This window comes from Fulvivirga marina (genome assembly GCF_016775155.1).
In the GTDB taxonomy this organism is placed as follows: domain Bacteria; phylum Bacteroidota; class Bacteroidia; order Cytophagales; family Cyclobacteriaceae; genus Fulvivirga; species Fulvivirga marina.
On sequence record NZ_JAEUGD010000066.1, the window covers coordinates 115343 to 346028 of the forward strand.

The window sequence follows — 230686 nt, forward strand, 5'->3', positions numbered from 1 at the left end:
TACTGCTGGGAGCCATTTATTGTGTAATCGCCTTATTAGAAGTGATAAATATTATAGACATTCCAAAACTCAGCTCTTTTGAGTATTCTCGCACGGCACCTTATTTTGCATTTAACTTTTCTAAGCTAAAAGTTAGCCTCCTTTGTATTATTTTACTTAGAGGCTTTTATGTTCTTAACCGTGACAATGTAATTTTGAAAGCTTTGGGCGATTACAGTTTTGGTATTTACTTTGTTCATCTCTACGTGATCACCGCCTTCGAAATTACAATGAAGCAAATTGAGCCAGATTTTAGACTTGGGCCACTAACCTTCTTAATTTACACTACTCTGGTCACTACACTTTCAATTGTAGCTGTTATAGTTGTTAAAAGAATATTTCCCAAGTATAGCAGATTACTTATAGGCAGCTAGTTAGAATTTTTTGTAAAAAGGGTGAGTTGCTAATTCAAGCATTTCCCTGTCACCTCGGCTATCACCATATACATAGACCTCTAAATAATCATGGGTATCAATCTGCTGGCTGATTCGGGAAACCTTTTCTGGCCCGTAGCAATTTCTACCTCGTATCCTGCCGGTTAGCCTGTCATTTTCTATCTCAAGATTAGTTGCTATCAGGTCTACTCCCTGTTGATCAGCCCATGGTTTTACCCAATTAACTGCTGAAGCGCTAACAATAATGACCAAGTCCCCTTGCTCACGGTGTTTATTAAATTTATCAATCGCCTTTTTCCTAATCATATTAGGCACTACGATTTCAGCAAAGCTCCTACCCTTTTCATTGAACTTATTAAGGTGTTCCCCTTTGAAAAAATACGTTAGTACATATTCTTTAGCCCTCCAGTTTGGAATAATTTTCAACTTGAATAAAACCAGTACCGGTGAAAGCAATAAGAAGCCAAGATAAAACCTTAATGTACCACTATAAAATTTAATAAACTCAATAAAGGTATCTCCAGAGGTTAGGGTACCATCAAAATCAAATAACACTAATCTCCTCAAAGCTTCAATCTTTTGAAAATAGGTTCTGGAATAGATGTAATGATGGTCATGATCAACCTCCAGATACCTAAGACATAGATGGTATTTTTTCTTTTCTTAACAGCCTTGAATATTGCAGTAGCCACCTTTTCAGGTTGTGCTGTAAGAGGGGCCGGCAAATCTAAATGTTCAGTCATTTTGGTATCAACGAATCCAGGTTTAACCGTCAAAACATGTACGTTGCATTTAAATAGCCTGTTCCTTAGCCCTGCTAAGTATACTGTAAAACCCGCTTTAGCACTTCCATAAAAATAGTTACTCTGTCTGCCCCTATCCCCTGCGACCGAACTAATTCCAACAATAGTACCGGCAGATTTCTCTTCATAACTATTAGCAATCAGGTTTAGTATGGAAACAGCACCCTTATAGTTTGTATCCAATATATTCTGGCACACATTCCACTCCCTCTCAGCTTTCTCCTGATCACCCAGGTAGCCAAATATGCACACGGTAATATCAGGAACACCAGGAAGATCACTATAAAATTTTTGATGCGAAGCATAATCAAGTGCCTCAAACTTATAGTATTCTACATTTGCCTCGTGTCTTATTTTCAAGTCTGATGCAATGTCCTGCATATGACTCGTATTTCTTCCAGCTAGCCATACGGTATATCCTTCTTTTGCATATTTATCAGCCAGTGCCTGGCCTATATCTGAGGTTGCCCCAAGTAATAAAACTGTTCTCATTTAGTTATTGAAAGTCTGTCTGAAAGCACTGATTTAAACTCAGCGTTTGGATTATATTTATTCACAATTTGCATAAATTCCTCAAGTCTGGGATACGATTTATGAAAAAAGTCCTTATTCATTCTGGCATCTTTGGTCAGGTAGATACGTCCTCCGCAATCTTCTACAATTTTATCCAGTTCGTCGAGGAATTCAAGAAGACTATCGGTTATTGGAAAGTCCAATGCAAGTGTGTATCCTTCTTCAGGGAATGAGATAAGATCATTTTGAGCCCCGAACACTTTAAGGACTGATAAGAACGAACCTTGCTTCTTTTCAGCAATTCTATTCATTATTACTTTCAGTCCATCTATCTGATCAAGGGGCAGAACAAATTGATATTGTAAAAAACCTGGTTTACCATACATTCTATTCCAGTTCCTTATGTTATCCAACGGATAGAAAAAACCATCGTAGTGCACGATATTTTCTTGAAGTTTCTTTAGATTCTTATGGTAATAAGCAAAATTAAAAAGCTTTATGCTATACTTATTCAAGACGAAAGATGGGAAGTTAAACGGAATATTCAGACCTGCTTCTGAATGTACTTTTAAAGGAGCTTTAGTCTTACTCCCTTTAAGTTCGTCAAGCTCACTATGTTCCCCCAACATTAAAATACTCCTGCCAAACTTCTTTCCTCGAGCAAGACAATCCACCCAGGCAACGGAATATGTGTACTCTTTGTACTTCTCAAACAGTACTATCAATTCATCCAGATTTGAAGCTTTAATTTGCTTTTGTGTTATATACGAGGTAGAAATTTTTTTAAGCTGAAACCTAACGGAAAGGATAACTCCTGTCAGCCCCATGCCCCCACATGTAGCCTCAAACAGATCACTGTTTTCAGTGCGGGAGCATTCATATATTTTACCATCACCACATAGCACCTTTATGTTTAAGGTATGCCTGGAAAATGATCCCTCTTTATGGTGGTTTTTTCCGTGGATATCAGACGCAACAGCTCCCCCCAGCGAAACAAACTTAGTTCCAGGCGTTACAGGCAAAAACCAACCTTTAGGAACTGCAAGCTGTAGCACTTCATCTAGTGTAAAGCCAGCCTGACATTCTATGACTCCGCTCTGGACATCAAAAAAGGTAACCTTATTATATTTAAGGGTTGACAGTACATTTTGTCCCAAGGAAGCATCGCCATAACACCTTCCCATACCTCTGGCTATCCAGTGCTTCTCCTCTATACACAGTTTTTCAACCATGCCAGTTGTATCGAATGACCTTACATTGCTGATTAATTCCGGATAATTTCCCCAGTTTGTTAATTTTCTCTCCGCCACTTACTTAGACATTTAAAACATATATGATCAGGTAAAAGCTCAACAACCACCCTAGCAAGGTAAAATGAATGAACCGATCTTTATATAATATACTAGTAGGAAAACCACTATTATTTTCCACCATTGTAATCTGAATGTAGCGCATCACCCCTGCTATTACAAATATACTGGTAAGGTACAAATCATCCGTATTAAACTGCTGCTGAATGTCATCAGAAACCGTATAGATTATATATGCTGTAATCAAAATAGCAGAAAGCATGGTAAGTATCGAATGGATATAATCAAGGTTATAATGCTGGCTTGATGCTCTTAGTACTTTTCCAGAGTTCTTAAACTCAACAAGGTCATCTCTCCTTTTAGCAAGAACGATAAACAATGACAAAAGGAATGTCATAATAATCAACCAATGGGATAATGAAACATCTGCCACTACGCCACCTGCTATAACTCTAAGGACAAAGCCAATAGAAACCATCATGAGATCAAGAATAGATATCTTCTTTAAGCCCATGCTATATGCTACATTAATTAGCATATAGGCCATGATGATGATAAAGAAATTAATATCAATAAGGAAACTTAACAAAAGACTAAAGATCAGAAAAGAAGTATAGAGTATATACGCAGTCACCATGGATACTGCTCCCGAAGCCAGGGGACGCTTCGATTTTTCCGGATGAATCCTGTCGAGATCAACATCCTTTATGTCATTTAAAATATAAACAGCACTTGCGCACATGCTATAAATGGCAAAGCCACTCAGAACCATTAAAAGTTTATCAACATCAAATATCTCTCCTGCAAAGAAAATTGGAATGAATAAGAAAACATTCTTAACCCACTGTTTGACACGAATTAGCTGTATTATATCGCCAACCTTTCCCATTAATTATTCATTATTAATTTATATGTAGTGAATTGTTCATTGTCTCTGCCCCATACCAACTCCGACCTATATTCCCGATCCTTATAGATATTAAATAACTGCTCTATGTCAAACTGCGACCTGTAAAGAATAGCACGAGGCGGGTGAAATATATTTTCCGAAAGATATACCTTTCCTCCATTTAACTTGCCCGCATTTTGTAATAATTTAATTGCAGTTTTCTGTTCTTCTTCCAAATTTATGACCTTAGCATCTGTATGATACCGCATATACCGGATAAACGACACAGGTCCATAAGAAATAACATAATCCTTTTCTGTGGCATTAGAAATTAACCACTTAGATTTCTGATAATAATAATCGTAGTGGATATCCTTTAATAAATTCATTCCCCCAAGAAAATTATTTATAAAAACCAGGGTAAGAAAACCATAGATAACCCAATATTGGTTTCTTTTTAGTGGTTCGATCAATAACGCTCCAAACAGAATTATAATAGGTACTTGAAGCATTAGCCATGGCTCATTTGAAGTAGGGTCCATTAACATCAAAAAACCACCATATAGTAAAACCCATAAAACTAAAACCAAAAGCATCCTGAACCTTGATACAGAAAAGTTTTTTCTCTTTCGAATTGCGTTACCAACAAACCAGCAAAAAATTACTATGGTTGCCACCAAAACCAGTAGTAAAAAATATTTGAGTTCTCCTACCTGTTGAGCCAGAAAAACTTCTTCTTCTATCACTTTATGAGGGAACCCGTTAACGATAAATGTAGTAGCTTCATCAAAACTAAACACCCATAACACAGACATGATGTTGGAGGCTATCACTAACGTTGACGCCATAGGATTACCAATAGGATGGTTAGTACCACCAAACAGATAACCAATAAACGATTCACCTGGGGAGAGTTGTACATGCACAATATAAAAGCCGCCCACAATAATAATGGCACTGAGACTGTAGTAAATTACTAAATGACCTATTTTTCTGTAGTATAGAAACAAAAGCGGAAATACTACAAAGAGTGGGATAAAATTAGGCTTATACAAAAGTGTAGTGAAAGCAGCCAGAGCACTTAATAAAAATACATGGCCAAACTTTCTTGTATGTTTATACTTTAAGAAAAGTCTCAATGTCAGCAAAATAAAGAACATTGACATGACATAGACTTCTGCTTCTACGGAATAACGCCAATACTCATATGAAATAGTAACAAAAACTGTAATCGCAAATGCAGTTTTCTTTTGAAACTTGAGATAGTTACATAATGTATCATAAAGCAAGATCAGCATCATTCCTGAAAAGACAATGCTTATCACACACATGAAATCGTATGCATCCAAAGTCAACCCTAAAGACGAGAATGTATTATAGAATAACTTTACAATAGGTAAGAACAGAAAGAACCTAGGATTAAACAGCTCTAAATATTCGCTATCACGTATATCGGTGGCATACCAATAACCATCATCCACCTCGGTCCTATTTGCAGGGAAAAATGCTATAAAAAACACCTCCAGCAAAAGAAAAGAAGTCAAATAAATTATAAATTTATTTGTTGGCTTTGCTAGCTTCAAAAGTCTTACTTTTATTATTTTGCCGCAAGTTATCAATTAATTTTTTTATAAAAAATATCCAAATGTTTAAACACCCGTATTTAAAAAACAGGGAGTTAAATATCCTCGAAATATTAGTAGCACTAATATTTTGCTGTATCCCTCTTTTCATCACATTTCCCTATAAGATAAACCTTTATCTTGCATGGGATGGGGCTTACAGGATGTATTCAGGTCAGTTCCCTTATCGTGATTTCGGCATGCCTCTTGGATATGGGTTTTGGATAATACCTTCCTTATTTTTCAAAATTTTTGGTCCTTTCATGTCATCCCTAATAAAAGCACAGGTACTTCTCAACGCCATATCGATCGCAGCCGTTGTTTCGATAATGAAAACCTTTAAAGTGTCTACTCCTATCAGGATATTAGGCATTATTTTCTTTTGTCTATCATACGTGTTTGTGAATTTTTGGCCTTGGTACAACCACACTGTATTTGTTTATGAATTGGTAGGCCTAGCCTTTTTAGTGAGAGGCATTTTCTTAAAAGGTAAGTACTCATGGCTCAACTTGGTAATTGCCGGTATTTTCATTTTCTTTTCTTTATTTACTAAACAAGACATTGGCGGCCTGGGTTTGATTATTTCCCTAACGCTACTTGTCATTAACAATTTAGTAGAGAAGGAGTTTAAAACAACTTTATTTTTTTTGCTTTCGTTTATAGCAACCTCCGTTTTAGTTATTGCTCCTCTACTTTCATACGAATTTAGCTATTGGTTTAATTATGGACAACTTCCTCACACATCGAGAATTGCTTTGTTCGATTACCTTGACGACACCTTCAATGAGGGGGCTCTTATTTTAAGGGTTTACCTGGCCGCTATTATAATAGCACTGCTTTACAAACTCAACAAAGGAGGGGTTAAGTCTATGATTGCAGATAAAAGGCAATTGTTTTTTACATTATTCACCCTTGCCCTTATCCTTCAGGTTTTATTGGCACAGGTAACCACCTATATCCCGGCCAATGCCCATTATTACTACCACAGCTTCTTCTTTGTTTTTATTGTATCTCAGATCCCACAAATTGAGTTTAGAAAGCCCTGGGTATTTGGTGTGCTTTTAGTTCTGATTATTTTTCTATGGTCTCATGACTATTGGAGGTATGGTAAGCGTATCATGCAAAAAGTGTTTGGGATCGAGCAGGAGGTCAATTACAACTATGTAAGTAAAAGAACATGGAAGCTTAAAGAATTCGAAGGCCCTAGCACGGACAGATCAGATTGGCAACCCACTCCGTTTAGATCATTAGATAATGTATATCTCCCCAAAGAAACTATTGAAGGCATTAAAAGGCTTAAAAGTAAATGGACAGGTAAAGAAGACCTGAATGTACTCAACATGTCAGAGTTGACTCAACTCGCCTATGAAATCGGCTATATACCTCAGGCAGGATCGAATCAACCGCTTTGGTTTCATCGCAATGTGGCATTCTTTCAAAGAGAAGTTGATATGATATGTGATAAAATAGTAAGTAAGGAATACGACCTTGTCCTATTTGAGGTGATCCCTATGCTTAATAGATTCTATCCACCATCTGTGCGCGAATGCCTTCAGCAATATTATAAATTGGATGATAAGTTTTTGGCCCCACGGATACCTGAAAATGCTTATATCGAAGCATATGTAAAACCTCAATAGGCTGCGTGTTCTAACAATGCACCATTTGATCCTTCCTAAAATAAGTTGATGTTTTTGGTACAAAAAAGATGTTTTACAATAAGTCAATTTTGTATCAACTTATTTTAGGAAGGGTCACTGATAATAAAAAAGCCGGTTTGCCTTTGCAAACCGGCTTTTAAAAGTGAAATAATATTTACTGAACATCTTCCAGCCTCATTCCTATCATCTCCTCAATAGCTATTTTAGATATATTGAAATCACCCTGAGCATTTATTTGCTTAACCCTTTGATTGTTATATCTATCCTGTTGGATATTATACGCATTCAGAGTAATTTCACCGTTTTTAAACTGTTGTTCGGCCAGTGAAAGTGAAGCATAAAGATCTTCCACTATTTCCGTTTGTATTTTTAGCAATTCACGGTTCATCAAGTAGGTCTGATAGCGGGTAAGTACCTCAGCTCTAATAGCCAGTTTTTGTAAATTAGTATTAGACTTAGATATTAACACCTCCTGTTTTTTCTTTTTTACCTCCAGAGGAATATCAACAAAATAGCTCAGTCTGATCATCCCTGTAACATTATACTTAGGATAAAATTGTGCTCGATCACCCACATCAGCATTATCGTTTATGGTAAATTCGTTTAAGTTACCTTGTACTCTCCAATCATCCAGCCAGCTCCAACGCGCCTGTTTAACTTCAATATTAGATATATTGGCCTGATAATCAAGTATCTTATTTGCTGGATTGTTTTGCCAGGCTAATCTTACAAGTTTTTCTTCAAAACTGATATCCGTAACGTTGTTGGGTAGAATAATAGCATTGTAATCAACGTTCTGAGCCTTTACCAACAAAGGCAGCAATACTATTGTTAGGATGATTAACTTTCTCATTTCGATTGATTAGTTTTTTGAACTAAATAAATATCAAATTGCTTCATTTTATACATTAAAACAAAAATACCATAAAGTATCAAGTTAAGTGGGAATTGTTCAATATTTTCTTTTGCATAAAGTGCTATGGTCAAAGCGAAAAAGGAAACGATATATGCGGTATAATATGCCTTTATAATCGGATCCCTGGAATTGTAGTAATTAGTAATACCCACAGCCAGTATTACAGAGTACATGATAAGTTCAAAAAGCAGCCCTATCCAACCTACTTCCAATAATGTTTTCATAAATCCACTATCAGGAGGAAAACCTGCCAACGGATGACTTGGGGAGAACCTCTCTCCATAAACCCCACTGGTAGTTAACCCTCCGCCAATAGGGTGTGCATGGATATAAGGCTGTATACGCGCTCGGTTATAGTCTCTCAAATTCATAGAGGCATCCTCCGTAGGGTTGAAAGCGGAACGGAACCTGACTATTGGCTTGCTATAAAACGGCCCGAAATAAACAATGAGAAAAAGAACGACGCTCACGCAGGCAAATACCAAAGTTTTTACTTTGGTTATATTAAGTAAGACATATAGTATTACAGCCACTGGGACCATCACATATGCAGTCCGCGTGCCTGAAAAGAACATTGCCAGAAGCATAAACGCACCAGCAACCGCAAAATATATCCTCTTACCCCATTTAAAAGGCCCCAGTGCTAGCATAAAAGCTACTATACTACAAAAGCTCATAAACAAGCCAAAAATAGCAGGATCGGATAAAAATGACCATTTTCTCCATTTACCCTGAATAAACAGGAGGTTGATTCGCTCATCAGTAGCAGTTGCCCATTTATGATCGTACCCAGGTAAGCCAACAAATTCCTGATAAATGCCATAGAGGGCCACAAAAAGGCCCAGTGAAATAAAAAAAGTAGCAAATACATGAACGGCTTTAAGGCTATTAAACACCCGTTGAGCTACAATAAATACTATAACCACCCTCAATATATTTCTGAGTCCAAATAACCATCCTGCCGGTGTGCCTGCCGGATTAAATGCCTGAAGCAACAAATAACCTGTCCATGCAAACAGAACTATTGATACGGGATTTTTAAGAGAAAAATCTTTTCCTTTACGTGGATCGCTTGAAAATATCTGTTCGAGAAGTATCCAAGAAAACATCAATGTAAAAAGTAGATCTATTCCAACACCAAAAGGGATATTGGCTGAAGTCAGGCGACTAATAAATGACATGAAAGTCGAAAACCCCATAATCATCAAAAAGCCAAATCTGTTATTGGCAATGCTATATAGAGCTACAGGAACACCAATGATGCCTGCTAAAACAATGACACCACCCTTGATCCCCATAAATGCTATAGCAAAAGCAGATAAAACACATAGACCGGTAAGTACTATAAACCCAAAAACGTTATTGAACTTTTCTACTACAATACGGTCAAACAGCCACTGCTTCATCTGTATAAACTAATTTTCAATTGACTAGTAATCGACAAATGCCTTTGGTTGGTTATTAAAAAAACATCAGCTTAATATAGATAAAAAGATAAACTACTACTATGAAAGATATTACGATACCCTTATAAATAACTGTACTTACCTTTTTCTCCGCGTCCCTTCCCTCTTCTTCCTCACCCATTTTTTAAACTTTTATTACGAATCGCCTTCATTACTATTTGCCAGCCTTGCTGTATTGCCTGAATACTTAATTTAAATATATTTAAAGTTCTCACATCGATCTGCTTATATAAAATATATTGAATAAAAGCAGCTCCTAGTGCATAGGTTAGAATAGTTCCATACGCAGCTCCCATAATGCCGAAATACTTAATAGAGAGCCACGTGATAAGAATCCCTACTGCAGAACTAATAATGATAAAATAGAAATTTATATGTGCTTTTCCAATTGCATTCAAGGTTACTCCAAACTGGCGTTGGAAGGGTTCGAAAATTCCATATAATACCATAACCTGTAAAACAGGTACTGCCTCAGGGTATTTTGGACCTGCAATGATTAAAACAATAGGTTCTGCAAGGAAAAATATGAATACCACACAAGGTATTATAGCTACCATGATAATGGCTACTGATCGTTCATAAAGGTGCTTAGCTGCAGACACACCCTCTTTCTTCACCCTGTTGATCATTTCAGGATAAAACACTGATGCAATGGCTGCAAGGGGAATTTCAAATAAGTTGGTGACTTTAACAGCTGGCGAGAATATGGCTACAGATGCAGGGCCTATCATTCCTCCCAAAAACCACTCCTTGGTGTTTTTATTGAGCATAGTACTTATGTTAGTCCCAAGGGTAAATTTGCCATAGTGAAAAAGCCTGCTTATCCAAACCTTTTCGAACCCAAAAGTAAACATACTCTCCTTTCTCGCAAACCAATAAGCTAGCAAGGAACTTATTACGTAACCAAAACTAAAAAACAAAGCTAGTTCAAACATCGTCAGCTCATAACCTGTAACAAATGCATAAAGTATGAATACCAATAGCACCAGCTTTTGAAAAAAGGTACTAACCACCGTACCCCCGAACCTTAGATTGGCTTGTTGTAAAAAGGTAAAATGGGCAAATAAAGTAAACCCAAATACAGATATGATACTAATCAACAGCATCCCCTTCAATGCAGGTGCCTCAAAAAAGTAGTTTACTGTATAAGCCAGACCTATAAATACAATTGAAATAATGAAGGCAGCAAGAAGGTTCAGGACTAATGAAGCACTAATAATATCCTTATGATTCTCTTCATCTTCAGAATTCAGGTATCGTAAAAGAGGATTATATATGAATGCATTTCTAATGGATTCTGAAAGCCCGGTTATTGACAAAAATATAACCCAAACACCAAAGTCATTCGGACTTAATATCCTTATTAGAAAAAAGAAGTTTAATAACCCGAATAGTGTTATAGAAATACGATTAAGCAACGTAAGGGAACCTGACTTGAACCAATACGACTTTGTAAGCTTATTTAACATGCCAATTACCAGTCATTATTTTTGGCAAAACCAAGCTTAACAAGATTATCACCCGCCGCCTTTTTAAATATATCCTTTTTGCTCTTATCCCAGGTAAGCCACTTTTGTGTTGGTTTGAATTTTTCATCTTTTTCTACAGGCTTCCAGTGTACTTCTCCCTGTTCACCCTTATAACTAGATGAACCTAAAACAGGGATTTCATCTAACTCATCCCAAGGATACTTGTCAACATCTACATTCAGGAATTTCAAGATTCTGGGCAGCTCTTCCCTTGCGTTATCGTTCAAGTGGTCATATCGGGTGGTAATAACCCTGTCTCCATACCCAGCTCTTTCGGCCATATTAACAAATTCTGTAATTGTATCAACTCTCTTTGACCATCGATCACACATTTTCCTGAATGCCCCTTTACCACCCCACGACTTTGAAAAAGACTCGATAGTATCACGACCATCTCTATAAAGGATTACCACCTTGCACTGAGGAAAAAGGTGAAAGAAATTATCAAGGTGACCAGCATCGGGTGTTTTAAACAGTATTGTGCTTCCTGTTTTTGTAAAACGGGCAAAGTATTGAAGAATACCATTGCCCATAGCGCCCATAAGGGCACGAGCATGTTCCTGAAGCACTGACTCACCCCCATCAACCCACTTATTCCATGTACTCACTGTCTTGTACGCATACTGTTTTAAATGCTCTGAGTATGTATAAAGACACTGCTCATCAGGTAGATCAGCTCCTGATGGAAATTCCAATTCCGGATGTTTGTCGAGCATATGACTAAGAAAATTAGTTCCGCTACGTTGAGTTGGAGAAACTATATAAGCCGTTTTAACCTCAACGACAGGTTGGGCTACGGCAGGAGTAAAATTAGCCCAGTCCATGTTAAATGGAGTATCCGGATATAGTGGATATGGGCTATCCAAGTCTCTAAACAAATAGTTGGCCCTTATATCATTATATACCTTGCTACCAAATAGTCTCTTAGCAGTTGCCGACAACGATTTGATCATATTATTGCGTCTTATAACTATAATTTAAACCACAAAGCTAATGCTTTGATTTACTTATTCTAATAATATTAAAATTATTAGATTCAAGGTTCGAGAATAATCAGGCGGGGAAACTCTGTTACTTTAATGTTTATGCTCTTATTTGGGTCCAAACAGTTGGGTTTAAACTCATTATCAAAATGTTCCAGAACAAACTCAGAGACGGAGCTGTAATTTCTCTTTAATGGCAGGTTTACCTTCGTAGTGCTATTATTATTGGTTCCCATCCAATACATGAATGCTACTTTATCTCCGCTATTAAGCTTCATAACACTCAAAGGACCTTTAAAATAAGCGTATTCCAATTTATATCCGGTCAGTTTATTCCCTAAAAAATTAACAACATACCAAGCCAAATCCTTGTCTCCATTTTTTCTGATAAGTCCGGATGTACTAAACTTCCTTCGAAACCCCCATGCTTCAATCGCAACAGGGTCTTTCAGGGTGAATAGGAAAGTCTTATCATAACCCGCGCCATACATGGACATCAGTAACCGGGTAATATGCTTAGCCTGAGCAAAAGTACTGATCTCATGCGAATCCATGCTATCTATGTTGGTGGTGGGCGTACCTATAGGGCTCACATCACCCACTACCTTATCATACCCTGTTTCAGTCAAGTATATGGGGCTGGAATACTTGGACCTAAGCACCTCAACAAAATCTTTTGACCTGGATATCATCTCCGTATTCTCTACAATATCACTGGCTTCTGCTCCTGATTGGCTACCATTTTTAAATGGATAAGCATGTGCAGTCAGAATTAGGTTTTCCTCAGGCACAACCTTCTTTCCGTGCTTTTTTGCATCATACCGGAGTATTTTCAATTCCTCCAATACGCTAAGTACATAGTCAGATTTAATATCTATAGGACTCGGAAAAGCTATTTGCATAGTTGGGTCAGCCATAAGTATACCATGACCTTCTCCCATTTTCCCCATATGCCCATCAATGGCCGCCGATAAAAATGCCGCCATAATCTTTGGTGTAGCTCTCTCTCTTTCACTAAACCAGTCCTTGTCCATTTCATTTCCTGGCTCAATGGCAAAAACAAGATCAAGCCCTGCTTTGATTTCATTATTAGAAGCTAATTTCAACAATTTAGGGTCAATAGTCCCTCCCTCACTTATCAACTTATTTTTACCATACCTGGCCGTAAACTGATATAAAAATGACGCGTAAGCCTTATAGTCCATAGGGTTTTCAGGATTCCCCCCCTCATCCCAGGGTATTTGCCATACGTTGATCATGCTATCTTTGGGGACATTAGTATACAGCAGATTTCTAGCTAAAACAGGAATGGACTGTAGCCCACTTGCCTTCATTGTTTGAAGAAACTCGTCAAAATTAAAGCCTCCCGCTCCCTTGGCTGGGTTAAACCCTATCTTATCATTCGGGTATGCATCATGAGGAATACTACGATCAACCAAACAACTCTTTCCCTTCCACTCTTTAACTATTTCTTCCCCAGTGAATACATGACTATCCATACCAAATAGGCGATGGTATCTGGCAACCTGATATTGATCTTTAATTTTAGCTATATCTTGCTCTCTTACTGAATTGATGCCTAAAAAAGTATCGAATGCATTTTTTTGTGACGAAGTACTATTATTTATAATAATTTCCTCGTCCTTTGTAGTCTGGTGTGATTTATCAAAATTAAGCCCCAGCAATACTGTTGACCCCGCTAGTAGTAATGTACCTATATACTTGAATTTCATTATCTTATAAAACTTGTCACTCAGTATTTGGTTTAATTATGAGTATAACAACAGTAAGAATAACTAGTTTTGAATAAAATCAACCATTAGTGGAAAAACTACCTAACTTTTTAATTATTGGTGCTGGAAAGTCCGGCACAACCTCGCTTGATAATTATTTAAAACAGCACCCTGATGTCTTTATGAGCCCGGTTAAGGAACCGGATTTTTTCGCCTATGACAGAATTGATATTTCAACGCTGGATAAGGATGCATTAGCACATTACCACACATCTATTACAAAAATAGAAGATTATTTACCATTATTCAAAGCTGCCGAAGCAAATCAGATGATTGGTGAAACTTCCAACACCTATCTTGTCATTGAAGGAACGGCAGAGACGATTAAAGATTATATTCCTGATGTTAAATTGATTGCTATTCTAAGGCAACCCACGGAGCGACTATACTCACGATACCTTCACCTGGCACGTGAAAATGAACTTCCTTCTCCAAATTTTGAAGATGTACTCGATAAAAATTCCATCTGGTGGGTAAGAAATGACTTGGTAAAGGAAGGCTTCTATTACAAGAACCTATCCAGGTATTTTAATATATTCCCTAAGGAAAATATAAGGGTATACCTAAATGAAGACCTCAAAAAAGATTCTGACGCCTTAATGAAAGACCTTTTTGAGTTCATCGGAGTCAAACCCCTGGAATCTATCAATGATTCTGTGAAGTACAACAAATCCGGTTTTATCAAAAACAAGTTTTATGACCGAACACTGGGACATAACAGCGTCATTAAGCAAGCTGTAAAAAAAATTACCCCAGCACCTTTTTACAATAAAGTAAAGGACAATATCTGGTTACAAAAAATGGTTAACAACCTTAAAAACCGGAACCTGGAACAACCCAAGCTGGACCAGGAGTTGCATAAAAAAATAACCACTGAAATATATTCTGATGACATTCGTAAGCTTCAACAACTTATTGGTCGCGATCTAAGCCACTGGCTTTAACAGAATACTGCATAGAAGAATGTAAAAAAAATTATGATGAAGCTGTTACACTCTTCTCATCCATCACTCGCTCCATTACTTCATAAATATTTTCAACATTATTCTCCCAGGTGTGGGATTTAGCAAAAGCAATCCTATTCTGAGCAACCTGTTCGTTGTCCTCTGCTATGGCTTTGGCCACAAGCTCAGCGAAGTTATCTACACTCCTACTTAGATAAACATACTTTTCAAAGTAAGTCATGGCTTCTGTAAACGTAGCTACAACAGGTTTACCCATAGCAAGGTACTCATCAACCTTACGCGGATAATTACCAATAGTAAGATCATTAACCGCCTGGGGGTTTATGGCTACATCAAATGCACCAATATATTCGGGTAGCTCATGAGACTGTTTATTTCCTAGAAAATAAACATTATCCATATCATGAAGCTTTGACTGCTTAAAATCATCATCTTCTGGACCTACAAGTACCAGACTACCTTCTTTCATGGAACTTGCCAAATGTTCCATCAGTGGAATATCCAACCTCATACTGGTCAGAAAGCCCAGATACCCTACAACCGGCCCCGGTATGTTCTTGATATCTTCCGGTTTACCCGATATTTTATCTCTGTCAAACAGTGAAAGGTCACACCCTTGCCCAACCATATATGAACGGTCATTGTATTTCTTAAGATAGTTGGCAAGGTAGTCCGAATTCCCTACTACAGCATCATACTTAGTCGCCAGCACGGGCTCCATTTCCAGGCCATGCTTGGCAAAATAGTCCTGAGAAACCAAATTATCACGGATATAATAGATGGAAAGGTCAGGCAATAACATTTCAACAGAGTAAAACCCAAGAAACATCAGACTATCGTTAAACAGGATAATATCCTTAAAAGACAGCTTATCCAGGATCTGCTTTATTTCTTCATAAAAGATTCTGTTATTGCGTTTATTCAAAAGTGTATAGAACGGCGACTTTGGCACCCAGTTAATGCTCTCTATCATTTTAGAAGGGTATAGTGTCCATAGGCTATCAGACACCTGAACCAACCCTTCCTGTTTGCCTTTTATTACTTCCTGTCTTTTTTTTACTTGGTCAGTATGCTTATCCCGAATACTGCTTATCCTGTTAAGTGGTTCATTGACATACAGTACCCTATTGTTTTTAGCAAACTCTTCTGCAAGGTTCTTACAATTACTGCCTATCGATATATCCCATGGTTGAATGCCTATTACGACAATATCTCTACCTTTGATCATTCGGTGGATAGTGTTTTTAGATTTTAAGATTTTCGTTCTCCACTTTGTTGAGCACTGCTCCCATTAAGCGCCCGTTCAACGATTTCAGGTAGCTTATGGATTCCTTATCCTGTTGCTTTATGGTTGACTCAGCAGAAAACACAGGCAATACGATATCAACATATTCAACCAATTCTTTTGTGTCAGGGAAATCATTAAGTGCAGCACCTTCCATTAAAATATAATCGTAATTCTGCTGGAAGGTCTTAATCATCTTCTTAAAGTCCCTTCCCGCCAAAATCTCCATCGGTGAGTTGGTCGACGGGTTACTACCAATAATATCTATATTCCTATGACCTGTAGGATGAATGATCTTCCTGGTAAAATCCTGATCTTCCTGCTCTTCATCATCTACCGGGATTTCTTCATGATTAGGAGCATTGATCAAATAGTTCTTTCTGCGCTTCTCTCCTTCCTCCAACATTTTGTGAAAGTTAGGTTTTACAAGCAACTGCTTTGTGAGCCCATTATTTTTAAAGTTAGTATCAATGATGAGTATTTTCTTCTTAATGAGACTCAGTGAGTATGCCAGGCAAAGAATAAAAAATGTTTTCCCCTCACCAATTTTGGTACTAGTCACCAATACGGAATGTGCTCCGGAACCTTCTAGTTCAAACCTGATCTTTCTAAGCAACTGCTTAAAAACCACCAGGTCAGGGTGATGATTATTTTCGCTGAAGATATCTGTCAACTTCAGATTCTTGGTTGTAATTCTATTTACAGTACCTGCTAACTGCAGTTTAGTAACCTTCCTGAAATTGTCACTCGTCTTAATTCTAAAATCTACAAACTCCATGAGTACAATGAAAACCACGCACAAAGCAAACCCACTAAACCCCGCCAAAGCGGTGATGATCAAAGTATGTGAGGATTCTGGCTCAAGTGCCGGCTGTCCTTCTTTAACAATTCGTATAGAGCTTCCTAAAACCAAAGAGCGGTTTTTATATTCGTTATACTTATCCAGTGCCTGATTATATTCTTTTGTGGCTAATTCCACTTCCTTAGTAAGCCCCTCAAGGGTAGACTCTTTGGTATTGTGTGAAGATATTTGCGACCTAAGCCTTGCTAAAGTATTATTTATACTTGCCAGGTTAGATTCAGAGATGTTAAGCTGCAGCTCGTAACTATCCAATTCTTCCTGAAGGGCAGCTTCATCCAGCAATGTTGCTTCGGTGCCTAGTTTAGTCATTTCGGTCTGCATCTCATCTCTCAGTTGGGCAATTGTATTCTCAAGCTCCACATCTTGCGAACCACCATCTATATATAGTTGATTGAGCTTATTAATTCTATCCCTGAGCTGAAGTACCTTGGCATTATTACGGCCATTTTTACTACTTGCTTTGTTTAACTTATTTTTAGTCTGCGCAATAGAAAGCCTCAATGCATTGACATTGCCTTCCTCTTCCCGTTTCTTAACCTCATACTCCATAATCTGACTAATCTTCAGATCACTCTCCAATTGTTGATTAAGCACCTGGTTATTACTTTTGAAGTCATTGAGTCTGGCTGTATGTTCATCAAGGATTGTCTTCTTCTCTTCAACCAACTTAGCCAGAAGGGAAACAGATTCATCAGATAATGAAGATTTTAAGTTCCTGTTATACCTTATAAACTCACGACTCAGGGTATTTACCACATAGGCGGATAGCAACGGGTTTTCTGAGGTAAACTCAATAGAAATGAAATCAGAATTTTTTACACGATGTATTTTCAAGCCTCCTTCCTTCAACCAAAAGGAATTGTATTTATATAATTTCAACTGCTCAAGCAACTTCACCTCTACAGAATCGAAGGCAGATAACAATTCTATAGACTTCAATTTCTCCTTGTAGATCTTTATCCACTCCTGTATTTGCTCTTCCGTAGGTCTTTTAATATCCTCATTTTCAGAATAGTCTACCGTCCTAAAAGGTAAATCAGAGTTAAGGTCATGAATAATCAGATTATAAGAAACCAAAGTAACTACCAATTCTGAGTTAATTTGCTCAATCAGGTTATTAAAGTCCTGAGCTGTCTTACCCATATTAAACTTTTCGTCTGTTAACTTCACAGATTCATCTGTGGTGAAACCGGTAGCCAGCTGGGAACTTGACCTGTAGCTCTTAGGCAGGCTTGACATGACTACGAAGGCTACAGTTGCTCCTATTATCGGAATGATAATCAGAAGCCATAAGCGCTTCTTTATTAAATTTATTAGATAATAAATGTTCATTTCTTTACCCGCAATTTAGTTTGGTGGATTAGATATAATAATTAAAACACCTTGCTGCTTTCTTTTTTCAGCGCTTCCTGCTTCGGCACCATACATCTTCCCAGAACTAGTAACATTTATCTTGTCCTCATTAATTCCAGAAAGCTTCAAATAATTTACAATTTTATCCAATCTTTTGTTGTTAACCTCGGCATTTTCATTTTCATCTACAAAACTGAGCAAATTTATTCTAGAGTAACGCTGATAATTCAAATCTTTTACTACATTAGACAATTTTGTTTTCTGGTTTTCGGGTATCTCAATAGACTGGCTGTCAAAGGCAATAAAATGCTCCCTTATGGATTCTCCATTTCTTAGATCTGCCAGTATTTTTCTGGCTTCCTCTATCAGGCTTTCTTTTAATGCAGCCTGAGAGTTTTTTTCAACCCCTACAATACGACTTTGATAAATATCAGACAAGCCTCCTTCTCTATTACTAGAAAACATAACAGTAGAATCAGCCCCAATAGTAAGGTAAGCATCAAAAGCAGAACTGTTTATACCCGGTCCAAGGTTTCTAGGTTTACTCCATACAGTCCAGCTGTCATACAACCGCTCCGATACAAAAAGGTCTGCATCACCAAAACCTCCATGCCCATTACTGGCGAAATACAGTCTCTTTTTATCATCTGACAAATAAGGGGATATTTCATACCCTGAGGTATTAATAGTGGTACCTAAATTGATAGGTTTGGTCCATTGACCACTGTTATTTTTTAAACTCACATAAAGGTCTTCATTCTCTTGAGATTTATCTCCCTTCATAGAAATAAGTAAAACATCATATTCAGGTCCCATATAAAAACCTACAAAATCATTACGGGGAACCCCCTGTATATCTATAACTTCCGGCATTGTCCATTTTCCGTTGTAGTTCGTTGTAAAGGCAATACCTCGACGGTTATTGTAAGTATTGAGAAGGTAAAGCACTTGATTATCATGCTTCACTCCAATTACAGCATTATTATCTTTGTTATTCAATAAACCTATATTGTTGGTCGCCTTACTCCACTCATACCCATTAAACTTCTCGGACATCCAAATATCCATGCCAGCATATTTTCCTCCAGTATTACCCTCATGCAATGCCCTTACAAAATACAACCTCAAACCATCCTGAGACAGCATCGGATTGACCTCCTCAGAAGCTGAATTAATTGAACTATCCAGCTTTACCGGATCTGCAAATTCAAAATCCTGGGCGTAGCTGGCAAAAGTTATTCCGGCAAATAAAAAAATGGTGAATATTAAACTCTGATTATGCATCTAACCTTTGATTAATTCCATATCTCCGACTACCATAGCCTTGCAGGAGTAGAATACTTGTTAAAAATGGCTATCCCCAATGTAAACTCATGATTACCAGTGGTAAATTCCTTTAATTCATTAAAGTAATAATCATAAGAATAGTTAATACTATATCTATTTTCAAAGGTCAAACCAAATAGTAATGAAGCTTTAACATCGTTCTCATATGCCAACCCCAGATATATCATTTTACTATATCGAATACGTGCATTTGCTTCCCAGGTAACACCGTGGAGGTCACTATAACTCAAGCGCCCACCCGGATAAAAATTAATAATTGGGCCTAAATCAATTTGAATCCCAACCAGAGCATGGTAAGAAACATCTCTATCGAGCTGCAAAAGTTCTCCCCCACTCATATTTTCTGATACCAGATTAGCAGAAGAGAAGCCCATGTAAAATTTATCACTATAGAGAGCGATTCCAAAGTCCCCAACAAACTGCTGCAGCCTCCCCCCATTGGAGCCCTTAAGTCTATCAATAAATGGATCACTCTCCTCTCTAAATGTGTAACCATCCAGATTAACATCATAGTTAATGTATCTCACCCCCGTACCCATGGATAAACTTAAACTACGAGATAAAGGTAGGTGATATGCATAATTGACGTTGGCGGACATAGATTTGAAAGGCCCCACAGTTTGTGAAGTAACCATGCCTCCTATCCCGTGCATTCGTTTTAATGAGCCTGAATTGGCCACCTTATCATACGCCTCGGGACTACTAATTCTCAAAGAGTTGTTTTTAAACACAGTAGGTGACGTTCTTCCCAATGAAGCATACCCACTCAGGTAGATTGAATTATTTTTATCCTCAAACCCATTCCAACGTTGCCTGAAGGCACTCTTAACATCAAGGTATGGCTCCATACCAGTAAAACCAGGATTTACCGAAGGCAGGTTTAAATAATATTGCGTAAAAGTCTGTTGCTGACCATATCCATTAAAACCAAGGATAACCAGGCCCAAAGAAAGTAGCCAAACTATATTTTTCCTTTTACCTATCATCTTAATAATGTCACCATTCCACTGTCATTAAATATCGTAATTGAGATTACAGAATAAAGCAGCAAATTTACAATTTTCTAATGATCATTTACATTATCCATATTTGATATAAAAACATTTACAATATTAAGTTCAGGAAAACAAATATTCCATGAAGCAAGCTTAATCCAAGCCGTCAGCTTCCACAAAAGCGCAAATAAACTTAGGTTAAGTGACAGTCGGAAAGGTCTTCAATATCCAACTCTTATTGTCAAACAATCAAAATTATTAAAAGTTATAATGATAAAAATCTATTGTTTTAACCTATTTTAAAATAGTTACCGTACCCTGATACTTACGCTTTCCATGATTAAGGTCAATGGTGTAGAAGTAAGGCCCCACGGTCAGAGGCTTACCATTGTAAGTCCCATCCCACTGACAATCCTGTGTAGAACATGAAAAAACCTTTACCCCATTCCCATCAAATACTGAAATTTTGATCTCAGAATAAAAACTTAGGTTATCAAAATACCAAGTATCATTTGCACCATCAGCATTAGGGGTAAACGCATTAAATATTTTGACATCAGGAAGTACCTCGGCGATCTTGATCTGCCTGACAACCTTATTACTTACCTCAATACCATCACTAACGGTAACTGAAACACTTTTATTAAGAACATCAGTAACCCCAAGAACAGTATTACGATATTGGATCTTTGCTAAAGCATCCTCATAAACAGACCTGTTATCAACGCCGGTTAATGTCAATACTCCTTGCGAAACATCAAAACTGCCAGTAATAGTAGTATTTAAAATATTATCAAAAATCAGCATATCCTCACCACTGACATACCCTGTTTCAATTTTTATAGTCGCTCCTGCCATATCAATATTGTCAACATCATTAATGATCAACATCTCTATTATCTCACGAGCAGGGTCGCCCTGACTGTAATACAAAGTATCGTCTGAGTGTGTAAGAAATGGCATATCATTTACAGGGATCAGATCAATTGTAGCCTTGGCTTTCTGCTGAGACCAGTTAAAACCATCATAGGCACTCCAGCTAAAGCTTGTTTGTCCGCTTTGATCTTTAGGGCCTGTATAAATAAAACCGCTAATGGAACCTCCCGTAACCTGAATTACATCCCCTGGTTTTATGGCAACCCCCTTCCACTCAAAACTTCCCATCAAATTTGGCAAAGATTCTACTCTTATCTTGCTGATATTATCACCATCAGCATCCTGATAACCTGAATTAAAGTCACTAACACTGAGTGAATACCTCTCATCTTCATTAATGGCAAGAGCTATATCACTGATTTCGGGTAATCTATTAATGCCAATAGTATACGACTGTGTTGAAAACTCTCCAAGCTCATCCGTAACCGTTAAAGTCACCAAAAAGTCACCTGTTACATCTGAAGGCACAGTACCTGACAATACAGCCGTTCCATCACCAGCATCGTCGAGAGACAACCAAGGTGCGGAGATACTTCCTGTTATAGTTAAAACATCACCAGCATCAACATCCTGAGTTGTAACATGGTAGATATACTCATCTCCTCCAACCACACGAATATCTGAAACGCTGCTGGTAAATACCGGTTTATCATTTATTGGGTTGACAGTGACTAAGAAATAACGCTCAATGCTATTTTTCACCATAGCACCATCATCTTTAACCAGTACAGTAACGGTAGCTGTACCATAAGCATTTGGTGCTGGCTGAAAAGTTATTGTCGCGGAAGGCTCTGGGCTTGTATAATTGATAGTAAATCCCTTAATGAGATCAGTGTTATCTGTGGAAGCTGTAACTGTCAATGGCTGGCTTTCCCCATCCCCCGCTGATATGCCACTTAATGGAACTGTAACAGTACCACTATCTTCATTCAATGGGCTAGGATCTGCTATAGGATCAAGTGTAGGCGGATTATTTTCATATTGCACTGTTATGCTAAAAGTCTGAGTAGCACTGGCCCCTCCTGCATCCTGTACCTTCAGGCTAATAGGGTAAGCCAGGTTATTGGTTTCATTCACAGGATGAATCCCCGTCAATGTGGCGGTGCCATTTCCATTATCAGTAAGACTAAGCCAGGAAGGTAGAATAATTGTTGAAACTATTGACCTGCTATCTCCAACATCAACATCAGCTGTTGAAATGTTATACGTATAAGTAACACTTTGCTTTGCCGACAGCACAGGAGAAGAGGTGAACTCAGGTGTATCATTGGTGTTGGACACTACAATACTGAACGACTGGTCGGAAGAAACACCAAAAATATCGGTCACTCTCAATAACACCGCATGATTACCCACATTCGAATTAACCGGTGTCCCCTGCAGTGTGGCGGTGCCATTTCCATTATCAGTGAGCGACAGCCAGGAAGGCAATGTTGGTGCCGTGATCGTCCTGTTGTTGTCATCCGGATCACTCGTAGTGATATTGTAGGTATATGAATCATCTTCAGCTACTGAAGTTACGGGAGTGGAAATAAATGCAGGTTGCTCATTGGAAGCCGCAACAGTAATTGTAAAATTTTGGGTATCCTTATTCCCTTTGTCATCACTCACCTCCAAAGAGACAAAGTGATCTCCAATATCAGAAACCCCAGCAACTCCACTCAATTCACCAACTCCACCTTCTTTATTTGTAAATGTCAACCAGGCAGGTTTAAACACATTTGTATATGTCAACACATCCGAAACATCGGGATCAATGGCTACTGGCTGATATAAATAGCTTTCACCCTGTAAAATACCAGTTATGGGTATAGTTGATATTTTGGGGTTATCCTGAACCGAAGCTATACTAACATGAAACTGCTCCTCAACCAATAACCCTCCGCTATCAGTAACTCTGATAACTATATCTGCATCTCCATATTGATCTGCAGCGAAACCAATAATCAGCCTTTTTGCTGCATTAATAAACAAGTTACTAAACAAAGAAGGGTTGGAATTACTTTCAATAGTATATATCAGAACATCATCATTATCCTCAGGATCATCAAAAGCCTGCTTAAGATTTATAACAAAATTGGCAGCATCCTCATTAACGTTAACATCTAATATCCCTGATGAAGTTGGGGGACCATTAATTATTAAGGTATTTGTAGCCGATCCACTATAGTTGGTCTCACTAACAGTAACCACCACCGTATAGGTACCTACTGCAGATGGCACGGTTGTAGAACCGTTATAAGTAATGACCGTACCAAGCTCTGCCGGTATAGTGGTTACCGTTACAGGTTTTGGGCTACCATCATAATTTTGCTCAAGGCTTGAAATAGTTACTGAGGCTGTGGCCTGGCTAATTGTAAGTGTAGCACTGGATGATCCCATATAATTTGGTGTATTGACAGTACCTTCAACAGCATAGCTTCCCGCATTTACAGGAGCTATTGCTGAGTCATTATAAGTGAAATTTACGGTTAGTCCTGAAGGGCTTGTGGTTGCTGAGGCATTTTTGGAAGTTCCATCATATACAAACGACAAACTACCAAATGTAATTGTGGCAGTTGCTTTGCTGATGACAAACACATCACTGGCTGCCCCTGTATAATTAGGATCACTAACAGTTGCTACAACATTATAACTCCCTGCATTTGTAGGTGGTGTCGCTGACCCGTCATAGGTAAACGACAGAGAAAGGTCTGCTGGATTGGTGGTTGCAGTCGCTAATTTGGGGTTTCCGTCAAATACTACACTTAATGAACTGAACGTAACTATTGCCGTAGCTTTTGTTATTTCGAATGTTCCTGATACTGAACCTTCATAATTGGCATCATCTATACTCACCTCAAGGGCATAAATACCTACACCCTCAGGAAGTGTAGTGGAGCCGTCATAGGTAAAAACCAGATTAAGTCCGCTTGGGTCAGTAGTAGCGGTAGCTGACTGACCGGTACCATTATAAACTACACTAGTAGTACCCAGTGTTACAGTTGCTGTGGCCTTGGTTATTTTGAATGTTCCTGATACAGAACCTTCATAATTGGCATCATCTACACTCACCTCAAGAGCATAAGCACCTACATCCTCAGGAAGTGTAGTGGAGCCGTCATAGGTAAAAACCAGATTAAGTCCGCTTGGGTCAGTAGTAGCGGTAGCTGACTGACCGGTACCATTATAGACTACACTCGTAGTACCCAGTGTTACAGTTGCAGTAGCTTTATTTATGATTAAAGTAAAAGACTGGGTATCATTATTTTCTGGAAAAAGAACTTCTCTAACTATTAATTCAATAGGAAAACTACCGGTCTCAGTGGGTGTTCCTTCCAGCACAGCGGTCCCGTTCCCATTATCCATCAGGGTTACCCCTCCTGGTAAAACACCAGATGAAAGCAATATCTCGCGATCAACATTCTCCTGACCTCCAGTAGTGATATTATAAGTATACATTGCATCAAAGGTACCCGTCTCCACAGACGTACTTGTAAACGCCGGGGATTGAGCCCATACAGAAACAGTCAGACAGCAAAACGTCACTGCTAATATTAGAAATCGTATGGTTGTACTAACACTCAAAATCTTTGTAAATTACTGTTTTTCAACAACAAATTTAAAATAATCAAACCTATTTTACCTTTGATACATAACATTTTACTTAAAAAAAGAGCTAAAATTTTGATTTCATTATATCATAAACCTTTTTTGCCGATATTTTCTCTCATTGTATTAGATTAAAACTATTAAATATAAAAAACTCTTAATGAAGGAACTCGTAGAAATTTGTTTTTGGATTTGCATATTCATCGTTGTCTACGCTTATGTTGGCTACGGATTTCTGCTTTTCCTTCTTGTCAAAATTAAAAGGGCTTTTGGAGCCCCCAAGATTGCTCCGAGTATTTCTAATTACCCAGAAATAACTCATGTCATTGCTGCTTACAATGAAGATGAGTGTATCAGGCAAAAAATTGAAAACTCTCTTAACCTGGACTACCCTGCAGATAAACTCAAAGTACTAATAGTTACTGACGGATCTACTGACGAAACCATGAATATTATTAAAAGTTATCCTCAGGTGCTACACTACCATGAAGACAACAGAAACGGCAAAATCGCTGCAGTAAACCGTGTTATCAGGTTTGTGAAGTCTCCGGTTGTTGTGTTTTCAGATGCTAATACCACGCTGAATGATGATGCAATCAAAAACATAGTCCGTCATTTTAACAATCCTAAAGTAGGTTTGGTTGCAGGCGAAAAGCGGGTAATATCAAAAAATGCAGATGGTGCCGCTGCTTCAGGAGAGGGCTTTTACTGGAAATACGAATCTAAGCTTAAGCAATGGGATTCCGAATTACATTCAGTGGTTGGTGCAGCCGGAGAACTCTTTGCTATAAGAACAGACCTATTCGACCCTGTTGATGAAAATATCATTATTGAGGACTTCTATATCTCACTAAAAATAGCCATGAATGGCCGCAAGGTAGAATATGAACCCGCAGCTTATGCCATGGAGTCAGGTTCCGCCTCAGTAAAGGAAGAACTAAAAAGAAAAATAAGAATTGCCGCCGGAGGTATTCAAGCCATAGTTAAGCTCGCCCCTCTACTTAACATTTTTAAATATGGCATGCTAAGCTTTCAGTATATTTCTCACCGCGTACTACGGTGGACTTTGGCTCCATTAGCACTGCCCGTTATATTCTTTACCAACTTCTACCTGGCACTCAATGGCAGCCAACTCTATCAACTTATATTTGAACTCCAGGTCTTATTTTACTTATTTTCTGCTATTGGGTGGGTCCTACAAAACAATAACCTGAAATTCAAAATCTTCTTTATTCCCTATTACTTCAGTATGATGAATTATGCCGTTTACAGAGGTTTTCTCAGATATATAAAAGGTACACAGTCTGCTGTTTGGGACAAGGCCAAAAGAGCACAAGCTTAAAGCTTCAAAAGACCTGATAAAGAAGAAAATGCCAATTAATCTTTATTCAAGGATAAACCTCTTCCATTTTTCAATAAAATAGGTCTTCTTTACGTTTTGATATTTGAGCTACTTGAGACAACTACTTACCATATCACTCTTGATCATTGCAATATTAATTGGCTGCAATAAAGCTAGTTACATTACAGTGAAACATGTAAAGCCGGTAAACCATAACCGCTACTACAACAAAAAGAAAGACAAGCGAAAAAAACGGGTAAAGTATGTTAAAGTAAAAATACTTAAGCAGTCCAAAGCCGTAAAACCTCCAAAAGAAAAACCTCCTAAGAAGAAAAAGATCAAGGAAGAAGAAATTAAAGAAACGGAAAAAAGTATTCCGGACGAAACGCAAAATGAATCAGACAGCACAGGACTACTTTATTAGAGGAATGGCCTCATGTAAGAGTGAAAATTTTATAGAGGCCGTAGAATTTTTCAGTCAGGCTCTTTCCATGAACTCCGGCCATACGGAAGCTCTTTACAACCGGGCAAAGTCAAACTTTAAACTTCAACGGTTTGATGAAGCTCTGACCGACTTTAGTAATTTGATAGACCGTCATCCGCAAAATGCTTTTTACTTAAGCGAACGGGCAGTTGCATACCACCTATCAGGTGACAATGAAAAAGCATTGGAAGATCTTAACAGAGCCGTCGAACTTGAGCCTAACAAACCATTCAGGTATTCTAGTCGAGCATTCATCAAAGAGCGTACCGGAGACCTTAAAGGGGCAATTGAAGATTACGAAAAGACAATAGCACTCGACCCTGAAGATGCCATTGCTTTTAATAATAAAGGGCTTGTTGAAGAAAAACTTGGATATAAAGAAAAGGCACAAAAAAGCTTTGATAATGCAGACCGACTAGATCCTGCATACGACAATGAGAAAATTAAGAAGCATGAACCTCCGATGCCAAAGTCACCTCCACCAGAGCAAAAGCAATCTGAGGCAGACGAATATGACGACCGACAGGAAAAGTTAACCATAAAGAGTTATTTAAGTCTGGTTAAAAGGATAATCACCACAAAATCGGAAAGAAAGGAGTTTAAGGTTTTCCTAAAGGGGGTCCTTAAAAAAAAGGCTTGAAAGTATCAGTTATCCTTCCTGTTCATAATGCTGCAGAGACGATCAAAAGGGCTGTAAGAAGCATTCTTAACCAAACTTTTGCTGAATTTGAACTGCTTATAATTAATGACGGATCTACCGATAATACCTCCAATATGGTTAATCAGTTAGCCTCAACTGACAATCGCATAAAGTATTATACCCTAAGTCATCGAGGCATAGCCCGCTCACTCAATTTTGGAATTAAAATGAGTTCTGGCAATTATATAGCCCGAATGGATGCCGATGATGCTTCCTACCCTAGACGTATTCAACAGCAATTTGATTATTTGGAAAAACATGCAGAAGTGGGGTTAGTTTCAAGCCTTGTAAAGCATATTGGCGATGCTGATAAAAATAAAGGCTATGCAAAGTATGTTGAATGGATCAACAAGCTAACAAAATCGGAACAAATAGCTTCAAAACGGTTTATGGAGTCCCCTTTTGCTCACCCGTCCGTATTTTTTAGAAAACAGCTGGTCAACAAATATGGAGGTTACTCTGAAGCTGATATACCAGAAGATTACGAGCTTTGGTTGCGCTGGCTCCACCACGGAGTAACTATGCACAAAATCAATGAAGTACTTCTAGACTGGTATGATACCCCTGAAAGACTCTCCAGAACTGACCTGAACTATAGCAATGAACGCTTTTATAAGGTCAAGGCACTTTACCTGCTGAGGTACTTAAAACAACAGTTTCTAAAAACTCCGGCTATTTATATATGGGGAGCAGGCAGAGTGGTAAATAACCGGACTAAACCCTTGCTTGCATTAGGTCTTAATATATCCAAGTTTATTGATGTGAAAGTAAGGAAGGATAGTAAGTTCCTACACTATTCACAGGTTCCTTCACAGCCAAGTCCTGGTGCTTTTATAATCCTTTGCTATATCAGTGACAGAAAGGGCAAAGTTGAAGTTTACAATTTTTTACATAATAAGGGATACGAGGAAGGTCGAGATTTCCTTATGATGGCATAATCAGCTCAACCCTTTAAGCAGGTTATCTATATTTCTCCTAAATAAGACCTTGATAGGGCTAATCTGCTCCAGATGAGCGGTTACAATAGAGCCGTACAATACAGTAATGAAAAGATTTGCCAATTCTTTAGTATGACTTGATAGCGTTATTTGCTTTTTAAAAATTGCCTCAAGCAAAAATTTCTCCATCATCTGAGGAATGGACATAATCTGTATCTTATCCAGATAGATCTCATTAGGGTAAAGTATCCTCCTTTCAACAGGCTTCAAGGGAAAGGGAGATGGCGGACGTGTAAGACTGGTAAAGTAGCTTACCAGGCTCAACATTAAGCCAGGATTACGCTCGAATGTATCAGCAACTTTATCAAAAAGATATAAAATCCCATCGATGCCCTCTTTAGGATTATGGTAAAGTTCCACTGCCCTATCCAGACACCAGGTTCTTAAGAAATAAAGAAGAATATGATCTTTCTGCGGAAAATATTTAAAAAAAGTTACTTTAGAAATTCCTACCCGATCGCAAATATCATCAACATAAAGTTCTGTAAATGACTTTTTACCAACGAGTTGCGTAGAAGCAATCAATATATCAACCTTTATTCTGGCAGACTTTTTGGCCCTAACCCCTACTTCTATAGTTTCCATAATTGATTTCCAATATAATGTTATTCCCCGAATTTATGCAGTCAAACGATCGATAATTCTTACAATAAAGGATTATATTAGAAATTCCAAAAATACAAAACCTAATGAATATCAGATCAATAATGTTTTTGGCAGTTATTTGCCTGTTTAGTTGTCAGAAAAAAGAAGCTGCTAATGAACTTCCTCTCACCGGCGTAATAGCCGATAACGCTATGGTTGTTTCTGCTCATCCATTGGCTTCCAAAGTAGGGCTTGAAATTCTAAAAAATGGAGGTAATGCAGTTGACGCAGCGGTTGCTGTGCAGTTTGCTTTGGCTGTAGTGTATCCAGCAGCGGGGAATATAGGTGGCGGTGGCTTTATGGTTTATCGAGACCATGAGGGTAATACTGATGCTCTGGACTACAGGGAGGCTGCTCCCCTGGCCTCCTCTCGAAATATGTACCTAAATGAGCAAGGTGAGGTTATTGAAAAACTCAGCCGGCTAGGTCACCTGGCATCGGGTGTGCCCGGAACCGTAGACGGCATGGTAAAAGCTCACGAAAAATATGGCCAGTTGTCATGGGAAACCCTGGTACAGCCAGCTATTGACCTGGCTCAGAATGGCTTTCCGTTGACGGCCATTGAAGCATCCAGTCTCAATGATAACATTGAGACCTTTAAAAAATATAATACATCACAGCCATCCTACTTACTCAGAGATTGGCGTGAAGGTGATACTCTACGATTAGAAGACCTGGCAAATACCCTGGAACGTATAAGAGATGCTAAAAGAGCGGGATTCTACTCAGGTAGGACTGCTGACCTTATTGTAAGAGAAATGAACCGTGGCGGTGGTATCATTACTTATGAAGACCTTACCAACTACCACGCTATGTGGAGAAAACCTACTAGTACCTCCTATAAAAGTTACAAGATCATATCTATGCCTCCACCATCAAGTGGTGGAATTGCCCTTTCACAGTTATTGACCATGATAGAAGATATACCGATTGCGGAATATGGGTTTCAATCGCCCAAAGCAATTCATTATATGGTTGAAGCTGAGCGGCGGGTATATGCGGATCGAGCCATGCACTTAGGCGATCCGGATTTCTACCTTGTACCAACAAAGGAATTAACAGACCATAACTACCTAAAAATCAGATTAAATAACATAGATAAAAATTTAGCTACTCCAAGTGACTCTATAGCTGCAGGTGAGTTTTCGCTTTATGAATCTGAAGAAACGACACACTATTCAATAGTTGACAAAGAGGGTAACGCTGTAGCTGTTACAACTACACTCAATGGCAGCTACGGCTCTCATGTTGTTGTTGACAGTGCAGGCTTCCTTTTGAATAATGAAATGGATGATTTTAGCGTAAAACCTGGCTTCCCAAACATGTACGGGTTAGTGGGTGGAGAGGCCAATGCTATTATGCCACTAAAGAGAATGCTAAGTTCAATGACACCAACTATTGTTGAAAAAGAGGGCAGTCTGTATATGGTAGTAGGTTCACCAGGAGGTTCCACAATAATCACCTCTGTTTTTCAAACTGTACTCAACGTAATTGAATTTGATATGAATATGCAACAAGCTGTATCTGCAGGTAGATTTCATCACCAATGGAAACCCGACGTTATTTTTGTAGAAAAAGACAAATTAAATGAAGAAGTCTTAAAAAAGTTGTCTGAAATGGGGCATAAAATTGAGCAAAGGAGACCTATTGGCAGAGTGGATGCAATTCTGGTAACTCCTGAGGGTAAATTGGAAGGTGGTGCAGACCCTCGTGGAGATGATATGGCCATTGGTTTTTGATGGGATAAGTTAACTGCCTTTATCAATTGAAGACATAAAAACGGGAAGGTCTTAATTAATTAAATTACTACCTTCCCGCTTTATATCGTACAGTTTACTGTAAACAGTTAATTAATTTATTAACAATTTTCCTGTATTCACAGAGCCATTTGAGTAGGTTTTTATAATACAAAGCCCTTTAATTTCCGGAACGGTAATCTCTACTCTGGCTTTACCATCAACAAAAGTACTTGATACCAACCCTCCTGATGCATTATAAACCTCAACAAGATAGATTGGATCTTCTCCCTGAACAACTAGTTGACTCCCTGCTAATACAGGGTTTGGATATAAATTAAAACCTGTTGTTACTTCTCTTATAATTTCATCTTCACTATAAGCTTTTCTTGAAGATGATGAACCGCAGCCTGCTGCTTGAGGGTCAACACCTTCTACCTCCATTTTATCAATATTACCTAACGCTGCTGATGTTATTGACTTCAACCTGATAGTATGTGTTCCGGCAGGAAGTGTAACTGCAACTGTTGAACTTGAATTTTCGGACCAGTCTGTCCATGTGCCTGTTACCTCAAAGTTTGCCGAAGCCACTTTGGTACCATCCACCAGCACATCTCCGGGTCTTGCTGCAGAACCTCCATTGGCATATCTCCATCGAAGTATATAAGGTCCACTGGATGGAATGCTTACAGACCAGGTAACTCCATTACCAAGTGAGTTTGATGTGTTGGCAAAACCAGTGCCGGAAAACCCCGCGTTGTCATTATCTATTCTACCATCTACGCTACAAAAACCGGTTTCCTGTTCCTGTATGGTAAGTGTTATATTTGTGGCTAATGCTACAAACTTGAACCAGTTAACGTTGAAGCCTCCACCGCCTCCGAAAACAAGATACAGGTCATGTACACCACTTACCCCACTTACATCGCATGACTGCGTTTCATATACTTGAGAGCCTCCTGTAGAGGCAACATTAAGTACCCCCACTTCCTCACCATTAATACCGTCTAGTCTGAGACTGATAGTTCCAGCATTTCTGGCAATTCTCGCGTCAAAAGAGCTGGCTCCGTTTCCAAAATCAACATTACTGAACCTGATCCATTCGCCATTATCAATATAACCAACATTTAATCCACCTTCTCCACATGCTTCTGTTCTAACCCCTGACATCTCATCATAATCTTCTGCCTGAATAATACTGAAAGCATCATAAAAACCTGATGATACCATGGTTAAGTTTACACTTAAGCTACTTTGGGTACCACAGCTATTTGTAAATGTAGCTATATAGACCCCTGTCTGCGAGGCTTGGACATTATTTAAATCAATCTCCCTTGACGATGCTGAATACCCATTTGGACCACTCCAACTCCATGTACCACCACTGGTGGGCTGTGGCCCGAATGTTACATTATCACCTTTGTTTACACTTGCTGATTTAGTTTGTGTCCATGCTCCTCCGTTTATCTGCACATATGACGTAAGCGGCGAAGCAGCACATACACTAATAGCACTTGTAGCAGCATGACCTCCATCATTAGTAGTTACCGTAATCGTTGCTGAGCCTTTTGCAATGGCTGTTACCAGCCCACTTGAACTCACACTGGCTACTGAAGTATTGCTTGAACTCCACTCCACATTATGGTTAGTGGCATTGGAAGGACTTACAGCCGCGGTGAGCTGCACCGTATTTCCTACTTCAATATTCATACTACCTGGTAAAACCGATACGCCTGTTACGGAAATCGGCGAAATCTCTTCCTCTTGTACTGATACCAAAGAGCTTTCATAGCCAACAAGCATAGCTTTGAACGGTTGATTTATTTCGTGCAAAGGATCATCTACGCTATCGTCAAAAGTCCATTTCAAGTCTCCCCCATTCATACGGCCAGCATAGGTCTTCACAATATTGGGCACATTATTAGGTGAATCAGGTTTATAACTATACATTGATGGATCGGTATCGAAATTACTGTAGGTGTTGCTCCCCTTACTACTCTTTACAGTCTCCGGAATTTGCTCATCCCTCGATGTTACCAGATATGCATCAAAATCATCAGGCCTTTCTGTCTGATAAATAAGCTGCCTTGCTTCTAATATCATATTGTTATAAGCTTTAACAATACCTCCATTTTGAGAACCATTAGGCCAAATTTCACGGTTAGTACCCTGCATATTGATCATCATTGGGTACGGACAATGCCTGTAATAATTTGCTTCAACAAAAGCTGACGATGCCTCAGTACTTAACAATCCCATTCCGGCAACTCCATCATAATAGTTATTATATACATGGGTTGTTGCCCAGCAAAGGCGTGGGTGTCTTGAATCTGAATGATCGAACCAGTTGTGATGATAGGTAAACCTAATCGTGTTAGTCTCTGTAGCTCCGCCGGCAAATGTTGATTTACCGGTATCCCAGAAATGATTAAACGAGATCGTAATATTGGTCGTATTGTATTTCATATCTATGGAACCGTCACCTTTAACCTGGTCGGCATCTGGGCCCGGAGTTCCATAAAACAAGTCATTATTGTGTACCCATACATGAGAGTTATTGGATTCCATAGCGACACCATCATCTCCAAAAAGCATGATCCCAAAATTTCTGATTTCAATACTTCTCGACCTTTTAGTATAAAAACCATAACCATAGACAGTGGCATCATCACCTACCCCTTCAATGGTAATATTTTCAATAAGCCTATCCGTTGTATTTGCTCCAATAAAGAAAATAGAATTGCCACCCTTCAAACCAATAACATGTTTTGCCTTTACCTGGCCAATCATCCGAATGATCAATGGTGTCTTGTCATAGCCTTTGCCTTTGGCTCCCAAAATATTAATAAGACCACTGACTGATACTGCCTGGCCCTTGTCATTGATCACTTCACATTTTACTGTATTAGCATTGTCAGCTGTTACATAAATGATCTTTGCTCCACTTTTGGGTGTCCCGTTCATGTTATATGCACCAGGCACCACGTTATTTGTAAAGGCAAACCCTTCCCTCACATGAGATCTTACAGCAAGAGTTTGTGTAGTAGATGCTAATGATGAATTCTCCACTCCTGAAATTACCGGAATTACTTTTATAATATAATTTCCTGCAGGAATACCCAAAACATCCGCACGATAGTATGAACCATAACTACGAATAAGAGGATTATCAATTTTACGATTGGAGAATCCGCCTCCCGTATAGTAGACATTATACCGCTCAGCATTTGAAACGGGAGTCCATTTGACATAAGCGGACTCTAGCCACCCTCCGGCCTCCTTTATAGAAACCTGTGCATTCGCCATCGGTATAGTTAAAACCATAAGCGAAATCAAGCCAACAAAAGGCCTGAGAGTTCTTTTAAATAAGTTTTTCATAAGCTTTAATTAAAGGTTTACAGGGAAAAAGCTTAAAACCAGCCTCCCATTTCCAATTGGTTTATCAAACTTCATTGGGTGCTTACCAGACTTCCGTAAAGAGGTTAGTTACATTGAAATGCTTCCTCTGACAACACCCAATAGCAAAGTCTATCAAAAATTAATGCCTGCCTTTAATCGATCTCAAAATTTACCACGCAAGGCCAAGAGAATTGAGTAAAAGTGTTAACCTCGTAAAAGAGGTCAACGCTTTCTATAACTATTTACTTTTTATTAAGCCACTTAAGAAAGTGAAATTAAAGCTTCTCCACTTTGCATTTTCCGTTAAAAACTTTGCTAAAGGCTTTCTGGCAACAAAAGTCTATTGCGATCTCATATTGTAAGCCCGAATGAAGAGTAACCACTAGCATACAAGAGGGAGATAATACTCCCATGAAACATTAAATACTGTTGAAATATTGAATTGCAAAAATGGAAGCCTACACTCAATCAGGAGTTAATAAACTTTCATGAAGCATAGATAGTATCCCCGCAAGATGTAAGGGTGGCGCTTAAAGAAATATAAGTTGATCCCTGTAGAGATTAACTTTCTTCTATGGTGGTGAAGTTTATAGCTTATATTATTCCTTAACAATAGTGAACTCCACTCTTCTATTTAATTTTCGTTTTTCAGGATCATCATTGTCTGCAATGGGTTTGCTACCTCCATAGCCTTTTCCTGAAACTCTTTTAGAAGAAATTCCATGTTTTATAAGGTATTGCTCTACGGCTTCTGCTCTTTTTTTAGAGAGTCTAAGATTATGCTTGGGTAATCCACGGTTATCGGTATGCCCCTCAAGCCTGATTTTCATGGATGGGTTTTGTTTCATCAGATCAATTACCAAGTCGAGTTCCTCATATGAGCTTTCAAGTATATTTGATGTTGATTGCTGGAAAAGTACGTTTTCGAGCTTCACCGTTGTACCAACCGAAATAGGCTGCAGCGTGTAGTTCACCTCGACCAGCTTCATTTCATTTGTATAAACATCGAGACTCTCTCGTTTGCTTATGTATCCTGGGGCATCTATTCGGATTTCATAGGTTCCTGCAGCAGGAATACTCAAGGAGTAATACCCATTATCATCAGCAGCAGGCACCTCTTTTTTATAGTTCCCTTTTCTCTCTACTGTCACAATAGCAGCGATATGCATTTTAGTATCTGCATCTAGCACCTTACCATATACCGTAATTGCATTAGGGGCTGCCTCTATCGTTTCCTTCTCAACCTCCACTATCTGCACAACAGTATCCAATTGTTCAGTAGGTTCGGCTACCTTCATGAGGGAATCTACTGGTTTTTCTGTATAGATTTTCAAGTCACTATAACCATCACTGTTTATGGTGGAAGAATACAGAGCAAAATTTTCGTAAGTTCTATAATACTTTTCCCTACCTTTGGTATTGACGTGGTCTAAAGGTGATGGGGTACTCCAACTCCTCCAGCTATCATCCAGTCTCTCTGACATAAAAATATCACTACTCCCCTTTCCCCCCAGGCCGTTGGAGGAAAAATATAAGATTTTGCCATCATCAGATAAAAAAGGGGAGAATTCCTGAAACGGAGTATTAATGGTACTACCAAGGTTCCTTGGTTCACCCCAGGTCCCATTTTCCTTTTTGAGCATAATGTACAGGTCTTCACCTCCCTTTGTACCATACGACTCAAGTGACATAACCAAAACCTTCTCATCCTTGGAAATATAACCTCCAAAGTTATCTGATAAATTTTTATAGTATGGGATATTGATATCTTTTGGTGAAGACCAGCCTCCCCCCTGTTTGGTAACTTTTGCAATGCCCTGAGTCCTTACTATCCCATTAGATTCAGTATAATGATTATGCAGATACATGATAGAGCCATCTTTCGAAAAGCCAATCACACCATTCCACTCCTTATTATTAAGGTTTTTGGCATTTTTGGGCGTTGACCACTGATGATCTACCATCAGCGTGCTATACCAGATATCACCCTTATCAATTACTCCTCCAACATTACCAGGGTGATGGCTCCTTGTAAAGTATAAAGTCTGACCATCCGGACTGAGGACGGGGTTCTGCTCATCATAAATACTGTTGATATTAGCAAATACACGATCTACACTCTGAGCGATTAAAGAAGTTGCACATAAAACCAACACCAGCACTCCTGAGATACTCTTCCTTATCATATAAGAATTCAACGAAAGTCAGTCAATATTATTATTTTCTAATTTAAGCACTAAGAACGGCTTATCGGTAGAATAAGACAAGGTTTTGGTAAGGCTTTTATGAAACATACTATCAAGGAACCCTCGTTGCTTTCTATAAACCACCAAAAGGTCACTTTTTTCATCCTGCATAAATTCTTCAATGGCCAAACCAATATCGTTTTTAAACCTTTTGTTAACGAAGTTTATCTTTCCATATTGAATAAAGCTCTTCAATTCCTCTATAAAATTATTATAGTGCTCCTCATCATCACGCAAATTAATATGCAGCACGCTTATACGGGCATCAAAAAGTGTGGCAAAAGAAATTACCTCCTGAATGGCCATCTTATCCTCCTTCATAAAGTCAGAGGCATAAACTACTTTATTAAAGCCCTGGTAAATCGCATCTTCTGGCACGCAGAGTACGGGAACCTTAGCTTTTTCTATTATATCCTCAGTGTTGCTACCTACAAATACACCTCTAACACGACTGATGCCAGTAGTACCCATTACTATAAGATCATACTGTTCCTCGGTGATCATATCCGTTATACGATCTGTAAGCTCCCCAAGAGCTATATGATACTCACAGTTGAGTAACCCTTCAGACTTGTAATCTGCATTAATCTGATCCGCCAGTTTTTTAAGCTTTGTAGTGGCCATTCCCAGCAGTTCTTTAAAAGATCTGCCTATGGAGGCTTCTCCAACTATTTCATTGAACTCGTGTTCAGTAAAAATATGTACAAGTGTAACCGTTGACCGAAACTTCTTGCCAATTTCTACGGCAAACTCTATGGCATTAAGCGAGGAATCAGAAAAATCTATGGGACATAATATCTTATTCATTGATACAAATATACTATTTAGAACATAAAATTTTATAAGTGTTATTCCCTTTGCTTACCCATGGATTATTTTTTATAGTAAACCTCCATGGCAACAAGGCATCTTCCTGTGCATAGGCTACTCCAATCCTGGGGGACTCATCTATAGCTCCAGCGTCAAAACCACTATCCTCCAGCCATATATCATTATCAAAGAGGCTAAGCTTATCATGTTTCAGGGTTATACCCAAAGCCTGAGATAATTTACCCGGACCGGAGGTTAGAGCGACTCCCCCTTTATCCCGACCCCTGCGATACAGCATAGTCTCCATTCCTTTTATTGGCTCCACTGCACGTATCAAAACAGCTTCGGCAGTTCCTTCTCTATTGGTAACAATATTGAATAGTTTATGTATTCCATAGCACAAATACACGTAACAAGTTCCCCCTCGCTCAAACAAGGTCTCCGTACGCGCTGTTCTTCGATTGTTATAGGCATGGCAGGCCTTTTCGGTATAAGAATATGCTTCTGTCTCCACAACAATTCCGGCGGTCAGTTGTTCATCAAAATTAGTATAAAGGGTCTTTCCTAAAAGCTCACGAGCTACTGTTGTTACTGACTCTCTCTGAAAAAATGATTTATCAAGCTTCATCACCTATCCTTGTTTTATTGTCAACAAAATTCTCTAATTTTCGTTATCAATTTTGAAATTTAACCAAACCATATTTAACATGAAAAAAACATTACTAACAGCCTTGGCATTATTTTGTTTTATTGCAGGTGCCATGTCTCAGATCAATACCCCACAACCAAGTCCAGCCGGGTCTGTTTACAGTAAAGTTGGCCTTACAGATGTGACTATTGATTACTTCCGACCAAAAGTAAAGGGCCGAAAGATATTTGGAGAAGGAAAGGATTATTTACAGCCCTACGGTGAAACCTGGAGAACAGGAGCAAACTCTGGATCTAAACTGACTTTAAGCACTGATGCTGTAATTGCTGACACAAAAGTTCCTGCTGGAGAATACTTAATATTTACTGTTCCTGGTAAAGACTCCTGGAACTTCATGCTTTATTCCGACCTCAGCATTGGTGGTAACGTATCAGCCTATGACAAAAAGAATGAAGTGTTGAACATTTCTGTAAAACCAACTTCACTTAGCCAAACAGTAGAAACTTTGACTTTCAACATTGCTGATATCAGCGAAGACAATACTTCTGCAAACATCCAGTTGTCTTGGGACGATGTATCTATCAAAGTTCCTGTAAAAGTAGAGTTTGATGAAGTTGTAATGAAGGATATCGCTGCCAATACAAAGGTGAACCCTTCTAACTATATTGCCGCTGCAAATTATTACTACAATACAGACAAAGACCTTAATCAGGCTTTGGAGTGGGTTAATATGTACCTTGCTGAAGGTGAAAATTCAAAGCAATTCTGGAATGTACACTTGAAAGCTCAGATACTTGCTAAGTTAGGCAAGAAAAAAGAAGCTATAGAAACTGCTAAAAAATCTATGGAGGCTGCGAAAGCATTTCCTCAAGGAGATTTTGGTTACATAAAAAGAAATGAGGATCTGATTGCCAGTTTGAAGTAATCCATACAATAACCTTCAAAAAAAACCGGCAGAAGTTAAATTACTTCTGCCGGTTTTTTTATCTATCCACTCAATAAACTTAAAACCTACGATGCCATCGAAGAGTCTTTATTACCATTTGCACCTGACATAATTAGTTGAAGTAACACCGAGATCAATACAACCAAAGTGCACCCTATGGCATTATACCACAAATAACTAATCTCAAAGGTGTAGAAGCTCATAATCACGATTAATTGAGCAATGACAGCGGCCAAAAACACTGCATTACCCTTAACGAACTTCACAAAAAAGGCCACAAGAAAAATTCCCAGGATAGTACCATAGAATATTGACCCCAAAATATTAACAGCTTCAATAAGGTTTTCTAAAAGTCGTGCAAACAGCGCAAAACTTATGGCTACCACTCCCCAAAAGGCAGTCAAAAGCTTTGATGCTATCAAATAGTGTTTATCTGAGCCATCTTTCTTAATAAGTCTTTTATAAAAGTCAACAGAAGTTGTAGAACCCAGAGCATTAAGTTCCCCTGAGGTAGATGACATGGCTGCAGAAAAGATAACAGCCAGCAATAAACCAATTACTCCTTTAGGCAGATAATTCATAATAAATGTAAGGAATACATAATCAGAATCCTTGGTTTCTACCTCTGGGTTATGAGCCTGCAACAGGTCCTTTAACTCTCCTCTTATCTCCTTTGCTTTGGCATCACTCTGACGCACCTCAGCAGTTAATGAAGCCACTCTTTCGACCTCATCCTTATCCATCGCCACTACCAGATCTTCTAACTGCTGCTTTTTCTCTTCAAAATTCTGGCTATATGCACTTTCAAGCTGTTCCACCTCATCGCGGTATTCAGTGCTATAGATCTGTTCCATTTCCGCCTGTTTAAAAAACAATGGAGGCTGTACAAATTGATAAAATACAAATACCATTACGCCCACAAACAGGATAAAAAACTGCATTGGCACTTTTAAAATGGCATTAAAAATCAACCCCAGCCTACTTTCAGCCACCGATGTGCCCGTCAGGTAACGTTGCACTTGCGATTGATCCGTCCCGAAATAAGAAAGTGCGAGAAAAAGTCCCCCCGTAAGCCCGGTCCAAATGGTATACCTTCTTTCCGGGTTAAATGAAAAGTCAACAGCTTCCAGTTTCCCCATTTTACCGGCAATATGAACAGCATTATTAAAAGAAAGGTAATCAGGAAGATGATCAATGATCATAAAAAAGGCAATAAACATTCCTGCCATTATCACTGCCATCTGATATTTCTGAGTAAGACTAACCGCTTTTGTTCCGCCTGAAACAGTATAGATAACCACCAGTATACCTGTAATTAGTATAGTCAGAGAAAGGTCCCACCTAAGCATAGTGGACAGGATAATGGCCGGCGCATATATGGTAATACCGGCTGCCAGGCCTCGCTGTACGAGAAACAAAAAAGCTCCCAAAGATCTTGTTTTCAGGTCAAACCTACTTTCCAGAAACTCATAGGCCGTATAAACCTTTAGTTTATAAAAAATAGGAATAAACACCGCTGAAACAATAATAATAGCTATAGGAAGCCCGAAATAATTCTGCACGAATGCCATTCCTGACTCATAGGCCAGTCCTGGGGTCGATAAAAAGGTTATTGCACTGGCCTGAGTTGCCATAACAGACAACCCTATTGTTCCCCATTTCATTGAATTATCACCCAGCAGGTAGTCATTGATATTCTTACTACCCCTGCTCTTCCATACACCATATACAACTATAAACAATAATGTACCTAAGAGTACCGTCCAGTCAATTACGCTCATGAATAATGATTAGTGAAAAGGTAGAAGAGTATGATTAAAAAAACTAAGTTGCCTAACACCAGAAGATACCATCCCCTCCACCTTTTAAAGTACGGTGGTTTTTCCTCAGTATTTGAATCTTTATTGTGCTCTGTCATTGATATCCTGCTTAGGGTTTATGGGCCTCAGTTTTTGACTCTTTGCTTCCTAAAGAAACCAGGTTTACAAATATTCTATATGCCCCAGGAACTCCTGCAGGAAGTTCTCGAAACCACGAGAAACCTGTATAGACATAGTACCCTTCGCCATATTTTGCTATCAGTAGTCCACCATTTTTAGCACCTTCACCTTTATCCTTACTAGACAATAGCGCTGTATAACTTTTATCCCATTTATTAGGGAAGTAAAGGCCTCGTTCCTGAACCCAGCCATCAAAGTCCTTACCAGTGATCTTATTAGGGGCACTCATAGCTGGGTGTTTTGGTTCTAGTATTTTTACTTCAGCATTTTCATCAGTAACCCGATCTCGCGATAATTCAAGAGGATAAGGAGCAAATTGATCAGTTTTTAATCTGAAGTTTGTATTATACTGTATAATAAGTGTTCCTCCCTGTTTCACATAATCAAGAAGGTCATTCATATAAAAGTTGATGCGCTCATTGGTATTCAATGCACGCACTCCAAGAATCACTGCATCAAGCTTTGTCAGGTTTTCCGGTGTAATCTCGTCTTCCTTCATTTCCCACACCTCATAACCTATTTCTCTCAATGCTGTAGGTATTGCATCTCCTGCTCCCTGAATATACCCTACCAGTTCTCCATACTTTTCAATATTGATCTTCACCACCTTGGCCTCCGCTTCCGGCATAAGTAGCTGGGTTGGAATATGCTCATAATTGATAGTAACCAGGCTATTATTATAGGTTTTACCATCCATTTTCATAATTGCCTTTATGGCACCCGTACTCTGTTTATCCGGCGGAGTAAGTGTGAAATAAAACTTCTCCTCTTCACCTTTAACATCAAGCTGATAACTATGCTCAGCAGGATCCACTTTCCACCCCTCGGGCACCTGTAGTTTAAGCTTACCAGCTATTTCTCCTTTTCCTGCTTTTAAAGTCACCTCTACCTCCTTAGCTGCTGCTTTGGAAAATATATATACAGGTTCAGAAATATTAGCAAATACCGGAGGAGCTATTACGAATGGCCTATATTGCTCTCCTTTAACAGGATCGTTCCATTTATACACTACAGGCACAGTATAAGATATCTCCTGCCCTCCTATTTCCAGAGTAAATTTTACAGGAATAGCTGGAGTGTTTTCAGGCTTTCCGATCAATAGCTGATCATTCACCTTATATGTACCTAATGTACCCTGCTCACGCAGCCAATAGGGCTTAGAGTATTCTTTATTCTCAGGAATATCCAGAGTGGTTTTAAATACAATATCGTTATTCTCCAACATCTCTATACTGGCAACAGTATCGGCCAGTGCATTGTATTTAACATGCTTCAGTTTAGCCGGGAACCCGGATCTGTTAATAGCCTCAACAGTCAATGTAATTGCGTCGCCCGGAGTCACGGAATAATCATCTGCTACAACCTCCAGAAACAACCCCATAGTCGCTTTGATCAAATCATCAACCTGAGCAAGTTTTAATTCTCGCCAATACTTATTATCCAGTTTTAAAATTTCACTTCTGGCTTCGAGTAACCGAGGCATAATTGCAGTAGGATTGGTTGGATCATAAGCAGCTATGGCTTTTTCCACTATACTACCAATCTTTTCTCCACCTTTCACCCGCTTCCATGAAGTATCTACACCTTCAAAAATATCTTTCTTAGCCTCTTCACCGGCCATATACTCCAAAAACTCAAGCTGCTCCCCCCTACTACCACTAGAACCAAAACCCTGGCTTTTGTGCTGGCTTCTACTCAATGCTGCCACTTCAGTATAAGACTTACCTAACAAGGGGTTGTATCCTCCTACATCAATGGTTAGTACACCTGGTGTCTCCGAGTTAATATCAGGACTCCACCAACGACCAGTATTCATATACAATCGTTTAGGTTTCCAAATACTTACATGCTTCAATTGATCTGTGTACTTACTTTTATCTCCTGCTAAATTCATTGCCTCCTCTGCCATGATTGCTGAGGTAGTATGATGACCATGCCCAGCACGCTTATCAGGAGGGAAACGGGTAATAATCACATCCGGGCGAAAATTTCTGTACACCCAAACTACGTCTGAAAGGATTTGCTCTCTATTCCATATTTCCTGAGTTTCCTCTGTAGATTTCGAATAGCCAAAATCATTAGCTCTCGAAAAGTATTGCTGCCCTCCATCTATCCGTCGTGCTGCGAGCAGCTCCTGCGTTCTGATTACCCCAAGGGCTTCCCTAATCTCCGGCCCTACAAGGTTTTGACCACCGTCTCCACGGGTAAGTGATAGATAAGCCGTATTGGCAAGCCTTTCATTAGACAGGTAAGATATCAACCTCGTATTTTCATCATCGGGATGTGCCGCTACATACAAGGCATTGCCTAAAAAGTTGAGTTTTTTCAGTTTAAGCAAAATATCAGCAGCATTGGGTTTTTCGGGTTTCTGGGCTTCTGCGGTAAACACCACACAAAGCAGTAACAGCAGGTATACTTTTCTCATAAACTTTTTTATTGAATGTACGCATACTTCAACACCGAATAAGCGATGAATCTTATGAAGTCAACGCGACAATTAATACTCCAATAGCATTTTGTAAAACATTAACGCTAACGGCTGCAAAGATTAAAGGTTTGGGGAACAATTCAAGAAAAAGACCAAAAATTACAGGAGTGGCTCTACATAAAGAAGAAACTCAAAGGGAACAATATTTCCGCTGTTGACCACTGACCCCTGAAAAGAACTATCTGGCTTTTTAAAGTTACCAAATCAACCTACCTTAGAATGGTATGAAGTATTTTCTTATTACAGATATAATATTGCTTATGCAATGGTTCTTTTATAGTTGCTCCTTTGGTCAAACTATTTCTGGCCAGGTGTTGGATGCTACACACAATGAGCCTTTGCCCAATGCTTCAGTGATTACATTGGATGATAATACTTGTACAATAACCGATGAAAAAGGATACTTTACTTTACAAATGCTGCACAACGGCTCTGTAACTATTCAAATATCCCATTTGGGGTATATTTCAGAAAAAAAACATGCCAGAGCCGGTGATTTTGTTAAGTTTACCCTCAAAACTTCAGAAACCAACCTCAGAGAGGTTATTGTTAAATCCTCTCAGGTTGCAGAAGCTTACAGTGAAGTACCCGGAGTTGTTAACCTGATAACACGCAAGCAACTCCGGCAAAATAATGAAGCCTCCCCCGCTCCCGTATTCAATCAAATTCCTGGTGTGTATATGCATTCAGGCAGCCTAAACACCAATAGAATTACGATCCGCGGTGTAGGTGCCCGCACTCCATATGGCACAAACAAAGTCCGCGCATATTATGACGATATCCCGCTGACCTCCGGTGAAGGGGAAACCACTGTTGAAGATATTGATTTAGCAGCTATCCAGCGTATTGAGGTTATCAAAGGACCCAGTTCAAGTGTATATGGAAGCGGTTTAGGTGGCACAATAAACCTCACCTCTCTACAAGCTGATAACAAGAACACCCTATCCTCTAAAAGCACCATCGGATCATATGGTTTTTTTAGAACAAACTCCAGAGCAGAGTTAGCAGGAGAACACAACCAACTTAATTTAATGTATTCCACTACACACACGGATGGTTACAGGCAAAATAGCGAGTACGATCGGCGGTCATTCATTTTTACATCGAAGTCCTCCCCCAACCCACATACCATGATTTCTGTTTTGGGACTTTACACTCACCTGAAAGCTTATATTCCAAGCTCAATTAATGAAGAAACATTTAAAACTTCGCCTTCCTCCGCTGCCATTAACTGGTATCAGGCACAAGGATACGAGATGTACAACAAAGCCAATGTAGGCATCTCATATCACTCCGATATTACCAGCAACCTGAAAAGCACTACCAGTACCTTTTTAACTTTTCGTAATGCTGACGAACCCAGGCCTTTTAACATTTTAAAAGAAAGCACAGTGGCCACCGGGTTGAGATCAAAATTAATGTGGGATACCAAAGTATTACAAAGGGAGATGACCTGGAGCGCTGGTTTTGAGTATTTCAGCGATTGGTACCAATGGTCAACCTATGAAAATCAATATAAACAGTACCCGGGAACCGGCAGTAGACCAGGTAGTATACTCAGCGACAATAAAGAGCATAGGTATTATTACAATCTCTTTGCCCAACTCGATTGGACGATTACACAAAAACTATCACTCCAGACCGGCATCAATAACAACAAAACTACCTATGAATTAATTGACCTATATGCAGATAGTCTTGATCAATCAGGAAAGTATAGTTTTAATACTACCTGGTCTCCGAGAGTAGGTATAGTTTATCACATTAAAAATGGACATAGCATCTATACTTCAGTGAGTCATGGATTCTCGCCTCCCAGTGTAGCTGAAACACTCACCCCGGAAGGAAGTATAAATACTAATATTCAACCCGAATCTGGCTGGAACTATGAAATTGGAAGTAAAGATTCCTGGTTAAACGACCGGCTGTACACCGAACTTTCAGTGTATCGAATGAATATTAAAAACTTGCTTGTAGCTCAACGAACTGGACCCGACACTTATGTTGGAGTAAATGCAGGTAAGACTTTACATCAGGGGCTGGAGATTCTCATTCATATGGATTTAGTCAAAAACAGTCCATGGACTGTCAGGCCATTCCTCTCTGCTACACTCATGGATTATCGCTTTGACGACTTCATTAGCGAAGAAATAGACTATTCCGGAAATGATCTTACCGGAGTACCATCACATGTATTTAATTTTGGAATTGACGTAGATTCTGAAATCGGCTTATATATTTATGGTAATTACCAATCTACAGGAGATATACCCCTCAATGATGCCAACAGCTTGTACAGTAACAGCTACTCATTAATCAATCTCAAAACCGGCTATAAGAGGCGGTTTCAAGAAAGTTTTCAGTTTGACATCAGTATGGGGGTCAACAATCTGCTGGACGAAAACTATGCTTCCATGGTATTGGTCAACGCAGTCGGATTTGGAGGTTCCGCTCCCAGGTATTACTATCCGGGTTTGCCCAGGAATTATTACATAGCTCTAGAGCTCAGCTATAATTTTTAGAAGGACAACTTCTCCTTTACAATTGCTCTATTGCAAAAGCTTAATTCTCACTCTATAAAGACAAACAAAAAAGTGGGTACTGAAGCCGTTGTAAAAACCCCGGCAGCTGAATTAGTTTGGCGCATTAGGAAGGTTGAATATCATAAATAGCTTATTAATACAATAAAGTCCTCAATCTTCCCAACAACATTTTTTATACTTTAAACCGCTACCACAAGGACAAACATCGTTCCTCCCCACATCTTCCTTTTTCTTAAATGATGATCTATCAATTACAGCTGTCATATCTTGATTAAAAATTTGGGACAATGTTTGATACAAGTCCGGGTGTTTTTTCTTCATCAAATGTGGACGTTCAAAAAAATATTCGCCTGCCACAGCAAAGAACTCCTGCCGATTTGTAGCCCCATAAGGATTGATATCCGATTGGTTCATCAAAATATCGTCCGTTTTTTCTTTAACAAATTCTAACCACGGTAATGAATATGCTTTGTCTTCATACCCAGGAGGAATGCCGTCCACCTCTCCTGTTTCTTTATCGAACAAATGTACAAATTCATGAATTCCCACATTCTTCTTATCATTTGAAATGTCGAAACCTAAATGCATTGAAGGTTTTGATAATATCATTTTACCTTCCATAGCTCCACTCCCAACCATACCAGTAATAATCTCTTCTTTACTCCCAATGTTGAAGCTTCTATCAAATGAATCCGGGTACAACAATACCTCATCGAGATGTTTATAAGTCCATGCAGGAAAACCAAATAAAGGTATTGTTGCACTACTCGCCACTAGTAACCTATCTTCCAAAGTAACTTCACATTGCACTCCGGTGATCCTTACTACAGAAAGAAAGTTTTGAATATCTCCTTCAAACTGTAGCCGCTGTTCATTATTCAGGTTTCGATAGAAATGAACCTTATCTAACAATAACCTTTTCCACCGTTCTGGAGTTGGCTGAAGTTTCGTAGGCGTGGTGGTTAGTTTCTTTTTATGAAATACCAAATATGCAACAGTAGCGACTACAATAATTATTATAAGGAGTACTTCCATGAAGCATAAATACATCAAAAAGAACTATAAATAGATATAAAACCCCTAATAAATCTGCGTGTGAATATAATCATCGTGGCGCACAGCATGACAACCATGAAAACAAATATTGATGTAACCATTTAGGTTCCAACGTTGTTTAAGGTGAGGTTCAATAAAAAGTTTTGATATTTTCCAACCAGTAAAACACTCAATATTAAAACTTTACAGTTTATTAAAGAATCCTATTCATTAATAAACTGTAAAGTTTTATAAACGGGTATAACTTAATTTCAATAGCACAATAGCATTTCCAGCCACTATAAACCGTTTATAAATTGGCATTACCCAATTTCCTACCTTCACTATGATATAAATGAATAATTAAAACGTAGGTTACAAGGAGACAAAACCGAAGTCAGTGCCGTGAATGCCGATGTCAACGGAAAAAACAGTTATCATCTATGATGACCTGATCCGTTCAGGAGGAAATATTGTTAATGCTGCAAAACCTATAAAGACGCAGGTGCAGGAGACATTTATGTAATTACCACACACGGCTTATTCATCAATGATGGGTTAAACAAGCTAAAAAATTCAGGATTAATTAAGAAAGTAATATGCTCCGATACCCATATGAATACTCAAACTATTAATGATGAGCTTTTAAAGGTGAGGTCTATTGCTAATCTGATTTCGGATCGTATAAAAAAAAGTGGAAGTGCGTACAACTTCAGAGTTCCAACTATAAAACACCATAAATGACCTATAAACAAAAAAACCTCTCTAAATCAAATTAGAGAGGTTTTTCTTGCTATTAGAGCCCCCAGTCGGATTCGAACCAACGACCTACTGATTACAAGTCAGTTGCTCTGGCCAACTGAGCTATGGAGGCTTTAATTTTTCTTAATTTTCTTTCCCTTTTCCTCTCACTTTTTGAGTGGTTGTTGTTGTAAGGGATTGCAAATGTAGTGTACTGATTTTTAAATACAAATTTTCAGAAGGAAAAAATTTAAAAAAAATTAAGATGCCGTTCTAATGATCCTTAATTGCTGTTTTAAGTTCTTTAATTCATTAGTCGCAGCCTTAATTTTTTGACTAAATTCATCTTTTAATTTGTCGGCTGTTTTGGAATCAGCGAAAAACTCCAGGTTATTTTTCCACAAGGAAATATCATGTTCAACTTTGCTGATCTGTTTTTTGATTGCCTGTTCTTTTCGGTAAATCTTTTGATCTGCATTGGGACCACTTAATATCTTGTTGACCTGGTTCTCAATTCTGATCGCCTGACGGTCTTCATTGGATATTCCCTCGATATTGTTTATAAATTTGTCTACTACTTCGGAGTAACGACTCTTGATTTTAGATATGCTATTTCTTGGCACAAACCCGATATCCAGATATTCATCCTGCAAATCACGAAGCTGCTCAATGTCTTCAGGATTATCTTTGGCCAGTTGTTCTATTTTATCGCAGACTTCTTCTTTCTTTTTGAGGTTCTCTTCAAACTCTTTCTCAACTTCACTATTTTTTGACCTCTTATTATTAAAGAAGTAATCTGCAGCTTCCTTAAATTCTTTATAAACAGATTCTCTGTGCTTTTCTGGTACAGGGCCTATCTCTTTCCACTGCCGTTGAAGTTTTTTAAACTCCTCAGCTGTCTTTTGCCAGTCTGTACTATCCTTGATCTCAAGAGCTCTTTGCACCAACTCTTTTTTCTTATCGAGATTACCTTCTCTCTGAGCATCCAGTTTCTTAAAGAATGCGCTCTTATTATTAAAGAAGGTTTTGAAGGTACCCCAGAACTTCTTGTTTACAGCTTTGGCCTTAGCACGTGGCAACCCTCCTACAGCCTCCCACTTTTTCTGTATTTCCAGAATCTCTTTAGTTTTATGATTCCATTCCTTGATCCTGTCAGAATCAAATTCCGTAAAGGGCTGAACCTCTTCTGCCAGCTGCTCTTTAACTTTCAGGTTATCTTCAAGTTCAGATTTAAGTTGCTCTACAAACTCTTTTCTTCTGGCATAAATCTCGTCCGAAGCAGTTTTAAAGCGTTGCCATAATGCTTCCTGCTCCTCTTGTGGCACAGGACCGATGTGTTTAAACTCATTATGAAGCTCGTTAAGCTCTTTGATAGCCTCTTTAAGGTTCTCATGGCTTGCAAGCTTTTCTGCACGATCGCAAAGCTCTAGCTTTGACTCCAGGTTCTTTTTCCTATCAAGCTCTTTAAGCTCAAAATAAATGCTCCTGTTATCATAAAAGCGGTCTACCAGGGCATTATAATTTGCCCATAATGTTTTGGCATGCGCACCTGGTATTGGGCCTATATTTTTCCATTCATTTTGCAGATCTTTGAAAGCATTGAAACTAATGTTAGTTTCCTCCGAGTCTACAAACTCCCGAAGCTTTTCCAGTATTTCCTGCTTTTTCTTAAGGTTTGCTTCTTTCTGATGCTCTTTTTCCTTTACATAAGTCGACTTTCTGTCTTTTATCAACTTATAATTAGCATCAAAACGATTCGTTAATTCATCATATTTAAACTCAAAATCAACTTCCTCCCCTCCATCTGCAACAAATTTATCCAGCGCTTCTTTTCGTTCTGTTTCTCTTATTTCATCAAACAGAGGCTTTATCTCCCGCAAAACACGATCTGCTTTCTGGACATTATCATCTTTAGCCAGGGCTTTGATCAACTCCACAAGCTCTTCCTTGGAATATTCGGAATAGTCTATATGCTCATCTTCGTCATCGTCATGTTCATCGTCATCATGCTCTTCTTCCACATTGGTATGTTCCGAAGAATTTTCGACGGTTTCCTCTTTTTTATCAACGAGCTCCTGATCACCTTCAGAAATGTTTTCCATTTCCTGATCGGCAGTGTCAGCGATTTTCTCACTATTCTGAGAACTTTCCTGATTCTTCACCTCATCAGTGCTTTCTTCCACTTCCTGGTTTTCAGTATTGACGTTTTCCAATTCCTTTATGTCCTTCTCTTTATTCATTTGTGCAGTTTTTCAACCTCTATAACTGTAAAAATAATAAAATCATTCAATTTAAACGTGGGTCGGTTGGATAATTTGAATATACATTAAACCTTCCTCCCAATTGCTTCAGCACTGCCTTCCATAGGTTTTCACCACCATGATCAAAAACCAGCTCCGGTGTGGCATAGTTTGCTACTATCCATGAATCTGCTTTTAACTCCTCTTCAAGCTGCCCCTCTCCCCATCCTGAATAACCAATAAAAAACCTGAAATCATCCGCTTTAATTTGCTTTGTATCGATAAGGATCATCAGTTGCTCGAAGTTACCTCCCCAGTAAAGGCCATTACTTATTTCCATCCCTCCTTCCAGATAGTCTGCTTTATGAATGAAGTGCAAAGTATCCTGTTGCACTGGCCCTCCAATATAAACAGGCTGACTGAAGTCCTTTATATCCTCAACTATTTCATCCAATGCCACAGCTGAAGCTTTGTTTAAAACAAAACCAAACGACCCCTCCTCACTATGTTCGCATAGGAGTACCACTGTTCTTTCAAAATTTGGATCAGGCAAGAATGGCTCGGAAACAAGCAAACTTCCTTTTCCGGGTTTCTGGTTATTATTGAATTTGAAATAGTCCATAACTAATGCAAAGCAGGTTGAAGAGGTAAAGATTTTAACACCTCTGCCTCTATTAAGTTCAGTTCCTCTAATCTTCTATAGGTAATATCCTCATCAAAATAGTTTAGAGCCATTTTTACGAAAATATTCCCATGCTTGGCCTCGGAGGCCCACAGGTTATGGTAAAAAGTTTTTAACTCACCGGGCTCAAGAGCTTCATAAACGAGGCGAAAACGCTCAGCACCCCTACATTCTATAATTGAAGCCAACAACAGCCTGTCCATAAATCTATCTTCTCGTCCTGACCGACAACAGTCAATCAGTTTTTTCACATAAATATCCTGCCCCATTTCAGGAGGCAGGGATACCCCACGCTGCTCCATAATCTGATAAACCGACCTAAAATGCTCCAGTTCCTCTACGGCAGTATCTATAAGTTCGGGAATTATTTCCAATCTATCCGGATACTTGGCGACAAAACTCATCGCCATAGCTGAAGCTTTACGCTCACAGTTTGCATGGTCTTGCAAAAACGCATCAAAATCGTTCATAACTGTGTCTACCCAAGCCTGGCTACTTTCACAAGCCAGATCAATACTTAATTTCATTATTTTTTATGAATTTTTAAACCATTTATTCGAATTCCTACGCAGTAGCTCAACACGCTCATTACCTCACACTAAGTAAATGATATGATATTCAGAAACCAGTAACTGATGGTTTGAATAATGCGATATTCAGAATTTTGCTTTTCGTTCAGCCCTCAATTAAAAGGAAAAGATTTATTTATTAAAAATACTTGGGGTATTAATACTCAAAGATTTTAAATTTGGCACTCAAAATAGACATCCAATGGAAAAGAATATTGCAGAAATCAGGCAAGACTATGTTCGCCATTCCTTAAGGAAAAAAGACGTAGACAAAGACCCCATTAAACAATTCCAAAAATGGTTGACTGAGGCACTTACAGCCGAGGTTCGTGAAGCCACTGCCATGAATATGGCGACGGTAAGCGAGCAGGGGGTGCCTTCATCAAGAATACTGCTTCTTAAAGATGTCAATAAAAATGGATTTACATTTTACACTAACTATCAAAGCAGCAAAGCCCGCGAACTTGAGGTCAACCCATCAACAGCACTTACTTTTTTCTGGCCTGAATTAGAGAGACAGGTGAGAATACAAGGAATTGTAAAAAAGGTAAGTAAGGAGGAATCAGAGGAGTATTTCAAAAGCCGGCCAAGAAAAAGCCAGATCGGAGCCTGGGCCTCACCTCAAAGCTCAGTTATAAGCAGCAGGGAGATCCTTGAAGAGCGTGAACAAAAATTGGAGAAGAAGTTTGAAGGCCAGGATACTTTACCCAAACCAGAGCAGTGGGGTGGATATATTGTAGAGCCGTTTTTTCTTGAGTTTTGGCAAGGACGCGCCAGCAGGCTTCACGACCGTATAGTATATACACGCGAAGACAATACGTGGAAGATCAATCGCCTAGCACCATAAAAGAAAATATCTACTTATCCAGGTATGCCTTTCCAGGCTCCTTATTGAATAAGGAGCCTCATAAAGGCTTGGAGTTGGTAATAACCATCCCCTGCTACAATGAACCTGATCCAATCCGGAGCCTGAACTCATTACTGATGTGTAATACACAGAACTTATGTATTGAGGTTATCCTACTTATAAATGAGGCCGAAAATGCACCCTCCCACATATCGCTACAAAATGAAAAATCTTATCAAGAGGTAAAACGCTGGGCAGAAAAGCACTCCAGGCCTGATTTTTACTTTCATGTAATCTACAAAAATGACCTCCCTAAAAAGCACGCCGGGGTTGGGCTGGCTCGTAAAATAGCAATGGATGAAGCTGTGCGTAGACTGGAGTCCGTAGGCAGACCAGACGGAGTAATCATATGTTACGATGCTGACAGTACATGCGATCCTAACTATATTCAAGCTGTTCACGATTATTTTTACTGTAACTCTAAATCTCCTGGCTGTTCAATTTATTTTGAACACCCTCTGGAAGGCAGCTTTGATGACAATATTTATGATGCCATTATAGATTACGAATTATTCCTTCGATACTACGTAAATGCCTTGCGCTACTCTGGCTTTCCTTATGCTTATGAAACCATTGGCTCCAGCATGGCAGTAAGATCCTCAGCCTATCAAAAACAGGGAGGCATGAATCGTAGAAAAGCCGGAGAAGACTTTTACTTTCTTCATAAAATCATTCCCCTGGGTAATTTTGGAGAAGTTAATAATACCAGAGTCATTCCCTCCCCGAGAATCTCAGATCGTGTGCCCTTTGGCACCGGCAAAGCGGTAAATGACTGGCAAAAAACACGGCACCTGTCAACATACGCTATACAAACCTTCAAAGACCTTAAGTGCTTTATAGATAGCTTACCGGAGCTTTACAATGCCTCTTCCGACTTTATCGAAACCTTTTTATCAAACCAGCCTGAAAGTATACGCAGTTTCCTTGTTGATAATGACTTCATATGCCACACTGAGCGCATTAACAACAATGCTGCCTCCATCAATACCTTTATAAAGCATTTCTATCAATGGTTTGATGGTTTCAAGGTGTTGAAGTACGTACATTATGCCAGAGATAATTTCTACCCCAACCAGTCCATAGGGCAGGTTGCCTCAGAGCTACTAACCCTGACTAAAAGTACCTCTCCTATTAACAACAAAAAAGATATATTATTGGCTTACAGAAAAATGGACAGACAAGTCCATTATTAACTATTTCACTTGAAACTTATATTTTCCTTCCTCAATCCTGGATATTAACCCCTCTCCTATTTTTTGAGTCAGATTAGTAATATAGGTGTCTACAGACCTGGCCAGTACATATACATCGGAACCCCAGATATTATGAACCAAATTATCTCTGGTAATCACTTTTTTAGGATTTTGAGCAAAGAAATACAAAAGCTCAAACTCATATTTAGGCAGGGACATTTTTTTGCTTTTGTACGTTACTGAGCTAGCTCTTCTGTCGATAGTCATATCTCCGATATTGATCTTTTCAATACTCTTTCTGATCACCAGGTCCTTTTTGAGTACAGTACTTATTTTATGGGTAAGCGTTCTGAGTCCTGTTATCTTCTCAATATAATCATCCCCACCAGTATCCAATGCCTTTAGTTGTAACTGCTTATCAGACTTGGCAGTTAGAAAAAATATATAAGTGTTTTTAAAGTCAGGATGCTCTCTCAATTGCCTGCAAACCTCTATGCCATTGATCTTAGGCATCATAATATCCAATATGATCAGATCAGGATGAAACTTTCCGGCCGTTTCAAGTGAATGCGTACCCTTGCGCTCTACTTTTACCGTATAACCATCTTTCTCCAGGTTATACTGCAGCAGATCAAGAATATCTTTGTCATCATCGACAATCAATATTTTATGATTGATAGAATTGTTCATGCACCGGCCTCCTTCTCAACGATGTGTGAAATGATTGCTTCCGTTTCATCAGGGTATTCTATCTTAGTTGCATCTCTGAAATAAGCCCAGTCTTTAATCTCGTCTACATATTTTTTTTTAAGCTTCTTCAGAACGGGTATCCCCATCTCTTCCATCGCCGCCGCATTGCACTGCTGCTCATATTGGTTTTTCATCGGGATCACCATCAGCTTCTTACCAAGAAACAGGGCTTCCGAAGGAGTTTCAAAACCTGCCCCACACAATACACCTTCTGCTGATGTAATGCTATCAATAAACCTTTGATTATTGATAGGTGATACTTTTACATTCGCCTCTTCATACCCTTCCTTATTATGTTTGGAGAAAACTTCCCAATTGACTTTTTTCACCTTCGAAAGTATTTCCACTATTTTTTCATCTGCATAAGCTGGCAGGTATACTGTATAGTGCCCCTTGTTAGTGATTTTAGCTTCACGTATGGACCTTCTTACAACAGGCGTATAAATATTTTCATCAAAAGCATTAAAATGAAAGCCATAGTGGACAGATGCGGGCGCATAATTCCTCAGGATCATTTGGCCTACCACATCCTTAGACTCAGGCTTGGGGCATTTGGCAGAAAGTAATGCACTCTGATGGCTTAAAGCAACACACCGCTTCCCCTTAAGCCTTGATGCCCAGGCAGTAATAGGTTCAAAATCGTTTATAATCAGATCGTAATTATCGATTGGAAAATCCTTGATCTCTTTAAGAAAACGACGTGAGGAGTTACTTTTTAGTGTTTTCGACAGGTTAATACCTCCTTTTTTACCAAAGTAAAAACTAAGTCCCTCTGATCTGTACTTCGTTTCTTTGGGTAAAGATATTTCAACCTGAGCTCCACTTACCAGATAATCAACCTCTCCGTACTTCTCCAATTCCGGGCCAATATCCATAGCTCTACTCACGTGACCATTTCCAGTACCTTGTATTGCGTATAATATTTTCATTACTTGACAATTAAAAATTCATTGACCATATCTCTGAAGATATCATCTGTATTCATTGCCCGTTTACTCTTTTTATTAACCTTTATGGACATTGCAACAGGATCTTCAGTAAAATTGTAAAGGCGCCACGACTTGTTGTTATATTCAAGAGCGGTCAGGTTCTCAACCCAATCACCTGAATTCAAGTACATTACCTGCCCCTTTTCAGACTTCACTTTTCGCATTTGCGGATGGTGTATATGGCCGCACACTACAAAATCATATTGGTTACTGATAGCTATATCCGCTGCGGTCTGCTCAAAATCATTAATAAACTTAATCGCTGACTTTACGCCATCTTTAATCTTCTTGGAGAGTGATATTTTACCTTTTCCTACAAGCTTAGAAATAAAATTCACAAATGTATTCAGGAGAATAAGTGTATCATACCCTATAGCACCCAGCTTGGCTAACCATTTGGAATGCTTCATAGTAACATCAAACACATCACCATGAAATATCCATGTCTTTTGTCCATCAAGGTCTAGCACAACCTTATTCTCAATGGAGAAAGCACCTAGATTGAATCCCACAAACTTCCTCAGCATTTCATCATGATTTCCGGTAATATAGACCACTTCAGTACCTTTGCTCAGCAATCCGGTTATATGCTTAACAATTTGCATATGACTGGCAGGCCAATACCGTTTACTGAACTGCCATATATCAATAATATCACCGTTAAGGATAAGTTTCTTGGGCTGGATTGTTTTTAAGTAGCGTAGAAGGTCCTCTGCATGACAACCGTAAGTACCAAGGTGAACATCTGATATTACTACTACTTCAACAGGACGTTTTTTTTCTTTCATAAAGTTTCTGAAAAAAGATACCCTTAATAGTCTAAACTCATACTAAACCAAAAGGGTATCTTAATAAACTCATACAATGCAAATGTAGTGAGCAACCATTACCTCAGTTTGACTCAGACATTACTATAGTGTTACTAATATTTGCTCGTTTATTATTCCAATATGAACTGTGATTGATTATTTTTGGCACCTGCTATTAGCACCAACTATATATGAGAAAATTCTATTTTACCCCCGGACCCTCACAGCTGTATTATACGGTTGAGGAGCATCTTAAAAACGCCCTCAAGGAGGGCATACCATCCATATCCCATCGCAGCAAAGACTACGAAAAAATCCACCATCATACCGTGGAAGCCATTCGCTCATTACTGGCTTTACCTGATGATTATCACATTTTTTTCACTTCATCTGCCACAGAAATATGGGAGCGCACCATTCAAAACATGGTTGATACAGAATCCTTTCACTTGGTTAATGGTGCTTTTTCAAAACGTTTTTTTGAAATAGCTGAAAACTATAGGATCAATGCCATGTCACAAGTGGCAGAAGAAGGTGAAGTTGTGGAAGCCGAAGAATTACTCATTCCTGAAACAGCAGAACTCATTGCCATAACACATAACGAAACCAGTACAGGAGCAAGCCAGCCAGTTGAGGATATTAAAAAGATCAGAAAGGCCTTTCCTGACCAGCTAATTTCCCTCGATGTAGTTTCTTCTGCCCCGTATGTCAATTTGGATTATAACCTTATTGACACGGCCTATTTCTCAGTTCAAAAGTGCTTTGGGCTGCCAGCAGGACTTGGCGTATGGATTGTTAATAACAGGTGTCTCCAAAAAGCTCAAACGCTGCTAAATAAAGACCGAGTTATCGGTTCATACCACAGCCTGCCTTCGCTTTTGGAAAAGAGCATTAAAAACCAAACCCCTGAGACCCCAAATGCCCTGGCTGTTTACCTATTAGGCAAAGTAGCAACAGATATGGTAGACAAAGGTATTGAACAAATACGCAGAGAGACTGAATATAAGGCAGCTGTATTATACCAGGCATTTGAACAATCTAATATTCTGAAGCCATTTGTAGCCAAAGAATTACATAGGTCAAAGACTACGCTTGTAGCTGAAACGACTATTCCAAGCAAAGAGATAATCTCCAAACTCTCTGAAAAATCATTTGTAGTGGGCAGTGGATATGGGAAATTTAAAGACAAGCATATTAGGATTGCCAACTTCCCTACTCACTCAAAAGAACACGTGGAAATACTCGCTGATGAGCTATTGAAAATAAAAAAATAATTTCATCAATAAAAGTGGAAAATTCTCAATGTAAAGTCATTTATTGACTTAATTTTGCACGAGCAATCGTAAACCTATGGAACCATTTAAAAACCTTTTAGTTGGGCTTGATACTTCAAAATTGGATGCTACACTCATTAAGTATGCATCATTTTTAGTCGACCACTCATCGGCAGAGAAAGTGCAATTCGTAAATATTGTACGCAATCTCAATATCCCTTCCGACGTAAAGAAAGAGTTCCCAAATATCGTTACCAGCGCTATTCAGGACAGAAAAGACAAGATCAAAGAAGCTGTCAAAACTCATTTTACACCTAAAAAGAAGGTAAAAGTAACCTATCTTGTCAAACAAGGGCAGGCTCCAATGCTGTTGGACATTGCTAATAAATCCCAGACTGACCTCATTATAATAGGACAGAAAAAAACATTAGATGGGACTGGTGTTACTACGATGCGTCTGGCAAGACGGGCAAGCTGTAACTTGCTGATCGTACCTGAAAATGTAACTCCTAAAGTGGACAAGTTTCTTGTTCCCATTGACTTCTCAGACTATTCAAAGCTATCGCTTACCCAGACCATAGATTTTGCTGTAAAAACTGGCGGCAAAGGCGAGATATACTGCCAGAACGTTTACAACGTACCGGCAGGTTATCATTACACTGGCAAATCTTTCAATGAATTCTCTGAGATCATGAAAAAGAATGCTCAGGAGTCTTTCAAAAAGTTTATCAAGAAAATTGATCCTAGAGGAATCAAAATACATGAAGTATACTCCCTGGACACCAATGACAACCTGGCCAGTGATATTTATGACCTTGGCGATAAGATTGATGCAGATTTCATCATTATCGGGGCTAAAGGAAGAACTGCTGCCGCCGCACTTTTCCTTGGTAGTCTTGCTGAGAAAATGGTAAATGACAATATGAACCACCCTTTACTTGTGGTGAGATTTAAAGGCAAAAATGCCGGATTGTTTGAGACTTTAAGAGAGATATAGTATTAGTTGCTGTTATGGGCTTGTTACCTACTTTGTAGATTGATAGCATTTCTCATGTCAGGCCAAGTATAGAGAAGCATTTAATCCCGCTCCCTGTATAGGCTAAATACCATGTTTTAATTTTCATAACAAACTCCGCTATATACTCCTAAATATTGAATAGTTTTGAGGTTCCCAACATGGAACACCTAACATTATTTGATCTCAACAAACTTGTAAAGGACACGCTGGACACCAACCTGGAGCCCTCCTATTGGGTTATTGCTGAAATTGGTGAAATGCGATCAAATCAAACAGGACACTGCTACCTGGAGTTGGTTGAAAAGGACAATGATAAAGTAATCGCTAAAATGCGAGCTACAATCTGGGCATACACCTACAGAAACCTCTCCACTTGGTTTGAAGGAATGACCGGTCAGGCACTACAGCCTGGCCTAAAGATACTTTGCAATGTAGTAATTCAGTTTCACGAACTTTATGGTCTTAGCGCCAACATCAAGGACATTGATGCCAATTTCACTTTAGGAGAACGAGCACAGCGAAGAAAAAAGATCATCGAACAGCTTATCTCCGATGGTGTTTTTGAAATGAACAAGACGCATATGCTCCCAATCGTTCCCCAGCGCATTGCAGTTATCAGCTCTCCTACTGCTGCGGGCTTTGGCGATTTTATGGATCAGGTTACCCAAAACAACTATGGCTACCATTTTAATGTCAAGTTGTTTAAAGCAATAATGCAAGGTGATAAAGCGAGCGAATCCATGATCAATGCCATGCTTCAGGTACATAACAACAAGGAACAGTTTGATGCTCTTATCATTATTCGCGGCGGAGGAAGTCAAATAGACCTTGACTGTTTTGACGACTATGACCTTGCCTCTCATATTGCTCAGTTTACGTTGCCCGTTATTACAGGTATAGGGCATGAAAGAGACGAAACAATTGCTGACCTTGTAGCACACACCATGATGAAGACTCCTACAGCTGTTGCTGAATTTCTGATCAGTGGTGTAAGGGCTTTTGAAGAAAGACTTAATGATGCCTTCGCTCAAATTTACCATTTCTCCAACAATGTACTTAAATTAGAATCACAACGCCTGAGTACACTGGGCTACCAGCTTAAGGCAGGAGCAAAAGACAAGCTTTCCTCTAAATTATACAGGATTGACAATTTAAAGGAAAGGCTGAAAATCCATACTGTAAATCAGCTTCAAAACCATGGAAAAAAGTTAGATCTTGCTCAAAAGTCCCTGGAGCTACTAAACCCTGAAACCATATTAAAACGAGGGTATACACTCACAACTGTTAATGGAAAGGCAATTTCTAAAGCTGACATTAAACAGGGTGACAAGATGAAAACAGAAAGTGCCGAAAAAATTATAATCAGTACTATAGAAACTCAAACAGACAAAAATGGCTAAAAAGGAAACCAGTTATAAAGATTCTCTGGAGGAGATAGAAAAAATCATTCTTCAAATAGAATCAGGAGAAACCGACGTGGATGAGCTTTCTGCACTTGTAAAAAAAGCTGCCACTCTGATTAAAAGCTGTAAACAAAAACTCAAGAATACTGAAGATGACCTTAATCAGGCTTTGGATGATATAGATTGATTTTACCGTCCTTCACATTACAATTTGATAATAGCATGTAAATTGATATTTTGGCCGAAATTCAAACACACTTAAACATAATCTTAATGCATATTTATAAAAGACTAATTTTAAGTTATTTATTGATCCTTCCCATATTAGGGATGGCACAGCCCAAGTCACAGCCTTATTGGCAGCAGCGAGCTGAATATACCATGGAAATTAACATGGATGTAAAATCACACCAGTACAGCGGTAAGCAAGAATTGGTATATTATAACAACTCTCCAGACACGCTTACCAAAGCTTATTACCACCTTTACTTCAATGCTTTCCAGCCAGGAAGTATGATGGATGTTCGCTCATTGAATATTGAGGATCCCGATAGCAGGGTGGGAAGTCGTATATCCCAACTGAATAAGGATGAAATTGGCTATCAACATATCAAATCGCTAAAACAAGATGGCAAAGCAGTAACCTATAAAGTTGAGGGTACAATCCTGGAAGTAAGGTTGAATAAGCCTGTCCTGCCTGGAAATAAAACCACCTTCGAAATGGAGTTCGAAGCACAGGTACCTATTCAAATCAGAAGATCGGGCCGTGACAACGCCGAGGGAGTGGCTTATTCCATGACACAGTGGTACCCTAAATTGAGTGAATACGACTACCTAGGCTGGCATACAAACCCCTACATAGGAAGAGAGTTTCATGGTGTGTGGTCAGATTTCGATGTAAAAATCACCATTGACCCTACTTATGTTATTGGAGGAACGGGTTATCTTCAAAACCCTGATAAAATAGGTCATGGATATCAAAAAGAGAACAAAGAGGTAAAAGCATCTGACAAACCACTTACCTGGCATTTCAAAGCTCCAAACGTACATGATTTTGCATGGGCTGCAGACCCTGATTACAAACATACTACAGCGCAAGTGCCCAATGGACCAACATTACACTTTATTTATCAGGAAACTGAGGAGAATAAGGAAAACTGGGAAAAGCTGCCTGAGCATATGGTTAAAGCCGTGCAATTTATGAGCGAAAACTTCGGCAAATACCCTTACGATCAATACTCATTCATACAGGGTGGCGACGGAGGAATGGAGTACCCCATGGCTACCCTCATAACCGGTAACAGAAACTTTAACAGCCTTATAGGTGTATCCGTTCACGAGCTAATTCACAGCTGGTACCAGGGAGTACTTGCCACCAATGAGAGTTTATACCCATGGATGGATGAGGGATTCACTTCATATGCTTCAGATGTTACAATGAAACATCTGTTTGATCCTGAGAGTGACCGCAATGTTCATGAAGGATCTTATAGAGGCTATTTCCACATGGCCAACAGTGGCAAAGAGGAGCCATTAACCACACATGCAGATCAATACCACTCCAACAGGTCTTATGGTATTAACTCCTACGCAAAAGGAGCGGTATTCCTTCATCAGCTAAGCTATATCATTGGTGAGGATACGTTTAAGAAAGGAATGAAAAGGTACTTCAACACCTGGAAATTCAAACACCCTACTTCAGTTGATTTTATCAGGGTTATGGAAAAAACTTCAGGCATGCAGTTAGATTGGTATCTGGAAAAATTTGTTTACACTACTGACCAAATAGATTATGGTATTAAAACTGTAGCTGGTGAAGGAGATGCCACATATGTAACTCTGGAGCGTGTCGGTGAAATGATGATGCCAATAGACCTGTATGTGGAATATGAGGACGGCTCTAAAGAAATATACTATATTCCTTTAAGAATTATGAGAGGGGCCAAAGACGTTGAAAATACTCAAATCCAGCGCATGAATAAAGAAGTCTGGCCATGGACGTACCCTACTTATACCTTAAAGATCAACAATGGGGTATCCAAAATCAAAAGCATAGAAATAGACCCCACAGGTAGAATGGCCGACATTGACAGGTCTAACAACAGTGTTGAGCTTAAAAGTGCCATGAAAGCTTTTGAAGATCCTACAAAATAACAAAAACTGCATAGCAGGATAATAAAGAAAGATGGATTTCGAATGAAGTTCATCTTTCTTTTTTATATAGACTTTGGTTAGCTTTACGCATTTATAAGGCACATTATGACTAAGGAAGAAGCACAACAGGAGATAGCTGATCTCTCAAAAAAAATTGATCATTATAACGAACAGTATTACCTGAACGACACTTCAGAAATATCAGATTATGAGTTCGATATGCTCCTTGAAAAACTGATTGAGCTTGAAAAAAATTTCCCCGAATTCAAATACCCCGATTCTCCAAGTCAACGTGTTGGAGGTACCATAACTAAAAACTTTAACACAGTCTCTCACAGAACTCCGATGCTCTCCTTAGGCAATACTTATTCAAAGGAGGAACTGGAAGATTTTGATAAACGTGTGGCCAAAGGACTAAATGGCGAACCCTATGAATACTTCTGTGAGCTAAAGTTTGATGGGGTGGCCCTGAGCCTTACCTATGAAAATGGTATCCTGGTAAGAGGTGTTACACGAGGAGATGGACTCAGAGGTGACGATATAACCAACAATGTAAAGACTATACGGTCTATTCCACTTAGATTAAAGGGGGATTACCCGCAGGGATTTGAAGCTCGCGGTGAAGCTTTTATGCCCAACAAAGTATTCATACAGCTGAACAAAGAGCGTGAGGATATAGGAGAAGAGCCTTATGCCAATGCCCGAAATACTACCTCAGGAACCCTAAAAATGCAGGACTCCGCTGCTGTAGCAAAACGTAAACTGGATTGCTATCTGTATTCAATGAGTGGAGATGACCTTGGTGTTGATTCCCATGCTGATTCCATTCAGAAATTGATTAACCTCGGTTTTAATGTCTCTCCTACCTTTAGAAGGTGTAAGAACATCAATGAAGTCTTAAAATACATCAACGACTGGGAGGAAGAAAGAAATAAACTTCCTCTGATAACAGACGGAATTGTAATTAAGGTTAACAGTTTTGCACAACAAGAAAGGCTGGGGTTCACAGCAAAAAGTCCACGTTGGGCCATTGCCTATAAATACAAGTCAGAAAATGCTGCTACTCGCCTAAAGGATATTACCTACCAAGTTGGACGTACTGGGGCCATCACTCCAGTAGCTGAACTTGAACCGGTATTGCTTGCAGGCACTACAGTAAAGAGAGCTTCCCTACATAATGCCAATGAGATCCAACGTCTCGATTTGCGAATCGGAGATATGGTTTTTGTTGAAAAAGGTGGTGAGATCATACCTAAAATCACAGGAGTAGACCTAACTGCCCGTACCCCAGGACTAGAGCCTGTAGAGTACATCAGTCAATGTCCGGCGTGCGGCACTAAATTGGAACGTATTGAGGGTGAAGCCATACACTATTGTCCTAACACAAAAGGATGCCCTCCGCAAATTAAAGGTAGAATAGAACATTTCATTCAAAGAAAAGCGATGAATATAGACTCTATGGGTGAGCGCACAATTCATATGCTTTTCGAGAAGGGTTTTGTAAAAAGCCCGGCGGACCTCTACGACTTAACTTTTGAAAAAGTATTTCAGCTAGAGGGATTTAAAGAACTCAGCACTAACAACTTGCTTAAAGGAATTGATACTTCAAAAGAAATTAATTTTGACAGCGTACTTTTTGCCCTGGGCATCCGCTTCGTTGGTAAAACAGTTGCGGAAAAACTAGCTGCACATTTTAAAAATATTGATAACATCATCAGCGCCAGCTATGACGAACTTATCAATGTTCCCGAAATTGGTGAAAGGATTGCCACAAGTGTAATTAACTTTTTCTCAGACCCTGAAAATGTCACTGAAATAGAGCGCCTGAAAGCAGCTGGTGTTCGTATGGAATTAGAACAAGTAGATAATACACAAGTATCTAATGTTTTAGATGGCAAAACTTTCGTAATTTCGGGCGTGTTTGAAAGATATAGCCGTGATGAACTGAAGAAAGTGGTTCAGGAAAACGGAGGAAAAGTGATCTCGGCAATATCAGGAAAACTCGATTTCCTCTTGGCAGGAGACAAAATGGGACCTGCTAAAAAAGAGAAAGCAGAAAAATTAGGTGTAAGCATTATTTCCGAGCCTGATTTCGAAGCGATGATCAAATAATACGAAATGCTTAGCAAAAAAATAATTTCATACAAAACCAAGGCACTTGTAAAAAAGAGCAAAGTTGCCCGCAATAATATAAGCTATGAACAGGCTAAGAGCATTGGTATTATTTTTACCATCGATGACCTGGCCAAGCACGAGACCATCAAGCAATTGGTAAGTAAGCTTGAAAAAGACGGAAAAAAGGTACAGGTTTTGGCCTTTCTTCCTAAAGGAAAAGAAAATTTTGAGTTCCTGTTTGACTTTTTCACTGACAAGGATGTATCCATATGGGGAAAATTCACTTCAGAACAGGTACACAATTTTGTAGAAAAGCCATTTGACTATCTTTTTTACCTGGATAATAAAAGTAACCCGCTCATGACAAACATTTTGGCTATGAGCAAGGCTAAATGCAGAGTCGGAAAATTTAATGAAGTTAATAACCAGCTTTGCGAGTTGATGATACAACCCCAAAATGGTAGTAGTATCCAACACCTGGCTGATGAAATGTACAGATATACTAAAATATTAAGCTGATGTCTAAATTATACGGTACAGGCGTAGCACTGGTAACCCCCTTTCATGGTAATGGAAATGTGGATTATGAAGGGTTAACCAATCTTTTGAAATTTACAGCTGAAAAGGGTGTTGACTATTATGTGGTACAAGGCACAACAGGCGAATCTGCCACTATATCGGCTAAAGAAAAAGCTGATATATTAGACTATATCAAGAAGAATAATCAACACCATTTACCCCTGGTGTATGGCATTGGAGGGAACAATACTCAAGATGTGATCAATACCATCAAGTCAACTGACCTGGAAGGTATTGAGGCTATCTTATCCGTAAGCCCCTATTACAACAAACCTTCTCAGGAAGGTATTTATCAGCATTATGTGACCATTGCAGATGCATCTCCCGTGCCGGTAATATTGTACAATGTACCTGGAAGAACCGGATCTAATATTTCTGCATCCACTACTTTGAGGTTAGCAAAACATAGTAATATCATTGGTACTAAAGAAGCTTCGGGCAACCTTGAGCAGGCTATGCTCATTAGTAGGGATAAACCTGATGATTTTATGCTGATCAGTGGAGATGATATGCTTACCTTACCTTTATACTCCATCGGTGCGGTAGGCGTTATTTCTGTACTAGCCAATGGTTTCGCGGATGTCTTCAAAGAAATAAAAGAAAGTGTACAGGTAAATGACTACAAGAAAGCTGCCCGTGCCGCCTTTCAATTATTAGAGATCAATCCGCTAATGTATGCTGAAAGCAACCCTGTTGGCATTAAGCAGGTTTTAAAAGAGTTCGGCGTATGCGGTAATTTTGTAAGGCTACCTCTTATTCCGGCTTCACAGGACTTGCAAGATAGTATTAGTAAATCCTTACAACAGATGAAAGCTGACCTTTCAGCTATTTAAGAGTCTCGAAAAAATACCTTAACAGCTCTGTAAAAATTCCGGTGCGCTTTACTAAAACCATAAACGTTTAGTAAAGCGCACTTTAGCCACATACTTCTCACTGTGACAACGGGGCAGCTTATACTGTTATCTGCATACCTTAAAATTGCTCAGAGACTAACTACACTTACCTAAAACAATAAGATCATTCCCCTTGATTTTCAGAATGTTATTAAAAAACGTCTTAAAATAAAAAAGGACAACTTTCGTTGTCCCTTTTTTATTTATTTGCTATAAAGAATTTAGATTATCCTTTGTTCTTGATATCTTGAACTTCAACTCTGATATCTTGAGCCAGGTTTTTCAAATCTTGCATTCCTTTTCTAACTCTAGTTCCAGCAGCGTTATTATTCTTATCGTAGAATTTATCGAAGTCAGACTCCAATGACATTACTAAATCTCTAAGTTGAGCAAATTTGTTCATACGTGATAAATTTTAAGGTTATTGAAAATTTTCTACTATTATTTTTGAGGAGGCAATATAAGCAAAATGTTTATAATTCAACCAAAAACGGTCTTTTTTTTAACTTTTTTACTTAGTTATCGCTATAATTTCCTCTCTTCTATAAACGCCATTGTCAAGTTTATCCTTAACAGCAGCAAATGCATTAATCGTTTCCTCTACATCTTCCAGAGTATGGACAGCTGTAGGGATCAGCCTCAACATGATTACATCTTTAGGCACAACAGGGTAGATTACCATTGAGCAGAATATGTTATAATTCTCTCTTAAATCCATAGCCATATTAGCACCTTCTCCTAAACCACCCTTAAACAGTACTGGTGTTACAGGAGATTTTGTGGTTCCGATATCAAAACCATGCTTCTTAAGCCCTGACTGTAATGCATTTACAACTTTCCAAAGGTTATCCTTCAATTCTGGTTTTGTTCTTAAAAGCTCCAATCTTTTAAGGGCTCCGATGACAAGTGGCATAGGAAGCGATTTAGCAAAGATTTGAGATCTTAGGGTATACCTCAGGTACTGAATGATAGACGGGTTACCTCCAACGAACGCACCGATACTAGCCATAGACTTTGCAAATGTAGAGAAGTAAAGGTCAATTCCGTCCTGAACACCTTGCTCCTCGCCTGTTCCTGCACCGGTTTTACCCATAGTACCAAAACCATGAGCATCATCTACAAATAGTCTGAACTGGTATTTATCCTTAAGCGCAATAATATCTTTCAGGTTACCCATATTACCTGACATACCAAAAACACCTTCAGTGATTACAAGAATACCACCACCTGTTTCATCGGTGATCCTCTTAGCTCTTTGAAGTTGTTTTTCCAGGTTTTCGATATTATTATGAGGAAACACAAAGCGTTTACCCATGTGTAACCTTACACCATCTATAATACAAGCGTGAGACTCAGCATCATAAACGATAACATCTTTTCTATCTACTATGGCATCAATAATTGATAATACACCTTGATAACCATAGTTTAGAAGCATTACTGCTTCCTTATCTATAAAATCAGCCAGTTTCTCCTCAAGATCAATATGATGCACTGAGTTTCCTGACATCATTCTGGCTCCCATAGGATATGCAAGCCCCCATCTTTCAGCAGCTTCAGCATCAACCCTTCTCACTTCCGGGTGGTTTGCTAACCCTAAATAATTGTTCAAACTCCACGTCAATACTTCTTTCCCGTTAAACTTCATTCTCGGAGCTATATCTCCTTCTAGTTTAGGGAACATGAAATAATCCTTCGGAAGATGCGAATGTTGACCTAAAGCGCCCTCTTCTACTTTTAATTTATCAAATAGATCCACTACAAATAAGTTTTATTATAAAACGTCTTATACTTTATAAAAAGCACACAAATCTAACATTAATAATGGTCTTGTCAAAAAGGCGTGTTTATTTTTAATGCGCCCTCAATTTCGTAAATAACAAATATTTAATTAGCATTGTGATTCATTTTTGAGGCCATTTGACATGAAGAAAATCCAGAAAATACTGATCGCCAACCGTGGCGAAATTGCACTACGAATCATCAGATCTGCGCGCGAAATGGGCATAAAAACCGTCGCTGTGTTCAGTGAGGCCGATCGTAACGCGCTGCATGTAAGACATGCAGATGAAGCTATATGTCTGGGACCTGCTGCTTCGGCGGAGTCTTATTTGCGCAGTGATAAAATCATTAAAGCATGTAAAGACCTGGGTGTGAATGCCATACATCCCGGATACGGATTTCTTTCTGAAAATGCAGAATTTGCCCAATTGGTTACAGAAAATGATATCATCTTCATTGGCCCCTCCCCTGAAGCCATAGAAACCATGGGAAGCAAACTGGCTGCAAAAGCAGCTGTAGCAAAATATGATGTGCCGCTGGTGCCTGGTACTGAAAAGGCTATTGACGACATCTCCGAAGCTAAAAGTATTGCCGCAGATATCGGCTACCCCATTCTCATTAAAGCCAGTGCCGGTGGTGGTGGTAAAGGTATGAGGATAGTAACCAAAGAAGCTGAGTTTGAAGAGCAAATGAAAAGAGCCATTAGCGAGGCAAAATCTGCTTTTGGCGATGGATCAGTATTTATTGAGAAGTTTGTTACTTCTCCGCGGCATATAGAATTTCAGATACTGGGTGACCAACATGGTAATATTGTTCACCTTTTTGAAAGAGAATGTTCTATACAAAGACGCCACCAAAAGGTAATTGAAGAGGCCCCCTCATCAGTTCTAACACCAGAAGTAAGAGAAGCAATGGGTAAAGCCGCAGTTGGCGTTGCCAAGGCTTGTAATTACTATGGAGCCGGCACAGTCGAGTTCATTGTAGATGATAAGCTCAATTTCTACTTCCTGGAGATGAATACCCGCCTGCAGGTAGAGCACCCCGTTACAGAAGAAATTACAGGGATAGACCTGGTCAAAGAGCAAATAAGGATTGCAGAAGGACAAGAACTTAAGTTTAAACAGGATGACCTTACTTTTAGTGGTCATGCTTTGGAGCTAAGAGTATATGCTGAGGACCCTAAGAACAACTTCCTTCCGGATATCGGGAGGTTAAATATCTATAAAAGACCTGAGGGCCCTGGCGTACGTGTTGATGATGGTTTTGAACAAGGTATGGATATACCTATCTATTATGATCCTATGATTGCCAAACTTACAGTATACGCAGAAGATAGACCCGCTGCCATACAAAGGATGCTAAGGGCAATCGAGGAATATGAAATAAGTGGAATTGAAACCACGCTGGAATTCGGAAAATTTGTACTCAACCATGAGGCTTTTACCTCGGGTAATTTTGATACAACTTTTGTAGAAAGGCACTTTTCTCCGGACAAGCTAGAAACAACTGAACAAACTGAGGAACAAAAGATTGCTGTAGCTCTGGCTGCAATGCTCCTTAACAATACAAAACAAGATAAAACCCAAAATACATCTAATTCCAACTCAAAAAGTAAATGGAAACAACGAGCTAGGAATTAGAAATTAATCAACCAATGGCCGAGATAAAACCTTTAAGGGCGTGGCGTTATAATAGTGAGTTAACCCCCAAAATTGAAGAGCTCACGTCGCCCCTCTTTGATGTAGTATCCTCCCGACAAAGGGAGAAATTATATCAGAACCCATATAATAGTATACACCTGTCAGTGCCAAGAGGCGAAAATGCCGCAGACGATGCTGCTTTATTGCTTCAAAAATGGAAAGATGATGGTATTATAGAGCAAGATCCTATTTACGGAATTTATGTATACTATCAATATTTCACCTTACCGGGAAGCCACAAAGAGTATTGCAGAAAAGGCTTTATCTGTAATATTAAAGCTTACGACTGGGATGAAGAGGTAATTCTCCGACATGAAAACACTATTCCAAAGGCTGTAAATGATCGCATTGAACTTCTCGACAAAACACAATTAAATGTAAGCCCTACCCACGGCTTGTACACTGATAAAGACTTTGAGCTAGAGAAATATATGGATGAAAGTATGAAGCATCCATTATTTGAAACAGAGGACTACCAGGGTGTAAGAGATGTACTCAGCGTAATCCATGACGCTGAGATCATTAAAAAATTCCTTGAAGTAATTGACGATAAAAAGATTATACTGGCTGACGGGCATCACAGATACGAGGGTTCTCTGATGTATCGGAAGAAAATGATGCAACAGGAAGGGCGCAAAGGAGATGAAGGATACAACTATCACCTGATGTTCCTGACCAACACTGAAGCTGATGACCTGAGAATTTTGCCTACACACCGTGTAATAAAAAACATAGGTGATTTTGATGAAAAAGAACTCATGGCAAAGTTCAGCGAAGACTTCATCATCAAACCTGTTGAAGATGCCTATAATATCAATGAGATCATACTGGGCAAACAGTGGGCCTTTGGACTACTTTTTAAAGACAATGCTTACAAAGTGAGACTAAAGCCTGAGAAGATCTCAACCTTGAAGTGGAACTTCTCAGATGAAGTAAAAAGACTGGATCTGACGGTAATGCATTACTTCATTATAGAGAAGATACTCGGGGTACCAGGCAAAGATCAACGCTCCTCCGAAAATATAGAATTTGACCGTAGCTTTAGCGATTGTCTTGCCAAGGTAATTCGGGATGAGGCCCAAATGGCTATCATCACCAATGAAATCACCATGCAAGAAGTAAAAAAAGTATGCTACAGTGGCTATCTTATGCCTCAAAAATCAACCTATTTTTACCCTAAAGTAATCTGTGGTTTCTTATTTAGCTCTATTAAAAATGATGAATTTCAATCGCCACCTTATTCTTGCTTCTAACTCTCCTCGCCGTCAGGAACTGCTGCGACATGCTGGTTTTGAGTTTAAAGTAAGAACTAAAGAAGTGGATGAGTCCTACCCTGAAGGAACTCCCCCTGAAGAGGTAGCCAAGTACCTGGCTTCGAAAAAAGGTGCTGCATACAAAATTGACCATCAAAATGAAGTACTACTCACTGCTGATACTATTGTAAAGCTTAATGATGAGATACTGGGAAAACCTCAAAACTATGAAGATGCAAAACGCATGCTTACAGCTCTCTCAGGTAAAAAACATGAGGTAATTACGGGTGTATGTATCAAAAGTAAAGAGAAAGAAGTAACCCTGGATGACACCACACTGGTCTATTTTAAAAGCCTGACAGAAGAAGAGATTGATTACTATATCACCAACTACAGCCCATACGATAAAGCCGGAGCCTACGGCATCCAGGAATGGATAGGTATGGTAGGCATTGATAAGATAGAAGGATCTTTTTTTAATGTAGTAGGTCTCCCGGTTCATAAGGTTTATCAAGCCCTCCTCTCCTTTTAACTATTTGCCCTTTGAAGAAGATAATTGCTTACCTGAAAGAACACCTTAAAGAAGATTTCAGCTGGGGATACTATGGCGCTATTGCAACTTTCCTTACGTTTAGTCTTATTTTCAATTACTACCATGACTTTGAGGACTCCGTCATAGACAGTTACCATGGCAAAAGCATAAGGATACTTTACTACTTTCTTTTTTATGGGTTTGCCTATTATTCGGCAGTGCTCATCATGGTCTTCTTCAAAAAAGACAAGGCCCTATTACTAAACAGCACCTTCTGGATCAAAAGTGCAGCTGTACTGACAGTACTTGCACTGGATGCTGCATTCCACTACCACGAAATACTCATTAACCAGGAGTTAAGTTACCAGCTTCACTATTGGGCTAAAAAGGTCTCTAAAAACCTGGTCAACATATTTACCACTATTATTCCTTTATGGATAGTCTACAAGGCGTTGGATCACAAACTGGAAAGCTTTTACGGACTTACCTTAAAAGGCTTCGATTACAAACCATACGTATTCCTTCTGCTCGTTATGGTGCCTTTGCTGATCGCTGCATCATTTATTGACAACTTTAACAACTTTTATCCGATCTATAAGGCTAACCCTGCCCCTAACTACCTTGGCCTTGCAGAATGGATACCTGCTATTATTTATGAACTGGCCTATGGGTGGAACTTTCTAACCATAGAGCTGGTGTTTCGAGGGTTCATGATTTTAGGTATGGCCTCACTTATGGGTAGAAATGTAGTGGTTCCCATGGTGGTGACCTACTGCTTTTTACATTTTGGCAAACCGGAAGGCGAAGCCATCAGCTCAATTTTCGGAGGTTATATACTGGGTGTAATCGCCTATGAGAGTCGTAGTATTTTTGGAGGTGTTATCATCCATGTAGGTGTAGCCTGGCTCATGGAGTTATTCGCCTGGCTACAACAGGTGCTTTTCAAGTCTTAATCATCTATCCTGCTCTAGCAGGCGTCTTTCCTATTGGATCTTTTTGTTTAAAACAGTAGCAAACAAAGCCAAATTACGGTTTTACTAAACTTAAGAAAGTTTGGTAAAGCTTGACTGCTCCATAGCACCAGCTGTAGTAATACCTCAAGAAGGAGGCCGCTCCACACTTTTATGCATATGACCTCTCCGACATGGAAAAGGGAATTTTGAAGCTACAACTTGAGTAAAAGCCTTAATTCGACTATTCTTAATCAACACTCAAAACTATTATCTTGTGTGTATCGCCATCAGGCAAAAGGAAGGAACTTCGGTTCACTATCCTTTTCAAAGTATGGTTTGGAAGCATTTAAGGTCTCCCCATTCATGATCTTCTCATATAATTTAAGAAATGAATTAGCCATTGGGGTAATAGAAAAATACTCCATAACACGATCGTGGATACGCTTGTAATCAAAGTCTGCAGGATCTTTCAGGTAATTGATCATTTCTTCTTTATTCGCCGTCAAAAAGCCTGAATCTGCGTCAACAATTTCTGGTATAGAACCATAGGGTGTTGCAAAAACGGGGCATCCGAAGTACATACTTTCCGTTATGGCTATCCCAAAAGGTTCATGCCATATCACCGGGAATAAAAGTCCTTTTGACTCCTGCATGACTTTGTTCTTCTTCTCCCCTCCGATCATACCGTGAAAACGCATGTTTGGGTCAACGGTAAATCGAAAGCCCATATGGAAATTGACCCGCGAGCCTCCTATTACATGTAGTTTGTTTCCACTCTTCTGAGCCACTTCTATTGCCCCTTTAACATTTTTCACCCTCCAGGCTGCTTTCCCCAGAAAGTGAAGGTAGTTTTTCTTATTAAAGGCTGGTCGACCATAGTCTTCAGGGTCTAACCCGTTATGCACATAGCAGGTAGCGTGATGCCTTTCTGCATGGTTTCTTGAAACAAACACGGTATTGATATCATACTCCGGTTTCTTGGTGTTTGACTCCATATGCACCAGGTAAGGCTTGTTAAGCTCCTCCATTACGGGAATATAGGAGTGTACCAAATCAACCTCATCAGGGATCTGCACACTCAGGGGCTTTTCAGGATCATATATTTTAACTTCAGCAAATGGACAGGTAGAACCTTCACCCACAAGAAAGATGACTTTGTGACCTTGTCTCACCAATTCTTTTCCTAACCACCAGACAATACGTTGTATACCTCCATACTTGGCTACCGGTATGGGCTTATCAAAAACAATTAAAATTTTCATCCGTTAAGTTTTTCTATTCCGTAGGGAGTTTTCACCACGCCAGTTTTCCTGGTGTTCCTTCTGATCTCAAGGTTACGCTCGAGCGATTCTTTAGTCTTATAGCCCCGGGCATGATCAAGATGCACACAAATGGCTCTGTGCCTGATCTGCTTTCCTTTTATACCCTTATTCTCCAAACGCTCGCCTATTTCTCTATCCGGGCCGCCATACCTCATGCGTTCATCGTAACCATTTACAGCGATCAGGTCCTCTCTCCATGCGGAGGTATTACAGTTATTAAATGATGCATTTGCCGGTGTGATAAAATCCAGAAAATCCGCCCACTTTCCCTGAGCTCCTAATTTTCTTAGCTGAGAGGCTCCTTTCAGGCCATTGTCCTTGAGCCATTTCACCTCAAAGCAACGCTGTGTTTGTATATCTTCCTTGCTGATCTGCTCGCTCAGGTCCATCGGCAGCTTACAATACCCACCGGAAAGGAAGCGTCCTTTCTCCGCAAATTGGGCGTGGATCTCTACAAAGTCCTTCCTGGGAATACAATCTCCATCTGTAAACAGAATGTATTCATTTTTAGCCTCCATGATGGCAGTATTGAGGATGGTTTGTCTCCTATACCCCTCATCTTCATGCCAGAGGTGAGTTATTTTAATGATTGCTCTTTCTTTTGCCTGATCAATGACCCTTTTCGTCTCTTCTCCCGACCCGTCATCGGCAATGATCACTTCAAAGTTCTTATAGGTTTGGTTCTCATATCCGATAATAACCTTTTCAAGCCACTCCGGCATGTTGTAGGTTGCCATGATCACCGATATCTTCAAATCCCTGTTCATCTTCTCTTTTGGTTACGGTTTAACTCCCAAAGTCTCAAATACTTCATAAAGTTCAGATAGGCCGTTAGTCCACTAAATATAAATCCATAATACCCATCCAGAAAGCCCAGCCTGAGTACATACTTTCTAAAAAACTTATACAGCGGGCTAAGGATCACATGAAAAATAAAGTTTGCCTTTTTCCCTTTTTCAAATTTGGCGTGCGCCGCTATGATGGCAAACTTCTTTATTTGCTCGTAGTGCTCTTCCAGGTTCTCGTATGCGTAGTGAAGGATATCTCCTTTTAACTTCTCCGTTTTTCCTGAAACGATTACCTTATCGTGAGGGTTGGTACCTCCCCACTGCCCTTTTCTCCTGTCCCAAAGTCTCAACTTTTTATCAGGATACCATGAGCGCCTGAGCCAGGCTCCACAGTAGTTATTAAAACGGTTAAATATGTAGCCATCTGCCTGCCAGTTATCCTTCACAGCCTGAATCGACGCTTTCATTTTTTCCGACACCCGCTCATCAGCATCCAGAGAGAGTATATGGTCGTAAGATGCCTGGTTCATGGCATAATTCTTCTGCTCGATATGCCCCTCAAAGGCATGCTGAACAAATTTAACCCCCAGCCTTTTACAGATTTCCTCTGTCTGATCTTTACTATACGAATCAACAACAACCACCTCATCAACGATATCAATCATCGAACTGATGCAAGCCTCAATATTACGTTCTTCGTTATAGGTAATAATTACTCCGGAAATTTTAACAGGGTCTGCCAATAATGCGCCGATATAAAGTTTTTACTAATACTTGTTTGCTATCACACTGAAGCAGATAGCAACTGCGGTGCAAATTAAAGCTATTTTGAAAACAATAGAGGGAAGATGATCAAACTTTCGCGTTTTGGTTGGATAAATGTGGCAATAGTGAGGTGCTACTATTCCGTTCGTACCTTGATTGAGATGGGCCTTTGCAAGAGACTATTATTCTTATTTGTCACTATAATGACCATAACAAGAAATTAATTCAACCTTTTCTTTAGAAGAATACAAGTAAATTAGTCGGTGTTTTTGATTGATTCGTCTAGAGTAACAACCTGCCTGGTTTCCTTTCAAAAGCTCTGGCTGTCCAATTCCATCTAAGTGATTAGAAGCGCTTTCAATAGCTATTATAAGTTCCATCACCTTACTTGAAAACTTCTGATTTTCTGATTTCAATTTGGCAAAGTCTTTTTTAAATTGATCAGTAAGTCCAAAATCCATTATGCAGCTAATACTTTCTTGAGCTCATCAGAAGACGAGTGCTTTGTATTCAAAATTGCTTCAAAGACACTAATTCTGATCTTAATGTTGCGCATCCATTGTGACTCATCAGATTCATCTGGGCTCCATAGCTTAAACACATTAGAATAAACCGCAAATTCCTCAATTGAATTTTTCAATAACGAATATAATCGGCTTATTTCAGTTTTATTTATATGTAATTCACCGTCAAAAATTAATTCGGAAACAATAAAAGAATAGTCTAGGACAATTGAAGACTTGAGATAAGATAATATGATTTGAGAGTCTTGTCCTGGCAAGCTCTTCAATAACGTTTCTATATTGCCGTACTCAAAGGAAGACAAGTTGTTTATTGCAACAAATGGGTTGTTTGAAACCTTTTCAATAATCGAACTTGCAATTTTACCATATATATCAATAGCATTAACAAAGGCATATTCTAAATCTTTATGATCAGTTGACTTACTGTACTGTTTTTCAATTCTATCTTCAATAAGATCACTAAGTTGCTCAAATACAGACCCAACTAGTTCGTGGTTGTCGATTACTTCAAACCTAAGTTTAAAAAGATCGTCCATCAAAGAGTCTAAAGCTTTATTAACTCCTTTTTTTTTCGTTCGAATAACTATTAAATCCATTAAGGACTCAATTTTTTTAAATAAGTTCTCTGTTCCATAAGGAGTTGGATTCTTATGGATGTAATTTATTATTTCGCCAATGGGAGCTTTTGTTGCAATCATAGTACAAAGATAACGAGTTTTTTCAATAGATTGTTCTATTCCATGAACACCACATACAGACAAAGTTTAGTGCATTTTACACAAAAATATCTTTCTTCCTCGCTCTAGCAGGGAAGCCTTGATTAACGCAGAGTCCTTTGCAAGTTTTGCAAGAGACTCTGCCGCAAGGTAGTAGATATGACATCATACGGAGATAACGATATTTATGGAGATAGTATATGTACCTCATTCATATATCGTAGAACTAAATTGAATAAATATTTTCTGGCAAAAACCACTTATTTAATGTTGCCATAGCTGGACCAGACAATTCTTGTGTAAACAAAACAGCTAACCTTTTCTTAGGTCTGGAACAAGAAACATAAAAAAGGTTCCGGTTTCGTTCAAAAGCTTCTTTCTTATCAGCAGGAACTCCATCGTTTTCCCAAGTAAGAAACTGGCTCCAATTGTATTTATTCCACCCTCTACCACAAACAACCAAGACATTTTCAAATTGAGCCCCTTTTACACCATGGTTGGTTGAAAATGGGGTTTTGTCATTAATGTATTTAGCAAGTTCTATTACCTCTGAGTATTGAACAGATTTGAGCTTCTTGATTCGTGAAACAAGTTTTTCATCTGCTTCATCCTCAAATTCTGTTAAATCCTTAAGTGAAGAGAATTTCTGTTCAGATTCTTCAATTTTAGCAGATAAACGAGGTTTTTTAGTTTCAGCTAAACAATCAATAACATCTCCAATAGTACCTGTGTTTCTTGTTGAGATTAGTTTATCAAGGCTTTCATTCCAATTTCTTTTATCGTCATGGTTTTTCAACCTTGGAGTTCTAATTCCTATTGCTTTTAGCATTTCTCCATATTTCTTCTTGCTAAAATGTTCCGAAACAGGTTCTATAATATTTACAAAAAAGTCAATGTATTTATCTTGCATTTTCAGGTAATCATCGGAATACCTAAAAACCTTAGCAAGGTTAGCATAGCCTTGTTCCCTTGCAAGAACGGAATTAGTAAGCATCAATATTTTAGTTTTTTCAGGTGTAAACTCCCAGCCTTCATGAATTAATTGGTCTTTAACTTTCCTAAAATAATTACCGGCTTGCGATTCAGGTAAATCCCCTGTCCAATGTCCTCCACCTTTTCCATCCCTTCTTGTACCTGTCCAATTATTTGTATGGTATACTTTAATCTCTCCTACAGAAGTTGGGTCTTTTTCCATTTGAGGAAGATTTGGACGCATTCTATTCAATAATTCAACTATTTTCTTCTCAGATCGAAAATTTGCATTTTTTCCAATTTCCTCGACCTTTCCAGATACCATTTGCCCTATTCCTTTTTCATATATCTTTTGCCAATGATCGCCAAATAATCCAATTTGTATATTAGTATTAGATTCTATCAAATTTGAGATGATGGTTTTACCTAATTCCTCATTGGTGTCTTGATATTCATCAATGAATATTATAGGGTATTGATTTTTCAGAATATTTCTGAATTTTTCTTTAGATAAAAGGACTGTGAAAAGTTGTATTACAGTGTCATGATGGATCGAGATTTCTTTCTCTGTTGCTGCACGATAACCTAAATCGTATTTAACTTTTTGTTTTTTTAGTCCTCCTGCTTCAGCAATTTTTTCATTAAGCTTATCATCACCTAATGTTTGAATTAGTTCACTCATTTGGGATTGAAACCCCTGCAAAATTGACCAGCAAAATCCATGAATTGTATCAACGAAAACGGATGGATGGTTGTCAATTCTACTTCTAATCTCTTCTGTAGCAATATTAGTATAGGTTATACATGCAATTTTTTGAAAGCTTTTTTGAAGTGTTAGAGACTTCAATTTTATCAGATGTTTTAAAGCTTCGATTAAGGAATATGTCTTACCTGCACCAGCTCCAGCTTCAACACGAAATGAACCTCCCTCATCTAATGCAGTAAATATTTTTTTTAATGTTTCTTCTGATGCTTTTATAGCTGGATTACTCATAAGGGTCTTATTTTACAATGTCGGTGCTTAATACTTTATTTGATTCTGTCTCCGATAACCAATTTAACCCTTCCTTGATATACAGAGGAGTGTCCCAATCCGTTACCTCATAGGCGTATTTTATAGCAAAATCTGTCTTTTTTGTATTATACTTTTGAGCAACCTCATAAGCTTCATTTGCTAAAGCATCCCCCTTGGTTTCGCTAATGCCAAAAAGTGTTGGATTGGCAATGATAAAAGCATCTTCAAAACTTCTTCCACAACACTCTCTTGGTTCTTCATCTATTTGATAGGCTATTCTCCTTGTTCCTTGAATTTTATCTTTAGGTTTCTTAGATCGTATTTCAGTTAAATCAATATTTTCTTCATCCTTACCTTTGTCATCCTTGTATTTAAACCACTTAATTATTCCGGTATTGCTTGATTTCTCGCCTTCAAAAACAGGGAATGCTTTGTATCTCTTTCCTTTTTCTGTTTGCTCTGATTTAGTTGAATCGAGATCGGTTATGATTAAAGTCTTTAGCTCCAAAAAATCTAAGAAATTATAGAAATGATGTGCATACGCACCACCAATTTCTACAGTAGAAATAAATTGACTGGATAGATTGCCTTTATCTATTTTTTTGATGAATTCCGGCATTAGAATTCTTTCAGTTGGTCCTTCAATCATAATGGCTTTATCTGCAAAGAATAAGTCGCATTTAGTGAGGGTCAAATATTTATGAATAAAGTTTTTATCAGCTTCGTTTTTAGGTTTGCTGAATTCTTCATTGAGGTCTTTAATAAACGTCTGAAGTTCATCTTCTCCTTTTGTTAGAAAGTAACGTATCGAATCAAAATCAGCTTCATTTGCAATATGTGTGGAATGTGTGGTTACTATAAATTGAACTGGCCAACTTTGACTTTTGTTTAACAGTTTTGAAAAGGTATCTGCTATTTCATATAGTTTCCGAATAAATACCTCTTGCATTTGAGGATGAAGGTGTGCTTCGGGCTCTTCAATAAAAATGATATGATTTTTGGGCTGTATCTCATCAGACTGGAACTGTCTGAAATAATCAAATAAATGAAATAAGATAAATATTAGATTTCTTGAACCTAATCCGTTATATGTCTCGGGAAGGTGTATTCCATGGTTTTTTTCGTAAAGTAGCTTTGTGTTTTTCTCAATTATTGTTTTAGCATCAAATGATGTTTTAGTCGTGAATTTAGGGTCACTTAAACCAGGGTAGCCCATAATTTCAAGTGCAGGAATTAAAGCCTGAACTTTAGTATTGAAGTCGGAATCAACCTGTGTTTGTATTTGTTTTACAACATCATCCAGTTCTTTGGATTTTTGCTGCATTTCTTCCGGTGCAGATTCTTTGGAAGCGTTACTGAAAATGCTGCTTAGTACTTTTCCTAAAACATCATTTTCTTTTATTGTCTCATCATCTAACCAACGTTGAGCATTAATAAAATCTGTTCGAATTGAGCGTTTGAAATTTTCTAAATCTGTCTTTGAAGTATTTTCAGGGTCTTGTGTATCAATTGCAAGAATTTCAAAATCATAATATTGAGGTATTCGCTCTTTGATTACATCTAATAGGCTAGGGTCATTTTCATCCTTCAAGTCTGAAAAAAAACTATCAATCTTTCCATCTTGTAAGCTGTAAGATATTTTGATTTTAGTCTTTGTTACCTTCTCATCCAAATCAATGATGAAATTGCTCAATACTCCATAATCATCTTTATTATCTGCGTAGTTTATCAACAAAGACATATCAATGCTTGGAAGCAATCTTCTTATTAGAGAGTCATTCTTGTTTTTCAATTTAGCCTTTAGAGCTTTTGAGAAACAAGGAAGGCAAGCAAGACTAAAATCTTCAAGTTTGAATTTATCTCTTTTGGTGAATCGCCTGAATATCTCAGTTAATGATGTTTTTCCAGAGTTGTTGCGACCAACAATAACTGTTGTTTTGTCTTGTAAAGAAAGGCTGACATTCTTTAAAAGTCTGAAATTTTTTATCTCAATTTTCTCTATTTGCATATAATTGCGGTTTATCGTTTTCAAAGCTCAGGCACATTTTTCTGTAGCATACCTTTTTGATCATAATTCCCTGTTTGTTAATAAGGTAATACAGAGAAGCAGTTACAAATCAGCCATAACAACTATCAACTTAACCCTTCCTACCAATAACCAACACAAAACTTTCCCAACACACCCCACTCCTTTCCGAACCCCACAATTCCGTTTGTAAACAATTCTAAAAGTAACTCTACAGTAGTATCCCTGTCAATACCCAACCTTGGGTATTTTTAGCGGATGAGCATTGGAATATTGAGTTTGCACAACCGTATTAATTTAGCCGTTGAATATAAATTACAAAAAGGAAATTATACGCTTTTATGTATGCAAATTAGTTGCATCGACGGATTATTATTGAAAATTCCGTGTAAGGTATTATTGTAAAATGACACTTTAGGAAAGCAATTTTACATATCCCTCTATTGCAGTACAATTGGTCAGGCTCGGTTTATATAAAATTTCTTTTACTTGCCAGAGGTAACTCATTAGTGGTCTGATAGTAACCGATATAAGTCTAACTGATTCATTACCAGCGTAACATTGCCATGAAAGTACCATGAGACGATGATTTGAGAAACCATTAAATTTGTGAGGGTCTTATTCAATTGCCTGATGACCCAAAATACAACTAAACCCTTTAAATTCGGAAACAAATGAAAATCAAAAAAATTGCATTAATTGCCGTGCTTGGTATGTTTGGATTAACCTTTACATCGTGCCAGGAAGAAGAAATAATACCCGACACCGATAATGTACTAAACACTGAAGGTGTAAATGAAGGACATGACCAAGGGCCGGAAGACGATTGATCCAAATGATTAAACTTGGTAAATACTAATGCACGTAAGGTTTCCCAAGTATATGCTCCTTGATAATTGTGATAATACCGACATCTTTGTTCGATATTATCACAGTTATTTTTCAACCTATAATTTACCTAGCATTATGCCGAGACTTGCAACTCTGGCGGTCTTGAGTATGCTGTTTATCACGGCCTGCACTCAAGACGAGATCTATACCCACGACCCAGCCAAGATTGAAGCTTTAGAGCACACCTATCAAGAGTACCTAAACCACTATAAGGACTCTAAAATAGCCTTTGAGCTACTTGAAAAGTTGAGAACCCTAGCCATAGAATTAGATAACAAAGAATACTTAGCTAAGTACTATGACAATCACGGTTATCTCAATAGAAAAAATGACAAAAATGGAGAAGCTATCAAATCGTATAAATTGGCAATGAACCTCTATAGCCAATTAAAAGATTCTCTAAAAATGGCAAAGATGGCGTCAAATATTGGTAATGCCTACAGAGTGGCTGAACGACCTTTGGAAGCTCTAAAATATCATGAAAGAGCTGAAAACATATATATTCAACTGAACGAAAAACAGAAACTGCCACTGGTATATGATAACCTCAGTTTAGTGTATTTAGCCTTGGAAGAATTTGACAAGGCAGAATACCATATTTCAAAAAGCCTAGAAGCCAGTATTGTTTTGGAATCATCATTTTGGATATATAATGCATATGCTTCGTACGGTGAACTATATTTCAGACAACAAAGGTTTGATGAAGCTATAAAAAACTATGAAAAAGCTCTGACATATTTAAACGATAATCAGGAACTGGAAAAGGCCTTTCTACATGGTAACATAGGGGAAAGCTATATGAATACAGGCGAACTCAGTCAGGCCGAAAAATGGCTCAATGAAGCCCTGCAAATAAAAACCGCTTTGGATGATGCCGATAAACGGCCGAACCTGAATTATTTGGCAGAACTGGCCTCCCTCAAAGGTGATTACAAAGCTGCCCTAAAATATTATGACCAGGTGGTGGAGCTTTCCGTGTCTGATAAAGAATTGCTCTCCGAAGAACTCAGTACTGCTTTAGAAGCCCTGCAAACGCTGAGCAACAACCCGTCTGCCCGAGCTGCTGGTCTGGTGGTTTCCTCCCAAAAATATAGCCTGATCCGGGATAAAAAGAATAAATTACTGGAAGAGCAAAATGAGCTGATATCCTCCATGTATGCGCAGCAAAGCGTTGATATGGCGGAAGCTGAAATTACGCACTTGAACAATGAAGAAAAGTATAAGCACGAGTTACTGCAAAAGGAACAGCGAGCAGATTTAATGAATATCGTTTACGCCATAAGCGCTGCCCTTGGCCTGCTTTTGTTGGTGTTTGTGCTGTATAAATACAGGAAAAGACTAATCATGTATCGCAATTATAAAAATCAACAAGAGAGAAAGAGTAACAAACTAGAAAAGCTGCACGAAAGGCTGGAAGAAGAGGTACTAGCCTTAAACCAACAGGTGCATTCTATCAGACAAATGCTCAGGGACAGCCAATCTTAAGTGGCTGCCTTGACCTATAGTAGTTTCATTATACACTAATTTATTCCAGGGCGGCTCTTTTTAGCTCATTAATTGTATCCGCAAGCTTGTCAGAGGCATTTATCATCACTTCAAGTTTCTTTTGATACTTGCCTACCTCCTTTTCAGAGTTTTTCAATTGCTCCTGAAGCTCTTTTATTTGATTGCTGTTTTCCCTGAGCAGGATCAACGACTTTTCAAAAGCCGCTTTAGCATCACTATGGGCAAGTTCCTGAAGTTCGGAAATGCTGCTGCTATATTCGTGGGGCTTCTCCATCCCCTCACCTGAATAGAATAATTCATCTGTGGTGATACCGAATATTTTCGCCAGAACAGGAATAAGGTCTACCGGTATTTTCCTTCTGCCGTTTTCATAATTAGAAACTACACTGCGCGTAAACAATTGACCCGTGATCTCCTGCATCTGTTCTCCAAGCTCAGTTTGAGATAAATTATTTTTCTTCCTAAAGTGCGAGATTCTTTCGGTAATTGTTTTCAATTTGTTGACAAAATATTATATTTACACACATGAATGTAAACAAAATGAATACATGATTCATGTATGCTGTTTGCATCACATAAAGATCAAATATATATAAAACCATTGAATTTGCCATTGGCCTGTAACCCATTTGGAAATACGGTCCGGGGCAAAACAAAACGGGAGTTTTATATAGGTAAAATTGAAAGTAGTTCGCCCCACTGAGCAGTAATCAAAACTTAAAAACATGCCTACTGTAAAGGATTATCAAACTGTGATACAAAGCATGGAGCTTCTGGCCATGAAGATGGAAGTCATAACGCAAGAGCTGTTTGAGGCCAATATCGACTTCATCTGCCAGCTGGCAGAATCTGAGCTAAAGGAGGAGTTAAACGGCAACCTCTCTTCCTATGGCGCCAGGTTTCAGGGGCTTATAGAAGGGCTGGAAGAAGAAATGAAATTATTAAAAAGGGAAAAGATCAATTATCAGTTTCGTAAAAAACTAATGGCTGAGCGTGTCCCGCTCTGGTAAAGGCAGCCCTGTTGATTTGGGTTTAGGTTGACGGGTCAACGGGAGGTGCGCGTAATGGCACCTCCCAAATTGCCTGAAGGGACTGCATAGGCATTTATATTCTGAGTAGCACAAAATGAAGTCAAGCAAGGTAATCGAAAGAATAGTACAAACCGATCGTCTTCTTCAAAGTGGGAACATAGGCAACGCTGACGATTTCGCCAAACAACTTGATGTATCCAAACGTACGGTATTTAACCTGCTAAAGATGCTGAAAGATGACTTTGGCGCTCCTGTAATATTCGACAAAAGGTCAAAAAGCTACAGGTATGCCAGGAAAGGAAGTATAGTGATGGATTTTGTAACAGAGGATAATATTTAAAGCAACCCGTTTCAATTGGGTTTAGGTTGAACGCCACCAACGGGAGGGGCAAGTGCCTCCCGGCGGTGGCTACTGAAACATTTGAATGATGAAAGACAATACTACCTCTTGGGAGGAATCACAAAACCAGTACCGGCTCTTGCTCGAAGGCATGAACGAACTCATAAAGAACACCACACGGCTGGCAGAAACCTACAAAAGCACCAACATGGATTTCGCCAATTTGATCTACGAAAATGGCCTTGACGAGCTAATGCATAAAGCAAACCTGATAAAGGTCTACGAGCACAATTTCGAATTGATGTACTACAGCATGAAACGTCATGTAGAACAGTTGAAGCAACTCATGGATGCGCAGAAATTAACTATGATTAAGGATACGGTGAATTATCCGTTGAATTGAGGGGTGTAAGTATATACTGAACTTAGAAGGTGGAAAAACACCTCCGTAGTCCCCTCAAGGGGACATTTAGTGCGGTGGCCTCTATCCTATTGCAGCATACTTTAAGTAAGTCTTTTAAGATAACTCACCTGTTTTATGGCCTGTCGGGGGACGGCCATGGGGAAGTGACTTTGTTCTTGCTAGTGGTTATATACCCTACAACAGTACAACTACTTGATAAACAAGAAGCAAGATGAAAAACAAAATAAAAATTATTGAAATAATTATTTAATCATATATTTGAAACTGCCCCTTCATTATGCATTTGCTGCTTTTAAACCACAGTTCAAGACCTAATAAATGAAAGAGCTCCAGAGTACAAGCAACCGCTTAGTAAAATACATACTGATATTCCTGCTATTCATTGGTGGTTATAGCGGCCACGCCCAAAATCCCATCACGTGGACCGACCTGGTAGGCGTGGAAGTGCAGGCAGACAATACCCTGCGCAAAACCGGAGGCTGGGGAACAGACAATGGGGGCGCTGCATCTGCGGAAGTATTAGCCGCAGACACCGATGGTTGGGCTGAGTTTACCGTCTACCCCACAGGGTACGAGCGCTACTATGGATTGACCCAAAACAACATCGATGCAACCAAAAACATCGACTATGCTATCAAAATTAATAGCATCAATACCATCGTGATCCAGGAAAGCGGCGTATCCCGCGGAGGCTACGGAAGCATAGAAGCCGGAGACGTACTAAGAGTAGAACGAACCGATACCACCATAACTTATAAAAAGAATGGAGCCACCTTCTACACCTCACAAATAGCGTCAACCACAACACTCAGAGTAGATGTATGCCTTTACCATAACGATGGAGAAATCAGGAACGGCACCCTCAACTTTGGCGCAGCTACAGTAGAAGCCCCGAACGCCCCTACAGCCCTGCAAAGCACCACGCTAAGCTCAAACAGCGTAAGCCTGCAATGGACAGATAATGCCGAAGACGAAGCCGGCTTTATCATCGAACGACAAACCGGAGCGGGAGCCTACGAACAAGTCGCTAACCTGGCTCCCAACACCATCAGCTATACCGATACCACCGTAACCAGTGCCCTCAGCTATACCTACCGGGTATATGCCTACAACCCAGGAGGCAACTCCTCCTATAGCAATACCCAGACCGTAACCCCCGAGGAAACCACAAGAGCAGGCTTCCCGATTACCTGGACCGATAAAATAGGCGTAGAAGTACAGGCAGACAATGCCTTGCTCAAAACCGCAGGTTGGGGCACCGACAATGCCGGAGCCACCTCCGTAGAAATACTTCCGGCCGGCACCGATGGCTGGGCAGAACTTACAGCCTATGCCACCGGCTACGAACGCTACTTTGGCCTCACCGAAAACAGCACCGATGCAACCAATAACATCGATTATGCCATCAAACTCAGCAGTGGCAACACCATCGTAGTCAGTGAGCAAAGCCAGAACAAACATGGTATAGGAGATATCACAGATGGAGACATCCTGCGCATAGAAAGGACAGGAACCACCATAACCTACAAAAAGAATGGAGAAGTTTATTACACCTCAACAACCCCCTCTACCGGCCCCTTGATGGTAGACGTTAGCCTTTACCATAGCAACGGACAGATTAAAGGAACAGCCATATCCTTCGAGGCCGTCGTAGCTCCGGAAATTCCCGCCAATGTGCAGGCCATCGCAACCGACTTTGATAAAAACCTCATCACCTGGACAGCCCAGGCCCCGACCATAAGCTATGAGATAGAAAGATCACTCAATGAAACCAATGGCTTTGCAAGAGTAGCCACCACCATCCGGGGAGCTCATGAATACAGCGAAGGCAACCTTACCGGCGCCACCACTTATTATTACCGGGTAAGAGCAACCAACGGACAACAATACTCCGGCTATAGCCCCGTGATCAGCTCCACAACCCAAACCTCCATAGCCACCAACAACACCCAAGTCCACAAAGAACAATACAACGGCAACATATCAGCCATCAAGTGGAAAACCCATGGAGATACAGAGGAAAAACTGTACACCTACAGCTACGACCCCATGAACCGGATCAAAACCGCCCAATATGCCCAAGGAAAAACCCAGGCCAACAAAACCTGGACCACCCAATCAGCACAAGGCGGCTACAGCATACATAACATCAACTACGACCTGAACGGAAACATCCAAAGCCTCAACAGACAGTCCATAGCAGAAGACCTGCGCACCATAGATGCCCTGACCTACAACTATGCCAACGGAGGCAACCAGCTGACTGCCGTCAGTGATGCCGCAGGGTGGGAAGGCTTCACCGATAAAAACACCGCAGGAGATGACTACGATTACGATGCCAATGGCAACATGATCGTAGACAGGAACAAAGGCATCACCATCACCTACAACCACCTGAACCTGCCCGTAAGAGTAGAGAAAGACACCAACAACTACATCGTCTACCACTACGACGCTACAGGCGTAAAACAAGAACAGATCGTCTATGAAGAAGGCAAAGCCCCCAAAAGCACCCGATACTTCGGAGAGCTGATCTATGAAGACGGAGAGCTGACCATGATCCAACATGAAGAAGGGCGAGTAGTGATCGATGAAATTACAGGAGACTTCGAATATCAGTACCATTTAAAAGACCATTTGGGAAATACAAGGCTGACCTTCACGACGAAGCCGAAAACGATCGATTTCCCAGCCCGCTTTGAGACAGAAACAGCAGCAGATGAAGAACAACTATACAGTGGCATAGACAACACCCGGGTAATATTCCCCAGTGCAGATGCCACGCAGGACTCTATCCATGTAACAGGAGACGATGAAGTCATAGGACTGAACAACCAGATCTCCGCCGGAGCCGCACTGAGCATCCCCGTAGGCCCCGGCGATAAGCTGGACATGCAGGTGTACAGCTACTACGAAGCAGGAGACTATGGCAGTCCACAGTCTGCCAATGCAGTATTGATGGCCGTGGCCGGAGCCTTTGGAGGAGTAAATGGTGGCAATACCTATGAGCAGTCTACCTATGATGCTTTTAGCAGTGCGCATGAAAATAGTATGGTGGTAGCAGGTAACAATGCAGGAAGTACTGTTCCCGCAGCCTACCTGAACTACATCCTGTTCGATGAAAAAATGAACCCTTACAAATTTGGGCATACTCAAATCACGGGAACTGCCAACAGTCATGAGCTAGTGACCTTGAATGGTGTTATTGTAGACCAAACAGGCTTTGCCTATATTTACCTGAGCAATGAGAGTGATAGTCCATTGCCGGTGTTCTTTGATGATATGAATGTGGTGCTTACGGAGAGTAATGTGGTGCAGAAGGATGATTACTATCCTTTTGGGTTAACCTTTAACTCTTACCAGAGAGTCACGGCCAAGGAGAATAAATGGAAATTCCAGGGGCAGGAACACATTGATGATCTGGGGCTTAACTGGGACTCTTTCAAATGGAGAAATCACCAACCAGATATAGGAAGGTTCTTTAATGTTGATCCGTTGGCAGAAAAGTACGTTTATAACAGTCCGTACGCATTTAGTGAGAACAAGGTAACTTCTCATATTGAATTGGAAGGTTTGGAGGCAGTGTCTCTTAAGAAAGATATAAATAATCTTGTAATTGTGGTTCAGGGTTACGGGGGAGCAAGTCCAAGTGATGGGAAAACACAAGCACAAAATAGCCCAGAAATAGGCGGTGGAATTGATTACTCGGGTATCGGAAGTGTAACTTCTTTGGAATCAAAAGACACACAAGTTGCAGTTTTTGCATCTTCGCATAGTAGCAATACAAAAAATGATATATCAAAAAGTATATCTAATTTTAACTCTGCGAGTCCTGAAGGAAAAGTAGTATTAGTAGGCCATAGTTTAGGTGGAGATAATTTGGTGGAGATGGTTAATGAAAATAGTAATTTGAAGGTTGATGCATTAATAACTCTAGATATTGCTGATTACTTCAGTGACACTGAAATTTCTGAGAATGTCGGAACGGCCATTAATTATTATCAGACAAACTTTTTTCCTATGGGTGACAAAGTAACTGCGAAGAATCCAGAAAAAACTAAGACGATAAATATTGAGGCTAAGAATTCAACACATCGTAGTATAGATAATAACCTTAAAGGGAGTGTGATAAATAGCGTTATTTATCACACTCAGAGTTCCTCGTCCAGCGATGGTTTTGTTGGTCCTCCAAAGCCTACAGACATAAAACCACCTTTTTAAAATGAAAAGAATTATAGCCTTTTTGATTATTGGAGCCTTTCTTCTCATACTTTTTTTGAGTTTAAAAGATAATGTATATGTTCCTATACTGTATATCCTTATTGCCGTTGAACTTTATAATACATATCTTCTAATAGCTAAACTTAGGAGGAATATAAATGCTCAATTGTTGATGGTTTTGCTTTGTGCCGTGGGTATGTTATTGTTTGGGGTTTATTTGATAGTATTATCCAATAGTTTGGTTGTGTAGAGGTAATACACAGTTCCTACCATGTTCTATATGGTACATCATATCTTTTAATACCTTTAAACGAAGATGAGGGGGTTGAAAAAATGTTGGAGAAGTTTAAAGATACTTATTAGTGGAGTTACCATGATAAACTGAAATACCAAAGCCTTGCATTGCTTATACATTACAGCCCAAAGCTCCCGATGATCGTCTAACAAGGAGTATCTCTTTTTTCTCCAAAAAGCAGTACCTTGAAAAATTTTCTAGCCAGGAAGAACAATGAAACCGGAAACTAAACTTGACCTTTTGCAGGAAGTACACAAGTATTACCCTATTGGGTGTCCTCTCCTTAATCATGAATACCCGGGCTACAAGCTTTTGTTAGGTATCCTCGAAAACAAAGTCAATAACTTAATAACCAGTATTGAAGATGATACTTGGGTATCACTAATTAGTGAACTTCAAAGCAATGGCAAATTTGAGGTCTATGATGATAGCTATCTTCAGTTTCCTAATCTGGTTGCTCGAATTGAACTTTCAAAAACCGAAGCCGAGGTAAGCATCACCCGAACTCTTCGGCTCACTTTATCACTGCTAACCAATTACTACACGGCTTTTATTGAAGAAAAAGGCACTTTTAACAGATTTAACAATGAACCTGGTGTGGCTCCTGTAAAACTGCTGTGGTATGGGCAGCAAAACATGTCGGACAATGAAAGACAGTGGCTGGCGGATGTAAAAGGCAAAGTAAGTGATCATTACCCCGACTACTTATTTGTTAACCATGACGCGCTATTAAATACCAACATATATGGTGGACTGCCTCATGGTGAAGATCCTGAAGATTTAAAATCATATTATTCCTTATATAGTTATTTATTTGATTATATACATGCTCCTCAGGGTTTTGAGGTGATTCCCTGAATGCCGAAACTGAATAAGCGAAAAACACCCCTGTAGTCCCCTCAAGGGGACATTTGGGGTAGTGAAACCTATCCTATTATAATTCTTCAATAAGTTTTTTAAGGAAACTTCGTCATTGTTTTGCTACAACAAATCCTTGCTCTGCGCTAAATCCTCCCTTGAGGAAGGCACCCGCAGGGGGGTGGGTGTATACCTTCTGTCAATACTTCGGAGCAGTAAAGCTTTACCAAACTTTCAGAAGTTTAGTAAAGCCGCTGTTTAGTTTTGTTAGTTGCTATTCCATATAATGGCCTGTCGAGGGCCAGGGTAAGGCTTTTAGTAAGAAAGTGAGTACATAAAAAAAGCTGCACTCCCATGCAGCTTTTTAAAATGATCAATATAGCTATCATTACTCCTCAGCTATACTACTGTTATCTTCAGTTTTTTTTTCTTCCTTTTTCTCATCTACCTTAATCTTATCTCCATCTTCCAGCCTTTTTGATACGGCAAGGAACGGTCCTGAAATTATCTCCTCTCCTTCATTCACACCTTCAAGTATTTCAATGTTTTCATAGTCACTTATGCCAGTTTTAACCTGTCTTAATACGGCAGTACCACCCTCGTTAACAAATACTACTTCTTTAACATCATCCCTGGCACCTGCCCCGGTATTCTCTTCATCAGCTTTAGCTATTTCTTCACCATCTTTATCTCCTTTACTACCAAATTTTTTCTTGTTAGGGTCTCTGGTTGTAACTGCAGAAAGAGGAACGGTTAAAATACTCTCCTTTCGGTTGGTAACAATATCAACACTGGCCGTCATACCCGGACGAAAAGGGTACCTGCTACCGTTTTCAATCAGGTCTTTATATGATGAGTTTAAAATTTTAATTCGTACTTCAAACTCAGTAACAGCATCTGCAGAAGCCTTGTCATTAGCCGTGTTTGCAATAGCAGTAACTACTCCCTTAAACTCCTTATCAAGATGGCTATACGCATCTACATCAATAACCGCTGTATCTCCAAGGGAAACCCTAATGATATCGTTTTCATTAACATCTACCCTTACCTCCATTTTATTAAGATCAGCAATTCTCATGATTTCAGTACCCTGAAATTGTTGCGTACCCAGTACAGTCTCCCCTTTTTCTACATTCAGTTTAGAAACTATCCCTCCCATAGGTGAGGTAACAGCCGTTCTACGTAAATTCTCCTGGGTTTGATCCAAAGAAGCCTTACTTGAACGTACGATATACCTTGCAGCTTCAACAGATTTCTCAGCAGACTTAAGATCGTTTTCAGCAATAACAAAGTTTTGCTGCGCCTGCTCCCATTCGGAATCAGATATTACATTTTCCTTGAACAGTTTTTCCTGTCTCTGATACTCCTGCTCTGCACGAATGAATGTGGCTTTAGCCCTCTGAAGTGCTGCTTCTGAAGAAGCCAGGTTGGCTCGCTGCTGGTTTAGAGAAGCTTTGGACTGCTCAACTGCAGCTACAAAATTATCAGGTCGCACTTTGGCAAGAACCTGATTGGCCTGAACAGAATCCCCTTCCTCAACATTCAACTCTATAAGCTCACCTGATACTTCAGGGCTAAGCTTAACCTCCACTACAGGCTGTACCATACCGGAAGCACTGACTTTTTCTGTAATCGCAAGCTGTTTAGCTTTGGCTATCTCTACTTCAATTTCATTTGGTTTGCCTATCCAGCCAGCATACTTACCGACAATAAGTATCACAACCAGAACACCAAACGCACCGATTAACCAATATAACCATTTATTGGATCTTCTTTTTTTTGACATCAGTTTAAAAATCTAAAGGTTTACCTTGATAAAAATCTAATATTTTCAGTTTGAAAATGTAGTCGTATTTAGCTCTTAAGAGATCAGACTTAGCCTGAAACAAATCATTTTCTGCTATTTGGTAGTCCGTAAAATTGACTGCTCCAATATCATAACGCTGCTTCATCACTCTAAAAGACTCTTCTCTTGCCTGCACTTGCTTTAATGACGCATTGTAAGATTTGATAGCTGCGGTAACGTCATTATAAGATTGCTCTATGCTCGTCCAAAGTTTGTATTTAACATCTTTTTCATTGATCTGAGCCTGCTCTCTGGTAATAATAGCCCTTTGTACACCAGACCTGGCTGAAAACCCATTGAAAATAGGAATAGAAACATTAAAGCTAACAAATTTACTCAGGTTGTCATCCACCTGCGTTTGAAAATCGATAGTCTCATAGCCACTGCTGGTAGTAGCAGGAATATTTACTGTTTGCAGGTCGTTGCCATTTAAAAAAGTAACTGATTGATACAACTGTACATCTCCGGAATTTGGACTCACGGGATTCGCTATAAAAACAGGTGATTGACTTGTAGGCAGTTGAGAGGCATCAGAGTACCTGGTTGTAAGTCCTCCTTGAAGTGAAAAGGTAGGATAAAGGTCCCCTCTGGCTACACTAACACCGATTTCAGCACTTTGAGAGTTAAGTTGAGCTCCCTGAACCTCTGGCATGGAATTTAAAGCTATGTTGTAGATTTCTATTGCTGAAAGCTCCATTACCGGCTCAGATTCTATATCAAGCTCAGGCACAACAATCTCAATTTCACTATCAGGAGAAAGCTGAAGTACCTGTTTCAATTGAATTTTAGCCATCAGGTAGTCATTCTCTCTATTTACCACATTAAGTTCATTAGTCGCTTTTTGAGCTTGCAAGTCCAAAAGATTTGACTTCGGCAAAGCACCAACTTCAACCTGCTTACTAGTCAGCTCCACTTGCTGCTCAGTGCTGCTCAGTTGCGTACGGGCATTTTCAAGTAACTCGCGCGCAAAAAGAACATTGGTATAAAATGTAATTATATTGAGTATAACACTATTTTTAGATGCTTCAAGGTCCATTTGGCTAGACTCAAAGGAAAGCCTCGACTGCTTTATAGAATTATTAACCCTCATACCATTGAATAGTACGACACTACCACTAACATTAGCATTTGCAGAGGCTATTCTTTGGTTGTCAACAAATAAGTTGGTAGTCGGGTCGATAGATCTACCCCAGCTATAACCATACGAGCCATTGGCACTGACATTGGGTAGCCTGGAAAATTTAGACTGACTGTAGTTGATATCCTGACTTTCAACGCTCAGGACGCTTCTTTTAACATCCAGGTTATTCTCCATAGCATAGTCAATACATTCCTGTAAAGTCCATTCGCTTTTATCTTGAGCAAAGGCCCCCAGTGAACACAATAAGGAGATTACTAATACTTTTACCGCTTTCCTTTTCATCATATTTATAAATCGATATCAGGGATATAAATTACTTCTTTGATCCAATTTAGACTTTGAATATATTCTAATGTTATAGGTTTTAAACCACTATCCATTTCTATTACCTGGCAAGCTATATCATGCTTCCCTTTACGAGACACTGACATGGTCGCAATGTTACAGTTATCATGAGATAAAATATTAGCGATATAGGCAATACTACCTTTAACGTCGTCAGCCTTAAGTATAAGCGTATGCAAACTAGCTGAGAAATTAGCGTTAAATCCATCAATCTCAGCAATATTAATCACACCTCCCCCCTTACTCTCTCCTATTACTTCGATCTTGCGTCCGTCCTTCTCGAGATTCAACTTAATAGTATTGGGGTGATAAACCGAAGCGTTGCCTACAGATTTAAAAGTATATTCAAGGCCTTCCTTCTCTGCAAAATCAAATGAATTTCTAATTCTTTCATCATCTGTTTTATAATCAAGCAATCCGGCTATTATAGCCTTATCACTTCCGTGTCCTTCATATGTACGGGCAAAAGAATTATAAAAGGTAATCATTGCCTTTTCAGGCTTCCCTCCCAGTACCCTAATCGCAGCACGAGCTATTCGCACCACTCCGGCAGTATGCGAACTTGACGGGCCAATCATTACGGGTCCAATCATATCAAATACACTACTTTTCTCCGCCATGGCATTAAATTATTATAGTTTCAATATTAATGATAATTTTACTGTTGCATCACCTGAAAATTATGAATGGTTAATAACCCATATGAAGCCCCAAATTGGGTGATAAAGTATTTTAGGTGGCGCCAAACAGGTCAAAGATCATATCTATTTATCGTTTTTCCATTTTATGGCTGCAATATTTAATAATAAGTACATCACTGATCACTTTTCTTGTGCTATTAATGACCGGGCTCTTCAATTCGGAGATGGTTTATTCGAAACCATTAAGGTAGAAAACGGCAAGGCGCAGCTTTTAAACTACCATCTTGACCGTTTGAATGAAGGAGCTGAAGCTTTACGGTTTAAACTTCCGAATTATCTTACTGAAGAATTATTACAGTCGCAGATAGCAGAATTACGCTTTCACAACCAAATGGATACCAAGGCAACAGCCAAACTACTGGTATGGAGAAAAAATAATAATCAAAGAGCATATGCAAGTGTCGACAGGGATGTCAATACCTTACTTATGTTAAAGCCCTCAAGCGCTACATCAGTTAAGAAAAATGTAGGGTATTCAAAAGATGTGATACTTCATTATTGGAAACTGTCACGATTCAAAACCCTTAATGCCCTGCCATATATAATAGCCACTCAGGAAAGAGATATCAGGAAGCTCGATGAGCTAATACTTCTGAATGTTCATGGTCAGGTAACAGAATGCACCTCATCCAATATTTTTTGGATGAAGGATAATGTTTACTACACACCATCGCTTCTCACCGGGTGCATTGCCGGGATTCAGCGCCGCCATATCTTTGATGTTTTCAAGGCTAAAAACATTCAATATTTCGAAGTTGAAGAAGGCCCGGAAGCTTTATCAGTGGCCGAAGGTGTATTTATATGCAACAGCAATGGCCTATACCCTATAACCAATATTAACAAAGTAACTTACTATAAATCAATAGAATCAATTAAAAAATTAACTTGAGTTAACTTTTAATAAACTGTTTTTTTCATGCACCCAAGCCAGAGCGCCAACTATACCGCCACCGGTGCTTTAATACCAGGATGAGGATCATAATTTAAGATCTCGAAATCCTCATATTTATAATCAAAGATTGAAGCGGGCTTTCTCTTTATATTCAATTGAGGCAAACTTTTTGGCTCCCTACTCAGTTGCGTTTTAGCCTGTTCCATATGATTGGAATAAAGATGCACATCTCCACCAGTCCATACAAAATCACCCACTTCCAGGTCACATTGCTGGGCAAACATATAAACAAGCAAAGCATAAGAAGCAATATTAAAAGGAACTCCCAAAAAGTAATCCGCACTTCTCTGATACAACTGACATGACAGTTTACCATCTGCTACATAAAACTGAAATAAAGCGTGGCAGGGAGGTAAAGCCATTTCATCCACTTCGGCGGGATTCCATGCACTAACAATATGCCTTCTGGAATTTGGGTTGCTTTTAATAGCCTCAATGACCTGAGATATCTGGTCTACCTTACCTCCATCAGGCTTTGGCCAACTTCTCCATTGGTATCCGTAGACAGGCCCCAGATCTCCATTCTCATCAGCCCATTCATCCCAAATCGAAACCCCATTATCTTTTAGGTACTTGATATTGGTGTCTCCACTTAAAAACCATAACAACTCGTGAATGATTGAACGTATGTGAAGCTTTTTAGTGGTCAACAACGGAAAACCTTGGGAAAGGTCAAACCTAAGCTGACGCCCAAATACACTTACAGTACCTGTCCCCGTTCTATCACCTTTCTGATTACCATTATCAAGAATATCCTGCATTAAGCCTAAGTACTGTTTCATAACCTACTGTGTTCTTGTTGAGTACATACCTGCTATAGAAGTATCATTTTAACAGCAATTTACCGCTGTAAATTTATATTTACCGAAACAGGCGTGTGGTATAAATTAATAAAAGCTAAAATTACAGCTAAGATATAAATTTTGATTTTATACCTTTGCGTAGCGTTAGTACTTTTTAAACAATATGTCTAGAGAGGTGGCTTAAAACCAATGAGTAATTACGTTCACATTAATTATTCCCCTCCTATCATTTTTTACTTAAAGATTAACTCCATAAATAACTGATTATCTAGGATATAACCTACTTTACACAAACACAAATTTAATCAAAGGTGCATTTTGTGCATATAACTACCTATGGGATTTTTCAGCAACTTTTTTAGTCCTAAAAGACAACGCATCATTGAGTCTGTCAGAAATTACTATAGCGGTAAAAATGAAAAGATTCCTTACTCCTCCAAAGAAATAAGAGAGGCTATCGAATGGGTCAGAACTTCAGATATTGAGAACAAGGAGATGCTTATTGAAAAACTCACGATGGCAGAACTGTTAGTACAAGCAAAAGAGCCTTCCAAATCACGCTGATTTATCTATTTTTACAGGGTAGTCATAGTACAGCAGAATCATAAATACTGATGCTAAAAAAAGCCTCCCTGTTATCAATTACCTTTGTTGTAATCACATCGTTGATTTTGGGGTATTTCATCAAAGACCTACAATTCAACTATGTATTTGAGAGCTTTTTTCCTACTGATGACCCCGACCTGGAGTATTACAGAACATTTGAGGAACTGTTTGAAAATGACAATAATTATCTACTTGTAGGACTTGTTAATGAGCCTACTGTTTTTGACAGTGCGTTTCTTCACAAAGTAGGACAACTCACTAAATACGTTGAACAAACCGACCATGTAACCAGTGTAGCCTCCATTTCTAATATTGAAAAACCGATAATCAGCCCGGCAGGTTATTTTGAAATACCTGTAATACACGTAGAGGCTCCCGAAAAATATAAACAGGATAGCATTCGTCTTTACAAAGATGGTTGGTTATTGGAATCTCTTCTCTCGCGGGATGCGAAAGCCACGGCTATTGTCATAAAGCACGAACCTCTATCAGGAAAAGAGGCTGCAGACTCTTTAGTCAACAGTATAAGAAAGGCAATTGATCATCTTGATTTTCAGAAATTTCATTTGGCAGGCAAATCATATGCTCAAGGTATCTTCATTGAAAAAATGCAGTACGAATTGGCTATTTTCTTATCTGCCTCTGTTGCTTTGGTCATTGTATTCCTGGTTATAGCATTCAGGTCATTTTCGGGTGTAATTGTACCATTAATCGTTGTACTCTTATCCACTATATGGATACTTGGTTTCATGGCTTTAACGGGCAAAACGTTAGATATTCTCATGGTGCTGTTACCCACCATCATGTTCATTGTTGGTATGTCTGATGTAGTCCATATCATGACTAAATATATAGAACAACTCAGAGTAGGTGATAGTAAAAGAGACGCCATAGTAACAACCATAAAGGAAGTAGGGCTTGCCACCCTCCTAACCTCTCTTACTACCGCTGTTGGTTTTGCCACATTGCTAACAGCCAGTATCCAACCTATTCAGGAGTTCGGTATCTATACCGCCGCAGGCGTTTTTTTTGCCTTTATTGTAGCTTTTGCTCTACTACCTGCCTGCCTGTATCTGCTTCCAAGACCAAAAGTTTCTTACAAGGTGGTTCACAAGTCTTCATGGTTCCTGTTTTTAAGCCGATCATTTATCAAAGTGGCCAGAAATGGAAAAAGTATTCTGACCATTAACCTAGCACTTATAATCATCTCTTTGGTTGGAATATCCCAAATACGCATCAACACTTACCTTATAGAAGATTTGCCCTCAGATGATCCACTAAAGCTAGACTTTATGTTCTTCGATACAGAATTTGGTGGATCAAGACCTTTTGAAATAACTGCTACTGTCAACAAAAGTGGTGCTACTGTTTTTGACCGTGAGGTTTTGATCGAAACGGACTCTCTCCAAAACCACCTTACCTCCTTATTTGGTTCCGGAGGTATCATATCCCCTGTAACTGTAGTGAAGGGCCTTAACCAAGCCATAAACGGAGGGTCTTCAGATGCCTATAGGCTCCCTTCAAATGACAAGGAATGGAAGCGACTGTACAAATACCTGCCACGGCTACTAAAAAGATATCAGAAATCGGGAAACATAACGGCCATGCAAAATACAGTGGGCAGGATCAGTACTCGCGTCGGAGACATTGGCAGTGCAATTTCACTAGCAAAGACCAAAGAACTGCAAACATACATCAGACAACATACGGATACAGCTCTTGTGACCTACAAAGTAACCGGGACATCCAACCTGATTGACAAAAACAATGAGTACCTGGCTAAAAACATGTTTGAAGGTCTTGGCATTGCCTTTTTTGTCGTCGCTGTCATTGCCGGCCTGCTTTTTAAGTCACTGCGAATGGTCATGATCACTCTTGTGCCCAATGTTATCCCGCTACTCATCATTGCAGGTATTATGGGCATCTCAGGCATTACATTAAAGCTTTCAACGTCTATAGTGTTTTCAATCGCTTTCGGTATCGCTGTTGATGACACTATTCACTTCATCAGCAAACTTAAGATCGAGCTTGCCAAAGGAAAACCATTGCTCTATGCTTTAAAAAGAACCTACTTATCCACCGGAAAGGCTATTATTGTAACCAGCATTATCCTTTCCGGCGGATTCCTCATTTTACTGCTTTCCTCCTTTGGAGGAACATTCTACACAGGCCTTCTTGTAAGCCTGACCCTCATTTTCGCCTTGCTAATTGATCTAACACTGCTTCCTGTAATGATCATGCTATTTTTCAGGCATAAACAAACTGCTAATGCCTGATCATAATCTTTTCAAAGCAGGGCTTACCGTCAATCATCATGTTGATTATATACATGCCTTCGCTCAAGTGACTTACATCTAGCATAAGCAACTCATCCTGCTTTTCAGTAATTAAAGATACTTCTCTCCCCTCAGTCGAGACTATACTTACGGATTGCATATTGGCAAATTTACCTCTAATGTAAATTCGGGAAGTAGCTGGGTTGGGGTACAGGTAAATATCTGCCTGCAGCTCTCCCAAGCCTACGCTTTTTCCTGATAATCCGAACTGGGATTTTCTAATCTCTATTTTAAATGCAGCGTCAAATACAGTATAGGCGATTCCATTATACCATAAATTCCCACCAAAGTATGCATTTGAAAAGCTATATTTTAACGACGCATTGGTAAGCTGCACTGTATACTGCTGTCCACTTAACAGCCACGGACCATTTTGCAAAGTAATAGATTGCCACCCTTTTCCTTTGCTAATTCCTGTCTGCTCGTAAACGATCTGCCCGGTCACCGAATTTCCCTCATAAACACGAAGTGCAGCCCCGGATATAGCATTAACTAAATTAAAAGAAACTGTTTCAAGGTTGCCATCCGCAGTAGCAACGAAGGACTGTCCCATATCCTGCCCATTATTATAGCTCAATATGCCACTGCCATTCGGTTGATCTATTACCACCAACTCTCCCTGCCCTCCCTCTGAAAAGGTTATGGCAGAAACTGTATTGCTTACGGCTGTTTCATCCATCGCATTGACAGCTGTAACTCTATAGTAGTAGCGTGTTTCCGAAGCAAGCCCTTCATCATTGAACACTGTAGTATTAGCGCTTAAATTAGCTACCTCAGCAAACTGACTATCAGAATACAATGACCTTTCAACAACATAGGCTGTTTCCGTTGTAGCGTTATCATTCCAGGTAAGTTTAATCCCTGAAGATGATACAGCTTCTGCCTGTACATTACCTGGAGCCTCAAACACTTCAGAGCTTGCAACTATGTTAAAAAATGTAGCTGCCAGATAACTGCTGAATATGTTGACATCTTTCGCATAGGTGCCTGTCTGCCCTCCCTGCTTATCACCTGAGCCCGGATCTACAGCAATAGCATGTCCCATCCCTTCGATACTGTAGGTTATAACAACATCATTTCCACCTTGATCTTTGTAGGCTTTACGAGTAACCAAAGCATTATTATCATAATTAGTATCTTCCTGATCCACAACCTGATCAGTAACATGCACATTGGTCCATTGCTCCATTAATTCTCTTTGATTTACAAAATACACTGTGTAATCAGATGTACCATGTATAGTAGCCACCCTGGGATAATTTCCACTAAATGACGGATATGCATTTCTCACCAGATTACCGAGCTGCTCCGGACTCTTATTTATATTACCAAACATGGCCATGAAAGCTTCATTGCTTCCCGTAGCAACCTTATATGGCAATCCACTCATTACAACTCCGGCCGAAAATACATCAGGATAGGCTGCCAGCATAACACTAGTCATTCCCCCTCCCGCTGAAAATCCGGTGACATATACTCTATTATTATCGATGGCATAGTTAGCCTTCACAAAATCTACCATTGATTTGAGGGATAACGCCTCGCCAGAACCTCGGCTGTAATCTCCACTTTCAAACCAGTTAAAGCACCTCGAAGAGTTATTGCTATTCTTTTGCTCCGCATAGATTACATAAAAGCCGTAACGGTCAGCCAGTTCGTTCCAACCACTTTCCCCTGCAAACTCAGAAGCACTTTGCGTACAACCATGCAACGCCAGAACCAGTGGAGCACCTGCAACAGGTAATTCAGGTTCATATATATACATACCAAGGTTGCCTGGATTAGAGCCAAAATTAGTAACTGGCACCTGAGAAAAAGCTTTATGAACAAAGCATAAGATAATAGGTAAAAGGAATAATTTTTTCATAAGATTAAGGGTTTAGGTTGGAATGAATATCTTAATCTCTATGACATAAATACCAGCATATTATTAATATCAATGGGATGACTTAAGAAGATATATTCTAAAATAAATGAATAAGAATCTGCTTATCAAACAGATAAAATCCACAAAAAACTCAATGACTTAAACTTATAATCGGTCAACTAATTGTGATATCAATAAACAAAAACAGGGCTCTCAGTTTCTTCCACAACCTGATCTGCATGACACTCTTTGTAACCCGAAGATTTACTGAACCTGTTAATAGCTATAAAATCGGCACTAAGCTTATTGGCATATGCTTTAATGGCCATTTCTTTATCTGAGCTGTCTACAACCTCAATAGCTGCTGCTTTCAAGTCATGTGCATTCAAATAATTTTCTATATCAAAGAAACTACATTGCTTTTTATCGTCGGGGTGGTTGACATGTATATAATAGACTTTTGACGACAGTTTTTTAGCCAAAAAAACCAGTTCCTCTACATTCTGCTGCTCTGAGGAATCAAAATCTAGTGAGACCACTAATTTGTGCCTTCCTTTGAAAGTATGCTCATGATTACGGCATACCATAACAGGGCAATTAACTTGTATCAACCCAGGGGCCTGCTTTAAATTGCAAAAGGAATCTCCAATGGTATGTGCACCGGCGATTCCAATTACAATGAGTCCTATATCTTTCTTTTTTAACTGCTTTTTTATCCCTGAAGCAAGTTTATCAATTTTTATTTCAGAAGTAATTTCAACTCGGGCACTATCAATTTTCTTAACCAGTTCCCCGAGTTTTTCCTCGTTTTCCTTTAATAAGTTAATTGAAGAAAAAAGTTCTTCACTAATATTTTCTATAGTATTTGCATGATGAGCTTTATGCCTGACTGGGGGAATGAAGTTAACGAGATGTACACCCGTTTTCAATTTCTCTCCCAATTCGATTGCATTTCTGGCGGCATGGGTAGCAGCATCAGTAAAGTCAACCGGTACAAGAATAGATTTGGTAAGCTTTCCCATAAGATCAAAGTTTTGATTAGTGGGGCATTTGTGTATGTAGTACTTCGGAATGTAGCTTCTATATAACTAGAATTATTATTTACCTAAAAAAGCGGTGAACAACCCAATGACTCTTTTCTATTTTATTGAAACGTATTTATCATGTCTTAGGTGCCTGCATCACCAATATTTATAGCCGTGTTTGCTACATCTGTCATGAAAGACAATAATATTTCTTAATCCATCAACATTTCCGTGCCATTTCTTCGCCTGAAAGGTTGGGCCTGTTTCTTTAATTTCAGCATTGATCAAGTATTATTTCATTGTTCCCCAAAACCCTCATTCTTTATGCTATACACATCTCCGTTACCATCATTTTCAGCTTTGAGCTACCATTGATAACAAAATTGGTGGTGTTGTGCTTGGTGTCTCAATTATTAAATTTGGTTCAATCAAGTTAAGTACGAAAAGAAGTGTATGAAAAAAGGCTTTATAAAAGCGCCTAAATAATCTTTTTGTCAATATAGTCCGAGTTCAAGATGCTTAAAGCTCCCATATATCGCAATTTAAATGACACCAAATCACCGACTTTATAGTTCCTCCTGGTTTTTCCCAGATCGATAACAAGCATATCACTGCTGGCACCACTAATTTCTATTTTAGGGTCATCAGGAATAAGAAATTCCGGAGAAATATCCAGGAGCCCTACATCTATTATAGCCCGATATGAAGTTTTACCATAGTCTTCTTCATTAATCACCATAACTTCTCCTGAGGGGTTTTCCGCCAGTTCTCCCATCGGCACCTTAGGTTTTTCATAGAGCTCAATGATCTCAGTATATAGCTTAAAGACATCATCTCTCATTCCCTTTACAGTTTTCATCGTAAACAGATTGAGTCCAAAGTAGAGAATCTCTCCTACCCTGAAATGGTTAATACCCATAGGTCTCATTTTTTTCAATAATAAGGGTATGGTTACTGAGGTGCCACCCGAAACCCAAGGAATCTTTCTGTTAAACTTGGCCTCGATGAGCTGCTTGTACAGACTAAGCTGTATTAATTTATCCTGCGATGGCATAACTCCATGCAAGCAATTAAGGTTAGTGCCTATACCTGTAACCTCGATATTGGGTAACTCAAAAATACGCTCATAAAAGTCAATCACATTCTCTCCCAACACACCTTCACGGAGATCTCCCATCTCAATCATGATGATTATCTTATGCTTTTTGTTTTGCCTCCCTGCCTCCTCCGACAGGAGCTTAATTGTAGAATAACTCGAATTAAAGCTTACATCCGCATACCTGATCAGGTTGCGAATACTTCGCTTAGCCGGAGGCTTTATATAAACTGTTTGCACCTTACTATCAATACTCTTCACCACTTTCAGATTACTTATCCTGGAGTCATGTATTTCTCTTGCTCCCAGGTTAATTACTTCTCTGATATAGTCTTTATTACCGCAAAGCAGCTTCGTTACCACTCCCCACTCTATATCCCGGTCCTCAAAGAGCTTTGAAAGGTATTGATAATTATGTTTTAAGCGATCTCTATATAATTCTAAAAATGCCATTGTATTTTATTCTGTTATACGGGGGATATCACGAGGCAACCGGGTGAGCAGTTCGTAATTCAACTGATTACTTAGCTCCCCAAAAGAAGCTACCGATATGGCAGTCTCCTCATGCCCTCCTATTAAAGTTACTTCAGTTCCTTTTGAAACACCAGTTACATCGGTAATATCTACCATCATCATATTCATGTTGACCGTACCAATTACACTAGCCCTCCTTCCATTGATCAGCACAAGCCCCTGATTACTAAGTGCTCTGCTATAACCATGAGCATAACCAACAGGAATGGTTGCTATGACCATATCTTGCTGAGCAAGATAACTGGTACCATAACCGATGAATTCACCTGCCCTTACTACTTTAACGGCCATCACATAGCTCGTCCAGGTAATAACCCGCCTTAACGGGTCTGTTTTGACCTCAGTTTTAAGCTTACCGAGGTAATCAATAAATACTTCTTTGCTTGGCCAATAGCCATATTGCAGTATACCTACCCTAACCATATCCATATGAGTTTTCGGGTAGGCTATGGCAGCAGCAGAGCATGCCGTATGTCTCAATGCCGGAGTTACACCATGTTTTTTGAGCCATGCATAGGTTTTGTTGAAACTTTTTATCTGCTTTTGTACCCTTACATAATTAGCTATGCTTTCTGCGCCCGCATAGTGAGTACATAACCCCTGTGGTTTCAAATATTGTCTATTTTTAACAATCAGATCGACCAGTAGTTCTAGCTCATTGCGGTTGAAACCGGTCCTATTCATCCCAGTTTCAATTTCAATATGGATAAGAGCGGGTTTTCCTACCTTTTTTGCTGCATCGAGTGCTACTCCCGCCCTTTCTACATCAAAAACAAAGAACTCTATACCCTGCTCAATCAGCCATTCCACATTATGGTTATACACCTCACCCATTACCAAAATGGTACATTCTCCACTTATTACCTTATGTACTCTATGAGCCTCATCTGCACTGAATACCGAAAAGTGGTCCACTCCGCACTTTTCAATCATAGGCACCATGGCCTCTATCCCATGGCCATAGGCATTGCCTTTAACCACGGATGATAACCTTACATTTTCGCCAAGTCTCGATCTAATAAATTCAATATTGGATCTCAAGGCATCAGAATTGAGTACAATTGTAGATGTACTATGCATTTTTTGTTTTTAAAAGCTGGTCGATAATATGATGATACATTAAAACACCAGTGCCTAAAATCTCATCCGGAAAATTATAATTCGGATTATGCAAGTCGGGCATATTCTCTCCTGAACCCAGCCCAAACAGAGCTCCTTTATATTTTTTTGTAAAGAGACCAAAATCTTCACTCCATCTAAATGGCTGCTTTGCTTCTATTACCGAAAGTTTCAATTGTTTTGCTGCAGATTTTATATACTCACAACAATTTTTATCACTTATGGTTGAGTTAAATACCTCTGTCTCGCTGATTCTTATCTTTAGGTCATATTTTTCTGAAATATTCCTTGATTGTTCTTCGATTTCCGACTCTAATTTCGAAAAGTCATCGTCATAATAAGCACGAATGGTAGCCATAACCACTGCCTTGCCGGGAGTAACACCAAAAGCACGATCTCCTAACTTGGCATGCACCACGGTAGCAAGCGAAAAATCTTTTAACCCACTTAAAGTTAAGGGAGCGCGTTCTATTAATTTTATAATTTCAGCCACCGCCAGAGCCGGACTAATACCATTGTGAGGCTCAGCAGCATGAGAAGTTTTACCTTGCAACTCTATAATCAGACCTTTTGATGCTGCCGCAAAAACTCCTTCCTTAACTATGATTTCATTTCTGGAAAAACCTGGGAGATTATGAAGAGCAAAAACATAATCTACCTTCAGATCTTTGAATCGGGCATCATTAATCATACGCCTGGCCCCTTCGCCTGTTTCTTCAGCAGGTTGGAACATTAAAGCCACTCTACCCTTTTCTGGTCTGTTCTCGGCCAGTAGTGGAGCAACACCCGCAACCATAACCATATGTCCGTCATGCCCACAAAGATGTGCCTTACCTTCTTTTTTTGAACGGTAAGGAATACTATTGATTTCCTCAATCGCGAGCCCATCAAGCTCTGCTCTTATCATTACCGTAGGGCCTGGTTTTTCTCCATCAAAAAAGAAAACCATACCTTCTCCTCCAATACCGGTGACTATTTCATCAGGACCATACTCTTCTACAAACCGCCTGATTTTACTGGCCGTTTCCTTTTCCTCGCCAGAAACCTCCGGCTCCTGATGTAGTTCCTTACGTAATTGCCACAATTTCTGCAGCGTTGTATCCTTTATTGGCATACAATATAAAACAGCTTATTTCTTAAGTCTCATTTCAAGATACTTATTGGTAAAGCCTAGTTTCTCATAAAGAAATTTAGCAGGATTATGGGGCTCCACATGCAAAGCGATATCTCCATCAGCCTTGTCAATAGCTCTTTTCATTAATTCTTTACCAATACCTTTGCCCCTATGTGCAGCATCCATAGCAATATAAACCAAAATATTTTCCGGTATATATCCTGACATACCGGTTCTATTAATAACTACTGCACCTATAATCTTTCCGTCGAGCCTGGCTGTTACTACAAATCCACCTGGTGTAACACCTCTATCCAGCGCATAATCAATAGCTTTCAGTATATCTGCTTTTTCATCACCAAATTCATCCAGATGTACATATAAAAATTCTGCCACCTCTTCACGGTGAATCAACCCCACTGTTTCCGCAGGTGTCAGGATATTGTATTGAACCATTTTTGTATCTTTATTTGTGTTTGCTGAAATTGTACTCATAATTTAAGAATGTTTTAATTTTTGCTTCTTTCTTATTTCATTGACGACTATAAATATGATCAATGAAGAAGTAATGCCATAGAAGTTAGCATCAAGACCTAACGGCAGCTTTTGCTGGTTAAAAATAAGTGTTAGTGTAACTACCCCTCCTGTAAGCATAGCAAGGAAAGCCGCCAATGAACTACTGTTTCTAACAAACAATGCTGCTATAACAGGAACAAACAACCCTGAAACCATAAATGCATAAGAGTAAAGCATTAGCTCCAAAACGTTCTGCATAAATGTAGCCAGAACAAGTGCCGCCATACCTATAACGAGCGTAAGCACCTGTGAAGTTCTTAGAATGCTTTTTTCACTTTTACCAATGTGTAGCCACCTACCAAACACATCGGTAAGTATGTTGCCTGAAGCTGCCATAAGACAGCTATCAGCCGTCGACATAATTGCCGAAAAGTACGCTGACATCATCAAGCCCATCAAGCCCACCGGAAGAATACTTCTCAACAGAAGTGGGAGACCCATTTCAGAATCTATGTCTCCAACATTTGCGTATCCCAACCCCTCAAACATACCTTGTTCGGCTGCAACTCTGGCAAAAAGCCCCAGTAAAACACCCATCATAGCCATAATAGGCCATTCAAAAAGACCAGCAATAAACCAGGCCTTTCGGGCTTCCTTCTCACCTCTACAAGAATAGATTCTCTGATATAGAGTCATACCCACAAACCAGATAGGGATAATAGTGATCCCCCAATTAACAAAGGTCTGCCATTCTATATTTCCGAAAGACAGATATTCCGCTGGCAGTATATCTGTGATGGTATCATACCCACCAATCGCTACATAGCCCAAGGGAATACCTATAAATATTAACCCTGACATCAGAATTATCCACTGAATGGTATCAGTATAGATAACGGCCTTCATTCCTCCCATAACCGTATAAACTATAGCAATGACTCCCATTATGATTAGCGCCGTGTTCAGGTCCAACTCAACAAATGACGCTGATGCAAGCTTTGCTCCTGCTAATATCTGGGAACTGGTAAAGCCAATATAGCCGATAGCTGATATAACACCCGCAAGTAAGGCTACATAACTATTATAGAAATGCCCGAAGATTTGAGGAAAAGTAAGAAAGTTATGAAGTTTGGATAGACGACTCACCTTTGGAATCAGCAGAACTGCTGCAAGCCATGCTCCAATTAATCCCGTAAACAGCATCCATGAACCTGCTATTCCCATTGTAAAACCAAGCCCTCCCAGCCCGATTGAGAATCCTCCCCCCACATCTGTAGCCACCACAGACAAGCCAACATGCCATGCCCCCATTTTTCTGCCTCCTACATAATAATCGTCGGTATCTTTATTCTTTCTTAAAAAGTAGAATCCAACTCCTAACATGGCCAACATGTAAATGGCGAAAATCGCCAGGTCAATAGCGTGCATTAAAAAAATTATTTTCTATAGAAACATTTAAAACGCAAAACTATAGATATAACATTTAAAATGCCATTTTTAATGACACAATAACAGTAAACACATCATAATTAGCTTCTGTACAAATTATTTATCACCCTGAGTAGGAAGCAAATCATCCAGAGTCACCAGTGGATAAGCATCAATATTATCTATACCCATAACATCTATCAAAAGCTTAAAGCCACGCTCAATCTCTTTTAACTGATCTTCCGACAGCTTATTAAGCTTCGTCTGCAACTGCTCGTGCATTAGCTCTGGTGTTTTTTTCAGCAATGATGCACCGTTGGTTGTTAACGCTACGTATGTAATCCTTTTATCCTTTAGGTTAGGTAACTTGGCTACATAGCCTTTTTTTTCAAGCCTGCTTATAATGCCAGTAACCGTACTGGAATTTAGGTTCAGGTATTTCGATATCTGTCCATGAGTAGCTTTGAAGTCATCACATGTTTTCAGGAAGTTTAACGTTAGCAACTGAGGAATACTGATACCATACTCCTTCTGAATTCTTTTTGACTCCAGGTTGACAGATCGAAGAATTTTTCGAATATTGATTAGTATACTTGTTGAATCCAAGGTATTATTGATATTTAATTACAAAGTTAGAAAAAGATTTAAAATTAGTTTCTACATAAACTATTCAGATTGCTATATGATATTTAGAAAATCAATACTGGTAATTATAACAATAGCCCTTTCCTGCATTATAGCAAATGCACAGGTCCAGATCAAAATAGCCAAACTGAAGTATGATGGTGGAGGTGATTGGTATGCCAACAAAACGGCACTACCTAACCTGATCCAGTTTTGCAATAAAGAATTAAACACTAACCTCGACCCTGAGGATGAGGTTGTGGATGTTAGCAGCCCAGACCTGTTTCTATATCCTTATATATATATGACAGGGCATGGTAATGTAGTATTCTCCAATAATGACGCAGAAAATTTAAGAACCTACCTCGAAGCGGGTGGCTTTTTACATATTGACGACAATTACGGACTTAACCAGTTTATCAGGCTGGAAATGAAAAAAGTATTTCCTGAATTGGAATTCATCGAGATTCCTTTTGATCACCCTATTTATCATCAAAAGTTTGACTTCCCTAACGGGCTTCCTAAAATCCACGAACATGATGGCAAACCTGCTCAGGGTTTTGGACTCATATACAAAGGCAGACTCATTTGTTTTTACAGCTATGAATGTGACCTCGGTAATGGATGGGAAGACCAATCCATCCACAATGATCCCGAGTTTAAGAGACAACAGGCCCTAAAAATGGGTGCCAATATTATATCTTATTGTTTTACTCATTATCAGTAATTGTCTGATTTTATTTAAATTTATTAAACCCTATAACTGAATAAATAAACCGTTTTGATCATCATTGTCATTTTCATCTTGCATTGGTATTTTTCCCTTTTTAGCCAAACCTTCTTCCTGCACCGCTATGCCGCACACAAAATGTTTACCATGAATAAGTTTTGGGAAAGGTTCTTTTATCTTTTCACATATATCACTCAAGGCTCATCATACCTCAGTCCCAGAGGATATGCCATATTACATCGCATGCACCACGCTTATAGTGACACAGAAAAAGACCCGCATTCCCCGCACCATAGCAAGAATATACTTGAGATGATGTGGAAGACAAAAAATGAGTATAATGCTTACTTGAGAGGAGAAGCCCGTGCTGAGGAAAGGTTTCTCAAAGATATTCCAGCCTGGAAAGCTTTTGACAGACTATTTGAAGACAACAACACACCCCGTTTCATCTGGGGCCTTATATATATAGCTGTTTATGTGCTTTGCATTTCGGTTTGGGAGTTGCCCGGTACACACTGGACCATGTACTTACTTCTTCCCTTCCATTTTTTAATGGGTCCTATACATGGTGCCATAGTAAACTGGGGTGGCCATAAAATTGGTTACACAAACTTTGACAACAACGACAAATCCAAAAATTCTCTGGCACTTGATTTTCTTATGATGGGGGAACTCTTCCAAAACAACCATCACAAGCTACCAAATAAGGTGAACTTTGCTACTAAGTGGTTTGAGTTTGACCCTACATACCCTATTGTAAAGACACTTAGCTTCTTTAAGGTAATCAGAATAAACGCGGTGCCTACCGGCTTATAATATAACAACCGTAAGGACTTATCATTTAATCTGGTAACCTGAACCTGATGGGTATAGAAACTCTTTGCCTAACAGGTTTTCCTCCCTGCATGGCAGGTTTCCATTTTGGCGCATTGTTCAGAAGCCTCATAGCTTCCTCGTCGCAACCTGCCCCGATGCCTTTTGCAATCATAATATCGGTAAGATTACCCTCCTCATCAATATCAAATACCACGAACACATTTCCTTCAATGCTGAATTTTTTGGCTTGTTCCGGATATTGCATATTGTCCTCAATGTATTTTTCAAAGACCATTTGCCCTCCAACCGGTTGCGCTGAAAAACCTTCCTGTGCGGAAGCAGCAAAACCATAGAATAAAAATGCCAACACTGCTATAAAAAAATTAAATCGAATCATTATTCTACATTTTTTTTCGAGCCACTAAACTAAGCAAACCATCCCCCTAATTGCTCAAAAAACAAGTTTTTGATACATTTTAATTCACATCTTCCCTGCATTTATGATAAGTCAAACTCATCATAACTAAAAAAATAGTTTGAAAACTAAATAATTAGTTATACATTTGACGTATTACTTACGAATATTCTAAAGTAGCCGCTCCGGACGGCATTTTATCTAAAAAAAGTACTATGAAGGAATTAACAAAAGCAGAAGAGCAAGTTATGCAGATTCTCTGGCAAATTGAGAAAGGTTTTGTAAAGGATATTATTGAAAAGATGGATCCTCCGAAACCTGCCTACAATACAGTGTCAACTATTGTGCGCATTCTGGAACAAAAGGGCTTTGTGAGCCATAATGCATATGGAAAAACGCATGAGTATTACCCACTAATTGCCAAGGAAAAATATAGTAAGTTCTACTTTAACAATTTCCTGTCAGGTTATTTCAATGGCTCATTTGAGCGACTAGTATCGTTCTTTGCCAAAGAAAATGATCTTGATATTAAAGAAGTTGAAGAGCTTATAAAGCACGCCAAGTCAGACCAAAAAGGTAAGAGCAATGAATAGTTATATTAATTATTTACTTGAGGCCAACTTATGCCTCCTTATTTTCGGGTTATTCTATTATCTGGTGCTAAGAAATGACACCCATTTCAAGTTTTCCAGATACTATCTGCTTGGCTCTGCCTTGCTTACGCTTATTATCCCTTTGTTGCACTTTAGCAATCCTTTCACAGGAACGAATACCATACCGCTGGTGAATGACCTTCAAGCGATTACTTTACCTGAACTGCTGGTTAATCTGAATCCGAATGATGAACAGCTTAGCCATAATAGCCTATCAGGTATTTGGTCATTCCCTTTACTCATTTCGTTGGTCTACCTTGGAGTAATAGTGGTTATGCTAACACTATTTTTGCATCAGGTATATCAAATAATCAACTTCAGACGGCTAAAAAAAGATGTCATTATCCGTCAAACTAAGCATTTGATTATACCAACGGATGGCCAGTTACCTACGTTTGCATTCTTCAATATGATTTTCTTTGACAACACCGCTCCTTTGTCGGAACTGGAAAAAAAGAAGATCATGGAGCATGAAGCTGTACATGTCAGCCAAAGACATACGCTTGACATTCTGGTATTGGAATTGGTAAAAATCCTGTTTTGGATCAACCCGGTGGCTTGGTGGATGCATAGAAGCCTTAGAGACATCCATGAATACCTGGCTGATCAGAGCATAATCAAAAACTCTGACAGCGAGAGTTATAGCAGCTTGCTTGCAAAAATGGCGCTCAGACAAATGAGCATCTCCTTAGGTCACCATTTTAACAAATCAATGACTTTAAAAAGAATCAAGATGATAAAATCACCAAAGACAAAATTTAAAAACTGGAAATGGGTTAGTATGATACTCATAGTAGGTATGGTCATCACAGTCTTTAGCTGCAATGACGTAAATGAAGTTATGGAAACTGCTACTCAAAAACAGATTCCGGCTGAACTGGAACCTGAGCTTAAACGCTTACAGAAACAGCACCCTGAAGCTGAGTTTGCATATATAGAAACTGATGCCGAAAATAAAGAAAAACTTGAGAAACTGGGTAAACTGGATCCCAAGACAATCGCCTACACCAAAGAATGGAAAGATACTGGCATGATTGGCATCATTGTGAGCAAAAGCGGGGAACTAATGAAATCACCAAATGCTGATGGCACTTACTGGGTTGTGGAAGAAACAGCTGAACCTCACGGAGGCTTTGAAGCAATGTATGCTAAGTTAGCTGAAGCATTAAAATACCCAGAACAAGCAAGAAAACTAGGTATTGAAGGTAAAGTGTATGTTGGATTTATAGTAGACACGGATGGAAGCCTCACTGAGATAGAGGTGGTTAAAGGAATCGGTGGCGGATGTGATAAAGCAGCACTGGATGCAATGAAAACTATAGAGCCCTTTAAACCAGCCAAACAACGCGGCAAAAAAGTTAAGCAACGGCTTGTTTTACCTATAAGCTTTAAACTGGGAGACGACGCTGATTTCTCAAAAATCAATAAGAATGAAATAAAAACTATTGAAGATAAGTTTAAAGTAGAAATAAAAAGAGAAGGACTAAAAGTATCTGGTAAGGTCACTAAATTAGATGGCCACCCTATGCCAGGAACAAATGTTTTAATAAAGGGAACAAATAGTGGCACTGTTTGCGATCTGGATGGCACCTTTGAATTAACCGCCTTCAAAGAAACTGATGAACTTGTAGTTAGCTATGTGGGCTTTGAAACCCAAACCATAGCCTTGGCTAAATATTAACAATTCCAGCTATATCTTACGCTATCCGGAGGTTGCTTGAAAGGCCCAAATCGCTTTTCAGGCAACCTTTTTCTATTTGATTACTTCTCTAATATTAATTACTTCTCTAATACTTACACCCCTCAAAACTCATACAACTTTAATAATATTTACCGGACAAGCCTTCGCTACTTCATTCAAAAGCACCTCAGAATGGCCCTCAGCTATAGATAAAATATATAATCCTTTCTTAATTTCCCCTCCGACTAATGTAGCTTTTCCATCTTTTTGTGACATTCTCCAAATATTAGGTTGCATTTCAAAGCAAATATTACATCCGATACACTTATTTCTGTAATGAATAACTTTAGCCATTTTGTTCCTTCACTACTTTGTAAAGCTTGTCATTTTTCGAAACTTTCACCTCTAAAGAAATGGTTAGCTTACCTCCCTTTACTGCCTCCTTGCTGTCTTCTCCATTGACCTTAAAGTTTTCTGCCTTTAGTGAAGTCACACCGGTTTTTGGACTAATAAGCATAAGTTCATCACCTTGTTTAATATTTCCTGCTTCTATCAAAAATTCCCCCACCTGTATGTTGGGGTAATATTTAGTACCCTTTGCAATGTATATCTTCTTTTGAGTCGCAGATGATCCGGGCTGATTGGTCCATTCGCCGAGCTTACGTCCGAGGTAATATCCATCCCAAAAACCACGATTATAAACAGTAGAAAGCTCCTTTTTCCAGCCATCAATTTTATCTCCTCCATATTTTCCTTGCTCAATCGCATCCAGAGCTTCCCGGTAGCATTTTGTGGCTTTATAAACATAATCCGCTGAACGGCCTCTTCCTTCAATTTTAATAATACGAATCCCTGTATTTACAATTTCGTCAAGAAAGTCTATGGTACAGAGGTCCTTAGCACTCATAATATACTCATTGTCGATTTCAAACTCAGTACCATCTTCCTTATCTGTTACGATATATGGCTTTCTACAATTCTGTACACAAGCCCCTCTGTTAGCGGACCCAAAATGAGAATGAAGACTAAGGTAACACTTACCGGATATGGCCATGCATAATGCTCCATGAGCAAAAACCTCCAGCCTGATCAAATTACCTGAAGGCCCTTTCAACTTTCTCCTTGCTATTTCACTTGACATATGAGCAACCTGTTTTAAACTTAACTCTCGAGCCAGCACTATAGTATCTGCAAAGGCAGAAAAAAATTCAACAGTTTCTATATTACTCACATTGGCTTGTGTGGAGATATGTACAGACAACCCAATAGTTTTTGCCTCCTGCAAAACAGCATAGTCCGAAGCTATAATAGCATGTATACCAGCTTCTTTAGCTTGACGAAGTAATCTCCTCATCAATTGAATATCATGATCATACAAAATTGTATTTACTGTGAGATATGCCCGCACATCATGAATATTGCACTGACTCACAATATTTTGCATATCCTCAACAGTAAAGTTACTGGCGGAGCGGGCTCTCATATTCAATTGCTCTACTCCAAAGTAAACGGCATCTGCTCCCCCTTGTATAGCGGCAGCCAACGCCTCAAATGAACCCGCAGGAGCCAGTAGTTCAACCTTGCTATTTATGTAATCCATATTATCTCCTTAAATTTCTTGCACACTTTTATTGTCTTCAGCATACCACTCTGCATAACTTGTTGCCGTTTCCCTAAGCATTAAACGATGCAGGGCCACCCCCTCTGGAAAAAGTTTTTGCAGTCTCTCTGCAAAATCGATGATCATGCATTCACACGTGGGTTGATAATTAACAATGACCATCTTGGTAGCCTTGGGCAGGTAGGTAAATCTTCTGTCACTATGATGTATCACAAAAGCATGATCAAAGGGTTGGATAATTGCCTCATTCACAATCTGCTTCAATATAGAAAAATCCATTACCATACCAGCTTCTTCCACCCCTTCCGCCCTGAGTGGCTTACCTTTAACCGTTACCTCCAGGCCATAGGAGTGCCCATGCACGTTATAGCACTTACCTCTATATTCTGAAAGCGCATGAGCCATTTCAAAAGTAAATTCTTTGGTAATTCTTATGGTGTTCATTCCCTCCTGCTTTAAGGCGCGAATATAGCAATCAGTAGCAGTCTGGTTCATGATAAAAATCAGGAAATAAAATGTGATTTGTTATTTACAGGAATAGCCAATGCTCTATCAGGCTTCAAATCAAGGAATGTGTAACATTTAAACAAAAGATTACTACGCCCTCTTTTTTTATATAATATTTTGGAATAAAAGTTACAATGTAATTTTAACCAAGAAACTTAGTAATATTTTAAATAAATAATGTCCAAATTGCGCCAGTTTTTGAAACGTCTATTATGAAAATTTTATATTAGTTAAACTATATTTCTATGAGAAACTTATTACAAACAACTACACTGGTAATGGTAATGGTATTATTTTCACTCTCTGCCCTATGCCAATCTGCAAACCAAAAAAGTACTTTTATGCTTGTTCATGGCTCCTGGCATGGAGACTGGTCTTGGTACCTTTTAGAAGAAAAATTAACAAAAGCGGGTCATGAAGTAATTTCAGTCAACTTACCTGGACATGGTTTGCAATATAACAATGCATCACAAATTACGCTTAGTGACTATGAAACCGCCGTGGTAAATGCTTTGGATCAGGTTCAAAACAAAGTGATCCTGGTTGGTCATAGCCTTGGAGGATTAATAATTTCAGCTGCTGCTGAAAAAAGACCAAACAAAGTTCAGTCTCTCGTATACCTGGCAGCCTTCTTATTGAAAAATGGACAGTCAGTTATGGATGTATCTGTACAGGATTCAACCTCTCTTATATTTCCTAGCACAACCATTGACAGCGAGAACAGAATTGTTCACCTAAGCCCTGGGCGCATAGTTGACGTGTTTTATGAAGATGCCCCTAAAGAAACCGTAATCTTATCACGAAAATTATTAACTCCTGAGCCTCTACTCCCCTTGTCAACCCCGCTTGAAATAACAGAAAGAAACTATGGCAGTATTGATCGATACTACATCACCACAAATCAAGACAGAGCCATATCTCCATATATTCAGAAAAAAATGTATACCGCTTCCCCATGCAAAGAAGTATTCGAAATTAATAGCGGACATTCTCCTTTTTTTTCCAATGTACCTGAACTCAACAATATACTACTTAACATCTCCAAAGAAACTAACGCCGTTGCTGACATTAAAAAGTCTATAGTTTCTGCCAACAAAACCGAGCATTTACAGCTAACTTTATACCCCAACCCAACCGATGAAAGCCTAAATATCGTTCTTCCTCAGGAGTTCGAAGAGGTAAGCCTAACGATCACCACTATGTACGGCGAGGTAGTCTTGACAGACGAAATCAAAAAGCCGTCTGAAGTTGTAAGTGTAAATCTACCAAAAACTAAAAGTAAAGAACTCATCGTGTCCGTTACAGGCAATAATCAGTACTACAAAGGAAAAGTATTAAGACGTTAGTGATCTCTAATTGGTCCTTAACACTTCTCAAGCTTAGCAACATTTAAAAAGTAAGTAACCTCACCACCCACGACCTTCAATTATTGGTCTGGGTGGTGGGTAAGTTTGAAACACTCCAAATATGTGTCCTAATTTTCAGCAACTTGCCTTTAGAGTACGTATAACATAGCACATCTAAATTAGGAACTACAGCCAGCATCAGCATTCCCTTTCTCTCACAGTTACTTGACAGTGTTTATAAAAATTGATAGCTTCAATTTTCACATCTTTCTAAGCAAACTAACTCCATCAGACTTCCGTACGTCTCTCAACAAACCTAAATCCTCACTTTCCTCTTGCATGTAATATCCTCCCTTATTTTTAAAAGCATTATAAATCAATGCTTTGTATATTAAGTTTGAAAATCATTTTCCATCCTAAACCACTTTTATTATGACTAACCCAAAATTGCTGGCCATCGGCATGGCCATATGTCTATTGGTTTCCTGTAGCGAACAGGAAAATGTCGCACCCGAAAAAGAGGCTATTTCTCCTGAATCCATTGCTAAGCTGAACGCTCTGGGCTTTAAAACTGACAATGCATTCAAATACAATGGTTCTCTTGTTGTTGAAGGTGATATTGTACTTAACGAAGCCGACCTAAATCATATGAAGCCGTCTAACATCGTTGCTATTGAGGAACAGTATCATACTGACAACTTAGTATCCTCACTGCCACGCACTATTGACGTATATGTGAGTACCAGCTTTTCATCGAAGTACTTTACTGCTGTAGATGCGGCAATAACAAGGTACAATAGTGAAAACTTAAATCTCACTTTTCAACGAGTAACGAGCTCCAGTGGTGCTGATATAGCTATCAACCCCTCTCCCTGGTGGTACTATTGGTTTGGAATTCTGGGATCTGCAGGATTTCCAACAGCAGGTGGAGACCCGCATAATGAGATTCTACTTACTACGCAGTACTATGACGGAGTAAGTGATATTGGTGCCCTAACTACCACTATTGCTCACGAAATGGGCCACTGCATCGGCTTCCGCCACACAGACTATATGGACAGAAGCTATAGCTGCGGTGGAAGTGCTGACGATGAAGGAGATGGTGGTGTTGGCGCGAACCACATTCCGGGAACACCTACCAACCCGGATGCTGCTTCCTGGATGCTTGCCTGCTCTGATGGCAGTGACAGGCCTTTCAACACCAATGACAAAACAGCTCTTGATTACCTTTATTAAAACCAGTTAAAACTAAAACAGCTTTAAAAAGAAACCCTACAAAATGTGGGTTTCTTTTTATACCGTATTCTCAATTCTAACAGACCGTAACTCCTCCTATCAATACCCCTGATCAAGGCATTTTGCAATGGAAATTACTTACAAACCAGCGTTGTATGTAACGACCGAATTTCAAGAACATTCCATACAATCGTCAACGCAATCGTTTTCGGTACTTTTTTGGTCCAAACGGTCGATTCGTAAGGAATAATGTCTTTAATTCGTCTGAATTACAGTCACTAAAAGGCCGGATTTTTGGCTTTTTTTTAACTAACTTTAGATAAATGATAGTATCTCAATCATCATCAAAAACCAACCTTAACAACAGCTTGGATAACCTGATTCAGTTTGAAGAAAAGTATAATGGTATAGAGGGAAAAACTGGCAGTTATCAGTTTCGTGTTCTTGTTTATTCAGCAAATATAATCCGCGTCCATATCACTGCTAATGAGAAATTTGACGAGCAATCATATGCAGTTATAGCCAAACCGGAATTTGAGGATTTCAATCTTGAAGATGCTACAAATCATTTGATACTTAAAACCAGTGCAATAAATCTTAAAATAGATAAGCACCCTGTACGCTTTTCTTTTTATGACAAACACGGGAATATCATTAACGAAGACGAGACCTTTGGTACTTCATGGATTGGGGAACAGGTTACAACTTACAAAAAACTGCAAAACGGTGAGCGTTTTATTGGTCTTGGAGAAAAGACGGGACCTTTAGACCGAAGAGGACATGGCTACCAACATTGGAATACTGACAGCTTTGCATATGATCCTGAAAGTGACCCATTATACTGCTCCACGCCATTTTATATGGGCTTACATAACAAACTTGCTTACGGCATTTTCCTTGATAATTCTCATAAATCGCACTTTAACTTTGGCGCTTCAAATGACAGGTTTTCGAGCTTTTCGGCTGACAGCGGCGATATGAACTATTATTTTATTTACCACGACTCAGTGGATGAGATAATACAATCATACACTTACCTGACAGGCAGAATGTCAGTGCCTCCTATGTGGAGTATCGGCTACCAACAGTGCAGGTACAGCTATTACCCTGACAAAGAAGCTTTAACAGTAGCTCAAACTTTTAGAGATAAAGATATCCCAGCCGATGTAATTGTTTTTGATATCCACTATATGGAAGACTACAAAATCTTCACCTGGGACAAAGTAAAGTTTGCCAACCCTGAAAAAATGATCGCTCAGCTTAGAGAATTAGGATTTCATATAGTGGTCATGTGCGACCCTGGTATTAAGATCGAAAAGGGATATGAGGCTTATGAAGACGGTAAAGAGAATGATGTTTTCCTCAAATACCCTGATGGCAGCTATTACTCTGGTGCAGTATGGCCCGGCTGGTGTCATTTCCCTGATTTCACCAATCCAAAAACCAGAGTTTGGTGGGGAGATAAATTAAAAGGATATGTCGAAATGGGTGTCCATGGCTTCTGGAATGATATGAATGAAATTGCCACTTGGGGGCAAATGATGCCTGAACTGATTGAGTTCGACTTTGAGGGTAGCAAAGGAACCACAAGAAAAGGTCGTAACCTATATGGGATGCAGATGGCCAAAAGTACTTTCGAAGGAGCCAAACATCACCTTAACGGCAAAAGACCTTTTAACCTTACCCGTGCAGGCTTCTCGGGTGTACAGCGATATTCTGCGGTATGGACAGGCGACAATGTCGCTAATGATGAGCACATGCTTGTAGGTGTAAGACTGGTAAATAGTATGGGGCTGACTGGTATTGCATTCGCCGGTTATGATGTCGGCGGTTTTGTAGGAAACTCCAGTGAGCACTTGTTTGCCAGATGGGTACAATTAGGTGCCTTCTCTCCTTTCTTCAGAGGTCATAGCATGATCAACAGCCGCGATTCGGAGCCTTGGGCATACGGTGAAGAAGTAGAAGAAATTTCAAGAAATTATATCAGGTTGCGCTACAAGTTAATGCCATATATTTACAGTGCCTTTTTTGAAGCTGCTAAGACCGGCACACCCATAGCCAGAAGCCTTGCTATTGATTATAGTCATGATGATATGATTTATGATGAGCGTTATCACAATCAGTATATGTTTGGGAAAAACATACTTGTTGCCCCTGTAGAAAGCACAAAGCACCTGACAAAGGTTTATTTACCTGAAGGAGATTGGTATGAATTCTTTACTGATCAACATTACCATGGCAAACAGGAGATTATTGCGGAGTGCCCAATTGAACGTTTACCTTTATTCGTAAAGGCCTCATCAATAATACCAATAAGTCCACAAGCAAGCTATAATACCACAAACCTGGGTGATACCTTGGAGTTTCATATCTACGCCGGCAAAAAAGCTGCGATCTACACTTATTACGAAGATGACGGGGACTCCTACGAATATGAGGAAGGCAATTATTACAAACGTACAATACAGTATGATCCGAAAGACTCATCTATCAAAATATCTAAAGTGGAAGGGGCTTTCAATTCACGATTTAAAAACATCAAAGTATGTCTTCATGGCTTTGAACTTGCTCCAATCTCAATAGATGGCAAGGTTATAGCAACTGAAACATATGATTATCAGTTCGTATTACCTATTTCCAACTTTGATCCTATTTACACTGAACCAAACACCAAGCTTGTGGTAAAAGATCTTAAAGTCCTTTCCATTGAGAACAGCAACGATGAAGTAGTAATCAAATGGTAAGAAACTGATTTCCAAATCACTTATTTAACCTATCCAATCCTACTATGAAGAAGTATAGCATCTATTTTCTTACCCTTGTCTTGGCAGGCATTTACGCATGTACACCTGCAGAAGGTAGTAAAGAAGAAGAAAAAGCCAAGGCCACTAAAGAAGAAGTCACTTTTCCTGAGTTGGCTGGTAATATGACGATATACGAAGTTAACATTCGCCAATTCACTCCTGAAGGCACTTTTAAAGCCTTTAATGAACACTTACCAAGATTAAAAGAATTAGGAACTGAAATTCTATGGCTTATGCCTATACAGCCAATTGGTGAGAAAAATAGGAAAGGCAGCCTGGGCAGTTACTACTCTATAAAAGATTATAAAGCTGTCAACCCTGAATTTGGCACATTAGAAGATTTTAAGACTACCGTTGATAAAGCCCATGAACTTGGAATGTATGTTATACTTGATTGGGTACCTAACCACACCGCCTGGGACCACCCATGGATCAAAGGACATCCGGAATATTATGCAAAAGATAGTCTCGGAAATATTACCTATGAAGCAGATTGGACTGATATTGCTTTACTAGACCACTCTAATGCAGAAACCAGGAAGGAAATGATTGATGCCATGAAGTTCTGGATTGATGAAACAGATATTGATGGTTTCAGGTGCGATCATGCTGGTCATGAAATACCCCTTTACTTCTGGGAAGAAGCTACCGCAACTCTAGATTCAATAAAAGATTTATTTTGGCTGGCCGAATGGGACGAACCCAGAATGCATATGGAATTGGACGTTACCTACAACTGGAGTATACTGCATGCAACTGAAAGCGTTGCCAAAGGAGAGCATTCAGCCGATGAACTGTATGAGTCTATAGAAAAGGATCTTGCTCATTACGGACATAGCCCTTTCAGACTACTAATGACTACCAATCACGATGAAAATGCCTGGGCAGGAACCGTATTTGAGCGATATGGAGAAGGTCACAAAGCCTTTGCGGTCTTTACTTTCACAGTTTATGGAATACCTATGATCTATAGTGGTCAGGAAGTTGGCCTGGACAAAAGACTGGCATTCTTTGAAAAAGACAGTATTAGCTGGAACGATGAAAACGGCTTAACTGACTTTTATAAAAAACTTGTAAAACTGAGAAAAGACAATGCTGCGTTATGGAGTGGTCATTACGGGGGCATGCCAGAAAAGATCAATTCTAATAATGAGAACATATTAGTATATAGCAGAAAAAAGGACAACAACCAAGTTCTGGTTATCCTCAATCTCAGCAACAAACCACAGAAAATAGAACTGAGCCCTGAGCTATCAGGGGAATATGAGAACTACATGACCAATGAGCAGATTGATCTCACCAGCCTTAAATCTTTAAAACCTTACGAATACATTGTAATTGTTAAATAATATGAAAATCGCCTTTCTTGCCTAACGAGGAAGGCGATTTTTATTTCAACCCTACCGATAAATAAAAATGGAGAAGGTATCCCTTACATCTGAAAAACCGAAGTTAAGTTTTTGGCAGATCTGGAATATGAGCTTTGGATTTCTGGGTATCCAGTTTGGTTTTGCTCTACAGAATGCTAACACAAGCCGCATTTTTGAAACCTTAGGCGGTGACACTAAAAACCTGGCGTTTTACTGGCTGGCGGCACCAGTAACAGGCTTACTGGTACAACCATTGATAGGTTATTACAGCGATCGAACCTGGCACCCAAAATGGGGACGAAGAAGACCATTTTTTGCAATTGGAGCTCTTTTAGCATCAATAGCTTTGATTATTATGCCTAACTCCCCTAGCCTATGGATCGCCATTGGCATGCTCTGGATTATGGATGGTTCCATAAATATCAGCATGGAGCCATTCAGAGCATTTGTCGGAGATATGCTACCTCCGTCACAGCGCACTGCAGGTTTCGCAATGCAGAGTTTCTTTATTGGTATTGGTGCGGTGGTAGCTTCAGCATTACCGTGGATGTTCACCAATTGGGTCGGCCTATCCAACACAGCAGTTGCAGGAGAAATTCCCGAATCGGTAAAATGGTCATTCTATGTAGGCGCCTTTGCTTTTTTTGCTGCGGTAATGTGGACCGTGCTATCAACCAAGGAATACCCTCCGGATAAAGAAGATATTAACCCTGAAAAAAAAGATGAGCCAATACAGATCAAATTTGCACCTGAAGTGTATATGAAAATAGGTCTTGCTCTTTTAGCAGTTGCTGCATTACTTACAATCTGGTTTTACACCCAACAATTAGACCCTCAACTATATGTGTTGTGCGGTGTTATTTCGGTTTTTGGTTTATCCTACTTCATAGCATCATTATTTATGAAGAAAAACTTATATCGCAACGGTTTTGTCCAAATAGTTCGAGATTTTCAAAATATGCCTAAAACCATGATCCAACTGGCCTTCGTCCAGTTCTTTTCTTGGTTTGCTCTCTTTGCCATGTGGATATATACAACATCAGCTGTTACCAGCCACATCTACCTGTCTACCGACACAACAAGCTTGGCCTATAACGAAGGGGCTGACTGGGTCTCCCTTCTTTTTAGTGGCTACAACGGTATAGCCGCTATTGCCGCACTTGTACTGCCTTACCTAGCCAAATTGACCAGTCGCCGCATCACTCACCTTATGGCATTAACATGTGGTGGGCTCGGACTCATTTCTTTTTACTTCATTAGTGATCCCGACTGGTTGATCTTATCCATGGTAGGGGTTGGCATAGCCTGGGCAAGTATACTATCAGTACCTTATGCTATGCTTTCCTCAGCACTCCCTGCAAAGAAAATGGGTTACTATATGGGTATCTTTAATTTCTTTATTGTGATCCCTCAAATTGTTGCGGCCAGTGTACTGGGATTCATGATCTCAACCTTCTTCGACAGTGAGTTTATTTATGCGCTGATCATTGGAGGGATTTCTATGATACTTGCAGGTTTGCTTTGCCTGGGTGTTAACGATGAAGACGAGGTATCAATGAAAGAAAATGCTATCTAAGTAATAGCTATAATTTGTAGCGGTAAATCATGCTAAGACTTTATAATTTGGCATCAATTATGTTTATTGCAGCACTTATTGGTCATAGCATATAGAACATATTTGAATAGTTGCTTGTGAGCTTAATAGCCAAAGCAGTTCTGTATGCAGCTGGAAACTTACTTGCATATGAAAAAAATTTACTTTTTATTATTACTATTTGCTCCTCTTTTACTAACCGACTGTACATCTGGCAAGAAGGCATTCGAACAAGGAGATTATTACCAAGCTGTTTTAAAGGCTGTTAACAGGTTACGCCAAAAACCTGATCATAAAAAGTCCAAAGAGACCTTGCGAAGAGGGTATCCACTGGCACTGGAAACTATCGAAAACAGCGCCAGTAATAGCCTGGCCAGCAATGCTCCCTTCAAGTACCGCGATGCACTTCGAAAATACCAGCAAGTCAACGTTATGTATGAAGAGATCAGAAGATCTCCTGGAGCACTAAGGGTAATTCATAACCCTAAAAACTACTACGATAAGCTGCCTGAACTTAAAGAAAGAGCTGCAAATGAAAGCTATGAAGCAGGTATAACCGCATTAAATCGGCAAACCCGTGAAGATGCAAAAACAGCCTACTTTCTTTTTAAAGATGTACAAGACTATGTACCGGGATACAAAGATGTATTGAATAAAATAGAAGAAGCTCATTTTATTGCCACACTTAAAGTAGTAGTGGAGCAAATACCTGTTCATTCAAGGTTCAGGCTAAGTGCAGCCTTTTTTCAGGATAAAATCGAAGAATACCTCCACTCACAGTACAGAAGCAATCAATTTGTAAGGTTCTATACTCCTCTTGAGGCAGATAAAGAGAAGCTGCCTTATGTAGATCAATATCTCAGGTTGGAATTTGATGAGTTTACTGTGGGGGAAACACATGTAATTAAAGAAACAGAAACTTTTAGCAGGGATAGTGTAAAGGTTGGCTCAGTGGAAGTTGATGGAGAAAAAATAGATGCTTATGGAACGGTAACAGCAAAACTTACAACATGGAAAAAAGAGGTAATCTCCAAAGGCATCTTCAGCATGCGGGTTTTTGATGCCCAATCCGATGCAGTGCTTAGCCATAAAAAATTCAATGGTGAATTTGTATGGTTCTCCAAATGGGGCACGTTTAGCGGCGACGATAGAGCACTTAGCAAAGATCAATTAGATATTTGCAACAACTCAGAGGTCCCTCCGCCCCCTCCTCAGGATATGTTTATAGAATTTACCAAACCCATTTATGATCAACTGACATCAGCTGTCAACTCATTTTACTCCCGATATTAGGGGGCTACTCATAAAATAAAAAAAAGGCTTCGGGGTTCCCGAAGCCTTTTTTGTCATATCTATCAGTTTTTCTTTTTGAAACTTTTTCTAGGCTTTCTTGGTCTTCCATACCCACCGTTTCGCCTTTTCTTGGGTTGGTATACCGGAGCTTCTCCAAGTGACTCTGGAACTTTCCCTTTAGGTACTGGAGCTCCTAAGAGTTCTTCGATGCTTAGAAACTTACTCTGTTCCTTTTCATTAATAAATGTAAAAGCCACTCCTTTTGAAGCTGCTCGTGCCGTTCTTCCAATACGATGAATATAATCTTCACCATCATTAGGAACATCATAGTTAATCACCAATTCAATATCCTCGATATCTATACCACGTGACATGATGTCTGTGGCTACCAATATATTGAGTTTTCTGTTTTTGAAATCTCTTAGTACCTGCTCCCTTTCATTTTGATCAAGATCTGAATGTATATCTTCAGCTTTAAAACCGAGTCCCTTTAACTCTTTTGCTAACTGCTTAGCACTACTTTTTGTACTACAAAACACAATAACACTCTGTAGTTTTTTTGCCTGAAGCAAATATTTGGCAAGGGGTATCTTTTGACTATCGTATACAGCAAAGGCTACCTGTAAAATGCGTTCAGCTGGTTTGGACACCGCGATGTTAATTTCAACAGGATCGGCCAGTATCTTCTTTGCAAGCTCTCTGATTTTTGGGGGCATGGTAGCCGAAAACAGCAGGTTTTGACGCTGCTTCGGAAGATGAGATATGATCTTCATCAGGTCATCATAAAATCCCATATCCAGCATACGATCTGCTTCATCAAGAATGAGATGTTGAAGGGCATCGACCTTCACATAGCCCATATTAAGGTGTGCAATCAAGCGTCCAGGAGTACCTACTATTACATCCGCACCTTCGGAAAGTGCCTGTTTCTCTCGAGTAAAGGAACTTCCGTCGCTCCCTCCATAAACCGCTATGGAGCTTACAGATGTAAAATACGACAGTCCTTCCATCTGCTGGTCAATCTGAACAGCCAGTTCCCTCGTGGGCACAATGATCAATGCTTTTATATGATTGTCATCTTGCTCTTTTGACAATATCTGATGGATGACAGGCAGTAAGAAAGCTGCCGTTTTGCCCGTACCTGTCTGGGCTGAGGCAATCATATCTTTGCCACTTAATATTTCCGGAATTGCCTGCTCCTGAACCGGAGTAGCATTCTCAAAACCGATGGCCTCAATCCCCTCTAAAAGGCGATTGTCCAGGCCCAAATCTTTAAATTTCAATATTTACTTTATTTAAAGTCAACAGCACCAATTACTTCGCAGTACTTCCCAATAGCTGAGAGTATCTTCATTTTGCGCAAGATACTCAAATTTATTACATAATCGTTGTAACAAAATATTATCATTGCACTGTAATTACAAATTATATCAACAAAAAAATCCACTTCATGTTTAAACAACTCATTTTTGATTGCGATGGCGTACTAGTAGATACAGAAATAATAGCTGCTGAGGTCATGACTAAGGCTTTTACACAATTCGACATTCACATCACTGTTGAGGAGTATTTAACCACTTACACAGGAAAAACCATTTCGTCCATATTCAATTCATTATTATCTCCAGAGCAACTTCAAAACATAAGTCTGAAAGATTTTACTCATCAATGTGATGTTGATATTTATAACCAGTTAAGACCTGTAAAGGGTATGCAGAAAGTGGTAAGATCCTTACCATTTCCTAAAGCAGTTGTATCAAACAGTAGCTTATGGCAAGTAAAAAAGGCTGTTAAACATATTGGTCTGGAGGATATTTTTAATGAACGACTCTTCTCTTCTGAAATGGTATCTAACCCAAAGCCATTTCCTGACATTTATCTCCACGCAGCCAAAAACCTGGGTATTAGCCCCGAACTGTGTCTGGTAGTTGAAGACAGCAAAAGTGGTGTTAAAGCTGCCGTTGAAGCCGGCATGACTGTCATAGGCTTTACAGGAGCCAGCCATATACGTAATGGGCATGGAGAAATTTTACTTGAGATAGGGGCCAATCATGTAGCATCCAGTCCCGAAGAGTTAAATGCTCTTATTGAAAAACTAACCGCATAATAAAAAACCTTCCCCGATCAGGAGAAGGTTTTTCATCACTTATTTATTTTGAGTTACCTCGTCCTCTCTCTTATTTATACTCAGTAATGTCAGTAGTAAACATCATAATCTTAGCAGTAGAACCATCTCTGTTTCGGATAGGTGCATAACTCTCTTTCAAATATCTTGCCTTACCTGTCTTATCAATTCTCATATATTCCCCTTCTTTCACCTGACCAGAAGAAAGGTCTCTCCAGAACAGTTTATATTCATCTGATGTTTTCTCTTCCTTCGTAACAAATATTCTGTGGAACTCCCCTACCAATTCGTCTTTGCTGTAACCCATCAGATCAAGGAAATTACGATTTACGTTTACGATCTTGCCCTCTGGGTCAAACTCAACAGTTGCAACAGCTTGATTGATAGCTTCCATGGTATTTTCAGCTTCTGCCTGTCCTCTTTGCATCTCTTCCTGAGTAGCTTGCAACTCTTCCATGTTCTGTCTCATCTCTTCCTCCTGTGATCTCATCTGCTCGGTCATTTCTTGAGATTCTTCAAGCAAGCTTTGCGTTTTGGCATTGATTTTAACCGAAGACACTGTAGATGCAATGGTTTCTGCGATTTTTTCAACAAACTCTATTTCATGCTCTTCAAATGCATAGAACGATGCAATTTCCACCACACCATATATCTCTTCATTAACCTTCAACGGAACAATCAGTATACTCTTTGGATTCGCATCGCCCAACCCTGAAGTGATCTTAATATAGTTATCCGGTACCTCTGTAAGGTAGATTGTATCCATTTCAAGCCACACCTGACCAGCAAGACCTTCACCTTTGTATACTTTTTGATTAAGGTACTTTTTCTTATCCCAGGCATAAACTGCCATCAAAGTCATACAAGGGTCATCAGATTCATTGTCATCTATAATATAAATCCCCCCTTGATTAGCCCTCATATACTTCACGAGATTCCGAACAATATCGTCACTAAGTTTGCTGATGTTATCATTATTCTTTCTAAGGATATCTCCAAACTTAGCAAGCCCTTCTGTAGACCAATTCCTTTTCTTATCTTCTTCAGCCACACGAGACAGGTTCTCTCTCATCTCAAGTAGTGCATTACCTAGCACATCATGATCACTTAATGGTTTAAATTCCGAATCATAGCTGCCTTTACCTATATTTTCTGCAAACAGGGTAGTTGACCTCAGGCCATGGATGAGGCTATCCATAGCAGAAGCCATTTCTCCAATTTCGTCATTATTATAATTGCGTCCCGAGTCATCCACAAGCTCTCCTTTGCCCAATTTAACGACTATGTCCTTAATATAATTAATAGGCCTAGTTATCGATCGTGCCATAACAAATGCCATGAAAAGGCTCAAAGCAACAATAATAACACCCAGAATTATCGTAATATTTCTTAATTGACTCGCAGCTGTTTTCAGATCAGCATCAGATTCTTCTGTTACTTCCTGCTGCATTTCAGCTACCTTATCCAGCATGGAAATAATCGATGATGTAAGTGGTATTATCTGGCTTTCAATTGCGTCCTCTGCCAAAAGTTTTGTCAGTGGGTCCTCATAGTTTTCAAATGTCACCAATTGCCCCATAACTTCCTTCTCTACTTTCAACAGCTTATCAAACTCTGTAAACACTGAATCCATCAACTGCTTCTGACTATCAATCTCCCAATTCACCATCAAACCAGTGATATCCTCCTTCAACTCAGGATAGTCAAATTCGTGAAGGTCCCTCAAAGCATCTTTATCATCAGTATTACTCTGAAGGTACACCCAGTTCGTAATAAGCATTTTAGAACGGGTCACCAAAAGAATAAAATCATTAATTGCTTCTTTTGACGGCCTGATCACCTCAGATGAGCGATTTACCACTTGATCAATTACATTACCATTGTAAAAAATGATAGAAGCATTGAGTACAAACAATACAATGAGGATGAGAAAACCACCAAAAATTTTATTCCCAATTTTAAATTTCATCTTTCGCATATAGCTGAATCTGTAGATTAAATATTGTTACTTAGTTATTAGTTAAATAATAATTGCTAATCGGCTTAACTCTGTTGATACTTTCAAGTCGGCACGATCCATTGCGGCCCTGTTAAGTTCAAAAGCAAGTTTGCCATTACGGATCACAAAATTAATATTACTGCCCTCTTTTCCCATCCCTTCCTTTTCAGTTATTATCATAGTATTTTTCCCATTCAACCTAGACAAAAGGCCCTCTAGTTGATTGCCCGACTCTTTGGACATAAAAATAATCTCACTATCAGTCACTTCACTAACCGAATCAAATTTCTTTATTATGATGGTTCGGTTTCCGGCCTTTTTTACTTCTGCCATTTTCTGAAGATAAGGGATCAAAGGCGAGTCTCCCAAAACTCCAATGATGAAATCTGAAGAAGTATCTCCTCCCGGCCATTGAACATAGCGAATGAAACTATAAATATAAACTGAATGTAACTGGTAATTTTGCGCCTGCACTGCTAGGCCAAAAAATAAAAATGTAAAAATAAAAAATAGCTTTCTCATGAATTGAACGGCTTAAAGCACAACTCCCTACCCTTGTAAAGTAAGCTTCATTTGTTTTAATTTCAAAAAATAACTCCAAAATAGCAATTTAAAAGGTAAATACATCAAATTCACCCTAAGTTTACCAAAATAGTTTTTTGTCTTCAATCAGACATAAAAAGGCAAATTACTAAATAAAAGAAACCTTAATATACAAAAACAGTTTGTAATATTTTATCGTAAGATATGAGTGATATGAAAATTTTAAATACATCCTCCGTTCTACTAATTTTGACATTAACATTTAGCCTTGTATCGTGTAGCAAAGGACAGGAGGCTAAAAAGACCATTGAAAGAAATAAAAAGGATAAAATAATGAAATCTGAAGAAGAATGGAAAAAGGAACTTTCCCAGGAAGAATACCACATTCTAAGGGAAAAGGGTACCGAACGGGCCTTTACAGGTAAGTACTGGAATAACCACAAAGAAGGTGTTTACTACTGCGCAGCTTGCCATCAAAAATTATTTGATTCTGGCACCAAGTATGAGTCTGGTAGCGGTTGGCCAAGCTTCTACGAACCTATCGACGACGAAAATGTAGAAGTAAAGAAAGATACCAGCTTTGGAATGGTTCGCGAAGAAGTGGTTTGTTCAAGATGTGGGGGACACTTGGGACATGTTTTCCCTGATGGCCCTGAACCTACAGGTCTGAGATACTGTATCAACTCAGCAGCGCTGGACTTCAAAGAGGAAAAATAGAATTTCCATCAGGGGCTACTGACTTACTACCCTTAGCCCCTCATTCTTTAACTTCAGGCTTCACCCACAAATGGCTGTACCAATGCCATTGCCCATTTTTAGACTGAGCTGTAATTGTATAAAGAGTCCTTCTTTTATTAAGCTGTGCATTTGCTTTTAATTTTATACTTAAAGGATCTTTATGTATCACTTGCATTTCACAACTACCTCCCTGCACAAAACACTGCAATGAGCCTACATTCAATTGATCGTTAATAAAATTCACTTCAAGTTCTGGAGGGTTCTCAGAAATTAGCACCGACTTTGGATACTCTTTCTTTACACTAAGAGGCTCCATCCTGACTTTCTCCGCAAACCCATTAATAGCAGCATAGGCATTAGCCATAGGAAACCTGGGCAAAGCAAAATAATCACTATGATTGCTCATTACACCGGAGTTCTGAGCTGTTGCGGCAACAAACCCCATCTGCTCAGCTGCATCTTTCATTTCAGGACTATATTCACCATAAGGATATGCCAGGACTGCGGGCTTTATACCAAGGTGCTTTTGCAACAATCCCTGGGCCTTCTCAATATCATATATAAATTGCTGAATACGTTCCCTATCTGGGATATTCAAAAAATAAGCATGTGAATGACTGTGATTCCCTATCTCCACTCCTTCCTTAGAAAGTTGGCGTAGTTCTTCCCAATCAAGATAGTCTCCACCTCCAACCGTTTCGGTATTCACGAATAGTGTTGCCGGATACCCATACTTACGTAATAACGGCATGCCTCCGGATTTAAAAGAATTATAACCATCATCAATGGTAATAACGGCTACTTTTTCATTATCTCCGCCCGATTTTAGGTATTTTACTGCATCAGAAAGGGTCATTACTATAAACTGATTATCCTGCAGGTATTGAAGATGAGCAGCAAAATCTTCGAGGCTTACATTGGTAGATGGATACTCACTATCTCCAAAACGGTGATATACAAAACAAACAGCCGACCTCTCTCTCTCAATGGAATCATTATTATAGATTTCTTGAGTAGATTTTCCCTTTGAGCGAGAGTTGCAGGATATAGCCATAGACAACAAAGTACACATGATCATTAATCTCATTATCTCGTAATTTTTAAAGAATAATTCTATTCTCACTATTATAATATGATGGGTCCAATTCAAGGCTATCATATTGAGTCAGATTATTCTTTTTCATCACCATGTTTAACCTTGAGACATAGGTGTAGCGTAACTCTGAATAGTTCTTCAGAAAATAAGTCAACTGATAAGGGTCTTTGATCTTTAAGCGTTGTTTTCGATAGTTTCCATAAGCATTAGCCCTGGAAAGAGTAAGAAAGTAATCCCGAATGGAACCTCGTAGATCAGGGTATTTACGCAAAAAAATGGGCCGACTACCTCTACTTTGAGATGCCATGATCCTATCTTCATCAGGATTATATGACCACACACCAAAAATGTTGTTAGCCTCATTAAAAAAACGTGAACTCCCCCAACCACTCTCAATAGCAGCCTGTGCAAGTACTATACTTGTTGGGTGGGTTGCCATTCGATTATAAAGATCCTCAGGCCCTCTAGCCTTAAATTCTGTCATTTTAGCATCAAAAAAAACTCTATCCTCTATGTTAATGAGCTTATCATTGGTCATCCTCCAAATGATATTACCTATACGTGCTCTTTCCTCTGCCAGATTATGCTTAACCAATAAAACAGAAGGTAACAGCATCTCTATAAATTTCTCCTTCTTTTCCTGAACGGTAAGTTTGCTAAAATTAATCTTACTATCATAAAGTACAGGCCTCACCCACTTTCCCAACACCGGGTTAATGTCTTCGGGTGTTTCTGCAATAACAAAAGCTGGCTTCAACACGGGGTCAGAGCAACCGATAAAAAAAGCCAACAGTATTAAAAAACAAACACTTCTACGCTTAGTTAACAGACTATACTTATTCAACATTTTTCAAAGTTACATCTCTTTGAGATAATAAAGATGCTAGGTGCATCTTTCTCGATTTCAAAAAACATATTATATCTTCGCATTCTTACAACAAACACATAAGTCTTGAAGTACGATATAATTGTTATAGGCGCCGGGATTGTTGGTCTCGCTACGGCCTTAAAGATAAAAACAAAAAAACCAGCCCTTAAGTTATTGGTAATCGATAAAGAAAATAAACTGGCTGCACACCAGACCGGGCATAACAGTGGCGTGATACATTCGGGGCTTTATTATAAACCAGGAAGCCTTAAAGCAACAAATTGTATTAACGGGTACCACCAACTCATTACTTTCTGTGATGAAAATGGAATTGACTATGACTTATGTGGCAAAATTGTAGTAGCCACTTCCCAAGAGGAAATTCCTCTAATGCATAACTTACTTAAAAGAGGGGAACAAAATGGGCTCACCAACATGAAGCTTTTAAAAGCTGACGAACTCAAAGAATATGAGCCCCATGTAAATGGTTTGGAAGGCATTTTTGTACCTCAAACAGGTATTGTTGACTATAAGGTTGTTGCTCAAAAATATGCTGAGCGTATTAAAGATAAAGGTGGAGAGATCAAACTTGGAGAAAAGGTTACTGGTATACATACGGAAAGCTCAGGAAGTACAGTTACCACCAATATTGAAAGCTATAAAACCAAGCTTGTTGTAAACTGTGCAGGACTATATTCTGATAAAGTGGCCAAATTTACACATCAAAAAATAAATGTTAAAATTATCCCTTTCAGAGGAGAATACTATAAACTGAATGAAGACAAAGAAGGACTGGTAAAAAACCTGATCTATCCGGTTCCCGATCCAAATTTCCCATTCCTTGGAGTTCACTTTACCCGAATGATGGAAGGTGGTGTAGAGGCAGGTCCTAATGCTGTATTGGCATTTAGACGAGAAGGGTACAAAAAAAGTGATATTAATCTGGCTGAGCTCGGGGAATCACTAGCTTGGCCTGGCTTTCAGAAGGTAGCTATGAAATACTGGAAAACCGGAATGGGGGAAATGTACAGGTCTTTTTCAAAAGCTGCATTTACCAAGGCTCTTCAAAAGTTACTACCGGAAATCCGTGAAGAAGACTTGCAGCCAGGAGGGGCCGGTGTACGCGCTCAGGCATGCGACCGCAATGGAGGGCTGATAGACGATTTTCTGATCTTGGAAAACGAATATGCCGTCAATGTATGTAATGCTCCATCTCCTGCTGCAACCTCCTCATTATCTATTGGAGATACTGTATCAAATCTTGCATTAAAACGTTTTAATAACTGATCATAACTTGATTTCAAATATGCTTACTACTAATGAACTTGCCCGATATCAGCGACACCTTACTTTACCACAATTTGGTAAGTCAGGACAGGAAAAACTGAAGGCTTCAAAAGTACTAGTAGTAGGTTCGGGTGGACTAGGAAGCCCGGTTTTGCTCTATCTGGCAGCTGCAGGTGTAGGAACCATTGGTATTGTTGATTTCGATCAGGTAGACGAGACCAACCTTCAAAGGCAAGTATTATTTCAGCAAAGTGACATTGGTAAATCAAAGTCACAACTTGCTGCGGATAAATTAAAAGCACTAAACCCATATATTGAAGTAGCGGTATATGAAACTCGTCTGACCTCAAAAAATGCTCTTGAAGTGCTAAAAGGCTATGACCTGATCATCGATGGAACCGACAATTTCCCCACCAGATATCTGATTAACGATGCATGCACCATGCTTGGAAAGCCATTTGTGTATGGGTCAATCTTCAGATTTGAAGGACAGGTAGCCGTATTTAACTATCGAAATGGCCCAACATACAGGGATTTATACCCTGAACCTCCCGAACCTGAATCCGTACCTAACTGTGCGGAAGGAGGTGTAATAGGTGTACTGCCTGGAATAATCGGATCTATGCAAGCCAATGAAGCTATAAAAGTATTGGCCAAGATCGGGGAACCACTTACTGGTAAGATACTTATCTTCGATGCCTTGAATATGCAAAGCAGGATCATTAAAATTAACAGAAATAAAAACGCTCCTGTAATTGAAAAACTCATCGACTATGAAGAGTTTTGTTATGGAGCTAAAACAACAAAAACCATGAAAGAAATAACTGTACAAGAGTTAAAATCACTTCAGGAGTCTGGTGAAGACTTCCAATTACTAGATGTTCGTGAACCTCATGAATATGATATTGCGAATTTAAATGGTGAGCTTATCCCGATGCAACAGGTTCCAGAAGCCGGTGAGAAGATCGCCAGGGATAAAAAAGTAGTGGTGCATTGCCGTAGCGGTGCCAGAAGTGCCCAGGCCATACAGTACTGGGAAAGTAAATATGGTCTTGACAACCTTTACAACTTAAAAGGTGGTATCCTGGAATGGGCCAGAGAAATTGACCCTGAAATGCAACAATACTAAATATGGGTGGCAGAAAGTCTATTGGAATAATCGGTATGGGCTGGGTTGGTAGCAGTGTTGCTATCTCCATACTCCATTCAGGTATTACCAATGAATTGTTGCTTCATGATATAAGAACAGAAATTGCAGAAGGTGAAGCCATGGATTTAAGCCATGGTTCCTCCTTCTACCCTACTGCCAGCGTAACGGCCTCCTCCATAGAGGATATGATGGCCACTGACGCTATTATAATAGCTGCCGGACGTGGTGGAAAGCCTGGTGAAACACGACTTCAACTACTCAACGAAAATGTAATCATTGCTCGTGATATAGCCTTAAAACTTAAGAACTACCAGGGTATTGTAATAGTAGTTTCCAACCCAGTTGACGTACTCACTTACTTCATTCAAAAGTTTTCAGGACTGCCTGAATCCAGGGTTATCGGCACGGGAACTATGCTGGACACCGCACGTCTGAAAGAAATACTTGGCAAAACCCTTAATCTAGACCCTCGGAGCGTTCATGCTCAGGTAGTAGGTGAACATGGTGACTCTGAAGTAGTACTCTGGTCAAGCGCCACCGTTGGAGGAAAGGATTTGCAGTCATGGCCAGGATGGACAAAGGAAAAAGAAACTATGATCGCTGAACAGGTGCGAACAGCTGCTCAAGAAATTATTAAAAGAAAAGGAGCGACTAATCATGCTATTGGTCTAGTAACGGCAACATTGATAAAATGGATACTTCGGGGTGAAAGAAGAATCATAACACTTTCGCGGGTTCTACCAAAAGCCTTAGGCATGGGGCGTGTTGCTATTTCCCTTCCCACCATAGTTGGCTCTGATGGGGCTTCTGAAATTCTAATCCCCGAAATGACCAATACCGAACGTGAAAAACTGGAAGCTTCGGCAACGATCATAAAGAAAGCCATTACTTCTGTCAATCAGATTTAATCCACCTGAGTAGCCTATCATCAATCTGGTAGAGCGCTTAAAACATCCTTGAGAAACTCATTAAAATCAAAGTTGCCTCTTTTAGTGAGTCCAAGTCTTACAATCACAGCCTTTTTTGATGGAACAATAAATACACACTGCCCTTCAAACCCATTCAAATTAAAAATATCCGTTGGAGCATCAGGGTATTTCCGGTCAGCAGGATTCCCCACTGCACCTGCATTTAACCAGAAATGAGCTCCATACTGTCCATGTCCCGCCCCAGGTGTTGGTGTTGATGAGTATTTTACCCACCCCTCCGGAAGTATTCGCTCTCCATTCCAGACACCATCATTAAGATAAAGTAAGCCAAACCTTGCCCAATCCCTTGGCGTGGCATACATATAAGAAGAACCAACATATGTCCCTGAAGCATCCGGCTCTAACACGGCACTTGTCATTCCAAGTTTGTTAAACAATCTCCTATAGGCAAATGCATAATATTCATTACCAACACTTTGTCTGATGATCATGGAAAGTATATTAGATGTTCCGCTTGAATAATACCATTTGGTATCCGGTGGATTTGCCAAAGGAAAACTTGAAGCAAAACTTCCCATATCTGACTGCTTAAATAGCATATTTGTTGCAGTACTTGGTCCTGCATATTCCTCCTCCCATTCGAGTCCACTACTCATTCTTAGCAAATGATCAATAGTTATTGTACCCCTTGGGTCCCCTTCTGTTTTCCATTGCTCTAAGGGGGCTGGTTGATATAAGTGCAACTTTCCATCTTTAATGAGCAGAGCTATTAAGGCATTCGTGACGCTTTTGGTCATAGACCATCCCATTTGTGGAGTAGTGGCATCAAACCCATCCGCATATTGCTCCATCACTAACTTACCATCGTGTATTACTACAACCGCACGAGTATTTTGTAAGTGTTCTTTATCAGGCTCAAGAAAAGCCCTGTCAATAGCATCATTAAGTACTTTATAATCAATAAATTGCATAACACTATCAGAGGTAGCAGTACCTAAAGGCCACTCAAGGGTATCAGAAAGCACCATGGAAGAATCAGACAATTTATATTCCTGCGATCTCACTTCCTCTTCAGTCAATTCCGAAATAAGAGTACACCCTAAGCCTTTACGGTATATAGCTTTTCTAGAGGCCATACCAAATACTTCACCATAAGCAGAAGAGTCTGATAAATCAAGATAAAAAGCACCTAATGAAAGAGGGAAGCTCCCCAACTCATTTGCTATGACAGATTGAGAGGGCCTTCTGGAAATATAGGCGCAACTACACAGATTTTTGGCCCCATAACCGCTAATTATAGGAAAAGTCCTCCATGCGTAACTCAACCCATATATCAATATTATGAGTATAACCAGCAAGAATAACCTTGTCAGTAATTTTTTCATTTTAATTAGTAGCCACAATAGAAAAAAATACGAATGATTTACTCTTTTTGTTTCTCTTGCTTTCCCCAATAATAGTCGTCAGCCTCTCCATCTTCATCCCAGTCTAAACTTCCTTCAAACTCTACGATACCCCCTTCAACCTTAGTGGTATAGCGAGTAGTACTACCCTCTTGCGTCATTTCCAAAGTATCTCCATTTACAGCCCACATACCTGTACTTGTCATGATTATAGCATCATCAAGGTCTCTATATTCTGAGCTAAAACTGCCATCATTATTAAAAACAGTTGTGATGGGTTGGATCTTCAGTACTTCTTCCCATTTTCCGGCCGGCACATTTACAACAGAATCGGCCGACTCCCCTCTAATAATAACTCGCATAGCTATATTACGCCACTCCCCAATTATATCCTCCTTAAGTGTACTTGCAGCCTTTGCTTTACGCTTATGCGAATGTTCGTCTGCTTCTTTCTCGCTGTTCCCACAGGAAAATATAAAAGCTGAAACTAAAACCAGTGTTATTATATTCTTCATCTTCATCTATAGTTACTTCTAAATGTAGTGTTATGATTGTGTATTTCAAAGTGGTAGCTTATCATTAAATCATGTACTTTTGACGTAACTATACATTTAATACATGAACGGTACCAATAGAAAAGATATAAGACCTGGTTTAAAGGTTGCCATAGTACTAAAAAAGGATCAACGAACCGGTAAACTTACAGAAGGAATAGTAAAAGACCTGCTTACTAAAGCCCCAGTACACCATCGCGGAATAAAAGTAAGATTGCAGGACGGGCAAATAGGCAGGGTGCAGCAAATCCTTGATGACCAATGATACAAAGAGACTTCATACTAAAGGAGATTGAAAAGCTCAACCTTTTGATTGCCAAGATCACCGGATTGAAGAACGATGGAAAAACCGATGAAGCCAACACCCTAATAAACAATCACGTTTTACATACATCTGGCTTTACCATTCATGAACTGGAACCATTGGATACCTCAGAGACCATCGAATTTCTAAAGAAAGAAAAGAAACTATCTGTAATGGAGTTTAAAGTGTTGGCCGAGCTTTGCTTTCAAGCAGCAGAACTTGCTTCTCCTTTGTGTTCGACCAAAAGCATCAATCTATATAAAAAGTCATTGGTTATATTGGAACATATAACTGCAACGGAAAAAACCTATGACTTTGAGAGAGAAGACAGAACAAACGTCATCAGGTCAAAAATCAATGACTGTAACTAGTCAATATTATCATTGAAAAATTGTAATGCCCGCCTTTCCATATAATTAAACTCACTGCCCTTTAGAGTAAAACCGACGTGCCCACCATAATCCGGAGACTCAAAATACAGATAATCATGTATTTCACACTCCTTTTCAGGATAACATTCCTTTGGTAGAAATGGGTCATTCCATGCATTTACTAAAAGCGTGGGAAGCTCAATATTATACATATAACGGTTAGCACTAGCCCTGTTATAAAAATCTGCTGCATCCTTAAAGCCATGTAGTGGTGCTGTATAGAGATTATCAAAATCCGGAAAATAGCGAATATTACTAAAATCACTACATTGTATCTTTTCGGGGTACTGCTCCGCCTTTACTTTAATCTTATGCTCAAGTTTTCTAAGAAATCGCTTACGATAAAAGTTATTATGCTTTCTAGCCAGCTCATCAACGCTTGAACCAAGGTCGACAGGCACGGAAAATGCTGCTCCCCCCCTTACCTGGGGCACAACATGGTCAACCATTTCTCCCAAGTATTTAAGTGTCATGCTTCCTCCCATACTGAAACCAACAAGAACTATTGTGGAATAACCGTACCTCTCTACCGCATAACGTACGACTTGTGCCAGATCTTCAGTATCCCCATGATGATAGAAACGCGGTTTTTTATTGATTTCACCACTGCAACTTCGGCAATTCCAAGCCAATACATCCCACCCATATTTATGAAAATACTTAGCCATACCTCTTACATAGGGCCTCTGAGAGCTTCCTTCCAGACCATGAGATATCACAACAAGCTTTTCAGACCCTTGAGCCAACCAATCTAAATCCAGAAAATCGCCATCGTTGGTATCTATTCGCTCTCGGACATACTCCACATCATTTACCTTACGAAAGGCACTGGGTATAACTGTGGCCATATGACCATTCTTCAGATAAAAGGGGGGGATATATTTTGACTGTACTAATGGCATGATAAACTGATATCGTCTCGCTAAATGGGATTAACAATACGCTATTCCCCCAAGCGGGGGCAAATATAACCCATTATATCAATTTTTACTGCGCATTTTTATTGTATCGAAACCATATCAAACTAAAGGCGTTAGATTTGTAAAAGAAAAATAGGCAATTGGATGAAGCTACATATTAGAAATATGGTATGCCCACGTTGTATTGCAGCAGTTGAGCAATTTCTTAAAAAAGAAGGTATCCAATATACTTCTGTAATGTTGGGTGAGGTTGTAACTGCATCAGGAATTTCTGAAGACAGATTAAAGTTTATTGATAGTGGTTTGAAAAAACTGGGTTTTGAACTGATCACCAACCGGCAACAGCAAAATATAGAATCCATCAAAAATATTGTGATTAGCAAAGTCCACCATGAAGAAGCTGCCCTTCAGCAGCAAAAGCTTAATTGGTCAGACATCATTGCTGAATCTCTCAACCAAGACTATAAAGGCCTAAGCCGCCTCTTTTCCTCGGTCGAAGGAATAACCATTGAGCAATACATTATCAAACAGAAAATTGAAAAGGTCAAAGAGTTGCTTCTCTATGATCAGCTCACCCTCTCTGAAATAGCATGGAAGCTGGGGTACAGTAGCGTAGCACACCTTAGTGGACAGTTTCAGAAAGTGACTGGCATGAGTCCAAGTGCTTTCAAAAAACAGTCGCAACCCCACAGATCATTTATCGATCAGGTATAACTGCCAAACCTTATAAATCTCACTGATAATTCTATAACACAATGGATAGGGTTCGGGTATAACTTTGTTATTATAAAAAGAAAGCAAAGGAAGAAAAATCATGGTCACAAGTAATAAACAAACCTATCCAGTAAGTGGTATGAGTTGTGCTGCATGTGCAGTAAGTGTAGAGTCAACGCTAAAGGCCATCAACGGTGTAAAAGATGCTGGTGTAAATTTTGCTACCCAATCAGCCTGGGTTGAGTTAGAAAACGGCAATATCACCCCCGAAGAGCTACAAAGTACTGTACGTTCTATTGGATATGACCTGATCATTGATACTGAGGACCCTCAGGCACTACAAGAAGAAGCCCAGCTTAAAAAGTATCAGGAAATTAAAAAACGGACAATCTGGTCCTCTATTCTAGCGGTTCCTGTAGTCGCAGTTGGAATGCTTTTTACCAACATACCTTATGGTGAGTGGGTTTCAATGACTTTGACAACCCCCATATTATTTTACTTTGGGAGAAACTTCTTTATCAATGCATTCAGGCAGGCAAAGCATGGCATGGCCAATATGGATACGCTGGTTGCTCTAAGCACTGGAATAGCATTCACATTTAGTGTCTTCAATACTATAAACCCCGAGTTCTGGATCTCTAAAGGCCTGGAAGCACACGTCTACTACGAAGCCGCGGCTGTTATTATTGCTTTTATTTCGTTAGGCAAGTTGCTTGAAGAAAGGGCAAAATCCAATACTTCATCAGCCATTAAAAAACTTATGGGTTTGCAGCCTAAAACTGTTATTGTAATCATAGAAGATCAAGAAACAGAAATCCCGATCGCTTCGGTACAAACAGGATATGAAATACTGGTGAGGCCTGGAGAAAAGGTTCCTGTAGACGGCAAGGTCAAGGAAGGAAGCTCTTATATAGATGAAAGCATGATCACGGGGGAACCCATTCCAGTAGAAAAGCAAAAAGGCGGGAAAGTCTTTGCTGGTACAATCAACCAAAAAGGTAGCTTTAGGTTTATTGCTGAAAAAGTCGGCTCTGATACTTTACTAGCTCAGATCATCAAAATGGTTCAGGAAGCCCAGGGGAGCAAAGCTCCTGTACAAAAACTGGTGGACAAAATTGCGGGTATTTTTGTACCCGTGGTGATGGTCATTTCCATTATTACCTTTGCTGTTTGGATGATTGCCGGAGGGAATGATGCCTTTACTCATGCCCTTTTAACATCCATCACAGTCCTGGTTATTGCCTGCCCCTGTGCCTTGGGCCTCGCTACTCCTACTGCAATCATGGTAGGTGTGGGTAAAGGTGCCGAAAACAATATACTCATAAAAGATGCCGAAAGCCTTGAAATTGCTCACAAAGTCGATGCTATTATTCTTGACAAAACAGGAACCATAACAGAGGGCAAACCAGTAGTAACTGATCTTGTATGGACAAACCATAAAATTGAAAAACTATATGACATCCTTTATACACTTGAATCTCAATCAGAACACCCCTTAGCCGAAGCAGTTGTATCGAAGCTCAGAGAAGGAAAAACAGAAAAGGTTCAGTTAACAGATTTTAATAGTATAACAGGAAAAGGGGTATCGGCCAAGTATGACAGCACCTTATATTTAATTGGTAATAAAAGGTTGCTGGAAGACAAAAACATCTCCTTGAACAAGCAAATGATTCAAACAGCGAACCAATGGCAGACAGATGCAAAAACGGTCGTATACTTTGCTGATGAGAACGAACTTCTAGCCGTTATAGCCATCGCAGACCAGGTAAAGCCAACCTCACGAGAGGCTATTAAACTTTTACAAAATAAAGGAATTGAAGTTTACATGCTTACCGGAGACAACCGGGAAACGGCCACCGCTATTGCCAAACAGGTTGGTTTGAGTCACTTTAAATCAGAAGTTCTTCCTGCTGATAAAGCTGATTTTGTAAAAGAACTCCAGCGAAAAGGACACATTGTGGCAATGGTAGGTGATGGTATTAATGATTCTCACGCTCTGGCTCAGGCGGATGTAAGTATAGCTATGGGTAAGGGTTCTGATATAGCCATGGATGTAGCCAAAATGACCTTGATTACTTCCGATCTTAAATCAGTCCCTAAAGCACTGAACTTATCAGGAAAGATCGTTGATGGTATTCGTCAAAATCTCTTTTGGGCATTCGTATATAATCTTATAGGAATCCCCATAGCAGCAGGTATACTTTACCCAGTAAATGGTTTTCTTCTAGATCCTATGATAGCAGGTGCAGCAATGGCTTTAAGTTCTGTATCAGTAGTAAGTAACAGCCTGCGTCTAAAGGCTGCAAAAATATAAGTTATATAATTTCTTAAAACTCAATAAAATGAACACTATTAAATTTAAAACTAATATCAAATGTATGGGGTGCCTAGAAACCGTAAAGCCTCAATTGGATCAATTACCAGAAGTAAAAACATGGGAAGTTGACCTTGGAAGTCAGGATAAAATACTGACAGTAGAAGCTACGGATGCAAGTGGACTACAAAAAGTAGTGGACGCTCTAAAAGCTGTCGGTTATATCGGAGAACCCCAAAATTAATATATCATAAAAGCCCGGAGACATTTCTAGGCTCTCCGGCTTTTATTTAAATTATTTATTTCAGGTTCTGGTTTAATTCATCTTCAAAGGTAATCTTTACAGCTGATTTCAAAACTGTTACGCATGTTAAAGACTAATATTAATAAACTTAGAGTGCTCGGTCTGCTGGAAGGCATTAGCTACCTTCTTTTACTAGGTGTTTGTATGCCTCTTAAATACTTGATGGATATACCTGAACCTACTTCATATGTTGGCATGGCGCATGGTATACTTTTTATTGCGTACTGCCTTTGGGTAATCATTGTAGCAGTAGAAGTAAAATGGGGCTTTGGCAAGATATTTTGGGCTTTGCTAGCTTCTTTGCTACCTTTCGGCACATTTTTAGCAGACGTGTGGCTATTCAAGCCGGAAAAGAGCCAATAAAAACATTAGAATTTTAGCAACTTGTAAAGGGTGACTCATCCATAAACTTACCTCTGTCTCTTCTCTTCAACCAATCAAATATAGCTTTCCTATAGTCAAGTGTTCATATTTTTGTTGCTATAAGCAGTAAATATTACATTTTCGCAATTAAGCTATAACTACTCTTAATTTTACATTTTGTAAAGATTAGAGAGCTCTTACAAATGCCTAAGATAAAACCTTCAGCTAGAATTGCTATTATTTACTTTATTCTTGGTGTATTATGGATATTAGTTTCAGATAGTATAGTCAACCTATTTGTTCATGACAAAAAGTCCATTCTCGAAATACAAATTTTTAAAGGGTGGTTTTTCGTAATTGTAAGTTCATTACTCATCTATAGCCTTGGTGCTCACTATAACAGGCATCTGAATAATAAAATACGCGAGTTAAAAAATGCCAATGAAGACCTGAAATTGTTTTTCTATAAAGCCTCTCACGACCTAAGGGGACCAATAAAATCAATACTCGGTCTTACTAATATTATAGATTTATACCTCCGATCCGGCGAGCTTCCTATAGCTATTAATCACATTGAACTTTCAGCAAAAAAAGCTGATCACCTTATCTATGATCTTGAACAATTGACCAATATCATCGAGGGACCATTAAATGTAGCTCCAATAAATTTCCATGCCTTAATCAAAAAAATTATCAAATACCAATACCAAAACAACCATGACCTAGTCGATAAAATCGATTTTGCATTAAAAGTGAATATAGATAATTATGAATCAAACCCGTACCTGATTGAGCTGGCATTAGAAAAGGTTATGGAAAATGCTATCATTTTCACAGCCCCATTTAAAGATAACCCACAAATTGAAACTTGTGTGAAGTCTGTAAGCGATGGAATAGAAGTAAGCATAAAAGATAATGGTATCGGAATAGAAGGCTTTCAGGTTAATAAGATATTCAACATGTTTTACAGAGGAACTGAGGCATCTAAAGGCAGCGGGTTAGGGCTGTACATTGCCAAAATGGCTATTGAACGTCTTAATGGTAAGATATGGGTTAAGAGCACTTATAGAAAAGAAAGCACTTTTACCATTTTCTTACCCAAAGTAGCATAGCGGTCATTAAACGTACATTTTGACATAAGTGCCTTAAATTTGTCGTAAAAAAGCCGTACTTTCCGATTAGCACAAACTGTACATTTGTCGATGTTACTTTATAGAAAACATCATATCATCAGTAGAAAAACCGTAACTTATTCCGAAGAAATAACATTCTTTCAAAACTTCTGATGCAGAAGGAATAATAGGCAATAAACTATTCCTTAACCAAACCATACATTATACTCAACCACAGGCAAAGGTTTGTCGTCCTATGAATTATTATTTTGACCTAATAAATTGTGAAGCTTTTCACTTTCCACCACTTTTTCAGTAATGGTAAAAACTTGCTTTTTCAAGCTCCTGTGTGATTTTACATAGTCGACGACATCTTCCTCCAATTGGGCATGTTCTTCTCTGAATTTTTGCTCATTATGTACAAAAGGGTTCTCCACCATACCTCTTATATGCCCCATATGTCTGGCAATAGTTGCTAATAGATCATCCTTAAACCGTTCACATACATTAAGCTTTTCAGTAACCTGTTGTACCCATTCAATATTATCTGATACAGTGAGCCAAATAGAATATTTACCCACAAGATGTTTCAAGAAACTTGTTTCATCACCATAAAAGCAAAGGTCTGATTTCCAGTAATTTGTAATAACATAAAGCTGTTCCCAACTGGCTTGGTCGAAAAAGTCACTTTTGTGTTGTATTTTAAGTTCCATATCCTTTACCTGTTTAAATAACTTATTGATGACAGTTTTTTTGCTTCATAAGCATGAGATACAAAGGAGTAAGTTTACGGGCGAGAAGTTCATTTATTAAACTGAGCCTAATGAATCATAAGTGAATCTCCTCTGTTTATAAAAATACAACATGTTTAAGCCTTTCGCAATAAGAATCTATACTGAGAACTGCCGGTCAACTCATACTTCATTCATAGGCTTTACCTTAAAATTATCTGATGCTCAAACATATAACATATCCATAATATGGATAACCATTACTATACAAAGACTAATAATACCTTTGAAGCATAATTAGTTAAGACTTCTTCATAGGGGTACTTTAATAAGGTTATTGCCCTAAGGCCGGCTGGTTACCGGCCTTTTTTTATTTTTATTTTTTCCTTAGCCTTCGAAGTAATATTTTTGCCTTCCCAAATTTTTTTTCTCATGCACATCGCTATTTGTGGTAATATTGGTTCTGGTAAAACAACACTTGCAAAAATGCTCTCCCGTCACTATGGATGGGAAGCGGAACTCGAATCTGTAGAAGATAATCCCTATCTGGTAGATTTCTATGAAGATATGCACAGGTGGGCATTTCACTTGCAAATATATTTTCTGAACAGCAGGTTCTCCCAGGTGAAAAAGATTCGTGAAAACTGGAAGTCTACCGTTCAGGACAGAACCATATATGAAGACGCTTACATATTTGCCAACAACCTCTATCGGTCAAGCTACATCAATGATCGTGACTACTCCAGCTATCTCACACTTTTCGAGTCAATGATCCAGCATGTAGAAGCTCCGGATCTTTTGATCTACCTGAAGGCAGATATTCCAAAACTGGTAAGTCAGATACAGAAAAGAGGAAGGGACTATGAAAATGCCATCAGACTTGACTACTTGAAAAATCTAAATGAGCGCTACCTTGAATGGATAGATAGCTACAATCTGGGCAAACTGTTAATTGTGGATGTAAACAATATGGATTTTGTTGCTAACCAGGAAGATTTTGCAAGTATCGTAAGCAAAATTGATGTGGAGTTACACGGTCTTTTCAGTAATAAAAAAGCTTAATAAAAAACAAGCCACTCATGGCCAATGAGTGGCTTGTTACCCTATATACAAAAGCTACCAGCCAGCTTCTTTTTTCTTCTCTAGCTGAAAAGTTCTGGAAATATTAAACCCAAAGTGGATATCTCCATCAAAGAAATCATCATTAGTCTCTGTAATAAACGATCTCTCAATAGCTGTAACCGAATTAGTAAAGTGTAGCTGAAATACGTGACCTCCTGTTTCAATATCAAAGCCTACGGCGATCGAATTTTTGTAAATGCTATTTTCAGGTGGATTAATGCGATAATAATACTCTGCGTTAAACGCTAGTCGTCGCGTTAACTTTACACGCCCTCCCATTCCAATCGCAATCTGATCATTATCATCAAAAATTTCAACCCTGTTTTTATGCACAAAAGTAGGCATCACCTGTAAAGACAGATTGCTGCTAAACTTCCTAGCTATTAGTAACTGACTAACTGTAGCCAATCTGTCGTTAAAAGAATAAGTAGGGTCATCCTCTTCTTTAGGGGTAGTTTTAAGAGCAAGGCTATTAAACAATACCATACTCACCGGGGCTCCATTAGAAGCCTGTCTTATAAATTTATATTTCAGAAAAGCATCGAAACTCTTATCATAGGAACTTCTGCCAACTCCTAAGTTAATATTATCTGTAATACCATATTCTAACCCCAGCCTGATGTTTGCATTATCCAGACCGAATAAATTATGTGCACCAGAGTTCACCCTCCCAAACCTATGGCTGATCAAAAATTCTAGCGCTTGTTTATGCTTGGTTTCTACAGAGTGACCTAATATCACCCTAGAGCCTTTAAAAGTGGCCGAAGTATATTGTTTACCTTCAGGTTCATCAACAAGGTCCATTAAATCATCCTGAGCCATAACCGGAAGGTGAATAATCATAGCAAAAGCAGCCATGAAGTAATAAAATACATATCTAAAATTCATTGTCTTTTCTTTCCTTAAATTGGTTTATAAATAAAGTTGATGGTTACTTCTACTTCTTCAGCAATATTTTGCCAAAGAACCTGAGGTATTTTTACCTTGTAATCTTCCAGGCGTACAGGAAATACACTTTTAAGGTATAACTTACCATCCTTATATTCCATCTCTCCATCTACATTTATAGCACGTGTAATACCATGTATCGTTATGTCTCCTTTAGCTGTTACCTTTTGAGTTGCCTTACCTTCCTCATAATTGATCACCTCTCCTTTAAATATAGCTTTTGGATATTTTTCAGACTCCATGTAGTTTTCATTGAAATGCTCCTGCATTAACGATTTTTTGAACTCAAAAGAAGTGATTGGTATAGAAAAAACGATCTGCTTACTTTCTTCATCAAATACACTTGACCCATCCTTGTTGTCAGCAGCTATATTTTCCAGAGTGGCTTCTGAAAAGAACCTTACCTTACTTTCAAAGGATTTGTATTTCTGCCCATAAGCGGTGATACTAAGGCCAAATATTACGATTAATAATTTAATTCTTGGATTCATGGTTGTTAATATTATTGTTTTTAATTTTTCAGAGCTCCATCTTCTACCCAGCAGGCGATAAGATCCTTTTCCTCCTGCGATAGTGATTGGTTTGAATCCGGTGGTGGCATATCACCATTTTGGGTCAACTTCTTTATGTTATCAGCATGTTCCTTTACATTAGCAAAAACATTCCAATTCAGATTTGCCCCCTGATCTCCATTATGGCAACCTTCGATTGCACAGTTAGTTATTATAATTTCTTTAACCTGTTGCTCATAGCTTGTGCCATTAAAAATAGTTTTTTGGGCAAACACCTGGCAACCGGCTTCATCTTTTACAACTATTTTATATGTCCCAGCGGCTAGCCCGCTAAATGTATTTAAGGACTGGAAAGTGCCATTATCCAGTTGGTACGACAGCTGACCTTCACCAGTAGCATTTACAACGAGTTCACCCCCTTCCGAATCACACCCCGCACTGGTAGTAGATATACTGTTTATGACCAATGAAGAGCCCACAACACCAATTGTAATTGAAGTAGTTACTTCACACTCATTAACATCCCTAACGGTCACCACGTAATTTCCAGCAGAAAGTCCCGAAAACACTCCGGTGGCCTGAAAATCCACACCGTTAACACTATACAGCAAATCTCCCTGCCCTCCTTGTGCTGAAGCTGTCACAGCTCCATCCTTAGCAAGGCAATCGGATACATTCTTCACGTTGTCTATTTCTATTTGAAGGCCTGAATCCGCGCAGTTGACGGGTTCAGGATCTTTCTCACTGGAACACCCAGAAAGCCATAACAGCCCCAAACTAAGGGCAACACAATATGTCCTTATCGATCTTTTCATTTTAATAAGTTTGTTTATTTATTTTGGTTGAACTTATACATAAGATTTAAAAATGCACCGGTAGAAACCAGGTCTACCTTCCCCTCCCCTATACCCGCAACAGGTGCCTTAATAAAGGGCTCTAATTGAACAAAAAAACCATTCTTTACCTGTCTTTCATAACCCAACGACAGGTTCAGCACGCTAAAAAAATGGTTGTTCTTATTTTCATATTCACTGGACCACTCCTTTTCAGTGCCATTGGCTTTGCTGAAGAAATCATAACTTTCCAGTAGCATGATATAGCTTGAAAAACCAGTCAATAGATAAAAACCATGATTAACATTTTTACTTAGGTAGTAACTTATATTTACCGGAATATCAATTACCCTGCAGTCACCATCTATTCTAATGAAATCACTTGAACCTGAATAGTAACCTCCTCCGGAACTCTCCTCACTGAAATAGATTTTGCGGGAATAAATAGCTCCCGTTGAAATGCTCCACCGATTGATATAGTATGCTCCCATCAAACCAAAGTTACTTCCAGGCTTATCAGGCTCAAAATAACCTACAGAGGTTAGGTCTGGCGAATAAGCAAGTTTCAATGCAAAACTTCTACTATTGAGCGACGCCTCTCCTGTTATATCATCACTATCATCAGGAATCTCTACCATATTCAATTCTCTGTGATCAAATGAATATGAGTATTGGTGCTCCAAATAGCTCTTGGGCTCAAGAAATGCAGGGCTATAGACCCAAACTTGTTTATCCTTTTTAGAATAATTATCACTTCTTTCTTTACCAGCATTTGCTATGACCTGCCGATTTTCCTCCTTTGATTTAATCTGTCTATTAGACATGGTCTCTTCTTCCGGCTTGTCCTCTATAACACCCACAAGTTCATCATTATGAATCCGCTCTGCCGTACGAACCTCTATAGCATAGATATCATCAGCAGGCTCTTCATCAAAACCTCTCTTTTCTTCCCTTTGCTGATCACGGTCCTGCCTGGCATCAATAATACTCACCTGCAATCCTGCATTGAATTTCTCGCTCTCAATATTATGTTCCCTCATAGTATACCTTGAAATTTCAGTGCTATAGATATTACTTTCCTCAACGTCAACCATGTTTTTATCTTCTTCTGATAACTTACCAGTAATATTCTCTTCTGAACTTATTTCCATATTTCCCAAAGAACTCTCCGGTTGCCTGTCATTTTTTCGCTCAACGGTTGTCAGCCTATACCTTTTTGCATTCTGAGAGCTATCAAAGACAGATTCTCCTTCCTTCAGTATCTCCGAACTGGAGGAAACATAGCCCTCCGTATCGTCTCTTTCGTTCACTAATTCCTCTCTATTTTTACCATGTCCTGAAGTTTCTTTATCAATGCCTCCATTAGAAAAGTATTCTGCATTGAAATTACCTGGTTCAGAGGTTCCTCCCTGCTGCACGCCTATGTTTTCATCACCCGCTTCAAAACAGTTATCTCTAACAGCATTTGTCTCCTGACGCTCTTTCATTTGATGCTCTATAGTAACCTGAGAAACCTCTGCTAAAGGTATTACCTGACGCTCAGAAGATATTTTCCATATTACAATAGAACCTAGCAACAAAACACCTATTATCCCGCCCAGAATCTTAAAATAAGAGAAGCCATCGTCACCTCCATCATCTATTCTACGTTCCATATCTTCCCAGGCAGACTCATCAAATGATGCCTGATACTCTTCAGCCGCCTCCTTAAACAATTTGTCTAAATCATTGTCAGATATATTGCTCATATATTTCCTTATTCATCTTCATCAACATCTTTCTCAAATTAGCCCTGGCTTTCGATAGATTAGACTTTGATGTTCCAACAGAAATACCCAATTGCTTAGCTATCTCCTCATGGTTATACCCATCAATTACATATAAACTAAATACTGTCCTATACATTGGCGAAAGCCTCTGAACCAACTCCAGAATATCATTATGCGACATATCATCAATTACATCAACGCTCACCTGTTGATCATGTCCCTCGGTAATATCCGCATGATAATAATGTTTTTTATTTGCCCTGAAGTGGTCTATTGCAGTATTGATCATAATCCTTCTTAGCCACCCCTTAAATGACCTTTTCGAATCATACATATCAATTTTAGCAAAAACCTTCATAAAAGCATCATTTAAGATCTCCCTGGCTTCTTCATGATCCTGCGCATACCGCACACATATACTCATGGCATAACCATAGTAATGCTTATAGAGCATACGTTGACTCTCTCTATTTTTACTTTTACACCCCTCTATTAAGATCATGTCATAGTCAGGATTAACCGTATTATTAGACCTTTTGCCCTCATGACGGAGATAAATTTGCATTGGTTGCCTCCTTATTCAATTTACGAGTTTAAACTTTAATTCTTAAGTTAAGAACCGGCACAGAGCGTGGCTGCTTACTCAAAAGCCAAAGAGAATAAATCCAATGCTAGCAGGAACTATATTATTGTCTATATGGGGTATACACTGACTGGAATACAGGTGTACAATAAGTGAACAACGTTGATAATAGCGTTCTTTAGCTACAAAATTAGGCACAAGTATCGAGTTATTTATAAAATAACTGTAGAAGGTAAGCTAGAGTAGTTAGACAAAAACCTTTATAAACAAAAAAACCCTGAGAACCTAGCTCAGGGGGATTTCTGTTGTCTATAGTTGGCTTTAATTGAATGAAAGATAGTATCATTCCTTTCTTTTACAAATAACGAAACGACCAATAACAAATACTACCGTTAAAGTGCAGCAATGGGCAATAAACATCAGCTCTCGACTAACGAATGTATGCAATATTGTTTATTTAGTGTTGGGAAAGGGTATAACAGGCAAACTATGTAAAATACCTAAAAAATAATCGGATATTTTAAACATCGATAATCTCTGCATACAAACAAAAAATCCCCTGAAGTCATACTTCAGAGGATAATTCGTTGTCTATAGTTGGCTTTACTGATACTAAAGTAGCAAGTAATAATAGCTTCAGGAAGTAAATTCAGATCAACAGTTAATTTTACCTACCAAACAACCACATCAAAAGTTAAACGACTGGCGACCTAATAGTTACAATCACACACAAAACAAAAAATCCCTCAGGGACCTAGCCCTAAGGGATTTCTGTTGTCTATAGTTGGCTTTAATTATTTCGAAGATAACAGACTAATAATCAATTGTAAATAATGAAACGACCAACGACATATAACAACGACTAAGTGTAGCAACAGTCAACAAACATATCCACTCAGGCTAATGAACTTTAATCGAGAATAATAATCAGGATGGTGTAGAGCTACGATGTCTAATAAGCATAAGCCACAATCATGCCCTTTCCAAATAGAAATTAAATAAAAAATCCCTTAGGGACCTAGCCCCAAGGGATTTTTTGTTGTCTATAGTTGGCTTTAATATGAAGTAAAGGTATAGCCTAAAACTGCTTTTATCAATTTAACATCGACAAACGAATATTATGATCGTTGGACTGCATTAATCGTCGTTGAATTGCACTTTACTAAGACTGTCAGCATAAATAGTATCCTTTTTCTGCTCTCCTCTATGAAGCAAGCGTTCTTTTAACTGAGGTTTTGATCCTGGAAAAGTGGTCCTTATTGAAATATCATAAGTGACATAGATCATCGCTCCGAAAAATATCATCGCAAATAACAAAAAAAGTTTCTTTTTACTCATCATACTCTAGTCTACTTGCAAATATCCCATACCTTTTCAGAAAGATCAAATAAAATAATTGAACTAATTTTGATCTTGATAAACTAAGCAAACCCAGAACGATATATTAATCGTATAAACCTACCAATACCAACGATACATGGGGCTATATTAATGAGAAAGATTATACATATTGATATGGATGCTTTTTATGCCTCTGTTGAGCAACGTGACAACCCTGAGCTAAAGGGGAAGCCTGTTGCAGTGGGCGGTAGCTCTGACCGTGGTGTAGTGGCGGCTGCAAGTTATGAAGCCCGGAAGTTTGGAGTTCGTTCTGCTATGCCATCTTCCATTGCAGCTCGAAAATGTCCTGATTTGATCTTCATTAAGCCTCGATTTGACGCATATAAAGCAGTATCAAACCAGATACGAGAGATTTTTTTTGAATATACGGATTTAGTTGAGCCTCTTTCTTTGGATGAAGCATACCTGGATGTAACACACAACAAAATGAATATGCCTTCTGCCACCCTTATTGCCAGGGAGATAAAATCTAAAATAAAAGAGAAAACACAATTAACTGCATCGGCAGGTATTTCAATCAATAAATTCCTGGCAAAAACTGCCTCTGATGTAAACAAGCCCGATGGCCTATTTCTTATACCTCCAGATCAGGCAGAAGCTTATATAGAAAGCTTACCTATAGAACGTTTTTTTGGTATCGGTAAAGTAACTGCCGAAAAAATGCATAAAATGGGCATTAAAAATGGGCTTGACTTAAAAAAGTATAGCGAATCTGATCTGGCTATTAGATTTGGTAAATCCGGTAGATACTATTACCGGATAGCCCGGGCTATCGATGACCGCGAAGTAAACCCACACCGCATACGCAAATCACTAGGTGCAGAAAACACCTTTCTTCATGACCTAACTCAACCTGATGAAATAAGAAAAGAGCTCGAAAACATCAAAGACATTTTGATTAACCGCATGAAAAGGTCTAGTACAAAAGGAAAAACACTTACTATGAAAGTGAAATTTCATGACTTTCAACAAATTACCCGTAGCAAGACCATTACTAAATGGATCGAAAATGAAAACCAGGTTACTTCACTATATGAGGAGTTGCTCACCACTTTCGATACCTCCGATGTGAAAATTCGCTTATTGGGACTCTCCATTTCCAACCTAAATCATGAAATTGAAGAAACGGCCTCCTATCAACTCACTCTGAAGTTTTGACTTCTCCCCCCTCTTTCTCTTTTTCCAAAGCATCAAAATCAAAACCTTTCTTTCGAACGTAAACGACCTTATCCACTTCAGTAACAACCTCTCCTTCTTCATCCATCACTTCACAAGTAAATGTATAGTCTTTCTTTCCTATCCCTTCAATTTCTTCCCTAATCTCCGCAATCCTGTTTTTGCTAATATTAAAAACACATTTTAAAGTTCCTCTTCCTTGCTTCTTGTACCTGATGGCTGCTGCCTTATCAAGTACTACATATTCTTTACCCAGATTGGCCATTAAAATAAACATATACCATGGATCACACATTGAATAAAGTGACCCTCCGTAATGTATACCAACCAGGTTTCGATTATACCACCTTAACTTCATGATCACCACAAAAGTAGTCATGTCTTTAGAAACCTTTTTCAGGTTGATACCAGTGCCTAATATAGGAGGCCACCAGTTAATCAGCTTCATTTTAGTTTGGATACTCAGCATGCATACAAAATAAACGTATTACCGGAGAAATTTGGTAGCTTTGTTTAAAAGAATCGCAAAAAGATTTTTGCATCTTGGAGCTTAAGAAACTTAACGACTTATATTAATTCAATAAATGAAAACAGCAGAGATAATTACCGAAAAAGGAACAATGAAAGTGGAGTTTTATGAGAAGGATGCTCCCAATACTGTAAAAAATTTTATTGACCTTTCTAAAAAAGGATTCTATGACGGACTTACCTTTCACAGAGTAATTCCCAACTTCGTTATTCAAGGTGGTTGCCCTGAAGGTACGGGATATGGTGGTCCAGGGTACAAAATTGACTGTGAACTTGACGGAGATAACCAATATCATGATAGAGGTGTTATTTCCATGGCGCATGCAGGGAGAAATACCGGTGGTAGCCAATTCTTCATATGCCATAGTAGAGATAACACTGCAGGCCTTGACAGACACCATACGTGCTTTGGCAAGGTAGTTGAAGGCCTGGATGTAATAGACATGATCCGTCAGGGGGACAAAATCAACAAAATCAACATACATGAAGATTAAAATATTAACAGTTTTAATAGTAGTGGCAACTTTTGCCACTACTTATGCTCAGAAAGAATCGAAAATGCCCGAAGTAACTATCACTTATGATCAAAAATTAGCCGAAACTAATGGAGAAGTGGAGTTAACTAAGGGAAAATGCATCGTTTTCGAAATTAAAAAAGTACAGGGTGGCGATCCCAGGGTTGACGCTCAGGTTACAACCTCATTGGTTTTTGACATTGCTGAGGATGCAAAGGAGTTTGAAATTAATGATAACTCATGGGAAAAAAAACAGGCTTATGTACGCATCAGCGAATGCAGGTGTATGGACAGAGGCTACAACCCTATTATCAGCGGCACACTCAAAGGTAAAAAACTTGCTGATAACAAGTGGCATATCGAGGCTGATGTCGTAGCCAGAGGCAAAGACAGTGGTGAAGATAGAATATTCAAATACACTGGTGTTATCTCCTCTCAAAAGTAGCCTCAATCTATTTGATCAATACCTTTTCAATTGAACATTATGGAACTCCAGAGGTTAATTAGGTAAACTGCAAACTTAACACCCCGACATTAACCTAAACCTACAATCTATAATGTGAAAGTATTGTTACAAACCAAAGATCATCAAGCGCAGAGGGTTGTTATTTATTTCTGCAAAAGGACGCTAACGTTTTTAGCAAATACTACTTAAACTGCATTTGCTTTTTTGTTTAAGCGTTCGGCAAATTTTATAAGCGGTAATGCTATAGTCAATGTTTAAACATTACTTTGCGGGATAATTACGAGTTATGAATTCAACAGTCAAGAAAATCCTGATTATTGCTATGATTTTAGCTGTAATTGGGTTTATAATTTACCCGCAATTAGATTTCGGTGATGAAAATACTCCGTCCACAATTAAGCACACTTCCAGTTCTTCTAGTAAACTACCTGTCACCGCAATTATTGCAAATACAACCACTCTTGACAATAACCTACGGTCAACAGGCTCGTTAATGGCAAACGAATCTGTCACCTTAAGATCTGAAGTTGCTGGACTTGTTGAAAAAATCTACTTTAAGGAAGGTGAGCATGTCAAAAAGGGACAGTTACTCATACAATTAAATGATGACGAAGTAAGAGCTGAAATTGAAAAATTACAATTCACAAGAAAACTTAACGAAGATATTGAATACCGTCAAAAACAACTCCTTCAGCGAGAAGCCATTAGCCAAGAGGAATATGAGACCGCACTGACAACTTTAAACACCACACGCGCTGACATTAAGGTTAGGCAGGTTAGACTTGATAAGCATCAAATTCGCGCTCCATTCAGTGGCGTTATAGGCCTGCGGTCGGTCAGCGTTGGTAGTTATCTAAATCCGTCGGACAACATCGCCACACTATATAGTATCAACCCCATTAAAATTGATTTTTCCGTTCCGGGCAAATATTTGCCTCAGGTAAATGCAGGTGATAAAATCACCTTTACAACAGATGCCTACGAAGAGCCCTTCTCTGGTAAAATATATGCCATAGAACCACAAATAGACCCCAAAACGAGAAGTCTGAAAATCAGAGCAACAAGTGAAAACGATGAGAACAAACTTTTGCCCGGCCAATTTGCCAAGATTCAGCTAACCATTGACAGTTATGAAAGGACTATAATGGTTCCTACAGAAGCAATTATCCCAGAGCTTAATGGCAAAAAGGTTTACGTTTATCAAAATGGTCTTGCCCAAACCAAACATGTGGAAACTGGTATAAGAACTGCGGACAAGATCCAGGTAACTTCAGGCTTAAGCGCAGGTGATACCGTAATTACATCCGGAACGCTTCAACTCAGACAAGGCACTTCCATTGACATAGAACTTCAAGGCAATGAGTAGTCTCTCCAATATCAGCATAGACAGACCTGTATTGGCCATTGTAATGTCAATCACTATTACATTATTTGGTCTGGTTGGTTTCAATTTCCTGGGTGTACGAGAGTACCCTAGCGTAGACCCTCCTATTATCACGGTTTCCACCAATTATGCAGGAGCAAACTCTGATGTGATCGAAACCCAGATAACGGAACCTCTCGAAGAATCAATCAATGGTATTGAAGGCATAAAAACACTCAGTTCTGTTTCCCGAGAAGGACGCAGTACCATTCGTGTAGAGTTTGGGCTTGATACTAATCTGGAGGCTGCAGCCAATGATGTGAGAGATAAAGTATCGCGTGCAGTACGTAATTTGCCACCCGATGCGGACCCGCCCATTGTTTCTAAAGCAGATGCAGACTCATCTCCTATTATTGCTCTCAGAATATTTAGCAAAAAACGGAATCTACTGGAAATGTCAGAGATTGCTGACAATACTTTTAAAGAAACCTTCCAAACTATAGAAGGTGTAAGTGAAGTAAGGGTTTGGGGAGAAAAAAGGTATTCTATCAGACTCTGGATGGACCCTGAAAAACTGGCTGCCTATCAGGTTACACCGCTGGACGTATATGAGGCAGTAAATGCGCAAAACCTTGAATTACCGTCAGGAAGAATTGAGGGCTCTTCTACAGAATTGACCATAAGAACACTGGGCAGACTTAATACGCCAGAGCAATATAACGACCTTATCATCCGGGAAGATGAAGAGACGATCATCCGCTTCAGAGATGTTGGAAGGGCAGAATTCTTCCCTGAAAATGATCGTACCGTGCTAAAAAATGATGGGATTCCCATGGTGATGACAGCCGTGGTTCCTCAACCAGGAACGAACAACCTGAGTATCGCTGAAAATTTTTACAAGCGATTGGAAGGCATTAAAAAGAACCTTCCTGACGACATCGAGGTCTCTGTAGCCTTTGACAATACTGAATATATACAGGATTCTATTAATGAGGTAGAGCAGACCATCTATCTCGCCTTCTTTTTGGTGGTTCTTATTATCTTTATTTTCCTGCGCGACTGGAGAACTACTTTTATCCCTGTTATTACAGTTCCCATTGCCCTAATAGGTTCATTCTTTTTAATGTACCTCTTTGGTTTCTCCATCAACGTACTCACCATGCTGGGTATAGTACTGGCCATTGGCCTGGTAGTGGATGATGCCATTGTGGTATTGGAAAATATTTATTCAAAAATAGAAGGTGGTGAAAAGCCTGTTGATGCTGGCAAAAGAGGTACAGAAGAGATCTTTTTTGCAGTAATATCCACAACTGTAGCCCTATCTGCGGTATTCTTCCCCATTATCTTCCTTCAAGGTATAACAGGGCGACTTTTCCGTGAATTCGGTTTAGTGGTTGCCGGATCCGTTATCATTTCAAGCTTTGTAGCACTGACGCTTACGCCGATGCTATCTTCCAAATTGCTCAAAAGGCGCGAAAGACATAACTGGCTCTATAGAAAAACGGAGCCATTCTTTATAAAGCTTAACAATGTTTACGGCAATGCTCTTGATGCCTTTATGAGATACCGATGGATGGCTTTTGTTATTGTATTGATATCGGGCTTTGCTATTTACGGACTCATTAAACAATTACCCAACGAGTTGGCGCCACTGGAAGATAGAGGAACTTTCAGGGTAATTGCCACTGGACCCGAAGGCGCCACCTTCGAGTATATGGATTTTTATGTTGACCAAATGATTGACATGACCAAAAAAGAAGTCCCTGAAAATGCATCTATCATTTCGGTCACCTCACCTGGTTTTGGGGCCTCGTCATCCGTTAACTCTGCTTTTGTAATTGTAAAGCTTGAAGATACAGAAAACAGAAAGCGCAGTCAAAGTGAAATTGTAGATGCCCTGAAACCTAAAATAGCTCAAAACACTCGTGCCCGTGCATTTGTTACTCAACCGCAAACCATAGGTGACAGACGAGGAGGTCTCCCAGTTCAGTTTGTAATACAAGCACCTAACCTTGAAAAACTGAAAGAGGTACTTCCTCAGTTTCAGGAAAAGGCACAGTCCAGCCCTGTGTTTGACTTTGTAAACCTTGACTTAAAATTCAATAAACCCGAACTCAACGTCACCATTAACAGGGATAAAGCCCAAGACCTTGGTGTATCTGTACGTAACGTAGCTCAAACTCTTCAGCTGACCTTAAGTGGTCAACGGTTCGGATATTTTGTAAAAGATGGCAAACAGTACTACATCATAGGCCAGGTAGAAAGAGAGAATCGCAACGACCCTCTTGATCTTCGCTCCATCTATGTGAAAAATGATGACAATGAAATAGTGCAAATGGACAACCTCATAACCCTGCAAGAGAAAAGTACACCTCCGCAGCTTTATCGTTATAACAGGTTTGCTTCAGCCACATTTTCAGCGAGCCTTGCTCCTGGATATACTTTGGGTGCCGGACTGGAAGAAATGGACAGAATAGCTGAAGAAGTACTAGACGGGTCCTTCAGCACCGCTCTTGCCGGAAGCTCATTAGAATATCAGGAAAGTGCCAATAACCTGTACTTTGCTTTTGGCTTTGCTCTTATCCTTATTTACCTGGTACTGGCTGCTCAATTCGAGAGCTTCAGAGACCCGTTGATCATTATGTTCACAGTACCTTTGGCCTTAGCTGGCACACTTCTATCCCTTTGGTTTTTCGGTGAAACACTCAACATATTTAGTCAGATCGGTATCATCATGCTCATTGGACTGGTAACTAAAAATGGCATTCTGATTGTTGAATTTGCGAACCAGAGAAAGGCCCATGATATAGAACTTAAAGAAGCCATAATAGGTGCCGCCAAAGCTCGATTCAGGCCAATATTAATGACTAGCTTATCTACTATCTTAGGCATTTTACCTATTGCACTGGCCTTAGGCGCAGGTTCTGAGAGCCGTGTTTCAATGGGAATAGCCGTAATAGGTGGTATGTTATTCGCCACTATACTTACCCTGTTTGTGATACCCGCAGTGTATAGTTATATCACCAGTAAACACAAAAGATTAGCAAGATTATGATGAGACTGACCCTGGTCATTACTTCTATTGTTTTGTTAGCTTCCCCCATTTTGGCACAGGAAGAACTGACACTCGAAAAAGCTATAGAAACAGCTCTTGAAAATAATTACTCTATCAAAATAGCCCGAAATAACGAAGAAGTAACCAAAAACAACTATACCTTGGGCAATGCCGGTTTTCTCCCCACCATTACCGCGGATTATAACCGTGATTACGGTGTTCAAAGCTTTGAGCAACAAAGATCATCTGGAGAAGTTAGTGACAGTGGAGCCAAGAGCAAACGAGAAACATACGGCGCTACTCTAAACTGGACGATTTTTGACGGCTTCAAAATGTTCACCACTTATGATCAACTGGAGGTGCTTAACCAGCAGAGTAAGGATCAAACAAAAGCTCAGATTGAACTTTTGGTTTACAATGTCACTGCGGCGTTTTACAGTGCCGCATTAGAAAAGGAGCGTCTGCTTCTCTTTGAAAGTAATGTAGAGCTGTCTGATGAACGTTTAAATGTATCCAAAGATAAGTATGAATTGGGGAAAGCATCTAAAATTGAATACCTCCAGGCTCAGGTGGACCTGAACACAGATAAGTCTTCAATGATCAAACAACTGGAATTGTTGGCGATTAGAAAGTTTGAACTCATGAAATTAATGGCCATTGATAAAGATACCCTCCACTTTAATATCAAATATGAAATTAAAAATGATCCGGATATTTCATTAAGAGGGTTACTCGATCATCTGGAGTCTCAGAATGCACAGTTACTCACATTAAAGAGAGATCAGGCAATAGCCCTGTATGATAAAAAAATAGTTCAGGGTGACAGATTGCCTGAAGTTGACCTTTTTGCAGACTATACGCATTCCAGCTTCGAAACTCCTGCTGGCTTTGTTTTAAGTGGAAAATCCGATGACATTACCTATGGTATTGCTGCCAGATGGACCATTTTCAATGGCTTTGATGTCAACAGACGAATGTCCAATGCTAAAATTCAGTACGAAAATGCTCAGTACCAATATAAAGACCAGTTATTAGCTTTCACCACGGACATTAAAACAAGATATATCAACTATAGCAACAACCTTGATCTCCTGAAACTGGAAAAGGAAAACCTCAGTGTGGCCCGGGAAAACAACGAAATAGCACAGGAACGATATCAGATAGGGCTCTCTAATTCCCTGGAACTACGCGAATCTCAGATCAATCTTATCAACGCAGAAATAAGATACCTCAACGCCGCATTTGCCGCTAAACAGGCTGAGATAGAGCTAAAATACCTGAGTGGGATCCTAGTAGTGGAATAAGTTTAAGATTTGACATAAATGTAATTGTATCTGGTGATTATGGTTAGCTTTACTTTGACCCTAAGCCACTTATGAAAAATGGACCTTTTCCCTATTGTTGCCATAACCTCTGCTTACTGTAGCAATAGCCAGACACCAGTATCAAGCAATAATCACAATACTTATTCTCCAGCCACGGATGAGCTATTAGCCTGTATGCCCGGCCCATCCCCTAAAACACTCGAAATAATGACATGCAATATTGAAAAATATCCGAAAGACAACCAGTACTTACGACCATCAAACAACACAATGGCTTAGAAGTAACATTGGTTAATATACACCTGAAATGTTGCAAAAGCAGCAATGAATTGATTGACAACTTCATAACATTGGCATTGGACCAGTGCATCTGGGTATATGAGAAGTTAGTTTCAGATCACCGGCCCGTTATGGTATCGCTCAAAAGGGATAAAATGTTTAATCTGTAACCAGGCTATTACTCAGCCTGGCTACTAAATATCTCTTCTAATTTATTTTCAAGTTCCTTTCCTCGAAGATTCTTTCCAATAATTTTTCCTTCAGGATCAAGTAAAAGAGCAAATGGTATCGAGTTAACATTGTATAGCCTCGCAGCCTCAGAGCCCCAAAACTTAAGATCAGAAACCTGTGTCCAGTGTAGTTGATCCTGTTCGATAGCCTCAAGCCAGTCTTCACGCTTTCTATCCAACGACACGCCAAAAACTTCAAACCCTTTCTCATTGTACTTATTGTACATTCTTACCACATTGGGGTTCTCCATGCGGCAGGGTTTACACCATTTTGCCCAAAAATCCACCAACACATAGTTACCTCGCAAAGATGAAAGCTTAACTATTTCTCCATCTGGGTTAGGTAAGGCTATTTCAGGAGCAACCTGACCAATGGCTAGTTTTTTACTTTTCTCTACCTCACTTACAAACTCCTGGGCTATGGATGAATTAGGCATCTCCTCGTCAAGAAGTGTAGCATAACGAACAAAGAACTCATGATGTTTATCTTTATCCAAATAGCGGCCGGATTTCAAAATCTCCACCACACCCAGTGATGCTCCGAGAGAATCTATTTTAGCCATTATTTGCTCCTTAAACTTCTCATCCAGTTCCACATATTCATCTCTTATAGCATCCATTTCTACCTGATCACCTGACTGACTGGCAGCTTTAAACCTTTCATTGATTTTTTGCATTGGCTCAGACGACTGGAAGCTGCTCGCCATTTCCTGCACCTCACTGATGAAATCATGATCCCGGGATCCTTTCACTTCAAAAAAACCTTGTTGATTATTGCCGTCTACATTAACTACAACATCATCTTTATCAAGAATTAACGGCACGAATTGTCTTCCATAAAAGTTAAGACGATAGTAACCCGGACTTTCAACCTTTACGTGCTGACTAAAAGTGTAGTCTTCCTCATTCAAAGTGATCGTATCGTAAGGTACCGGTACATTGCCATTGAATTTCTCCAAAATTATCTGTCCATTTTGAGGATACCCCACAGTACCCGAAAGGTTGATTGTTCCTTCGGTGCTCTGCTCTGATGAAGGGTTTGAAGAACAGGCCCAAAAGGAAACCACCGATATCATTAATATTCTTAAAAAGTTCATGTACATATATTTGCCTTTATTAACTTAATTTGGTTCTCAACAGTTCATTAGCCACTTTAGGATTTACCTTTCCATTGCTACGCTTCATTACCTCTCCCATGAACATCCCCAGTAACCCTTTGTTACCCTTTTTGTAGGCAGCAACCTTGTCAGGAAACTCCGCCACAACCTCATCCACCAGGACACTAATAGCATCGCTGTCACTGTCCTGTACAAGATTAAGTAACTCCGCCGTTTCTAAGGCTGACATACTACCTTTTTGTTTTATCATTTCAGAGAATATCTTTTGAGATGCTACTGAAAAGCTCACTTTATTGTCATCCACTAATTGAATCAGTTCTGCTAAACGCCCTGTAGTTACCGGCAATTCTTCGATCTGCAGATTTTGATCATTTAAGTATGACTTAACGGGGCCCATAACCCAGTTAGAAGCCGCCTTATAATTAGTAGTTTTAGAACACAAGTCCTCAAAATAGAGAGCTATTTCTTTCATGTCAGTCAGTACCTGAGCATCATACTCCGGCAGGTTAAACTCCTTTACATACTTTTCAAAAAGTTCCTGCGGAAGGCTTGGCATACTCTCTTCGATAGATTTTAACCACTCTTTGGTAACATGTAGTGGACTAAGGTCCGGATCAGGGAAGTAACGGTAATCATTAAGCTCTTCCTTTGTACGCATGCCTGAGGTAGTACCTGTGTTGGCGTCAAAGGTTCTGGTCTCTGAAAATATCTCTTCTCCATTTTCCACCGCAAGAATCTGCCTTTCTATTTCATGATCAATCGCACGCTGTACGTTCCTGATTGAGTTCATGTTTTTAACCTCTACCTTCTTACCAAAAGTTTTAGACCCTTTGGGCATGATAGAAATATTGGCATCGCAACGAAGTGAACCTTCTTCCATATTACCATCACATATATCCAGATACCGCACCAATCGTCTTACTTCTGTCAGAAAAGAATAAGCCTCATCAGAGGTCCTGATATCAGGTTCGGTCACGATCTCAATCAGCGGTACCCCTGCCCTGTTGAAATCTACCAATGTATCTTTCTCTCCATCCAGGTGGATGGACTTACCTGCATCCTCTTCAATATGTATTCTGTTAAGATGGATGTCACGAGGCTCTCCATTTCTGGGAGAAACCCTTACAAATCCTTTCATGCATATAGGAGTACGGTCCTGAGTAAGCTGGTAACCTTTCGGAAGATCAGGATAAAAATAGTTTTTACGATCAAAGATCTGTACCCGGCTGATATCGCAGTTACAGGCCAATCCCATTTTGATAGCATACTCAACCACCCTTTTATTCAGTTTTGGTAAAGTACCTGGATGTCCAAGGGTGATAACACTTATATTGGTGTTTGGTAAACTACCATATTCAGCAGAATCGGAATTGTATATTTTGGTCTTTGTCAATAACTGCGCATGAACCTCTAAGCCAATAACAGCTGTATATTTATCTCTGATCGCTTTATCCATTTACCTTCAAATTAAATGATTGTCCTGGCCTTCTCCAAAACCTTGTCCAACCCATTGATATCCTTACCCCCAGCTGTTGCGAAAAATGGCTGACCGCCACCACCGCCTTTGATTTCCTTCGCAAGTTCTCTCACAATAGCACCTGCATTCAGGCCTTTCTCTTTAAGCGGGTTATCCCCAATAACCACCGCAATCTGTGGCTTGCCCTCAATATCCGCAGCCAATACCATAAACAGGTCTTCTACCTCATTCTTTAGCTCGAATGACAGGTTTTTCAAAGCATCACCAGCAGGCACTGCCACTTTTTCAATAATTACATTGGCACCATTAACAGGCTTCACTTTTCCTAACAGCTCTTTTTTAATTCCCTGAGTCTGGCCAGCATGCAATTTTTCTATTTCTTTCTCCAGTTTTACTTTCTGTTCTACCAGACTTTGTACAGCTGCCTTAATATCTTTGGGGTTTTTAAGTAGCTCTTTCAGCTCGCTTACTAATGCAAATTGTTCTTCAATATATTTTTCAGCCGCTTCTGAAGTTATAGCCTCTATTCTTCGAACACCCGCGGCTATTGAACTCTCTGATACAATCTTAAAAAAGCCGATATTACCTGTAGAAGAAACATGAGTACCTCCGCATAACTCTACTGAATAATCTTCACCAAAAGTAATAACACGCACAAAGTCACCATACTTTTCTCCGAATAGTGCCATCGCACCCAACTTCTTGGCTTCCTCGATCGGTACATTGCGTTTCTCATTCAGTGCAATATTCTCTCTGATCTTCTCATTAACAATATGTTCAACTTTCGCAATCTCCTCATCTGTCATTTTTTGAAAATGAGAAAAGTCGAATCTAAGCACCTTATCATTAACCAAAGATCCCTTCTGCTCCACATGTTCACCAAGCACTGACCTTAAAGCCGCATGTAATAAGTGTGTAGCACTATGATTGCTCATGGTGAGTTTTCTTTTCTTCTCACTTACCACAGCTTTGTATGTTCCTTCAAGGTTTGAAGGAAGTTTATCGGTAAAGTGAACAATCAGGTCGTTTTCCTTTTTAGTATCCAGCACACTGACTTTCTCTCCATTTCCTTCAAGGTATCCCTGATCACCAACCTGCCCTCCGCTTTCGGCGTAGAAAGGCGTCCTATCTAACACAACCTGATAGATTTCCTTTCCCTTTTGTTTAATTGTCCGGTATTTAACTAACCTTGCATCAGCTACCAGATGCTCATACCCTACAAACTCTACACTCTCCTGGTCTCCTACTATATTCCAGTCACCTGTTTCCTTAGCGGCATCAGCCTTTGATCTGGCTTTTTGTTTTTGCATCTCCGCATTAAAACCCTCTGAATCAACAGAAAGACCATTCTCTCTGGCAATTAGAGAGGTTAAATCTAAAGGAAAACCAAAGGTATCATAAAGTTCAAAGGCTAATTTCCCATCAATTACCTTCTCCCCTTTTGATGTCATATCTGATTTTACAGAGTCTATTTTTTTAAGCCCATTTTCTAAGGTCCTTAAAAAGGAAGATTCCTCTTGTTCAATCACCTTCATTACAAAGTCCTTCTGAGCTTTGAGTTCCGGGAACACCTCATCAAACTGATCCACCAGTATTGGTACCAATTCATATATAAAAGGCTTTTTAAAGTCAAGGAAAGTGAATCCGTACCGAACTGCTCTTCTTAATATTCTTCTGATCACATACCCAGCTCCAGTATTAGAAGGTAGCTGTCCATCAGTAATAGCAAAAGCAATAGCTCTTACATGATCTGAAATAACACGGATCGCAATATCATTCTGACTATCTGCACCATATTTAATACCGGCTTTTTCTGACAAGAGGCTTATTAAAGGTGTAAACACATCAGTATCATAGTTTGAAGACTTATTTTGTATAGCCATACATAGTCTTTCAAACCCCATCCCAGTATCCACGTGCTTGGCAGGCAGATTTTTTAATTCTCCGGAAGCCTGGCGGTTAAACTCCATAAATACGAGATTCCAAATCTCCACTACTGCTGGGTGATCTTGATTCACGAGATCCTTTCCTGACACCCTTTCTATCTCCTCCGGCTCCCTGAGGTCTATATGTATTTCTGAGCAAGGCCCGCAAGGCCCTGTATCACCCATTTCCCAGAAATTATCTTTTTTCGATCCGTACAGAATTCTGTCTTCCGCAATGATCTCCTTCCAGAAATCGTAAGCTTCCTGGTCAATGTCAAGTTTATCTCCTTCATCACCTCCAAATACAGTTACATATAACCTGTCCTTTGGCAACCCATACACCTCTGTAAGCAGTTCCCAAGCCCAGGCAATGGCTTCCTTTTTAAAATAGTCCCCAAAAGACCAGTTGCCTAGCATTTCAAACATGGTGTGATGGTATGTATCAAGTCCAACTTCCTCAAGGTCATTGTGCTTGCCTGATACCCTCAAACATTTCTGAGTGTCTGCCACACGATTATACTGAGCTTTTTTATTGCCCAAAAAGTAGTCTTTGAACTGGTTCATACCTGCATTGGTAAACATCAATGTAGGATCATCTTTATTAACCAAAGGAGCAGAATCCACTATTTGGTGCTGCTTGCTTTCAAAAAACTCAAGAAATTTTCGCCTTACTAACTTAGAATCCATTTATTGTCAAAAAAATTGATAATTTTGCGCCCGAAGACTTTTTTTTAAAGAAAATTAATATATTGCAGTTAAACTAAAGCTTTAAACCTCGTGTTAACTGACAAATAACTGCCTCTTTTTAGTAGAGAGAGACAAAAATAGAAGTTTTTAGCATAGAACATTAATGGCCAGAATAAAATATTACTATGATACTGAGACCTGCCGCTATGAAAGAGCGAAGGTTACCTCTTCTGATATAGTATTCAATGTTTTAGGATTTTTTTCAGTAGCTCTTGTCATGGCAATTGCGTTTGTTCTTATATATAATACCTACTTCGACTCTCCTTCTGAAATAAGACTAAAAAAAGAAAACAAGGAACTACAAGCCTATTATGAAAACCTCCAGGAAGAAATGGATGAAGTCAATGAGGTAATTGTGGCTCTGGAAGAAAGAGACAATAATATATATAGAAAAATCTATGAAGCCGAACCTTTAGGCCCAACCATTCGTGAAGCCGGACATGGTGGTGCTGAAGAGTATAAGCGTATTATGGAAAAAGGTCTCTATGATAAAGAACTTGTAATCAATACCTTCAAAAAAATAGACAAAATAAAAAGAAAGGCAAGCATACAAAATCAGTCCTTTGATGAAATCATGCAACTAGCCCGTGACAATCAGGCTATGCTTTCTTCTTTACCTTGTATACAACCCGTAAAGAATCGGGAATTAACAAAGTTAGCTTCGGGTTTTGGCATGAGAATCAACCCTTTCCATAAAGGCAGGGTAATGCATAGTGGTATTGATTTTGCTGCCCCCCGGGGCACCGAAGTATTTGCAACCGGTAACGGTGAAGTAAAATTTGTTAAAGACAATAGCGAACTGCAGACCGGATACGGCAACTATGTTGAAATCGACCACGGCTTTGGCTATGTAACCAAATATGCTCACTTGGGTGAGATAAAGGTAAAACCAGGCCAGAGGGTTCAACGAGGAGACATAATAGCTTATGTATCAAGCTCAGGTGGCTCTGCTGCACCACATGTACATTATGAAATCATGAAAGATAACCAAAAAATTGATCCGGCAAACTTCCTTATTCAGGGACTTAGCCATAAAGAATACCAAAAACTTTTAACATTAGCGTCACACGAAAATCAGTCTTTCGATTGACATTTTTTAAACTTATTTGAGCATATTTTTTAACAGATGGCTAAAATACGATATTATTATAACACAGAAACCTGCAAATACGAGCCCATAAAAGCTTCCAAAAGGGCTGTATTTATGAACATAATGGGGTTCCTCAGTGTATCAATAGTACTTGCATTAGGGCTGATCTATTTATATAGAACTAACTTCACCCCCATAAAAGAGTCTAAACTTCTAGCTAAAAACCAAGACCTGCAAGTAGAGTGGAACCTACTGAATGATCAACTCCAAAGAGCCTATGATCATGCAGAAGAGCTTGAGTTCAAAGATGACAAGATATACAGAGTTATACTTGATACCGAACCTATTCCCCTAACCGTGCGAGAAGGTGGGGTCGGTGGACACGATAAGTATGAAGGATTGATGGAAGAAGACCTGGAACAGTCTGAAATGATAGTAGGAACATTCCAAAAAATGGATAAGCTGAAGAAAAAACTCTACATACAAAGCAAATCTTACGACCAAATCTCCAGTCTGCTTTCAGAAAAAGAAAAAATGTGGGCATCCAGACCAGCCATTCAACCTATCAACAACAAAGAACTTACCAGGCTCCACACCACTTTTGGCAAAAGATATCACCCTATATTGAAACAATGGAAAAATCATGAAGGACTAGACTTTACGGCACCTTCAGGAACTCCTGTATATGCAACTGGTGATGGTGTAGTAACCTCATCGTATAGATCCTCAACTTACGGTAACGTGATATTTATAAATCATGGTTATGGATATCAGACACGATATGCTCACCTAACAGAGTATATTGTTAATCAGGGTGAAGGCGTAAAAAGAGGACAAGTAATAGGGTATGTTGGTAGTACTGGTCGTTCTCAGGCTCCTCACCTGCACTATGAAGTACTTTTTAATTATAAACCTATCAACCCAATCAACTTCTTCCAACGCGACTTGAGCAACGATGAATATGAAAAGCTAATAGAGATCTCCAAGCAGGAAACCATTCCTTTAGATTGATCCTAATATCTTATATTGATAGCATGAAAAAGGTCAGTTACTAAGAACTGACCTTTTTCATGCTATCAATTCTGCTATTTCAAATTGATTCATTTCCCTCTTTCGCTCCTAAACATTAAAACATAACCAAAAACTTACAAGACTTTCCATGTTCAAGAATATCGCAAACGATTGCGGCACCCTTATCATTGACACTTAAGCAGTTAACCTTACTTAGCCAAAAAAATCCACCATTTTATTTCCAATTTTAACATTCAACCAAACCCTTATACTTATGAAGAAGTTTATCAAAACCAATTGGCACTATTGTGCCTTAGCCTTACTATTTGCCTGCGCTGAACCCGAAATACAGCGAGAAAAGCAAGGTGAGCAAATTACACCAGACCCCGTAGCCTCCAAGTCAGACGACACCAATGCGAAAAACCCTGGCCCTGGAGGTGGTGTGTTAATGCAAGCTTTTTATTGGGATGTGCCCGCTGGTGGAACCTGGTACAACACCGTAAAAAGCAAGTTAGCCTCCTGGGATGCTGCCGGTATTTCGGCTATATGGCTTCCTCCCGTTTCTAAAGCTCAAAATGGACCATTCTCTATGGGGTATGATCCAGCTGATTACTTTGACTTTGGAAATTACAATCAACATGGATCTCTTGAAACCCGTTTTGGATCTAAAACAGAGTTACAAAGCCTGATCACAACCGCACATAACTACAACATCGATGTTTATGCAGATATTGTGATCAACCATAACAGTGGTGGCGACCTTGAAGCCAACCCTAATACAGGCACAAATACCTATACTGACTTTAACCCTGCTTCAGGCAAATTTTACAGAAGCTATAATGACTTTCATCCTAATGGTTATGCCAATAATGATGAAGGTATTTTCGGAGGATTTCCTGACTTGAGCCATTCCGTACCTTATGTACAAGACTGGTTATGGAAAAGAAGCGATGGAGTTGGCAAATATTATAAAAATACAATGGGGTTTGACGGATTCCGCTTTGACTATGTGAAAGGCTTTGGAGGCTGGGTTGTACGTGATTGGATGAATAATGTCGGAGGTTTTGCTGTAGGAGAATACTGGGATGGCAATGCACAGCTTTTACAAAATTGGGTTAATGCAACAAACAGAACATCATCAGCTTTTGATTTTGCCTGCTATTACAGAATGGATGAAGCTTTTGATGGTAATAACCTTAACAAGCTTAATGATGACATGCTATGGAAACGTGACCCTTCCAAAACTGTAACTTTTGTAACCAACCACGATACAGATGTAATCTGGGACAAAATGCATGCCTACGCTTACATCATGACCCATGAAGGATACCCCACTGTTTTCTATAGAGATTATGAAGAGTGGCTGGATAAAAGCAAGCTGAACAACCTCATATGGATACACCGAAACAAGGCTGTTGGCTCTACCACTATACTATATACCGATAATGATGAGTATGTAGCCAAAAGAAATGGTTCCCCAGGTTTAGTAGTATACCTGAATGACTCTAACAATTGGGTTGAAAGATGGGTAGAAACCAACTGGAGTAGCACAACAATAAAAGACTACACTGGAAATTCTAACTGGGAACCCACGACACAAAGTGGGAAATGGGTGAAAATTCAATGTCCTCCAAACAGTTACACCATCTGGTCTCCAAAATAAAAGTTTTTAGTTCATAATGTAGAATGACTGCCCTGGTTTTCAATATTGATTGAAAAATACCTGGGCAGTTGTTATTTTAGTCCAATGCGATATATTATAATTATTCTTATCACAAGCCTTTCGTTCGCCTGCCAACCTCAGCGTGAAGAAGTAAATACACAGGCTTTATTTCAGCGATACCCGCAATTTTCAGGTTACACGTTTGAATATAAAACGAAGACATCTCCAGATAACCTGCATATCAAATTCTTTGCTAACCCCTCAACCGGCCATGTGCTTGCATGGATTACTTACACTGATGATTTTGCAGGAAAGGACATATTTTCCCCTGAAGGTTTGTCGATTACAGCTTTTGAAGGAGGACGAGCCAACCCCAGGGAAGTTATTCCGGTAGACCCTGCTATTGCCAAACAGTCTCTTTTGATTCCCTTTGAGGTAGTCAACGATCGATGGTTTTACAAAAAAACAAACCTGATAGGAGACCTTTGTCCCTCCTACTCCCTGAAAATAACCAGTCTGAATAAAAAAATAGAATTTGAGGCTAACAAAAGTAGTTATAACCAATACCTTGAAAAACATGGGATAAAAAGAGCTACAACGCTCTATAATGTAGCTCTGGACACCTTAACACAAAGTAACTATCAGGTTAGTAATGGGTTATCGTCCTTCCTTCATGCAGATGAAAATGAGTTATCATTAGCTGGGATTAACCTTCAATTACAGGCCTACCAACTGAAAAATAGCCTCAAACTCTCTGTTAAAATAGTCAATCATGGAAAACATGAGTTACTCATACAGCCGGATGTTTTTATTATTAAATCGAATAGCAAGCTAATCCAACCGGAAATTTTCTCATCTGAATTAAAACAACTTCGAAAGGGTGACCGCTTTATACAAGATTTTGTTTACCCTACAGACCATGAATTGAAGCAGTTTACACTGTTAAAGGAGGCCGTACAAGTTATCATTAATACCAAACCAGTGAACCTGTTCATTCAAAATATTGAATTTAAAAAAACAAACTATTCTTCGCTTGAGGGGTAATTTTTAATCGCTTATAAAGTAAAACAAATTGATCCTATCTTAATTTCACGATACAAAAGTGAGCTCAAATCATAAGAGCTCTGATTATCAGATTATTTTGTTTACTAAAATAACATGGGTTTACTTCAACAATTTGAGAATACCTCCTATGACACCACCAAAGTTAGAGTTCTTTCAGGCCTATCTTGGTGTCCGATTATTCCCAGGGATAGAGCGAAAATCTATGCGCATGACGCTCTGTCAATTGCTGAAAATAACGGGTATCAATTTGGCATTGATAACCTTTTCACAAAACCTTCCGAGGTTGAGCACCATACCTTAAAAGCCACTGAAATTTACAGAAAGCGAAACAATGATTCATGAAGGACGATCTTTATTGGCTGCTGCTCAATACCTTGATGTAAGTGCCTATTACAAAAAACTCTGAATCATGCCCACCATTTTCTTACTCTCAATGAAGGGAAAAGAGATTATGAGTCCAAAAAATTTGGAGTCTAATCGGAGAAGTGTACCGGATATCAGAAAACTACGAACAGAGCACTAGATTCCTTCCTACAATCTGTTAAATATGTAAACCATACATGCAACTCGTACTCTTTCCCTTCATTAATATTGCTACAGTATATAAAAACTGAAAGTCTCTCATCAAAAACACACCTCCTTTTTCCTGATTATAAAACATTTCAAACCTTTACAGTACCTACTTTTCTAAAAAAGCTTAGGACTTTAATTCTTTGAATTTTAGATTTTTATCAATCTTACCTTATTTTTGCGCCCCCGTGATTAACACTATGATATACACTTCAATAAAATATTTATGTCTGTTGTTGGCTATAACGGTAGTATTTAGTGCTTGTAAGGTATCCAGACCTTCTCAAAAAACTACTGAAAGTCAAACAGATACATTAGGAATCGTTAAAACAGATACCACTATTCAAGAGCCTGCGGACTCAACAATAGCCCAAGTTCCCGAGGTTCAGGATTCTGTTGTCATTGGCATTCACCGTGTGCTCAAAGACACTCTGACCATAGTGGGTGTTGGAGATATCATGATGGGCACCAACTACCCTGAAAATTGGTACTTACCCTCCAATCATGGCGCTCAGTTATTTGCTGAAGTAGACACCATTCTTCGTAATGCTGATGTTACCTTTGGTAACCTGGAAGGTGTTATACTTAACAAAGGAGGAGATGCAAAATACTGTAGAGACCCAAAAGTTTGTTATATATTCCGGTCACCCGAATACCTGGCACAGAACCTGGTAAAAACAGGTTTTGATGTAATGAGCACTGCCAACAATCATGCAGGCGACTTCGGTACTCCCGGAAGAAAAAACACAATGAAGGTTCTGGACTCCCTGGGTATCAACCATGCAGGCCTACTCACCAATCCTTACACTACCTTTGAAAGAGATGGGATGCGATATGGTTTTGCTGCTTTTGCTCCCAATACAGGTACTGTAAGCATTAATGATATTGCCAACGCGAAGAAGATTGTTGCACACCTTGACTCTATAAGTGATATAGTTATCATCAGCTTTCATGGAGGCGCTGAAGGCAGCAAATATCAACATGTAACGCGAAAGAATGAGTACTTCTATGGAGAGAACCGTGGCAATGTCTATTTATTTGCCCATCAGGTTATTGATGCCGGTGCTGATATTGTTTTTGGACATGGTCCGCACGTTACAAGGGCAGTCGAGGTTTACAAAAACAAGTTTATAGCATATAGCCTGGGCAATTTTTGCACCTACGCTCGATTTAATTTAAGAGGAGATAACGGACTGGCTCCTATCATTAAAGTTTTTACCGACAGCTATGGAAATTTTATAAAAGGTGAAATCACTCCAGTGATACAGATCGCTCCCGGAGGCCCCAGCATCGATCCTCAAAAGCGAGTCATCTCCCGTTTGCAACAACTTACCGAAAAAGATTTCCCTGAAGTAAAAATAAAAATTGACGATAGCGGTATAATTACTTATATTCAAGACTGAATTATCCATGCCTTATAAAGAGAAGACCATAGAGAAGAAGTACTACGCCATTGGAGAAGTGGCAGCTATGTTCAACGTGGCAACTTCATTAATTCGGTTCTGGGAAACCGAATTTGACATTATCAAACCAAAAAAAAACCGCAAAGGTAATCGTCAGTTCACCAAAGAAGACATTGACAATGTAAGGCTTATCTACCATCTTGTAAAGGAAAGAGGTTTCACCCTGCAAGGAGCAAAGGACATGCTCAAGAATGACTCCAATGCAGTAAAAGATAAGATGGATATGATTGACTCTTTAACCAGGGTTAAGGAATTTCTCCAAGAATTGAGACAGCAGATCCCTTAAGCAAATCACAATATGGATCAGAATCGGCTGGCTCAACTGGCACTACATTTCATTCCAGGAATTGGGAATTTCACGGTCAAACAACTCATTAGCTATTCTGGTTCTGCCGAAAATGTATTTAACCTGCCCAAGGCTAAACTGCTAAAAATACCAGGTATTGGTCCAGCTACGGCAAAATCAATACTGGAACATCGCCCTTTCGCCAAAGCGGAAGAAGAACTAGTCAAGGCAGAAAAGGAAAATACGAGGTTACTTCTCTATTCAGACAAAGACTTCCCTCAAAGGTTGAAACACATTAACAATGCTCCTTCCCTACTATACTACAAAGGTAACGCTGACCTAAACGCAGAAAAGATAGTTGCTATTGTAGGAACAAGAAATGCTACTCAATATGGACGAGATTTCACGGCAGAATTCATCGCAGGACTTAAATCTCACAACACTCTAATTGTAAGCGGATTAGCATATGGCATTGATATTCAAGCTCATAAATGCTCTATAAAATCCGGACTGCCGACGGTAGGTGTAATGGCAAGTGGAATTGACATTATCTATCCGGCATTGCATAGAGAAACTGCGCAGCAAATGACCGGGTATGGCGGTATACTTTCCGAACATAGTTTCGGGAGCAAACCGGATGCTCCTAAATTCCCTGCGAGAAACAGAATCATTGCTGGTATGGCGGACGCTATCGTAGTGGTAGAGGCTGCTAAAAAGGGAGGTGCCTTGATTACGGCAGAAATTGCCAATAGTTATAGCAAAGATGTATTTGCTGTTCCAGGGGACTTAAAAAGCTCTTTTTCAGAGGGGTGTAACAACCTGATTAAAACAAATAAGGCACATCTATTAACGAGCGTAAGTGATCTGGAATATATCATGAACTGGGCTCCTTTGGAAGAAGGAAAGAAAAAACCAGAGCCACAAATCGACATTTCATCCCTGGATGATGATGAAGCTTTGGTCTTTTCAGAACTAAAAAAACATGACACTGCTGTTGCCATAGATAACCTTAGCTGGCAAACCCAGCTTCCTGTAAGTAGATTAGCTTCAGTTTTACTGAACCTCGAATTCAAAGGGTTCGTTAACTCCTTACCGGGAAAAAGCTATAAGCTTGCCAACAGTAAATGAGAGATAATTACTATCACATTTTAGGACTGGACAATTTTGCCTCTCAGAGTGAAATAAAAAGTGCCTATCGGAGGTTAGCAAAGAAGTATCACCCAGATAAAAATTCCGGTGACCCTGATAGTGAGGAGAAGTTCAAAAGAGTCAATAAGGCGTACAAGGTCTTGACAAACCCTGCCAAAAAGCCTAGCTATGATCAACTTTTGAAGCAGCAGATAGCGGCTCCAAATTCGCCTAATTATGCTCCCCGACAATCGCACTATACCACTGAAAAGCGCAAGTATACTCCAACAGCATGGATGCTGGCCCGAGTCTTTATAATTGCTTTTATCATGGCAATTATACTCATCCCCATAGGGCTTATCTATAAATCTTCAATAACTTCTTATGAAAGAGGTATGGAGGCTTTGCAAAAACAGGAATACTACCAGTCCCTAAACCATTTTGACCGTGCAATTACCACTTTCGGAGGTCGGGCAGTAGAAGCTGGAATTGAAGGAGGTAAGATATGCATCTACAACCTTCATAACTATGAGCAAGGATTATATTTTGTAAACCGTGGGTTGGAGCATGCTGAAAGGCAATCGCAGTTTGCCGAGCTATATTACCTGAAAGCACTTTCTTATAAAGGTCTCAGCAATTATGAAGAATCGATGAAAGCATTGAGTATGGCTGATTCTCTTCAATATACTACAGATAGTCTGGAGCTTCAGCTTGGCCTTTTGCATGCATTTGGCCTACACGAATTTAATAAAGGTGAGAAGAACTTTAACTACCTTATTGAACACAATATCCATTTGCAAACAGCTCTATTTGGTAAGGCATGGTGCCTTCAAAATCAGGAACGGTATAGAGAGGCTGCCATTACTTACTCAAAAGTTATAGAAATGGATCCAAGTCACGCTATTTCCTACTATTACAGGGGTTTGAATGAGATAAGCTATTATGACAGCTCAGCTGCCTGCCAAGACTTTGCTAACGCGATGGAGTTGGGATATTATAAAGCAGAAACTTTATTTAAATACCACTGTGAGTAGTATTCTCGTTGATTCTTTTTATTTCAAACTCCTAACTCAAGTGCCTTATTCTTAACTTTCCATTTATTACAATGCGAAACACCAGACTCGGTATACAAAAAAGACTCCGCCGAAGCAGAGTCCTTTTACCATGAAAAACCCCGATTAGTTATCTTTATTATCATTATCAGTAGAATACATCCGCTGATTACATTGTTCCCTTATAATATCATATGCTTTTAAATCACCCAGTTCTCCTGCCTTACTTAGGTCAAGACATCCTTTCTGCAACTGACCAAACTCCAACCTGAGTACTCCACGCAGATAATAGGCGTCCACATTCTTTGGGTTGAGTTCCAATATTTTAGAACAGTCATTTATAGCGTCCTGATAGGCTTCCAGTTGTTGCTTTGCCTGCCCTCGTCTGTAATAGGCGTCCAGATTATTCGCATCCATCTCAATAGTAGAAGAGTAATCCTCAATCGCTCCGTAATAGTCTTGCAATCTGTATTTGATATTACCTCTGGCAAAATAAGCTTCTGCGTATTTATTATTCTTTTCGATAGCCGTATTGAAGTCTTTCATTGCTCCATGGATATCTTCAAATGCTTCTTTTATTTTTCCTCGCATATAGTAAGCCTGAGCATAGTTAGGATCAATTTCAATAGCTTTATTGTAATTGATTACAGCCTGCATATATTCACGCTGTTCATAAAGCTTCTTTCCTTTGTCCGTAAATTCTGCAGCTGTTTGTCCGTACGAGGTAATTGAAAGAATCAGACCAACGGCCACAATAATATATTTTTTCATTTTCAATTTTAATTGGTTTTTCAGGGTAACAAATTCCTAACAAAAAGAATGCTAAAAACTTAAAATAAATTTAAATCAATGAAACTGGGTAAAAATAGCAGGTGCAGCACCCACCGCCTCTAAGAAGAGTTTTTGATTTAGTCCTAAATCGGGATTTTTTGTCTCTAAATAGGACACAATTTTCTCCGTGGCAATATTTCCTACTAAATCATCTTTAGCCATGGGACATCCACCATACCCATTGATAGCCCCATCAAAACGGCGACATCCAGCCATATAAGCAGCATCTATCTTTTCCTGGGCAGTATTAGGGTTGGAATGTAAATGCGCTCCGAATTCAATATTAGGGTACCCCTTAATAAGGTTTTTATACAAATAAGTAATGTTTTCCCGATTTGAGACACCGATCGTATCTGCTAAAGAAACTATACCTATTCCCATGGAAGACAATATATCCGTGAACTTACCCACTATTTCAACATCGTATGGATCGCCATATGGATTACCAAACCCCATAGAAATGTATGATACCAGCCGCTTATTATGTTTTATACAGATCTCTTGTATTTCGTTGAGGGTATTGAGTGCCTCCGCAATCGACTTATTTGTATTTCTTTTCTGGAAAGTTTCAGATATGGAGAAAGGGAAACCCAGATAAGTAATAGCATCATATTGAGCCGCATCATGAGCCCCTCTGGTATTAGCTACAATGGCTAGCAATTTGGACTTGCTGTCTCTCAAATCAAGCCCAGCCAGTACCTCAGCCGTATCCTTCATTTGAGGAATAGCTTTTGGAGAAACAAAACTTCCGAAATCGATGGTATCAAACCCAACTTTCAAAAGTTTATTTATATATTCAACCTTTAATTCAGTAGGTATAAATTCTTTGATACCTTGCATAGCATCTCTGGGGCACTCTATTATTTTCATATCTGTTTTTAAGTAGGTATGCAAATGTATTAGTTAGGCCTATAAAAGACAAAAACATACCATTGAACGATCAAATTGTTTATTTATCCTTCACAATAAAAAAAATTATAGTTTTAATTTTTAGATTGACTATCCAAAACTTGCTAAAACATTAATTAACATGCCATTAACAGCTTTAACTGGTTCACTGGGGGTGAAACGAGCCGCTCATTTATTGCGCAGAGCCACCTTTGGAGCATCAAAGCAGCAAATCGATGATTTTGCCAACCTAACCGCAGCGCAAGCCGTAGCTCAACTTTTTGCTACCAATCTACCTGATCCCACACTACCTCTTGATCCTGCCACTGGGCAGGAATGGGTTGAAAGTGGAGTGGTAGAAGGCGTAAATAGCGGTGACGATGAATTAAGGAACTACTTCAAGGCCTGGTTCATTGGTCAGATGATGAGCACCGACATTGCTGCCAACCAAGAGCTAGCTTATGCTCTGAGAGAAAAAATCACCTTATTCCTACATACTCATTTTACAACCATGGAGGAAAAAGTTGATGACAGCCGCGCATTGTACTTTCAAAATGCCTTATTTAGGCTATTTGCTTTTGATAAGGATGATGAAAATGTTGTAATAGTTGATGAGGACACTGGAAGCTCTCAAAATGAAATTGCACCGAGAAACTTTAAAGAACTCACCAAGAAAGTATGCATAGACAACGCTATGCTCATATTTCTTGATGGACGCCAGAACGTTAAGGGAAGTGTGAATGAAAACTATGCCCGGGAAATGTTCGAACTTTACACTATTGGTAGAGGGCTTGAAGCTCGTGTAAACGGTATGACCCCTCCAGGGCCTGGAGACTATTTCACATTTACGGAACAAGATGTCCAATCTGCTGCAAAAGTACTCTCCGGATTTGATCGTGACGAAACTTATGAAACCATTGATCAATATACGGGTATTCCCAGAGGGCGAATCAAAGGAAATATTATTGCAACCCAACATGCAGGGGGAGTAAAGCAATTCAGTGATTACTTTAACGGGTATAATGGCGGCAAAGTGAGCCCTGACCCAACACTTTTACAAGGGGGACCAACTGAAGACAGTGCAATTGATGAAATCAGCCAGCTGATAGATATGATCTATTCAAGGGAGGAAACAGCACGTCAAATTTGCCGTAAACTGTATCGTTTTTTCGTTTACTATGATATAGATGAAAATCTCGATGATGATGTCATCGCCCAAATGGCGACCACTTTCACTGCCAATAACTTTAAAATCCAACCTGTATTGGAAGAACTCTTCCAAAGCGAACATTTCTATGATAATGTGGCTGGAGTAGACGACGATAAATTTGGCGGTATCATTAAATCGCCCCTTGACCTTATTCTAGGCACCTTAAAATTCCTGGAGATTAAGCTCCCGTCATACCAAAGCGATCTTGAGAATTTCTACATGATGGCCAATAGCCTAATGGATTTGATGAACCGCCAGGGAATGACATTTTATGAACCTTATGAGGTAGCAGGCTATGTGGCTTACCACCAATACCCTGTTTATAACAGAAACTGGATATCCACAAATTATCTCACTCAACGTTATGATTACATACGTCAGTTGATGAACCAAAATGAGGGTTTGCCGGCCTTTGACTTATTGGAATATGTAAAACTAAACTTCAATGCCCAGGCTACGGACGCAAAGCAATTTATTACAACACTTGCCCCCTATATTTTCCCGTTTGCTGAAAATCTTGATTATGAAGTAGACGGTGGCGACCTAACCAAGGAACGCATCAGGTACTTTTTACAGGTATTTATCCAGTTCGATGATTACCAGGATACAGCAGCTGTTAATCAGGCCAATTCGGACTGGGGTAGTTTGTATGCCGATCCTTCTAAATACCTGGAAGCCGGGGAATACTTAAGAAGGCTTTTTAACGCAATGATGCAGTCTCCTGAATACCAACTATTTTAAACCATGAAAAGAAGAAAATTCCTTAAACAGCTACCCATGTTAGCGGGTGCTTCGCTGGCATTGAATAATATACCTATCCGTGTCATGGGTGAGTCAAGTCATTTCCTCAGGTTGGCAGACCAAAGTAACAGCGATCGTGTTATGGTCATTATTCAGCTTCATGGAGGAAATGACGGCTTAAATGCTGTCATTCCGATAGAGCAATATGACCTGTATTATAGCAGGAGAGCTAACATTGCAATTCCAGCTAAAAACAGTGTAAGAAGATACATTCCTCTAGACTCTACCCTACCGTCAGCCGATCAAGTAGGCCTTCACCCCGATATGATTGGGGCTAAAGACCTATATGACCGAGGTCGGATGGCCATAGTTCAAGGTGTCTCATATCCTAACAACAATGGCTCTCATTTCAGGGGGCGCGATATATGGCACATGGGAGGTGGATTTGATGATTATTATTCATCAGGTTGGGTAGGTAGATTTCTTCAGAACAATTATTTACCCAAAGTTTACCCTAATGATTTTCCCAATGCGGAAATGCCTGACCCCTTGGCTATAGAAGTTGGAAGTGATGTTTCTCTAATGTTTCATCAGCATGGCAACATTCCCACTTCTATTTCTATCCCGGGAGGCCCTCAGGGGTTCGCCGATTTGGTAGAAAGCCTTGAAGGTTTTGATGATAAGCTTATTGACCCACGAGGCAAACCACCTGTTGGTTTAGACAACTCTCCTTATGGTAAAGAGCTAAACTGGATACTTGGTTTAGAGGATAAGTCTGAAGATTACGCAGCCAGGCTCCTGGAAGTTTGGAACAACGCCAGTGAAACCTCAGTCACCTACCCTGAAATATATCCTTTCAATGCCCCTTCTGGTAGCCTTACGAACCGATTAACCCCACAACTACAAGTAGTGGCTAGGCTAATTGCAGGGGGTGCAAAAACAAAAGTTTACCTAGTAAGAATTGGAGGTTTTGATACCCATGCAGGCCAGGTTGAAAGCTATGACCCAACAATGGGTTTACACGCTGCTTTAATGTATCATATATCTTCTGCCATGAATGCTTTTCAAGCTGATCTTCGTTCGAGGGGTATTGAGGACCGCGTATTATCAATGACAACTTCAGAATTCGGACGAAGGATAGACTCTAATGGTAGCTTTGGTACCGACCATGGTAAAGGTGGCCCAATGTTTATTTTTGGTAAATATGCTAAGCCTGGCGTATTAGGCACGAACCATGACTTGTCAACCGCCAATGGGAATATTGACATGCAACATGACTACAGGCAAGTTTATGCTACCATCCTAAAAGACTGGATGAAGGTAGATGAGGATGTTGTCAATAATGATATATTCTTTGGTAACTTTATTGATGGTCCTAAAGAAGATGGCTCAGGAAACTATGAACCATTGCAATTAATTTCAGATGAGGTAACAGGTACTGAGGGTTTCTTTAAAGATCGGTTCAGGCTTAACAATGCCTATCCTAACCCAGCATCAGGGGTAACAAATATTTCTTTCTACATCAATGCTGAAAACCAGGTAAACATTAAACTAATTGACCAAAAAGGCCAACTGGTGAAATGGCTGATGCAAGAAAGAAAAGGTCCAGGGGAGCATTCATTTAAAGCTAATCTTGCCGGAATCAAGCCCGGAGTTTATTTCTACCAAATAGAATCGGGTATATTAAAGGACACTAAAAAACTGATTATAAGAGAGTAAAGAATCAATGAAAAACCTAACCATTCTTCTTTTGAGCGCAGTGCTACTCCTAGGGCATCATGCTACAGAGGCTCAAAACAAGAGAAAGAGGGATAAAATGTATCCCGCATACAGCACTTCAAGACCAAAAAAGGATGATCGCTTTTTGCAAACCCAATGGTGGCTGGGTTTTAGAGCGGGAGCAAACCTTACTGAGGCTAATCCGATAAGACGATTTTCTGGCTTTAGTCCAATCAATTATGACAAGGAGTTGAATGAGAAAACCTATAGCGGCTATGAGTTGCCAGGGGGGCATGCTGGTATTGAAATTACTTTCTACCACAGAGGTTTTTCCTTTAGCCTACAACCTAACTATAGAAGACAACGGTTCTCCTACTATAATGAGTTCACTTGGGAAGATGTCGAAAATCCCGACAATCGCCTGGACTTAAAATACGATCAGGACCACCAACTCGATTACATCGAGATCCCTTTCTTCATTAAATATGACCTTACAAGAGGGAATCTAAGACCATTTATCCAAATTGGTGGTTACTACGCCACACTGGCAAATGCCAATAAGGCAGTAGAAATAACAGGAACCGATTATGCATCAGGAAATGCAGGCCCCTTCAATACCGAAAATTTAGTTATTGGAGCCAAAGACTTATTTATTAAAAGTTCTTTTGGTGTAGCCGGAGGCGTAGGTGCCAGTTATGACTTCTGGAATATGCGAATCGTACTGGATGCTACTTATCGTTATGGCATGAATAATATCACAAATGCCAAAAACAGGTACTCGAAAAACGAATTAGCTGGTATTGGAGATGCTCTTGATGATGTTGAAATGCGCAATATATCATTCAGTATTGGCTTTTTATTCCCATTGAGGTTTATCAACAAACAGTTTGATGCAAATTAACATTCACCAACCATGAAAAGTAAATTTAATGAATATATAGCCCTCCTGTTAATCATGTTGGGCCTGCTATCAGCCTGTGATACTGCTGACAATGAAATTGCACCGGATGCTTCATTTTTCAGGATCTATGATAATGATCAATTTCAGGCCTCATTTATTCCCATTGATGTAAAACAGACCGGAGATGGTGGCTATCTTATTTTAGGAGCCACCCGGTTAAACGATTCTGATTTCTCCGGAGTATACTTGCTAAAAGCTGATGAAAATGGGCAATTCGTTTCCGAACAAAACCTTTCTTCACAGTTCGTTCACCCTGTTAATAGTCTTATAGAACTAGAAGACAAATTCTACTTTGTGGCAATGGAAGCTACCAGTCTCAGGGCACACTTATTTACATTAAACAGTGCTGGTCAACTTACAGACACTGCTGCCATTGGTGGCAATGTATATTACCCGTTATATGCTGCTGCAGATGAAAATAGTATTATACTGCATAGCTATAATAATGGAGAAAAAAGATCAGCACTATCCTTGGTAAGTACTTTGGGACAGGTTATAAATCAGGTAGATTTTAGTATTGGAGCCGGAGATGAGGTAGAAGCACCCATCATGGAACATTTCACAAGAACAGGCCGACAACTCCCCTTCTCTGCCGGAAAAATGGACAATGGTCTTTATTATTTTAACGGTTTCTACAATTACACGATGTCGTTGGTTTTCACTAACTTTTCTAGTGAAGACCCCAACGGGGTAACGCAGGGCCAGCATGACAACGGGGGAATTAGTGCCATTTCACATATAGCTGGAAATAGCTTTGCCATTGCCAGGTTCAATTATGGAGATAATTATATTCTTCCAAAAGTAGACCTTAATGTTACAGGTACATCCTCCTCTTTTGACCTTGCCGGCAACTCATTTCCTGAATTGGTTCCTGATGCCCCAATAATGGTCAAGAAAATGACTATTGATGGTAAGAATGTATCAATCTTTGGAAGTCACACTAAAGCAGGTAAAATTATTTTAATGGCATATAGCACAAGTTCCGGGGAATTATTGGGTACAAAACATTTGGGTTTTGCCAATCCCTTTGAAATCGCCGGATTCAATATAACCGAAGACAACGGCCTTGTGGTTGCCGGAGCTACTTCAGTCGCAGACAGATTTACCCGTATCTGCCTATTCAAGTTAACAGAAGATGAGCTTTCAGAGCTGGTGAACTGATTCTGGAAGGCTCCGACAAGTGATTGACCAGTCGGAGCCTTCCAAAAACTACCATTTCTTTATTTCTATATTTTTATGAAAGCCAGTCCTTAACTCATTAAAGGGCAGGAAAACACTTAATATTTTTTCTTCAAATGAAGCTGAAATATTCCTAAAATCAATTTCTGGTGATAGTGGACAGGTCGCCGCGACATGAGGTACCATGATGACAGAGTTATTGCGCCCTTTAAACTCAAGGTTATGATAAACCATTAAATTCTTCTCAACAATCTCCACCTTAATTTTTTCAATATCTACCCCTGGAATACGGGCCTTTAGCAAATAGTGATCGGATTTTTTCTCCAACTCCACCTGAGGTTCGCTGATGCCTCCATTGAGCGTATTTACAATATCAGCTGTATGTAGCACCCTTCTCACCCATTTCTTATCTTTATCGTACTTCATAAAATCTCCTTTCGTTTGGTGTTATAACAACAACCATCATACCATGGTCTATACGGAAGCTTAAACAGACAAAATGACGGAAGAAAATAACAAAGACAGACAAAATGACAGGAATAAGTTCTATGCAAAAAAGAAACCGGATGCACTTACGCACACCCGGTTATAAATGAAACACCTGACGGTGTCTCCCCTTTTAGAACAATTCCTTCGCTATATTTAATACTGAATTTGATTTTCCCATAGAATAATAATGCAATACAGGGACACCAAATTTCACAAGTTCTTTTGATTGCTTAATAGTCCACTCAATACCCACCTGACGCACTTGTTTATCATCTTTACATTTATCTACTGCGTCGGCCAACTCCTCAGGTAAGTCAATATAAAAAATTCTAGGCAAAACATTAAGTTGCCTTTTAGTTGTAAGTGGCTTTAAGCCTGGAATTATAGGCACATTAATACCCATTTCTCTACATTTAGCTACAAAGTCAAAGTACTTTTTATTGTCAAAAAACATTTGAGTAACTATGTAGTCAGCACCCATATCTACCTTCATCTTAAGGTATTTCATGTCTGTCTTCAGATTAGGAGCTGCAAAATGCTTTTCAGGGTATCCAGCTACTCCTATACAAAAATCAGTGGGGTTAGCATTCAAAAGGTCTTCATCAAGATACTTCCCTTTATTCATATTTACTACTTGTTCAAGCAGTTCAGACGCATACTTATGACCTCCTGGTTCAGCTATAAATACTGACTCTGACTTTATAGCATCACCCTGAAGTAGCAGCACATTATCTATCCCCAAAAAATTCAGGTCTATGAGTGCATTTTCCGTTTCTTCCTTGTTAAAACCTCCACATATAATATGAGGTACGGTATCTACATTGTACTTATTCTTAATAGCTGCACACATTCCTACTGTTCCCGGACGCTTCCTAATAGATTTTTTCTCCAGCAGGCCGTTTTCTCTTTTCTTATAAACAAACTCCTCTCTATGATAAGTAACGTCTATAAAAGGCGGGTTAAACTCCATAAGGGGATCAATATGATTATAAAGGTTATCAATATTCTCCCCTTTTAACGGAGGCAGTATTTCGAATGAAAAAAGTGTTTTTTTCGACTTTGAAAGATGTTCTGTTATCTTCATATTTTGCTCTTGGATTTCCGTAAATACGGAAAACATATTTTTAAAACATATTAATAGGCAAGGCTTGGCCCCAGCCATTTTTCAATTTGCTCGACAGACATGCCCTTCCTTTGTGCGTAATCCTCTATCTGATCCTTTTCAACCTTACCCAGACCAAAGTATTTCGATTCAGGGTGAGAAAAATAGAAACCACTCACCGCAGCTGCAGGATACATGGCATATGAATCAGTGAGAGATATTGCAGTATTTTTTTCTACTTCAAGTAGGTTAAAAAGCAATGGTTTTTCTGTATGGTCAGGACATGCAGGGTATCCGGGTGCTGGTCTGATACCGGCATATTTTTCTTTTATAAGCTCTTCATTTGAAAAGCTTTCACTTGGATCATACCCCCAAAAATCTGTTCTGATCTTTGCATGCATAAGCTCCGCAAAAGCTTCTGCAAGTCTATCAGCGATAGCCTTAACCATGATCTCATTATAATCGTCATGTGCCTTTTTATATTTTTCAATAAGTGGCTCAATCCCAATACCTGTCGTCACAGCAAAGCCACCAATATAATCCGTAATACCGGTTTCTTCAGGAGCAACAAAATCCGCAAGGCATAGGTTAGAGATCCCCTTACCCTTTTTGCCCTGTTGCCTCAGAAAGTGAAACGTTTCCAAATGTTCACCATGATCAAAAACTTTCACATCATCTCCAACCCTCTTGGCTTCATAAAGTCCAATTACTCCATTGGCATGCAACAAACTGCCTTCTATTATTTCATCCAGCATCCTGTTCGCATCATCATATAGTTTTTTAGCCTCCTTACCGATCACTTTGTCATCAAATATCTTAGGAAACTTCCCCTTCAGCATCCATGTCTGGAAAAATGGGGTCCAGTCTATATATTTTCTAATCTCCTCAAGTGGGTAATCATTAAACACTTTGTTGCCCAATACTTTAGGCTTAACGGGCCTGTAAGTAGACCAGTCCAAAGCCACCTGATTTTGACGAGCCTCAGATAAACTCACATACGATTTATCGGCTTTTCGGGTGGCATGACCTTCTCTCACCTCCTTATACTCTTGTTTGATCTTTTGATGAAAGGCTTCTCGCGTATTATTGCTGATCAATTCACCAACTACAGGCACACTTCGGGAAGCATCTAAAACATGTACCACGGCACCGCTATAGTTTTCATCTATTTTCACGGCTGTATGAACCCTCGATGTAGTAGCCCCACCAATAAGTAATGGAAACTTTAAATTCTGCTTTTCCATTTCTTTAGCCACATGTACCATTTCATCTAGTGAAGGAGTGATCAATCCACTTAGACCTATGGCTGCAACATTTTCCTTAACAGCTGTTTCCAGAATCTTCTCAGCAGGAACCATGACTCCCAAGTCAACAATCTGATAGTTGTTACACGCTAATACCACTCCTACTATGTTCTTTCCAATGTCATGCACATCTCCCTTGACCGTTGCCAGTAGTATCTTCGACGCCGATTCTGTAGACTTATTTTTTCGTTTTTCTTCCTCCATAAAAGGTTCCAAGTAAGCCACGGCCTTTTTCATGACACGAGCGCTTTTCACCACCTGAGGGAGAAACATTTTACCTGAACCAAACAGATCTCCCACGATATTCATACCGTCCATCAATGGCCCTTCTATCACGTGCAGGGGCTGACCATACTTTACCCTGGCTTCTTCCGTATCAGTATCTATAAACTCGATAATTCCCTTTACCAGGGCGTGGGATATCCTTTCCTCAACCGAACCCTTTCTCCAGGCATTATCGCGTTGCTTCTTTTTAGCCCCACCCTTAACCTTTTCAGCAAATTCCAGTAATCTCTCGGTAGCGTCATCTCGTCTATCAAGCAATACGTCTTCCACATGCTCCAACAAGTCTTTCGGAATTTCATCATATACTTCAAGCATAGTAGGGTTCACAATACCCATGTCCATCCCCTTTTTAATAGCGTGATAAAGAAATGCCGAATGCATTGCTTCTCGCACTGCATTATTACCTCTGAAAGAAAAGGAAACATTACTAACTCCTCCGCTTACATGTACGCCCGGCAAGTTCTCTCTGATCCATTGAGTCGCATTAAAAAAGTCCAGCGCATTTTTCCTGTGTTCTTCCATACCTGTAGCAACTGGAAATATATTAGGATCAAAAATGATATCCTGAGGAGGGAAATTTACCTTATTAACAAGGATGTCGTATGAACGCTTACAGATATCAATTCTGCGCTGATAATTATCAGCCTGACCGTCCTCATCGAAAGCCATTACAACTACGGCAGCTCCATACTGCTTTATTTTTTTAGCCTGTCTGACAAATTCGTCTTCTCCCCCTTTCAAGCTGATGGAGTTAACAATGCCTTTACCCTGAATACATTTAAGTCCTGCCTCGATAATGTGCCATTTCGAGGAGTCAATCATAATCGGTATCTTGGATATTTCAGGCTCCGAAGCTATAAGGTTAAGAAATTTTGTCATAGCCTCTTCACCATCAAGCATTCCCTCATCCATATTAACATCCAGAACCTGAGCACCACCTTCAACCTGGTCACGCGCTACCTCCAGAGCTTCTTCATACTTATCTTCCTGTATCAGTCTAAGAAACTTCCTGGAACCTGTCACATTGGTCCTCTCCCCTATGTTAATAAAATTGGCATCTGGCGTTACTATTAAAGGTTCTAACCCGCTTAATCTCAAGTAAGGTATATTCTTTCCGTTGATGTTCATTAATTAGAAAACGTTATAAACAAAAAAAGCTCTTCCGACAAATCGGAAGAGCTTCTATATTTTTGTGTTTCGATAGCTTTACCAACTTATCTGCCCTCACATTATGTGAAGATGGATTTAGCACCTTTTTCCCAATAATCAGGAACGGTTGCTAAGGCTTCGCCGGGCCATTTCCCTCAGCCTTTCTTGATAAGAATACTTTAAAAGAACAATCTTTGTACAAAAGTAGAATATTTTTTTTAACAACAAATTTAAATGACCATTTTAGTGCGTAAAAATATTAAGTGTTATGAATAGTAATAGTAATACCGAAATAATTCGGAAGTTTTATGATGCCTTCAAGATGGGGGACGCGGAGACAATGGCGGCATGTTACCATCCCGATGTTCAATTTGAAGACCCTGTTTTCAGGAAATTAAATGGTGATGAAGCTGGGGATATGTGGAGGATGTTGCTCTCCCGAGCCGAAGATCTTCATATCGAATATTTTGATGCTGCTGCCAATAATGATGAGGGAACCGTGCGATGGAATGCTACATATACTTTTTCCAAAACCGGAAGAAAAGTGAACAACAAGGTTAAAGCATGCTTCAGGTTTAAAGATGGACAGATCATAGAGCATAAAGATAGCTTCAACTTCTGGAAATGGAGCGGCATGGCACTGGGCCCTGTTGGTTTTTTTCTGGGCTTCACTCCTTTTCTCAGAAACAAAGTATCTGCCCAGACATTAAAGCTACTAAGGTCTTTCAGAGAAAAACGAGAATAGAGACATCCTCCTAATCATTATCTCAGCTATCACCCAATAGCTATTTTTTTTATTTCAAACTTTCCTATATTAGCAGCGGCCGCATTACTATGCAGCTGTTCCGCACGAGGTTCTACAACTCCGTTATCGTATCATGAAAGCTTGCCTAAAAATTATTACAACACAAATTTTAAGAAATGCGAATCTGGAAAAAACTTACCCATGGTGAAATTCAGGCGAGGGTATTTGGTGCTCTCAAACAAAATATAAACTACTATGATGCCAATATACTAGGCATACCAGCTTCTCACCTTGACAATAAGGTCTTCTATCTGGATGCTCCTTTTTTGGATAATGCCCCTTACCTGTCAACGCTTATACATAACCCTAATCATATTGGTTGCCATACATTAGGCAAATCTGAAAGCTTTTTTAAAGGCACTCAGGAAATAGAAAAAGAGCTGATCAGGATATGTTCAGAAGAAATACTCAAAGGTACTTCCGATGATTTTGACGGATACGTAGCTTCAGGAGGAACAGAGGCTAATATGCAGGCCATCTGGATATATAGAAATTATTTTAAGAGAGAATTAGGAGCTAAACAGGAAGAGATTAGCATTCTCTGTTCTGAAGATAGCCATTACTCAACCAGTAAAGCTGCCAATGTACTCAATATAAACATTGCTTACACTACGGTAGACGAAAACAACCGTACTTTGAGTAAGCAAGCCGTTCTGCAGACTATTAAAGCTCAACAGGAAAAAGGTTATAAATATTTTATTGTTATCGCTAACATGATGACAACCATGTTTGGGTCCGTTGATGATGTAGAGTTATATACATCATCACTTGATGAACTGGGGTGTAAATATAAGCTACATATAGACGGCGCATATGGTGGGTTTTTCTTTCCTTTTTCAACAGACATTCACCTACTCAATTTTTCCAACCCAAAGGTTGATTCCATAACACTGGATGCTCATAAGATGCTGCAAGCTCCGTACGGAACGGGTATTTTTCTATGTAGAAAGGGGCTTATCTCATATGCCAACACCAAAGAGGCCAGCTACGTAGAAGGTGAAGACTTCACATTGATAGGAAGCCGTAGTGGTGCCAATGCCATTGCCGTGTGGATGATATTGATGACTTACGGACCTTACGGCTGGAAGGAAAAAATCCTGGTATTACTCAATCGAGCAGACTGGCTGTGCAATAGACTTAATGAAAAGAACATTACTCATTACCGTCAACGAGGATCTAATATTGTAACCATTAAAAGCAGCGACATTAAGGCTGGGATTGCAAAAAAATACGGTTTGGTTCCAGACAACCACAAGAACCCTAAATGGTTTAAAGTAGTGATTATGGAGCATGTTACCATTGAAAAACTTGAACCTCTTGTAAGCGAGTTATAATCTGTTTATCAAAAGACTATGGGAATAGCTTGTTAAGGTTGCCGAAAATATTTGTAATATCACAAATATTTTCGGCAACCAACTTCAAACCAAAATGCAAATAATTGACCTATCCAAAACAATTGAATACAACCCCAATGATCCATGGTTCATGCGAATTAAAATCAAGCATAAACCTCACGGCAAGGCTCATTGGTTAATACGTTTGTTCATAGGCCTTCCTAAAAAGTTATTTCCTGATAAATTCACCGGCTGGGCAGACGATACCATAAAAAGTATGGGTGTGCACTCATCTACACATATTGATGCGCCCTGGCATTACAGTCCAACCTGCAATGGTGAACGAGCAAAAACCATTGATGAAGTTCCTTTAGACTGGTGTTATGGCCCTGGAGTAGTGATTAATATGACTCATAAGGCAGATTATGACCCTATCACTGCTGAGGATGTTCGCAAACAGGTGGAGAAGGATAACCTTAAAATCAATCAGGGAACCATTGCCCTTATTCGTACCGACAGAGATCAGTATATGGGCACCAAAGAATTTCCTGAACGAGGTACAGGAATGAGTGCTGAAGCTACTGAGTGGCTAATTAACAAAGGGGTAAAGGTAATGGGTATTGACCAGTGGGGATGGGATCTGCCTCTCAAGTATATGGCAAAAAAAGCCAAAGAAGAAAATAACGCCAAGCTATTTTGGGAAGGGCATCTTGTAGGACAACACAAGGAGTACTGTCATATGGAGCAACTAACCAACCTTAAAGCACTGCCTCCCCAGGGTTTCAAAGTAGCAGTCTTTCCTTTGAAGATCAAAGGTGCATCTGCCGCTCCTGCCAGGGTAGTAGCTATGATTGATTAGCTAATGAGTGCCGCATTATGTTTTGGTCATAGCTTCACTCCTATGATCAAAACATCATCGGTTTGTTCATTTTTACCACGCCATTCGGTGAAAGTTTGCTCAACTATCGCCTTTTGCTCATATGTTCTTTTATTACAATTGTTAAGCAGGAGCTTCCGAAAGCGTTTACTCATAAATCTTTTAAATTCTTCACCTCCATACTGGTCTCTATACCCATCAGTAAACATATAGAAACCTGTAATTGTAGAAAGGTCGAATTTATGGTTTCGAAACCTAAGGTCAGGTCGCCCGAGAATACCCCCTATTGAAACCCTGTCTGCCTCAATTTTTCTCATCTCTCCATTTTCTATCAATAGTAATGGATGCTTAGCACCTGCATACGAGAGCACCTGCTGCTCTCTATCAATAACGCATATAGAAATATCCATACCATCATTGTTATCTGTTTGTTGCTGCTTTAAGGCATATACGATGCGTTGCTGTAAGTAATCGAGGATTTTTGCCGGTTCAAAAATAAAATTGAGTTCTATGGCCTCCAGTAACAGGTTATAACCTATCATACTCATAAACGCACCCGGAACACCATGACCGGTACAGTCCACCACAGCAATAAATATCCTTTCTCTTATTTTTGTGACGAAGTAAAAATCTCCACTTACCATGTCCCTTGGTTTGAAGAAAAGGAAATGGTCTGGCATAATATCCTCCATCTCCTCTTTTAATGGAAGTATAGCCTGTTGTATTGTTCGAGCATACTTGGTTTGCTCATTGATTAATCGTACAGATTCCTTCAAATCATTATGCAATTGTAGCAACTGGGAATGTTGGTTCGTGATCTGACTATTTTTTCTTTGGATGCTCTTTTGATATTTTTCATTTTCCCTTCTGAAAATAGAGGAGATCACGGCAAGGAGAATGATCGTAATCATAATATTGATCACATAAGCAACCTTTAATTGCTCTGTTCTATAAATTGGCTCATGATCAAAGTTGTACATCTCCACTGCTATAATGCACAGACCACCAAGAGCGATGAGCAGATAAACATATACTCTCTTATCAAAAAACAGTACCGCAAGTCCGGAGCAAGCAAATATGATCAGTTGAGAGCCTCTCTCACTACCCCAGTACAAAGTCAGCAAGCTGAGGTATAAAAAAGGGATCAAAAGGCAAAAAAGTCTGGCTAAATTGTATTTCTTCCACTTATTGAACAGTATAGGCATGGGAAAAACCAAAGCTCCAGCCAATTGAATCGGCCACTCTTCCGGTACTTGCATGATCAGACTTTTAACAATGATCAACATAAAGAGTAGCTCCCCAGTCAATAATATCCCATTGACGAGTCTAACTTTCCTGACCTCTTGTGGTGGTAAGCTTTCATCTACGCCAACATTTACCAGGTACTCCCTTATTGAAGCTATTTTATATATTAAACTCATTGTAAAATTAGGAACTGATCAAAGAACTGTTGCTCAACCAACGCTAGGGGAATTCGTAAGTGATTATATACCAGTCCAATCTCAATAATGTAACCGATTGCCTAAATTATGAAACCTTAAATAATTATCCATGATTACTGATCAACAAGAACCATTAAAATATCCTATTGTTATTTGAAAAGCCTTTCCTTTCTTTTTCTCCAATAAGAGTTGTGGTACTCGGGACACATGATCTATTTTACTCGTTTCCTACAACTTATTCTTTCAGGTCAGCAAATTCATTCTCAAGATTTGCATATTTTACTTAGCTCGAATTAGATTTACACCATGCAAATCAATCTTAATGATCCTGAGGATTTTACCATTGAAAACATAAAGACGCTCGTAGCATCGGAGGATGACACTGTAAACACACAATTCAGAGTGACCGAAGACGGGATACTGCTTCTTTCCAGAGTTACCGGCAACCGCAACCTGGATGGAATAAAATTTTGCCTGGAAACTAATGCACGCGGAAATGGCTATGTTGGAAAAACCGCAGCTCAGGATGACGTTTGGGTCCGTAGGGTTTATAAAGCGATTAAAGACAACTGGCCAGACCCTGTTGTTCCTTATATTGATAATTTTTAATTTACTAAACCGCTGTTGGAGAGATTCCAATGGTATTTACATAAGTAAATTTGATGTCGGTATCCATGCCGGGAGCTCTTTTTGTTATAGTTTAGCAAACACTTCTTTATCAGCTCACTGAGCTATCTAAGTTTTTTCTCTCACAGAGTAAATATGAATAAGTGTAACATAACCATAAATGGCCATACAGAGCCATTGTTACGGAGCATTATATTATAATACTGAAAATGCCAGGAGTATCAAGACCAGGGATACTAGTCGCTATCATTTTCCAACTCCTTTTTATGCTATTATCTTCTGCAGGTTACCATAGCTTGTCTTTATATTTTCAAAAGGATCTCCTATTATCTTATCCTGCTCCACAAAAAAGTGACCAAGCCCTGCTTTATCTTTATTAGCAAATATTTGACTGAAGTCGATCTCCCCTGTACCTACTGCAGCAAATTCACCAGTCTTATCCATATCCTTCACATGCCATAGTGGAAAACGGTCTTCATTTTCAATAAATAATTGTACCGGATCAATACCTGCCTTTCTAGTCCAGTACAGATCAAGCTCCATTTTCAAGAGATCCTTATCCGTTTCTGAAAGTAAAATATTGTAAGGCACCTGCCCTTGAAGTGTTTCGAATTCAAAAGCATGATTATGATAACACAGCTGAATCCCATTGCTTTTACACACCTCTCCACACTTATTAAGCAACTCTGCGGTTTCTTTATACGCATCCAGGGTTTCTCTTTCAAAATCAAACAGGTATGCACATACCATATACTTTTGCCCTACTTCTACGGCATCTTCGACTGCCTGCTCCCAGCCATTGATCAATGAACCTTGTTTTTCAGGAGCCTGCTTACCACTAAGATAATGTCCGCTAACGGCTTTTAAACCATGCTCATCCAAAAGCTTTCTAAACTCTTTAGCCGACAAACCATAGTACTGTCGTTCTCCATACCCTGCAGACTCTACTTCCTTATAACCAATAGACGCAACTCTGGCCAGTGTTCCACTTGGATCTTCACTCATCTGATCACGCAAGGTGTAAAGCTGAATGCCCGTGGACGGCATTGTCTGCCCAAGACATGAAGGCAAAAACATCAGGCCAACACCTGCCAATGTACTGTACTTTATGAAGCTTCTTCTGGTATGATTTTTCATTTTTGTTTGGTTTTAAGCCTCCTCTGCCTCTATTTGCAAAGAGGTATAGTTTTGATATATGATTACGCTATTGTTCTAACACATTCTTCGATGTCTTGCCTCCTGAACCTATGTACTGCCAGTAATGCATCTCTCATTATATATTATTATAGTTCCCGGATCTTTATGTTTCTAAACCACACTTTATCACCGTGATCCTGAAGAGAAATATGCCCTTTTCTGGCTTTACCAAATCCAGACATAGCCTTGAACTTACTTCCTTTGATCATTTCATCCCATTCAGGCACATGCATCTGGAACTCCACAACTTTATATCCATTTAGCCAATGTTCCACATGTCCAGCTTTTGATACTATTCGTGCATAGTTCCACTGCCCTCCCGGATTAACCGTCACAAAGCGGGTGGATATCATATCATAAAGGTCGCCGGCTCTATGCATTTCAATGCGACCATCAGGATGCTTAGGGTTATCGAGTATCTGCATTTCAGGCCCTGTCTGCCATACATAATCATAATTTTCATTCTCAACCACATTATAAATGACACCGCTATTGCCCCCTTCTTCGACCTTCCAGTCCAAAACCAGTTCGTAGTCCTGATACTCCTTGTCCGTAATGATATCCCCTCCGCCTACTACCTGCCAGTCCTTTTTCTTAGAATTATCAAGGTAAAGTGTACCATTCCCTACCTTCCATGCTGGCCCGATCCTATCCTCTTTAAACTTCCTCCATCCCGTAGTAGTTTTCCCGTCAAAAAGAAGTTTCCACCCTTCTTCCTTCTCCTTTTCGGTCAACTGGTTATGGGGCACCGGTTCTACAGGGTTAACAAAACCAGGTTTATCCTGAGGAATGTTATTCATTGTATACCAGCCTTCAGTGGTCCATAACGATTGCTTTTCGGCACTGGTAAAGGGGTTAACTACTCTAAAATGCACCACATGATCAGCTTCCATCCCTTCAAGTTCAAGGAATATCTTTTTCCTGTCACCAGACATATGTAATGACCTAACATTCAGTTGTTTCATATCAAGTTTAGGACCCCCATAATCCTCAGTAGGTTTATAATGCCACTGCTTAACCTGATAATCATCAACATGCTGTCCCTGATCTTCTGCAATGGGTTGGGTGAATTCCACTTCTATACCATTAGTTCTGGCCCTGATGGCCAAGGGCTCAAATGCAGTCTTCCCATTATAATGCAGCCGTTGCAACCCATGCCACAATTTATCATTTTGCTGCCAGTTACCCGGATTGCCAATACCTCCGATATAAAGATCTCCATCGGGTCCCCAGGTAAGACGGTTAACCCCTGCCTCAAGTCCCTGAATGAATCTGAATACTGCTCCTTGGTATTTACCATCCACCTTTTCTACAAATACCCTTTTTACACCTCCATGAGTCACTTCCCCATGGATCATTTGTCCTTTGTAGGGGCCAAGATCAAGGTAAGCTGGTGTACTCGGAGAATTGCCTATCTCATCTTGAGGCAGCCAGACCACCGGCCTGGTTTCTTTTATATTTGCAGTACCCTCAAAGTCTACAGCCCGGGAACCATACCAGGCTCCTTTCTGTACGTGGACTATCTTGCTGGAAGGCAACCAGTCCCCCTGGTTATCTGCTATAAACAGTTCTCCATCAACTCCGATGCCTATACCATTGGGTGTTCTCAAGCCGTGAGCAATAAACTCAACAGAACCATCATCTTTAGAAATTTTAATGACTTTGCCTCGATCTTGGATCTGAGGGTTTGCACTGGCTCCTCCAGGCATAATCGCAATGGCCAGAGCCGCATAGAAGTGTCCATCTTTATACGCTAACCCAAAGGCAAATTCATGGAAATTAGCAGATACTTTCCAGTCATCACTTACTGTCTGATATTCATCGATCAATTCGTCCCCATCATGATCTATGAGTCTGGTAAGTTCATGCTTTTGAAGTACATAAATTTGATCATCAACTACTTTTAAACCCAACGGTTCCGCAAGCCCTGATGCTATTTGCTTCACTTTCATTTGGGAAGGGTCACCTGTCTCCACTCCATCAACGATGTAAACAGAACCAACGGAATCCCATGTACACACTACCATGCGTCCATTTGAAAGGAAATCCATACCTCCAACACGAGGTTCAAAGTCATCAGGACGGGCCTGAAACAGATCAAATGCCGGATGTACCTCCACCAAAGGTCTTTGATCTCCAGGGATGCTCCTCATTAATTTTTCAGGTGCTATATAGGGTATCACTTCTCTAAACTGGGTGTTCTTGTATTTCAATACAGATGCAGGCACTATTGAAAACTTACGATCACCATATTTCGCCCATTGGAATGACAATACTGCCCCCCCCTTTCCCTGAGCATATTCAATTTTCAGCTTGTTAAGCCCCTTTTGAAGGTAAATTTCACCATCCTTAGCTTCCGGACCGTGAAAACCAGAATTATCAATAACCAGTTTGTCATTAATGTAAAGTTTTGAACCATCATCTGAAACCAGCCTGAATACATAATTAGATGTTTCCTCTACGTCAACAAACCCCTTGAACTCTATATAAATATTTTCTTTGAACTTCCCCAGGTCAGCAGCATTATCCAAATGAATAGCAGGAATGACACCGGAAAGCACGGGAGCAGTGGTTTTTACCAATTGATCAAAACCAGTATTAGGCTCATTCCAAGCGTAGGCATTGGCAGCAAGGCCATTGTGGAGTTCTTCACCACCAGCTTTAAAAGCTTCATTTTGATCATTTAGCTGTAGTTTTATTGATGCAACGCCGAGCATCAGATCATCTTCCTTAACTTCCATTGTTTCTTTTAGAGGCTCGTTATCCAGCGAAAGGACATATGCCATCATTTTTTTTGCATCAATCTCCTGTAAATCAGGATGTGCTGTCATAGGTACTTCCCCCCAATTACCGCTACCTCCATTGATGACTTTTTGCGCAAGGTCCACAGTCGAAGCCTCCGAGTTCTCATATCGCTTCGCAATATCTATATAAGCCGGACCTACAGTCTTTTTGACCTCATTATGACAGGTTTTACAATCACTGTTCTCTATGAGTTGCTTGCCTTCCATTAGTGAACCTTCTGCTATTACTACCTTTGGTTCAACCTCATCCCCTGACATTCCTTTATCAAATCCGGGATGAAAGTAAACAGACAGTTCTGTAGCTCCGTCACCATTCAATAGCAAAAGCCCCTCCACGGTGTAAGTTGACCCACTGGTATACATATCTTTCTTTTGGTTGGTCACCTGAAACTCTCCTGTACACTCATAGTCCTTCTCTTCTTTCATATTGGTAAGGCTGACCTTAAGTCCTACCTGTACTGCCTGAGGCACATTAGCTACCGTAAATGTTCTGGACAACCCATTATGACCATTTTTTGAAATATACTCAGGCACCTCCTCTATCTGAATAGTATTACCTTGATCATCCTCTAGCTCATATTTAAAATGCACTTGCCCGTTTTTGAATTGATAGCCTTTAAAATCAACTTCAGGTTTAACTTCGATACCGCCTTTTATCATTACCCACTTGGTATGATTCAGTTTACTGGCATAATAAGCATAACCTTTACTGGTTGGCTGAGGGCCATGCTTAGTAGTATAAACGGCACCATCAAAATTTACGCCTCCTTTCCAAGCCTTGTACAAACCTCCATATCGGGCATCATAGGCTGCGTAAAGTTCGTCATGTAAGGCTACGGTTATTATTCTTGGCTGCTCATCAAGAACCGAGCGAAACACCCATGGGTTGCGAGGGCGTTCTCTTGTTTCTTCTTCCTTAGTACACGATATCAATAAAATTAGGGCGAGAACTATCTGGAATATTTTCTTCATAGGTATAGAGTGCTATAGAACCATTTTCATAGCAGCATTATTGGGTTTTATTTTAAATCAAGTTTTCAGATTCCGAGTATCTTACGATTTAGCTCGTCATTGGATTCTCCACCAGCAAAATCATCAAAAGCTTTTTGGGTAACTTCGATAATATGACTTTGAATGAATGGTGCCCCTTCTCTTGCTCCCTGCTCGGGTGATTTGATGCAACACTCCCATTCCATCACTGCCCAACCTCCATAGCCATATTGTGATAGTTTACTGAATATTCCCGTAAAATCCACCTGTCCATCTCCCAATGATCTGAATCGACCGGGTCTGTCTCCCCATGATTGATACCCCCCATAAACACCACTTTTACCATTGTAATGGTACTCAGCATCCTTAACATGGAACATGCGAATGTATTCATTATAGTGATCAATCATTTGCAGATAATCAAGCTGCTGCAATACAAAATGACTCGGATCAAACAACAGTTTTACTCTTGGGTGTTTGTTTGTAGCCTCTACAAACCTTTCGAATGTGATGCCATCATGCAAGTCTTCTCCTGCATGAACTTCATAGCAAAGGTCTACACCGTTTTCATCAAATACGTTCAATATTGGCTCCCACCTATTGGCCAACTCTTTAAAGCCGGCTTCGACCAAGCCATCCGGTCTTTGTGGCCAGGGGTACATAAAGGGCCATAGCAAAGCTCCTGAAAAAGTGGCATGAACATCAATGCCTAGGTTACGGCTGGCTTTCGCGGCTTTTTTCACCTGTTCGGCGGCCCATTTTTGTCTTTCAGACGGATAGCCTCTCAGCTCAGCTGGAGCAAAAACATCAAACATAGTATCATAAGCAGGATGAACCGCAACCAACTGCCCTTGCTGGTGAGTGGACAGCTCCGTTACCTGCATACCGTACTGCTCCACGGTACCTTTTATCTCATCAGTATAGGTTTTACTTGCTGCTGCCTTTTCCAGGTCAAAGCATCGCTTATCCCAAGTGGGTATTTGTACCCCTTTATAACCTAGTTCCGATGCCCATTTGCATATGTTGTTGAGGTTATTGAATGGAGGTTCATCATCCAGAAATTGTGCGAGAAATATTGCTGGTCCTTGTATGGTTTTCATCATATGTTGTTGGTTTTGAAGTGGCTTTACATCTTAATCCACCGGTTTTTCTTTTCTGTTGATTCTACTACTTTATCAATGAAGGTCATGCCCATTACTCCGTCATTTATATCGGGGTAATCGTAGATATCTAAATCAGGCTTTTCTCCCGATTCTACAGCCTTGATGGCAAATGCAAAATTTCGGTAGATATTAGCAAATGCCTCAAGGTAGCCTTCTGGATGCCCTGATGGCAACCTTGTATTTCTTCTTGAGGCTTCAGACAGGTATTGGTTATCTACTCCGGTCCTCCATAACTCATTAGGCCTGTCAGTCCATTTCACCTGCAATGTATTGGCATCGGTATGATTCCACTCCAGCCCGCCTTTTTCTCCATAAACACGAAGTTTAAGGTTATTCTCCTCTCCGGCTGCTATCTGTGTTGCAACCAAGACACCAGATGTACCATTATCAAAACGAAGCAGAACAGCTCCGTCATCATCAAGTTCACGCCCTTCAACAATTTTGTTGAGATCCGCACAAACATTGCTAATACTCAAACCACTAACATATTCTGCCAGATGTGCTGCATGTGTACCTATATCTCCCATACAGCCACTTTTTCCTGACCTTGCAGGATCTGTTCTCCAGGAAGCCTGCTTTTGCCCACCTTTCTCGATATTATCAGTAAGCCACCCCTGTGGATACTCTACGTACACCTTTCTCACACTGCCTAACATACCCTGTTTTATCAGGTTTTTAGCCTCCTTCACCATGGGGTAGCCACTATAGGTGTGGGTCAACCCGAATAGCAAACCTGTTTTATCTACAAGGGTCTTCAGTTCCAATGCTTCATCTAAAGAAAAACACAAGGGTTTATCTGACATAACGTGAAAACCATGCTCCAGAGCCATTTTAGCAGGCCCGAAGTGCAGGTGATTTGGGGTCACTATGGATATAAAGTCCATGCGCTCTCCTTCGGGGAATTTGCTTTCATGTTCAATCATCTGTTGCCAGCTATCATATACCCTTTGCTCATCAAGATACAATGCCTGACCGGTTTGTTTGGACTTCTCGGGGCTACTACTAAATGCTCCACAAACGAGTTCAATCTCCTGATCCAAAGCGGCAGCATTTCTGTGAACAGCTCCAATAAAAGCGTCTGCTCCACCTCCAACCATCCCCATTTTTATCTTGCGGTTTTTCATTGCCATAAGCTTATTGTACAAATAAAAAGTTAGGTAAAAAACTGGGCGTTTTTCAGCCCTTATCGGTTCAATATAAAAATTATGAGTGACTTTAAAAATGTAATTTCTGACGCAAACGTTTGCGATAAATGATGAATTTGCAGATTTTAAAATTAAAGGTTATTATCCCGTTTTAAACCTCTAGAACTATGAATAAAACCATCCTTCCCAGACTAAGTACCATGATGTTTTTGCAGTTTTTTGTGTGGGGTGCCTGGTATGTAACCATCGGTAATTATATGGGTGCTCATGGTATGGCAGACCTAACCCACTGGCCTTATACTGTTAATCCAATAGCTGCTATTATTGCACCTTTTTTTCTGGGTATGATTGCCGACCGGTATTTTGCAACAGAACGGGTTTTAGGCGTGCTGCATTTGCTGGGAGCTGCCATCATGTTTTATGTACCTCAAACCACAAGTAACTCTACCCTGTTTATTGTGATGCTGCTCGCTTATAATTTATGCTATATGCCCACGCTGGGACTTACTAATTCTCTTGCATTTCATAACATTCAGGACCAGGAAAGGCAATTTCCTATTGTGAGGGTGTTCGGTACTATCGGATGGATAGCCGCAGGCCTTTTCATCAGCTATGTTCTTGTATATTTTGTTGCTGATAGTTTACCAGATACTACACCACTTCCTATGTACACCACTGCTTTTTCAAGTGTTATACTGGGACTTTACAGTTTCTCCTTACCTCATACACCTCCACCCGCTAAAGGTGAAAAGACTTCAATCAGAAGCATCTTAGGTATAGACGCCTACCACTATTTAAAGAGCAAATCATTTATTGTATTTCTGGTAAGCTCTTTCCTGATAAGTATACCTTTGGCAGCTTATTATAATTTTGCCCCCATCTTTGTTAACTACACCGGTTTTGAGCGCCCGGCAGCTACCATGTCTTTGGGGCAAGTTTCCGAAGTGGTTTTCATGCTATTAATGCCCTTATTCTTTGTGAGGCTGGGTGTTAAGAAAATGCTGCTTCTGGGTATGGGTGCCTGGGTATTGCGTTATGCATTTTTTGCATTTTCAGCTCCAGAAAGTATATTCTGGATGGTAATTACAGGTGTAATTCTTCATGGTATCTGTTATGACTTCTTCTTTGTAACCGGTCAGGTTTATGTTGATAAAAAATCAACAGCCAAGATCCGCGGACAGGCCCAGGGTTTTTTAGTATTTATTACTTATGGTGTGGGTATGCTTATAGGTGCCCAGATTGCCGGTGAGGTGTACAATAACTTTCTCAGCGGCGCGAAAGCTTTAACTTCTGCTCAATGGAAGAGTTTCTGGTTGATACCTTGTGCATTTGCAGGGCTTATTATGCTGTTCTTTGGGTTGTTGTTCAAAGATAAAGTTGAGGATCTAAAGCAGGAGTAGTTTAAAAGCAAACACTGGTTTAGTACAGGAAAAGATAAACTATTAGAGAAAAGGTTAAAGGAGATTCAAGGCCTGCCAGGCACAGGCCCTTGAACCTCCTTTAAGTGTAATTTCTTTTTACTCTGGGAATCGCCTCTCTGTTCTATTGCTCATCAATTGCCAGGTATGTAAATGTCTGATTTAATAAAACATAAGCCACTTCTCCAAAAGTAGTAGCTCCAGAAAAACCAATATCATGCTTATCTAACTCGCCGTATAGATAATTTAAGATACAGTTGCAGTTATAAACAATGTTTTTTTCGTTTTCTAAAACACTTTCTATTCTATTTCTAAATGACTCGGAGTAACTGTCAAACTTTTTAGAAGTAGTGTATTTCTTTCCTTTAAAAAGTGGGGCATAAAAGACAACTTCCTTTTTTTCATCATCAAGATACTGAAAGCTTACATTGACGGTAGCCCCTGCATAATCACAAACAAGTGGGTATGAAGTGTCTATATTATGCTCCTTGATATATTCGTACAGACTAGTTGGCTTACCATCGATCAAACAGTTTTTAACCCTAAAGGCATCCTCCTCCACTTCAATAAAAATATCATTTTCCGGCTCAAACACATTGACTATTTCTAACCGAGCTACTTTCTCAGGAGGTAACTCCGCATGCAATACCACTGCATTGTCGGTAAAGCTTTCTCCACTTGGTCCATAGAAAGTTTTTGAAAGTTTACCTTTAGTAAATTCTTCTAAATCTACTCCGGCTACCAATCCTATCAACGGGTTCTCAAACAATTTTTCGTAGCTTGATGAGTTTAGAGCAAAGGAAAACTGGATGTCACGCAATGCAGGCAATACTAAAAAGTTGAACCCATTTTCAAAACCACTTGTGCTGACGTTTTTTAAAGATGTCTCATCAAAAACCGATATTGAAAAAGACTTTATCAAATCAGTGAAATCACTAACCATAAGGTATCCCCTACCAGATTCCTTATTTATTTTCTGTTCCAGGTAGAAGAATGGTGTAGTAGCTCCGATCCAATTTCCATGAGGAAGTTGGTTTAATAGGTCTTCAGAACCAGAAAGTACCAATACTTTACCTTCTTCTATCAGCTTGGATGTCGACTTTACATCCATCAGTTTGTTTTCTTGTATTTTTGCTTTCATTTTACCAGTCTTTAAATATTTTTTTAAAATCACTCTGCACCGCTACTACATACTTTTCACACAATTGGTGTAATTCATCGATGGCTTTTTCTAAAGGCAGCTCCCCTGATGAAATCTTACTTTGGTACTCTGCAGTTTTCATTTGTAGTACAAAATTTTGGAATTTGTGATCTAACAGTCCTGTTACCAATTTTCGCCACTCTTCTCTTTCTTTAGAGGGTATAGTGTATTGTTTTTGTTCCATAGTTGATCATTTTATTGCATGAACAAACCAAAAACATCATTGAACATACAATGTTAAAGGTTTGTATAAATTTTGATTTTGTCATACTATCAAGCCTTTTTTACTAATGAAGTTTGAAGTATTAGCCTGGCTTTAAAAGTTCTCTAATTTGCATTTCCCTGATTAGGCCTTCTTGCCTTGTGATGGTAAAAGCTTAATAATGGAGTAAATGGTTAGCTCACAAGGAGGGCGGCACCAAATACTCCTGCACTGTCGCCAAGTTTCGGCCTAACAATTGGGGTTTTCAGGCTGGTGTTGAAAGTGTACTTTTCAGCTTCTTTGACTCCTCGATTATAAAGAATATCTATATTTCCTACTCCACCACCAAGTACAATTACATCAGGGTCGAGGATATTGATAATATTAGAAATACCTAATCCAAAGAAATGAGCCAGCCTTTCAAGGGTTGCGGCAGCATACTTATCGCCTTCTTGCTGTATTACTATGTCTTTCAACTTTTTATGTTCACCCGATAATCCCTGATAATATCTCTCCAAAGCAGGTCCGGCTATTATGGTTTCAACACAACCGGATTTTCCACAGTAGCACTTCCCTCCGGATGCATCCAGGAAGTTATGGCCCCACTCTCCTCCTATGCCTTGATGTCCATTGATCACTTTGCCATTGACCACCAGGCCGCCTCCAACTCCTGTACCCATAATAACCCCAAAAACAACCTCAGCATCGGAATTTATATCCTGTACAATGCCCAGCCTGGTTTCGGCAAGGGCAAAGCAGTTTGCATCATTAGCCATTTTAACTTCTATACCCAAAAGGTCTTCCAGGTCTTGCTTAAATGGCTGCCCATTAAGGCTAGTAGAGTTGCTGTTTTTTAATAAATAAGTCTGAGGATCCAGGTTTCCCGGCGTACCAATTCCGAGGATTTCCGGGGTGCTTTTTACCTCTTCTGACATCAGACCGATCAATTCTTTGATCCGGTTTAAAATATGTTTATAACCTTTATCAGCCTCCGTTGAAATGCGGGTACGACATAATACTTCCGATATATTGGGTGAATTAATAACTACACCTTCTATTTTGGTACCTCCAAGGTCAATACCCCATAGTTTTTTATTGTCTTTTGCCATTTTACAAATATGATTACCTTATTTATGGCCTGTAATTATTAAAGGCCTGGTATTACTGGTTATTTATAATTCAAATTTCAACTCACTTTAAACAGTTTAGCCTCCCAGGGTCTCAAAACGGAGGCTTCATTTTCCTGCTCATAGTTGTTTATGAGTAACTCAAGGTTATCGCCAACTTTTTCATTGAACAACCGGTTATCTTCAGAAAAATTGAGCACAACCAGAAAGTGTCCATCGCTATCAAACCTTTCATAGGCATAAATGTGACGATCATCTTTTAACAAACACCTGTAATCACCATATACCAGCGTGGGGTTATCTTTTCTGAAAGCTATCATTTTACGATAATAATTCAGGATAGAATCATGATCACTTTGCTGTATCTCTACATTGATCTCAGTAAAGTTAGGGTTTACTTTTAACCAAGGCTCAACCGATGAAAATCCGCCGTGATCCGAAGCATCCCACTGTATTGGTGTACGAGCATTATCTCTGCTTTGCAGGTGAACAAGTTCCATAAAATCATCCATGGATTTACCTTCTGTTTCAGCCTTTTTCCAACTATTTAATGTTTCGATATCACGATAATCGTCAATAGAATGATGTATTACGTTAGTCATTCCAATTTCATCTCCCTGATAAATATAGGTGGTTCCTCTCATGGAGAGCAAAAGGGTCGACAAGAGCTTAGCTGACTGTTTCCAGTAGGTTTTATCGTTACCAAATCGCGACACCATTCTCGGAAAATCATGATTCCCCAAGAATATGCTTCCCCATCCTTTAGCATTCAGTTTTTCATCCCAGGCATTGAATACATTCTTGAAATCGACTAAGTCCCATTCAACAGGATCATATTTTCCTCCAGGTCCATTATCCATAAACATATGGCCAAAGTGGAAGATCATATTGAGTTCCTTTCTGGACTCATCTACATAATTAATACCATTATCCAGGTCTATTCCAGGGCCTTCCCCGACCGTCATGATATCATATTGGGAAAGCACTTCCTGCTGCATTTCTCTCAAAAACTCATGTACCCTTGGTCCATTAGCATAATAGCGGTTGATTATGGCATTGAAATCTTTAATATTGGCATCGGGAAAATCAGTATTTTTAGATATGAGCGATACTACATCCATCCTCAACCCATCTATTCCTTTATCAAACCAGAATTTCATCACATCATATATTTCCTGACGTACTTTTGGGTTTTCCCAATTCAGATCTGGTTGTTTTTTAGAGAAAAGGTGCAGATAGTACTCCTCTGTTAACGGATCATACTCCCAGACACTCCCTCCAAAAAAGGAAGGCCAATTTGTGGGAGGTTGTCCGTTTTTAGCAGGCTTCCAGTAGTAATAGTCACGATATGGGTTGTCTTTTGATTTGCGGGATTCCTGAAACCAGAAATGTTCGTCTGAAGTATGGTTGGGTACCAAGTCCATTACCAGCCTCATCTTCCTCTGATGGACTTCGCTTAATAAAGTATCAAAGTCACTCATTGTACCAAATTCATCCATAATATCACGATAATCACTGATATCGTAGCCATTATCATCATTGGGAGATTTATAGACGGGGCATATCCAAATGATATCTACCCCAAGTGACTTAATATAATCCAGTTTGCTAATTATACCCGGAATATCTCCTATGCCGTCGTTATTGGAATCTCTATAACTTCGTGGATATATCTGATAAACTACACTTTCCTTCCACCAGGTTCTTTCCATATTGCTTTAATTATTTAATGGGGTCAAAATGTGAGGCCTCAAAAATGGCCTGCTCAATATTTTTTATTTCAGCGTCGAGTCGCTCTTGGGGCCAGCCAAATTGGCTCTGCATATATTTTGCAAGGAGTTTGTAATGTGTCTTTACACTTTCAACATTAAAATAAAGCCTGCCTGTCCGCCTTATAAAAAAATCACATAAAGTGTTGACCATTTCATGCTCAATACAATAATGACATTCGGCTTCTAACAGGCCAAAAGCGGTTTTCTCTTTCCTTTCTCTTAGTATCTCCTCTGTCTGAGTGCCATAGTTAGCCACCAGATAATTGGCTTCTGATCTATCTATTTCTCCCTCAAGAGATTCTGCATACCGCTTTATGGATAGTGCATCCATAAACTTCCCGCCACCTAGTGGTATCTGGTCTGTTCTGCACCCTCCCAACTCTTTAGATAGTCCTTTATCTTTAAGTTTTTTAACAACAAGGTCTATAACCCTTTCTGCCATTTTCCTATAACCGGTCAGTTTGCCTCCGGCAATAGAGATCAGTCCTGTGTCTGAGACAAAAATCTCATCCTTTCGGGAAAGTTCTGATGCTGATTTTCCTTCTTCATGGATCAGTGGACGCAGTCCGGCCCAACTTGATTTGACATCTTCAATATTTATTTCCGTGTTGGCGAAAGCATGGTTGACCGCATCGATCAGATACTCTACATCTTCCTGGTTGGTAAGTACATGCTCCTTATCCCCAAAGTAGTCTGTATCCGTAGTTCCTATATAGGTGATTTCTCCTCTTGGAATAGCAAAGATCATTCTGCCATCTGGTACATCAAAATAAACGGCTTGCTTTACTGGTAGCTTTTCATGGTCCACCACTATATGTACACCTTTAGTCAAGTGAAGCCTTTTTCCCTCCAGGGACTGATCCTTTTTCCTTATTTCATCGACCCACGGGCCAGTAGCGCTTACTACAAGATCAGCCCTAACAGCAAAGCTGGCTCCGTTTAATATATCTCTGGCCTTTACACCTGTTATCTGGTTACTTTCATAAGTAAACTCATGAGCCTCCACATAATTGAGACATGTTGCTCCAAAGTGAGCAGCTGCTTTCATAACTTCAATAGTAAGCCGGGCATCATCCGTGCGATATTCGGCATAAATACCAGCGCCTTCAAGCTTTTCTTTGTCCAGCAATGGTTCCTTAGCCAGAGCCTCTTCCCTATCAAGCATTTTTCTCTGGTCAGCACTTTGCACATCAGCCAATACATCATAGACCATCAGTCCAAATGACGTAAGCAACTTACCAAAATTCCCCCCTTTAATCAGAGGCAAGAGCATTTTCTCAGCGGTCACTAAATGAGGGGCTAGTCTATGCAACGTTGCCCTTTCTCTCCCCACTTCTCTCACCAGTGCTATTTCAAATTGCTTCAAATACCTTAGGCCTCCGTGGATCAACTTTGTTGAACGGCTACTGGTCCCTGAGGCAAAGTCTTCCTTTTCCACCAAAGCTACCTTTAGTCCTCGTGAGGCAGCATCCAGAGCTATCCCCACCCCAGTGATCCCTCCACCGATAACCAGAAGATCAAACCTGGCAGACTGCAATTCTCCTAATAAAACAGGACGGTCCAATGCTGACAAGGTAATCATAATTCGTCTTCTTCAATCCAATTCATGGTACGTTTTACCGCTTCCTGCCACTTTTTGTAAAGCCTTTCTCGAGTCTTTTCTTCAAGCATAGGCTTAAAAACACGATTAATCTTTTGGAGTTTAGTAAGATCCTCTTGCTTCCACATGCCAACGCCGATTCCTGCCAGATAGGCTGCTCCCTGAGCTGTCGATTCAATCACCTCTGGTCTAACCACTTCTACTCCCAATATATCGGATTGAAATTGCATCAGGTAATTGTTAGCCACCGCGCCTCCGTCAACCTTAAGGGATTTAAGGTCTATTTTAGAGTCTTTCTGCATAGCTTCCAGTATATCTCTGGTCTGGTAAGCCAGAGAGTCCAGAGTTGCTTTCACAAGATGTCGGGTATCTGTATCCCTCGTAAGCCCAAAAATGGCACCTCGCGCATACATGTCCCAATATGGAGCACCTAACCCCACAAAAGCAGGCACAACAAATACATCTTCCGTATCTTTGACCTCCTCAGCCAAAGCTTCTGTTTCTGAAGTGTCTTTGATAAGTTTTATACCATCGCGCAACCATTGTACTGCTGCTCCTGCCACAAAAACACTTCCTTCAAGGGCGTAATGAACTTTCCCGTCAACACCATAGGCTATCGTAGTGATCAGTCCATTTTCTGACATTTGTAATTTATCGCCAGTGTTCATCAACATAAAGCAACCCGTGCCGTAAGTATTTTTTGCCATACCTACCTCGCAACAAGCCTGCCCGAATAATGCGGCCTGTTGATCTCCAGCAATACCAGTAATGGGTATCTCTTCACCACCAAATTCCCACATACCAAAATGTGTCGCTGAGGGTTTAACCTCAGGAAGCAATGATTTATTTACTCTAAGCATGTCGATCAATTCCGTGTCCCACTCCAACTGTCTAATATCATAAAGCATTGTTCGGGAGGCATTTGTATAATCCGTCACGTGTTGCTTCCCTTTGGTAAGTTTCCACACCAGCCAGGTATCCACCGTGCCGAATAACAACTCTCCGGCATCGGCTTTATCACGTGCTCCGGGTACATTATCGAGTATCCATTGGATCTTAGTCGCTGAAAAATATGAATCTATTACCAATCCTGTTTTTTCTCGAACCATACCTTCCATCCCCTTATTTTTCAGGTCGTTGCAAATAGAACTGGTTCTTTTATCCTGCCAAACTATAGCCTTATGAATAGGTTTCCCTGTAGCCTTCTCCCATACTATGGTCGTTTCCCGCTGATTGGTTATGCCCAATGCAGCGATTTCTGCTGGTTTGATTTTTTGATTTGCTATAAGTGCAGTTAATACTTCATACTGGGTATCCCAAATCTCTTGTGCGTCGTGTTCGACCCACCCTGGCTTTGGAAAGTATTGTTTAAACTCTTGCTGCTCAATAGCCAGCAATTCTCCTTTATCATTAAAAAGCACTGCTCTTGAACTGGTAGTACCCTGATCCAAGGCTATAATGTACTTAACTGCCATAAACTTTATTTTTGAGTCTTAATTTTATTCTGTTGATCTTTTACAATAGCAAAAACAGCGGATAGCACAGCCAGAACCACTACTGCAAAGTAAATAAGGTCCATTTGCTGGTCAAATAATATCCTGTAAAGCGCTGCACCTAGAGCTCCTCCTAAAAGTGGAGCAATAATTGGCACCCAGGAATAGGTCCAATCGGATTTACCCTTACCTGAGATAGGCAGTAAAAAGTGTGCTAGTCTTGGGCCAAAGTCACGTGCCGGATTAATAGCAAAACCTGTAGTACCACCAAGTCCCAGGCCTATAACCATGACCAAACCTCCTATCACCAAAGGGTTCAGGCCTTCTGTTAGTTTATTAGCTCCTACAAACAGTACTCCTATCACGAGTACCATGGTGGCAATCATTTCGCTAACAAAATTTGCTGCATATGAACGTATGGCTGGAGCAGTACAAAATACCCCCAGCTTGGCGCCGACATCTTCGGTCTTCCCCCAATGTGGTAAATAATGAAGCCAGACAATAGTTCCTCCCACAAATGCGCCCAAAATTTGAGATAGCACATAGCCGGGTACCTTGTTCCATGGAAATTCACCAATGAAAGCCAGTCCCACGGTTACTGCCGGATTGATATGCGCAGCGCTAATATTACCCACTGCGTAAATTGCAAAAGAGACTGCCAGGCCCCAGCCTACAACAATCACCAGCCACCCTGCTCCTTCCGATATTGTTCCCTTTAAAACGACACCGGCTACCACGCCACCTCCAAGGGTAATGAGCAACATGGTTCCTATAAATTCTCCTAGATATACAGACATGGCGATTAAATTACCAAAAGGAATCGACAAATACCCGAGAGACAGAAATTATTATGCATAACGACTTTCATACGCAACACCATTCGTTTGAACTTTAATATGCTATAAGAATCAGTGCAACAATAATAACCAAAATCACTGCATGAATTCGGTAGTTCTTGTACCATGCCAAGCTGCTCAACTCTAGCGTTTCAGCTCTAAATTCCTTGACCGACCAAACGGTATTTTCAAGTACGGCGTCGGACTGACGCTTTCCAAACATGGATCCTACCACCATTGCTACGCAGCTTAGCAGAAAGTGTATACCTGTCATATACAAGAAGTGCGGCTTCCACTGAGCATCATTGAATATAATTGACAATACAGTGATAACAGACCCTACTATGATGGTCCAACGTGCACCGGTTGTATTGGCACCTTTCCAAAATAGCCCCATAACAAACAGAGCAATTATCGGAGGACAGAACCACGACAGTGCTTGTTGCAGGTAGTCCCAAAGTTTTTCAAAATGAACAATTTGTGGTGCCCATGCAGTAGCAATCACCATAACAATAAATGTTACCCAACGCCCCATTTTCATAAGCTGTTCTGTAGTTTTTTCAGGCCATATCTTGTTTATAAAGTCCATGGTCACCAATGTAGAAACTGAGTTAAGCCCTGAGTCTATACTGGACATCAATGCAGCAATAAAGCCAGCTAGCACCAACCCTAAAATACCAGTGGGCAACAGATCGAACAGCATGGTTGGGTATAAGGTATCCACCTTGTCAATCTCAGGATAGATTACCCTGGCAAATGCTCCGGGGAAAATCATGATAAACAGGATAGAGATCTTCAAAAGTCCAGCAAACATTGACCCCCACTGACCATGGAGTGTGCTTCTGGAAGCCAACGCTCTTTGAGTAATATACTGATTAGTTCCCCAGAAATAGAACCCTAGCAGAAGTACTCCTGTTAACAAACCAGGCCACGGAAGTTCAGGGTCTGAGGTTGACCTGATGATATCGAAATGATCAGGGTCAGTAACCTTCATAACCTCAGGGAAACCACCTGACGCATCCCATGCATAGTAGGTAATTAGTATGCTTCCAAATATCAATATTACCGCCTGAATAGCATCAGTATACACTACGGCACTCAGGCCACCTGAGATAGTATATAAACCTGCTATAACGGCCAAGACAGAAATAATAATCCAAAGTTCAAATTGTGGAAATATGAGCTGAATGAGTATACCTCCTGCATATAATGTGGCCGCTACATCTACTATAACATTGAGTATAATAGCAATAGCAGATGCATAAGCACGCGTGAAGTAATCAAAACGATTGTTCAGGTATTCCGGAACGGTATATATTTTATTTTTAAGATAAAAGGGAAGGAAAAAGACAGCAAAAATAATGAGTACAAATACCGCCATCCATTCATAGCTAAATACTGAAAAACCAGTCACATAACCGGAACCAGTCAGCCCTACAAGCGAGTTACTACTCATGTTTGAAGCAAAAAGTGAAAAACCGATTAACGGCCAGGTAAGGTTTCTGCCTGCCAGGAAGTAGTCTTCCGCGTCCTTATGCTTTGCCCCGAAGTAAAGGCCAAGCAAAACAACAAACAACAGGTAAAAGATAACTATACCTATATCAACAGGCTGTAGTTTATCATAAAAATTCAATTCCATAATATTAGGGGTAAGTTAAAAAGTGGTGATTAGTCACAGGCTAAAGAAAAAGCTTGAAATGCATTAAAATAAAAGTTATGTACAAAAGATCATCCAACTCCAAAGCCTGCTCCGAATCTTAATTATAAGAATAATAAGCAGGTTTTCATAAACATTAGCCTCACAATTTCTCCCCTCTAATTATGCAATCGTTTGCGATAAAAATATCGGTTTTTTCCTGATTCTATTTAGAAAAAATACTTATATATTTCGCTTTTCGAGGGTACGACTCCCTCAATAGGATATCATTAAAAAAAACAAATAATTATTAAATAAATTTTAATTGTACACACTCGCGCAAAGAAGGAGTACAACATCGTTTACAGTCAATAATGTTTGAGTTATCACAATACCATTTGGGGGAATTTGAAGTTATTAGAATATTCCACAAGCAGAAGAATATCGCGCTGGAAGTTATTCCGGCATTTGGAGCACGTTTAAATAGCCTCCAGGTAGGTGTAGGGACTGGTTCGGGAATTGAAGTGATTGATGGTTTTTCTTCTGAAGAGGATATTTTTAGCGATAAATACTATAAAAGTGCTTTTCTTTTCCCTTTCCCAAACAGACTCAAGGATGGTACTTTTTCAGAAAACGGCGTCACATATAGTTTTCCGCTCAATGAAAGGATAAGGCACAATGCTATCCATGGCTTTATTGCTGACCTTCCCTTTGAAGTCGAGTATATTAACACTTCCGTCGAGAATGCAGAAATCAAGTTGGTGTTGGACCAGTCTACGCCTTTAAAATTTTACCCCTTCACTTTCAAATTTAGTGTCACGTACAAAATTAATACCCAGTCTGATTTTGAAGTAAAAATCAAGATTGAAAACACATCTCCGATCAATATGCCCTTTGGACTGGGGTGGCACCCCTACTTCACTTTCCCCGAATGGGCTGATGCTAAGCTAAAGATCAGTGAGGTGGATCAAGTTGAACTGAATGAAAGGGCACTTCCATCTGGAAATGTAAAAAACTATAAAGCACTTTCCTTCTTTAAAGCAGTAGATAACATAAAGCTAGATGATTGCTTCATCCTAAAATGCAACGAGCGCAATATAGCACACCTACAGAATGACAAGGTTTGTCTTACCCTATGGCGTGATGTAGATACAATACCTTATCTACAATTATTTACCCCGGAAAAAAACTGTATTGCCATAGAGCCCATGACCTGTAACGTTGATGCTTTGAATAATAAGATGGGCATGGTAAGTCTTGAGCCGGGCAATAGTTATACTACATCTTTTGGCACTTCTGTAAACTAGCTATTGACTGATAAACACTTTCCAAGACCTGTAACTCTTAAGCGCAAATTAATAACTGTATATCATCGACGAAACTCCCTCTGAGTTTTGATTTTTTTTCAATAACTTCCCGAAAGGTAGAATATAATATGGAAGTACAAAAGTAAGCTTCTTATACTTTAGACACTGAACCCCTCACGACAAATTACTCTTCTTTGATATTCACACGTAAATATTAATTAACCGATATGCCTAAAAGATATCTTTGTCGGTTCTTCCTCCTTTACGACTACAAAACATCAAATAAAAAGATAGGTTGCATCAAAAGTTTAACCTCCATTTCTAACCTTATTTTTGAATGTGCAAGAAACGTAAACACAGATTCTGAAACAAGTGCAGAATGAGTGCAAGAAAAAAGCCTTTTGATACAGCCTACAATTTTCGATAACAAAAGCAGAGCCCGGCATGTCTGCTAACGGTCATCAATTGTTCATTTCCACCGGTTCCGCACCTCTCATAGTATTAATTGTATCTCTATCTGCCAGTATTTTCTGAAGTGCAATAGCCACTCCATTGGTCCAACCGAAGCCATCCTGCAATGGATACTCTCCTCCTCCTGCCAATAGCATGGTATCCAGCACATTGTACTTCTCCATCATTTTGCCAGTAGCCTTGTAAACTTCAGTGTTTCTATTTAACCATCTTTCCGCAGCACCGTTTCCCTCGTCTCCGTATCCATAGTTATAAAGACCATTAATTGTTATCCATTGTAATGGCGCCCAACCGTTCGGAGCATCCCATTGCTGGCCTGTTTCATTAAGGGTTGTCACGAACCCTCCTGGCTTGAGAAAGTCAGCCAACAGCCGCTCAACAACAGATTTAGCCTGTGCTTTCGATGCTATTTTAAAGAATAAAGGATAAGCACCTGCCAGAGAAAGTACACCTGTCTTTTGCTGCTTCGTATAATCATAATCGATATAAAATCTGTCGGCCTCATCCCATAAGTACTTATCAATGGCAAGCTTTCTTTTTTCTGCCTTATTTATGAATAGATCAGCATTTTGCAAATCACCTTTCCAATTATACCCCTGGGCTATTTTTAGCTCCAGAAAATACAACAAAGTGTTCAGATCCACCGGAATGATGTCAGTGGTATGGATAGTTTTTAATGATTTTTGATCTTCAAACCATCGGCTGCTGTAGTCCCATCCTGACTCCGCTCCTGCCCTCAGGTGTCGATATGCTGTTTCCTGCTGTAGGTCATGTTCTGTTACAAGCTCGTAATCTGGCTTAAATGATTCCGGCCTTGGTAAGGCGTAGTTATCCCAATACCTGTTAAGCAAGCTTCCGTCGGGCATTAGCACCACTCTTCGGTGAGCTGGGTAATTACTGTTGAGTGTATCTGCCCCATCCATCCAAAAATTATATTCTTCCAGTAAGCGCGGAAGATAGCTCATAAACAACTCCCGCTGCCCTGAGGCAACTAAATCAACCATTAAGGAGTAGAAAGGTGGTTGGGATCTTCCCGAGTAATAGTTTCTGTTACCATTAGGTATAAATCCAAGGGAATCGATCAGAAAGGAAAAATTGTTGACCATATTCCTGGCCATATCCTCCTGCCCTGACTTCACAAGTCCTTCCATGGTAAAGTAACTATCCCAGTAATATATCTCTCTGAATCGCCCACCAGGCACAATGTATGACTCTGGTAGTGGTACCAGTGAAGATAGCGGATTGTACTCATCTGGCTGACGTGTAAGTACTGACCAAAGGTCGGTGCAGTGCTTCACAACAGTCATTGAAGTATCAGATTTGAAGCCTGTTACTGGGGTTACTGGCAGTTCAAAATGCTCCAACACAAAATCTTTTAACACAAATCCCTCTTCCGTTTTTTGAGCTTCATATATAGTATTGATCTCTGCTAGAGGCTGCTTTGGTGTGCAGTCCACAAAGGTTTTGGAATCAGGGAAAATCCCTGAGAGTTGCACTTCTTTAAAGAAGTCCGACTGGTAGAAATCAAACTGTTCAGCTTTTTGCTCAGGAGCTTGGCTACATGCCGACAAAATGACCAATGAGACAACAATGGCCTTGTACAAATTAGGTATTTGTTTCATGTCAAATTCATTTAGATACCGACCAATACTTATTTACTGGCTGTAACTTTAGGTTTTTCTTTTGATTTAGTCATTTGGATGTTATTCACAACGAACCTGCCCAATGTCCTACCCTGCTTCACTCCATTTTTAATCGCTGGCATGTAATGTATCCCTCCATAAAGCCTGCTCATAGCTGCTTCGTCCGATGCTTCTATAAATGAATCAAACTCTCTCACCGCCAAGCCATATTTCGCTTCAGTGCTGTCAACGAAATGAAAGGGTTCTCCATAAATAGAGGTAAGTGCGATACCCGCTGCCCCTGAAATCACGCTATGTCCACTTGAGTATTCCGGGAAAGGGGGTGTCTGCAGCAATGGAGTCCAGTCCTCATCAATGAATTTATTGATCACAGTTTCAGGACGCACCAGATTACTTCTATATTTTTCATCCCAGCAACTGATAAAGCCATCAGCCAATGCGATAGAGGTCAGCGTATATGTTTGAGCACTTTTTATCAGGCCTGCACCAGACAGCTGACTGGCTATTTTTGCTATCCCTATCCAGTGACCTCCGGGTGTAATCTTTTTGGTTGCAAACATGACATGCCCATGAATATTCATAACATAAGGGTTGCAATCCCAAAAACTTGCAATTTCCTTTCTCTCTGCATTAAGATTTTTACCCGTCTCATAAACCTCATATGCTTCTTTATAAAACGGACTACCTTCTGCCATGTCATACGCTGTCGGTGGTTCTGGCTTAAACTGGGAAGCCGAATCAATAACAAAGGGTCTAATCTTATTCCAGTGTGGCTCAATGGCTTCCATATAGGCCGGCGGTGTCGGTTGCCACTTGTCAGGGTCATCACTGAGGGTGTACTTCTGGAATGTTCTCGTTTCTTTATAATTATCCTTATCAGCCCATACAAAAATATGATCAACCACTTGTTGTGCATAGGCCATAGAATTGTCATAAACAGCCTGATCCAAGCCCATATCAAGAAGTTCCTGGTGCCATTGCTGGCGATATGCTTCAATTTTATCCTCAGAAAAAATCAGCTTTCTTGAAGCAAGAAGAAAACCTTCAATAGCTGCAACCTCGTAGTCTACCACTTCGGCAGGTTCAGGGATGCTTTCTAAGCCATGAAGCTGACCAGCCAAAGACAAGTAGTTGGCGTCATTCTGCGCTAAAATTTCATAGGCAGTTATACTTGCATATGCATATATTCGGCTTGCAACCGGTGGTGAGAAAATATCGTGAACGATAACATCGCTAAGCAGTTGCATAGAGTCATGAAGCTTGTCGGCTTCAATAGAAACATTCTGTCGTGTTTCATTGCAGGAAACTGCGACAATCATTACTAAGATCAAAAAGTACTTTTTAAACATAACTTCTAATTATTTATTTCCAGCCCTTAATTTCCAGTGATTTCCATTGTTTAGGAATCCGTTTTTCATTTTGAACCATACCTTCATCGGTTATTTCCAAGCCTCCAAACCCAGAAATCACTGCCTGTAGCATGCCTCCGGCGCCTGTTGCAAAATAAGGATTTGTGCCTCCCGCCGTTTCAGAAATAACACCGAACGGTGGCACTTCATTTGGCCTATAGCTTTTAAGAAAAAGTTCATATGCCTTATCCGTTTCTCCTAGCTTCGCATATAGTGTTGCAAGCACAGACCTCCCCATAGCAGGACCATCGGCTGCCATTCTAGGCTCATAATAATTCAGGTCTATTCTGATCTGCTCTTCATCAGAAATCACATCAAGTGGAAAGGCCAGCAAATTAACATCTGCCTGTTTTATGGTTTCTCCATTATAAGTTGCATTTTCCCGGGTTGTACCATCAGGAAACTGTAAAACCGGGATATTCTCCGCTACGTGCATCCAGTCAGGGTTTGGCTGTATGTCCAAGGTTTTAGCGGCTTCCGTAGCATATCGCAGTGTTACTTTAGCCATGCCATTCGTAAAAGCATTATTATCAATGTTTTCCTGCCATTCGTTAGCACCTATTACATTGTTAATATCATATTGTTCTGGTCCGTTTCTTTCCACTCTGCTTACCCAAAAGTCTGCTACCTCTTTCAGCATGGGATATCCCCTGGTGCTGAGCCATTCTTTATCATGTGTTACCTGATAGTACTTCCAAAAGGCCCAACCTACATCCCCACTAATATGATGCTGGAATGGCCCAGTCAAAGCCCATACAGGAGTATCTTCAGAACCATCATCTGATGACTCCCAAGGATACATGGCTCCATCGTATCCATGAGCAAAGGCATTTTGCTTGGCAGCGTCCAATCTTTGAAATCTATACTCGAGTAAAGATTTAGCGATTTCGGGCTGCAACATCAATAATGGAGGGTACATCCACATTTCGGTATCCCAGAAAACATGACCGTTATAGCCAAGTCCGGACAACCCCATAGGCGACAAACTATAGGCTGTACCTGCTCTTGCAAAGGAATATAAATGGTACAGTGCCGACCGCACATCTTTTTGCACCTGCAGGTCTCCTCCAATAATAATATCGCTTTGCCATAACCTCTCCCATGCCTCCTCATGTTTCTTCATCAACCGGTCTTTGCCTTCTAACATGGCAAAGATTGTCAGCCTTTCGGCTTCGTTGTGAGGGTCTTCATAATGTTCGCTGGAAACTGCCGAAGAAACAACAGAAAATTCATAGGCCTCTCCAGCTTTTAGCTTTTTGTGAAATTTGGCCAGGTGCATGTTATAGTCCCAGTCTTCGTGAATGAGCTCTGGTTCCTGACTGTGCTTTTCAGAGAAGATAAAACTGTTGCTGGCAGCCACTTCATGCTTACCCGAAGGACTTTTTGCAACAGAAGTCAGTAGCGGAACTTTTACATGAGGGCGATCTATTTCACTGTAATAATTCCTGATATCAATTAAATGGTTCGGCGCTTCTATCACACTCATTGGTACGATGTCGACGGCTTTTTTAGCGGTAATTTTCACTGTGGTTAGTGCCGTGTATGGCAAATGTCTTAATGACAACATGCTATGTTCCACACTGATTTTATCCCCAACATCGAAGCTAGTCATCAATGCCGCCTTCTTCATATCCAACACCTGCCTGTAGTTACTTATTTCGCTAGCGGTTACTCTCCTTCCATCCACATCGAGGTTCATGTTTACATGATTGAAGGTTTTGAGGATATTCGAAACTCTTCCCCTTTGATAATAATCATAAACTCCATTGAGTACGACATCAGAAACCTTCATAGGATCAGGAGATGAAACGATCCCCACCATTCCATTGGCTACTGTAACACCATAATAGTTGTTGGGATCAATATTTTTTGCGACTAAGTGCCATGGAGACTTTTCCGGAGGTTGTCCGAAAGACATGGTTCCGATTAATGCGCAAACACTTAGAATAATATATCTCATTTCTCAACTATAAGCTGGTTTACTTTCATTGGCTTCACCACTACCGCAGATTGATTATTTCGCGCGAAAATGTATGCTGTCTCTCCTCCAATTACAACTGGCATTATTTTTCTCACCTGCCCTTTAATTTTCAAAGTACCCAGTTTACCGATAGCAAATTCTCCGTTTTCATCTATTGACAGCAGGCTTCCATAACTAGCATCATAACGCCCCATCTCCACATTATTATTGAAGAAATTGCCTGCTAGTATAACATCTTGGCTATCTTCTGTAACATTTACTTCTGCTGCTGCATTTATGGTTGAAAATTGAAGGGTTGACGGCAATGGTTTCATTTCGAATTTCAAATCTCCCGTATTTTCAAAGTAGGCGTTTTCCAATGTATTTACCTGTAAAAGCTCTGCCGTCCGGATCTTATCCTCTCCAAATAATTCTGAGATGGAAGCCGCTGCAAAATCCTGTGCATACAGATAATTTTTCCTGAGAAAAGGCATCTGTTTTGTCAATTCAAAGTAATTGGCAAAAGGTATTTCGCGCCCATCTAAATAATACGTCAACACCTGATCCACTTGACCGTTACCATCAAAATCCTGCACATAAAGACTTAAAGGCTGATCATATGTAGGATTGAATCGTGTATTTTCCCCAGCATTACCGGCAAGTATGTCTATGTCTCCATCTCCATCGAAATCCTGAGCTGAAACAAATTTCCACCAGCCAGTATGGTTGCTGACAGCCTGCTTCTTAAGCTGCTGTCCATCATTTAAAAACAATGTAACCGCACCCCACTCCAAAGCCAGCACCAAATCCTGGTCGCCATCCAGATCCACATCAGTCCACTCTCCATTTTTTACTAAACCAACTTCCTCAAGATCTTTGGCATATGTTAGGGTAACATCTGTAAACTGCCCATTGCCCTTGTTAAGAAATAAGTAGGATTTGGGTATCTTACCGTAGTTGTTAGGGACTGCACGTCCTCCGAAAAACAGATCTACCAATCCATCCCCATTGATATCCGCAGGTAATACACATGAAGCGGTTAAGTAGGCTCCTTCCAATGTAATCCGCTGGTCAAAATTACCATCTCCGGGATTAATATAGATTCGTTGTTTCAGATACTCTGATTCTCCCCAGTACTCATTGCCTCCTGAAGCCACAACCAAGTCCAGGTCGCCATCATTGTCTATATCAACAAAAACCGCATCAACATCTTCAAAAACATTATCCTTTTTAATTGATTCAGGTGTTTTTTCTATAAACGTCCCATCTTGTTGCTGCAGGTAAATAGCACTTTCATTACGTTTGGAAGACCCAAAAAACACATCCTGGGTCCCATCACCATTGATATCCCCGACTGCCAGCGCAGGCCCCTCCGTAGAGACCATAAAGGGTATAAGCCTTTCTCTATCAAATTCAACAAAAGGATTTTCCTCATGCTGAAAATTGATATTGGTCTGTTTGGTAATATCAAAAAACTGCACTTGTTCCTTTTCCTTCTCAGACCTTACATGATACTTCGGTAAAGTATTTTTGTACCTAACCGTATGCGTCCCGTCATATTTAAAACCTGTTACTTTCTCATAGCTACCATCAGGCCAGATAACTAAAACAGAATCAACTGACAATGTATCTCCAATACCTATATGGCTCACTGGCTCCATTGATGATTGAAAACCCCTTACCGGGTAGTTTTCATATACCAGTTTCTCCTTGCCCTTATAAACTATAGTTTTTGTGCCAATTCCATAAGTATTTTTACCTCCTCCATCAAATCTTAGTCTTAAATAATGGTTATTTCCAGAGGCATTCTCAATGGTTAAATTCTTATAGATAAAAGGTTCATCATCAATATTATTGACAACAATATCAAGGTCGCCGTCATTATCAAGATCAGCATAAGCAGCACCGTTAGAATAGGTGTTAGTATTATTTTTAATGGTTTCCTCCTGATCTTCAAATTTTAAATTCCCATTATTCTTAAGAAACTTATTGGGAAGCTTGATTTGAGGTATTTTATCAATCAGTACCAGGTCTTCCTCATTTGCCCTGTTGGCCTGTGTTTTCCATCTGTGATCTTCATTATTCTCTCTGAAGTTGACATAGTCGATATCATTCATCCGCCGGGGAATGCCGTTGCTAACAAAAAGGTCCTTGAATCCATCATGATCAAAATCCATAAATAAGGATGCCCAGGACCAGTCAGTGGCGTGTACCCCTGAATACATGCCTATCTCACTAAATGTACCATCACCGTTATTTAGTTGAAGGTTATTTCTGGCAAACTGCACCTGATATCCATACTTGAGCTTAAAGTCAAAGATGGAATAATCATCTTCACCTAAAGAGCTTTTGAGTATTTGAGGGTCATATGGTTGCATATCCAGTGAGAATATATCATTATACCCATCATTGTTAATGTCGGCCATATCAACTCCCATTGAAAAACGACTGGTGTGCATAATCTGACTATTCAGAACTTCATTGAATGTACCATTACCCTGATTTAGATAAAGATAATCGTTCTCATGAAAGTCATTACCAATGTATATGTCGGGTAAACCATCTCCATTGATATCTCCGGTTGTGATCCCCAACCCATAGCCAATCACCAAGCTATGAATACCAGAAGCTTCTGTCACGTCCTGATAACTACCATTCTCATTCCTATAAAGTTTATCTCCTGATGTCGGATGCACCTTTCCTATAAAGGATTCTCGCTCTCCAAAAGTCCCGTTTTCATGCACTGAATGGTTGAGTTGGTAGATGTCCAGATCACCATCCTGATCATAATCAAAAAATGCCGTCTGGGTGGCAAAGCCAACAAAGTCAAGACCATATTGCTCTGCCTGCTCTTCAAATACAGGATATCCATTATCAACTCCTTTGTTGATGTATAGCAAGTTTCTTCCCTTTAATGTCTTAAAATCTCCTACTTGATTTACATATATATCCAGCAAACCATCTCCATTGATATCAACCACGGAAACCCCGGTAGACCAGCCTCCTGCACCATCCACTCCAGCTTTAGCAGTAATGTCCTCAAACTTCATGTTTCCAATATTCAAAAACAGCTTGTTAGCTCCTTGATTACTGGCAAAATACAGGTCTACCCGACCATCGTTATCGAAATCGCCGGCACCAACACCGGCACCATTAAAGAAGTACATGTAACTAAATACATTGAATTCATTGGTCTGTTCCAGCCTATTTTCAAAATCTATACCTGTAGCGTCTTTCCTCAGTAACTCAAACTGATATTGTGTTTTATCTGTCTGTTCACACCCTGAAACAAAACACAACACTACCATCACGTACAGCGGGAAAAAAAATCTCAACATCACTATTTCTGATTTTACTTACTATTTAGTTTAAGGAATACCGGTTTGTCATTATTTCTCATCACAAGTATTTGCTCAACACCTCCAATGCTAATTCCTGAAAATTGACGCACATCTCCTTTGATAAAAAGACCGGATTCAGCACTATCTACTACTCTAAATCCACCATTACCATTATTTATGAGTACCTGTCCATAACTGGCATCCAGTTTCGAAAATTGAGGCAGAAAGGCTGAATTATTTCCACCCAGGATCAGATCAGTAAAACCATCCTGGTTTATATCTGTAGCATAAATGCTATTTACACTAGATAATTGTGTTTTTGCAGGAAGTGAGATTATTGAGAAATTACCTTTACCATCATTTAAAGCCACTGATGATTTAAACCATTTCCCTTCTCTGACCGTGGCCTTTTGTAAAACTTCTGTCGCAAACAAATCCTGAATAGACTTATCTGCAAACTGAGAATGTTTTAAGTTTTGCTTTTTCAGGCTGGCAATCTGCTGGGTCAATTCTCTCTTCAAGTGTATACTTACATCTTTCCCATTAATATTTCGTGTGAGAATCTTATCCACTGTTCCATTATCGTCAAAATCATGTACCCATAGCTTTGCGGGATTATCAGATGTACCTGTAAAATAAAAATTCTCTCCCCTGTTACCCAGGATGAGATCCAGGTCTCCATCTTGATCAATATCTGCCGGTACAATAGTATTCCACCAACCGCTATATTCTGTCATCCCGGTAACAAACTCTTTTAGCTTTCCTTCTGTAATCTCAAACACCATAGGATACATCCACTCACCTACAATAATCAGTTCATCTCTTCCATCTCCATTAATATCTGAAAGCGATGCATCAGTAATCATTCCCAGAGATTTAAGCTTAGGGGCCTTTTCAGCAGTAACATCTGTAAACTTACCAGCTTCATTCTGATAAAGGTAGCTTCGGGGGGAGATGCCATAATTGCCAGGAACACTCCTGCTGCCCACAAACAAGTCAAGATCTCCGTCAGCATCAAAGTCTAATGGAATAGCGACAGCAGTATTATAACCATTATTAGGGAAGGCTCCTCCAAACAATTCAAAATTACCCTCTCCATCGTTAAGATAGAGGCGGTCTTGCATAGCGGTAGCCCCTCGATAATCATGATTACCCCCTGATCCAACAAAAAGGTCCGGATCTCCATCCCCATCGGCATCAAAAAAGCGAGCTGCCGTATCTTCAAAGTACGCACCTTTCTCCAGCGACGCTTGTTCCGAACGATCAAGGCCGCCTTCACTTTGTATATAAAGCTGCCCAGCCTGTCGGTATGCTCCACAAATGAAAACATCTTCAAGACCATCACCATTCACATCGGCAATTGCTGCTTTAGGGCCTTCTCGACTAAGCATTCTTATCACAAGTCCCTCTTTATAAAAGTCTACAAAATCATCTTCTTGGTGCGATTCAAAGCCAGTAGAATCTATGTGATACCATGTGCCTCCCTCGACGGTAGCTGTGGAATAACCTTTAACTTTTTCTATCCCTGTCTGATTAACAGTAAGCAGTGTATCGACAGTTGATGGCTTAATAATGGAGCTAGTCTGATCTGGCCAGATAATTTGTAATGAGTCAACCTTATCTATCCCCCCCAACCCAAAGATCATATTGTAATCAACAGATGATTGAAATCCACGAGATGGCATAAGCTCTGAGCTAATGACTCCTTCCTTATGATATAAAGTTAGTTTGGCTCCGATAGCGTAACTGTTAGCACCTGAACCCTTTAGGTTAACTTTCAGATAATGGCTATCCGTAGTTTCCTGCGTATTATTCCTAAAAATAAAAGCCTCCTGATTAACATTATTGACCACCAGATCAAGGTCTCCATCATTATCTAGATCACCATAAGCAGCACCGTTGGAAAAGGAAGGCGTATTTTCAGCGTCCTCAGAAACATCAGCAAACTTCAAATCCTTATTATTCAAAAATACTTTATTTCTGATCGGGTTAGAAGGCATTTTGCTAATGATGTTATTAATATCATTCTTTCCTCCTGCCAATGCCATTTTCTGGATCATTTCATTAGCAAAAAAATCTATAAAGTCCTGATCGGTAACATCATGATAAATGCCGTTGCAAACATATATATCGCGATACCCATCATTGTTAATATCAAATAAAAGAGCTCCCCAGCTCCAATCTGAAGATGAAACTCCGCTGTAGTATGCCACCTCACTAAAGCTGTTATTTCCGTTGTTGAGTTGCAGGGTATTTTGCATATACTGATGGTAAAAATCCCTGTCAAGTTTAAGCTCATAAACACTATAGGGCTCAAATGATGAAGTAGATTTCAGCCTTTCATCATTGTCAGGTAACATATCAGTAACAAAGATATCAGGCTTACTATCGTTATTAATATCAGCCATATCGGCCCCCATTGAAAAGGCACTGATATGTCCCATTTGGTCTTTTATACGCTCTTTAAAAGTACCATCCTTCTGGTTGAGATAGAGGTAGTCCCGTTCAAAAAAATCATTGGAGACATAGATATCTTCCCAATTATCACCATTGACATCTCCTACAGTAATCCCTAACCCAAAGCCAATGAGACTGTTATATATTCCCGCCTCTTTGGTTATATCAACAAACTTCCCGCCTTCATTTTTAAGAAATTTATCCCCACCTCCTTTCAAAAAGTCTTTTACTGGCCACTCATCTGCCGGCACCTCCCGCTTATTACTATAGTTGAGAGTATTTACTGGCATAAAGCTGTTATTGAGGATATAAGCATCCAGATCACCATCCTTATCATAATCAAAAAAAGCTGCATGAGTTGTGTAACCATTTTCATCTAGTCCATAACCTACCGCTTCTTCAGAAAAGGTAAGGTCACCATTATTAATGAATAACTCATTCTTTTGATCACTTCCCTTTCTGTACCCTGCATTACAAACGTAGATATCCAAAAAGCCATCCGCATTAATATCAACCAGCACGACTCCTGTACTCCATTTATCGGCACTGGCCACACCGGCGGTAGTAGTTATATCTTCAAACTTTAGGTTTCCTTTATTAAGGTAAAGCTTATTTTCACCCATGTTACTGGTGAGGTAGACATCCTGTAGCCCATCATTATTAATATCTCCAATGGCTACACCTCCTCCGTTATAGAAATTACGGTATAGGAAGATGTTGAAGTCCGTAGTATTTTGAACATTATTTACAAAATCAATTCCGGTATGCTCTTTATTTACTTTCTCAAATACCCACTGCCGGTTAGTTTCAGAAGATTGGCAAGCAGGAAACATGGATAGTACTATTAAGCAAAAGATTAGGTTGGTAGAAAATTTCATAGCTCTAATGTGAATCCAAAACAGGTTATAACGCAATATGCCTTCCCTTTAAGTTAAGGATTTTCAAAAAAAAGGCCACCCAAAAAGGATGGCCTTGGGAGAAATATTTTATGAATTAATAGCCTGGGTTTTGCTCCAATTCAGGGTTTGTAGAAATAGCCTCTGAAGGTATAGGAAACAAAAGTCTGGTTTTATCAGACGGTGAAGGCTTTTCCTGCCAGGTACCGAGGAACGAATTAAATCGAACCAAATCGTTTCTTCTCCAACCTTCCCAATATAATTCCCGGCTTCTTTCATCAAGTAGATCCTGCTCAGAAAGGCTTACTAATGTAGAAGCTCCCCGGATGGTTCTTAGTTGATTAACTATATCTAAGGCTGTTTCTCCAGATGTTCCACCTCGCATGATTGCTTCTGCTTTCATAAGCAATGCATCGGCATATCTCAAGAACACAAAGTCATTATCCGGAGCATCACCTTCAGTAGTAAAATCAGGTGGATACTTAATGGCTCTAATCCCTGTTACTTCAAGATTGCTACCTGTCTCCAACAAGTTAAAGTCTTCTGTAAAAACTAATGGATTACCAGCCCTGTCTTCAAGAGGATTTCCATCTACATCGTACTGCTGACCAACCAACAACCCTGCATTCAAACCACTTCCGTTAGAGGCTAAATAAGGCAGGTCGGTATGTAATCTCTGATCACCTTGCTCGAATCTATTGTACAAATCACTCAATGCCACAAAACCATTCCAACCACTTGGGTTCTGATTATAATGTAAGGTCATAAACCAATAAGCCCTGGCATTACCTGCAGCACCACCACTTGTGTTTTGAGAAACAAAAATTAACTCATCTGATGCATTACCGTTATCCGGTATAAAGTTATCGAAATAATTTGCGTCCAGATTACGACCTGTTATACCATCCACATATGCTATAACCTTATCCATATCAGCTGCGGCAAAGTTATAAGGCCCTTCCTCAGCTCCACCTTCTGCATCAGTCGCAGCATAAACAGCCTTATTTAAGTAAAGCTTTGCCAATAGAGCACGAGCTGCATTTTGTGTAGCCAGTGCTGGTTCATCAGTATCTGTTGGCAAGTCATTTAAAACGGCCTCCAGCTCCGAGATAAGAACTGCTGAAGCTTCTCCTCTTGTCAATAATTCAGAAGGAGGGTTTAAAAGGTTTTCATCACATGCCCTTCTGGGTATCTTTCCAAAGTTATCCAATACAAGAAAATCATTAAACACCCTTAGGAAAGTAGCTTGGGCAGCAACAGATCCTGTTGCACCGCTACAAAGCACCTGTTGTGCATTAAAGGCATTTCTGTTTAATGTTCTCCAAGCATTATTAATAAAAGCATGGGCTGTTGTCCATGAATGACGGTGTAAAACACGCCAAATACCAGCATCATCCCAATCACGGCCGCGGGTAGGTCCTGCCATTTCATCAGTAGGATGTTCTGTTAAAACCAGCAGGTTATCTTGACTCTGAAGGTCTCTCAAGTTACCATATGCTCCGTTCAAAAGTTGTTGAACATCCACATCAGCATCAGGGCCTTCAGCAATACCATCGTTAAGTTCTTCCTCCAAGTCGCTGCACCCAAAGGTGAGGAAAAGAGAAATTATCAAAATATAAGAAAATAAAGTTTTCATAGTAATTAACATTTTCATGATCTAACTCAAAATTGAACTCTTAAACCCATTGTAAATGTGCGAGCTCTAGGGTAAGCTGCGTAGTCAATCCCGAAAGACGGAACGTCATCAATAGACTTGTTAACGTTTACTTCAGGATCGAAACCTTCGTACCCTGTTAGAACAAATAAATTCTGGCCGGTAACAAACAGTCTTAAAGACTGTATCCATGGTGCTATGTCACCAGAACCAAACGTGTAGCCTAGGGTTAAGTTAGTTAACCTTAAGAAATCAGCATCTTCCAGAAACTGAGTAGACGGAACGGGTGAGTCTCCTCCACCCTGCTCAGAAGACAACACTCTTTTATCTACATTGGCACCTCCATTAAGCGCTGCCCTACTAAATAGTGCCAGTGATGTATTGTCAAAAACCTGATGTCCAAATGCTCCATTAAAATATATACTAGCATCAAACTTTTTATAGTTTACCGAAGACCTGATACCTAATGTCATATCCGGATTAGGTGACCCAACAAATTTTCTATCTCCATTACCTGGCCCTACAATACCACTGGCTGTATTTTCACCATCACCATTGATATCCTCGAAGGTTGATAATCCGTTTTCATCATACCCGGTAAACACAGGTAGATAAAAAGCATATAACTCCTGTCCATCATAGAGCAACTGTGCTCTTTGATTACTTAAACCTTGTCCATTGATCTCCCCGGTAATAATACCATCAGGAAAAATAGGAGAAACATTCTTAATTTCGTTATTAAACACACTCAGGTTAAATCCAACATCTACTGAAAGATCCTGTTTATCAACTGCTATCGCATCCAGATTAAAGTCTATACCTGAATTATTAACGGTAACACCGTCCAAATTTCTCCATACAAATACATCAGGACCTTGTTGAGGAACCCTTAGTCTGAAAATCAAATCTTTTGTTTCTTTTTGATAGTAGTCAATCGAACCTGTCAGCCTGTTATCAAAGAATCCAAAATCAAGTCCAAAATTATATTGAGTTGTTTCTTCCCATACGAGATCTGGGTTTCCTACGATACTCTGCTGTATTCCTGACCCATCATCGAGAGGCTTATACTGATTTTGTGCTGATCCGGAAGGAAACTCCTGGTTACCTGTAATCCCCCACCCTAATCTTAATTTTAGGTCTGAGAATAGTTCGGGTGCAAAATCTTCATCCCCCAAGCGCCAGGCAAATGCTGCTGAAGGGAAATAACCATATTTGTTGTTCTCTCCAAACCTGCTAGAACCATCAGCACGAAGTGTTGCCGTCAGCAAAAATTTGTCAAACATACTTACATTTACCCTACCAAAGTATGACTGTAATTCATCGTCAGGATCTTTAAACGAACTATTTTGATTAGCAGGAAAGCTACTAGCAAAGTTTAAATTACTAGTGTACAATGACTGATTATCATCTAAGAAGCTTACACCACGTTGGCTGCTTCCTCTTCTTACAAATTTTTGATAGGAGTATCCCAATAATGCATTTATATTAAAATCATCATTAAGGTCTCTTGTAAAGTTCAAAGTATGCTCAACCAGACGTGTGGAAGCCTTAATGTTTTCAATATTACCTATACCACCACTACCTGATGCAAAGTTTGCATTAAGTGCTCTTGATACAGCAACCCTTCTTTCTGATTCAGACCTGTCAACACCAAAATTGACTTTATAATCTAAGCCTTCAATGATATTTATAGTTGCTGAAATATTTCCGAAAATACGTGTTGTTTCTGTTTCATCATCATAATAATTAAGAAAAGCCAAAGGGTTTCTCTCATTATCGCTGGGCTGAATGAAATCTCCGTTAGCATCTCTAAATGGTCTGGTCGGATTCCACCTTAAAGCAGAGATCAACATGTCACCTTCTGCTCCAACATTATCCGCCAAAGCGGCTCCTTGATCTCCTACAAAACTTGCTATTAAGCTTCCTTGTAACTTAACTCTTTCATCAAGTACACTTTGCCCAATGTTAACAGACCCTGAGTACTTTTCAAGGCCAGTGCTTTTAATTACACCTTCCTGATCCTGGATACCCAGGGATATTCTGTAGCTACCGCCATTTTCAGTAGTTCCTCCATACGAAAGGTTGTGATCCTGAGTAAAGGCAGTTCTTGTGATTTCATCAAAAGCATCAACATCGGCACCAAAGTGAAGATTAGTATTAGGTACTTCACTTACAAACTCACTTGCCGATAGTAAATCATACTTTCTATTCTCAGGTATACTACTCGAACTGAATGAAGCAGAATATGTGAGTTCAGGCTTTCCTTGCTTTCCTTGCTTTGTAGTAATAATAACCACTCCATTGGCACCACGAGAACCATAGATTGCGGTAGCTGAAGCATCTTTAAGAATATTTATTGATGCTATATCATTTGGGTTAATAAAGTTAAGCGGGTTTTTAGCGCTCACTCTACCTGCACCTACATCCGCTCCAGCACTAATATCCCTACCATCTAAGGGCACTCCGTCCAATACTATAAGCGGATTGTTATCTGCCCTTATTGAGGAAGCCCCTCTAATTCTAATACTGGTTGCTGCTCCTGGTTCTCCACTATTACTTACAACCTGAACACCAGAAACACGCCCTTGTATTAACTGTTCCGGAGAGGTTTGGAATCCCTTATTAAACTGCTCTTCGTCAACCACTGCCACAGCTCCGGTAGCATCTGATTTTTTCACTGTACCGTAACCGATAACAACAACTTCAGAAAGTTGGGTTACATCTTCTTCAAGATCTATATTAATTACACTTTGGGAGCCTACGGCTACCTGTTTATTTTTATATCCAATAAATGAAAATATCAGTGTGGCGTTTTCACCAACGGATAAGGAGTAGTTACCTTCGATATCCGTAACAGTACCATTGCTGGTACCCTGTTCTAAAATATTAACACCAGGCAAAGCCGATCCATCGCTCGGGTCGACGACCTTACCTGTCACTGTCCGTTGTGCAAGCAAGCCTCCATAGCTGACCAACATAAGCGAAAAAAGTAGTAAAATTTTCTTCATAGGGGGTTAGATTTAAAAAGAATTTAAATTTGTATTATTTCATGTCATATAGTTATTGATGTTTCACTACATGACACACTCTTACCCCTGATTATGAGTACTTTTTTCAACAAATATGGGGTAAGACTCGTATGTCAATTATCAATATTAATCATTTAGAGTGCACTTTTCCTAATAAAAATGCCCTGAATTTACCGAAAACGTCATCGCAAACGTTTGCATAAACTACCCCCTTTACTTGCACTTTTAGATAATTGACATTTTCCAAGAGACCTTCCCTAATTTGGACTTTTATAATATGACCCCCTCAAAACGAGGCTCTTGGAAGTTTGAACTAAAAATAGTAGCATTGATATTTAGTTGAATAAGTCATGGCGTATTATTCTCCAACAGTAGAAATTGAAAAATGTTTTCTGACCCTTACCAACGCCTCTTAAAAATGGATTTAGAATGAAGAGTAATCAAATTACTATTAAAGATATAGCCCGTGAACTCGATATTTCACCCTCTACAGTTTCGCGGGCCTTAAAAGATCATCCCGACATTAGCCCCAAAACAAAAAAACAGGTTAGAGAACTAGCCGAAAAACTGAATTATCAGCCTAATAGTATAGCCCTTAGCCTTCGAAGTAGCAAAAGCAATACTATTGGTGTAGTTATCCCTCAGGTAGTACATTTTTTCTTTTCTACTATAATCAGTGGTATAGAAGATATTGCTTATGCCGCAGGTTACAGTGTAATGGTAGCCCAAAGTAATGAATCGTATGATCGAGAGGTAATGGATACTAAAGCCCTTTTCAATAATCGTGTGGACGGTATATTGGTATCCATGTCAAGAGAAACAACTGACTACGGCCATTTTGAATCTTTACACAACAGGGGCATTCCTATGGTGTTTTATGATCGCGTATGCGATCCTATAGATTGCAGCAAGGTGGTAGTAGATGATTTTGATGGAGGATATAGAGCTACTAAGCATCTAATTGACGAAGGGTATAAAAGAATAGCACATTTGGCTGGCCCGGATAGCCTGCATATGTTCAGGCAACGTCTCGAAGGTTACAAAAAAGCACTGCAAGAGCACGGGCTTCCTATTGATGAAAGCCTGATTCTTGCTGAAAATGCTTCCGACGATGAAAATGTAGCAAAGAAACTCACCGAACACCTGCTGGAGCTTGATGAAAGACCCGATGCCATTTTTGCTAATAATGATATTGCTGCCCTTGGTGCGATGATCACTATTAAAGAGCATGGTTTAAAAATTCCTAATGACATGGGTATCGTTGGTTTTAGTAACTGGAGATTTACTTCTTTAACTGAACCTACAATTACGACCGTAGCTCAACCAGGGTTTGAAATGGGACAGGAAGCAGCGCGCTTGCTTATAGCAGCAATAGAAGCCAAGAAAGACGAGGTAATTACTTCCGTTACCAAAGTTTTGAAAACAGAACTTGTGGTAAGAGGGTCTTCCGTCAGGGGTTAAGAAGACTGAGCTCCGGGTATATCCCTTTATTTAACTCATCATAATGGACGAGTTCACAACCTGCCAGTCACCAATACCGGATCACTTCCTTAGCCTAAAGCCGGTTTTAAATACAACGGGACTGTTGTATAAACCATCTTCATTATCATGAAGCACATTGAATAGTACAAGGGCTTGCATTTCAAGCCATTTGGCAACATTGAACCTTCTCCCCACGCCTATTAATAAGGTCTGCTTCCATTCCCTCTTAGGGATTTCTGTAGACATTGTGGTTGTTCTCATTCTCTCTGCTTCGAGGTAGGCAAAGAAATTTTTAAACACCATATGATTCGCATAAGCGCTATACCCATATACCTCCTCATTGCTTTGTGAAGTCACTCTATGCTTATCTGCCTTAAATTGGCTACGGTAACACCCCGTAACTCCAACTTCAAAAAGTTTGTTCACTCTATACCCTAAGGTAGGGGACAGATCGATGTTCAACGGATTGGTTTTGCTTATATTAAAATTACCCCCAATGACCAGTCTCTCCCAAAATGACTCATCTTTTAAAGATGTTCTTTTTACAGCACTGCTGAGATCATTGCTATTAGGCATGTAGGAGTATTTCTTTTTCATCTCCCCCATCTGCGACTGCACCTGCTGTATTTTATCCGCATTTTGCGTGATGTATTCTCTTGCTTGAGATGCCATCTTTTGTTTTAATTCCTGCTTAGCAGCCGCCTGCCTCAATTCCTCCTGGGTACTCTCCAGCTTGTTTTTATAATCTTCCAGCTGCCCCAATTCAGACTCATTTCCCATTCCATTGAGAGCATCATACTCTTTGGTGCCTTTTAGCTCCTCTTCTGCACGTTTTACTGCAGCATCCTTTACCTGCCGAGTGATGGTGGAATCAATAGTAACCTGCGGTATTTCCTCCCCCAGTTCGTCCTCCAAGGCTGCTTTGGCTCTGGACTTAGCCTCGCTTTTAACCTGATCCGTCGTGGTGGAATCAATGCTGATATCTGGAACATCTACATACTGTTGCAGCGAATCTCTCAAAACCTGCTTTGCTTTACCTTCTGCTTTCCTGGCAGTAGTACTGTCAATGGCAACATCAGGAATATCCAACCTGTTATCAAGACTATCCTTCAAAGCACTTTTGGCTAATGATTTTGCTTTTTGAGCATCTGTACTATCCGGCATCGCTTCTGACCATTCCGTTTTTAACGAATCTGATAAAGTCTGCCCCCGGTTATGATTAGTGGAATCAGTTTCCTCTTTGACAGTATTTGTAGAATCTTGAGAAGAAACACCCTGTCCCATTAACTGGATAAAGGAACA

The 230686-nt window shown here is 39.5% G+C and carries 184 protein-coding genes, 1 tRNA gene and 1 riboswitch (2 of these 186 cut by a window edge); of the genes, 84 read left to right on the forward strand and 101 right to left on the reverse strand.

Translation table 11 applies throughout. The annotated features are described in order from the left end of the window. Positions 1–413, forward strand: partial view of an acyltransferase family protein gene (locus JMN32_RS21470; RefSeq protein ID WP_202858438.1) — the end only. 640 nt of this gene lie to the left of the window's left edge; the window shows 413 of its 1053 coding nt (coding positions 641–1053); its start codon lies off the left edge, out of view; its stop codon occupies positions 411–413. Here JMN32_RS21470 and JMN32_RS21475 read toward each other — a convergent pair whose 3' ends face one another. Genes JMN32_RS21475 through JMN32_RS21495 form a run of 5 tightly spaced genes read right to left on the reverse strand, consistent with a single transcriptional unit; the run spans position 414 to position 5493 of the window. Beyond that, positions 414–1001 carry an HAD family hydrolase gene (locus JMN32_RS21475; protein ID WP_202858439.1) on the reverse strand — a complete coding sequence of 196 codons (588 nt, stop codon included), beginning with the start codon at positions 999–1001 and terminating at the stop codon, positions 414–416. Further along, complete coding sequence (locus JMN32_RS21480; protein WP_202858440.1) at positions 998–1729, reverse strand: SDR family oxidoreductase; 732 nt, start codon at positions 1727–1729, stop codon at positions 998–1000. The genes JMN32_RS21475 and JMN32_RS21480 overlap by 4 nt, the downstream gene beginning before the upstream one ends. Further along, entirely contained in the window at positions 1726–3060 is a 1335-nt protein-coding gene (locus JMN32_RS21485) for an FAD-binding oxidoreductase (RefSeq protein WP_317191796.1), read from the reverse strand. Before JMN32_RS21485 ends, JMN32_RS21480 begins: the two co-directional genes overlap by 4 nt. Positions 3061–3064: 4 nt before the next feature. Further along, positions 3065–3949 carry a decaprenyl-phosphate phosphoribosyltransferase gene (locus tag JMN32_RS21490; protein WP_202858441.1) on the reverse strand — a complete coding sequence of 295 codons (885 nt, stop codon included), beginning with the start codon at positions 3947–3949 and terminating at the stop codon, positions 3065–3067. Further along, positions 3949–5493: a DUF2723 domain-containing protein gene (locus JMN32_RS21495; protein ID WP_202858442.1), complete on the reverse strand. Its 1545-nt coding sequence runs from the start codon at positions 5491–5493 to the stop codon at positions 3949–3951. Before JMN32_RS21495 ends, JMN32_RS21490 begins: the two co-directional genes overlap by 1 nt. A 101-nt stretch (positions 5494–5594) precedes the next feature. On the opposite strand from JMN32_RS21495, the gene JMN32_RS21500 reads away from it, so the two are divergent. Then, positions 5595–7211: a glycosyltransferase family 39 protein gene (locus JMN32_RS21500; RefSeq protein WP_238354580.1), complete on the forward strand. Its 1617-nt coding sequence runs from the start codon at positions 5595–5597 to the stop codon at positions 7209–7211. Between the two features lie 175 nt (positions 7212–7386). On the opposite strand, the gene JMN32_RS21505 is transcribed toward JMN32_RS21500, so the two are convergent. The 5 genes from JMN32_RS21505 to JMN32_RS21525 form a co-directional block, all read right to left on the reverse strand. After that, positions 7387–8085, reverse strand: a complete 699-nt coding sequence (locus tag JMN32_RS21505; RefSeq protein WP_202858444.1) for a TolC family protein — start codon at positions 8083–8085, stop codon at positions 7387–7389. Beyond that, positions 8082–9554 (reverse strand): O-antigen ligase family protein, encoded by a 1473-nt coding sequence (locus tag JMN32_RS21510; RefSeq protein ID WP_202858445.1) that lies wholly within the window; start codon positions 9552–9554, stop codon positions 8082–8084. Before JMN32_RS21510 ends, JMN32_RS21505 begins: the two co-directional genes overlap by 4 nt. A gap of 173 nt (positions 9555–9727) precedes the next feature. Then, positions 9728–11083, reverse strand: a complete 1356-nt coding sequence (locus JMN32_RS21515) for a flippase (RefSeq protein WP_202858446.1) — start codon at positions 11081–11083, stop codon at positions 9728–9730. Between the two features lie 5 nt (positions 11084–11088). Further along, entirely contained in the window at positions 11089–12096 is a 1008-nt protein-coding gene (locus tag JMN32_RS21520; protein ID WP_202858447.1) for a sulfotransferase family protein, read from the reverse strand. 83 nt (positions 12097–12179) lie between these two features. Beyond that, positions 12180–13859, reverse strand: coding sequence for a hypothetical protein (locus tag JMN32_RS21525; RefSeq protein WP_202858448.1), 1680 nt, complete (start codon positions 13857–13859; stop codon positions 12180–12182). Between the two features lie 89 nt (positions 13860–13948). Here JMN32_RS21525 and JMN32_RS21530 point away from each other — a divergent pair, with 89 nt between their 5' ends. Then, the gene (locus JMN32_RS21530; protein WP_202858449.1) at positions 13949–14863 is read left to right on the forward strand and encodes a sulfotransferase family protein; all 915 of its coding nucleotides are present in this window, start codon (positions 13949–13951) and stop codon (positions 14861–14863) included. A 31-nt stretch (positions 14864–14894) separates the two neighbouring features. Here the strand turns inward: JMN32_RS21530 and JMN32_RS21535 are convergent, their stop codons facing one another. From JMN32_RS21535 to JMN32_RS21555, 5 genes are all read right to left on the reverse strand, one after another. Further along, complete coding sequence (locus JMN32_RS21535; RefSeq protein ID WP_202858450.1) at positions 14895–16112, reverse strand: glycosyltransferase; 1218 nt, start codon at positions 16110–16112, stop codon at positions 14895–14897. Positions 16113–16128: 16 nt separating this feature from the next. Further along, on the reverse strand, positions 16129–18363 hold the full coding sequence (locus JMN32_RS21540) for an exopolysaccharide transport family protein (RefSeq protein ID WP_202858451.1): 2235 nt from the start codon (positions 18361–18363) through the stop codon (positions 16129–16131). 15 nt (positions 18364–18378) lie between these two features. Further along, entirely contained in the window at positions 18379–19668 is a 1290-nt protein-coding gene (locus JMN32_RS21545) for a PD40 domain-containing protein (protein WP_202858452.1), read from the reverse strand. 29 nt (positions 19669–19697) lie between these two features. Further along, positions 19698–20717 (reverse strand): PorP/SprF family type IX secretion system membrane protein, encoded by a 1020-nt coding sequence (locus JMN32_RS21550; RefSeq protein ID WP_202858453.1) that lies wholly within the window; start codon positions 20715–20717, stop codon positions 19698–19700. Between the two features lie 303 nt (positions 20718–21020). Next, on the reverse strand, positions 21021–25127 hold the full coding sequence (locus JMN32_RS21555) for an MBG domain-containing protein (RefSeq protein ID WP_202858454.1): 4107 nt from the start codon (positions 25125–25127) through the stop codon (positions 21021–21023). A gap of 286 nt (positions 25128–25413) precedes the next feature. Between JMN32_RS21555 and JMN32_RS21560 the strand changes: the two genes are divergently transcribed. The 4 genes from JMN32_RS21560 to JMN32_RS21575 all read left to right on the forward strand — a co-directional run bounded on the left by JMN32_RS21560 (position 25414) and on the right by JMN32_RS21575 (position 28717). Then, complete coding sequence (locus JMN32_RS21560; protein WP_202858455.1) at positions 25414–26595, forward strand: glycosyltransferase family 2 protein; 1182 nt, start codon at positions 25414–25416, stop codon at positions 26593–26595. 187 nt (positions 26596–26782) lie between these two features. After that, entirely contained in the window at positions 26783–27019 is a 237-nt protein-coding gene (locus tag JMN32_RS21565) for a hypothetical protein (protein ID WP_238354581.1), read from the forward strand. After that, on the forward strand, positions 26988–27719 hold the full coding sequence (locus JMN32_RS21570) for a tetratricopeptide repeat protein (RefSeq protein WP_202858457.1): 732 nt from the start codon (positions 26988–26990) through the stop codon (positions 27717–27719). The genes JMN32_RS21565 and JMN32_RS21570 overlap by 32 nt, the downstream gene beginning before the upstream one ends. After that, on the forward strand, positions 27716–28717 hold the full coding sequence (locus tag JMN32_RS21575; RefSeq protein WP_202858458.1) for a glycosyltransferase family 2 protein: 1002 nt from the start codon (positions 27716–27718) through the stop codon (positions 28715–28717). The genes JMN32_RS21570 and JMN32_RS21575 overlap by 4 nt, the downstream gene beginning before the upstream one ends. On the opposite strand, the gene JMN32_RS21580 is transcribed toward JMN32_RS21575, so the two are convergent. Then, positions 28718–29362: a TetR/AcrR family transcriptional regulator gene (locus JMN32_RS21580; RefSeq protein WP_202858459.1), complete on the reverse strand. Its 645-nt coding sequence runs from the start codon at positions 29360–29362 to the stop codon at positions 28718–28720. A 104-nt stretch (positions 29363–29466) separates the two neighbouring features. Between JMN32_RS21580 and ggt the strand changes: the two genes are divergently transcribed. Beyond that, entirely contained in the window at positions 29467–31161 is a 1695-nt protein-coding gene (gene ggt, locus JMN32_RS21585) for a gamma-glutamyltransferase (RefSeq protein ID WP_202858460.1), read from the forward strand. A 111-nt stretch (positions 31162–31272) separates the two neighbouring features. Here the strand turns inward: ggt and JMN32_RS21590 are convergent, their stop codons facing one another. The 4 genes from JMN32_RS21590 to JMN32_RS21605 all read right to left on the reverse strand — a co-directional run bounded on the left by JMN32_RS21590 (position 31273) and on the right by JMN32_RS21605 (position 38241). After that, entirely contained in the window at positions 31273–34536 is a 3264-nt protein-coding gene (locus tag JMN32_RS21590; protein ID WP_202858461.1) for a carbohydrate-binding protein, read from the reverse strand. Between the two features lie 620 nt (positions 34537–35156). After that, positions 35157–36743 carry an OmpA family protein gene (locus JMN32_RS21595; RefSeq protein ID WP_202858462.1) on the reverse strand — a complete coding sequence of 529 codons (1587 nt, stop codon included), beginning with the start codon at positions 36741–36743 and terminating at the stop codon, positions 35157–35159. An 18-nt stretch (positions 36744–36761) separates the two neighbouring features. Beyond that, a complete protein-coding gene (locus tag JMN32_RS21600; protein ID WP_202858463.1) occupies positions 36762–37610 on the reverse strand; it encodes a universal stress protein in 849 nt (282 codons plus the stop codon). A 13-nt stretch (positions 37611–37623) separates the two neighbouring features. Beyond that, positions 37624–38241: a DNA-3-methyladenine glycosylase gene (locus JMN32_RS21605; protein WP_202858464.1), complete on the reverse strand. Its 618-nt coding sequence runs from the start codon at positions 38239–38241 to the stop codon at positions 37624–37626. Between the two features lie 79 nt (positions 38242–38320). Here JMN32_RS21605 and JMN32_RS21610 point away from each other — a divergent pair, with 79 nt between their 5' ends. After that, positions 38321–39187, forward strand: a complete 867-nt coding sequence (locus tag JMN32_RS21610) for a DUF2911 domain-containing protein (protein ID WP_202858465.1) — start codon at positions 38321–38323, stop codon at positions 39185–39187. Positions 39188–39273: 86 nt separating this feature from the next. Here JMN32_RS21610 and JMN32_RS21615 read toward each other — a convergent pair whose 3' ends face one another. Both JMN32_RS21615 and JMN32_RS21620 read right to left on the reverse strand, forming a co-directional pair. Next, positions 39274–40989: a sodium:solute symporter family transporter gene (locus JMN32_RS21615; protein WP_202858466.1), complete on the reverse strand. Its 1716-nt coding sequence runs from the start codon at positions 40987–40989 to the stop codon at positions 39274–39276. A gap of 148 nt (positions 40990–41137) precedes the next feature. Further along, positions 41138–43633 (reverse strand): PIG-L family deacetylase, encoded by a 2496-nt coding sequence (locus JMN32_RS21620; RefSeq protein WP_202858467.1) that lies wholly within the window; start codon positions 43631–43633, stop codon positions 41138–41140. A gap of 287 nt (positions 43634–43920) precedes the next feature. Between JMN32_RS21620 and JMN32_RS21625 the strand changes: the two genes are divergently transcribed. Next, complete coding sequence (locus tag JMN32_RS21625; protein ID WP_202858468.1) at positions 43921–46218, forward strand: TonB-dependent receptor; 2298 nt, start codon at positions 43921–43923, stop codon at positions 46216–46218. 171 nt (positions 46219–46389) lie between these two features. On the opposite strand, the gene JMN32_RS21630 is transcribed toward JMN32_RS21625, so the two are convergent. Further along, complete coding sequence (locus JMN32_RS21630; protein ID WP_202858469.1) at positions 46390–47274, reverse strand: M90 family metallopeptidase; 885 nt, start codon at positions 47272–47274, stop codon at positions 46390–46392. A gap of 546 nt (positions 47275–47820) precedes the next feature. Between JMN32_RS21630 and JMN32_RS27410 the strand changes: the two genes are divergently transcribed. Continuing rightward, positions 47821–48018 carry a hypothetical protein gene (locus JMN32_RS27410; RefSeq protein WP_317191803.1) on the forward strand — a complete coding sequence of 66 codons (198 nt, stop codon included), beginning with the start codon at positions 47821–47823 and terminating at the stop codon, positions 48016–48018. 56 nt (positions 48019–48074) lie between these two features. Here JMN32_RS27410 and JMN32_RS21640 read toward each other — a convergent pair. The 4 genes from JMN32_RS21640 to miaE form a co-directional block, all read right to left on the reverse strand. Then, positions 48075–48148, reverse strand: a tRNA-Thr gene (locus JMN32_RS21640). A gap of 127 nt (positions 48149–48275) precedes the next feature. Then, on the reverse strand, positions 48276–50255 hold the full coding sequence (locus JMN32_RS21645; RefSeq protein WP_202858470.1) for a DUF349 domain-containing protein: 1980 nt from the start codon (positions 50253–50255) through the stop codon (positions 48276–48278). Between the two features lie 46 nt (positions 50256–50301). Beyond that, positions 50302–50877, reverse strand: coding sequence for a YqgE/AlgH family protein (locus JMN32_RS21650; protein WP_202858471.1), 576 nt, complete (start codon positions 50875–50877; stop codon positions 50302–50304). Between the two features lie 2 nt (positions 50878–50879). Further along, positions 50880–51464, reverse strand: coding sequence for a tRNA-(ms[2]io[6]A)-hydroxylase (gene miaE / locus JMN32_RS21655; RefSeq protein ID WP_202858472.1), 585 nt, complete (start codon positions 51462–51464; stop codon positions 50880–50882). Between the two features lie 244 nt (positions 51465–51708). Between miaE and pdxH the strand changes: the two genes are divergently transcribed. Both pdxH and JMN32_RS21665 read left to right on the forward strand, forming a co-directional pair. After that, positions 51709–52353 carry a pyridoxamine 5'-phosphate oxidase gene (gene pdxH / locus JMN32_RS21660; RefSeq protein WP_202858473.1) on the forward strand — a complete coding sequence of 215 codons (645 nt, stop codon included), beginning with the start codon at positions 51709–51711 and terminating at the stop codon, positions 52351–52353. Further along, a complete protein-coding gene (locus JMN32_RS21665; protein WP_202858474.1) occupies positions 52326–53606 on the forward strand; it encodes a glycosyltransferase in 1281 nt (426 codons plus the stop codon). The genes pdxH and JMN32_RS21665 overlap by 28 nt, the downstream gene beginning before the upstream one ends. Here the strand turns inward: JMN32_RS21665 and JMN32_RS21670 are convergent, their stop codons facing one another. From JMN32_RS21670 to JMN32_RS21680, 3 genes are read right to left on the reverse strand one after another with little or no spacing between them, the layout of a single operon-like run. Next, positions 53607–54296: a response regulator transcription factor gene (locus JMN32_RS21670; protein ID WP_202858475.1), complete on the reverse strand. Its 690-nt coding sequence runs from the start codon at positions 54294–54296 to the stop codon at positions 53607–53609. Then, positions 54293–55285 carry a glycosyltransferase family protein gene (locus tag JMN32_RS21675; protein ID WP_202858476.1) on the reverse strand — a complete coding sequence of 331 codons (993 nt, stop codon included), beginning with the start codon at positions 55283–55285 and terminating at the stop codon, positions 54293–54295. The genes JMN32_RS21670 and JMN32_RS21675 overlap by 4 nt, the downstream gene beginning before the upstream one ends. Then, positions 55285–56133, reverse strand: coding sequence for a UDP-2,3-diacylglucosamine diphosphatase (locus JMN32_RS21680; RefSeq protein WP_202858477.1), 849 nt, complete (start codon positions 56131–56133; stop codon positions 55285–55287). The genes JMN32_RS21675 and JMN32_RS21680 overlap by 1 nt, the downstream gene beginning before the upstream one ends. 212 nt (positions 56134–56345) lie before the next feature. On the opposite strand from JMN32_RS21680, the gene JMN32_RS21685 reads away from it, so the two are divergent. The 8 genes from JMN32_RS21685 (at position 56346) to dapA (ending at position 65530) form a co-directional block, all read left to right on the forward strand. After that, entirely contained in the window at positions 56346–57428 is a 1083-nt protein-coding gene (locus JMN32_RS21685) for an aminotransferase class V-fold PLP-dependent enzyme (RefSeq protein WP_202858478.1), read from the forward strand. A 76-nt stretch (positions 57429–57504) separates the two neighbouring features. Then, positions 57505–58425, forward strand: coding sequence for a universal stress protein (locus JMN32_RS21690; RefSeq protein WP_202858479.1), 921 nt, complete (start codon positions 57505–57507; stop codon positions 58423–58425). Between the two features lie 179 nt (positions 58426–58604). Further along, complete coding sequence (xseA, locus tag JMN32_RS21695; RefSeq protein WP_202858480.1) at positions 58605–59846, forward strand: exodeoxyribonuclease VII large subunit; 1242 nt, start codon at positions 58605–58607, stop codon at positions 59844–59846. Next, positions 59839–60036, forward strand: a complete 198-nt coding sequence (xseB, locus tag JMN32_RS21700; RefSeq protein WP_202858481.1) for an exodeoxyribonuclease VII small subunit — start codon at positions 59839–59841, stop codon at positions 60034–60036. The genes xseA and xseB overlap by 8 nt, the downstream gene beginning before the upstream one ends. Positions 60037–60122: 86 nt before the next feature. After that, entirely contained in the window at positions 60123–62003 is a 1881-nt protein-coding gene (locus JMN32_RS21705; RefSeq protein ID WP_202858482.1) for a M1 family metallopeptidase, read from the forward strand. Positions 62004–62108: 105 nt separating this feature from the next. Further along, positions 62109–64115, forward strand: a complete 2007-nt coding sequence (gene ligA, locus JMN32_RS21710; protein WP_202858483.1) for an NAD-dependent DNA ligase LigA — start codon at positions 62109–62111, stop codon at positions 64113–64115. A 6-nt stretch (positions 64116–64121) separates the two neighbouring features. Next, positions 64122–64637 carry a DUF6913 domain-containing protein gene (locus JMN32_RS21715; RefSeq protein WP_202858484.1) on the forward strand — a complete coding sequence of 172 codons (516 nt, stop codon included), beginning with the start codon at positions 64122–64124 and terminating at the stop codon, positions 64635–64637. Further along, entirely contained in the window at positions 64637–65530 is an 894-nt protein-coding gene (gene dapA, locus JMN32_RS21720) for a 4-hydroxy-tetrahydrodipicolinate synthase (protein WP_202858485.1), read from the forward strand. The genes JMN32_RS21715 and dapA overlap by 1 nt, the downstream gene beginning before the upstream one ends. Positions 65531–65816: 286 nt before the next feature. Here dapA and JMN32_RS21725 read toward each other — a convergent pair whose 3' ends face one another. Further along, positions 65817–65993 (reverse strand): histone H1, encoded by a 177-nt coding sequence (locus JMN32_RS21725; RefSeq protein ID WP_202858486.1) that lies wholly within the window; start codon positions 65991–65993, stop codon positions 65817–65819. Between the two features lie 108 nt (positions 65994–66101). Beyond that, a complete protein-coding gene (locus JMN32_RS21730) occupies positions 66102–67349 on the reverse strand; it encodes an aminotransferase class I/II-fold pyridoxal phosphate-dependent enzyme (RefSeq protein ID WP_202858487.1) in 1248 nt (415 codons plus the stop codon). Between the two features lie 166 nt (positions 67350–67515). Here JMN32_RS21730 and accC point away from each other — a divergent pair, with 166 nt between their 5' ends. Genes accC through JMN32_RS21750 form a run of 4 tightly spaced genes read left to right on the forward strand, consistent with a single transcriptional unit; the run spans position 67516 to position 71810 of the window. Beyond that, the gene (accC, locus tag JMN32_RS21735; RefSeq protein WP_202858488.1) at positions 67516–69012 is read left to right on the forward strand and encodes an acetyl-CoA carboxylase biotin carboxylase subunit; all 1497 of its coding nucleotides are present in this window, start codon (positions 67516–67518) and stop codon (positions 69010–69012) included. Positions 69013–69026: 14 nt separating this feature from the next. After that, positions 69027–70325 carry a DUF1015 domain-containing protein gene (locus JMN32_RS21740; RefSeq protein WP_202858489.1) on the forward strand — a complete coding sequence of 433 codons (1299 nt, stop codon included), beginning with the start codon at positions 69027–69029 and terminating at the stop codon, positions 70323–70325. Next, entirely contained in the window at positions 70288–70857 is a 570-nt protein-coding gene (locus tag JMN32_RS21745) for a Maf family nucleotide pyrophosphatase (RefSeq protein ID WP_238354582.1), read from the forward strand. Before JMN32_RS21740 ends, JMN32_RS21745 begins: the two co-directional genes overlap by 38 nt. Before the next feature lie 11 nt (positions 70858–70868). After that, on the forward strand, positions 70869–71810 hold the full coding sequence (locus tag JMN32_RS21750; protein WP_202858490.1) for a CPBP family intramembrane metalloprotease: 942 nt from the start codon (positions 70869–70871) through the stop codon (positions 71808–71810). Positions 71811–72097: 287 nt separating this feature from the next. Here JMN32_RS21750 and JMN32_RS21755 read toward each other — a convergent pair whose 3' ends face one another. The 7 genes from JMN32_RS21755 to JMN32_RS21785 form a co-directional block, all read right to left on the reverse strand. Beyond that, positions 72098–73072 (reverse strand): glycosyltransferase, encoded by a 975-nt coding sequence (locus JMN32_RS21755; RefSeq protein ID WP_202858491.1) that lies wholly within the window; start codon positions 73070–73072, stop codon positions 72098–72100. Next, positions 73069–73899, reverse strand: coding sequence for a glycosyltransferase family 2 protein (locus JMN32_RS21760; protein WP_202858492.1), 831 nt, complete (start codon positions 73897–73899; stop codon positions 73069–73071). Before JMN32_RS21760 ends, JMN32_RS21755 begins: the two co-directional genes overlap by 4 nt. Further along, entirely contained in the window at positions 73896–74663 is a 768-nt protein-coding gene (locus tag JMN32_RS21765; RefSeq protein ID WP_202858493.1) for a glycosyltransferase family 2 protein, read from the reverse strand. Before JMN32_RS21765 ends, JMN32_RS21760 begins: the two co-directional genes overlap by 4 nt. 210 nt (positions 74664–74873) lie before the next feature. Continuing rightward, on the reverse strand, positions 74874–75146 hold the full coding sequence (locus JMN32_RS21770) for a Txe/YoeB family addiction module toxin (RefSeq protein ID WP_202858494.1): 273 nt from the start codon (positions 75144–75146) through the stop codon (positions 74874–74876). Next, positions 75146–75907: a hypothetical protein gene (locus JMN32_RS21775; RefSeq protein WP_202858495.1), complete on the reverse strand. Its 762-nt coding sequence runs from the start codon at positions 75905–75907 to the stop codon at positions 75146–75148. Before JMN32_RS21775 ends, JMN32_RS21770 begins: the two co-directional genes overlap by 1 nt. Positions 75908–76151: 244 nt before the next feature. Continuing rightward, positions 76152–77891 (reverse strand): UvrD-helicase domain-containing protein, encoded by a 1740-nt coding sequence (locus tag JMN32_RS21780; RefSeq protein ID WP_202858496.1) that lies wholly within the window; start codon positions 77889–77891, stop codon positions 76152–76154. A gap of 7 nt (positions 77892–77898) precedes the next feature. Next, positions 77899–79920 (reverse strand): ATP-dependent nuclease, encoded by a 2022-nt coding sequence (locus tag JMN32_RS21785; RefSeq protein WP_202858497.1) that lies wholly within the window; start codon positions 79918–79920, stop codon positions 77899–77901. A 692-nt stretch (positions 79921–80612) separates the two neighbouring features. Between JMN32_RS21785 and JMN32_RS21790 the strand changes: the two genes are divergently transcribed. After that, the gene (locus JMN32_RS21790) at positions 80613–80768 is read left to right on the forward strand and encodes a hypothetical protein (RefSeq protein WP_202858498.1); all 156 of its coding nucleotides are present in this window, start codon (positions 80613–80615) and stop codon (positions 80766–80768) included. Positions 80769–80904: 136 nt separating this feature from the next. Continuing rightward, positions 80905–82314: a tetratricopeptide repeat protein gene (locus JMN32_RS21795; RefSeq protein WP_202858499.1), complete on the forward strand. Its 1410-nt coding sequence runs from the start codon at positions 80905–80907 to the stop codon at positions 82312–82314. Positions 82315–82354: 40 nt separating this feature from the next. On the opposite strand, the gene JMN32_RS21800 is transcribed toward JMN32_RS21795, so the two are convergent. Next, positions 82355–82831 (reverse strand): helix-turn-helix domain-containing protein, encoded by a 477-nt coding sequence (locus JMN32_RS21800; protein ID WP_202858500.1) that lies wholly within the window; start codon positions 82829–82831, stop codon positions 82355–82357. A 229-nt stretch (positions 82832–83060) separates the two neighbouring features. Here JMN32_RS21800 and JMN32_RS21805 point away from each other — a divergent pair, with 229 nt between their 5' ends. From JMN32_RS21805 to JMN32_RS21825, 5 genes are all read left to right on the forward strand, one after another. Continuing rightward, entirely contained in the window at positions 83061–83345 is a 285-nt protein-coding gene (locus tag JMN32_RS21805) for a hypothetical protein (RefSeq protein WP_202858501.1), read from the forward strand. Between the two features lie 115 nt (positions 83346–83460). Further along, complete coding sequence (locus JMN32_RS21810; protein ID WP_202858502.1) at positions 83461–83706, forward strand: hypothetical protein; 246 nt, start codon at positions 83461–83463, stop codon at positions 83704–83706. Between the two features lie 85 nt (positions 83707–83791). Then, entirely contained in the window at positions 83792–84109 is a 318-nt protein-coding gene (locus JMN32_RS21815; protein WP_202858503.1) for a hypothetical protein, read from the forward strand. A 339-nt stretch (positions 84110–84448) separates the two neighbouring features. Next, positions 84449–88351, forward strand: coding sequence for an RHS repeat protein (locus tag JMN32_RS21820; RefSeq protein ID WP_202858504.1), 3903 nt, complete (start codon positions 84449–84451; stop codon positions 88349–88351). A 508-nt stretch (positions 88352–88859) separates the two neighbouring features. Continuing rightward, complete coding sequence (locus JMN32_RS21825) at positions 88860–89504, forward strand: hypothetical protein (RefSeq protein ID WP_202858505.1); 645 nt, start codon at positions 88860–88862, stop codon at positions 89502–89504. A 388-nt stretch (positions 89505–89892) separates the two neighbouring features. On the opposite strand, the gene JMN32_RS21830 is transcribed toward JMN32_RS21825, so the two are convergent. Genes JMN32_RS21830 through sdaAB form a run of 3 tightly spaced genes read right to left on the reverse strand, consistent with a single transcriptional unit; the run spans position 89893 to position 93456 of the window. Next, entirely contained in the window at positions 89893–91290 is a 1398-nt protein-coding gene (locus tag JMN32_RS21830) for an efflux RND transporter periplasmic adaptor subunit (protein ID WP_202858506.1), read from the reverse strand. 4 nt (positions 91291–91294) lie between these two features. Further along, positions 91295–92776 carry a TolC family protein gene (locus JMN32_RS21835; RefSeq protein WP_202858507.1) on the reverse strand — a complete coding sequence of 494 codons (1482 nt, stop codon included), beginning with the start codon at positions 92774–92776 and terminating at the stop codon, positions 91295–91297. 2 nt (positions 92777–92778) lie between these two features. Next, complete coding sequence (gene sdaAB / locus JMN32_RS21840; RefSeq protein ID WP_202858508.1) at positions 92779–93456, reverse strand: L-serine ammonia-lyase, iron-sulfur-dependent subunit beta; 678 nt, start codon at positions 93454–93456, stop codon at positions 92779–92781. A gap of 166 nt (positions 93457–93622) precedes the next feature. On the opposite strand from sdaAB, the gene JMN32_RS21845 reads away from it, so the two are divergent. Next, complete coding sequence (locus JMN32_RS21845; RefSeq protein ID WP_202858509.1) at positions 93623–94426, forward strand: aminotransferase class IV; 804 nt, start codon at positions 93623–93625, stop codon at positions 94424–94426. 50 nt (positions 94427–94476) lie between these two features. Here JMN32_RS21845 and thyA read toward each other — a convergent pair whose 3' ends face one another. After that, the gene (gene thyA, locus JMN32_RS21850; protein ID WP_202858510.1) at positions 94477–95271 is read right to left on the reverse strand and encodes a thymidylate synthase; all 795 of its coding nucleotides are present in this window, start codon (positions 95269–95271) and stop codon (positions 94477–94479) included. A gap of 357 nt (positions 95272–95628) precedes the next feature. On the opposite strand from thyA, the gene JMN32_RS21855 reads away from it, so the two are divergent. After that, complete coding sequence (locus tag JMN32_RS21855) at positions 95629–95856, forward strand: hypothetical protein (protein WP_202858511.1); 228 nt, start codon at positions 95629–95631, stop codon at positions 95854–95856. Positions 95857–95906: 50 nt separating this feature from the next. Continuing rightward, positions 95907–98174 (forward strand): efflux RND transporter permease subunit, encoded by a 2268-nt coding sequence (locus tag JMN32_RS21860; RefSeq protein WP_202858512.1) that lies wholly within the window; start codon positions 95907–95909, stop codon positions 98172–98174. Here the strand turns inward: JMN32_RS21860 and JMN32_RS21865 are convergent. From JMN32_RS21865 to JMN32_RS21900, 8 genes are all read right to left on the reverse strand, one after another. Beyond that, on the reverse strand, positions 98164–100101 hold the full coding sequence (locus tag JMN32_RS21865) for an extracellular catalytic domain type 1 short-chain-length polyhydroxyalkanoate depolymerase (RefSeq protein WP_202858513.1): 1938 nt from the start codon (positions 100099–100101) through the stop codon (positions 98164–98166). The two genes, JMN32_RS21860 and JMN32_RS21865, sit on opposite strands and share 11 nt — an antisense overlap. 191 nt (positions 100102–100292) lie before the next feature. Further along, the gene (locus JMN32_RS21870) at positions 100293–101123 is read right to left on the reverse strand and encodes a universal stress protein (RefSeq protein WP_202858514.1); all 831 of its coding nucleotides are present in this window, start codon (positions 101121–101123) and stop codon (positions 100293–100295) included. Between the two features lie 481 nt (positions 101124–101604). Continuing rightward, complete coding sequence (locus tag JMN32_RS21875) at positions 101605–102675, reverse strand: alanine racemase (protein ID WP_202858515.1); 1071 nt, start codon at positions 102673–102675, stop codon at positions 101605–101607. Positions 102676–102681: 6 nt separating this feature from the next. After that, on the reverse strand, positions 102682–103836 hold the full coding sequence (gene alr, locus JMN32_RS21880; RefSeq protein WP_202858516.1) for an alanine racemase: 1155 nt from the start codon (positions 103834–103836) through the stop codon (positions 102682–102684). After that, positions 103829–104989 carry an amidohydrolase gene (locus JMN32_RS21885; protein WP_202858517.1) on the reverse strand — a complete coding sequence of 387 codons (1161 nt, stop codon included), beginning with the start codon at positions 104987–104989 and terminating at the stop codon, positions 103829–103831. Before JMN32_RS21885 ends, alr begins: the two co-directional genes overlap by 8 nt. A gap of 15 nt (positions 104990–105004) precedes the next feature. Beyond that, positions 105005–105445, reverse strand: coding sequence for a GNAT family N-acetyltransferase (locus JMN32_RS21890; protein ID WP_238354612.1), 441 nt, complete (start codon positions 105443–105445; stop codon positions 105005–105007). 42 nt (positions 105446–105487) lie between these two features. After that, entirely contained in the window at positions 105488–106933 is a 1446-nt protein-coding gene (locus tag JMN32_RS21895; RefSeq protein ID WP_202858519.1) for a sodium:solute symporter family protein, read from the reverse strand. Between the two features lie 117 nt (positions 106934–107050). Next, the gene (locus JMN32_RS21900) at positions 107051–107539 is read right to left on the reverse strand and encodes a MarR family winged helix-turn-helix transcriptional regulator (protein WP_202858520.1); all 489 of its coding nucleotides are present in this window, start codon (positions 107537–107539) and stop codon (positions 107051–107053) included. A 76-nt stretch (positions 107540–107615) separates the two neighbouring features. On the opposite strand from JMN32_RS21900, the gene JMN32_RS21905 reads away from it, so the two are divergent. Next, a complete protein-coding gene (locus JMN32_RS21905; RefSeq protein ID WP_202858521.1) occupies positions 107616–108284 on the forward strand; it encodes a DUF4159 domain-containing protein in 669 nt (222 codons plus the stop codon). A 54-nt stretch (positions 108285–108338) separates the two neighbouring features. Beyond that, positions 108339–109103 (forward strand): acyl-CoA desaturase, encoded by a 765-nt coding sequence (locus JMN32_RS21910; RefSeq protein ID WP_202858522.1) that lies wholly within the window; start codon positions 108339–108341, stop codon positions 109101–109103. A gap of 25 nt (positions 109104–109128) precedes the next feature. On the opposite strand, the gene JMN32_RS21915 is transcribed toward JMN32_RS21910, so the two are convergent. Beyond that, the gene (locus JMN32_RS21915) at positions 109129–109500 is read right to left on the reverse strand and encodes an energy transducer TonB (protein ID WP_202858523.1); all 372 of its coding nucleotides are present in this window, start codon (positions 109498–109500) and stop codon (positions 109129–109131) included. A 233-nt stretch (positions 109501–109733) separates the two neighbouring features. Between JMN32_RS21915 and JMN32_RS21920 the strand changes: the two genes are divergently transcribed. Both JMN32_RS21920 and JMN32_RS21925 read left to right on the forward strand, forming a co-directional pair. Further along, positions 109734–110111: a BlaI/MecI/CopY family transcriptional regulator gene (locus tag JMN32_RS21920; RefSeq protein WP_202858524.1), complete on the forward strand. Its 378-nt coding sequence runs from the start codon at positions 109734–109736 to the stop codon at positions 110109–110111. Then, positions 110104–111852 carry a TonB family protein gene (locus tag JMN32_RS21925; protein WP_202858525.1) on the forward strand — a complete coding sequence of 583 codons (1749 nt, stop codon included), beginning with the start codon at positions 110104–110106 and terminating at the stop codon, positions 111850–111852. The genes JMN32_RS21920 and JMN32_RS21925 overlap by 8 nt, the downstream gene beginning before the upstream one ends. A gap of 129 nt (positions 111853–111981) precedes the next feature. On the opposite strand, the gene JMN32_RS21930 is transcribed toward JMN32_RS21925, so the two are convergent. From JMN32_RS21930 to JMN32_RS21940, 3 genes are read right to left on the reverse strand one after another with little or no spacing between them, the layout of a single operon-like run. Beyond that, positions 111982–112206 (reverse strand): ferredoxin, encoded by a 225-nt coding sequence (locus JMN32_RS21930; RefSeq protein WP_202858526.1) that lies wholly within the window; start codon positions 112204–112206, stop codon positions 111982–111984. Next, positions 112199–113452, reverse strand: a complete 1254-nt coding sequence (locus tag JMN32_RS21935; RefSeq protein ID WP_238354583.1) for a peptidase U32 family protein — start codon at positions 113450–113452, stop codon at positions 112199–112201. The genes JMN32_RS21930 and JMN32_RS21935 overlap by 8 nt, the downstream gene beginning before the upstream one ends. A gap of 9 nt (positions 113453–113461) precedes the next feature. After that, the gene (locus JMN32_RS21940) at positions 113462–113917 is read right to left on the reverse strand and encodes a 6-pyruvoyl trahydropterin synthase family protein (protein WP_202858527.1); all 456 of its coding nucleotides are present in this window, start codon (positions 113915–113917) and stop codon (positions 113462–113464) included. Between the two features lie 308 nt (positions 113918–114225). Between JMN32_RS21940 and JMN32_RS21945 the strand changes: the two genes are divergently transcribed. From JMN32_RS21945 to JMN32_RS21970, 6 genes are all read left to right on the forward strand, one after another. Continuing rightward, positions 114226–115326 (forward strand): alpha/beta fold hydrolase, encoded by a 1101-nt coding sequence (locus tag JMN32_RS21945; protein ID WP_202858528.1) that lies wholly within the window; start codon positions 114226–114228, stop codon positions 115324–115326. Positions 115327–115758: 432 nt separating this feature from the next. Then, positions 115759–116562 (forward strand): M57 family metalloprotease, encoded by an 804-nt coding sequence (locus tag JMN32_RS21950; protein ID WP_202858529.1) that lies wholly within the window; start codon positions 115759–115761, stop codon positions 116560–116562. Positions 116563–116885: 323 nt separating this feature from the next. Continuing rightward, the gene (locus tag JMN32_RS21955) at positions 116886–119306 is read left to right on the forward strand and encodes a glycoside hydrolase family 31 protein (RefSeq protein WP_202858530.1); all 2421 of its coding nucleotides are present in this window, start codon (positions 116886–116888) and stop codon (positions 119304–119306) included. A 44-nt stretch (positions 119307–119350) separates the two neighbouring features. Further along, the gene (locus JMN32_RS21960; RefSeq protein WP_202858531.1) at positions 119351–120715 is read left to right on the forward strand and encodes an alpha-amylase family glycosyl hydrolase; all 1365 of its coding nucleotides are present in this window, start codon (positions 119351–119353) and stop codon (positions 120713–120715) included. Positions 120716–120782: 67 nt separating this feature from the next. Beyond that, on the forward strand, positions 120783–122312 hold the full coding sequence (locus JMN32_RS21965; RefSeq protein ID WP_202858532.1) for an MFS transporter: 1530 nt from the start codon (positions 120783–120785) through the stop codon (positions 122310–122312). 168 nt (positions 122313–122480) lie between these two features. Next, positions 122481–123623, forward strand: a complete 1143-nt coding sequence (locus tag JMN32_RS21970) for a hypothetical protein (RefSeq protein ID WP_202858533.1) — start codon at positions 122481–122483, stop codon at positions 123621–123623. A gap of 62 nt (positions 123624–123685) precedes the next feature. On the opposite strand, the gene JMN32_RS21975 is transcribed toward JMN32_RS21970, so the two are convergent. Then, the gene (locus tag JMN32_RS21975; protein ID WP_202858534.1) at positions 123686–124906 is read right to left on the reverse strand and encodes a DEAD/DEAH box helicase; all 1221 of its coding nucleotides are present in this window, start codon (positions 124904–124906) and stop codon (positions 123686–123688) included. Between the two features lie 167 nt (positions 124907–125073). On the opposite strand from JMN32_RS21975, the gene JMN32_RS21980 reads away from it, so the two are divergent. Beyond that, a complete protein-coding gene (locus JMN32_RS21980; RefSeq protein WP_202858535.1) occupies positions 125074–125730 on the forward strand; it encodes an HAD family hydrolase in 657 nt (218 codons plus the stop codon). Positions 125731–125800: 70 nt separating this feature from the next. Here the strand turns inward: JMN32_RS21980 and JMN32_RS21985 are convergent, their stop codons facing one another. Both JMN32_RS21985 and JMN32_RS21990 read right to left on the reverse strand, forming a co-directional pair. Beyond that, positions 125801–127717, reverse strand: coding sequence for a PAS domain S-box protein (locus JMN32_RS21985; RefSeq protein WP_238354584.1), 1917 nt, complete (start codon positions 127715–127717; stop codon positions 125801–125803). A 51-nt stretch (positions 127718–127768) separates the two neighbouring features. Then, positions 127769–128269: a YfiR family protein gene (locus JMN32_RS21990; protein WP_202858537.1), complete on the reverse strand. Its 501-nt coding sequence runs from the start codon at positions 128267–128269 to the stop codon at positions 127769–127771. Between the two features lie 234 nt (positions 128270–128503). On the opposite strand from JMN32_RS21990, the gene msrB reads away from it, so the two are divergent. Further along, positions 128504–129007 (forward strand): peptide-methionine (R)-S-oxide reductase MsrB, encoded by a 504-nt coding sequence (gene msrB / locus JMN32_RS21995; protein ID WP_202858538.1) that lies wholly within the window; start codon positions 128504–128506, stop codon positions 129005–129007. A gap of 40 nt (positions 129008–129047) precedes the next feature. Here msrB and JMN32_RS22000 read toward each other — a convergent pair whose 3' ends face one another. Together JMN32_RS22000 and JMN32_RS22005 are read right to left on the reverse strand one after the other, a co-directional pair. Continuing rightward, positions 129048–130115, reverse strand: a complete 1068-nt coding sequence (locus JMN32_RS22000) for a polysaccharide deacetylase family protein (RefSeq protein ID WP_202858539.1) — start codon at positions 130113–130115, stop codon at positions 129048–129050. A 13-nt stretch (positions 130116–130128) separates the two neighbouring features. After that, positions 130129–130971, reverse strand: coding sequence for a glucosaminidase domain-containing protein (locus tag JMN32_RS22005; RefSeq protein ID WP_202858540.1), 843 nt, complete (start codon positions 130969–130971; stop codon positions 130129–130131). Between the two features lie 105 nt (positions 130972–131076). Here JMN32_RS22005 and lhgO point away from each other — a divergent pair, with 105 nt between their 5' ends. Genes lhgO through JMN32_RS22020 form a run of 3 tightly spaced genes read left to right on the forward strand, consistent with a single transcriptional unit; the run spans position 131077 to position 134337 of the window. Next, complete coding sequence (gene lhgO, locus JMN32_RS22010; protein WP_202858541.1) at positions 131077–132279, forward strand: L-2-hydroxyglutarate oxidase; 1203 nt, start codon at positions 131077–131079, stop codon at positions 132277–132279. 19 nt (positions 132280–132298) lie between these two features. Further along, complete coding sequence (gene moeB / locus JMN32_RS22015) at positions 132299–133408, forward strand: molybdopterin-synthase adenylyltransferase MoeB (protein WP_202858542.1); 1110 nt, start codon at positions 132299–132301, stop codon at positions 133406–133408. Positions 133409–133410: 2 nt separating this feature from the next. Then, positions 133411–134337 carry an L-lactate dehydrogenase gene (locus JMN32_RS22020; RefSeq protein WP_202858543.1) on the forward strand — a complete coding sequence of 309 codons (927 nt, stop codon included), beginning with the start codon at positions 133411–133413 and terminating at the stop codon, positions 134335–134337. A gap of 20 nt (positions 134338–134357) precedes the next feature. Here the strand turns inward: JMN32_RS22020 and JMN32_RS22025 are convergent, their stop codons facing one another. Together JMN32_RS22025 and JMN32_RS22030 are read right to left on the reverse strand one after the other, a co-directional pair. Continuing rightward, positions 134358–135743: a serine hydrolase domain-containing protein gene (locus JMN32_RS22025; RefSeq protein WP_202858544.1), complete on the reverse strand. Its 1386-nt coding sequence runs from the start codon at positions 135741–135743 to the stop codon at positions 134358–134360. Positions 135744–135781: 38 nt separating this feature from the next. Continuing rightward, the gene (locus tag JMN32_RS22030) at positions 135782–136276 is read right to left on the reverse strand and encodes a hypothetical protein (RefSeq protein WP_202858545.1); all 495 of its coding nucleotides are present in this window, start codon (positions 136274–136276) and stop codon (positions 135782–135784) included. Between the two features lie 103 nt (positions 136277–136379). Between JMN32_RS22030 and JMN32_RS22035 the strand changes: the two genes are divergently transcribed. Then, positions 136380–136580, forward strand: coding sequence for a YwbE family protein (locus tag JMN32_RS22035; protein ID WP_202858546.1), 201 nt, complete (start codon positions 136380–136382; stop codon positions 136578–136580). Continuing rightward, a complete protein-coding gene (locus JMN32_RS22040; RefSeq protein WP_202858547.1) occupies positions 136577–136990 on the forward strand; it encodes a hypothetical protein in 414 nt (137 codons plus the stop codon). Before JMN32_RS22035 ends, JMN32_RS22040 begins: the two co-directional genes overlap by 4 nt. Here the strand turns inward: JMN32_RS22040 and JMN32_RS22045 are convergent. Then, a complete protein-coding gene (locus tag JMN32_RS22045) occupies positions 136987–137898 on the reverse strand; it encodes a YheT family hydrolase (RefSeq protein WP_238354585.1) in 912 nt (303 codons plus the stop codon). The two genes, JMN32_RS22040 and JMN32_RS22045, sit on opposite strands and share 4 nt — an antisense overlap. Before the next feature lie 216 nt (positions 137899–138114). Here JMN32_RS22045 and JMN32_RS22050 point away from each other — a divergent pair, with 216 nt between their 5' ends. The 5 genes from JMN32_RS22050 (at position 138115) to JMN32_RS22070 (ending at position 142777) form a co-directional block, all read left to right on the forward strand. Next, the gene (locus JMN32_RS22050; RefSeq protein WP_202858549.1) at positions 138115–138684 is read left to right on the forward strand and encodes a helix-turn-helix domain-containing protein; all 570 of its coding nucleotides are present in this window, start codon (positions 138115–138117) and stop codon (positions 138682–138684) included. 100 nt (positions 138685–138784) lie between these two features. After that, entirely contained in the window at positions 138785–140998 is a 2214-nt protein-coding gene (locus JMN32_RS22055; protein ID WP_202858550.1) for a heavy metal translocating P-type ATPase, read from the forward strand. 28 nt (positions 140999–141026) lie between these two features. Continuing rightward, complete coding sequence (locus tag JMN32_RS22060) at positions 141027–141242, forward strand: heavy-metal-associated domain-containing protein (protein ID WP_202858551.1); 216 nt, start codon at positions 141027–141029, stop codon at positions 141240–141242. Between the two features lie 123 nt (positions 141243–141365). Then, entirely contained in the window at positions 141366–141665 is a 300-nt protein-coding gene (locus tag JMN32_RS22065) for a DUF3817 domain-containing protein (protein WP_202858552.1), read from the forward strand. Positions 141666–141868: 203 nt separating this feature from the next. Further along, a complete protein-coding gene (locus JMN32_RS22070; protein WP_202858553.1) occupies positions 141869–142777 on the forward strand; it encodes a sensor histidine kinase in 909 nt (302 codons plus the stop codon). A 254-nt stretch (positions 142778–143031) separates the two neighbouring features. Here the strand turns inward: JMN32_RS22070 and JMN32_RS22075 are convergent, their stop codons facing one another. After that, on the reverse strand, positions 143032–143490 hold the full coding sequence (locus JMN32_RS22075; RefSeq protein WP_202858554.1) for a hypothetical protein: 459 nt from the start codon (positions 143488–143490) through the stop codon (positions 143032–143034). A 450-nt stretch (positions 143491–143940) separates the two neighbouring features. On the opposite strand from JMN32_RS22075, the gene JMN32_RS22080 reads away from it, so the two are divergent. Next, positions 143941–144570: a deoxynucleoside kinase gene (locus tag JMN32_RS22080; protein ID WP_202858555.1), complete on the forward strand. Its 630-nt coding sequence runs from the start codon at positions 143941–143943 to the stop codon at positions 144568–144570. A 54-nt stretch (positions 144571–144624) separates the two neighbouring features. Here the strand turns inward: JMN32_RS22080 and JMN32_RS22085 are convergent, their stop codons facing one another. The 6 genes from JMN32_RS22085 to JMN32_RS22110 all read right to left on the reverse strand — a co-directional run bounded on the left by JMN32_RS22085 (position 144625) and on the right by JMN32_RS22110 (position 150616). Further along, on the reverse strand, positions 144625–145518 hold the full coding sequence (locus JMN32_RS22085; RefSeq protein WP_238354586.1) for a DUF5777 family beta-barrel protein: 894 nt from the start codon (positions 145516–145518) through the stop codon (positions 144625–144627). A gap of 14 nt (positions 145519–145532) precedes the next feature. After that, entirely contained in the window at positions 145533–146069 is a 537-nt protein-coding gene (locus JMN32_RS22090) for a YceI family protein (protein WP_202858556.1), read from the reverse strand. A 20-nt stretch (positions 146070–146089) separates the two neighbouring features. Beyond that, complete coding sequence (locus JMN32_RS22095; RefSeq protein ID WP_202858557.1) at positions 146090–146905, reverse strand: hypothetical protein; 816 nt, start codon at positions 146903–146905, stop codon at positions 146090–146092. A 14-nt stretch (positions 146906–146919) separates the two neighbouring features. Further along, positions 146920–148671 (reverse strand): porin family protein, encoded by a 1752-nt coding sequence (locus JMN32_RS22100; RefSeq protein WP_202858558.1) that lies wholly within the window; start codon positions 148669–148671, stop codon positions 146920–146922. Beyond that, the gene (locus tag JMN32_RS22105) at positions 148655–149257 is read right to left on the reverse strand and encodes an RNA polymerase sigma factor (protein WP_202858559.1); all 603 of its coding nucleotides are present in this window, start codon (positions 149255–149257) and stop codon (positions 148655–148657) included. Before JMN32_RS22105 ends, JMN32_RS22100 begins: the two co-directional genes overlap by 17 nt. Positions 149258–150412: 1155 nt before the next feature. Continuing rightward, positions 150413–150616 (reverse strand): hypothetical protein, encoded by a 204-nt coding sequence (locus tag JMN32_RS22110; protein WP_202858560.1) that lies wholly within the window; start codon positions 150614–150616, stop codon positions 150413–150415. A 150-nt stretch (positions 150617–150766) separates the two neighbouring features. Between JMN32_RS22110 and dinB the strand changes: the two genes are divergently transcribed. Further along, positions 150767–151834, forward strand: coding sequence for a DNA polymerase IV (gene dinB, locus JMN32_RS22115; protein ID WP_202858561.1), 1068 nt, complete (start codon positions 150767–150769; stop codon positions 151832–151834). Here dinB and JMN32_RS22120 read toward each other — a convergent pair. After that, positions 151818–152300 (reverse strand): DUF4442 domain-containing protein, encoded by a 483-nt coding sequence (locus tag JMN32_RS22120; protein WP_202858562.1) that lies wholly within the window; start codon positions 152298–152300, stop codon positions 151818–151820. The two genes, dinB and JMN32_RS22120, sit on opposite strands and share 17 nt — an antisense overlap. A 136-nt stretch (positions 152301–152436) precedes the next feature. Here JMN32_RS22120 and JMN32_RS22125 point away from each other — a divergent pair, with 136 nt between their 5' ends. The 5 genes from JMN32_RS22125 to JMN32_RS22145 all read left to right on the forward strand — a co-directional run bounded on the left by JMN32_RS22125 (position 152437) and on the right by JMN32_RS22145 (position 159083). Next, on the forward strand, positions 152437–152874 hold the full coding sequence (locus tag JMN32_RS22125; RefSeq protein WP_202858563.1) for a peptidylprolyl isomerase: 438 nt from the start codon (positions 152437–152439) through the stop codon (positions 152872–152874). Then, on the forward strand, positions 152864–153340 hold the full coding sequence (locus tag JMN32_RS22130) for a hypothetical protein (protein ID WP_202858564.1): 477 nt from the start codon (positions 152864–152866) through the stop codon (positions 153338–153340). The genes JMN32_RS22125 and JMN32_RS22130 overlap by 11 nt, the downstream gene beginning before the upstream one ends. A gap of 307 nt (positions 153341–153647) precedes the next feature. Then, entirely contained in the window at positions 153648–154727 is a 1080-nt protein-coding gene (locus tag JMN32_RS22135) for an efflux RND transporter periplasmic adaptor subunit (RefSeq protein WP_202858565.1), read from the forward strand. Beyond that, positions 154720–157779 carry an efflux RND transporter permease subunit gene (locus JMN32_RS22140; RefSeq protein WP_202858566.1) on the forward strand — a complete coding sequence of 1020 codons (3060 nt, stop codon included), beginning with the start codon at positions 154720–154722 and terminating at the stop codon, positions 157777–157779. The genes JMN32_RS22135 and JMN32_RS22140 overlap by 8 nt, the downstream gene beginning before the upstream one ends. Continuing rightward, a complete protein-coding gene (locus JMN32_RS22145) occupies positions 157776–159083 on the forward strand; it encodes a TolC family protein (RefSeq protein WP_202858567.1) in 1308 nt (435 codons plus the stop codon). Before JMN32_RS22140 ends, JMN32_RS22145 begins: the two co-directional genes overlap by 4 nt. A 478-nt stretch (positions 159084–159561) precedes the next feature. Here the strand turns inward: JMN32_RS22145 and JMN32_RS22150 are convergent, their stop codons facing one another. Genes JMN32_RS22150 through alaS form a run of 3 tightly spaced genes read right to left on the reverse strand, consistent with a single transcriptional unit; the run spans position 159562 to position 164820 of the window. Next, entirely contained in the window at positions 159562–160710 is a 1149-nt protein-coding gene (locus JMN32_RS22150; RefSeq protein WP_202858568.1) for a peroxiredoxin family protein, read from the reverse strand. A gap of 19 nt (positions 160711–160729) precedes the next feature. Continuing rightward, the gene (gene gatB / locus JMN32_RS22155) at positions 160730–162187 is read right to left on the reverse strand and encodes an Asp-tRNA(Asn)/Glu-tRNA(Gln) amidotransferase subunit GatB (RefSeq protein ID WP_202858569.1); all 1458 of its coding nucleotides are present in this window, start codon (positions 162185–162187) and stop codon (positions 160730–160732) included. A gap of 11 nt (positions 162188–162198) precedes the next feature. After that, the gene (alaS, locus tag JMN32_RS22160) at positions 162199–164820 is read right to left on the reverse strand and encodes an alanine--tRNA ligase (RefSeq protein ID WP_202858570.1); all 2622 of its coding nucleotides are present in this window, start codon (positions 164818–164820) and stop codon (positions 162199–162201) included. 163 nt (positions 164821–164983) lie between these two features. Between alaS and JMN32_RS22165 the strand changes: the two genes are divergently transcribed. The 9 genes from JMN32_RS22165 (at position 164984) to JMN32_RS22205 (ending at position 174190) form a co-directional block, all read left to right on the forward strand. Beyond that, entirely contained in the window at positions 164984–165970 is a 987-nt protein-coding gene (locus tag JMN32_RS22165) for a M23 family metallopeptidase (RefSeq protein ID WP_202858571.1), read from the forward strand. 36 nt (positions 165971–166006) lie between these two features. Beyond that, on the forward strand, positions 166007–166981 hold the full coding sequence (locus JMN32_RS22170) for a M23 family metallopeptidase (protein WP_202858572.1): 975 nt from the start codon (positions 166007–166009) through the stop codon (positions 166979–166981). Positions 166982–167255: 274 nt separating this feature from the next. Next, positions 167256–168644, forward strand: coding sequence for an alpha-amylase (locus tag JMN32_RS22175; protein WP_202858573.1), 1389 nt, complete (start codon positions 167256–167258; stop codon positions 168642–168644). 84 nt (positions 168645–168728) lie between these two features. Continuing rightward, positions 168729–169688 (forward strand): hypothetical protein, encoded by a 960-nt coding sequence (locus tag JMN32_RS22180; RefSeq protein WP_202858574.1) that lies wholly within the window; start codon positions 168729–168731, stop codon positions 169686–169688. 114 nt (positions 169689–169802) lie between these two features. After that, positions 169803–170051 (forward strand): hypothetical protein, encoded by a 249-nt coding sequence (locus JMN32_RS22185; RefSeq protein WP_202858575.1) that lies wholly within the window; start codon positions 169803–169805, stop codon positions 170049–170051. Between the two features lie 428 nt (positions 170052–170479). Further along, the gene (locus JMN32_RS22190) at positions 170480–171682 is read left to right on the forward strand and encodes a CapA family protein (RefSeq protein WP_202858576.1); all 1203 of its coding nucleotides are present in this window, start codon (positions 170480–170482) and stop codon (positions 171680–171682) included. A 7-nt stretch (positions 171683–171689) separates the two neighbouring features. After that, positions 171690–172028: a MerR family transcriptional regulator gene (locus tag JMN32_RS22195; RefSeq protein WP_202858577.1), complete on the forward strand. Its 339-nt coding sequence runs from the start codon at positions 171690–171692 to the stop codon at positions 172026–172028. Between the two features lie 12 nt (positions 172029–172040). Further along, complete coding sequence (gene dprA / locus JMN32_RS22200) at positions 172041–173156, forward strand: DNA-processing protein DprA (protein WP_202858578.1); 1116 nt, start codon at positions 172041–172043, stop codon at positions 173154–173156. Next, positions 173153–174190, forward strand: coding sequence for a J domain-containing protein (locus JMN32_RS22205; protein WP_202858579.1), 1038 nt, complete (start codon positions 173153–173155; stop codon positions 174188–174190). Before dprA ends, JMN32_RS22205 begins: the two co-directional genes overlap by 4 nt. Positions 174191–174334: 144 nt before the next feature. Here JMN32_RS22205 and JMN32_RS22210 read toward each other — a convergent pair whose 3' ends face one another. After that, positions 174335–174979, reverse strand: coding sequence for a tetratricopeptide repeat protein (locus JMN32_RS22210; RefSeq protein WP_202858580.1), 645 nt, complete (start codon positions 174977–174979; stop codon positions 174335–174337). Positions 174980–175054: 75 nt separating this feature from the next. Beyond that, on the reverse strand, positions 175055–175909 hold the full coding sequence (locus tag JMN32_RS22215; protein ID WP_202858581.1) for a hydroxymethylglutaryl-CoA lyase: 855 nt from the start codon (positions 175907–175909) through the stop codon (positions 175055–175057). Between the two features lie 160 nt (positions 175910–176069). Between JMN32_RS22215 and JMN32_RS22220 the strand changes: the two genes are divergently transcribed. Genes JMN32_RS22220 through JMN32_RS22235 form a run of 4 tightly spaced genes read left to right on the forward strand, consistent with a single transcriptional unit; the run spans position 176070 to position 181719 of the window. Beyond that, positions 176070–177878, forward strand: coding sequence for a DUF1800 domain-containing protein (locus JMN32_RS22220; RefSeq protein ID WP_202858582.1), 1809 nt, complete (start codon positions 176070–176072; stop codon positions 177876–177878). 3 nt (positions 177879–177881) lie between these two features. Further along, entirely contained in the window at positions 177882–179597 is a 1716-nt protein-coding gene (locus JMN32_RS22225; RefSeq protein WP_202858583.1) for a DUF1501 domain-containing protein, read from the forward strand. A gap of 7 nt (positions 179598–179604) precedes the next feature. Beyond that, positions 179605–180498, forward strand: coding sequence for a porin family protein (locus tag JMN32_RS22230; protein ID WP_202858584.1), 894 nt, complete (start codon positions 179605–179607; stop codon positions 180496–180498). 12 nt (positions 180499–180510) lie between these two features. Next, entirely contained in the window at positions 180511–181719 is a 1209-nt protein-coding gene (locus JMN32_RS22235; protein WP_202858585.1) for a hypothetical protein, read from the forward strand. Between the two features lie 48 nt (positions 181720–181767). On the opposite strand, the gene JMN32_RS22240 is transcribed toward JMN32_RS22235, so the two are convergent. From JMN32_RS22240 to metH, 3 genes are all read right to left on the reverse strand, one after another. Beyond that, positions 181768–182163, reverse strand: a complete 396-nt coding sequence (locus JMN32_RS22240; protein ID WP_202858586.1) for an Hsp20/alpha crystallin family protein — start codon at positions 182161–182163, stop codon at positions 181768–181770. A gap of 193 nt (positions 182164–182356) precedes the next feature. Next, positions 182357–183310, reverse strand: a complete 954-nt coding sequence (gene metF / locus JMN32_RS22245) for a methylenetetrahydrofolate reductase [NAD(P)H] (protein WP_202858587.1) — start codon at positions 183308–183310, stop codon at positions 182357–182359. 50 nt (positions 183311–183360) lie between these two features. Further along, positions 183361–186045, reverse strand: a complete 2685-nt coding sequence (gene metH / locus JMN32_RS22250; RefSeq protein WP_202858588.1) for a methionine synthase — start codon at positions 186043–186045, stop codon at positions 183361–183363. An 83-nt stretch (positions 186046–186128) separates the two neighbouring features. Beyond that, positions 186129–186241: riboswitch (SAM riboswitch) on the reverse strand. A 93-nt stretch (positions 186242–186334) separates the two neighbouring features. Between metH and JMN32_RS22255 the strand changes: the two genes are divergently transcribed. The 3 genes from JMN32_RS22255 to JMN32_RS22265 all read left to right on the forward strand — a co-directional run bounded on the left by JMN32_RS22255 (position 186335) and on the right by JMN32_RS22265 (position 189064). Next, positions 186335–186811 (forward strand): nuclear transport factor 2 family protein, encoded by a 477-nt coding sequence (locus tag JMN32_RS22255; RefSeq protein ID WP_202858589.1) that lies wholly within the window; start codon positions 186335–186337, stop codon positions 186809–186811. 176 nt (positions 186812–186987) lie between these two features. Beyond that, positions 186988–188205 (forward strand): pyridoxal phosphate-dependent decarboxylase family protein, encoded by a 1218-nt coding sequence (locus JMN32_RS22260; protein WP_202858590.1) that lies wholly within the window; start codon positions 186988–186990, stop codon positions 188203–188205. Between the two features lie 94 nt (positions 188206–188299). After that, on the forward strand, positions 188300–189064 hold the full coding sequence (locus tag JMN32_RS22265) for a cyclase family protein (protein WP_238354587.1): 765 nt from the start codon (positions 188300–188302) through the stop codon (positions 189062–189064). Positions 189065–189090: 26 nt separating this feature from the next. Here JMN32_RS22265 and JMN32_RS22270 read toward each other — a convergent pair whose 3' ends face one another. Then, the gene (locus tag JMN32_RS22270) at positions 189091–190503 is read right to left on the reverse strand and encodes a PP2C family protein-serine/threonine phosphatase (RefSeq protein ID WP_202858591.1); all 1413 of its coding nucleotides are present in this window, start codon (positions 190501–190503) and stop codon (positions 189091–189093) included. Between the two features lie 327 nt (positions 190504–190830). On the opposite strand from JMN32_RS22270, the gene JMN32_RS22275 reads away from it, so the two are divergent. After that, positions 190831–191133 carry a hypothetical protein gene (locus tag JMN32_RS22275; RefSeq protein WP_202858592.1) on the forward strand — a complete coding sequence of 101 codons (303 nt, stop codon included), beginning with the start codon at positions 190831–190833 and terminating at the stop codon, positions 191131–191133. 282 nt (positions 191134–191415) lie between these two features. On the opposite strand, the gene JMN32_RS22280 is transcribed toward JMN32_RS22275, so the two are convergent. The 4 genes from JMN32_RS22280 to JMN32_RS22295 form a co-directional block, all read right to left on the reverse strand. Then, complete coding sequence (locus tag JMN32_RS22280; RefSeq protein ID WP_202858593.1) at positions 191416–192288, reverse strand: sugar phosphate isomerase/epimerase family protein; 873 nt, start codon at positions 192286–192288, stop codon at positions 191416–191418. A gap of 146 nt (positions 192289–192434) precedes the next feature. Then, complete coding sequence (locus JMN32_RS22285; RefSeq protein ID WP_202858594.1) at positions 192435–196124, reverse strand: family 16 glycoside hydrolase; 3690 nt, start codon at positions 196122–196124, stop codon at positions 192435–192437. Positions 196125–196189: 65 nt separating this feature from the next. Next, a complete protein-coding gene (locus JMN32_RS22290; protein ID WP_202859077.1) occupies positions 196190–197242 on the reverse strand; it encodes a sugar phosphate isomerase/epimerase family protein in 1053 nt (350 codons plus the stop codon). Between the two features lie 26 nt (positions 197243–197268). Next, positions 197269–198429, reverse strand: coding sequence for a Gfo/Idh/MocA family protein (locus JMN32_RS22295; protein WP_238354588.1), 1161 nt, complete (start codon positions 198427–198429; stop codon positions 197269–197271). A gap of 188 nt (positions 198430–198617) precedes the next feature. Between JMN32_RS22295 and JMN32_RS22300 the strand changes: the two genes are divergently transcribed. Next, positions 198618–199850: a nucleoside permease gene (locus JMN32_RS22300; RefSeq protein ID WP_202858595.1), complete on the forward strand. Its 1233-nt coding sequence runs from the start codon at positions 198618–198620 to the stop codon at positions 199848–199850. A 142-nt stretch (positions 199851–199992) separates the two neighbouring features. On the opposite strand, the gene JMN32_RS22305 is transcribed toward JMN32_RS22300, so the two are convergent. From JMN32_RS22305 to JMN32_RS22340, 8 genes are all read right to left on the reverse strand, one after another. Beyond that, the gene (locus JMN32_RS22305; protein WP_202858596.1) at positions 199993–201009 is read right to left on the reverse strand and encodes a DUF6976 family protein; all 1017 of its coding nucleotides are present in this window, start codon (positions 201007–201009) and stop codon (positions 199993–199995) included. A gap of 1 nt (position 201010) precedes the next feature. After that, a complete protein-coding gene (locus JMN32_RS22310; protein WP_202858597.1) occupies positions 201011–201253 on the reverse strand; it encodes a hypothetical protein in 243 nt (80 codons plus the stop codon). A gap of 212 nt (positions 201254–201465) precedes the next feature. Continuing rightward, positions 201466–202380 (reverse strand): ROK family protein, encoded by a 915-nt coding sequence (locus JMN32_RS22315; protein WP_202858598.1) that lies wholly within the window; start codon positions 202378–202380, stop codon positions 201466–201468. Between the two features lie 77 nt (positions 202381–202457). Next, positions 202458–204110, reverse strand: coding sequence for a glycoside hydrolase family 13 protein (locus JMN32_RS22320; RefSeq protein ID WP_202858599.1), 1653 nt, complete (start codon positions 204108–204110; stop codon positions 202458–202460). Between the two features lie 10 nt (positions 204111–204120). Next, a complete protein-coding gene (locus tag JMN32_RS22325; protein WP_202858600.1) occupies positions 204121–205752 on the reverse strand; it encodes a glycerol-3-phosphate dehydrogenase/oxidase in 1632 nt (543 codons plus the stop codon). Continuing rightward, entirely contained in the window at positions 205749–207245 is a 1497-nt protein-coding gene (gene glpK / locus JMN32_RS22330; RefSeq protein WP_202858601.1) for a glycerol kinase GlpK, read from the reverse strand. The genes JMN32_RS22325 and glpK overlap by 4 nt, the downstream gene beginning before the upstream one ends. A gap of 5 nt (positions 207246–207250) precedes the next feature. After that, positions 207251–208060, reverse strand: a complete 810-nt coding sequence (locus JMN32_RS22335; RefSeq protein ID WP_202858602.1) for an MIP/aquaporin family protein — start codon at positions 208058–208060, stop codon at positions 207251–207253. Between the two features lie 94 nt (positions 208061–208154). After that, a complete protein-coding gene (locus JMN32_RS22340) occupies positions 208155–209738 on the reverse strand; it encodes a sodium:solute symporter (protein WP_202858603.1) in 1584 nt (527 codons plus the stop codon). A gap of 371 nt (positions 209739–210109) precedes the next feature. Here JMN32_RS22340 and JMN32_RS22345 point away from each other — a divergent pair, with 371 nt between their 5' ends. Next, on the forward strand, positions 210110–211042 hold the full coding sequence (locus JMN32_RS22345) for an aldose 1-epimerase (RefSeq protein ID WP_202858604.1): 933 nt from the start codon (positions 210110–210112) through the stop codon (positions 211040–211042). A 461-nt stretch (positions 211043–211503) separates the two neighbouring features. Here the strand turns inward: JMN32_RS22345 and treF are convergent, their stop codons facing one another. The 7 genes from treF to JMN32_RS22380 form a co-directional block, all read right to left on the reverse strand. Next, the gene (gene treF / locus JMN32_RS22350) at positions 211504–213135 is read right to left on the reverse strand and encodes an alpha,alpha-trehalase TreF (RefSeq protein ID WP_202858605.1); all 1632 of its coding nucleotides are present in this window, start codon (positions 213133–213135) and stop codon (positions 211504–211506) included. 29 nt (positions 213136–213164) lie between these two features. Then, complete coding sequence (locus JMN32_RS22355) at positions 213165–214505, reverse strand: vanadium-dependent haloperoxidase (RefSeq protein ID WP_202858606.1); 1341 nt, start codon at positions 214503–214505, stop codon at positions 213165–213167. A gap of 13 nt (positions 214506–214518) precedes the next feature. Beyond that, positions 214519–216483 (reverse strand): glycoside hydrolase family 65 protein, encoded by a 1965-nt coding sequence (locus tag JMN32_RS22360; protein WP_238354613.1) that lies wholly within the window; start codon positions 216481–216483, stop codon positions 214519–214521. A 38-nt stretch (positions 216484–216521) separates the two neighbouring features. Further along, positions 216522–219863 carry a VCBS repeat-containing protein gene (locus JMN32_RS22365; protein WP_202858608.1) on the reverse strand — a complete coding sequence of 1114 codons (3342 nt, stop codon included), beginning with the start codon at positions 219861–219863 and terminating at the stop codon, positions 216522–216524. A 14-nt stretch (positions 219864–219877) separates the two neighbouring features. Next, positions 219878–223156 carry a VCBS repeat-containing protein gene (locus tag JMN32_RS22370; RefSeq protein ID WP_238354589.1) on the reverse strand — a complete coding sequence of 1093 codons (3279 nt, stop codon included), beginning with the start codon at positions 223154–223156 and terminating at the stop codon, positions 219878–219880. Between the two features lie 160 nt (positions 223157–223316). Then, positions 223317–224855 (reverse strand): RagB/SusD family nutrient uptake outer membrane protein, encoded by a 1539-nt coding sequence (locus JMN32_RS22375; protein WP_202858610.1) that lies wholly within the window; start codon positions 224853–224855, stop codon positions 223317–223319. Positions 224856–224881: 26 nt separating this feature from the next. After that, complete coding sequence (locus tag JMN32_RS22380) at positions 224882–227881, reverse strand: SusC/RagA family TonB-linked outer membrane protein (protein ID WP_202858611.1); 3000 nt, start codon at positions 227879–227881, stop codon at positions 224882–224884. 450 nt (positions 227882–228331) lie between these two features. On the opposite strand from JMN32_RS22380, the gene JMN32_RS22385 reads away from it, so the two are divergent. Beyond that, complete coding sequence (locus JMN32_RS22385) at positions 228332–229363, forward strand: LacI family DNA-binding transcriptional regulator (protein WP_202858612.1); 1032 nt, start codon at positions 228332–228334, stop codon at positions 229361–229363. An 81-nt stretch (positions 229364–229444) separates the two neighbouring features. On the opposite strand, the gene JMN32_RS22390 is transcribed toward JMN32_RS22385, so the two are convergent. Next, positions 229445–230686: the 3' portion of a hypothetical protein gene (locus JMN32_RS22390; protein WP_202858613.1), read on the reverse strand. The gene runs 33 nt beyond the window's last position; only the last 1242 of its 1275 coding nucleotides appear in the window; the start codon falls outside the window, past its right edge; its stop codon occupies positions 229445–229447.

What these genes read in the sequence shown, in the direction of transcription:
- JMN32_RS22235 (WP_202858585.1), top strand. Translation starts at nt 180,511, where the DNA reads ATGAAAAGTAAATTTAATGAATATATAGCCCTCCTGTTAATCATGTTG.
- JMN32_RS21930 (WP_202858526.1), bottom strand. Translation starts at nt 112,206, where the DNA reads ATGGCTAAAGTTATTCATTACAGAAATAAGTGTATCGGATGTAATATT.
- JMN32_RS21805 (WP_202858501.1), top strand. Translation starts at nt 83,061, where the DNA reads ATGCCTACTGTAAAGGATTATCAAACTGTGATACAAAGCATGGAGCTT.
- JMN32_RS21570 (WP_202858457.1), top strand. Translation starts at nt 26,988, where the DNA reads ATGAATCAGACAGCACAGGACTACTTTATTAGAGGAATGGCCTCATGT.
- JMN32_RS21815 (WP_202858503.1), top strand. Translation starts at nt 83,792, where the DNA reads ATGATGAAAGACAATACTACCTCTTGGGAGGAATCACAAAACCAGTAC.
- msrB (WP_202858538.1), top strand. Translation starts at nt 128,504, where the DNA reads ATGAAAATTTTAAATACATCCTCCGTTCTACTAATTTTGACATTAACA.
- JMN32_RS22050 (WP_202858549.1), top strand. Translation starts at nt 138,115, where the DNA reads ATGAAGCTACATATTAGAAATATGGTATGCCCACGTTGTATTGCAGCA.
- JMN32_RS22075 (WP_202858554.1), bottom strand. Translation starts at nt 143,490, where the DNA reads ATGGAACTTAAAATACAACACAAAAGTGACTTTTTCGACCAAGCCAGT.
- JMN32_RS21965 (WP_202858532.1), top strand. Translation starts at nt 120,783, where the DNA reads ATGGAGAAGGTATCCCTTACATCTGAAAAACCGAAGTTAAGTTTTTGG.
- JMN32_RS21725 (WP_202858486.1), bottom strand. Translation starts at nt 65,993, where the DNA reads ATGAACAAATTTGCTCAACTTAGAGATTTAGTAATGTCATTGGAGTCT.
- JMN32_RS22345 (WP_202858604.1), top strand. Translation starts at nt 210,110, where the DNA reads ATGTTTGAGTTATCACAATACCATTTGGGGGAATTTGAAGTTATTAGA.
- JMN32_RS22335 (WP_202858602.1), bottom strand. Translation starts at nt 208,060, where the DNA reads ATGTCTGTATATCTAGGAGAATTTATAGGAACCATGTTGCTCATTACC.
- JMN32_RS21610 (WP_202858465.1), top strand. Translation starts at nt 38,321, where the DNA reads ATGAAAAAAACATTACTAACAGCCTTGGCATTATTTTGTTTTATTGCA.
- JMN32_RS22025 (WP_202858544.1), bottom strand. Translation starts at nt 135,743, where the DNA reads ATGAAAAAATTACTGACAAGGTTATTCTTGCTGGTTATACTCATAATA.
- JMN32_RS21960 (WP_202858531.1), top strand. Translation starts at nt 119,351, where the DNA reads ATGAAGAAGTATAGCATCTATTTTCTTACCCTTGTCTTGGCAGGCATT.
- JMN32_RS21905 (WP_202858521.1), top strand. Translation starts at nt 107,616, where the DNA reads ATGATATTTAGAAAATCAATACTGGTAATTATAACAATAGCCCTTTCC.
- JMN32_RS22165 (WP_202858571.1), top strand. Translation starts at nt 164,984, where the DNA reads ATGGCCAGAATAAAATATTACTATGATACTGAGACCTGCCGCTATGAA.
- JMN32_RS21590 (WP_202858461.1), bottom strand. Translation starts at nt 34,536, where the DNA reads ATGAAAAACTTATTTAAAAGAACTCTCAGGCCTTTTGTTGGCTTGATT.
- dprA (WP_202858578.1), top strand. Translation starts at nt 172,041, where the DNA reads ATGGATCAGAATCGGCTGGCTCAACTGGCACTACATTTCATTCCAGGA.
- JMN32_RS21935 (WP_238354583.1), bottom strand. Translation starts at nt 113,452, where the DNA reads ATGGATTACATAAATAGCAAGGTTGAACTACTGGCTCCTGCGGGTTCA.
- JMN32_RS22255 (WP_202858589.1), top strand. Translation starts at nt 186,335, where the DNA reads ATGAATAGTAATAGTAATACCGAAATAATTCGGAAGTTTTATGATGCC.
- JMN32_RS22045 (WP_238354585.1), bottom strand. Translation starts at nt 137,898, where the DNA reads ATGGCCACAGTTATACCCAGTGCCTTTCGTAAGGTAAATGATGTGGAG.
- JMN32_RS22360 (WP_238354613.1), bottom strand. Translation starts at nt 216,483, where the DNA reads ATGTCTTTCGGACAACCTCCGGAAAAGTCTCCATGGCACTTAGTCGCA.
- alaS (WP_202858570.1), bottom strand. Translation starts at nt 164,820, where the DNA reads ATGGATTCTAAGTTAGTAAGGCGAAAATTTCTTGAGTTTTTTGAAAGC.
- JMN32_RS22275 (WP_202858592.1), top strand. Translation starts at nt 190,831, where the DNA reads ATGCAAATCAATCTTAATGATCCTGAGGATTTTACCATTGAAAACATA.
- JMN32_RS21605 (WP_202858464.1), bottom strand. Translation starts at nt 38,241, where the DNA reads ATGAAGCTTGATAAATCATTTTTTCAGAGAGAGTCAGTAACAACAGTA.
- JMN32_RS22030 (WP_202858545.1), bottom strand. Translation starts at nt 136,276, where the DNA reads ATGAAGAATATAATAACACTGGTTTTAGTTTCAGCTTTTATATTTTCC.
- JMN32_RS21500 (WP_238354580.1), top strand. Translation starts at nt 5,595, where the DNA reads ATGTTTAAACACCCGTATTTAAAAAACAGGGAGTTAAATATCCTCGAA.
- JMN32_RS22170 (WP_202858572.1), top strand. Translation starts at nt 166,007, where the DNA reads ATGGCTAAAATACGATATTATTATAACACAGAAACCTGCAAATACGAG.
- JMN32_RS21680 (WP_202858477.1), bottom strand. Translation starts at nt 56,133, where the DNA reads ATGAAAGAAAAAAAACGTCCTGTTGAAGTAGTAGTAATATCAGATGTT.
- JMN32_RS21600 (WP_202858463.1), bottom strand. Translation starts at nt 37,610, where the DNA reads ATGAATAAGATATTATGTCCCATAGATTTTTCTGATTCCTCGCTTAAT.
- glpK (WP_202858601.1), bottom strand. Translation starts at nt 207,245, where the DNA reads ATGGCAGTTAAGTACATTATAGCCTTGGATCAGGGTACTACCAGTTCA.
- JMN32_RS21510 (WP_202858445.1), bottom strand. Translation starts at nt 9,554, where the DNA reads ATGAAGCAGTGGCTGTTTGACCGTATTGTAGTAGAAAAGTTCAATAAC.
- JMN32_RS22110 (WP_202858560.1), bottom strand. Translation starts at nt 150,616, where the DNA reads ATGATGAGTAAAAAGAAACTTTTTTTGTTATTTGCGATGATATTTTTC.
- JMN32_RS22080 (WP_202858555.1), top strand. Translation starts at nt 143,941, where the DNA reads ATGCACATCGCTATTTGTGGTAATATTGGTTCTGGTAAAACAACACTT.
- JMN32_RS22210 (WP_202858580.1), bottom strand. Translation starts at nt 174,979, where the DNA reads ATGAAAAAATATATTATTGTGGCCGTTGGTCTGATTCTTTCAATTACC.
- JMN32_RS21790 (WP_202858498.1), top strand. Translation starts at nt 80,613, where the DNA reads ATGAAAATCAAAAAAATTGCATTAATTGCCGTGCTTGGTATGTTTGGA.
- JMN32_RS21490 (WP_202858441.1), bottom strand. Translation starts at nt 3,949, where the DNA reads ATGGGAAAGGTTGGCGATATAATACAGCTAATTCGTGTCAAACAGTGG.
- JMN32_RS21580 (WP_202858459.1), bottom strand. Translation starts at nt 29,362, where the DNA reads ATGGAAACTATAGAAGTAGGGGTTAGGGCCAAAAAGTCTGCCAGAATA.
- JMN32_RS21980 (WP_202858535.1), top strand. Translation starts at nt 125,074, where the DNA reads ATGTTTAAACAACTCATTTTTGATTGCGATGGCGTACTAGTAGATACA.
- JMN32_RS21675 (WP_202858476.1), bottom strand. Translation starts at nt 55,285, where the DNA reads ATGAAAATATTATACGCAATACAAGGTACTGGAAATGGTCACGTGAGT.
- JMN32_RS21795 (WP_202858499.1), top strand. Translation starts at nt 80,905, where the DNA reads ATGCCGAGACTTGCAACTCTGGCGGTCTTGAGTATGCTGTTTATCACG.
- JMN32_RS21770 (WP_202858494.1), bottom strand. Translation starts at nt 75,146, where the DNA reads ATGGATTTTGGACTTACTGATCAATTTAAAAAAGACTTTGCCAAATTG.
- JMN32_RS21895 (WP_202858519.1), bottom strand. Translation starts at nt 106,933, where the DNA reads ATGCACGCTATTGACCTGGCGATTTTCGCCATTTACATGTTGGCCATG.
- JMN32_RS22295 (WP_238354588.1), bottom strand. Translation starts at nt 198,429, where the DNA reads ATGAAAAACCGCAAGATAAAAATGGGGATGGTTGGAGGTGGAGCAGAC.
- JMN32_RS22380 (WP_202858611.1), bottom strand. Translation starts at nt 227,881, where the DNA reads ATGAAGAAAATTTTACTACTTTTTTCGCTTATGTTGGTCAGCTATGGA.
- metF (WP_202858587.1), bottom strand. Translation starts at nt 183,310, where the DNA reads ATGAAGATAACAGAACATCTTTCAAAGTCGAAAAAAACACTTTTTTCA.
- JMN32_RS21775 (WP_202858495.1), bottom strand. Translation starts at nt 75,907, where the DNA reads ATGATTGCAACAAAAGCTCCCATTGGCGAAATAATAAATTACATCCAT.
- JMN32_RS21955 (WP_202858530.1), top strand. Translation starts at nt 116,886, where the DNA reads ATGATAGTATCTCAATCATCATCAAAAACCAACCTTAACAACAGCTTG.
- JMN32_RS21785 (WP_202858497.1), bottom strand. Translation starts at nt 79,920, where the DNA reads ATGCAAATAGAGAAAATTGAGATAAAAAATTTCAGACTTTTAAAGAAT.
- xseA (WP_202858480.1), top strand. Translation starts at nt 58,605, where the DNA reads ATGGAACACCTAACATTATTTGATCTCAACAAACTTGTAAAGGACACG.
- JMN32_RS21705 (WP_202858482.1), top strand. Translation starts at nt 60,123, where the DNA reads ATGCATATTTATAAAAGACTAATTTTAAGTTATTTATTGATCCTTCCC.
- JMN32_RS21620 (WP_202858467.1), bottom strand. Translation starts at nt 43,633, where the DNA reads ATGAGAAAAGTATACCTGCTGTTACTGCTTTGTGTGGTGTTTACCGCA.
- JMN32_RS22385 (WP_202858612.1), top strand. Translation starts at nt 228,332, where the DNA reads ATGAAGAGTAATCAAATTACTATTAAAGATATAGCCCGTGAACTCGAT.
- JMN32_RS21670 (WP_202858475.1), bottom strand. Translation starts at nt 54,296, where the DNA reads ATGAACAATTCTATCAATCATAAAATATTGATTGTCGATGATGACAAA.
- JMN32_RS22355 (WP_202858606.1), bottom strand. Translation starts at nt 214,505, where the DNA reads ATGTTTAAAAAGTACTTTTTGATCTTAGTAATGATTGTCGCAGTTTCC.
- JMN32_RS22240 (WP_202858586.1), bottom strand. Translation starts at nt 182,163, where the DNA reads ATGAAGTACGATAAAGATAAGAAATGGGTGAGAAGGGTGCTACATACA.
- JMN32_RS21625 (WP_202858468.1), top strand. Translation starts at nt 43,921, where the DNA reads ATGAAGTATTTTCTTATTACAGATATAATATTGCTTATGCAATGGTTC.
- JMN32_RS21835 (WP_202858507.1), bottom strand. Translation starts at nt 92,776, where the DNA reads ATGATGAAAAGGAAAGCGGTAAAAGTATTAGTAATCTCCTTATTGTGT.
- JMN32_RS22000 (WP_202858539.1), bottom strand. Translation starts at nt 130,115, where the DNA reads ATGAGATTAATGATCATGTGTACTTTGTTGTCTATGGCTATATCCTGC.
- JMN32_RS21520 (WP_202858447.1), bottom strand. Translation starts at nt 12,096, where the DNA reads ATGATCAAATCGTTGTCGGCAACTGCTAAGAGACTATTTGGTAGCAAG.
- JMN32_RS21630 (WP_202858469.1), bottom strand. Translation starts at nt 47,274, where the DNA reads ATGGAAGTACTCCTTATAATAATTATTGTAGTCGCTACTGTTGCATAT.
- JMN32_RS21745 (WP_238354582.1), top strand. Translation starts at nt 70,288, where the DNA reads ATGATGAATTTCAATCGCCACCTTATTCTTGCTTCTAACTCTCCTCGC.
- JMN32_RS22370 (WP_238354589.1), bottom strand. Translation starts at nt 223,156, where the DNA reads ATGTTTCCTGCTTGCCAATCTTCTGAAACTAACCGGCAGTGGGTATTT.
- JMN32_RS21915 (WP_202858523.1), bottom strand. Translation starts at nt 109,500, where the DNA reads ATGATTCGATTTAATTTTTTTATAGCAGTGTTGGCATTTTTATTCTAT.
- JMN32_RS21940 (WP_202858527.1), bottom strand. Translation starts at nt 113,917, where the DNA reads ATGAACACCATAAGAATTACCAAAGAATTTACTTTTGAAATGGCTCAT.
- JMN32_RS22140 (WP_202858566.1), top strand. Translation starts at nt 154,720, where the DNA reads ATGAGTAGTCTCTCCAATATCAGCATAGACAGACCTGTATTGGCCATT.
- JMN32_RS21715 (WP_202858484.1), top strand. Translation starts at nt 64,122, where the DNA reads ATGCTTAGCAAAAAAATAATTTCATACAAAACCAAGGCACTTGTAAAA.
- JMN32_RS21595 (WP_202858462.1), bottom strand. Translation starts at nt 36,743, where the DNA reads ATGATAAGGAAGAGTATCTCAGGAGTGCTGGTGTTGGTTTTATGTGCA.
- JMN32_RS21865 (WP_202858513.1), bottom strand. Translation starts at nt 100,101, where the DNA reads ATGAAAAAATTATTCCTTTTACCTATTATCTTATGCTTTGTTCATAAA.
- JMN32_RS22225 (WP_202858583.1), top strand. Translation starts at nt 177,882, where the DNA reads ATGAAAAGAAGAAAATTCCTTAAACAGCTACCCATGTTAGCGGGTGCT.
- JMN32_RS22145 (WP_202858567.1), top strand. Translation starts at nt 157,776, where the DNA reads ATGATGAGACTGACCCTGGTCATTACTTCTATTGTTTTGTTAGCTTCC.
- JMN32_RS22180 (WP_202858574.1), top strand. Translation starts at nt 168,729, where the DNA reads ATGCGATATATTATAATTATTCTTATCACAAGCCTTTCGTTCGCCTGC.
- JMN32_RS21925 (WP_202858525.1), top strand. Translation starts at nt 110,104, where the DNA reads ATGAATAGTTATATTAATTATTTACTTGAGGCCAACTTATGCCTCCTT.
- JMN32_RS22310 (WP_202858597.1), bottom strand. Translation starts at nt 201,253, where the DNA reads ATGGAACAAAAACAATACACTATACCCTCTAAAGAAAGAGAAGAGTGG.
- JMN32_RS21870 (WP_202858514.1), bottom strand. Translation starts at nt 101,123, where the DNA reads ATGGGAAAGCTTACCAAATCTATTCTTGTACCGGTTGACTTTACTGAT.
- JMN32_RS21945 (WP_202858528.1), top strand. Translation starts at nt 114,226, where the DNA reads ATGAGAAACTTATTACAAACAACTACACTGGTAATGGTAATGGTATTA.
- ggt (WP_202858460.1), top strand. Translation starts at nt 29,467, where the DNA reads ATGAATATCAGATCAATAATGTTTTTGGCAGTTATTTGCCTGTTTAGT.
- JMN32_RS22120 (WP_202858562.1), bottom strand. Translation starts at nt 152,300, where the DNA reads ATGAAGCTGATTAACTGGTGGCCTCCTATATTAGGCACTGGTATCAAC.
- JMN32_RS21480 (WP_202858440.1), bottom strand. Translation starts at nt 1,729, where the DNA reads ATGAGAACAGTTTTATTACTTGGGGCAACCTCAGATATAGGCCAGGCA.
- JMN32_RS22315 (WP_202858598.1), bottom strand. Translation starts at nt 202,380, where the DNA reads ATGGCAAAAGACAATAAAAAACTATGGGGTATTGACCTTGGAGGTACC.
- JMN32_RS22265 (WP_238354587.1), top strand. Translation starts at nt 188,300, where the DNA reads ATGCAAATAATTGACCTATCCAAAACAATTGAATACAACCCCAATGAT.
- JMN32_RS22020 (WP_202858543.1), top strand. Translation starts at nt 133,411, where the DNA reads ATGGGTGGCAGAAAGTCTATTGGAATAATCGGTATGGGCTGGGTTGGT.
- JMN32_RS21985 (WP_238354584.1), bottom strand. Translation starts at nt 127,717, where the DNA reads ATGAAATTTAAAATTGGGAATAAAATTTTTGGTGGTTTTCTCATCCTC.
- metH (WP_202858588.1), bottom strand. Translation starts at nt 186,045, where the DNA reads ATGAACATCAACGGAAAGAATATACCTTACTTGAGATTAAGCGGGTTA.
- JMN32_RS22205 (WP_202858579.1), top strand. Translation starts at nt 173,153, where the DNA reads ATGAGAGATAATTACTATCACATTTTAGGACTGGACAATTTTGCCTCT.
- JMN32_RS21535 (WP_202858450.1), bottom strand. Translation starts at nt 16,112, where the DNA reads ATGATCAAAGGTAGAGATATTGTCGTAATAGGCATTCAACCATGGGAT.
- accC (WP_202858488.1), top strand. Translation starts at nt 67,516, where the DNA reads ATGAAGAAAATCCAGAAAATACTGATCGCCAACCGTGGCGAAATTGCA.
- JMN32_RS21970 (WP_202858533.1), top strand. Translation starts at nt 122,481, where the DNA reads ATGAAAAAAATTTACTTTTTATTATTACTATTTGCTCCTCTTTTACTA.
- JMN32_RS22135 (WP_202858565.1), top strand. Translation starts at nt 153,648, where the DNA reads ATGAATTCAACAGTCAAGAAAATCCTGATTATTGCTATGATTTTAGCT.
- JMN32_RS22085 (WP_238354586.1), bottom strand. Translation starts at nt 145,518, where the DNA reads ATGAATTTTAGATATGTATTTTATTACTTCATGGCTGCTTTTGCTATG.
- JMN32_RS21740 (WP_202858489.1), top strand. Translation starts at nt 69,027, where the DNA reads ATGGCCGAGATAAAACCTTTAAGGGCGTGGCGTTATAATAGTGAGTTA.
- xseB (WP_202858481.1), top strand. Translation starts at nt 59,839, where the DNA reads ATGGCTAAAAAGGAAACCAGTTATAAAGATTCTCTGGAGGAGATAGAA.
- dinB (WP_202858561.1), top strand. Translation starts at nt 150,767, where the DNA reads ATGAGAAAGATTATACATATTGATATGGATGCTTTTTATGCCTCTGTT.
- JMN32_RS22190 (WP_202858576.1), top strand. Translation starts at nt 170,480, where the DNA reads ATGATATACACTTCAATAAAATATTTATGTCTGTTGTTGGCTATAACG.
- JMN32_RS22195 (WP_202858577.1), top strand. Translation starts at nt 171,690, where the DNA reads ATGCCTTATAAAGAGAAGACCATAGAGAAGAAGTACTACGCCATTGGA.
- JMN32_RS22055 (WP_202858550.1), top strand. Translation starts at nt 138,785, where the DNA reads ATGGTCACAAGTAATAAACAAACCTATCCAGTAAGTGGTATGAGTTGT.
- JMN32_RS21885 (WP_202858517.1), bottom strand. Translation starts at nt 104,989, where the DNA reads ATGCCAATAAAGGATACAACGCTGCAGAAATTGTGGCAATTACGTAAG.
- JMN32_RS21650 (WP_202858471.1), bottom strand. Translation starts at nt 50,877, where the DNA reads ATGGACTATTTCAAATTCAATAATAACCAGAAACCCGGAAAAGGAAGT.
- JMN32_RS22300 (WP_202858595.1), top strand. Translation starts at nt 198,618, where the DNA reads ATGAATAAAACCATCCTTCCCAGACTAAGTACCATGATGTTTTTGCAG.
- JMN32_RS22060 (WP_202858551.1), top strand. Translation starts at nt 141,027, where the DNA reads ATGAACACTATTAAATTTAAAACTAATATCAAATGTATGGGGTGCCTA.
- JMN32_RS22105 (WP_202858559.1), bottom strand. Translation starts at nt 149,257, where the DNA reads ATGCAAATTTATCTCCGTCATGAGGGCAAAAGGTCTAATAATACGGTT.
- JMN32_RS21860 (WP_202858512.1), top strand. Translation starts at nt 95,907, where the DNA reads ATGCTAAAAAAAGCCTCCCTGTTATCAATTACCTTTGTTGTAATCACA.
- JMN32_RS21875 (WP_202858515.1), bottom strand. Translation starts at nt 102,675, where the DNA reads ATGGCATTTTTAGAATTATATAGAGATCGCTTAAAACATAATTATCAA.
- JMN32_RS21760 (WP_202858492.1), bottom strand. Translation starts at nt 73,899, where the DNA reads ATGAACAGGGATTTGAAGATATCGGTGATCATGGCAACCTACAACATG.
- JMN32_RS21820 (WP_202858504.1), top strand. Translation starts at nt 84,449, where the DNA reads ATGAAAGAGCTCCAGAGTACAAGCAACCGCTTAGTAAAATACATACTG.
- JMN32_RS22100 (WP_202858558.1), bottom strand. Translation starts at nt 148,671, where the DNA reads ATGAGCAATATATCTGACAATGATTTAGACAAATTGTTTAAGGAGGCG.
- JMN32_RS22260 (WP_202858590.1), top strand. Translation starts at nt 186,988, where the DNA reads ATGCGAATCTGGAAAAAACTTACCCATGGTGAAATTCAGGCGAGGGTA.
- JMN32_RS22290 (WP_202859077.1), bottom strand. Translation starts at nt 197,242, where the DNA reads ATGAAAACCATACAAGGACCAGCAATATTTCTCGCACAATTTCTGGAT.
- JMN32_RS22325 (WP_202858600.1), bottom strand. Translation starts at nt 205,752, where the DNA reads ATGATTACCTTGTCAGCATTGGACCGTCCTGTTTTATTAGGAGAATTG.
- JMN32_RS21645 (WP_202858470.1), bottom strand. Translation starts at nt 50,255, where the DNA reads ATGAATAAAGAGAAGGACATAAAGGAATTGGAAAACGTCAATACTGAA.
- JMN32_RS21690 (WP_202858479.1), top strand. Translation starts at nt 57,505, where the DNA reads ATGGAACCATTTAAAAACCTTTTAGTTGGGCTTGATACTTCAAAATTG.
- JMN32_RS22285 (WP_202858594.1), bottom strand. Translation starts at nt 196,124, where the DNA reads ATGAAGAAAATATTCCAGATAGTTCTCGCCCTAATTTTATTGATATCG.
- JMN32_RS21950 (WP_202858529.1), top strand. Translation starts at nt 115,759, where the DNA reads ATGACTAACCCAAAATTGCTGGCCATCGGCATGGCCATATGTCTATTG.
- JMN32_RS22095 (WP_202858557.1), bottom strand. Translation starts at nt 146,905, where the DNA reads ATGAAAAGATCGATAAGGACATATTGTGTTGCCCTTAGTTTGGGGCTG.
- JMN32_RS22065 (WP_202858552.1), top strand. Translation starts at nt 141,366, where the DNA reads ATGTTAAAGACTAATATTAATAAACTTAGAGTGCTCGGTCTGCTGGAA.
- JMN32_RS21545 (WP_202858452.1), bottom strand. Translation starts at nt 19,668, where the DNA reads ATGCATAATCAGAGTTTAATATTCACCATTTTTTTATTTGCCGGAATA.
- JMN32_RS22005 (WP_202858540.1), bottom strand. Translation starts at nt 130,971, where the DNA reads ATGTTGAATAAGTATAGTCTGTTAACTAAGCGTAGAAGTGTTTGTTTT.
- ligA (WP_202858483.1), top strand. Translation starts at nt 62,109, where the DNA reads ATGACTAAGGAAGAAGCACAACAGGAGATAGCTGATCTCTCAAAAAAA.
- JMN32_RS21525 (WP_202858448.1), bottom strand. Translation starts at nt 13,859, where the DNA reads ATGAAATTCAAGTATATAGGTACATTACTACTAGCGGGGTCAACAGTA.
- miaE (WP_202858472.1), bottom strand. Translation starts at nt 51,464, where the DNA reads ATGAAATTAAGTATTGATCTGGCTTGTGAAAGTAGCCAGGCTTGGGTA.
- JMN32_RS21855 (WP_202858511.1), top strand. Translation starts at nt 95,629, where the DNA reads ATGGGATTTTTCAGCAACTTTTTTAGTCCTAAAAGACAACGCATCATT.
- JMN32_RS22175 (WP_202858573.1), top strand. Translation starts at nt 167,256, where the DNA reads ATGAAGAAGTTTATCAAAACCAATTGGCACTATTGTGCCTTAGCCTTA.
- JMN32_RS21810 (WP_202858502.1), top strand. Translation starts at nt 83,461, where the DNA reads ATGAAGTCAAGCAAGGTAATCGAAAGAATAGTACAAACCGATCGTCTT.
- JMN32_RS22270 (WP_202858591.1), bottom strand. Translation starts at nt 190,503, where the DNA reads ATGAGTTTAATATATAAAATAGCTTCAATAAGGGAGTACCTGGTAAAT.
- JMN32_RS22365 (WP_202858608.1), bottom strand. Translation starts at nt 219,863, where the DNA reads ATGTTGAGATTTTTTTTCCCGCTGTACGTGATGGTAGTGTTGTGTTTT.
- JMN32_RS22040 (WP_202858547.1), top strand. Translation starts at nt 136,577, where the DNA reads ATGATACAAAGAGACTTCATACTAAAGGAGATTGAAAAGCTCAACCTT.
- moeB (WP_202858542.1), top strand. Translation starts at nt 132,299, where the DNA reads ATGCTTACTACTAATGAACTTGCCCGATATCAGCGACACCTTACTTTA.
- JMN32_RS21920 (WP_202858524.1), top strand. Translation starts at nt 109,734, where the DNA reads ATGAAGGAATTAACAAAAGCAGAAGAGCAAGTTATGCAGATTCTCTGG.
- JMN32_RS21890 (WP_238354612.1), bottom strand. Translation starts at nt 105,445, where the DNA reads ATGGTTCAATACAATATCCTGACACCTGCGGAAACAGTGGGGTTGATT.
- JMN32_RS22340 (WP_202858603.1), bottom strand. Translation starts at nt 209,738, where the DNA reads ATGGAATTGAATTTTTATGATAAACTACAGCCTGTTGATATAGGTATA.
- JMN32_RS22185 (WP_202858575.1), top strand. Translation starts at nt 169,803, where the DNA reads ATGGGTTTACTTCAACAATTTGAGAATACCTCCTATGACACCACCAAA.
- gatB (WP_202858569.1), bottom strand. Translation starts at nt 162,187, where the DNA reads ATGGATAAAGCGATCAGAGATAAATATACAGCTGTTATTGGCTTAGAG.
- JMN32_RS22150 (WP_202858568.1), bottom strand. Translation starts at nt 160,710, where the DNA reads ATGAACTTTTTAAGAATATTAATGATATCGGTGGTTTCCTTTTGGGCC.
- alr (WP_202858516.1), bottom strand. Translation starts at nt 103,836, where the DNA reads ATGCATAGTACATCTACAATTGTACTCAATTCTGATGCCTTGAGATCC.
- JMN32_RS22375 (WP_202858610.1), bottom strand. Translation starts at nt 224,855, where the DNA reads ATGAAAACTTTATTTTCTTATATTTTGATAATTTCTCTTTTCCTCACC.
- JMN32_RS22090 (WP_202858556.1), bottom strand. Translation starts at nt 146,069, where the DNA reads ATGAATCCAAGAATTAAATTATTAATCGTAATATTTGGCCTTAGTATC.
- JMN32_RS22035 (WP_202858546.1), top strand. Translation starts at nt 136,380, where the DNA reads ATGAACGGTACCAATAGAAAAGATATAAGACCTGGTTTAAAGGTTGCC.
- JMN32_RS21780 (WP_202858496.1), bottom strand. Translation starts at nt 77,891, where the DNA reads ATGAGTAATCCAGCTATAAAAGCATCAGAAGAAACATTAAAAAAAATA.
- JMN32_RS22070 (WP_202858553.1), top strand. Translation starts at nt 141,869, where the DNA reads ATGCCTAAGATAAAACCTTCAGCTAGAATTGCTATTATTTACTTTATT.
- JMN32_RS22280 (WP_202858593.1), bottom strand. Translation starts at nt 192,288, where the DNA reads ATGAAAAATCATACCAGAAGAAGCTTCATAAAGTACAGTACATTGGCA.
- JMN32_RS21845 (WP_202858509.1), top strand. Translation starts at nt 93,623, where the DNA reads ATGGCTGCAATATTTAATAATAAGTACATCACTGATCACTTTTCTTGT.
- JMN32_RS22125 (WP_202858563.1), top strand. Translation starts at nt 152,437, where the DNA reads ATGAAAACAGCAGAGATAATTACCGAAAAAGGAACAATGAAAGTGGAG.
- JMN32_RS22320 (WP_202858599.1), bottom strand. Translation starts at nt 204,110, where the DNA reads ATGGAAAGAACCTGGTGGAAGGAAAGTGTAGTTTATCAGATATATCCA.
- JMN32_RS22230 (WP_202858584.1), top strand. Translation starts at nt 179,605, where the DNA reads ATGAAAAACCTAACCATTCTTCTTTTGAGCGCAGTGCTACTCCTAGGG.
- thyA (WP_202858510.1), bottom strand. Translation starts at nt 95,271, where the DNA reads ATGAAACAGTACTTAGGCTTAATGCAGGATATTCTTGATAATGGTAAT.
- JMN32_RS22215 (WP_202858581.1), bottom strand. Translation starts at nt 175,909, where the DNA reads ATGAAAATAATAGAGTGCCCCAGAGATGCTATGCAAGGTATCAAAGAA.
- JMN32_RS22305 (WP_202858596.1), bottom strand. Translation starts at nt 201,009, where the DNA reads ATGAAAGCAAAAATACAAGAAAACAAACTGATGGATGTAAAGTCGACA.
- JMN32_RS21685 (WP_202858478.1), top strand. Translation starts at nt 56,346, where the DNA reads ATGAGAAAATTCTATTTTACCCCCGGACCCTCACAGCTGTATTATACG.
- dapA (WP_202858485.1), top strand. Translation starts at nt 64,637, where the DNA reads ATGTCTAAATTATACGGTACAGGCGTAGCACTGGTAACCCCCTTTCAT.
- JMN32_RS21825 (WP_202858505.1), top strand. Translation starts at nt 88,860, where the DNA reads ATGAAACCGGAAACTAAACTTGACCTTTTGCAGGAAGTACACAAGTAT.
- JMN32_RS21550 (WP_202858453.1), bottom strand. Translation starts at nt 20,717, where the DNA reads ATGATAGGTAAAAGGAAAAATATAGTTTGGCTACTTTCTTTGGGCCTG.
- JMN32_RS21990 (WP_202858537.1), bottom strand. Translation starts at nt 128,269, where the DNA reads ATGAGAAAGCTATTTTTTATTTTTACATTTTTATTTTTTGGCCTAGCA.
- JMN32_RS21540 (WP_202858451.1), bottom strand. Translation starts at nt 18,363, where the DNA reads ATGAACATTTATTATCTAATAAATTTAATAAAGAAGCGCTTATGGCTT.
- sdaAB (WP_202858508.1), bottom strand. Translation starts at nt 93,456, where the DNA reads ATGGCGGAGAAAAGTAGTGTATTTGATATGATTGGACCCGTAATGATT.
- JMN32_RS21505 (WP_202858444.1), bottom strand. Translation starts at nt 8,085, where the DNA reads ATGAGAAAGTTAATCATCCTAACAATAGTATTGCTGCCTTTGTTGGTA.
- JMN32_RS21515 (WP_202858446.1), bottom strand. Translation starts at nt 11,083, where the DNA reads ATGTTAAATAAGCTTACAAAGTCGTATTGGTTCAAGTCAGGTTCCCTT.
- JMN32_RS21830 (WP_202858506.1), bottom strand. Translation starts at nt 91,290, where the DNA reads ATGTCAAAAAAAAGAAGATCCAATAAATGGTTATATTGGTTAATCGGT.
- JMN32_RS21560 (WP_202858455.1), top strand. Translation starts at nt 25,414, where the DNA reads ATGAAGGAACTCGTAGAAATTTGTTTTTGGATTTGCATATTCATCGTT.
- JMN32_RS22220 (WP_202858582.1), top strand. Translation starts at nt 176,070, where the DNA reads ATGCCATTAACAGCTTTAACTGGTTCACTGGGGGTGAAACGAGCCGCT.
- JMN32_RS21755 (WP_202858491.1), bottom strand. Translation starts at nt 73,072, where the DNA reads ATGAAAATTTTAATTGTTTTTGATAAGCCCATACCGGTAGCCAAGTAT.
- pdxH (WP_202858473.1), top strand. Translation starts at nt 51,709, where the DNA reads ATGGAAAAGAATATTGCAGAAATCAGGCAAGACTATGTTCGCCATTCC.
- JMN32_RS21615 (WP_202858466.1), bottom strand. Translation starts at nt 40,989, where the DNA reads ATGAGCGTAATTGACTGGACGGTACTCTTAGGTACATTATTGTTTATA.
- treF (WP_202858605.1), bottom strand. Translation starts at nt 213,135, where the DNA reads ATGAAACAAATACCTAATTTGTACAAGGCCATTGTTGTCTCATTGGTC.
- JMN32_RS22130 (WP_202858564.1), top strand. Translation starts at nt 152,864, where the DNA reads ATGAAGATTAAAATATTAACAGTTTTAATAGTAGTGGCAACTTTTGCC.